This window comes from Streptomyces noursei (assembly GCF_016917755.1).
GTDB classification, from domain to species: domain Bacteria; phylum Actinomycetota; class Actinomycetes; order Streptomycetales; family Streptomycetaceae; genus Streptomyces; species Streptomyces yunnanensis.
Genome location: NZ_CP070326.1, coordinates 5,189,671 through 5,415,433, shown reverse-complemented (window position 1 = coordinate 5,415,433; position 225,763 = coordinate 5,189,671). Strand labels below are relative to the sequence as shown.

Below are 225,763 nucleotides of genomic sequence, written 5' to 3'. Positions count from 1 at the left end.
CCTGGGCGCGGACCGGGTGGTGGCCACCAGAATGGTGGTCGGCGACGACGGCCGCTTCACCGGAGAAGTGGAGTATTACGCCTACGGGCCCACCAAGGCGGAGGCCGTACGGGAACTCGCCGCGTCCGAGGGATACGACCTCCAGCGCTGCTACGCGTACAGCGACTCGATCACCGATGTGCCGATGCTGGAAACGGTCGGCAACCCCTGCGCGGTCAATCCGGACCGGGCGCTGCGCCGCGAGGCGACCGCCCGCGGCTGGCCGGTGGTCACCTTCAGCCGACCGGTGCCGCTCAAGAAGCGGCTTCCCACCCTGGCGATGCCCTCCCGGCCGGTGATCACCGCCGTCGCCGCGGTCGGCGCGGCGGCCGCCACCGCAACCCTGGTCTGGTACGCGAGCCGCCGTAATACGGGAAAGAAACGGCTTGCCGTATTGCCCGCATTTGCGGGCAAACGTAAAGATCTGCGGGCTGGGGTTCCGCTCCTCCCCCATGAGTAGTACAAAGGACTTAACGGCCCGCGAGACCAAGGACATCCGAGAGGAACGCCTTTAACGCATCGAGGCCCACGGACCGACGCATGAATGCCGAGCACCCACGCGACGCCGACCCGTCGATTACGGGCCAGCCGCACCAGGTAAGCGGACAACGAATCCGACCTGATGGGCAAAAATTCGTGCACGCTTGGTAACTCGACAGACGTGCCAGCGGCGGTACCTCAGGGTTGGTACCGCCGCAACCCGTGTCGGGGGCCGTGCGCCGCGTTGTTACGCCGCACCGCGCTGCAGCGCCTCGCAGACCGCCGTGCTCTCCCGTACACCCAGCTCGACCGCGCGCCCACAGTGGGCGATCCACTGCGCCATGCCTTCCGGGGTGCCCGAGACGTACCCCTGGAGGGCCGCCGTGTAGGCCGCGCTCCCCTGTTCCGCGTGCCCGACCTCGGCCGGGCAGATCGACTTCGGGTCCAGACCGCTGCCGACCAGCACGATCCGCTCCGCCGTCCGCGCGACCAGCCCGTTGTACGAGCCGAAGGGCCGCAGCGCCATCAGTTCGCCGTGCACCACCGCGGCCGTCACCAGGGCCGGTGCCGCGGTGCCCGCCAGCAACAGCCGGGACAGCCCGTCCAGCCGCCCGGCGACCTCGTCGGCGTCCGGCAACGGCAGCTCGACCAGCGGCTCGTCCACCGGCTCGGCACCCTGCCGGGGCCGCCCCACCGTCTCGTCGTCCACGCCGCCGCCGGCCGCGACCAGATGGAGCCGGGCCAGCACCCGCAGCGGCGACTGCCGCCAGACGCTCAGCAGTTGGCCCGCCTCGGCGGTCAGCCGCAGCGCCGCGCCGACCGTGCGCGGCTCGCCCCCGGCACCGAAGTCGGTGCGCCGCCGGACCTCTTCCAGCGCCCAGTCCGCCCCGGAGAGCGCCGCGGAAGCCCGGGCCCCGCGCAGCGCCGCCTCGGCGGTGATCTCGGTGCTGCGACGTCGCATGACCCGGTGCCCGTAGACCCGGTCGACGGCCTTGCGGACGGAGTCCACGGAGTCGGCGACCCCCGGGAGCGACGCCAGGGACGCGAGCGGGTCGTTGCTCGCCTGCGGGGGTTCGGGGGGCGTCCCCCCGGAGATTCCAGCCATGAGGACGACCCTACGCACCACCAGGCCGGACCCCTCGAAGGAGTGGTCTTCTTCACGTAAACCACCCGCCGAGAGGTTTGCCACACCTAGCCTGCCGAACATGAAGATCGCTTTCGTAGGCAAGGGCGGCAGTGGCAAGACCACGCTGTCCTCCCTGTTCATCCGGCACCTCGCCGCGGCCCGGATCCCCGTCATCGCGGTGGACGCCGACATCAATCAGCACCTGGGCGTCGCGCTCGGCATGGACGAGGCGGAGGCCGCCGCACTGCCCGCGATGGGCGCTCAGCTCCCTTTGATCAAGGACTACTTGCGTGGCAACAACCCCCGCATCCCGTCCACCGAGACGATGATCAAGACCACTCCTCCCGGTGAGGGGTCGCGGCTGTTGCGGGTCTGCGAGGACAACCCGGTCCACGACGCCTGCGCGCGGGCGCTGGCCCTCGATGACGGTGCGGTGCGGCTGCTGGCCACCGGCCCGTTCACCGAGTCCGATCTGGGTGTGGCCTGCTACCACTCCAAGGTCGGCGCGGTCGAGCTGTACCTGAACCACCTCGTCGACGGCCGCAGGGAGTACGTCGTCGTCGACATGACCGCCGGATCGGACTCCTTCGCCTCCGGGATGTTCACCCGTTTCGACATGACCTTCCTGGTCGCCGAGCCGACCCGTAAGGGCATCGCGGTCTACCGCCAGTACAAGGAGTACGCGCGGGACTTCGGCGTCCCGTTGAAGGTCATCGGAAACAAGGTCCAGGGGGCGGACGATCTGGCGTTCCTGCGTGCCGAGGTGGGCGAGGACCTGCTGGTGTGCGTCGGTCACTCGGACTGGGTGCGGGCCGTGGAGAAGGGGCGGCCGGCCCCCTTCGCCCTCCTGGAGGAGGGCAACCGCCGCGCCCTGGAGATCCTGCACGACACCGCCGACGCCTCCTATGAGCGCCGCGACTGGGAGCGCTACACACGCCAGATGGTGCACTTCCACCTGAAGAACGCGGAGAGCTGGGGCAACGCCAAGACCGGGGCCGACCTGGCCGCCCAGGTCGACCCCGCCTTCGTGCTCTTCGAGGGGGCGGCTACCCCACAACCGGCGTGATCCGGGCGGCCGGCGCCGGACCGGATGCCTCCGGGGCATCGGAGAGGTACACCGCCCAGCCGTCCTCCGGCGCCCGGCCCACCGGCAGGTCCTGGAGCTTGGCCAGCACCTGCGGGTCCTGGACGTCCAGCCAGTCGCTCAACTGCTTGAAGCTGACACAGTGCACGCCTTCACGGGGGCAGATCTCCTTGATCGCCTCTTCGACGGCCTTCATGTAGGTGCCGCCGTTCCACGACTCGAAGTGGTCGCCGACGAACAGCGGGGCGCGGTTGCCCTGGTAGGCGCGCTCGAAGGCGTCCAGGATGCCGTCGCGCATCTGTCGGCCCCAGGCGGCGTGCATCGCGCGGTTGCCATGGGTGGAGCCGGACTGGTTGGCCAGGAAGTTGTAGTCCATCGAGAGCGCCTCGTAGCCCCGGCCGGGGAACGGTATCTGCTGGAGCGGGAAGTTCCACAGGCCGTCGATCTTCCGTGGCCAGGTCTGCAGACCACCCGACGAGCTGGCGTCGTAGCGGAAGCCCATCTCCTTGGCCGCGGGTATCAGATTGTGCTGCCCCTCCAGACAGGGGGCGCGTCCGCCGACCAGCTCCTTGGCGTAGTCGAACGGGAGCGGCGGCTCGTCCCTGAGGCCGGAGTTGGTCTTCCAGTTCCGGACGAACGACACGGCCTGTTCGATCTCGCTGTGCCAGTCCTCCGGCGTCCACCTGCCGACCCCGTTGCGGCCGCAGAAGTGGCCGTTGAAGTGGGTGCCTATCTCGTTGCCGTCCTCCCAGGCGCCGCGCATCTGGGCCAGGGTGTCCTTGATCCCCTGGAGGTCGTTGAAGCCGATCGCCGAGGAGCCGACGGGGTGGCCGGGCGGTTCGTAGAGCTCCGCCTTCGCGCTGGGGAGCAGGTAGACGCCGCTGAGGAAGTACGTCATCGTCGCGCCGTATTTCTTGCCGACGGCGCGGAAGTGGGAGAACAGCTTCTGGCCGTCCTCACCGGCGCCGTCCCAGGAGAACACCACGAACTGTGGTGGTCGGCCGCCCGGATCGAGGCGCGTGGGCCGGGGTTGGTGGGGCTGCGCCCCGGTGTACGCGGTGGAGCCGTCGCCTATGAGGCGGAGCGGGTGGACGGCCGGCCCCCCGGCGGGTTCCGCGCGCCCTTTGGTGGTGCTCTGCCACGGCCCGTCCTCGGTCGCCGCGGAGCAGCCGGCTATCGCCGCCAGTGCCACCGCCGCCGCGATGCGCACTGTCGTCTTCGATATGACTGGCATCGGCCACCTCATTCCTGGTGCGCACGGCACCATGGGATCAATCAGGGCGAACCCGCAGAAACTCCTAATATCCATTGACAGGTGAACAAAAGAGGACGACGAAAGTCGGCTTATTCACTCGATAGATGGAATGGCTGCGCCATTTGCCCCAAAAGCCTTCTCGGGGTCTTTACGCATCATTACGATTCATTTACCGATGCTTGAGAGTCACCGGCTCGTCACCCACCGCGGCGCCCGCCGGCCGGCTCGCTCCCGCCGCAGCACACCGCCGCCCCGCGATCGCGCCCGAGGCCGACCGCGCCGCCCCGGAGGAGACGGGAATGTCGCAGATCCAGAAGTCACCGCAGCCGCCGACCGAGCTCCCGCCGGAGCCCCTCACGCCCTCAGCGGCCACACTCCGCGGAAGGACAGCAGGCACGGCCTGGCGGCGGGACCTCTCCGCCTCGGCCGTGGTCTTCCTGCTGGCCGTCCCGCTGTCGCTGGGCGTTGCCCTGGCCACCGGAGCCCCGCTCCAGGCCGGGCTGGTCGCCGCGGCCGTCGGTGGGATCGTCGCCGGGCTCCTGGGCGGCGCACCGCTCCAGGTGACCGGCGCCGCCACCGGCCTCCTGGTGGTCACCGCCGACCTCGTCCAGCGCTACGGCTGGCGCGCCACCTGCCTGGTCACGATCCTTGCCGGGCTGGCGCAACTCGCCCTCGGGGCACTGCGGGTGGCCCGCGCGGCGCTCGCCGTCAGCCCGGCGATCGTGCACGGCATGCTCGCCGGCATCGGCGTCACCATCGCCATCGGGCAGCTCCACGTGGTGCTCGGCGGCAGCCCCGACAGCTCGGCCGTCGACAACGCCGCCGCGCTGCCCGACCAGCTGGCGCATCCGCACGCCACCGCGCTGCTGATCGGGGCCGTCACGGTCGCCGTGCTGGCCGGCTGGCCACGGCTGCCGGGCCGCGCCGGGCGCTGGGCGCGGCTGCTGCCGGCGCCGCTCGCCGCAGTGCTCGCCGCGACCGCGGTCGGCATGGGGGCGACGGTGCCGCGCGTCGAGCTGCCGTCCTGGCGGCTGCCCGAGCCGCCCGTGTTGCCCGACGTCTCGCTCGCCGCCCTGGTCACGGCCGTGCTGACGGTCACCCTCGTCGCCAGCATGGAATCGCTGCTGTCCGCGGTGGCGGTGGACCGGCTGGCCGCCGAACGGCCGGGGACGCCTCCGGGACGGCCCCGACTCAACCGCGAACTGGCCGCACAGGGCCTGGCGAACGTCGTTTCCGGCCTGCTGGGCGGCCTGCCGGTCTCCGGCGGCGCGATCCGCGGCTCGGCCAATGTGCGGGCCGGTGCGGCCACCCGCCGGGCGACCGTGCTGCACGGCGTCTGGGTGCTGCTCTGCGCGGGGCTGCTGGCCGGGGTGCTGGAGCTGATCCCGCTGGCCGCCCTGGCCGCGCTGGTGATGGTCGTCGGGGTGCGGATGGTCAGCTTCGCGCACCTCAAGCACGTGCAGCGGCACCGCGAATTCCCGGTGTACGCGGCCACGCTGAGCGCCGTGGTGCTCTTCGGCGTGCTGCCCGGGGTCGTGACGGGCATCGCGGTCGGGATCTTCCTGGCGCTGCGGCGGCTGACCCACACCCGGGTCCAGGTGACGGAGGAGGCCGGCCGCCACCGGGTGCGCGTCAGCGGCCAGTTGACCTTCCTGGCGGTGCCGCGGCTGACCCGGGGCCTGGCGCAGGTGCCGCCGGGCGCCGACGCCGTCGTCGAGCTGTGCGGGTCGTTCATGGACCACGCCGCCTACGAGGCCCTGCAGTCCTGGGCGACCACCCATCGGGCGACCGGGGGACCGGTGACCCTCGGGGGCCGCTCCGGCCGCCCGCTCGCCGAGCCGGCCAGCACGCACTCCTGCCGGCCGTGGACGCCCTGGCGCAACCACCACTGCACCCGCCCCGCGCCGGACCGCGCGGCGGCCCGGCACAGCGGCAGCCAACTGCTGGGCGGGGTCAGCGCGTTCCAGCGGCACACCGCCCCGCTGGTGCGCGAGGAGCTGGCCCGGCTGGCGCGGGAGGGCCAGCGCCCCACCCAGCTCTTCCTGACCTGCGCCGATTCCCGGCTGGTGACGAGCATGATCACGTCGAGCGGGCCGGGCGATCTGTTCACCGTGCGCAACGTCGGCAATCTGATGCCGCCGCCCGGTGCGGACGCCTCCTGCGACTCCGTGGGCGCCGCGGTCGAGTACGCGGTCGAGGTGCTGCGGGTCGACTCGATCACCGTCTGCGGGCACTCCGGCTGTGGCGCCATGGCGGCGCTCCTCGACGCGGCCGGCTCCCCGCCGCCGTCGAACGAGGCCACCCCGCTCGCCCGTTGGCTGCGGCATGGCCGCCCGAGCCTGGCCCGGATGGCGCGGATCGGGCGGTTGGGCCGGGGCGAAGTCGCCCTCGCCGAGCGGCCGGTGGCCGACGACCAGGAGCGACTGGCGCTGGTCAACGTGCGGCAGCAGCTGGACCACCTGCGGGCGCACCCGTGCGTCGCCCGCCGGATGGCCGAGGGAACCCTCACCCTGCACGGCATGTACTTCCACGTCGCCGAGGCCCAGGCGTACCTGTTGGACGAGCGCAGCGGACGGTTCCGCGCGGTGCGCGCCGACGTCCCGGCGATCGGCGTCTGACCTGCGTAAGAACACCCGAACGGCCCTCCGAGGGACCAGATTCGGACAGGTCTACACCAATAGTTGTCCACAGACCTTGTCAGGGTCGACCGCGGGCTGATGAGCTATGACCCGGGACACATCGCACGCCCTGGGATTGGGAGATGTCGTGAGCAACGAGAGCCTGGCCAACCTCTTGAAGGAGGAGCGGCGGTTCGCACCGCCCGCCGAGCTGGCCGCGGACGCCAACGTCACGGCCGCCGCGTACGAACGGGCCGCGGCGGACCGGCTGGGCTTCTGGGCCGAGCAGGCCAAACGCCTGACCTGGGAGACCGAGCCCATTGAGACCCTCGACTGGTCCAACCCGCCGTTCGCGAAGTGGTTCGCCGACGGCAAACTCAACGTCGCCTACAACTGCGTGGACCGCCACGTGGAGAACGGCCTCGGCGACCGGGTCGCGATCCACTTCGAGGGCGAGCCCGGCGACAGCCGCGCGATCACCTATGCCGAGCTCCAGCGCGAGGTCTGCAGGGCCGCCAACGCCCTGACGGAGCTGGGCGTTCGGGCCGGTGACCGGATCGCCATCTACCTGCCGATGATCCCGGAGGCGGTGATCGCCATGCTGGCCTGCGCCCGGCTCGGCGCGCCGCACTCCGTGGTCTTCGGCGGCTTCTCCGCGGACGCGCTGGCGACGCGGATCAACGACGCCGACGCCCGGGTGGTGATCACCGCCGACGGCGGCTACCGCCGCGGCAAGCCCTCCGCCCTCAAGCCGGCCGTCGACGAGGCGCTGACCAAGCCCGGCACGGAGGACGTCCGCAACGTGCTGGTCGTCCGCCGCACCGGCCAGGACGTCGGCTGGACCGAGGGCCGGGACGTGTGGTGGCACGACCTCGTCGAGCGGCAGAGCGAGCAGCACACCCCCGAGGCGTTCGACGCCGAGCACCCGCTGTTCATCCTCTACACCTCCGGGACGACGGGTAAGCCCAAGGGCATCCTGCACACCACCGGCGGCTACCTCACCCAGGTCTCGTACACCCACCACGCGGTCTTCGACCTGAAGCCGGAGACCGACGTCTTCTGGTGCACCGCCGACGTCGGCTGGGTGACGGGCCACTCGTACATCACCTACGGCCCGCTCTCCAACGGCGCCACCGAGGTGCTCTACGAGGGCACCCCGGACACCCCGCACCAGGGCCGCTGGTGGGAGATCGTCCAGAAGTACGGCGTGACGATCCTGTACACCGCGCCGACCGCGATCCGCGCCTGCATGAAGTGGGGCGACGACATCCCGGCGAAGTTCGACCTGTCGTCGCTGCGCGTCCTGGGATCGGTCGGCGAGCCGATCAACCCCGAGGCGTGGATCTGGTACCGCAAGCACATCGGGGCGGACCGGGCGCCGATCGTCGACACCTGGTGGCAGACCGAGACCGGCGCGATGATGCTCAGCCCGCTGCCCGGCGTGACGGAGACCAAGCCCGGCTCGGCGCAGCTGCCGCTGCCCGGCATCGCCGCCACGGTGGTCGACGACGACGCCAACGAGGTGCCCGACGGCGCCGGCGGCTACCTCGTCCTGACCGAGCCCTGGCCGTCGATGCTGCGCACCATCTGGGGCGACGACCAGCGCTACCTGGACACCTACTGGTCCCGCTTCGAGGGCAAGTACTTCGCCGGTGACGGCGCCAAGAAGGACGACGACGGCGACATCTGGCTGCTGGGCCGGGTGGACGACGTGATGCTGGTCTCCGGCCACAACATCTCCACCACCGAGGTGGAGTCCGCGCTGGTCTCGCACCCGAAGGTGGCCGAGGCCGCCGTGGTGGGCGCCACCGACCCGCAGACGACCCAGGCCATCTGCGCCTTCGTCATCCTGCGCGGCGGCGCGGACGAGGGCGAGGGGCTCGTCGACGAACTGCGCGCGCATGTCGCCCAGCAGCTCGGCCCGATCGCCAAGCCCAAGCGGATCCTGCCGGTCGCGGAGCTGCCCAAGACCCGCTCCGGAAAGATCATGCGGCGGCTGCTGCGCGACGTCGCCGAGAACCGCACCCTCGGCGACGTCACCACGCTCACCGACTCCTCCGTCATGGACCTCATCCAGTCGAAGCTGCCGAGCGCGCAGAGCGAGGACTGACGCACCGGGCGAGGCCCGCCGCGACGGCGGCGGGGCCGAGCCCCCGCGCCCCAGCACTCAGGGAGGGGCACCGGGCCGCCGCGGCCGGTGCCCCCTCCGGCGTTTCCGCGGCCGGCCCGCCCTCCCCCGGCGGCCCGACGCCCGAATTGCCCGTAAAGTTATCCCCACGCATTAACCCCTTGCACCCACCCGTTAGGGTTAGGGCAGCGTCAGCGTGGCGCTAAGAAACTCTGGGTGCGCCGGGAAGTCTGGTCGGCAACTGCTACAGCCGTTCTCAGCTGCCGGAGGTCGTCGCGTGACTGCGCCCAGCAACCGCCGCTCCATATTCCTGGGCCGGATGCCCTTGCCGGAGCGGAATTTCATCGCCGAAGCACTGCGCACCGAAACCGTCGGCGGAGTCCTTCTCCTCGCCGCCGCCATCGCCGCCCTGATCTGGGCCAACACCCTCGGCGGCAGCTACGAGGCGGTCCGCGGCCTGCACATCGGCCCGGAATCGCTCGGCCTGGACCTCTCGCTCCAGCACTGGGCCGCCAACGGCCTGCTCGCGATCTTCTTCTTCGTCGCCGGCATCGAGCTCAAGCGCGAACTGGTCGCCGGCGAACTCCGCGACCCCAAGGCCGCCGCCCTCCCGGTGATCGCCGCGATCTGCGGCATGGCGACCCCGGCCCTCGTCTACTTCGTCGTCAACGCGGCCGGCGGCGGCTCCCTCCGGGGCTGGGCGGTCCCCACGGCCACCGACATCGCCTTCGCACTCGCCGTCCTCGCGGTCATCGGCACCTCCCTGCCGTCCGCGCTGCGTGCCTTCCTGCTCACCCTCGCCGTCGTCGACGACCTCTTCGCGATCCTGATCATCGCGATCTTCTTCACCTCGAAGATCAACTTCCTCGCCCTCGGCCTGGCCGTCGCCGGCCTGGCGCTCTTCTACCTGCTGCTGCGCAAGGGCGTCCGCGGCTGGTACGTGTACGTGCCGCTCGGCGTGACGATCTGGGCGCTGATGGAGAACAGCGGCGTGCACGCCACCATCGCCGGCGTGGCCATGGGCCTGATGCTGCGCTGCCACCGCCGCGACGACGAGCGGCAGTCCCCCGGCGAGCACATCGAGCACCTGGTCCGCCCGCTGTCGGCCGGACTGGCGGTGCCGCTGTTCGCGCTGTTCTCCGCGGGGGTGTCCATATCCGGCGGCGCCGTCCACGACGTCTTCACCCGGCCGGAGACCCTCGGCGTGGTCCTCGGACTGATAGTGGGCAAGGCGGTGGGCATCTTCGGCGGCACCTGGTGCACTGCCCGCTTCACCAGGGCCGAGCTCAACCCCGATCTGAAGTGGCCGGACGTCTTCGGCGTCGCCGCCCTGGCCGGCATCGGCTTCACCGTCTCCCTGCTCATCGGCGAGCTGGCCTTCGCCGGCGACACCACCCTGACCGACGAGATCAAGGCGTCGGTGCTGATCGGCTCGCTGCTCGCGGCCGTCTTCGCCGGCATCCTCCTCAAGATCCGCAACAACAAGTACCGCGTCCTGTGCGACGAGGAGGAGCGGGACGACGACCAGGACGGCATCCCCGACGTCTACGAACGGGACCAGCCGGAGTACCACCTCCGGATGGCCGCGATCCACGAGGCGAAGGCCGCGGAACATCGCAAGCTTGCCGAAATGGCCGCCCACGCCCGCTCCGGGGACCATGGTCCGGCATGATCTGAGAGGCTTTGCATCCAGGTGAAGAGAAGAGGGAGACGGCGATGAGCGCAGCCGACGACGGTGCGGACCGCAGCCTCGGGCAGCTGGTGGCCACGGCGACCGCCGAGATGTCCGCGCTGGTGCACGACGAGATCGCACTGGCCAAGGCGGAACTGCGGGAGGACGCCAAGCGGGCGGGCATCGGCGGTGCCGCGTTCATCGTGGCGGGCGCCCTGGCGCTGTTCGCGCTGCCGGTGCTGAGTTTCGCGGCGGCCTACGGCATCCACAACCTCGGCCTCGGGCTCGCCTGGTCCTTCCTGATCGTCGGCGGCGCCTTCCTGGTGATCGCCGCGCTGCTGATCCTGATCGCGATGGCCAAGATCAAGAAGATCAGCAAGCCGGAGAAGTCGATCGCCTCCGCCAAGGAGACCGCGGCCGTGCTGCAGAAGGCCAGGCCGCACCCGCGGGTGTCGGAAGCGGACCACCCGGTCCTGGAGTCTGTGACACGCTCGTCGGTATGACAGCCCCTGACAGCACCGCCTCGGTCGTGCGGCTCGCCCTCCCGGGCGGGCAAGAGGTGACGCACCGGGACGTCGCGGCCAACGGTGCGCGCTTCCACATCGCCGAGCTGGGCGACGGCCCCCTCGTGCTGCTGCTGCACGGCTTCCCGCAGTTCTGGTGGACCTGGCGGCACCAGCTGCCCGCGCTGGCCGACGCGGGCTTCCGCGCGGTCGCCATGGACCTGCGGGGCGTCGGCGGCAGCGACCGCACCCCGCGCGGCTACGACCCGGCGAACCTCGCCCTCGACATCACCGGCGTCATCCGCTCCCTGGGTGAACCGGACGCCGCGCTGGTCGGGCACGATCTGGGCGGCTACCTCGCCTGGACGGCCGCGGTGATGCGACCCAAGCTGGTCCGCCGGCTCGCGGTGTCCTCGATGCCGCACCCGCGGCGCTGGCGGGCCGCGATGCTCGCCGACGTCCGCCGCAGCTCCCACATCTGGAGCTTCCAGCGGCCCTGGCTGCCCGAGCGCCGGCTGACCGCGGACGACGCGGCGCTGGTGGGCCGGATGCTCCGCGACTGGTCCGGGCCCGGGCTCCCCGAGGACGAGACCGTCGAGGTCTACCAACGGGCGATGGGCATCCCGTCCACGGCGCACTGCTCGATCGAGCCGTACCGCTGGATGGTGCGCTCGATGGCCCGTCCCGACGGCATCCTGTTCAACCGCCGGATGAAGCTGCCCGTCCGGGTCCCCACCCTGCATCTGCACGGCTCCCTGGACCCGGTGATGCGCACCCGCAGCGCCGCCGGCTCCGGCGAGTACGTCGAGGCCCCCTACCGCTGGCGGCTCTTCGACGGCCTGGGGCACTGGCCGCACGAGGAGGACCCGGCCGCCTTCTCCGCCGAACTGATCAACTGGCTCAAGGACCCGGAACCGGACCGCTGACGGCCCGCGCATCCGCGTCCGGCACCCACCGCCCGCCCCGGGACCGGTCCACCCCGCCGCGTCATACGAACGTTCGTCTGACGAACAGCCAATTGCCTGACGCATAGGCCAATTGGCTCTCTCCCGGGCGGTTACGGACCTTGGGCCCCGGGCACAGTCGAGGGTATGGGCTGGACGCACGACTACCGTGACGTGGCACGCAACCGCCGCAGCAGTGCCGCTGCAGTGGGCACGCAGGACAGGGGTACCCCGGATCTCGGATCCGGCGGGTCCCCGGATCCGGCGCACCCCATGGGAATCCCCCGCATCCTGCGCCGCAGAGCGCGCTGGATGAGCGCACGCCTGCGCCATTCCCGAAGCTGACCCCGGCGCGCCTGCCCGGCGCGACCGCCGGGCCGTGTCCCGTCCGCAAGCGAGCGGTGCACGGCCCAGCACCCGGCCTCAGATCGCGCACCCCTGGGTGTCGACCTGCCGGCTCGCGACCCGGCCCCGGACGGCGTCCTGCCGGACCTCGTCGGCGGTCAGCGCGTAGCCGGTCCGGGCGTCGTCCCGCGACTTGGCGAAGACCACTCCGTAGACCTCGCCCTGAGGGGTGAGCAGCGGGCCGCCGGAGTTGCCCTCCCGGACGGTGGCGTAGAGCGAGTAGACGTCGCGACCGACGGTGCCGCGGTGGTAGATGTCCGCGCCGTCGGCCTGGATGCGGCCGCGGATCCGGGCCGGGCGGACGTCGTAGCCGCCGTTCTCCGGGAAGCCGGCGACGATGGCGCTCTTGCCGCTGCTGGCGTCCTTGGCGGCGAACTTCAGCGCCGGGGCACGGAGCTGCGGGACGTCCAGGACGGCGATGTCGCGCTCCCAGTCGTAGAGCACGACCTTGGCGTTCACCGGGAGGCCCTCGCCGCCCACCTGGACGGTGGGGTCGCTGACGCCGCCGACGACGTGCGCGTTGGTCATCACCCGGTGCGGCGCGAAGACGAAGCCGGTGCCTTCGAGGATCTTGCCGCAGCTGGGCGCCCGGCCGACGATCTTGACGATGCTGTGCCGGGCGTCGGCCGCCACGGGGCTGTTGGCCAGCGCCGGGTCCGGCGGGCGCACCGGCCGGATCGGCTCGTTGGAGAACGGCGTGAAGACCTGCGGGAAGCCGTTCTGCGCCAGCGCCGAGGAGAAGTCGGCGAACCAGGTGCTGGCCTGCGGCGGCATGACCCGGGAGACCCCGAGCAGCACCTTGGAGTTGCGGACCTCCTTGCTGAGCGTCGGCAGGGACGTGCCCGCCAGCGCGGAGCCGATCAGCCAGGCCACCAGCAGCATCGCCATGACGTTGACCAGCGCCCCGCCGGTCGCGTCCAGCGCGCGCGCCGGTGTCCAGGTGATGTGGCGGCGGAGCTTGTTGCCGAGGTGGGTGGTGAGCGCCTGGCCCACCGAGGCGCAGACGATCACGATGGCGACCGCCGCGATCACCGCGAAGGTGCCCGGTTTGGCATCGTCGGTGACCCCGTTCCAGATCACCGGCAGCACATAGACCGCGATCAGACCTCCCCCGAGGAAGCCGATCACGGACAGGATGCCGACGAGGAAGCCTTGCCGGTAACCGACGATCGCGAACCACACGGCCGCGACCAACAGCAGGATGTCCAGGACGTTCACGCCGGACACCGTCTCACGAGCGCCAGTCGAGCGGGACCTGCTTCTCGCGGTCCCATGGGATCTCCCACCCCGCGTAGTGCAGGATCCGGTCGATCACCCCGGCGGTGAAACCCCAGACCAGCGCGTCCTCGACGAGGAAGGCGGGGCCGACGTGGCCGCTGGGGTGACGGGTGGTGACCCGATGTGCCGGGTCCGTGAGATCCGCCACGGGAACCGTGAAGACCCGGGCGGTCTCGCCGCGGTCCACCACGCCCACCGGGCTCGGCTGCCGCCACCACCCCAGCACGGGCGTCACGACGAAACCGCTGACGGGGATGTAGAGCCGCGGCAGCACCCCGAAGACCTGGACGCCGGCCGGGTCCAGCCCGGTCTCCTCCTGGGCCTCGCGCAGCGCCGCGCGGACCGGACCCGGCCCGTCCGGATCACCGTCCTGCGGATCGAGCGACCCGCCGGGGAAGGAGGGCTGCCCGGCGTGCGAGCGCAGGGTGCCGGCGCGCTCCATCAGGAGCAGCTCGGGCCCACGGGCACCGTGCCCGAAGAGGATCAGCACGGCGGACTGCCGGCCGCCGTCCTCGGGCGGCAGGAACCGGCTGAGCTGGCGCGGCTCCACCGTGGCGGCCGCGCGTGCCACCGGGGCCAGCCACTCGGGCAGTCCCTCGGTCGTCACCGCGACCTCCCGCCCGGCCGCCGCCGGACGGGCATCCGTCGTCTCGCCGTACTGCTCCCGTGCACTCGTCATCCGCGCCCCCTTGAGGCTTAACGTCGATGGTCGGTCCGCCAGTGGAGTCGTGCTCGCCGTCGCCGCCCTACGAGGCCGCCAGCGGGAGCGCGGGCTGTCCGGGGTAGTCGGACGGCGGCTTCAGCCGCTGCCCGGGCTGGCCGCCCAGCTCGTACTTGAGCAGCTTCTTCGCCTTCTCCGGGTCGGTCTCGCCCTCGCCGTACGAGGGGCACAGCGGGGCGATGGGACAGGCCCCGCAGGCGGGCTTGCGGGAGTGGCAGACGCGGCGGCCGTGGAAGACCACGCGGTGCGAGAGCATCGTCCACTCGCTCTTGGGGAAGATCTCGGCGACGTCGGCCTCGACCTTCTCGGCGTCCTGCGCGGTCGTCCAGCCGAAGCGGCGCGCCAGCCGGCCGAAGTGCGTGTCCACGGTGATGCCGGGGACGCCGAAGGCGTTGCCCAACACGACATTGGCGGTCTTGCGGCCGACGCCGGGGAGCGTGACGAGGTCCTCCAGACGGCCCGGCACCTCGCCGCCGAAGCGGTCGCGCAGCGCCGTGGAGAGGCCGATCAGCGACTTCGCCTTGGCGCGGAAGAAGCCGGTGGGGCGAATCAGCTCCTCCAGCTGCTCCGGGGGGATCGCGGCCATGTCCTCGGGCGTGGGGCAGACGGCGAAGAGCCGGGGGGTGGTCTGGTTGACCCGCAGGTCGGTGGTCTGGGCGGACAGGACCGTGGCGACCAGCAGCTCGAAGGGGTTGCCGAAGTCCAGCTCGGGGTGGGCGTAGGGATACAGCTCGGCCAGCTCGCGGTTGATCCGCCGGGCGCGGCGCACCATCGCGACCCGGGACTCGGGCTTGCGGGCGGGGGCCGCCTTCTTGGCGGGGGCCTTCGCGGGGGCCTTCTTGGCGGCCGTCTTCTTCGCCGCCGCCGGCGTCGCGGCCGCGGTCTTCTTGGCGGGTGCCTTCTTGGCCGCGGTGGTCGTCTTGGTCGCGGTGGTCGTCTTGGTCGCGGTCTTCTTCGCGGTCTTCTTCGCCGCCGGCTTCGCGGGGGTCTCCGTCACGGCCGCCTCCTTCGCCTCGGGTGCGACGCGCCGGTGGCGGGCGCCGTCGGCCTCCGCCCGGTCGTCACCCCGGGGGACGATTTGTTACTTTTGTCGGTATTCGAGGCGCCTGTGGGCAGCTGTTCGCCCACAGCGGAATCGCGCCGCGCGCTCACTCTCTCGGCCCCCAGTCCTCTGCTCTCACCGGCGTATTGGACACTCGGCCAGACTAAGGCCCCCCACTGACATCCGACCCGATCACCGAGATTCGTGACCCCAATCGGCCCCCTGCCGTATGGCTCGGACCACGGGTCCGGCAAACTTGTGATTGATCGCACTGTTTTGCATTCCGGCATGATGGGGACCACAGTCCTCCGGAGCATGTCGACAAGGAGAGAACTCGTGGACGACGTTCTGCGGCGCGCCCCGCTCTTCGCGGCGCTCGACGACGAGCAGGCGGCCGAGCTTCGCGCCTCGATGGGAGAGGTCACGCTCGCCCGCGGCGACGCCCTGTTCCACGAAGGGGACCCGGGCGACCGCCTGTACGTGGTCACCGAAGGCAAGGTGAAGCTCCACCGCACCTCCCCCGACGGCCGCGAGAACATGCTGGCCGTCCTCGGTCCCGGCGAGCTCATCGGCGAACTGTCCCTCTTCGACCCCGGACCGCGCACGGCCACGGCCACCGCGCTCACCGAGGTCAAGCTGCTCGGCCTGGGTCACGGCGACCTCCAGCCCTGGCTGAACGCCCGCCCCGAAGTGGCCACCGCCCTGCTGCGTGCGGTCGCCCGCCGGCTGCGCAAGACCAACGACCAGATGTCCGACCTGGTCTTCTCGGACGTGCCGGGCCGTGTGGCGCGCGCCCTCCTGGACCTGTCGCGCCGCTTCGGCGTGCAGTCCGAGGAAGGCATCCACGTCGTGCACGACCTCACCCAGGAGGAGCTCGCCCAGCTGGTCGGCGCCTCCCGGGAGACCGTCAACAAGGCGCTCGCGGACTTCGCGGGACGCGGCTGGCTGCGCCTGGAGGCGCGCGCGGTGATCCTGCTGGACGTCGAGCGGCTGGCCAAGCGCTCGCGCTGACGCCCGCGGCCACGCGACCGCACCGAAGGCCCCGCTCCGGCGGGGCCTTCGCCGTGCCCGGGCCGCGGCGGGCAGCCGCCCGTAATTGGCTCGCCGCCCGCCGCTCCGCCGCTCCATAGTGAGCGCCATGACGACCGACGGTGGATCCGGGAGCCATGGCAAGGGCCTCGACGAGGACGGCTGCTTCGTACGGGAAGGGTCCCTGATGGGGGTCCCCCCTGCTCCTTAAGAGCTTGGGGGAGGGTGGCCGCGCCGTTCGCGCCCGTCGTGGCGGGGCTGAGCGCCCGCCTGGCCGACCGCTTCGCGCCCGACAGGCTGCTCAGCGCCTACCTCTACGGCAGCATCCCGCGCGGCACCGCCGTCCCCGGGGTGTCCGACCTCGACGCGCTGCTCGTCCTGCGGACCGCCCCCACCGACGCCGATCGGGCCGCCGCCCGGGCCGTCGAAGCCGAGCTGGACGCCGCCTTCCCGCAGATCGACGGCGCCGGGATCCTGCTGATGGCCGTGGACCGGCTGCTCGGCGCGGAGGAGCGGTACGACGGGGCATGGTTCGTGGCCTGTCTGTGCACGCCACTCAGCGGGCCCGACGTGACCGCGTCGCTGCCCCGTTACCGGCCCACCTCGCTCCTCGCCCGGGAGACCAACGGCGACCTCCACCGCCGGCTGCCCGGCCTGCGCGAGCGAGCCGCCGCGGCGGCCGCCCCCGAGGAGCGCGCCCGGCTGACCAGAGGGGTCGCGCGCAATCTCGTCCGCACCGGATTCACCCTGGTCATGCCCCGCTGGGGCGGCTGGACCAGTGATCTCGTCGAGTCCGCCGAGGTGTTCGGGCGCTACTACCCGGCGCACGCCGAGCAGATGCACGCCGCAGCGCGCGCCGCCCGGAACCCGGCCGCGCGCCCCGAGCTGCTCGACGAGCTGCTGAGCGGGCTCGCCCCCTGGCTGGCCGACGAATACCTGGCCGTCCACGGGGCAAAGGCGCTCCCCCCACAGGGGCCCTGACACGCCGGCAGGACCCCGGCCCGCACACACCGGGCCCGCCCGAAGGCCGTGGACAGCCCCTGGACCGGCCGTGGACAGCCCCCTAGATCAGGCCGTGCTCGCCCAGGTAGTCCAGCTGCGCCCGCACCGACAGTTCGGCGGCCGGCCACAGCGAGCGGTCGACGTCCGCGTACACGCTCGCCACGACCTCGGCGGGGGTACGGTGGCCGGCCTCCACCGCGGTCTCCACCTGGGCGAGCCGGTGCGCCCGGTGCGCCAGGTAGAACTCGACCGCCCCCTGGGCGTCGTTCAGCACCGGCCCGTGGCCCGGGAGGACCGTCGAGACCCCGTCGTCCACGGTGAGCGAGCGCAACCGGCGCAGCGAGTCCAGGTAGTCGCCCAGCCGGCCGTCGGGGTGCGCGACCACGGTGGTGCCGCGCCCCAGGATCGTGTCGCCCGTCAGGACCGCCCCGTCGGCGGGCAGATGGAAGGAGAGCGAGTCCGCGGTGTGCCCCGGGGTGGGCACCACCCGCAGCTCCAGTCCCCCGGTGGTGATGACGTCGCCCGCGCCGAGTCCCTCGTCCCCCAGGCGCAGCGCCGGGTCCAGCGCACGTACGGGGGTGCCGGTCAGCTCGGCGAACCGGGCCGCCCCGTCGGCGTGGTCCGGGTGCCCGTGGGTGAGCAGGGTCAGCGCGACCCGGTGCCCGGCCCGCTCCGCGGTCTCGACGACGGCCCTGAGGTGGGCGTCGTCCAGCGGTCCGGGGTCGATGACGACGGCCAGGTCGGAGTCCGGCTCGGCGACGATCCAGGTATTGGTGCCGTCCAGCGTCATCGGGGACGGGTTCGGGGCCAGCACGCAGTGGGCGCGCGCGGTGGCCCGCCCCGAGATGGCACCGCCGCGGGGCTGGCCGGGGAGGGCGGCTGCTTCAGTCATGCGGAAGGACCTCCCGGGGCGTCGGCAGGGCCGTCGTCCGTCGTCGCGATGTGCTTGGTGAACTCGTCGTGGCCGGGCCAGCTGAGCACGATCTCGCCGGCCACCAGGCGGGCGCGGGCCAGCACCGGCGTCAGGTCCTGCGCCCCGGCCCCGGCCAGCGCCTCGGTGACGCCGGCGTACGGCTGGAGGGAGCGCAGCGTGGAGATCGTCGGCGGCATCATCAGCAGCTCGCCGCGGTCGTAGCCGGCCGCGGCCTCCTCCGGGCGGATCCACACCGTGCGGTCCGCCTCCGTTGAGACGTTGAGGGCGCGCTGGCCCTCCGGGAGCGCGGCGACGAAGAAGAACGTGTCGTAGCGGCGCGGTTCGAACTCCGGGGTGATCCAGCGCGCCCAGGCGGCCAGCAGGTCGGAGCGCAGCACCAGGCCGCGGCGGGCCAGGAAGTCGGCGAAGGACAGCTCATGGGCGACCAGCGCCGCGCGGTCGGCCTCCCAGTCCTCGCCGGTGGTGTCCGCGACGACCGTGCTGGCCGAGTCGCCGGCGAGCAGCACCCCGGCCTCCTCGAAGGTCTCGCGCACCGCGGCGCAGACGATGGCCTGCGCGGTGGACGGGTCGACGCCCAGCCGCACCGCCCATGCGGCGCGCGAGGGGCCCGCCCACCCCACGGGGCGCTCGTCGCGGGGATCCACGGAACCGCCCGGATAGGCGTACGCGCCTCCGGCGAAGGCCATGGAGGCGCGTCTGCGCAGCATGTGGACGGCGGGGCCGCCGTGATCGGTGTCCCGCAGCAGCAGGACCGTCGCGGCCCGCCGCGGCGCGGGCGGCGTCAGTTCGCCGTTCGTCAGGGCCCGGATGCGGGCCGGCCAGTCCGGCGGGTACCACTGACCGTTCGTCGTCGACGCCATGGCCGGATGCTATGCGCTCGCGTGCGGATGTTCGAGGGGCCCTCCGGGGAGAGGGCCCGATCCGGACGCGAGCGCACCGCTCGTGCGCGTCAGTCGGCGATCTCGACCTGGATCTCGACCTCGACCGGGGCGTCGATGGGCAGCACCGCCACGCCCACCGCGGAGCGGGCGTGCACGCCCTTCTCACCCAGGATCTCGCCGAGCAGCTCGCTGGCGCCGTTGACGACGCCCGGCTGGCCGGTGAACTCCGGCGCGGAGGCCACGAAGCCGACGACCTTCACGACCCGGACGATCTTGTCGAGGTCGCCGGTGACGGACTTCACGGCGGCCAGCGCGTTCAGCGCGCAGACCGCGGCGAGCTCCTTGGCCTGCTCGGGGCTGACCTCGGCACCGACCTTGCCGGTGACCGGCAGCGCGCCGTCCACCATGGGCAGCTGGCCGGAGGTGAAGACGTACGAGCCGGAGCGCACCGCGGGCTGGTAGGTGGCCAGCGGCGGCACGACCTCCGGCAGCTTCAGGCCGAGCGACGCGATCTTCTCCTCTACGGCGCTCACGCCTTCTCCCGCTTCAGGTAAGCCACCAGCTGCTCGGGGTTGTTCGGGCCCGGCACGACCTGGACCAGCTCCCAGCCGTCCTCGCCCCAGGTGTCCAGAATCTGCTTCGTCGCGTGCACGAGGAGCGGCACGGTCGCGTATTCCCACTTGGTCATGGGCCGAGCGTAATGCCTGTGCCGGGCGCCCTCGGCCCGCGACCCCTGGGGCGCATCCCCGACCCCGTCCCCGCCCGCGCGCGGGCGGATCTCCGGGGGTTCCCAGGCGTATCCCGTGCGTACCCGGGACGCGGACTGGTTAGGCTCCTTGCCGTGAGCAGGCTCCATGTCGTCAGCGGCAAGGGCGGCACCGGCAAGACCACGGTCGCCGCTGCCCTCGCCCTCGCCCTGGCCACCGAGGGGCGCCGTACCCTCCTGGTCGAGGTCGAGGGCCGGCAGGGCATTGCCCAGCTGTTCGAGACCGAAGCGCTTCCCTACGAGGAGCGCAAGATCGCGGTGGCCCCCGGGGGCGGTGAGGTGCACGCCCTGGCCATCGACGCCGAGCGCGCCCTGCTGGACTACCTCCAGATGTTCTACAAGCTCGGCAGCGCCGGCCGGGCCCTGAAGAAGCTCGGCGCCATCGACTTCGCCACCACCATCGCCCCCGGCCTGCGGGACGTCCTGCTGACCGGCAAGGCGTGCGAGGCCGTCCGCCGCAAGGACAAGAGCGGCGCGTTCGTCTATGACGCGGTCGTGATGGACGCCCCGCCCACCGGCCGCGTCACCCGCTTCCTGAACGTCAACGACGAGGTCGCCGGCCTGGCCAAGATCGGCCCGATCCACAATCAGGCCCAGGCCGTGATGCGGGTCCTGAAGTCCCCCGAGACCGCGGTGCACCTGGTGACGCTCCTGGAGGAGATGCCCGTCCAGGAGACCGCCGACGGCATCGCCGAGCTGCGCGAGGCCGGCATCCCGGTGGGCGGCATCGTGATCAACATGACCCGCCCCGCGCTGCTGGACAACGGCGATCTGGAGGTCGCCGCCCGCGGCGCCCGGGCCGGCATCGCCAAGGCGCTCTCCCAGGCCGGCCTGGGCGGCGCCCGCCGCGGCGGCCTCGCCGAGCGTCTGATCGACCCCCTGCTGGAGCAGGCGCGCGAGCACGCCGAGCGGGTCGAGCTGGAGCGCGCCCAGCACGCCGAGCTGACCGCCCTGGGCCTGCCCACCTACGAGCTGGGGCTGCTCCCCGAGGGAGTGGACCTCGCCGGGCTCTACGGCCTGGCCAGAGACCTGCGGAAACAGGGGCCCATATGACCTCGGACGACACGACGCTGGACGCCTCGGCCCCCTGGCTGGAGGTCGATGCCCTGATCGACGACCCGCGCACCCGCATCGTGGTGTGCTGCGGCTCGGGCGGCGTCGGCAAGACCACCACCGCCGCGGCACTGGGCGTGCGCGCCGCCGAGCGCGGCCGCAAGGTCGTGGTGCTGACCATCGACCCGGCCCGCCGCCTGGCGCAGTCGATGGGCATCTCCGAGCTCGACAACGTCCCCCGCCGGGTGAAGGGCGTCGACGAGGCCGCCGGCGGCGAACTCCACGCGATGATGCTGGACATGAAGCGCACCTTCGACGAGATCGTCGAGGGCCATGCGGACGCCGAGCGGGCCCGCGCCATCCTGGAGAACCCGTTCTACCAGTCCCTGTCTGCCGGTTTCGCCGGCACGCAGGAGTACATGGCGATGGAGAAGCTCGGCCAGCTCCGCGCCGGCGACGCGTGGGACCTGATCGTCGTGGACACCCCGCCGAGCCGCTCCGCGCTGGACTTCCTGGACGCGCCCAAGCGCCTGGGGTCCTTCCTGGACGGCAAGTTCATCCGCGTCCTGATGGCGCCGGCGAAGGTCGGCGGTCGGGCCGGCATGAAGTTCCTCAATGTCGGCATGTCGATGATGACCGGCACCCTCAGCAAGCTGATGGGCGGCCAACTCCTGCGCGATGTGCAGACGTTCGTGGCCGCGATGGACACCATGTTCGGCGGCTTCCGCACCCGCGCGGACGCCACGTACCGCCTGCTCCAGGCGCCCGGCACGGCGTTCCTGGTGGTCGCCGCGCCGGAGCGGGACGCGCTGCGCGAGGCGGCGTACTTCGTCGAGCGGCTGGCGGCCGAGCAGATGCCGCTGGCCGGGCTGGTGCTCAACCGCGTCCACGGCAGCGGTGCGGCCCAACTCAGCGCGGAGCGCGCGCTGGCCGCCGCGGAGGCGCTGATGGAGGACCTCGCCGACCACGCACCGGAGGACGCGGAGGAGGCCCCGCAGGGGCCGGACGACGACCCCAACTCACCATCCGGCGAGGCCGGTTCACCGCTCGCGGAAAATCTTGGTCCGGACGGCATTGTGGATCTCGCCGACGGGAAGACTGGATCACGTACCCCCGGCGGCCCCTCCCCCGCCGCCGCGGAGCATGCGGCATCCCCATCGGCCCCGGCAGCGCAACTCGCCGCCGGACTCCTACGGCTGCACGCGGAACGCATGCAGGTCCTGGCGCGCGAACGACGCACCCGTGACCGCTTCACCGCACTGCACCCCGAGGTGCCAGTGGCGGAGGTCGCCGCGCTGCCCGGCGACGTCCACGACCTCGCGGGCCTGCGCGCGATCGGCGACCGCCTCACGCTGCGCCCGGGCGCGACCGACGACTGACCGTCGGCTGCCCTGCGGCCTGCCGACAACCGGTCGGCGACGGACGGATCCTCCCCGGCCGACGGGCCTATCCGACCGCCGCGTACGCGTCGTCGAAGGCGTCGTCCGAGCAGTCCACCGGCAACATGCCCGTGCTGCGCTCGTATTCCGTACGCGCGGTTTCCAACAGGCGACGCCATGACGTGACCGTCGGGCGGCGGCGCAGCAGCGCCCTCCGCTCGCGTTCCGTCATACCGCCCCACACGCCGAACTCCACCCGGTTGTCCAGGGCGTCGGCCAGGCACTCCGTGCGCACCGGGCACCCGGTGCACACCGCCTTGGCGCGGTTCTGCGCCGCCCCTTGCACGAATAGTTCGTCCGGATCGGTAGTGCGGCAGGCTGCCTGTGCACTCCAGTCGGTTACCCAGCCCATGCTGGCGCCGTCCTCTCCCCAAATCGAGGCTCCCCCACGGCGGCAAACGGCATATTCACCGTTGCCAGTTGAGGACGTTACGGAAGGCGGGCAGGGCGCAACACCCCCTTCGGGCCCAATCTTGAATGGCCCGAACGGACTATGCGTACGCGGCAGATCACCCAACGGAGTGACCGTGCGACATACGTCACTTCCCTCCCAAGCGGGACACTTCACTGTGATGGCAAGGGATTTCTGGCACACAGCGGACATGTGGGACAGTGCCCAACCGAGGAGTAGGGGTTGACGAACTGAGGCGAAACCGTTCCGCTGCGGCAGGTGGGAACAGGCTAAACGAACAGGTGCGCCCCTGTCCGGCGAATGAGAACGTAGGGTGCCCTCATGGCTAAGAAGCGCGCGGGCGGGGGTCGGTCCAGAACCCAGCAGGCCGCCAAGTTCCTCGGGGTCAGCGTCCTCGCCGGAGCGGTCCTCGCCGGGATCGCGCTCCCGGCGGCCGGTGCGCTCGGCCTCGCGGCCAAGACGTCCGTCGAGGGATTCGACGACATCCCGGCCAACCTCAGGACCCCGCCGCTCAGTCAGCGCACCACCATCCTCGACTCCGACGGCGGCGAGATCGCCTCGGTCTACTCCCGCGACCGCACCGTCGTCCCCCTCAAGGACATGTCGCGGTACGTCCAGCAGGCGATCGTCGCCATCGAGGACGCCCGCTTCTACTCGCACGGCGCCATCGACGTGAAGGGCATCCTGCGCGCGGTCAACAAGAACGCCCAGTCCGGCGGCGTCTCCCAGGGCGCGTCCACCCTGACCCAGCAGTACGTGAAGAACGTCTTCATCGAGGAGGCCGGCGACGACCCGGACAAGGTCGCGCAGGCCACCCAGCAGACACTCGGCCGCAAGGTCAAGGAGCTGAAGTACGCGATCAAGTTGGAGGACAAGCTCGGCAAGCGCAAGATCCTCCAGAACTACCTCAACATCACCTTCTTCGGCGAGCAGGCGTACGGCGTCGAGTCCGCCGCCCAGCGCTACTTCAGCAAGCACGCCAAGGACCTGACCCTGGAGGAGTCGGCGCTGCTCGCCGGCATCGTCCAGTCCCCGACGCGGTACGACCCGGTCAACCACCCGCAGGCGGCGACCGCGCGGCGCAACACCGTCCTGCGGCGGATGGCCGACCTGAAGAACATCACCCGGGCCGAGGCCGACGCGGCCGCCGCCCGGCCGATCAAGCTCAAGATCAGCCGCCCGCAGAACGGTTGCATCACCGCCACCGACGGCGCCGGCTTCTTCTGCGACTACGTCCGCGAGGTGCTGCTGAACGACAAGACGTTCGGCGCGACCCGTGAGATCCGTTCACAGCGCTGGATGCAGGGCGGTCTGACCATCCGCACCACCCTGGACCGGCAGTCCCAGAAGGCGATCCAGGCGTCGCTGAGCAAGCACGTCTACGAGGACGACCCGGTCGCCGCGGCCGGCGCCGTCGTCGAGCCGGGCACCGGCAAGATCCTCGGCATGGGCCAGTCCCGCCCGTACGGCTTCGGCACCAACCAGACCCAGATCAACCTCTCGGTCAACCGCAAGATGGGCGGCGGGGCCGGCTACCAGCCCGGTTCGACCTTCAAGCCGATCATCGCGGCGGCCGCGCTGGAGCAGGGCGTCAGCCCGTACCAGCAGTACTCCTCGCCGTTCAAGATGGCCTACCCGCGGCCGGTCCAGACCTGCACCAACGAGTGGAACGGCACCGACACCGTCCAGAACGAGGACCCCAAAGAGGTCGGCCCGTACGCCATGAAGGAGGCGACCGCGAAGTCGGTCAACACCTACTACGTGCAGCTGATCAGCGACATGGGCGTCTGCCCCGCGGTCACCATGGCCAAGAAGATGGGCATCCAACCGGCCGACGGCAAGTCGCTGAAGCAGGTGCCGTCCATGGCGCTCGGCATCCAGGAGATGTCCCCGCTGACGATGGCCGCTGCCTACGCCACGTTCGCCAACGAGGGCACCTACTGCTCCCCCGTCGCCATCGAGTCGATCACCGACGCGCAGGGCAAGGCGCTGAACGTCCCCAGGACCAGCTGCCACGGCGCGATGTCCAAGAAGACCGCGGACACCGTCAACGCCCTCCTCAAGGGCGTCGTCGAGGACGGCACCGGCAAGCAGGCCGGCCTCAAGGGCCGCGACAGCGCGGGCAAGACCGGCACCACGGACAGCCGCTACGCCGCCTGGTTCGTCGGGTACACCCCGAACGCGGCCGGCGCGGTCTGGGTCGGCGACCCGCGGCACCAGCGCCAGATGTACGACATCACCATCGGCGGCGTCGCGCACGACAAGGTCTACGGCGCCGACACCCCCGGCCCCATCTGGCGCGACATGATGGCCGGTGCGCTGGACGGCCGCCCGGCCCCGGCCCTGCCGACGGTCCCGCTCGACGACCCCAAGGGCAACGGCGACGACGGCAACAAGGGCAAGGACAAGCCCCAGCAGAAGCCGAAGCCCCAGCCCGGCGACGGCGACAACAAGCCCGGCGGCGGCTGGCACATCCCCGGCTTCCCGGACATCCTCGGCGGCGGGAACGGCGGCTGGTGAACGCGGCCTGACCCGCACGGCGAACACGGAGAAGGGGCGCCCTCACGACGAGGGCGCCCCTTCTCACATTCCACGACGGCCGGCCGCGCGGGCCGGTCGTCGCCTCCGGCCTCAGCCGGCCAGCAGCTTCTTCACCATGGCGGCGATCCGGCCGCCGTCGGCCCGACCCGCCACCTGCGGGTTGACGATCTTCATCACGGCGCCCATGGCCCGCGGACCCTCGGCCCCGGCCCCGGCGGCCTCCGCCACGGCCGCGGCGACCAGCGCCTCCAGCTCCTCGTCGGTCAGCGGCTTGGGCAGATACCCGGCGAGCACCTCGCCCTCGGCCCGCTCGCGCTCGGCCTGCTCGGCCCGGCCGCCCTTGTCGAACGCCTCCGCGGCCTCGCGGCGCTTCTTGGCCTCCCGGGCGATGACCTTCTCGACCTCGCCGTCGGACAGCTCGCGCGCCTGGCTGCCCGCCACCTCCTCCTTGTTGATCGCGGTCAGCGTCAGACGGAGGGTGGAGGAACGCAGCTCGTCGCGCGCCTTGATCGCGGCGGTGAGGTCGTCCCTGAGCTTGTCCTTGAGCGTGGTCATGCCGTCGAGTATGCCCCGCCCCACCGACAACCGCCGCGCCTTTTCCCGCGCGCGCCCCGCGACACCCGCCCGCCTCCGCACGGCGCACCCGCCCCACCGCCCCCGCCAAGATCACGTCTCCCCGTCCCCCGTCCTCTCTGCGACGATGGACCCATGCGCGCGCGATACGGAGTTCCCCTGTCCCTTGCCGCGGTCGGCGCGGCCGGCCTGGCCTACGCCGCCGGCTTCGAAGTCCGCTCCTTCCGCCTGCGACGCGTCACCGTGCCCGTACTGCCCCACGGCATGCGGCCGTTGCGCGTCCTGCAGGTCTCCGACATCCACATGGTCGGCGGGCAGCGCAAGAAACAGCGCTGGCTCCAGTCGCTCGCAGGGCTCCGCCCCGACTTCGTCGTCAACACCGGCGACAACCTCTCCGACCCCGACGGCGTCCCGGAGACCCTGGACGCCCTGGGCCCCCTGATGGAGTTCCCCGGCGCCTACGTCTTCGGCTCCAACGACTACTACGGCCCCCGGCTGCGCAACCCCGCCCGCTATCTCGTCGAGAAGGTCCAGGGCCGGCACGGCCTGAACGGCAACGCCCCCGTCGTCGGCGCCGTCCACAACCCGTGGGAGGACCTCCGCGACGCCTTCGACGCGGCGGGCTGGGTCAACCTCTCCAACACCCGCGGCCGCCTGAAGCTGGAAGGCGCCGAGATCGCGCTGACCGGCCTCGACGACCCGCACATCAAGCGCGACCGTTACGCCGAGGTCGCCGGCGGCCCGGAGTCCGACGCCGACCTCTCGCTGGCCGTCGTCCACGCCCCGTACCTGCGCGCCCTGGACGCCTTCACCGCCGACCGCTATCCGCTGATCCTCGCCGGCCACACCCACGGCGGCCAGCTGTGCGTCCCCTTCTACGGTGCCCTCGTCACCAACTGCGACATCGACACCCAGCGCGTCAAGGGCCTCTCCACCCACACCGCCGACGGCCACACCTCCTACCTCCACGTCTCCGCCGGCTGCGGCACCAACCGCTACACCCCGGTCCGCTTCGCCTGCCCCCCGGAGGCCACCCTGCTGACGCTGACGCCCCGCGGCTGACGCCCCGCCGCCCGCCCGGCCCGGTCCCCGACTCCCCTCCAGGAGCCGGGGACCGCGTCATTTCGGCGTGACCTCGGTCACTTCACCCCCTTTCACCTCCCGCCCCTCCTCTCCCCCGCCCCTCGCCCCCTCCGACCCACCCCGACAAAACCGCAGGTCAGTCGGGTTTCCACCACCGACCGAAACCGGATTTCACCTACGGGGATCAGTCCGCTAAAGTAGAGCTCGTTGCTTCGGGGTGTAGCGCAGCTTGGCAGCGCGCTTCGTTCGGGACGAAGAGGTCGTGGGTTCAAATCCCGCCACCCCGACTGAAGGAACACCAGGTCAAGGGCCTGATCCTCACTGAGGATCAGGCCCTTGCCGCATTTGCGGTGCATCGTGGCGCTGTTGTCCGCGCAGGAGTTGGCACCGAGGGCGCCGCGCGGTGGATGGCTGCTGGACGGCAGGGTTCGGCGAGGCGGGCCGCTGCCCTCCCTCATCGCCAACAGTGGGGCAATTGCCCCTAAAGCCGGTTTCGTTCGGGGGTTCTTCCGCGACTTCCGCGATGAGTGGGCCGGCACCGAATACGGAACGGGCTGGCGCGGCACGTCCGCTCTGCGCGCTCCGACTGAGTGCGTCCGGCCGCCCGCGCCATTCGGCGCCGGTCCCTCCCCTCGTGGGGACCGGTGCCGCATGGCGCGGGCGGCGTCGATCCGCGCCCCCCGTACCGGCGCGGATCTGGGAACAGCCGGACCCGTGGTCGACGCGGTGGTCCGGCGAAGACCTCGGCTTCACGGACGACCGGCGCTCGCGCGCCGGGCCCGTCACCACCGGCCCGCGGCTCCGGCGGCCGGTGGCCGGGAGAATGCGGAGGGATGCGCTTGCTCGTCCGCGGATCTGGTGACCCGTCCCGCGTCCGGGTAGTACCGGTTGGTGTGCCGTTGCGTCGTGATCCTGCCAGCTGTGGCTTCCCCCGAGGAGGTTCCGGTATCGAGCCGAGGGCTTAACCGCAGGTCAGCCAGTTAAGGTTGGTTTTCCGGTCCGGATGTCCAGGTGCGGGGGAAGTAAGGGGTAGAACCTTGAGTTCCGACTCAGGGGCACGCACAGCCTTCGCCGAACGCCTCGCGTTGCTGTACAAGGAGGCCGGCAACCCGCCCCTCAAGAAGGTGGCCGAGGGGGTTGTCCGACTCCAGCGGGTCGACGAGCGAGGACGGCCCGTGCGGGTCTCCGTCCAGCGGATCAGCGACTGGCGACGGGCCAAGAACGTGCCGGCGCAGTTCGCCGCCCTCGCGGCGGTGCTGCACATCCTCATCCCCCAGGCCCGGCGCCTGCGGTCGACACCGGTGTCCGCCGGTCTGTACGACCTGGCGCAGTGGCAGCGCCTCTGGGAGCGCGCGGTCGCGGACCCGGTCGGCGACCGCGCCGCGCCCGCCGCACAGGCGGAGGAGCGTCCCGCGGCCGACGCCCCGACCGTCACCGGTGTGTGCCCGTACCGGGGGCTCGCCCCGTATCGCCAGCAGGACGCCCGGTGGTTCTTCGGCCGGGAGCGGAGCACCGAGGCGCTCGTCGCCCAGCTCTGCGCGGCGGAGGGCACCGGCGGCCTGATCATGCTCGTGGGCGCCTCGGGGGCGGGGAAGTCCTCCTTGTTGAGCGCCGGTCTGGTGCCCGCGCTGCGCAGCGGCGCGCCGGGCGACGGGGACGGCCGGGAGCGGGTCGTACTGCAGCTCGTACCGGGCGGCGATCCGCTCGGGGAGCTGACCGGCAAGATCCCCGAGCTCGCCGCCGTCCTCGCCGCCGAGGACGGATCGGCCGAGCGCCGGCCCGGTACCCCGCAGTTCGCGCGCGCGGTACAAGAGGCCGTCGCGGCGTGGGCCCGCCGCGAGGGGGCCTCCGCCGCCGCCCGTCCGGTCGTGATCGTGGACCAGTTCGAGGAGGCGTTCACCCTCTGCTCCGACGAGACGGCCAGACGCACCTTCATCCAGCTCCTGCACGCGGCGTGCACGCCCTCCCCCGATTCCTCGGACACTCCGCCACCCGTCCTCGTCATCATCGGCATACGCGCCGACTTCTACGAACAGTGCCTGGGCCACACCGAACTGGCCGACGCGCTGCAGCACCGGCACATGGTGCTCGGGCCGCTGACCACGACGGAGCTGCGCGAGGCGGTGACCGGCCCGGCCAAGGCGGTGGGGCTGGAGATCGAACCGGGCCTGGCCGAGCTGATCGTCCGGGAGGTCAGCGCCGACGGCCCCGGCGGGGCGCACGACGCGGGGGTGCTGCCGCTGCTCTCGCACGCCCTGCTCGCCACCTGGCAGCGCCGGAAGGCAGGACGGCTGACGTTGGCCGGCTACCGCGCGGCGGGCGGGATCCAGGGCGCGGTGGCTGCGACCGCCGAGCGTGCCTGGAGCGGCCTCGACCCGACGGGGCGCACCGCCGCGCGGCTGCTGCTCCTGCGGCTGGTGCGGCTGGGCGAGGACACCCAGGCCACCCGCCGGCGCGGGACCCGGCGCCAGCTGTCGGAGGAGTCGACGGACCCCGGCAAGACGGAGGAGTCGCTGGAGGCGCTGGTCCACGCCCGCCTGGTGACGCTCGACGCGGACGCCGTGGAGATCACCCACGAGGCGCTGCTGCACGCCTGGCCGCGGCTGCGCGACTGGATCGACGAGGACCGCAACGGCAACCTGCTGCGCCAGCGCCTGGAGGAGGACGGTCGGGCCTGGGAGGGCTCGGACCGCGACCCGTCGCTGCTGTACCGGGGTTCCCGTCTGGAACAGGCCCGTACCTGGGCGCAGTCCGCCGGCGACACCTCGCTGACCCGCAGCGCGGTGGAGTTCCTGGCCGCCTCGGTCCGGCTGCGCAAGCGCATCGTCTGGCTCAGCCGCGGCGCGGTGGCGGCACTGGTGGTCATGGCGATGCTGGCCGTCGGTTCCGCGGTGGTGGCGTGGCAGCAGCGGGACGACACCGTCTTCCAGCAGGTGCTCGCCGAGGCCGACCGCGCCCAGTACGCCGATCCGTCCCTGTCGGCCCAGCTCGACCTGGTGGCGCACCGTCTGCGACCCGGCGACGAGGACACGACCAACCGGCTCATCTCGATCGTGAACGCCCCGCTGGCCACGCCCGTGCTGGGCCACACCGGCGCCGTCTACCTCACCTCGTTCAGCCCGAACGGGCGGATCCTGGCCACCGCCAGCTACGACCGGACCGTCCGGCTGTGGGACGTGTCGGACCGGACGCGCCCCCGTCCCCTGGGCGCGCCCCTCACCGGCCACACGAGCTGGGTGAGCACCGCCGTCTTCAGTCCGGACGGGCACACCCTGGCCAGCGCGTCGGACGACGGCACGTTCCGGATGTGGGACGTGCGGGACCCCGCCCACCCGCGCGCGCTGGGCACCCCGTCGACCGGCCATGACGGCACGATCTACCTGCTCGCCTTCAGCCCGGACGGGAAGACGCTGGCGTCCGCCACCGAGGACCACACCGTGCGCCTGTGGGACGTCGCCGACCCGGGCCGGCCCAGGCCGCTGGGGGCCCTGACCGGCCACTCGGCCGCGGTGCGCTCGGTGGCGTTCAGCCCCGACGGGCGGACGCTGGCGGCCGGCGGCGACGACGCCGCGATCCGGATGTGGGACATGGCCGATCGACAACACCCGGAGCCGATCGGCACGGTGCTGGCCGGCCACTCGGCCACGGTGCACTCGGTGGCGTTCAGCCCCGACGGCCACACCCTCGCCAGCGGCAGCGCGGACAACACCCTCCGTCTGTGGGACGTGGCCGACCCGCGGCAGGCGAAGCCGATCGGCGAGCCGCTGACCGGCCACACCGGGCCCCTGTGGTCCGTGGCGTTCAGCCCCGACGGCAACATGCTCGCCGCGGGCAGCGCGGACAGCACGGCGACGCTGTGGAACGTCAGCGACCCGGAGTACCCCTCGCAGGTCGGCGAGTCCCTTGCAGGCGGCAGCGGCGAGATGTACGCCGTGGGCTTCAGCCCCGACGGGCGCACCCTCGCGACGGGGAGCGGCGACGGCAAGGCGCGGCTGTGGTCGATCCCGACGACGGACATGGTCGGCCGGTTCGGCGCGTTCCGCCCGGACGGGCGGGTGCTCGCCACGTCCGCCCGGGATGGCCGGGTCCGGCTGTGGAACGTCGCGAACCCCGACCGCCCGGTACCGCTCAGCGCCCCCTTCATGCCACGGGACGGCGCCGACCGCGCCCTGAAGTTCTCCCCCGACGGCCGCGTCCTCGCCATGCACACGGCGCACCGGAAGGTGTACCTGTGGAACGTCACCGACCCGACCCGGCCGGTCTCCTACGGTCCGCCCGTCATGCTGCGGACGCGCTACGCGGGCCCCCAGGCCATGGCGTTCAGCCCGGACGGCCGCACGCTGGCGACCGCCATGGACGACCGCACCATCCAGCTGTGGAACGTCACCGACCCCGCCCATGCCGTCCCGCTCGGCACGCCGCTCACCGGCCACCAGGGCTACGTCAACGCCCTCGCCTTCGCACCCGACGGCCGCACGCTCGTCAGCGGCAGCGCGGACGCCACCATGCGGCTGTGGAACACCGCCGACCCGCGGCACGCCACGCCGATCGGCAAGCCCCTGACGGGGCACCTCGGCCCGGTCGGGGTGCTCGCCTTCAGCCCGGACGGCCGCACGTTGGCCAGCGGCAGCGACGACGACACCGTCCGACTGTGGAACCTGGCCGACCCCGGCCGGGTGACCCGGTTGGGCTCTCCCCTCACGGGCCACACCGAGGCGGTGGTGTCGCTGTCGTTCAACGAGAGCGGCCGGACGCTGGCCAGCGGCGGCAGCGACAACACGGTCCGGTTCTGGAACGTCGCGGACCCGTCCCGGGCCAGCGCCATCGGGCAGTCGACGAGCCCGCGCGCCAAGGCGGGCAACTTCCTGGCGTTCAGCCCCCAGAGCCGCATGCTCGGCGTGGCGAGCGGCGCCGGTACCGTCCGGCTGTGGAACCTGGACACCGACACGGCCGTTCGTCGTATCTGTTCGACCACGCGGGGCGTGCTGACGCCGGAGAAGTGGCATGAGTATCTGCCCCAGCTCTCCTACGCGCCGCCGTGCAGCGAGTGACGAGGGCGAGGGGCCCGGCGATCGGCGCCCGCGCGAAGTGCCAGGCGGGGCGCCGCCGGCCGGCGCCGGGGCCCCTCAGGCGGTGACGCCGGGTGAAACCGGTCACAACTCCGCACTTGAATTCGGCAGTTGACTCCCGCCGCGGGGACAGCCTTGCTAGGCTGGGGCACAGCCCGATCGCTGGTGCATCCCCCGTCGCCAGCGATCGGGCGTTTTGTTGTCCCGTGCGGGCACGAAAAAAGCCGCGCGCCGCCCGCGTGCGAAGGCCGCGCATGGTCCTGACAAAGCACCGGACCGCCGGCCGGTGGTCCGCGTAGGGTCGGTCCCCGTGACTTCTGCGAAGAGTTCCGAGACGCGTCCGAGTACAGCGACGGCTTCGGGGCCGGTGACGGGTACGGGGTCCGCGGCGGTTCCGGACCCGGACCGGCGGCCCGCGACGTCGAACCCGTTCTTCTCGGCCAGTGAACTTCCCTACGGGCTACCGCCCTTCGCCCGTATCCGGCACGAGCACTTCCGGCCCGCCTTCGAACGGGGCATCGCCGAGCAGCTGGCCGAGGTGGCCGCCGTCGGGGCCGACTCCGAGCCGCCGACGTTCGAGAACACCGTGGCGGCGCTGGAGCTCAGCGGCGCGGTGCTGCGGCGGGTGTCCGCGGTGTTCTTCAACAAGGCCAACGCGGACACCGACGAGGCCACGCAGGAGCTGGAGGCGGAGATCGTGCCGCGGCTGGCCGCCCACGAGGACGCCGTGCTGCTCGATCCCGCCCTGTTCGCCCGCCTGGAGACGCTGTACGAGGCGCGTGCCGGACTCGGGCTGGACGGTGAGCAGTTGCGGCTGCTGGAGCGCCACCACGCGGCGCGGGTGCGGGCCGGGGCGCGGCTGGCCCCCGAGCAGCAGCGCCGGCTGCGGGAGTTGAACGCCGAGATCGCCACCCTGTGCACCGACTTCCGGCGGAATCTGCGGGCCGACACCGCGGCGGCCGCGCTGGTGGTGGACCGCGCCGAGGAACTGGCCGGACTGCCCGACGACGAGATCGCCACGGCCGCCGAGAACGCCCGGGCGCTGGGGCACGACGGCCGCTTCGCGCTGAGCCTGCTGAACTTCACCAACCAGCCGCAGCTCGCCGCGCTGGAGGACCCCGCCCTGCGGGAGCGGCTGCTGACCGCCTCCATGGGGCGGGGCGGCGCCACCAACGGGTCCGTCGCGATCGCCGTGGCCCGGTTGCGGGCCGAGCGCGCCGCCCTCCTCGGGCACTCCAGCCACGCGTCCTGGCAGGTCGCCGACCAGACCGCGGGGACGACCGACGCCGTGGCGGAGATGTTCGGGAAGCTGATCGGCCCGGCCCTGGTCCACGCCGAGCGGGAGGGCGCGGCGCTGGCGGACGCCGCCGGCGTCGCGGAGGTCGGCGCGGCCGACTGGCAGTTCTACGCCGAGCGGGTGCGCCGGCAGCGGTTCGACCTCGACGCGGCGGCACTGCGCCCCTACCTGGAGCTGGAGGCCGTCCTGCGGGACGGCGTCTTCCACGCCGCGACCCTGGTGTACGGGATCACCTTCGCCGAGCGCCCCGATCTGGTCGCGTACCACCCGGACGCCCGGGTCTTCGAGGTGCACAATGCCGACGGCAGCCCCCTCGGCCTGTATGTCGGCGACTTCCACGCCCGGGAATCCAAGCGCGGCGGCGCCTGGATGAACGAACTGGTCACGCAGTCACACCTGTTGGGGCAGCGGCCCGTGGTGGTCAACAACCTGAACATCGCCAAGCCGGCGGCGGGCGAACCGGTGCTCCTGAACTGGAGCGAGGTCACCACGCTCTTCCACGAGTTCGGGCACGCGCTGCACGGGATGTTCTCCGACGTCCGCTATCCGCTGCTGGCCGGCACCGAAGTGCCGCGCGACTTCGTCGAGTTCCCCTCGCAGGTGAACGAGATGTGGGCGGAGTGGCCCGAGGTCCTGGCCCGTTATGCCCGGCACCACCGCACCGGGGAGCCGATGCCACCCGAACTGCCGTCCAGGCTGCGGGAGGCGGAACGATTCGGCGAAGGTTTCGACAGCGTCGAACACCTGGCCGCGGCCGTCCTGGACTGGGCCTGGCACACAGTGCCCGCCGACGAACTGCCCACCGCGGACGGCGTCGAGGCGTTCGAGACGGCCGCGCTGGCACGCCACGGACTGGCCCACCCTGCGATCCCGCCCCGCTACCGGACCGGCTACTTCGCCCATGTCTTCGGCGGCGGCTACGCGGCCGGGTACTACGGGTACCGCTGGGCGGAAGTACTGGACGCGGACACCGTGCGCTGGTTCCGCGAGAACGGCCGGACGGTCCGCGAGAGCGGCGAGATCTTCCGCCGGGAACTGCTCAGCCGGGGCAACAGCATCGACCCGATGGCCGCGTTCCGCGCGGTGCTGGGACGCGACCCGGACTTCGGGCCGCTGCTGGCACGGCGGGGGGCCGGGCCCGCGGAGTAGCCGACCGGGCGCCGGCGGCCCACGGCCCGGCCCCGGCGCCCGGTCGCCGTCCCTACTCCCCGTCGTCCGCCACCGCCCGCCAGGTGACCGGGCGCGCGCCGTCACCGTCGCCCTGGAAAGTCAGCGAGGCCGGCGGGTCGCCCTTCGGCAGCATGTGGATGGTGCACTCGGTCACCGTGGCGCCCGGCTTGACCATCTTGTGGGGGACCGCTTCGGGGCACTGGGGAACACCGGGGCCGCCGATGTCCAACAGGATCATCTTCCGTGCCTGCTGGCCGCTGACGCCGGTCAGCGTCAAGTTCTCGTTGAGGCCCGGGTAGAGCTCGTACGCACCGGTGTTCCGGTACTCCACCGTCACGTAATACGGGACGAGCTTCTTCTGGTCCGCTTTCAGGTCGAAGCGGCTCAGATCGGCCAGGGAACCGGTGCGGACGCTCTTGGGCGTGGCCAGGACGGTCGCCGTGTGACGGTCGCCGTCCGTGGTGACCGCGTCGGTGGGCTGGTGCGGGGGCCGCACCCCGGGCGCGCCCTGCCGGGCACCGCCGATCTGCCAGATCAGGGTGTCGCCACCGTCGTCCTTGTAGGAGACGTTCCCCGGCTTCAGCCCCTTGGGGAGCATGAAGATCTGGCAGAACGACGTGGTCTCGCCCGCCGCCAGCGTGTCCTTGCCGGACTCCTGGCACTCGGGCGGCAGACCGTTGCTGGTGGCCAGCGGGTTGGTGCGGAACAGCGAGACCTGCTCGCCGGCCTGACCGTCCACCCCGTTGACGGAGAAGTTCCGCTCCGGATACAGCCCGCTCACCGGCTTCTTGCCGGTATTGGTGTAGGAGACGGTGAGGTAGTACGGGGCGAGCCCCTTGAGGTTGTCGTCCAGCCGGATGTGCGCGAGGTCCGCGGGGTGGCCGAGGGCCAGGCGGGTGGGCTTGAGCCGCAGCGGATGCGCCGTGTGGTCGGAACCGGTCCAGGTGCCGGCGCGGGACGCGGACTCCATCGGCTGCGGCGCGGCGGGCAGCACGCCGGCGGACGCCTCCGCCTGCGGCGTCCTGCTCGGCGCTCCCCCGCACCCCACGGCCAGCAGCATGAGCACGCCCGCACCCGCGGCACCGGCCAACCGTGTGCGTACCCGCACGGAAAACCCCCGTTGTCGACAATGACCGGCCCGAACCGACCGGGCAGTCCGCCACATTAACGGGCCGGACGCGGCGCCCCCACGGCGGGCCCGACGGACGGACCCGCCCTCCCTCAAGCCGGCTTGCTCGCCTTCAGGGAATACATGAGCGGGACGCGGGGCCGGTCGTCCGGGAAACGGTAGTAGCCGTCCTCGCCCCGCCGCAGCACACCGAAACGCTGGAAAAGCGTCATGTCGTGCTCGTGCAGGAACTCCACGCGCAACCCGGCCCCGACCACCGCACTGACCACATCCCCCAGGGAATGCTGCCATTCGACGCTCCTGTTGTGGACCGTCCGCGCCTCGAAGTCCGTATAACTGCCGGGGGCCTCCTCGTCCCACGCCTCGGTACGGAAATAGTCGTGGGCGACCTGCGAGCCGGTCTTGTCGTCCAACACATCGGCCAGCGGGTGGAATTCGGCGAGATAGAGGAAACCGCCGGGCGCCACCAGCGCCGCGACCGTCTCGGCCCAACCGACCAGGTCCGGGAGCCAGTTCACCGCCCCTATGCCGGTGTAGACGATGTCGTACGCGGCGTCGGGCACCGCTTCGGCGGCGTCGTAAACGTCGGCGGCGACGAAGGCCGCACGCTCCGGGCCGTAGCCGAATTCGGCGGCCAGATCGCGGGCCGTCTCGATCGCCGGTTCGGAGAAGTCGAGTCCGACGACCCGGGCGGCGCCGCGGTACGCCCACGACAGCGTGTCCTGGCCGAAGTGACACTGAAGATGGAGCAGGCTCCGACCGGTGACGTCGCCGACCTCCGCCACCTCGAAGTCGCGGATCACATCCCGGGTCCGCCGGAATTCGTCCTGGTCGTAATAATCGCTCGCGGTGTGGAGAGCGACGCGCTCGTCCCACCTCGCGCGATTCGCCTCACGCCAGCCGTCGGGACCGGTCTGTTCTCGCATAGCCCGAAGTTATCCACAGCCCTTCGGCCTCGCCAACGGAAATTTCCCCGCCGGGCGCAGAATGGCCCCATGACTGACGAGACCACAGGCCCCGGCCGCACCCCCGCCGACCCGTCCCCCGCCCTCCCCCATTCCGCCGACGCCACGAAGGAAACGGCGGACCCGACCGCCACCATGCCGGACTGGGAGAAGCGCTTCCGCGCCCCGCGGATCGGGCTGCCGGAATGGGCCGAGTACGCCCCGGACCGCTCCCTGTTCGTCTCGAACGCCACCGGCACCTTCGAGCTCTACACCTGGGACCGCGCGACCGGCACCCAGCGGCAGGCCACGGACCGCCCGCACGGCACCACGGACGGGACGCTGTCACCGGACGGCGAGTGGGTCTGGTGGTTCTCGGACACCGACGGGGACGAGTTCGGCGTCTGGATGCGTCAGCCCTTCGCCGGCGGCCCGGACGAACCGGCCGTACCGGGGCTCGCCCCCTCCTACCCGGGCGGGCTGGCCATCAGCCGGGACGGCACGGTGGTGGTCGGCTGCTCCACCGACGAGGACGGCTCGACGGTCCACGTCGCACGGCCCGGCCGGCCGCCGGTGGAGATCTACCGGCACCGCGAGTCGGCCGGCGTCGGCGACCTCTCCCACGACGGATCGCTGATCGCCATCGAGCACACCGAGCACGGCGACGCGATGCACTCCGCCATCCGCGTCGTGCGGCCGGACGGCACGACGGTCGCCGAGTTGGACGACACCAACGGCGGCACCGAGGAACTGGGCCTGTCGGTGATGGGTTTCGCGCCGGTGGACGGCGACAGCCGACTGCTGGTGGGGCATCAGCGGCGGGGCCGCTGGGAGCCGATGATCTGGGATCCGCTGACGGGCGGGGAGACCCCGCTGGAGATCGACCTGCCCGGCGACGTGGGCGCGGACTGGTACCCGGACGGCTCGGCGCTGCTGGTGGAGCACGAGTACCAGGCCCGCAGCGAACTGTGGCGCTACGAGCTGGCCACGCCACCGTCCGGCGCGGACGCCCAGGGCGCTCCCCTCACCCGGGTCGAGACCCCCGCGGGCACGGTCTCGGGCGCCACCGCCCGCCCCGACGGGACGGTGGAGTTCCTGTGGTCGTCCGCCGCCCAGCCGCCGGAGGTGCGCTCGACGGCCGGCACGGTCGTCCTGGACCCGCCCGGCATGAAGGCCCCCGGATCGGTCCCGGTGACGGACGCCTGGGTGGACGGCCCCGGCGGCCGCATCCACGCCCTGGTGCAGCAGCCGCCCGGCGCGGGGCCCTTCCCCACCGTCTTCGAGATCCACGGCGGCCCGACCTGGCACGACAGCGACGCCTTCGCCTCGTCGCCGGCGGCCTGGGTCGATCACGGCTTCGCGGTCGTCCGCGTCAACTACCGGGGCTCGACCGGCTACGGCCGCGCCTGGACGGACGCGCTCAAGCACCGCGTCGGCCTGATCGAGCTGGAGGACATCGCCGCGGTGCGGGAGTGGGCGATCGCCTCCGGTCTCGCGGATCCGCAGCGGCTGGTGCTCGCCGGCGGCTCGTGGGGCGGCTATCTGACCCTGCTGGGCCTGGGCACCCAGCCGGACGCCTGGGCGCTCGGGCTGGCCGCGGTCCCGGTGGCGGACTACGTCACGGCGTACCACGACGAGATGGAAGCCCTGAAGGCCATGGACCGCACCCTCCTGGGCGGGACGCCGGAGGAGGTCCCCGAGCGCTTCGAGGCGTCCTCCCCGCTGACGTACGTCGACGCGGTGCGGGCCCCCGTCTACATCTCCGCCGGCGTCAACGACCCGCGCTGCCCGATCCAGCAGGTGGAGAACTACGTCCAGCGCCTGGAGAAGCGCGGCCACCCCCACGAGGTCTACCGCTACGACGCCGGCCACGGCTCCCTCGTCGTGGAGGAGCGCATCAAGCAGGTCCGCCTGGAGCTGGACTTCGCCCACCGCCACCTGACGAATGCGGGGGCCACGGAGTCCGAGTCGAACGAGAAGGCCGAGTCGAGCGAGAAGGTCGAGTAGCGACGCTGTGGGGCGGGTGGGGGTGGGTGGGGCGGGGGGGGGGAGGGGAGGGGAGGCCCCCCGGGGGAGCCCCCTACCTGCCGGCCGTGACTTCAGTCCCGGTCGCGCCCTCGCCGGTCGCGCCCTCCTCGGCCGCCGCCCCCACGGGCCCCTCAGGCCCCTCGGGCCCCTCGGGCCCCTCAGGGAGGATGCCCAGGGCGGCGTCCTTGGCGGCCTCGGCCTCGCGACGGACCAGACGGAACCACATGAAGAGGACAAAGCCCGCGAAGACGAACCATTCGCCGGTGTACCCGAGGTTCTGGAACGCCTTCATGTCCAGGCCGGTGCCCTCCACCGCGGCCGGCGGGACGGCGCGCAGCGGGGCGGGCGGGTCGGTGAGCGTGATCCAGGCGTCGTAGACGCCGTACGGCACGATGTTGACCAGCGACGCCGCGCTGATCATGCCGAGCTGCCCCTTCGGCAGACCGCCGCCCGCCCGGACCCCGGCCGTGCCCTCGTTCTCGGACGCCTGCAGCGCGCCGACCACGGTGACCTCGCCGGTGGGCGGCGCGGGCACCTTCGCCGTGTCGGCCGTGGCGTTCGCGTCGCCGGGCAGCCAGCCGCGGACGACCGGGAGGGCCTTGCCCCCGTCCGTACGCAGCAGGGTCAGGACGTAGAAGCCCTGCTGGTCGCCGTTCTTGCCCTGGAGGGTGCGGCCCGGGACCAGTAGTTGGTGCGTGGCGTCGAAGCGGCCACGGGCACTGGCCTGGCGGCCGGAGGTGACCTGGTCGACCGGCAGCAGGCTCTGCAACGGCCGCGGAGCCGCGGCCGCGGCGTCGGCGGTTCGGTTCTCCTGCTGGTGGTGTGAGGCGACCCGGGCGTCGAAGCGGCTCAGCTGCCAGCTGCCCATGAAGATGCAGAAGGGGATCGCCAGCACGGCGAAGACGTTGATTCCCCACCACCGCGGGGTCAGCAGGAACCGGTACACCCCACCAACGGTACGGGGCCCGCGCCGCACGGCCGCACCGCCCCCTCCTCGCCGCGGTTCCGGCCCCGGGACCTGGGTGGTTGCCGTTCTGAGCCCGGTGCCCGACAGCCTTCCCTCGTCCATACCGACCGCCCTCCGCCCATGCCGCACCACCCCGCGCCCGTACCGAACGGACAAGGGCCCCTTCAGGTTCCCCAAGTGAAGCCTCGGGCCCATCAGGTGCCCCCTTCGCCCCCAGACAGCGCTCCGGGTTGCTCCCCAGACGGCGTTCCTCCCCGGCAGCCGAGGCTTCCTCAGGTGCTCCTGGCGAACGAGCCGTCATCAGGTCTGCCGCACGGCCATGAACGTCACCAGGTCTGCCGAGCAGCGTCTGCCGAGCAGCCGAAGCCTCGTCAGGTCTGCCATGCGGCCGAGGTGCCATCCGGGCTCCGGGCGGCCAAAGCATCGCCAGATCGCCGGACAACCGAAGCGCCATCAGGTCTCCGGGCGCGGCACCCGCGGCACCCCCCGTTCTCCGGGGAGCGCGCCGCAGGGCTCCGTCCTCGGGCAGGGCGCCGCTCGGCCTACGGTGCGGCCAGCGGTGCCGTGCGGTACACCGTGCCCGCACAGGCGTCGGGGATCTTGGTGTCGGCCGCGGTGGGCGGACCCGCCTCCGGCGTATGGGTCAGGAGCACGCCGCCGGCCGCCGCCCCGCCGTCACCGGAGCCGTCACCGCCGCCGGCCTGGCCAGCGGTGCCACTGCCGCTGCCGCTCGTCGTCGCCGCGGCGGCCGGCGAGTCCCCCGGCGCCTTGGACGGGTCGGGCGTCGGCGACGGTCCCGGGCTGACGCATCCGGTCGTGCCGCCGCCGGCCGCCGGGATCCAGGCGAACTTGACCTCGTACGCCTGCCCCGGCTTCAGCACCAGTTGGTCCGGGGTGGTCGCCGGGTCCGGCAGCCCGGTGGCGTCGTCACCCGAGGTGTGGTCGACGACGTGGATCTTGTCCGCCTTGGTGGAGCCCTGCGGGGTGAGGTCCACGGTCCCGCCGCCCTGCACGGAGCAAGCGGAATCGGACGTGTTCACCACCCGGAACGCGCCGTAGACCCGGCCCGACGCGTCGGCCGGGCGGACCGTTCCGGTGCCCTTGCCGAGCTGATCGCGCCCGCAGACCGGTGAGGTGACGTCCATCGTCGTGTCGGGTGCGGGTGTGCCCGCGCCGGTGCCGGGCAGGCCCGCACCGGGCTTCTCGGCGTCCTTGCCCGCCTTGTCCGCCGGCCGGTCAGCGCTGGGCTTCCCCCCGCTCCCGCCGGTCGGCCGGGTGCTGGCCTTCTCGGTGCCTTCGCCGCGCGTGCCGCTGGTGTCGTGCTCGGCGTCCCGGCTGCTGGCGGCGTTGGCCGGACGGTCGCCGGGGCCGTCGCTGAAGCTCGCCACGTGGACCATCGCCGGGATCGCCGTACCGCCGAGCAGCAGCGCGGCGGCCGCGCCCACCACGGCATGGCGCCGCCGCTGACGACGGGCCGGGACCGCCTGCCGCAACCGCTCCAGGGCGTCCGGCGCGGGCTCCAGGTCGACGACGCGGGACTGCAGCAGCCGCCGCAACTCGTCCTCACCGCCGAAGCCGTCACCACCGCGCCCGAAGGCGTCGCCGCCGAAGCCATCGCTACCGAAGCCATCGCCGCCGAAACGGCCACCGGCGAAGTCGTCACCAGCGAAACCGTCGACGTCGGATCGACCGCCGCCGGCCCACCGACCGGCCTTCTCCCTCCGGCCGTCCCGGGTGTCCCGGCCGTCCCGGGCGTCGCCCTCGCGCCAGTCCCCGTCGTACCCGTCGTGCCCGTCGTGCCCGGTGTTCTCCCGGTCGGGTCCTGCCGCACTCACGCCGGAGCCTCCATGGCAACGCGGAGCGCCGCTATCCCCCGCGAGCCGTACGCCTTGACCGAGCCGAGCGATATGCCCAGCGTCTCGGCGACCTGAGCCTCCGTCATATCGGCGAAGTAGCGGAGCACCAGCACCTCGCGCTGGCGCCGTTGCAGCCCGCGCATGGCCTTGATGAGCTGATCCCGCTCCAGCAGGTCGTACGCGCCCTCCTCGGCGCTCGCCATGTCGGGCATGGGCTTGGAGAGCAGCTTCAGCCCGAGGATGCGCCGACGCAGCGCGGAGCGCGAGAGGTTGACGACCGTCTGCCGCAGGTAGGCCAGGGTCTTCTCGGGATCGCGCACCCGGCCACGGGCGGAGTGCACGCGGATGAAGGCTTCCTGTACGACGTCCTCGCAGGAGGCGGTGTCGTCGAGAAGCAGCGCCGCCAGGCCGAGGAGCGAGCGGTAGTGCGCGCGATAGGTCTCGGTGAGGTGGTCGACTGTGGTGCCGGCTGCCATCGCGTCGTCAGTGTCCCCACGCTGCGTCGAGAGCTGCGCGGGGCGCGCGGCGGACCAGGGGGCGATCACCGGCATGCCCCCGGATACCCGTGGGTGCTGCGGGCGCACTGCCGCGCCTGCCGCTCCCGCCGGGGCGATGGTGAATCCGAGTACCTCTGCCACGCCTGTTGGACACGCTTCCCCCCAAAAGGGTTGTACGCGCAAGGCACCGCTTGTGGCGATGCGTCGAATGCCCTCATGCGCACCAGCTCTTCCCAAATGCCCCAATTACCCTGATGCGACTGCGTTGACACAGTCGCCCCGCCACCCCAGGGCCCCGGAAGCGACCCGCGAAGACCGCGGACCGCCCCAGGAGGTGACCCGGAAAGACGCCACCCACCGGCCGGCGGTTGCAACCTCGTGGGAAGCGAATGATCGAACAGAACATCAGCCCAGATCAAGTGGCTCGGACCAGCACCTCATACACGAAATCTTCACACGTCCCACAAATTATGTCGCAGGCGGCCACCCCGTCGCAGTCCCTCCCGACAACTACCGCACCCCACACGAAGATCAGCGCCCGAAGCCCCCGGGGCGCTGAGCGTGCGCAGCGGAACCAATGCCACAGCGGAACAGAAACAAAAGGAGGCAACAGAAACCGGAGCAGGACCAGGACCAGGACCAGGACCAGGACCAGGAGCAGAAACCGACAAAACCTCAGAAATGTCCACGCATCCGCCCGGCACCCCCAGACCGCCCTACCCCCGCAACTCCCCCACCACCAACTCCCCGATCTGCGCCGCGTTCAGGGCCGCGCCCTTGCGCAGGTTGTCCCCGCACACGAACAGTTCCAGCGCCCGCGGATCGTCCAACGAGCGCCGCACCCGCCCCACCCACGTGGGGTCCGTCCCGACCACGTCCGACGGGGTCGGGTACTCGCCCGCCGCCGGGTCGTCGAACAGGACGACCCCGGGCGCGGCCGCCAGGATCTCGTGCGCGCCGGCGACCGTGACCTCGTTCTCGAAGCGGGCGTGCACGGCCATCGAGTGCGTGGTGAGCACCGGCACCCGCACGCAGGTCGCGGTGACCGGGAGTTCGGGCAGCCCCAGGACCTTCCGGGACTCGTCACGGATCTTCAGTTCCTCCGAGGACCAGCCGTCCGCCTGGAGCGACCCGGCCCACGGCACGACATTGAGGGCGAGCGGGGCGGGGAACGGCCCCAGGGTGTCGCCGATCGCCCGCCGGACGTCGCCCGGCGCGGCGCCCAGTCCCGTACCGGACACGGCCGAGAGCTGCGCCCGTAGCGTCTCGGCGCCGGCCTGACCGACCCCGGACGCGGCCTGGTACGAGGAGACGACCAGCTCGCTCAGCCCGTACTCGGCGTGCAGCGCACCGAGCGCGACGATCATCGACAGGGTGGTGCAGTTCGGGTTGGCGATGATCCCGCGGGGGCGCATCCGCGCCGCGCACCCGTTGACCTCGGGGACGACCAGCGGCACCTCCGGATCCCCCCGAAAAGCGCCCGAATTGTCCACCACGACGGCGCCCTTGGACACCGCGACCGGCACCCACTGCGCGGCGACCTCGTCCGGCAGGTCGAACATCGCGACGTCGATGCCGTCGAAGGCGTCCTCGCTCAGCGCGAGGACCTCGACCTCCTCACCGCGCACGGTCAGCTTGCGGCCGGCCGAGCGGGCGGAGGCGATCAGTCGGATCTCGCCCCAGACGTCGGCCCGCTCGGAGAGGATCCCGAGCAGGACGCGGCCGACGGCACCGGTGGCGCCGACGACCGCGAGGTGCGGCTTGGCGGCCGGGCGGGCCCCCGCCCCAGCCGTGTCGGCGAGGGACGGGCGGCCCGCCTCGGCCGGGATCATCGTCCCGTGCCGCCGTAGACGATCGCCTCGTCACTCTCGCTGTCGAGGCCGAAGGCGCTGTGCACCGCCTGGACGGCCTCGTTGACGTCATCGGCACGGGTGACGACCGAGATGCGGATCTCGGAGGTCGAGATGAGCTCGATGTTCACGCCCGCGTTCGACAGCGCCTCGAAGAACGCCGCGGTCACGCCGGGGTTGGTCTTCATGCCGGCGCCGACCAGCGAGATCTTGGCGATCTGGTCGTCGTAGCGGAGCGAGTCGAAGCCGACCGCGGCGCGGGTCTTCTCCAGCGCCGCGACGGCCTTGCGGCCCTCCGCCTTCGGCAGCGTGAAGGAGATGTCCGTCAGCCCGGTGGAGGCCGCCGACACGTTCTGGACGACCATGTCGATGTTGACCTCGGAGTCGGCGATGGCACGGAAGATCCGCGCGGCCTCGCCCGGCTTGTCCGGGACCCCGACGACCGTGACCTTCGCCTCGGAGGTGTCGTGCGCGACGCCCGAGATGATTGCCTGCTCCATCGGCCTGTCCCCTTGCGGTTCGTTGCTGACCCACGTGCCCTTCAGCCCCGAGAAGGACGAGCGGACGTGGATCGGGATGTTGTAACGGCGTGCGTACTCGACGCAGCGGTGCAGCAGCACCTTGGAGCCGGAGCTGGCCAGCTCCAGCATGTCCTCGAAGGAGATCCAGTCGATCTTCCGGGCCTTCTTCACGACCCGCGGGTCGGCGGTGAAGACACCGTCCACGTCGGTGTAGATCTCGCAGACATCGGCGTTCAGGGCGGCGGCCAGCGCCACCGCGGTGGTGTCCGAACCACCGCGCCCCAGCGTCGTGATGTCCTTCTTGTCCTGGGACACGCCCTGGAAGCCGGCGACGATGGCGATGTTGCCCTCGTCGATCGACGCCTTGATGCGGCCGGGCGTGACATCGATGATCCGGGCCTTGTTGTGCACGGAATCGGTGATCACACCGGCCTGGCTGCCGGTGAAGGACTGCGCCTCATGGCCGAGGTTTTTGATCGCCATCGCCAGCAGGGCCATGGAGATCCGCTCTCCGGCGGTCAGCAGCATGTCGAACTCGCGCCCCGACGGGATCGGGGACACTTCCTGCGCGAGATCGATCAGCTCGTCCGTCGTGTCGCCCATCGCCGAAACCACCACGACAACCTGGTTGCCGTTCTTCTTGGCCTCGACGACTCGCTTGGCAACGCGCTTGATGCCCTCGGCATCCGCAACGGATGAGCCGCCGTACTTCTGCACGACAAGGCCCACGTGCGCTCCTCGCAACTGTCTCTGCGGGAGGGAGTCCCTCCCGGACCCCCGGAAATGGGGGTACTGCGGTCGGCTCAGTCTAACGAGCGGGCGGAATCCGCCCCGCTACCACCACATCGTGAGACACCGAACCCACGCTCTGATCAACTCGCCCACCCGGGCTCCCTTCCTGCGGAAGGTGCCCATGAGCGTGCCGAACGCGGTCCGTGAACACGGTGTCCCTCGCCGGTCCAGCGCGGTGCTCCGTCGCACCGGCTCGGCCTGCACCTGCCCGCTTCACCTCCGGGCACACGGGAACGTAACCCAGGTCACACCCGGCGCCCGGCTTCAGCGTACGGCGGTGCGGCCGTCGCTCACACCCCGTGCAGCCCCAGCGGGCCGGCGATCTCGGCCGCCATGACCTTGCCCGCCTCCTCGGCGAGCCGGTCCTCGTCCCCGGCGGCGTCGCTGTCGGTGTCCAGGCCGTCCAGCGCGTCCAGCGGCTGGTCGAGGCGTACGTGGGCGACCAGCGACTGCAGGGCCCGCAGGGCGGCCGAGGCGGTCGGCCCCCAGTTGGCGAGGTAGGAGAACTGCCACCACCACAGGGCCTCGGTGACCCGGCCCTCCCGGTAGTGCGCCAGCCCGTGCCGCAGGTCGGTGATGATGTCGGCGAGGTCGTCGGAGATCCGGGAGGCCACCGGCTCGCTGCGCGGCACGTACGGGTCGAAGACCTCGGAGTACACGTCCACCGGGTCCAGCAGGCGCGCGAACCGCTCGCGCAGCTCGTCCACGTCCGGCTCCGGGCCGGTGTCCGGTTCGTACCGCTCGTCGGGAACGATGTCCTCGTGGGCGCCCAGCCGGCCGCCGGTGAGCAGCAGCTGGGAGATCTCCAGAAGCAGGAAAGGCACCGCGCTGTCCGGCTCGTCGCCCTTGGCGACCTCGGTCACCGCGACGATGAAGCTCTCGATCGAGTCGGAGATCGAAACGGCGAAGTCGTCCGGGTTCTGTGTCGTGTCGTGCAGCGTGGCGTCAGACATCGAGAAGTCTCCTCCCTTCGAAGGCCCGCCCGAGCGTGACCTCGTCTGCGTACTCCAGATCGCCTCCGACCGGCAGCCCACTGGCCAGTCGCGTCACTGTGAGGCCCATCGGCTTGATCATCCGGGCCAGGTACGTGGCCGTGGCCTCGCCCTCCAGATTCGGGTCGGTGGCCAGGATCAGCTCGGTGACGGTGCCGTCCGCGAGCCTGGCCAGGAGTTCCCGTATCCGCAGGTCGTCGGGTCCGACGCCCTCGATCGGACTGATCGCCCCACCGAGGACGTGGTAGCGGCCGCGGAACTCCCTCGTCCGCTCGATCGCCACGACGTCCTTGGGCTCCTCCACGACGCAGATGACCGCCGGATCGCGCCGCGGGTCAAGGCAGACCCGGCACTGCTCCTCCTGCGCGACATTGCCGCACACGCTGCAGAACCGGACCTTCGCCTTCACCTCCATCAGCGCGTTCGCGAGCCGGCGGACATCGGTCGGCTCGGCCTGAAGGATGTGGAAGGCGATCCGCTGCGCGCTCTTGGGACCGACGCCGGGCAGCCTGCCCAACTCGTCGATCAGGTCCTGGACCACGCCTTCATACACGGAACGTCTTCTCTCTCTTCTGCCGTGCTGCGTACGCTAGTTGGCTACTCCTCAGAAGGGGAGGCCGGGGATGCCGCCGCCTGCGCCGCCCAGCGCCTGGGCGAGCGGGCCGAGCTTCTGCTGCTGGAGCTTCTGCGCGGTCGCGTTGGCGTCGCGGACCGCCGCGAGGACGAGATCGGCGAGGGTCTCGGCGGTCTCCTCCGCCGAGTCGGTGTCGACCGCCTTGGGGTCGATCACCAGGCCCTTGAGCTCACCGGAGCCGGTCACCGTGGCCTTGACCAGGCCACCCCCCGCGGAACCCTCCACGGGCGTCTCCGCCAGCTCCTGCTGGGCGGCCGCGAGATCCTGTTGCATCTTCTGGGCCTGCTGGAGCAGCTGCTGCATATTGGGCTGACCACCGGGGATCACGACATGACTCCTGCCGTACGACAACGATTGGTGCGGTAGCCCGAGCCTACGTGTTTCGCGCGCCCGGCGCCCTACGCCGCAGGGAGGAGCACTGATGTGCGCCGTACGCCCCTGGGACGGGGCCGTGGCTCACTCGTTGTCGAACTCCTCCAGGACCGTCGCCCCCAGCTCCCGCACGATCAGTTCGTGCCCGCTGAGCGCGGAGTCGACGAGATCCGGGTCGTCCTCCGCCGGCATGTCGTACTCGATCGACATCGAGGAGTCCGGCGCGGTGTACGCGGGCTCCGCCGCGGGGCCGCCCTGGCCGCCGCCCGTGGACGGCTTGGCGGCCACCGCCTCGCGCGCCATCCGGGCCCCCTGGCCGCCACCGCCGCCGGCGCCGCCCGAGCCGTGCTGCTCGGGGGCCGCCGGGGCGCTCTGCCGGGCGGCCGGGGCCTGCGGCGCCGGCTGTTGGGGGGCGGCGGCGCCGAAGCCGCCGTTCGCCCCGCCCCCGCCGCCGCGGGCGCCGCCGGCCGGCGCGTTGGCGCCGCCGGACGGATCGACGATCGCCTCGACCCGCCACTGGAGCTGGAAGTGCTCGGCGAGCACCTCCTTGAGGACGTCCTCGCTGCCGCCGTTGGCGAAGCTGTCGCGGGCCCCCGCGTTGGGGAACCCGATCTGCAGCGTGGTGCCGTCGAAGCCGGAGACCTGGGCGTTCTGACTCAGCAGGATCCAGGTGAAGCGCCGTCGGCCCTTGACCGCGTCCAGGATCTGCGGCCAGAGCTGCCGCACCTGTGCGGCACCCTGCGCCGCCCCGCCGGACACCGGCTGAGCGGGCGCGGCGGGCCCACCGCCGGCGGGCGCGGGCGCTCCGCCCACGGGTCCGGCCGGTGCGGCAGGACCGGCCGGGGGCGCACCGGGTGCGGGCGCACCGGTCCCGCCGGCCGCCGGCTGACCGCCCTGCCCCGGTGCCACGGCCGACGGCCAGCTGCCGGGCTGCCGCGCGGCAGCGCCCTGGCCCCCGGCGCCCTGGCCGGCGCCCGTCGCACCGGCACCGCGGGTGCCACCGGGCCACGCACCGGGGCGCGCCGCCCCGCCCTGAGGGGCCTCCGCCTGACCGGCCGGGGTGCCGCCGTACGCACCAGGGTCGGCAGGCGCGTCACCGGGGCCGGTGGGGGCCACCGGAGCCGCAGGTGCACCGACTGCGTCCGCCACCGGGCCCGGGTCGGGGGCCGGAGCCGGCGCCGCGCCCGTGGTCGCCGGGGAGCCCGTCGCCCCGCGCACCGCGGCCCGCGCCGCCGCCGGTCCGGACGGCCCGGCCGGCATCGGCGGATGGGCCTCGGCGCCCGGTGCGTACCCGACCGCGGGCCCACCGGACTCCAGCACGGCCCCACCGGGAACGATGCCGCCGACGGCGCCTGCCGGGCCCGGCCCGGCGCCCAGCGCCATGGCCGCCGCCCCGGCGCCCGCTCCGCGCTCCAGGCGGTCCAGCCGCGCCTGCACCGACCGCTCGTCGTCGTACGCCGCCGGGAGCAGCACCCGGGCGCAGATCAGCTCCAGCTGGAGTCGCGGGGAGGTCGCCCCGCGCATCTCCGTCAGCCCCGCGTTGACCAGGTCGGCGGCGCGGCTCAGCTCGGCCCCGCCGAACACCGACGCCTGGGCCGTCATCCGCTCCACGACGTCGGCCGGGGCGTCGATCAGCCCCTTCTCCCCGGCATCCGGCACCGCCGCCAGGATCACCAGGTCCCGCAGCCGCTCCAGCAGGTCGGCCACGAACCGCCGCGGGTCGTTCCCGCCCTCGATGACCCGGTCGACGACCTCGAAGGCCGCCGCCCCGTCGCCGGCCGCGAACGCCTCGACGATGGAGTCCAGCAACGATCCGTCGGTGTAGCCGAGCAGCGACGTCGCCATGGCATATGTCACACCGTCCGCGCCGGCGCCGGCGAGCAGCTGGTCCATCACCGACATCGAGTCACGCACCGAACCGGCGCCGGCCCGCACCACCAGCGGCAGCACGCCGTCCTCGACCGGGATGTCCTCCCGCCCGCAGACCTCCGCGAGGTACTCCCGCAGGGTCCCGGGCGGCACCAGCCGGAACGGGTAGTGGTGCGTACGCGACCGGATCGTGCCGATGACCTTCTCGGGCTCGGTCGTGGCGAAGATGAACTTCAGGTGCTCCGGCGGCTCCTCGACGACCTTCAGCAGGGCGTTGAAGCCCGCCGAGGTCACCATGTGCGCCTCGTCGATGATGTAGATCTTGTACCGGCTGCTGGCCGGCCCGAAGAACGCCTTCTCCCGCAGCTCACGGGCGTCGTCGACGCCACCGTGCGAGGCCGCGTCGATCTCGATCACGTCGATCGAGCCCCGGCCGTTGCGCGCGAGGTCCACGCACGACTGGCACGTCCCGCAGGGCGTGGGAGTGGGACCTTCCTCACAGTTCAAACAGCGCGCCAGGATCCGCGCGCTCGTCGTCTTGCCGCAGCCGCGCGGTCCACTGAACAGATACGCATGGTTGACCCGGTTGTTCCGCAACGCCTGCTGCAGCGGGTCGGTCACGTGCTCTTGCCCGATGACCTCGGCGAAGGTCTCGGGGCGGTAGCGGCGGTACAGCGCAAGGGACGACACGCATACGACGATATCGGGCCGCACTGACAACCGGCGGTCCCCAAGCTCTCGGCTCCGCTCGAGCAGGGCTCGAGCAGGGGAGGCCCCATCCGCAAACGCAAGCGCCCCCCACGCACCCGCCAGAGCCGACCTACCCTTGCTGCCTTCCGGCCCTGGGGGAGTTCAGTCAGATAGCGCCACGTGAGGGGCTGTGCCCCACATTAGCGGATCCCCCGCCCAACAAACGACCCGCACCCCCACCGAACCCTCTCGCCGACCCCCTCCCCCGGATCATGTTCGCGAGCACTCCCCAACGTCTTGTATTGTTTGCGGCGGAGGATTCGCCTAGTGGCCTAGGGCGCACGCTTGGAAAGCGTGTTGGGGGCAACCCCTCACGAGTTCGAATCTCGTATCCTCCGCACTCGCCCAGCTGGGCAGACGAAGGTCCCGACCGGATTCCGGTCGGGACCTTCGTCGTTGTCCGGTCTCAGTTTTGGTCTCGGTTGCCGCTCAACGGCTCTGGTTGAGGGCGATGCGGCACAGGTCACAGGTCATGGCCGCATTACGGCCGTAGCGCCGCATCAGCTGGCCGCACTGGCTGCACGGGCCCACCTCCCACGGCGGGCATCCGAGCGCGGCAGCGGCAGCTATCCGCTCGACCGGCGTGATCACCATCGGGCGGTCGGCCCTCTTCGTCGGCAACCGGTCGAGGGTGCGGCCACCGGTCGGTTGACCGAGGTCGCGGACGGGCCGCGCATCGCTGGTGTGCCGACCCTCTTCGCCCGCCCGGCACGTCCTGTCGATCTCCTGCTCCGTGAACGTGATCGCGTCGTCCTCCTCCGATGGCGGCGCGTCGGGAAGGGGGGCCGGCTGGCCGGTCAGCTCCTGCCAGAGTCGGCAGTCGGCGGCGGGCACCCACGTGTGGCGCCCGGCTCGTCCGCCACCCCTGTTGGGCACGTAGACCGGCACGCTCTCCCCTGTAGCGCTCCACAGAACGAGGTCCTCGATGTGCACCGGGCCCTTCTCCGGGTGGCACAGAGCCGGCAGGAACCACTCGGCATGGATCTGCTCGCAGTGCCCGGCGCCCTCGGTGCGCGGGCAGTGCCGCGGGCTGCTGGGAACGCACTTCCAGACCTGGAGGTAGCAGTACCCGCCGCGTATCACCATCTCCTTGCCGCCGGCGATCTCCCGCCACGGCATGTCGTCCACCCGCGCCCAGGGCGCACGGTCGATGAGGGCGGCCGTCTTGTCCTTGGCCACCCACAGGGGCGTCATCTGGTTCTCCACTGCGGTGACCGATCGGCGGTGCACGCTGCTCGGGCCGAGATGGTGGTACTGGATTTCCCAGCCGATGCGGATTCCGCCGGGCCCGGTGACGAGGGCATCCGAGATGCTCCGCCGATTCGCAGTGGCCACCTCGGCCTTCGCGTCCAGGCCGTACCGCGACGCGGTCGCGACTATCCGCTCCTTGGTGGCCTTGTGCTGCTCGCTCTCGGCCGGGGTCGCCCTGTGCGTGACGGGCAGGTGGGAGGCGACCAGGGGTCGGCGACCACCGACTCGTCCACGACGTACGAACATCCATGGTGATTTGCCGCCGGTCTCCGAGAGGCATGCACGGCCTTCGTGGTGAGCCAGGCATTCGAGCAGTCCGGGATCACGATCGGCGACGCTGGTCATGATCTCGCCCAACAGATCAGGGCGGTCCGGGTGTCCAAGATCCGGCAGCGACAAGTTGATCTCAATGCGGTATTTGGTGTGCCACACCCCATTCGCCATCTCTCCACCATAGGAACCGCCACTGACAACCAACAGGGCGTGAATTCAAAGGCGTTGAAGGCGTCGACACGCAGAGGCGCTCGGGCCGTCTCCGGGCCCGTGAGGTTGTCGTGGCCCACGACCCCGATGAACTGGAATGCCCGGGGAAGGCCGTCGAATATCGCGAGCAGGGGGCAGCATCGTTCAGAACTGGATCGACACCGGCCTGGCCGGCCTCAAGACCGCCTCGGCGCAGGCTCTTGCGGAAGCCGCAATCAACATGTCGTCAAGCGAGTGGCAGCAGACCCATCTTCGGTGACGGATCCGTGCTCTGTTTCGGCCCGAGACGCCGGCGCAGGCTCTGTCGAGACTTACCGGACAAGGCACGGTGGCAACCGGTCACGGTGCCGTGAAAACCTGCTCAGCAGTCACGCGACCCATCGGACAGGCCCCCTAGTAGCCGGTAGGGGACGGCGAGCCGGTTCCGAGCATCTTGCGCATCTGGGCGATCTCGGCGGTCTGCGAGGTCGCGATATTGCCGGCCATTTCCTTGGCCGGGCCGTAAGCGCCTTGCTGCTTCTCGGTGTTGGCCATCTTGATCGCGCCTTGGTGGTGGCTGATCATCATGGTCAGGAACATCTTGTCGAAGGCCGCGCCGGTGGTGTCCCGGAGAGCGTCCATCTGCTGGTCGCTCATCATGCCGGGCATGCCGGTCGGGCTTCCGGGGCCGGTGCCGCTCTGGCCCGGGGGCACCTGTTCGCCCCATGCCTTCAGCCAGCCGGCCATGGTGTCGATCTCCGGCTGCTGCGCCTTCCTGATCTTTTCCGCGAGGCTTTTGACCTCGCCGGAGGAGGCGTGCTGTTCGGCCATGTTCGCCATGACGACGGCCTGACGGTGATGCGGGATCATCCCCTGGGCGAAGGCGACGTCAGCCCGGTTGTGCTGCCCTGCCGATGCGGATGCAGTGGGGCCGGACGGGGTGGCCGTCGGGCTGGGCGAGCCACCGCCCTTGCTGCCGTTGCCGCCGCAGGCGGCCAGGACGAGTGCCGCGACCGCAGCGGCGGCGGCCATGGTCGCGTGACGAGGGCGGAAGCTGTTCATGGTGCGGGCTCCTGGAGACGTGCACGGGGTGTCGCCCCACCTTGTACGCGCCCCGGGGCTGCCGCTGGGGTGCCGCGCCGCAACTGCCCTTGTTCACACCTGCCTGCCACGGGGGCGGCCACCGGCCGGACGACTGACGGATGGAGGCCGTGAGGGCGGAGCACTTGTCCCGTGGCGCGTGAAGCGGGGCCAGAAGGCCGGGGTGCGAGCGGCATAGTCGTCCCACTCGTCGCCGAACCGCCGGGCGACCTCGCGTTCCTCGCTGCGGGCCAGTCGGATGTACACGTAGACCAGGATCGGGAACATGATCAGGGTGGGAATGGTGGGCCACTGGAGCAGGAACCCGATCATGACCAGGAGCAGGCCGTCGTACTGCGGGTGCCGGACGTGGGCGTAGGGGCCGGTGGTGGCCAGGGCGTCGTGCTGGACGGCGGTGTGCAGGACGCGCCAGGCGGCGGCGATCAGCCAGAAGCCGCCGCCGATGGCGACGTAGCTGGCGAGGTGGAACGGGCTCAGGTGGGGGTCGCCTCTCCAGCTGGTCAGGTCGTTCCACAGGTGTCCGCCGGCGTGGGTGCTCTTCAGCAGCGGGAAGCGGCTGCCCAGCCAGCCGCCGAGCAGGTAGACGGTCAGCGGGACGCCGTACATCTCGGTGAACAGCGCGAGCAGGAACGCGCTGACCGCCGTCACGTCGGAAATGGTCACCAACGCGGTGCGGCACGGCACCGGCACGATGCTCACCATCACAGTGTCCGCCAACCTCAGCCGACGGCGAATCCTCATCGAGGTCTACGATGGTTCGCTCGTCCTCCCTGTTCCGCACTGGGCGGATTCAGAGGACGAGTCGGGGTGCGGAATGGCACTCATCGACCGGCTGTCCCTCTGCCACGGGGCCCAGCACACCACCTGCGGCAAATGCGTCTGGGCAGAGATCGCCGTGCCCCCACAGCGGATCATCCGCCGACAGCTCACCCAGCACCCACGACAGGCCGCCCAAGCTGTCGCCCGTCGTTTGGGCGCGGGGGGGGCCGACAGCCTCTGACGGCCGTACGCACAGGAAGCCCTGCTACGGCTTCCAAGGCCCTCGCCTTCGCTTCCCCGGGGCGTGGGACGCTGCCCCGGGGAAGCGATCAACACGCCCTTTAGGCTGTCAGGTTGAGTGCCTGATAGAGCGCATAGAGGATCGCAGGTAGGGCGCCAATGAGCCCCGTCATAGCCGCAATCACTACGGGGAGTCGCTGAGTCGACCTCAGTGCCTTGGCGAGGTAGCCGATGAGGACGAAATAGGCCAAGGTCACGATGACCCCGGCCGTGAGCCACACAGATGGACTCATCACATGCATGTCAGTGTTCTCTCCTTGCAACCGTGCCCAGTCCGGAATTCACGGCACGCGTAGCAAGGATTCCGTCGACGGCCCTTGGCATGGAGAGCCCGGAGCACTCGCGGCGGCGTGTCGATGGGCATGACGGTAGCCCAAAGTCCCATGCGTGAGCCAGAGTTGAAGGACAGCAAGAAGCTGGGGCCCCGGGATGCCAGTCCCGGGGATCCCCACTTGAGTCAGCTCCGGACTGGGCAAGTCGCGGAACGCTGCTTGACTGATGGTTCCAACTCGGGATAGGCGATCGGTATACGTTTGATAGGTGCGTTGCTATCGTGGCTAGGAGGGAGGGAACGATGGAGCAGGGACCGGCGTTCGACCTCCACCTGCGCTTCACCGTACTTGGCCCCGTGCGGGCCTGGCGCGGCGATCAGGCGCTATCGATCGGCTCCCCGCAGCAGCGAGCCCTGCTCGCGGTACTCCTGCTCTACGGTGGTCGCACGGCCACAGCGCCCGAACTGCTCGATGCTCTCTGGGGCGAGGATCCGCCGCACGCCGCACTGGCAGGCATGCGCACATACGCCTCCCGGTTGCGCAAAGCGCTCGGCCCGGATGCTGACTGCCTGATCAGCGAATCCGGTGGATATGCGATGCGAGTCCCCGACGACGCACTCGACCTCACACTCGCCGAGAGACGGACCGCCGCAGCGGAAAGAGCCCGTAGCAGCGGTGACGTCAGCAGTGCCCGGGACCTCATCAACGAAGCGCTGGCGCTCTGGGACGGCGAGCCACTGGCTGGACTCGCCGGCCGGTTTGTCGAGATGCAGCGCACCCGACTGACGGAGTGGCGGCTCAGTCTCCTGGAGACACGCCTCGACCTGGACCTCGAACTCGGCCACCATGCCAAGGCCATCTCCGAACTGACCTCCTTGACGGCCATGCACCCGTTGCGCGAGCGGCTGCGCGGACTGCTGATGCTCGCGCTCTACCGCAGCGGTCGCCAGGGCGAGGCACTGGCCGTGTACGGCGATGTCCGCCGACTGCTGGCGGACGAACTCGGCCTCGACCCGAGCGCTGAGTTGTCTGAACTCCAACAGCGCATCCTGCACGGTGAAGCGAGCCTGACGGGTCCGGATGGCTCTCCGGACCCAAGCTCGCCCTCCCCTGTAGTAGCCCGGCCGCCCCAGCCATTGGAAGCCGTCCGGCCCGCCCAGCTTCCACCCACCATCGCGGACTACACCGGCTCCAAACTTTTGGTCGAGGAACTTGCCCAGCAGCTGTCCACGACCGAGGGCAACGTCATGGCGGTCTCCGCCATCGCCGGAATCGGCGGCATCGGCAAGACCACACTGGCAGTACGCGTCGCCCATACCGCCCGAGGACAGTTCCCGGACGGCCAGCTCTATTTCGACCTGCGGGGGACAGGTCCCCAGCCAGCCGAACCTCACTATGTGCTGGGCGAATTCCTCCAGGCACTGGGAGTGCCGAGCAGTCGAATCCCGGACAGCCTGGAGTCTCGTGCGGCCCTGTACCGATCGACATTGGACGGTCGCCGCGTCCTCGTCCTGCTAGACAACGCTCGCGATGCTCACCAGGTGCGGCCCCTGTTGCCCGGCACGCAAGAGAGCGCCACGCTAATTACTAGCCGGACGCGCATGGTTGAGCTGAGCGCCGCGTGCCTCGTGGACCTGGACATCATGTCGCCGGAGCACGCACGCCAGCTCTTCGCCAGGATCGTCGGTGAAGAGCGGGTCTCCGGCGAGCACGATGCCGTCCTGGCTGTCGTCGCCGCCTGCGGTTTCCTGCCACTGGCCATCCGTATCGCCGCCGCACGGCTGGCTGCACGCCGTACTTGGACGGTCTCCACGCTTGCTTCCAAACTGGCCAACGAGCGGCGGCGACTGGACGAGCTCCACGCCGGCGATCTCGCCGTCAAGGCCACTTTCGAGCTGGGCTATAGCCAATTGGTGCCCACCCAGGCCCGGGCGTTCAGATTGCTGAGTCTCGCCGATGGCCCCGACTTCTCGCTCGCCGCGGCAGCAGCCGTTCTTGAGCTCTCGGTGCAGGATGCCGAGGATCTCCTGGAGTCCTTGGTTGACACCTCCCTGATGGATTCGGCAGCTCCAGGGCGGTACCGCTACCACGACCTCGTACGCCTCTACGCGCGCGCGTGCGCCGAGCGCGACGAGACCCAGGCGGGCGACCGGCACGCCGCACTGTCCCGGTTGCTGGACTTCTACTTGGCGACCGCGGCGGACGTGTACGCGATGGAGCGGCCCGGCGACACGACGGTGGGACACCTGGAGGTGGCCGATGGCGCAGGGCTCACCTTTACGGAGTACAGTGCGGCGCTCGACTGGCTCCATGCCGAAGCCGAGTGCTTGCTCGCGTGCGTGGAGCAGGCGGCCGCTGCCGGCCTCCTCGGCAAAGCGGCCGACCTTCTGGTGGCCGCCACAGACCTTGCCGAGTCAGGTGTTGGTTCGGGGCGGTTCAAGTCCGCTGCAACGGCCGTACGGGATGCCGCCGTACGCGCCGACGACAAGCGCGTGGAAGCGCGCGTGCGGACGGTCCTGAGCCGGGTACACACCATCGCAGGGCAGTTCGCGGGGGCAGAGGAGGAAGCCCGGCAGGCCATGTTGCTGTGCCAAGCGGTCAACGATCCATGGGTCACCGGCAATGCGCCACACGAACGTGCGATCATCGCCTCCATCGAAGGCCACTATGCCGATGCGGAAGAGTATCTCCGCCAGGCCATCGGCAGTTTCCGGGCTGATGCCAACCAACCCAGCGTGGCCGCCGTCCTGTGCAACTTGTCCCGCCTCCATCTGCTCACCGGCCGCACAGAAAGTGCCGTACAACTCGCCCAGGAAGCCATCGAGATCTACGACCAGCTTGGACTCACCTTGCGTGGCGCCAACGCGCGCTATGCCCTCGGCCTCGCCCTGACGCAGGCAGGGCCGCTCAGTGAGTCCCTCGGACTCTTCCATGAGGCGCTCGACGTCTTCAGGAACAGTCGGCAGCTCTTCTGGGAGGGGATGACTCTCTTCCGAATCGCAGAGGTCCACCTCACTGCTGGTGAACCCGGAAGTGCAGCCGAGGCGGCCGAGCAGTCCCTTGCCGTGATGCAGGACATAGGCGGCGAGTGGCGGCGCGGCAACACGCTGACTGCTCTCGGGCGTGCGCTCGACGGAATCGGTCAGCGCGACCGGGCCCGTGCCTGCTGGCGCGAGGCGCTATCCCTCTATGAAAAGCTCGGATCCGTTGAAGCCGCGGACGTTCGAACGCTCCTCGACGAACGCCCACAGACCCAATATGTGTGAGCGGCGGGCTCTGGAAGGTGTATCCCCAGATGGATCACGGAGCACAACCACCTCGGCCCAACCGTTGGAAGACGGACAACGAAGCAGTAGTAATCACACCCCGTCATTCTCTTCCTGGGGCTCCTTAAAGCGGGGGCAGCGGCCGCGCATGTAATGCCTCTGCCGGCAGGGCCATTCCTTCGCGCAAGCAATCCCACCCCGTCAGCAGCGGCGCGCGTGGCAGGCAGCGCTCCAGCGCCTGCGGAAATGCTCCAAGCCAGGGACCACATCGCCCGCCGTGCCAGTGTCGTGCCGGATAGACCGGTAAACAGCGGTCACCAAGGGGCAGAAATTCAAGTGGGCACCCCTACGCCAGCTTCGGCGTCTTCGCAGGTCAGGACGGCACTGTGCACCCGAACGCCCCCTGATTCCCAAGCTCAGAGCACGAGTCCGATTCCCGTCACCCGCTCCGGATTGAAGCCCCGGCCAGCGGCCTGAGGAGGCACCATCTACAACGATGCCAGGTAGGGAAGGGCGCTGACCTCCACACTCCGTACCCGTGGACTGAGCAGGCAAAACTCGCTGCTCCGTGGTTGCAGTTCTGGTTGCATTCACCGGCGTACAGCACCGTTCAAAGCCCCCACCAGACCCTGCCGCACCACAGGTCAGAACGGTCCCGTATGCCCCAGACCCCCGGACGAAGACTTGGAAAGCGTGTCGGAGGCAACCCCTCACGAGTTCGAATCTCGTATCCTCCGCCAGTGCTCTCACCGGGCACGATGTCGAAGGGCCCCACCGCTTGCGGTGGGGCCCTTCGTGCGTGTTCCGGCTCCGGCGCGGCCGGTCCGTGGGCGGGACCTCAACACCTCTTGAGGAGTCGTACGCTGGAACTGGCCGGTTGATCACGGGATCGACGGAACGGTGAGTGCCGATGGCAGCGGCGTACGAGCGGATCGCGGACGACCTCCGCACCGCCATCCGCGCCGGGCAGCTGCGGCCCGGTGACCGGCTGCCGGCCGAGACGACGCTCGCGGAGCGGTTCGGCCGCAGCGTGCCCACCGTCCGGGAGGCGCTGCGCGCGCTGCGTGACGAGGGTCTGATCGAGAAGCGGCACGGCATCGGCACCTTCGTCCGGTGCCGGCGCACCCCCGCCCGGCGCTCCAACCTCCGGCACCAGTGGGAGAAGGACCGGGTGCGCGCCTCCCCGGAGCAGCGGGCGCGGACCGGGGCGACCGAGCACGACACCGGCCTGGAGGTCGACGAGCTGGTGATCCGTGCCCGGTACCGCGAGGTCGCGGCGGACGCGGACGTCGCCGGGGCCTTCTGCGTCCCCGAGGGCACGCCCCTGCTCGAACGCCGCTATCGGACCCGGTGCGCCGCCGAGAGCGCCCCCTTCGGCCTGACGACGTCCTACCTCGTCCGCGACATGATCGCGGGCAATCCCGATCTCCTGGACGCGTCCAAGGAGCCGTGGCCCGGGGGGTCGCAGAGCCAGCTGTACTCCGTCGGGATCGAGTTGGACCGCGTCGAGGAGCGGGTCACCGCCCGTCCGCCGACGCCCGAGGAGGCCGCGGAGCTGGAGGTGCCGCCCGGCACGTCCGTGCTGGTGCTCCGGAAGGTCTCGTACGACGTCGTCGGCCGCGTCGTCGACGTCGCCGATCTCGTGCTGCCCGGCGACCGCACGGAACTGCTGTTCACTACTTCCCTGGAAAGGTGGTGAGCCGTGCCCCGGCGCATCATCGTCGTCACGGCCGTCCATGCCCCGTCCGCGCGGTTCCTGCCGGACGCCTACGCCTCGCTGTGCCGGCAGGAGTTGCCCCGGGGGTGGGAGTGGCACTGGGTCGTCCAGGAGGACGGCAAGAGCGATGCGGTCGCTCCGCACGTGCCGGACGACCCGCGGGTGACGTTCCGTCAGGGGCGGCCCGGAGGACCGGGGGTCGCGCGCACCATCGCCCTCTCCCGGGCGGACGGCGACTACGTCAAAGTCCTGGACGCCGACGACCAGTTGACGCCCGGCGTGCTCGCCCGTGACCTGGCCGCCCTGGAGGGCGACCGCGGCCTCGGCTGGGCGACCTCGCGCGTCCTGGATCTGCTGCCGGACGGCTCCACCGTCGGCTTCGAGGGGGATCCGGAGGCCGGGCCGATCGAGCGCGGCGCGATCCTCGACTTCTGGACGGCGCACGATTTCCGCGCGCAGGTCCACCCGGCGTCCCTGTGCGTCCGCCGCGATCTGCTGCTCGCCCTGGGCGGTTGGATGGCCCTCCCGGCCTCCGAGGACACCGGGCTGCTGCTGGCCCTGAACGCCACCAGTCGCGGCTGGTTCTCCTCGGAGGTGGGGCTCCTCTACCGGAAGTGGCCCGGGCAGGTGACCAGTCAGGCGTCGCACGTCGATGCGGCCGAGCGGGCGGCCCGGATGGCCGTCGTGGCGGCCCGGGCCCGTGAACTGGCCCGTTTCCCGTGGCGGTACCCGGCCGGCGACTGACCGGCGGCGGCCGACCGGCGCGCACGACCCGGTGGGCCCGGTGGGCCCGGTGGGCCGCTCACGGTCGGGCGGCCGCCCGCTCACGGTCGAACGGCAGGTCCAGCATGCGGATCGCGTTGCCGCGGAGCAGCTTGTAGGCCACGTCCTTCGGGAGGTGACCCACGTGGTCGGCGGCGACGTCCCTGGTGTGCGGCCAGGTGGAGTCGACGTGCGGGTAGTCGGTCTCGAAGGTCGCGTTGTCGACCCCGACCGTTTCGATCGCCTCGATGCCGTGCTTGTCACGGAAGAAGCAGCAGAAGATCTGCCGGTAGTAGTACGTCGACGGCGGCTCGGGGATGAGACCCTTCACCCCGCCCCAGGCCCGGTGTTCCTCCCAGACGTCGTCGGCCCGTTCCAGGGCGTACGGGATCCAGCCCATCTGGCCCTCGCTGTAGGCGAGTTTCAGCCGGGGGAACTTCACCAGCACCCCGCTGAACAGGAAGTCCATCATCGAGGCCATCGCGTTGTTGAAGCTCAGCGACGCCTGTACGGCCGGCGGCGCGTCCGGGGAGGCCGCCGGCATCTGCGACGACGACCCGATGTGCATGTTCACCACCGTCCCGGTCTCCTCGCAGGCCGCGAAGAACGGGTCCCAGTAGCCGGAGTGGATGGACGGCAGGCCCAGGTAGGTGGGGATCTCGCTGAAGGTGACCGCCCGGACGCCGCGCGCGGCGTTGCGCTTGATCTCGGCGACGGCGAGGTCGATGTCCCACAGGGGGATCAGGCACAGCGGGATCAGCCGGCCGCCGCTGTCGCCGCACCACTCCTCCACCATCCAGTCGTTGTAGGCGCGGACGCAGGCCAGCCCGACCTCCTTGTCCTCTGCCTCGGCGAAGGTCTGGCCGCAGAACCGCGGGAAGGTCGGGAAGCAGAGCGACGCCTCGACGTGGTTGACGTCCATGTCCGCCAGCCGGGCCTTGGGGTCCCAGCAGCCGCGCCGCATCTGGTCGCGCGTGATGCCGTCGAGCGTCATCTCGTCGCGGGAGAAGCCGACGGCCGCGATGATGCGCTTGTACGGGAACAGCTGCCCCTCGTACTCCCACCAGTCGGTGACCTGGCCCTCCGGGTCCGTGGTGAAGCGGTACTTGCCGCCGACGTACGCCAGCTCACCGATGCCGGCGGTGAGGGGTTTCGGGCCGCGGTCTTGGTACTTCCGCGGGAGCCACGTCTCGAAGAGGTGCGCCGGTTCGATCACGTGGTCGTCCACGCTGATGACCTTCGGAAGCTCCGCCGTGCCGCTGTTGTCGCCGTTGCCGCTGGTCACGCTCTACCCCCAACTGCCGTGCCGGTGAGTCACTCCGGCCCAAAATCTGACGACCCATCAGTTCGGAGGTTAGGAGTTCCACCCTGCGACCACAAGGGAGGGCCGGAAACTCGACCCCTTGCGCGTTCGCGCACCGTCCGCTGAACTGACGCCCCATCAGATCCCGTGCAGGGTCGAGAGGAGCGGTTCGCATGCAGACGACCTGGCTCACCGGTGCCGAGTGGTTCGCGGTGCTACGTATCGGCCTCGGCCTGTGGTGGCTGGAGAGCTGGCGCCACAAGGACAAGAAGACCTGGTTCACCGGCGGCGGCATCACCTGGGCGGCGGGCATCGCCGCCAAACACCGCTGGTCCGCGGTCCGCACCGGCTTCGACCGCATCGTGCGGCCCCGCCCGCGACTGATGGCCTACGTCGTCGCCTACGCGGAACTCGCGCTCGGGCTCGGACTGGTCGTCGGGCTGCTGACGCCGATCGCCCTGGTCGCGGGGCTGCTGCTCAACCTGATCTACCTCGTGCTGATGATCCACGACTGGGCGGAGCAGGGCCAGAACCTCATGATGGCGCTGATCTCCGCCGTCGGCTTCTGCGCGCTGTGCTGGCAGAGCTGGTCACTGGACGCCGTCTGGGGGCTGTTCCTGTGACGGCGGCGAGTGGCAACTCCGCCCGTGACGGCGGCGGGTGGGTGCTCCGCCCGTGACGGTGAGGGGTCGGGGCGGGCGGAGCGCCGGGGCGGACACCGGGCGATCCGGGCCCGCCCCGACGGGCGGCCCGCCCCGTTCCGCCCTCTCCCAGGGCCTGTCCGATGGGCCTGAAGGGTCTGATGGGTCTGATGGGGCAGGGTCGGGCGGACCTTAGACCCACCACCCCGCCGCCTTGGCCGCGGCCACCGCCGCCGCCTCCGCCTCGTCCGCCGCACGGTTCAGCGCCTCGTCCCGGCCCAGGCCCACCTGGCCCGCCGCCTGCCCACTGGCCAGGGAAGCCCGCACGGCGGCGGCGTGCGCGGCGTCCGGGAGCTCGCCGGCCCCCGCGTGCGCCTGGGCGGCCGTGGCGACGACCGCCGCGGCCGCGGCCGCGTTCCGCGCGCAACGGGCGTCGGCCGCCGGATCGAGGGGCGCCTCGGCGACCCGCGCGAGCGCCTGGGCGGACAGCCGGACGGCCGTGGCCGCCTTCGAGGCGGGATCCGTCGGCACCGGGCGCGCGTCCTGCTCCCCGATGCCGGCGAAACGGCACAGGGCCCTCGCGCGGTCGATCGCACTCCGCCCCCGGGCGAGGTGCTGCCTCCTCAAGTCCCGCAAGGCTTCCTCGGAGGTCGTCACCCCGCCGTGGGACGGCGCCTCCGCATCGAGCGACGCGAGCTGCGACTTCTCACCATCGGATGCACTCATGCCCGCCTCCTTGTCCGTTGGGCCCACTCGGGCTCGGGCGCACCGCGGCGCGGAGCCGTGTCCGAGGCGCCGACGGTGCGCCGGGCAGGGTGCCACGCGCGGCGCGAAGAGACCAGGGTCATGCCCGACGGGTCAGGAGCCGAGCGTGATGCGGAAGACGGGGTGCTTGGGCGCGATGCCCAGCAGCACCTCGTCGGAGGAGTCCGGGCCGACGCCGTTGAAGAAGACGCCGACCTCGGCCTTCCAGCGCTTGAGGTAGGCGCGCAGCAGCTCGGGCTTCTCGGCGTCCGGGACCTCGGTGGCGGTGAACGGCCGCGCCGTCTTCCCGATGCGGAGTTCGCCGCCGCCGGCGGCGCGCATGTTGTGGGTCCACTGCACATGGCCGCGCGGCGCGACGAGGTACTGCCGACCGTCCACGGTGAGCGGGTTCACCGGGGTGCACCGCCATTCCCCGCTCTTGCGGCCGCGCACCGCCAGTTCCTGGGAACCGAGCACGCTGATGCCGCGCCGGGTGAGCGCGGCGACGAGCCGGTTGAACACGTTGCGGGTGAACCAGCCCGGCTTGATGACGTGCTGCTCGACGCCTGCGCTCATGGGGGTCCTCCCGGAGAAGTGAAAGTGTGAGCGGCGCTCTCTCTGTAGAGCAGTGTGCATGGCGCGGATCCGCAAAGCAAGAGCAGTGCTCTCGATATTGGTCGCCGCTCGCTCCGATGGCAGACTGGCCCCATGAGCGTCATCCAGGGAGCGCGGGAACGCGCACGCAGGGAAGTCACCGCCGCCATCAAGGACGAGGCCCGCCGGCAGCTCGCCACCGAGGGAGCCGCCAAGCTCTCGCTCCGTGCCGTCGCCCGCGAGCTCGGGATGGTCTCCTCCGCGCTGTACCGGTACTTCCCCAGCCGCGACGACCTGCTCACGGCGCTGATCATCGACGCCTACGACGCGGTGGGCGAGGCGGCCGAGCACGCCCTCGCCGGGGCGGGCGCCGCACCCGTCGCCCGGTGGACCGCGGTCTGCCGCGCCGTCCGCGGCTGGGCGTTGGAGCACCCGCACGAGTACGCGCTCATCTACGGCTCACCCGTCCCCGGCTACGCCGCGCCCCAGGCCACCACCGCGTCCGCCGCCCGCGTCGGCCTCGCCCTGATCGGCGTGGTCGAGGACGCGTACCCGGCCGGCGTCTCCCCCGCACCGGCCGCGCCGTCGCTTCCGCACGAGGTGCTGGACGACGCCGAGGAGCTGCGCAAGACCCTCGACGTACGCCTGCCCGCCCCCGTCCTGGCGGAGATCGCCGCCGCCTGGGCCGAGCTCTTCGGCCTGGTGAGCTTCGAGGTCTTCGGCCAGTTCAACCGCGTCATCGAGGCCCGCGACGCCTTCTTCGCCCGCGCCGCCACCCGACTCGCCCAGAACGTCGGCCTCGCGGTCGGCGGGGAGTAGCACGACGGGGCGCGGGACGCCGCCCCCGTTCAGCCGCGGCCGCTTTCGAAGAGTTCTGTGTACAGGCCGCCGCGGGCGAGGAGGTCGGGGTGGGTGCCGGATTCGGTGAGGTGGCCCTCGTCGAGGACGAGGATGAGGTCGGCGCCGGTGGCGAGGTCGAGGTCGTGGCTGATGACGAGGGTGGTGCGGCCGGCGGCGAGGCGGTGGAGGGGGCCGAGGATGCGCTGGGCGGCGAGGGTGTCCAGGCCGGTGGTGGGCTCGTCGAGGATGAGGACCGGGGCGTCGCGGAGCATGGCGCGGGCGATGGCGATGCGTTGCAGCTGGCCGCCGGAGAGGGCGGCGGTGGCGGGCGCGATGACCGTGTCGTAGCCGTTCGGGAGGGCGGTGACGAAGGCGTGGGCGTCGGCGGCCCGGGCGGCCTGGACGACTTCCTCGTGGGTCGGGGTGGGGTGGTCCCGGCCGCAGGCGATGTTGTGCTCGATGGTGTCGTGCAGGACGAGGGTCTCCTGGGGGAGCAGGGTGATGTTGCGGCGGAGGTCGGCCAGGGAGAGCCGGTCGACCTCGATGCCGTCGAGCCGGATGGTGCCCGCGTCCGGGTCGTAGAAGCGCAGCAGGAGCGCGGCGAGGGTGGACTTCCCGGCGCCGCTGGGGCCGGTGACGACCAGGAACGCGCCCGGCTGCGCGGTGAAGGAGAGCGCGGCGAGGGCGTGGTGACCGGGGGCGGCGTTCGGGTAGCGGAAGGTGACGTCCTGGACAGCGAGTTCGCCGCGGGCGCGGTGCGGGAAGGGTGTGGTGCGCTCGGGTGGCGGGTCGGTGACGGCCGGGCGGGCGTCGAGGATCTCCAGCAGCCGGTCGGCGGCCGCGGTGGCGGCGGTGGCGGTCAGGCCGAGTTGGCCCAGGGACCGGATCGGCGGGTAGAGGTAGCCGATGAAGGCGGCGAAGGCGAGGAGTTGGCCGAGGCTCATCCGGCCGGCCGAGATCTCCCAGGCGCCGAGGCCGATGATGGCCAGCACGCAGAGGGTCTCCAGGACCTCGATGAGCTGCTCGTAGAGGGCGTTGAGGCGGGCGCTGGCGACCGAGGCGCGCAGCCAGCGCAGTGCCTCCCGGCTCAGCCGGGTCTCCTCGTCGCGCTGCCGGTTGTACGCCTGGGTGAGGACGACGTTGACCAGCGTCTCCTCGACGACGGAGGTGAGGGCGCCGTCGGCCGCCCGCAGGCGTCGGGAGACCTCGCGCAGTCGGCCGGTGAAGCGGCGGGTGGCGGCGTAGAAGATCGGGGCGGCGACGAAGGTGGCCAGCGCCAGTTCCCAGCGCAGCCAGAGTGCGGCGGCGCCGTAGAAGAGCGTGCTGAAGACGGCCGTGCAGGCGCTCACCAGGCCGCTGACCACGAGGTGTTCGATGGCGTCGACGTCACCGGTCAGCCGTTCCACGAGGTCGCCGCGGCGGTTGCGTTGGAAGAAGTGCGGCGGCAGCGTCTGGAGGTGGGTGAAGACCCGGGCCCGTAGGCGCAGCAGGAAGCGTTCCGCGGTCCAGGCCGCGAGGGAGCTGCCGAGGTAGCCCACCACCGCGCCGAGCAGCGCGACCGTCAGCCAGGTGCCGGCGGGGTTCCAGAAGGCGCTGACCGAGCCCTGTGCGAGGGCCTGGTCGGTGAGTTGGGCGAAGAGCAGGATCGTGACGGTCTCGGCGAGCGCGGCGACGATGGCGCACAGTCCCACCAGCAGCATCCAGCGGCGGTCGCCCTTGGTCAGCGGCCAGAAGCGGTGGAACGCCTCGACGGCGCCGACGTGGCGGGTCAGGATGGGCGCTTCGGTGGGGAGTTGACCGCGGATGCCGGCGGGGGCGGGGGCCTGCGGCCGCTCCTGTCCCTGCGGCGGCGACGGGGGCCGCGGCTGCCGCTGCGCCTCTTCCGGTGTCGCGCCCCGTCTCGACGCCTGTGGCGTCGCCGGTGACGGTGGCTGCGGCGGTGTCGGCGAGCGGTCCTGGGTCGGCGCCGGTTCGCGCTGCCGCGACGGGTCCGGTTCCGGCTCCGGGCCGGTGGACTCCGGTACGGGGTAGGGCAGTTCTGCCTTACGGGGATGCATGGTCGCCACGTGTGGTGCGGGCCGTCGATCACGGGGTCGGCAGGCCACGAGGCCGGCTCGCGTCGCACATGCGAGCCCGCCTCGGGCAGTGCGTCGGGTCCGTCGGCCCGAATCACATGTCAGTGATCGTCAGTTGCCGTGTGCCGTTTCACCGGCACGGCAACGGACGGGATGTCACCGGAAGAAGCCGAAGCCACGTCCGCCACGTCCGCGGAATCCGTAGCCGTAGCCGAAGCCGCGTCCGTAGCCGTAGCCGCGTCCGTAGCCGCCGTAGCCGTAGCCCCAGCCTCCGCGGCCTCCGTGACCGTGACCACCGTGGCCGCCGCCTCCTCCGCCATTGATGCGGTTACGGGGGAAGAATGCCTTGAAGGTCATCTTCGCCTCCTGAGAAATCGGACTGTGCGCCGCGGCCTTCAGCCGGACCGTGCTCTGTACGGCGATTCGGCGCGTTCCCGCCGGGGCGTCCCGTGCGGTGCGTTCCGGAGGAACGTTCTGTCCGCGACACTTCCGACACTACGTCGGCCGCCCATCCCCAACAAGGGCTTTATGTGAAAATTCAGACATGCGGTACATGTCACTGTGGGTGGGAGGGTGGTCGCTCGCGGTCGACGCGGTGGGCCGAAACCGCGTCAGGGGCGCCGCCTTTCGCGCATCAGGAACAGGACCACGGCCGAGGCGATGACGGCCGTGCCGGTGCCGACGCTCAGCACGACCTGCTGAGCGCCGTCGAAGGCGAGGCCGGTGAAGGCGTTGACGACGGCGGCGAGGGCCAGTACGCACCAGAGCGCGGCTTTCAGGGCGTTCATCGGTGACGGTGTCCTTCCGGGCGTGGTGGATCCGAGGGGCGCAAGGCACGCGGGCGCGTCGCGGACGCCGCGTCAGCGACGGTGACCCTGTGCGCTCGACCCGTCCACCACGATGCCCGGCGCGCGGGCCGGGGACGAGGGGGAGCGCCCCCGGATCGGGGGTACATCGAGCTGCACCCCCGAGGTACTCCGAGGTGCGTCGGGGTGCGTCGAGGTACGCCGTGCAGCGCCACCGCCCGTTCGTCGGCCCGGAAGGGACGTGAACTGTTCGGCGCCGGCGGGATGGTGACGGTGCATGCGCAGTGGCGGCGGCGACAGCGGTGGGGTCCGCACGGCGACTGACGCCGCGCCAACCTGCGTCAGCCCGCGTCGTGCGGGGCGGGGACGGGCGGCGCCGGATCCCCCGGCGTCTCCCCCGAGGACTCCCGCGGCGGTTCCCCCTGCCCCTGTTCCGCCCAGATGATCTTTCCGTTGGCCGTGTAGCGGGTGCCCCAGCGGCGGGTGAGCTGGGCGACGATCAGCAGCCCGCGGCCGCCCTCGTCCGTGGTCCGGGCGTGCCGCAGGTGCGGGGCGGTGCTGCCGGTGTCGAAGACCTCGCAGATCAGGGCGGCGTCCTGGCGGATCAGGCGCAGGGTGATCGGGCCGCTGCCGTGCCGGATGGCGTTGGTGACCAGTTCGCTGACGACCAGTTCGGTGGTGAAGCGCAGCGGCTCCAGCCCCCACGCCGCCAACTGCCGCCCGGCGAGGTTGCGGGCGCCGGCGACCACCGCCGGGTCGGCGGACAGGTCCCAGGAGGCGACCTGGCTGGCGTCCAGGGCGTGCGTGCGGGCCAGCAGCAGCGCGGCGTCGTCGGACGGCGGGCCGGTCAGCAGCGCCGACACGACGTTCGCGCCGATCTCGTCGAGCGTCGCGCCGGGCTCCGCCAGGGCGCGACCGAGCCGGGCCATGCCCACCCCGATGTCCCGGTCGTAGGTCCCCAGCAGGCCGTTGGTGTAGAGCGCCAGCAAACTGCCCTCGGCCAGCTCCAGTTCGGCCGATTCGAAGGGCAGCGCACCCAGGCCGAGCGGCGGTCCGGCGGGCAGGTCGGGGAAGTCCACGGCGCCGTCGGGGGCGAGGACCGCGGGCGGCAGATGGCTGGCGCGGGCCATCGTGCAGGACCGGCTGACCGGGTCGTACACCGCGTACAGGCAGGTGGCGCCCATGAATCCCAGCGCGGTGGCGGCCGTGCCGTCGTCGGCGCCCGCGCCGCCGTCCCGGCGGGTCTCCATCAGCCCGATCACCAAGTCGTCGAGGCGGGCGAGGAGTTCGTCCGGCGGCAGGTCCAGGTTGGCCAGGGTCCGGACCGCGGTCCGCAGCCGGCCCATGGTGGCCGCGGCGTCGATGCCGTGCCCGACGACGTCCCCGACCACCAGCGCCACCCGCGCCCCCGACAGCGGGATCACGTCGAACCAGTCGCCGCCCACCCCGCTCGGGACGTCCGCCGGGAAGTACCAGGACGCCACGTCCAGCGCCACCCCGCCGGCCAGTGCGTGCGGCAGCAGATTGCGCTGCATTATCCGGGCCGCGGTGCGCTCGCGGGTGAAGCGGCGCGCGTTGTCCAGGCACACCGCGGCGCGGGCGACCAGCTCCTCGGCCAGCCGCACGTCGTCCGCGTCGAAGAGCCCCTGCCGCCGGGAGCGGACGAAGGTCGCCGCACCGAGCGTGATGCCGCGGGCCCGGACCGGCGCCACCATCACCGACCGGAACCCGTATTCCCGCACCACGTCGGCCCGCCGCGGGTCCTCGGCCACCCAGGTGCTGTCGGCGTTCAGCAGCGGCTCCACCACCGACTCCCCGGTGAGCAGGCACCGCGCGATCGCCGACCACGGCTGCCGCCGGACCGCCTCGCCGACCGCCAGGGCGGCCTCCGGGCACCCCTCGCGGACCGACCGCTGCCCGGCCCGCCGCATCGTCGGGGTGCTGTCCACCGGCCCGGGCTCCGGCTCCTCGCCGCGCAGCACGGAGTCCAGCAGATCGACCGCCACGAAGTCGGCCAGCGGCGGCACCGCCACATCGGCCAGCTCCTGCGCGGTCCGCGTCACGTCGAGGGTGCTGCCGATCCGGGCGCTGGCGTCGTTCAGCAGCGCCAGCCCTTCCTGGGCCCGCCAGCGCTCGGTGACGTCGATGACCATGTACCAGATGCCCACGCCCCGCCCCTTGGGGCCGGCGAGCCGGAAGAACGACACCGAGTAGGCCCGCTCCTGGTTCGGGTCGGCGAAGTTGCGGGTGCGGAACTCGTAGTCCATGACCGGCTTCCCGGTCTTCAGCACCTGCCCCATCCGCTCCTCGAAGGCGTCGGCCTCGTCCCGCGGCAGCACCTGGGCGACCGTGCGCCCCAGCCGCCGCTCCAGCGGGATCAGGCGCTCCAGCACCGCGTTCACCCAGACGTAGCGCAGGTCGGTGTCCAGGACGGCCATGCCGACCGGGGCATGGGCCAGAAACGGTTCCAGCATCAGCTGGTTCACCCCGCCGCCGGGCACCCGCCACTCCTCCAGCGCGACCACCGACCACCGCTCGGGCGCGGCCGTCCCGCCGGTCGCCGCGGTGATCACCGGAGACACCTCCACCGCCAGCTGTATCGCCTGCCCGTCCCGGTGCCGGGCCGCCACCGACCCGCTCCACCCGTCCCCCGCCCAGTGGGCCACCGCGGCGACCCGCGCCGCATCCCCCGGTACGGCCAGCAGCGTCACCGCACTGCGCCCCAGGACCTCCGTCGCCGGGTAGCCCAGCAGCCGTTCCGCCGCCCGCGTCCAGGAGACCACCACCCCGCGCCCGTCCAGCTCGGCCGCGGCCGCGGTGGCGATGTCACAGGCCCGGCCCGGCCCCTCGCCCGCCCCGCCGCCCGACCTGTCCGGCCGGTCATTCTCCGAGGTCATCGCATCGCCAGTCCGTCGCAGCCGGTTCTGTCCCGGGCGCTGCCGCCGCGGCGTGGCTGCCGTCGCGGTCCACCGGCGTCCTCGGCGGTGTCACAGACGCCCACACCATGCCCATTTTAGAAGCAATACGACATATGGGATCACTTGCCGCGGGCCGACCCTTCCGGCGGATCAGTCGCCCTGCGCGCCCCCCCCACCCGCGCTCCGTCACCACCCCGCCCGCACGTCCACCTCGACGGCGTCGCGGACGCGGAGGGATCCGGCGCGCCACCTGGCCGCCGGGCCCCGTCCCCCCCTTCTCCTAGCGGGCCGCCCCGAGCGCCTCCGTCAGGCGTGCCGACGACGTCCCCAGGCCCGTCGGCCCCGGCGTCCAGCCGGGTGTACCGGGCCGGCGGCGGAGGTGTTCGGGGCGGTATCGGCCGCACTCGCGGTGCCAGGTGAGGATGCCGGCGAGCCAGTTCTCCAGTTCCTCGACATAGCCGTCGAGGGTGGCGCGGTCCTCGGCGGAGAGGTCGAAGTCGTCGTAGAGGATCGGGAGTTGGTTCCGCGCGACGTGCTGGAACTCGCGCATCCGGGAGGTCATCAGGTCGTGGACGATGGCCAGCGCGGTGGGGTAGTCGCAGTCGAAGAAGTTCTGCACGACGAGGATGCCGTTGTGGACCTCGCCCTCGTACTCGATCTCCTTCTGGTACGAGAAGACGTCGTTGAGCAGGCAGGCGTAGTCGGCGGCGGCGTTCTCCAGCGACCGCATCGGGCCGCTGCGGTAGATCTCCGGCGGCACCCGACGGCCGTAGCCGAGCCGGCTCAGGCTCATGGTGAGGTCGGAGCCGAAGGTGGCGCGGCGCATCTCGATGTAGTCGACCGGGTCCGGGATGCGGTGCAGCACCATGTTGTCCAGCTCCCAGAGCCAGCTGGCGGTCATCGCGTCGACGGTGGCCTTGAAGGCGCGGCGCGCGTCCGGGTCCATCGGCCCGGCCGTACGGGCCCAGAGGTCGACCAGTCCGCGTTCGAGGGCGTTGGTCGGTTCCGGGGCCCGGTCGGCGGCGTCGACCGGCATCAGGGCGGACAGCCGCCGGGTGGTGGCCAGGGCACCGGCGACGTCGCCGGTCCGGCCGAAGACCGCGGGGTAGTAGTCGTCGGCGTAGGTGCCCCAGGTCAGCCACTGGGTGCCGAGGTCGAGCTCGTCGAGGGTGGCGTCGGGGTGCAGACCGGCCGCGCACAGCGCGAAGTCGAAGCGGACCAGGGCGTCCTCGTCCCAGACGTCGGACAGCGGGACGCCGGGCTGCGGCTGGAGCAGTCCCATCCGGTGCGCCCAGGCGACGACGTTGCGCCGGGCCGCCTCCAGGTGGGGGCTGCGGGTGGTGGTGAACGGCATGCAGAAGTCGGGGAGTCGGGGCGGGCCGACCTTCTCGTACGGGGCGTGGGAGCGGCGGCGGACCCGCTGGGCGCCGGCCGCGGCCAGTGCCGTCGCCAGGTCGGCGCCCGAGGCGCCCAGCCCCTCGGTGCCCAGCCCGCCGAAGACCAGCGGCGACCAGGGGGCCGCGGCGCTGCCGGGCGCGCCCGCGCCGCCGCCGTTCATGTAGCGGCTGGAGCGCATGTGCCACTCGTGGCCGCCGGACTGCCAGTCCTGGAGGCCCTTGGCATACGCGAGGACGGCGGCGCGGCCGGCCGGGTCCAGGCCCTTCTCGGCGAAGAGCGTCGGCAGTTCGGTGAAGACGGTGTCCTCGAACTGCTGCAACCGCGAGGTGATCATCTCGTTGACCGCGTCCGCGGCCTCCTGGGTGGTGCAGTCCAGGAACGTCTCCAGTACCAGCACGCCGTTGCTCAACTCCCCCTCCTCCTCGGTCTCGCGCTGGTACGAGAAGAGGTCGTTGCGGAGGTGGACGGCGTCGGAGAAGGTGTCCTTGAGGACCCGGAGGGGGCGGGAGCCGGCGACCGCCGCCGGGACCTCGGCGCCGGTCGCGTACTCCACCAGTCCCGCCGACCAGGGGGCGCCGCCCACCTTGCGGCGCATCTCGATGTACTCGACGGGGTTGGGGATCCGGTTGATGTCGATGTTGGAGAGTTCCCAGAGGGACTCGTTCAGCAGGTGCTCGGTGCTCTCGGCGAACCGTCGGCGCCAGTCCGGCGACATCGCGGGCACGGTGCGCCGCCACAGGTCCGCCAGCCCCGCCTCGACCGGGTTGGTCGGCTCCGGCACGGGCGCGTCCAGATCCATCGGCATGAACGCCGGCAGCCGGTCGAGGTACGCCTTCCCGCCCTCCCGGTCCAGGGTGCGCTTGAACTTCTCCAGGAAGTGGTCGTCGAAGAAGAAGACCCAGACGTACCAGTCGGTGACGAGGTCGAGCGCCTCCTGGGAGCACTCCGGGTGGGTGTAGGCGCACAGCAACGCGTAGTCGTGGGCGTCGAGATCCCGCTGGTCCCAGATGCCGGAACCTTCCAGCATGTTCATCTCCCGGGCCCACTTCCTGGAGTGCGCCCGCGCGGCCTCCAGGTGCGGGTTCAGCCGGGCCGGATGCGGCATGTAGAAGTGCGGCAAGGTGAAGGGTTGCGACGTGGGCTGCGGCTGCGTCACCGTTGGTGGCCTCTCCCGATACCGATGCCCCTCCGCACGGACGGTGTGTACGGAAGGAGGGCGCGCCGAAGCACCCCATGGACGGCGCAGCCCTACCCCGAGGTTCGTCGCCGTAGGCTCGTCGGGTCGCACCCGCGCTGAACCGGCACTCTTTCGAGTTGAGTTGGCGATGAAGAGATGTGACACATGGGTCACATGGGCTACATGGCACCGCTCTCGGCCCGGCGGAGCGCCAGCGCCGCCAGCGCCTCCGGGGCCCCCACCTGGCCGCGGACGCCCGGGAAGGCGTTGATGTCCACGATCACCGCGGCGCCGGCCCCGGCGTGCAGCACGTCGACACCGTAGACCTCCAGGCCGAAGACCGCGCCGATGTGCAGCGCGGCCTCGATCCAGGCGAAGGGGAGGGCGGCGGGCGGCAGCGGCTGGTTCGGACCGCGCCCGCCCGGGGACAGTTCGGAACGGCGACGGGCGGCGAAGAGCTGCCCGCCGACGACCCACAGCTTGTGGTCCCAACCGCTGTTGGCGGTGAACTCCTGGACGATCACGGTTTCGCCGGACCATGCCGCGGCCAGCTCCGCCAGTCCGGCCGGGGTGTCGACGCGCGCCACGAGGTCGTGACGGCGGCTGTCGCGGCTCTTGAGGACGAGCGGGAAGCCGAGATCCGGCCCGGCCGCCACCAGCTCGCCGACCGTCGCCGTCCGCAGCGTCTCCGCGAACGGCACTCCGGCCGCCCGGGCCATCGCGGCCATCTCCACCCGGTCCTGACAACGGGCCGTCGCCGCAACGGAGTTGACGACCGGCGCGCCCCGGCCCTCCAGCCGGCCGGCGAGCGCCAGCGCTTGCGGCGTCCGCGCCTTGAGCAGATAGACGTCGGCGAGCGCCCCGGGCGCGGCGGCCCCGCCCGGCTCCCCTCCCCCGGCGAGGGGCACACCGTCCGGGCCGACGAAGCCGACCCGGTGACCGTCCCCGCGCAGCACCGCCGCCGTCGCCGCCAGCAGCGGGTGCCCGGGATCGGCGCTGATCACACCGACCCTCATCGTGCGCCCCCGACCGCCCCGACCGCCTCGGCCGCCGGCCGCGGGGGCCGCTGGTGGCCGATGAACGGCAGCGCCGGCACCGGAGCGCGGTCGGTGCCGCGCCGGGCCAGCCGCAGCACCGCCGCGGAGACCCGGGCGACCGCGTCCGGCACCTGCCGGAAGCTCGGGAAGTCGTTGATGTCGACCACGACCGGCCCGTCCGGCCCCAGCAGCACATCGACCCCGTACAGGTCGAGGCCGAAGACCTCGCCGATCTCGGCGGCGATCCGGGCGACCTCGGCGGGCAGCGGCACCTGCCGTTCCGCCACGGCCCGCCCCGGGTGCAGCGGGGAGCAGCGCTCGGTCGCGTAGAGGTCGCCGGCGACGCAGTAGACCTTCAGGTCGGTACCGGAGTTGGGGACGTAGGGCTGGGCGATCAGCATGCCGTCGCCGGTGCCGTCGGCCGTCGCCCGGGCCCCGGCAGCCAGCTCCTCGGGCCGTTCCACCAGCCGCACCGCGCGCCCCGAGCTGCCGTCCGCAGGCTTCACCACCAGCGGGAACTCCGCCTCGGGGACCTCGGCGAACTCCTCGGCCCGCACCGCCGCGTACGTCATCGGCACCGGCAGCCCGCTGGCCCGCGCGATCACCGCGGCGAGCGCCTTGTCCCGTACGCCCCGTATGGCGCGTACGTCGTTCACGGTGGTCAGTCCGGTGGTCGCGGCGGCCTCCAGGAGGGTCAGCCCGGGCCCGCCGGAGACGGTCTTGAGCACCCAGGCGTCATGGTCGCCCTCCGCCACCGCGCCGGACAACTCGGACATCCGGATCAGCGAACGGCCCGGCCAGAGCACGTCCACCCGGTGTCCCCACGCGCGGAGTTGACCGATCACGTCCTGCGGCATGCCGTCGTGGCGGTACTGCTCCTCCACCAGGAAGCAGAGTCTCATCGATGCACCCTTGTATCGCCGCACGTCCACCCGTATCGCCAACCCGCCCACCACAGCAGCGGACGTCCTCCCCGTGTCGCCGTACGCACACCGTCCGCCCGGCGGAAACATGACGCACCAGGATCCCATGTGGCGATCAGGCGTTCGGCCATGGCCCGGCCGCCGCCCCGGAGCTCCCGTTTCGGCGACGTTACGCCACCGGACGGGACCTCGGCACACGCCGTGAGCTGGGACGCGCCACGCCCCGCGCGGGGTTGCGCCACTCCTCCGCGACCTCACCAAATCCCGTATGTCGAAAGCCTTGTTCCGCTTTATGGCCCGACCCTAGGGTCGGGCCACCCAGCGCGGCCGACCCGATCACGGGCCCGGCCGCGCCTACGTACGCGGCGACGGAAGCAGGCGAGCGGGTTGGCGAACGAGCAGCGGGGCCGGGAGCCCCAGGAGGCCGGGGCTCCCGGCGGGTGTCCGGACGCGGAACGGCCGGACGGCGAACGGCCGGACGGCATACGGAGCGCAGCGGCCCACAACGGGGCGTCCGACGCGGCATCCGACGCGGCGCCCGAAGGGGCCGACCCCCGCGGCGGCCTCGGTCGGCGCGGCTTCCTCGCCGGGGTGGCCGGGCTGACCGGCGCCGGCGGCCTGCTCGGCGGACCGGGCGCCGGCACCGCCTCCGCGCAGCCCCGGGACGCCCACCCCGCCCTCCGCCCCGACCACTTCGCCGGTCCCCGCCAGCTCCTCGTCCCGGATGTGGTGCTGCTGCCGGACGGCCCGGTGCGCGACCACGCCCTCCTCGTCGAGCACGGCACCTTCCGCGAGGTCGGTCCGGCGGCCCGGCTCCTCGCCGCGCACCGCGCCGGCCCCGCCCCGATCCGCCTGCCCGGCCACCTCCTGATGCCCGGCTTCGTCGACGCCCACCACCACCTGACCCAGGGCTTCGGCAAGGCCCAGTCGTTCGGCCAGCCGTCGGAGATCTTCAAGACCGTCTGGGAGCCGCTGGAACACGCCCTGGACGAGGAGAGCGCCTATCTGTCGGCGAAGCTGGCCGCGCTGGAGGCGCTGCGCGGCGGCTTCACCACCGTCGCCGACGCCGGGACCCGGGCGCCGGTCGACGTGGCCGCGATCGCCCAGGGCACCGAGGAGGCCGGCATCCGGTGCGTCCTGGGCAAGATCGTCTCCGCCGGGACCGGCGGCCCGGCCCATCTGGCGCGCTGGCACGGCCATCCGCTCGTCCACCCCTCCCTGGCCATCGCCGTCCCCGAGGACGCCACCGGCCCGGTCATCAAACGGACCGCCGACCTCTGTGCCGAGGCCGGGGCGGTGCTCCAGATCCACGTCAACGAACACCTGGCCTCCGTGGAGCGCTCGTTGAAGAGCGTCGGCCGCCGCCCGGTGGACTACCTGCACCACCTCGGCGCCCTCGGCCCGCACACCCTGGGCGCGCACGCCACCCTCCTGACGCCCACGGAGATGCGGCAGCTGGCCGACACCGGCGCGGCGATCAGCTACAACCCGGTGGCCAGCGCCTGGAAGGGCAACGCCGTCGCGCACGCCACCATGCTGGCCGCGCTGGGCGTCCGCTTCGGCACCGGTACGGACGGCACCCGCGGCGACGGCTTCCGGCTGGTCGACGCGGCCGAGACGGCCCAGCGGCTGGCCTACGGGCTGGCCTCGGGCGACTCGGTGTGCGGCGCCGGGCACCTGTGGCTGGAGCACGCCACCGCGGGCGGCGCCGACGCCCTCGGGCTGGGCCGCGTCACGGGCCGGATCGCCGCCGGTCAGGCCGCCGACTACCTCCTCGTGGACCTCGCCGTCCCCGAACTCACCCCCTCCTACGACCTGGGCTGGGAACTCGTCCGGCTGGCCGGCCGCGACCAGATCCGCGCCGTGGTGGTCGGCGGCCGGCTCCGCATCTGGGAGGGCTGGCCGCCCGACTGGGACGCCCGCGCGCTGATCGCCCGCGCGGCGACGGTGGGACCGGAGGTGGTCGCGCGGGCCAAGATCCAGCGGGTGGAGCCGCGGTAGGCGCGGCCGGGCGGGGTGTGGCTACCCGCCCCCTGCGCTTGCGCGCGCCGTCCCCGCTTCCGCTTCCCCCTCCCGGGGCATCCACCGGAAGACCGCCCCCGCCGCCACCGCCACCCCCGCCGCCAGCACCAGCGTCGCCAGGTGCAGCCCGTCCGTGAAGGCCCCGATCACCGCCGTCCGCAGCTCCCCGCCCCGGTCCGGCAGGCCTCCGAGCGCGGCCTGTGCCGCCGCGACCGTCGTCGGCGCCCCGGGCCCCGCCAGCGGCGCCGGCAGCCGGGCGGTGAACACCGCCGCGGTCAGCGTCCCGGTCACCGCGATCCCCAGCGCGCTCCCCAACTCCCGGGTCAGGCTCTGCAGTCCGGAGCCGACCCCGGCGGCCTCCGGCGGCAGCGCGGACATCATCGCGTGCGAGAGCAGCGGGGTCGCGGTGCCGCAGCCCAGCGCGGTCAGCCCGGCCCCGACGGCGTAGAGCGCATACGGCGTACCGGCATCGGCGGCCGACACCGTGGCCAGCCCGCCGGCCAGCACCAGCATCCCGGTGGCGACCGTGCCGCGCCGCCCGCACCGGCGCTCCAGCACCAGCCCGCACCGGGGCCCCGCCAGCAGCGCCGCCGCCATCGGCAACAGCCGCACACCGGCGCCGAACGGCCCGTACCCCTTCGCGTACTGGAGGTACTGGCCGTTGAGGTAGAACAGCCCGAACATGCCCAGGAACAGCACCGCCATCCCGACCGCCCCGGCCCGGACGGCGGGGCGGGCGAACACCCTGGGGTCCAACAGGGGCCGCGCGGAGCGCAGTTCGCACCGGGCCCAGCCCGTCAGCAGCAGCCCGGCCGCCCCGAACGAACCGAGCACCCACGGGCCGAGCCACCCCTCCCCGGGCCCGCTCACGATCCCGTTCAGCAGGGCCAGGAACCCACCCGTGAACAGGGCCGCGGCCAGCGGCGCGACCGGCCCCGGATGCCGCCCCGCCACCGGCGCGACCACCGCCACCAGCACCGACGCGCCCACCGCCACCGGCACCACGCACACGAACAGCGCCCGCCAGCTCCCGTACTGGATCGCCGCGCCCCCGCCCACATTGCCCAGCACCGCGGCGAGCCCCGTCATGGCCGCCCAGACCGCGATCGCCCGGCGGCGCGGCCCGTCCGACAGCCCGTCCACCAGCAGCGCGAGGGTGTTCGGCAGCACCGCCGCGGCCCCCACCCCGCTGATCATCCGCCCCGCGATCAGCACCCCGACGTGCGGCGCCACCGCGCACACCGCCGAGCCGAGGACGAACACCGCCATCCCGCACAGCAGCGTGCCCTTGCGCCCGCGCCGGTCGGCCAGCGCCCCGGCCGGCACCAGCAGACACGCGAACACCACCACATAGCCGTCCACCACCCACACCACCGCCGCCGCGGACGGGTGCAACGGCCCGGCGGCCAGATCCGGGATGGCCAGATTCACCGCCGAGACCATGCCGACGACCAGCGCCACGCACAGGCACATCGCACACGTCACCGGCGCCCGCGCGGGCACCCGACCCGACCGCACCGGCTCACCCCTCCCGGACCCGGTCCAGCCGCGCCCGCAGCGTCAGCCGGTCCCCGCGCAGATGGATGAACTCCAGGTCGGCCGGCCGCCCGTCCGCCAGCCGCGTCAGCCGGTCCACGGCCAGCACCGCGCCGCCCGCCGTCATCCCCAGCACCGCGCAGGTCGCCGGGTCCGCGACCACCGCCCGCACGGCCACCTCCGCCGACCCCAGCGGCCGCCCGGCCGCGCGCTCGATCAGCTCGAAGACGTCCCGGTTCTCCAGCCGCTCCGGCCCCAACGCCAGCAGTGGCTCGCCCACTTCGGGGATGAGGTACGTGCAGTCCAGGGACAGCGGCATCCCGTCCACCCGCCGCAGCCGCTCCAGATACACCGCCCGGCTCCCCTCCGGCAGCTCCAGTCGGCGCGCCACCGACCCCGGTGCCCGCACGATCCGCGCCGCCCGGACCTCGTTGACCACCGTCCCGTGCCGCTGCAACACCTCGGCCAGCCCGGACAGCTCCCCCAGCGGATGCTCGTAGGTCCGGCCGACGACCACCGTCCCCACCCCGCGCCGCCGCTCCACCAGCCCCTCGTCGCGCAGCAGCCCCAGCGCCTCCCGGACCGTGTTGCGCGAGGTCCCGAACTCCGCGACCAGCGCCCGCTCGTCGGGCAGCACGCCCCCGGCGAACGCGCCCCGCACCACCTGCCCGCGCAGCACATGCGCCACCCGCCGCGCCCGGTCCGCCCGCGTCGGCCCGTCGCCGACCGCGCCGCCGCAGTGGCCGTCCCCGCCGTCGTCCGCGTCCATGCCCGCCCTCCTCACGCCCCGCCGCGCCGCCTGCCATGAGCCCCGACGAGCGAACGCCGGGCCCCCGACGCTAAGCAAGCCCCGTTACGGCGGAGTTACGCCACCACCATTGACCTGCACACATGCCTGACCTGGGGATGTATCCGGACGCCCGGGCGCTGCGCCACCACCCGCCGGTCCCGGTTACCGTGACTGCACTCCCCCGACCCGGGGACGGGTAACGACCCGGCCCGGGGTCGCGAGGAGGAGAGGAAGAAAGGGCCGCACCATGAGCACCAAGTCCGCGCCGTTCGACGAACTGGACCGCAAGATCGTCGCCGCGCTGATCGAGAACGGCCGCGCCAGCTTCGCCGAGATCGGCTCGGCCATCGGCCTGTCCCCCACCGCCGTCAAACGCCGCGTGGACCGCCTCCGCGAGACCAACGTCATCACCGGTTTCTCCGCCACCGTCCGCCCCGCCGCCCTGGGATGGCTCACCGAGGCGTACGTGGAGGTCTACTGCGACAGCGCCGCCCCGCCCCGGCGGCTGGCCGAGGTCGTCCGCAACCACCCGGAGATCGCCGCCGCGATGACCGTCACCGGCGGCGCCGACGCCCTGCTACACGTCCGCGCCACCGACGTCGAGCACTTCGAGGAGGTCCTCGAACGCATCCGCACCGAGCCATTCATCCGGAAGACGATCAGCTACATGGTGCTCTCGCACCTCCTCCCGGACAGCCCCGAGGCCGGTGCCCGCCGTCCTTCCGACGACCGTTCCGCCGCCCGCCCCGACGACCGGGCCGCCCACCAGGCCGCCGGCCGGGCCGGCGACGGCGCTCGGGTCCATCCTCAGCCGCTCCGACGCGCAGCAAACCAGCGCTAGCCAGCCGCCACAAGCAGCATTCCTGCGTACCTGCGCAGCATTCATTTCTTGTGGCCGGAATCCGCCGCTTCGTACCGTGTATTGCCCCCGGTGACGACCCATGACGGACCGTACGGACCCACGGAGCGTGCGGACCGTCGTGCCGACCGGCGGGCAGTGGATACGGACCCCAGGAAGCGGAGGCCCTTTCTGTGCCCATGACCCACCCCGGCGGCGCGCTCACCCGGGCGCCCCGGACGCCGCGCGCCCGGCGCTATCTGCTCTGCCGGCCCACCCACTTCGCCGTCGAGTACGCCATCAACCCCTGGATGCGCGAGGACGCCGACGTCGATGCCGCACTCGCCCTGCGGCAGTGGGAGGACCTGGTCCGCGCCTACCGCGACCACGGCCACACCGTCGAGACCGTCCGGCCGGCCCCCGGCCTGCCCGACATGGTCTTCGCCGCCAACTCCGCCGTCGTCGTGGGCGGTCGCGCCTTCGGCTCGCTCTTCCACGCCCCGCAGCGCCGGCCCGAGTCCCACGAGTACGAGATCTGGTTCAAGGGCGCCGGCTACGACCTCCACCGGCCCGCCTCGCCCTGCGAGGGCGAGGGCGACCTCGTCCCCGTCGGCCGCTACCTCCTCGCCGGCACCGGCTTCCGCACCACCCGCGACGCACACGCCGAGGTCCAGGAGTTCTTCGGCCGCCCGGTGATCAGCCTCCAGCTGACCGACCCGTACTTCTACCACCTGGACACCGCCCTCTTCGTCCTCGACGACGGCCTCGCCGCCGACGGCCTCCCCGCCGACGGAATGGGCACCGGCGGCAACGGGGCCGGCGGGGCGGCTCTCGCCTACTACCCCGAAGCCTTCTCCCCCGGCAGCCGCGAAGTGCTCCGCCAGCTCTTCCCGGACGCCGTGCTGGCCACCCGCGACGACGCCCTGGCCTTCGGCCTCAACTCGGTCTCCGACGGCCGCCACGTCTTCGTCGCCCCCCGGGCCACGCACCTCATCGACCAACTCACCGCCCGCGGATACGTCCCCGTCCCCGTCGACCTCTCCGAGTTCCACAAGGCCGGCGGCGGCATCAAGTGCTGCACCCAGGAGCTTCGCCCATGACGACTGCGCCCACCGACACCCGCCGCTCCTCCGCCTCCCTCATCGAGGCCGAGGCCCCGGTCCTGGCCCACAACTACCACCCCCTCCCCGTGGTCATCTCCCGCGCCGAGGGCGTCTGGGTCGAGGACGTCGAGGGCCGCCGCTACCTCGACATGCTGGCCGGCTACTCGGCGCTCAATTTCGGCCACCGCCACCCGGCCCTCATCGAGGCCGCCCACCGCCAGCTGGACGCCCTCACCCTCACCTCCCGCGCCTTCCACCACGACCGCCTCGGGCAGTTCGCCGGCGCACTGGCCGAGCTCACCGGCCTGGACATGGTCCTCCCCATGAACACCGGCGCCGAGGCCGTCGAGAGCGGCATCAAGCTCGCCCGCAAATGGGCCTACGAGGTCAAGGGCGTCCCCGCCGACCAGGCCACCATCGTCGTCGCCGGCGGCAACTTCCACGGCCGCACCACGACCATCATCAGCTTCTCCGACGACGACGAGGCCCGCACCGGCTTCGGCCCCTACACCCCCGGCTTCCGCACCGTCCCCTACAACGACCTGGCCGCCCTCGAAGCCGCCATCGACGACACCACCGCCGCCGTCCTGATCGAGCCCATCCAGGGCGAGGCCGGCGTCATCATCCCCGACGACGGCTACCTCGCCGGCGTCCGCGCCGCGACCAGCCGCGCGAACTGCCTGTTCATCGCCGACGAAATCCAGTCCGGCCTCGGCCGCACCGGCACCACCCTCGCCGTCGAACACGAACAGGTCGTCCCCGACGTCATCCTCCTCGGCAAGGCCCTCGGCGGCGGCATCGTCCCCGTCTCCGCCGTCGTCGCCCGCCGCGAGGTCATGTCCGTCCTCGGCCCGGGCCAACACGGCTCCACCTTCGGCGGCAACCCGCTCGCCGCCGCCGTCGGCACGGCCGTCGTCGACCTCCTCACCACCGGCGAATTCCAATCCCACGCCGCCGACCTGGGCAAGGTCCTGCACTCCGGCCTCACCGACCTCCTCGGCAAGGGCGTCACCGCCTTCCGCGCCCGCGGCCTGTGGGCCGGCGTCGATATCGACCCCGCCCTGGGCACCGGCCGCACCATCAGCGAACGCCTCCTGTCCGAGGGCGTCTTGGTCAAGGACACCCACGGCTCAACGATCCGCCTGGCCCCGCCCCTGACCATCACCGAGCACGAACTGACCTCGGCAATCGCCACGTTGGGCCGCGTACTCGCCTAACGCCCGCCGAACGCCTGGCCCTTAACGGCATCCACAAACGCACTCCAAGCCCCCGCCGGAACCACGATCGCCGGCCCGTGCGGGGCCTTGGAGTCGCGGACGGGTATGCCGTGGGGGTGGTTGTCGACCACCTCGATGCAACTGCCCCCTTCGGACCCGCTGTAGGAGGACTTACGCCAACCGCATAGCGAGGCAGCGCTCTGGATGGTGTGCTCAGTCATCGTGTCCGTAATCCTTCGCTGTCGCTCTCATGAAGGCAATCGACTCCGCCATCGACAGGGCCTCGCCCATGGCGAGAGCGTATGCACCCTGCAGACGCTCGACCACAGCCGGGGAGTCATGCACCTTGCCAACGGCTTGCCCCTCGGAGTAGGCCGCCGGGGGCTGGTCCTCGAACCACATCAAAGACAGCATCCCTTGCAGCAGCGGATACACGCCCCGGCCCAGCGGCAAGACATGTACCCGCACCCGCTGCGCTTCGGCCAAACGGACAATGTGCATGATCTGGCCCGCCATGACCTCCGGACCGCCGAACGGACGGCGTAGCACCGCCTCGTCGAACAGCCCCCAGGCTTCGGGCGTTACCGGATTCGCAAGGACCTTCGCGCGCCCTACACGTGTGACAAGGAGTCGGTCACGCTCCTCGTCGCTTCGGGAGGGGTATGCCGCGTCCAGAACCGCACCCGCGTACTCCTCCGTCTGCAGGATGCCGGGCACATACGACAGCGCATACTCCCGGATCACCGTCGCCTGCCGTTCCAGGTGTAGCGCCGCCTCGAAGTAGTCGATCACCGCCGAGTCGTCCTGCGGCAAGAAGCTACTCAGCACATTCCCGGTGCTGAGGGCGCGGTCCAATCTCCACGCATCCTCCTTGGAGGGGACCCGCCGGCCTGCCTCGATGTGCGCGATATGCGAACGGGTCATGATCGCCGCATCCGCCAACTGCTGCTGCGTCAGCCCCGCCAGCTCCCGTTGTTGCTTGAGCCAATCTCCGTACGTAGTACCCACGCGCGCGTACCCCCTCGTGACCAACCCGCCGTCACTGTCCGTCTATTGAAACCCTACGCGCAGCGACGCAACCCTGGTGACTTATCCACAGAAGCCATCCGGCCACAGCCGGAACCGCCAGGGAGACGCCCGCATGCAATACGAGTACGACCCCGACAACGCCCAACGACCCGGCTCACCCCTCCGCCTCCTCCCCTGGGAAACATGGGACGGACGGCCCTGCTACCTGGCCGCGTCGGGCGACGGCAACGGGTACCTCTCCCGAAGGGCGGACCGCATGGAGGAACAACAAATGCACAACGCCGCCGTCGCCTACACCGACGCCGAGACGACCCTGCGCAACTCATCCGCTGGCCCGCTCCTCCTCCGCCTCATGCTCATGCGCACCACCACCTCCCTCGGCAACACCCTCCGCATCGCCGACAGCCGCCTCGGCCGCCTACTCGCGCCGAGCGTGCCGGACGAGCCGGACCTCACGTCAGAGTGAGCAGCGCGTTGAAGAGCGCGTAAGGCTCCCGAGCGAAATCGGCGCCAAAACCGCAGCGCAGTGAGCCGTTGGCACGCTTGTCACTGGCACTACGCGGGCATGTGGTCGCTGTGGTAAATGGTCTCCCACGGGATCTGTTGCCACGGACTGCTGGTGTTCGTCGGATCCAACAGGCGATGCACAGCCTGAACAGTGCCCTCATGGGAACCAGACCACTCGTTCCCGGCGTTACGCATCCACAGCTCGCGCGCAGTGACGAAGTCGTGGGCGAAAGCCTGCCACGATGAGTAGGTCTGGGCCACAGGTGCGACCGCGTTCGCGAGGAGTTGCCAGGCGCCTGCTTCGTCGATGTAACCGGCCCCGAACGCCAGCCGCGTGACGGTGACGTAGCGGCCGAAGTCCCACGCGACTGGGGGGTGTCCGATGACCGATGCCATCTGCCTTCGGTGGCCCTCCGAGGCCAGCCAATGCAAGGTCGAATGCAGGCTTTCCGGGGACGTGATATCCCAGCTCTGTTGCAGGCTGACCCGGCAGTTGGTGGAGTTGATCCGCTTCAGGGGGTAGAGCATCAAGTGGCTGTGCCCCCACATCCTCTCCGCCAAGACTGCGTCCAGCGAAACCATCCACTGCTGGTGAGCAGTCAGCGGGACACGATAGCGCCTCTTCGCTGATGGCCCGAACACCATCTTCAGCAGGGCTCCGGCAAGTATTCGCGCGTTCACACGGGAATCCTCACCGCACGCCGGCCATCAGGTCAAACGGCCAGCAAGGAGCACTCGCCGTGATCTCGCTAATATCCTCGCCCAGCCCGCTCATGCCCTGCAGGATGCTCCCCATACCGCACCCTTTATTCCCGCCACGGGTGACGAACCTGCCAGCGCGAGCAACGTGCTAGGTGGCATTCCGGGGGCCGGCTCCGGAGTCTGTGCGAAATCCGAGAAGTTCACCCACTGACAACGATAGTTCCAAAATGTGTCCGTGAGCCACGTTGGGTACTTTGAAGTTGTTTTCCCTGATGTAATCCAAGAAGGAGTCGGGAAGAGACAGCGAGTAGCGGTCCACGTATGTGGCCAGGTCTTCACGCCAAACGAACCTCCCGTCAGTCAGAATGGAGGATCCTCCCGGCACGCGAAAGGAGCCGTTGATGGCATCCACAGTGGATTCTGTGACATCCAGGATCGGATACCCAGATCTCAGGTACGTCGACACCAATGCCGTTTCATAGCCACCTCCGCGTCCGTACGCATTCGTGATTGATTCCTTGTACACCTCTGCATTGTTCGGTTCCATCTCTCGGAAGAACCCCACCAGTTCCAAGGGTGACTCCTTCATATCACAGGGAGGAATGTTCTCCAGTATCCTCCGTCGGCGATCTGGGGGATTTGCCCGGGGCCGAGCATGGGATTTGTTCCCACTTTATTTGTGGGGGCCCTCACCGTGACACCCAACTCATTGGCTACTTGTTGGGCTATCCCTGATGCGTCAGCGCCAGAGTGGCAGACCATGAGACGCAGAGGGCCGCCGTGGTAGTGAGGATTATTAGCGACAGCGTCAACTATTTGCCCGCCGTTTACAGGGCCCTCTGGGAGCTCCAGGAAGCCGTCCCTTGACCCATGTGCCACGACATCGTGTTCACCCATGTTGAGTACATTCTGGAAGTTACGACGACTGGCGCCGTCTGAACCGATGAGAGTCCCAGTTTCTCCGTGCGTGACGGGAGATCCAGCAGGTATGCCACTGTCCTCCATATAGTCCATGCTTCGGCCGCATGGTGCCAAGCCGAGGGGGTCTGTCCACATGTGCGGGTTGTGGACGTAGGCAACGGGGTTGGGAGCCGGTACGAGACCGAAGGGGTCGGCGTTGAGGTAGCGGCTACTTGTTGGATCGTAGTAGCGGTGGAGGTTGTAGTGAAGTTGAGTTTCAGGGTCGAAGTATTGGCCGGGGAATCGGAGGGGGGTGTAGGCGGTCGCTTCCCGATTCCATGTGGTGGTGCCCCAGAGGGTGGTACGGGTACGCCAGGCGATCAAGCCGGAGGCCTCGACGAGTTCGGTGGGGGAGCCGACCAGGTCGGTGGCGATGGCGAAGAAGCGCTGATCTATTACCTGTTGAGCGGTATTGGCCAGCGTAGTGGCTTTGCATTCGGTTTGACCAAGCGGAGCCAGGCCCTGGTGGTCCCAAGTGAGGGATAGGGCATCTGGGCGCCCGGGTGCGTGGGTGGATTGTTCGGTGAGGGTGGGGCCGTCCCAGGTGAAGTCGGTTTGCTCGGCGACGGTGGCGGCGTCATCGGCGACGCGTTGTTTGGCTGTTCGGCGGCCGAAGGGGTCGTAGAGGTAGCGCCACGTGATGCCGTCGGGGGTGATGACCGAGGTGAGGCGGTCTTCAGTGTTCCAGGTGTAGTACCAGGTGTCTGGTTTGTGGGAGAGGCGGGTTTTTTGGCGGAGGGTTACGCGGCCCAAGGGGTCGTGTTCGTAGCGGATGCGGCCAGCGCGGGTGATGTTGGTGCCGGTGTAGGTGCGTCCGCCTTGGGCTGAGGGGTTGACGTGGCGGTCGGGCCAGGTGGCGTGGGTTTGGTTGCCGGCTTCGTCGTAGGCGTAAGTCTCGGTCCAGTCGGTGGCGTGGACGGCGGTGACACGGCCCGCGCGGTCGAGAGCGAAGGTGCGGCGGCCGGAGTTGGAGTCGTCGATGGCGGTGAGGTGGCCGTCGGGGCGGTAGGTGTAGGCGCGTTGGAGGACCTGGTGGAGTTCGGACTGGGCGGTGCCGGTCGGGTTGGTGGCTGCTGCTGACAGCGACTGGCTGGTCAGGCGGCCGGTGGGGTCCCAGGTGTGGGTGAGGTGGAGGGTGCCGCCGATGGTGCGGGTGAGTTCCTGGCCGGCGGCGTCGTACTCGAAGGAGAGCGGGTGGCCGGCGATGTCCATGCCGGTGCGGTTGCCGGCGGCGTCGTAGGTGTAGGTGGTGTGGTGGCCCGTGGGGGTGGTGCGGGAGGTGCGGCGGCCCAGGATGTCGTAGGTGAACGTCATGGTGCGGTCGTTGACCGTTTCGGTCAGGACGCGGCCCAGGGTGTCGCGGGTGTAGGTGATGGTGGCGTCGGGGTTGGCGGCCCGGTGGAGGTTGCCGGCGGGGTCGTGGGCGTAGGTGGTGAGCAGCCCCGCGGCGTTCTTCTCGGTGATGCGGCCGAGGGGGTCCCGGGTGTAGGTGGTGACCTCGCCCAGGGCGTTGGTGCGGGAGGCGAGTTGGCCTGCCGCGTCGTGGGCGTAGGACAGGACGCGGTCGTCGAAGTCGGATTCGGATATCAGGCGGCCGGCGCCGTCGTAGGTGTAGTTCCAGGTGAGGCCCTGGGGGTTGGTGACCTGGGTGAGGCGGAGTTCGGTGTCGTGGGCGAACTCGTAGCGGACGCCGTCGGGGTCGGTGCGGGTGGAGAGGAGATCGAAGTGGGTGTAGGAGAAGTGGGTCGTCTGGCCTACGGCGTCGGTGTGGGTGAGGCGGTTGCCCTCGCCGTCGTAGGTCCACGTCTCGGTGGCGCCGGTGGGATCGGTGCGGGCGGCGAGTTTGCCTTGGACGGTCCACTGGAGGTGGGTGGTGGCGCCCAGGGGATCCGTGACCGAGGTGGTGCGGCCGAAGGCGTCGCGGGTGTAGTGGGTGGTGTGGCCCAGGGGGTCGGTGACCGCGAGAGGGAGGCCGGCGGCGTTGCAGGTGATGCGGGTGATGTTGCCGAGGGCGTCGGTGACGGAGGCGAGGTTGCCTCGGGCGTCGTGGGTGTAGGTGGTGGTGGCGCCGGCGGGGTCGGTGGTGGCGACGCGGAGGCTGCGGGCGTCGTAGGTGTGTGTCCAGGTGGTGCCGTCCGGGCCGGTGACGGTGCGGGGGTCGCCGTGGGCGTCGTAAGTCGTGGTGGAGGTGGTGCCGTCGGGGAGGGTGACCGCCACCGGGCGGCCCTCGTCGTCGTAGGTGAAGCGGGTGGTGCGGCCCAGGGCGTCGGTGGTGGTGAGGATGCGGTGCTTGGTGTCGCGGGTGGTGCGGGTGGTGGCGCCGGTCGGGTCGGTGGTGGCGACGATCTGGTGGTGGTCGTTGACCTGGTAAGTGGTCAGCTGGTCCTGGGAGTTGAAGAAGCGGTTGGTGCGCAGGCCGGTGTCCGGGGCCGGGTCGCCCCAGATGTAGCGGGCGCGGAGGTGGCCGGCGATACCGCCCTGTGAGGTGCAGCGGTCCGCCTCGTCGTAGGCGTAGGTGTAGCTGCTGCCGTTGGTGTCGGTCCAGGAGGTGATGCGGCCGTCGTCGTCGTAGGTGAAGCGGAGGGGGCGGTCGCAGGAGGGCCTGGTGACGGTGGTGAGGTGGCCGAAGGCGTCGTAGCCGTAGGTGACGAGGAGTTGGTCGCTGCCGTCGGGGGCGGCGCCGGCCAGGTGGAGGGCGGTGATGCGGGCGCCCTCGGTGGTCCCGCAGGTGGTCCCGCAGGTGGTCCCGTCGGTGGTCCTCTCGGTGGTCAGCAGGAGGCGGTAGCCGGCGCTGTGGGTGATCGCGGTGGGCGTGCCGTCCTCGGTGTAGTCGAAGGTCTGGTGGTTGCCGTGGCGGTCGGAGATCTCGTCGAGGAGGGCGAGGTTCTCGGTGTGGGTGGTGAAGTAGCGGCGGATTCCGGTGGCCGGGTCGACGAGGAAGTAGTCGCCGTCCGGGGTGCGGGAGAGCGGGGCACCCTCGCCTTCGAGGGGGAGGGTGGGGACGCCCACGGCCGGGTGCGGGTAGAGGAGGAAGTTGCCCTCCTCGCCTATGAGGATGACGCCCTCGGCGTCGATCTCCAGGCGCTGGTCGAGGGTGGACATCCACGTCCGGCCGAACCAGCGGCCGGTGCGGTAGGACGACTCGAAGGTGCGGGTGAAGGAGAGGGGGAGGCTGCCGGGCAGGCTGATGTCGGTCTGCGGCAGGATCATCCGGCCGGTGGCCATGTCGATGGGGTCGCTGCCGAACGTCTTGCACCAGCCCGTACGCAGACGGTCGCGAATCGTTCGCTTGCCGCCTTCCTTGGCGGCGTTACGGGCGGCGCCCTCCAGGGCGTCCTTCGCGCCCGCCTTCAATGCCCCCTTGGCCAGCCCACCGGCCCCCTTGCCGCCGACCATGTTGCCGAGCAGCGTGCCGTACGCCTCCACCGGGTCGCTGCCCCAGCCGGAGCCGAGCATGCCCTTGGCCATCTCCACGGGATGCATGGCCGACTGGCCCAGGCCGAGGAGGGTGGTGGAGACGTTCGAGGCGTACTGGAAGGGGTGGGCGACGTTGTAGGGGTCGAGGGGGTTGACCGTGCGCGCGAGGTTCAGGGTCTCGATGCCGGCCTTCGCGATGCCGCCGGCCAGGTGCATGTGCTCGATGGCGAACGCCTTGGCGCCGTCCTTCAGGCCCGCGCTCGCCAGGTCGGTGAACTGCGGCTTGTCGGGGGCGTGCGCCAGGGCGCTCTGGATGGCGTTGCGGGCCCGCTCGGCGGCCTCGTCCCGCTGGCTGCGGGCGTTCTTGACCATGTCCTGCGCGGCATCCCGGCCCTCGGTGCCCGGGTCCACGAAGTCGCCGGGCGGGGTCGGCTGCGGGCCGGGGTCCTCGCCGCGCTGGACGGCGGCGTTGTAGCTGTTTCCCTGCGCCACATACGTGTCGACCTTCGACTTCCAGGCGTGCAGGGCGTTTTCGCGGTCCTGCTGTGCCTGGCGGTACTTCCCGATCGCCTCGGACGCCTTGCCCTGCGCCCAGGAGATCGTCTCCGCGTACGCCTTCAGCGCCTGGTACGCGTCATCGCAGGCGTCGGCGGCGTACATCCACTGCTTGGGGTGCATCTCGAACGCCTCGCGGAAGGCGTCCGCGGCCTGCCCGCTCCAGCCCCGGCCGGAGCCCAGCTTGCGCATGCCGTCGGCGACGCGGTTGAACGCCGCCGCGAAGTCCTTCAGATGGGAGACGGTCTCGTTGAGCTTCTCGACGTCCCCGTGGACGATTTGCTTGGGGTCCTCGGTCTCGCCCAGTTGTCGCTCGTCGACATGGGCGCCCAGCGCGCCGGCGAGCTTGTCCCCGCCCGAGCGGACCTTCGCCGCGGCACCGTCCGCACCGATCGCCTCCAGGCCGTCGCCCAGCTTGTCGGCGCCGAACTCGACGGCCTCACCGGCACCGCGCTCCACGGCGTCCGTGAACTCGCCCACCCCCTCGGCGACCTTGTTGACGCCGTCCCCCAACCAGTTCACTTGTCGCTACCCCCGTGGGTCCGCCCCGGTCCCTCCAGCTTTGACGTGGTCTCGGACGGGTCCTCGCCGCCGTTCTTCAGGCGGTCGGGAATCGAGGTGACCTCGTGTCCGAACCGCTGCGCGGCGTCGCTCGTCCGCTGGAACGACTCCTGCGAGGCCGCCGAGTTCGGGTTCCAGTCGAAGTCCGTGTTCGCGTCGATGGCGTCGTCCTTGAGCTTGCTCCAGGACGTGTTGTGCAGTTGCTCCGCAGTCTTGGTCGGGTCGCCGAACGCGGCGTTCGCACCCTGCTTGAGGATGTCGGAGGCGTACTGCTCCTGCTCGTAATAGAGACCGGCGGTGATACCCAGTTTCTTGGAGAAGCTGTTGGCGTCCTGCATCAGGTTGTGGACGCCCCAGCCCCAGCGGTCGCAGAACGAGGAGAAGACCGACGCCAATCCGTCGTCGCCGCACTCCATGGCGTCCAGGGACAACTTGTCGAAACCGCGGCCGAGTTGGGCCTCGATATCAAAACCCAGCTCCTTCAGTTCGCTCGTCGCGGCTTTTATGCCCTTGGTGAGCTGTTCAAAAGCCTCGGGGTCGGCGCTGTAACCGCTTCCCTCGATAAGCCCCATGGACGTTCTCCCCCTAGACGTTCGTGGTGCCCGACGTGCCGGCCGATGAGGCCGTGGATATGTCTTCGCTCGCGTCCACGGCGACGCGATCCGGGACGATTCCGGATACCGGCGGGAAAAGCATGCCCTGCGCGCTCCCGGCATCCAGGGCCACGCCCACCGGCCCCTCGATGGCGGGAATCACCACGTCGAGGACCCTGGCGCCGACCGCGGTGACGTACTGCCGGCCCGTCCCCAGCTCACTCTCGCGGGTCGCCGCAAAACGGGACAGGGCATCCTCGTCACTGAATGCGTAGAGCCAGCGGATACCGTCCAACTCGCCGGAGAGAAAGCTGTCGTTGACGACCGGAAGTATCACGACCGCGCGCCGGAATTCACCGATCAGCGCGGCCGGATTCGGCCGCCCCTCATGGAACGCCGCTACCTCGTCCGCCAACGGCATGGCGAGCCCCTCCCCCGTCGCGGTTCAACTCATCGACTCGTCAACTCACTGCTGGGTCAACTTTGGCATACGGCACTGACAACACCGCCGAGCGATGTCCGAATAAACCGGCCGGGAGTTCTTTTTATTTTCAAATATTGGGGGTGGTTGCGATCGCCCCGATGAGCGCCGCCGCCGCCGTGCGGGCGGTACGGGCGGTGTGGGCGGAGGCCGGTTCACCGGATATGGCGGCGGCGGTGATCGCGCCGTCGACCAGGAGCGCCAACTGGCTGGCGAGGGCGGCCGGGTCGGGGTGGTTCGAGGGGCGGGCGAGGTCGGCGAGGTAGGCGCGCAGAGCCTGTTTGTGGTCGCGGGTGACGCGGGCGACGCCCTCCGAAGTGGCGCCGAGCTCGCCGTAGGCGTTGATGAACGCGCAGCCGCGGAAGTCCTGGGCGGCGAACCAGCTGCCGAGCCAGTCGAAGACGGCGAGGAGGCGGTCCGCAGGAGCCGCGACGGCGCCACCTGCCTCCGTAGCCGCGTCCACGTAGGCGGCCAGGTCGGCCCGCCAGCGCGCGTCGCGGCGGCGGAGGTACGCCTCGACGAGGTCGTGCTTGGCGGGGAAGGTGCCGTAGAGGCGCTTGAGGGACACGCCGGCGGCGGTGCGGAGCTCGTCCATGCCGACGGCCTGGATGCCGCGCTCGTAGAAGAGCCGCTCCGCGGCGTCGAGGATCCGCGTCCGTACGTCGTCGGGGACGCCCTCGGGGGCGTTGCCATGGGCCGTCACAGGGGCCACCTTCCGTGGAGAACGTTCGTTCTCTAGACTAGCCGAGCGGGTGGAGAACGAGCGTTCTTCACGTTGTCGCACTCACGCTCACGCTCACGCTCGCGTTTGCGTTCGTGCTCACACCCGCACCCGCACCCGCACAGACAGGAGTCACACCATGACCGCACCCCGGCCCCCCTTCCCCCCGTTCGACGAGGAGAGTGCGCGGCAGAAGGTCCAGGCCGCCGAGGACGCCTGGAACACCCGTGATCCCGAGCGGGTGGCCCTCGCGTACACCGAGGACTCGGTCTGGCGGAACCGGGACACCTTCCTCGCCGGGCGCGCCGAGATCGTCGCGTTCCTGCGCCGGAAGTGGGAGCGGGAGCTGGATTACGCGCTCCGCAAGGAGCTCTGGTCGTATGCGGGGAACCGGATCGCGGTGCGGTTCCAGTACGAGAGCCGGGACGCCGAAGGCCAGTGGTGGCGGAGTTACGGCAATGAGCTGTGGGAGTTCGACGCGTCCGGGCTGATGGGGAGGCGGGAGGCCGGGATCCACGACGTCCGGATCGAGGAGGCGGAGCGGCGGATCTTCGGGGCGCGGCCGGAGGCGGAACGGGGGCTGCCGATTCCGTTCCGTTGAGGGCTTCACGGCCCGCCCCGGCCACCGCTCTCGTCCCGGCCGCCCCCTCCGCCCCGGCCGCTGTTGACGCCCCCTCCGCCCCGGCCGCCGACCGCCCGGGTCGCCTCCCCCAGGACGGCGACGCCCTCCGCCAACTCCCCCGGTGTGCGCGCCGCGTAGCCGAGGACCAGGCCCGGTCGGCCGTAGGGGCGCTGGCTGTGCCAGAACAGCGGATGGACCTTGACACCGCGGGCGAGGGCGGCGGCGGCCAGTTCGGTGTCGGGCGGGACGTCGGGCGGGAAGGTGATCGTCAGGTGCAGGCCGGCCGCGGCGCCGTGTACGGCCGCGGCCGGGAGGTGGCGGCGGACGGCGGCGATCACGGCGTCCCGACGCGCCCGGTGGCGGCGTCGCAACTGCCGGATCAGGCGCTCCAGTTCGCCGGATTCCATCAACCGGGCCAGTACCAGCTGCGGCAGCGCGGCGTTGCCGAGGTCGGCGAACCGCTTGGCGTCCACCAGCGCCTCCCGGTAGCGGGGCGGGGCCAGCAGCCAGCCGACCCGTAGGGCGGGGGCCAGCAGTTTGGAGACGCTGCCCGCGTAGCAGACATGGTCGGCGAGGAGGGAGTGCAGGGCGGGGGCCGGCGGGCGGTCGTAGCGGTGTTCGGCGTCGTAGTCGTCCTCGACGATCAGGCCGCCGGTGTCGCTCGCCCAGCGGAGCAGGTCGCGGCGGCGGGCCCCGTCGAGCACCACGCCGGTCGGGAACTGGTGTGCCGGGGTCAGCAGGGCGGCCCGCGCGCCGGTCGCCCGCAGCGCATCGACCCGGACGCCGCCCTCGTCCACCGGGACCGGCGGGGTCGCCGCGCCCCAGTACTGGAGGTGCTGGCGGGCGCCGAGCGAACCGGGGTCCTCCACGGCGAGGGCGTCGATGCCGTCGCGGAGCAGCACCTGGGTGATCAGGCCGAGTGCCTGTGCCGTACCGGAGACGATCAGGACGTCGGCGGGGTCGGCCCGGATGCCGCGGTTGCGGGCCAGCCAGTGGACGACCGCCCGGCGCAGTTCGGGGGTGCCCCGGGGGTCGCCGTAGCCGAGGGCCGCCGACGGGAGGCCGGCGAGCACCGCGCGTTCGGCACGCAGCCAGGCGGCGCGGGGGAACGAGGCGAGGTCGGGCAGGCCGGGCGTGAGGTCGATCCGTGCGGGGGCCGCGCGCAGGGCGTCGAAGACGTCGCTGCGGGGTGGGGCGGCGAAGGCCGCGGGGCCCGGACGTGGCGCCTCCCGCTCCGGCGTCGCCCCGGCGCCCGACGACGGCCCCGCGGCGGCCGTCATGGGTGCCGCGACCACCACCGTGCCGCCGCGGCCCCGCCCGGCCACCTGGCCGTCCTCGCGCAGCCGTTGGTACGCCTCGGTGACCAGGCCGCGGGAGACCCGCAGGTCGGCGGCGAGCACCCGGGTCGCGGGCAGCCTGCTCCCGACCGGCAGCCGGCCGTCCGCGATCGCCCGCCGCAGCTCGCCGGCCAGCCAGTCCGCCCGGCCCCCCGCCGGCGCTGCCGCGATCCTCAGCTGGAGGAAATCGGAACCGGTGGCGGACCCCGACGTTATGGACCCTTCAACCGGATGCTCTTTGGACCTGTCCACCGGACCATTATCCGGCGACGGTTGCTCCATGAACGCGCCTGACCAGCCCCAACCCCCCGCCGGATCCCCGGACTTCCCCGCCGGATCCCCGTACTTCCCCGCCTCCTCGGCACCGGACACGCCACCACCCCCGTACTCGTACGCGTCACCGTCACCGTCGCCGTCCCCGCATCCGTCCGCATCCCCGTCGCCGTCCCCGCGCCCGTCCCGACTCCCCTCCCCCGCCTACGTCCACGGCTACTCCGACCGGGAGGCGCGCCGCCTCGGCGACCAGGCCGACACCCTGGCGCAGCTGCTCCACGCCGGCACCGCCTACCCGGCCGGGAGCACCGTCCTGGAGGTCGGCTGTGGGGTCGGCGCGCAGACCCTGCACCTGGTCAACGGCAGTCCGGGCGCCCGCATCGCCGCCCTCGACCGCTCCGCGGCCTCGCTCGACCAGGCCCGCGCCCAGCTTGCCGCGCACGCCCCGCACGCGGCGGCCAACGTCACCTGGCACCACGCCGACCTGCACCGACTCCCCTTCTCCGACGCCTCCTTCGACCATGTCTTCCTCTGCTTCGTCCTGGAGCACCTCCCCGACCCCGTCCGCGCGCTGACCGGGCTGCGCCGCGTACTGCGCCCCGGCGGCACCCTCACCGCCATCGAGGGCGACCACGGCTCGGTGGTCTTCCACCCGGACAGCCCGGCCGCCCGCCGGGTGATCGACCACCAGGTCCGCCTGCAGGCGGCGGCCGGCGGGAACGCCCTGGTCGGGCGGCAGTTGCACCCCCTGCTCACCGGGGCCGGTTTCGCGGACGTCGCCGTCCGGCCCCGTACCGTCTACGCGGACGCGAGCCGGCCCGGCCTCGTCTCCGGCTTCACCCGCCGCACCTTCATCGCCATGGTCGAATCCGTCCGGGACGAGGCCCTCGCCGCCGGGCTGACCGCGCCCGCCGACTGGGACCGCGGCATCACCGACCTACGGCGCTCCGCGGAGCCCGGTGGCAGCTTCCACTACACGTTCTTCAAGGCCGTGGCCGTGCGGCCCGCCGACGACCCGGCGGACGGGGGCGGTCGGGGTCGGTCGGGTCAGCACTCCCGCAGCGCGGGCAGCTTCTCCCGCGTCGGCTCGTCGTGCGGCATGCACACGAACAGCTTGACCCCGGGCGCCTCCAGCGCCGCCAGCTTCACATAGTCGAAGGTCAGCGCCCCGACCCGCGGATGGCGGAACTCCCGCCGGGTGCTTCCGAAGTCCGCGAGGTGGTGCGCCTGCCACCACCGGGTGAACTCCGGGCTGCACGCGGAGAGTTCCCGGATCAGCCGTTCGGCCCGCGGATCGCCGAACCGCTCGCCGGCGTCCGCCCGGAACTGGGCGACGAGGTCCCGCGCCTGCCCCTCCCAGTCGACCAGGAGCGTCCGCATCGCCGGGTCGGTGAAGACCACCCGGAGCAGGTTCCGCTCGTCGGGCGCCAGCCGGCCGGGATCGCCGATCAGCCCGGCCTCGGCGCGGTTCCAGGCCACCAGGTCCCAGTTGGCGTCGAGCAGATAGGCCGGGTGCGGGTCCAGTGCGTCCACCAGCCGCTGGAGGGCGGGCCCGGGGCCGGAGCGGTCCGGCTGCTCCGGGGGCAACTCGCCGGCCAGTGCGTACAGATGGCGCCGCTCGACCGGGCCGAGCATCAGGGCCCGCGCCAGGCTGGCCAGGACCTGCCGGCTGACGCCGATGTCCCGGGCCTGTTCCAGCCAGGTGTACCAGGTGACGCTGACGCCGGAGAGCTGGGCTACCTCTTCGCGCCGCAGCCCGGGGGTCCGCCGCCGGGGCCCGGCCAGGATGCCCGCCTCCCGCGGGGTGATCCGTTCCCGGCGCGCGCGCAGGAACTCCGCCAGGGCGCGCCGCCTGTCCTCGTCGGCCATGGCCCTCCCCCAGGGCGGCGGCGCCCGGCCGGTGACGGGTGTCCGGCCAGTGGTGCGCGTGCGGTCGGTGGTAGCGAAAACACCAGCATAATCGGTCTCTGTACGGCCGTTCGGGGCTGCGCGAGCGTTGCGGCATGGCTCAGACATCACGTCCGGCCGGGGCCGTGCACGGCGCCCCGGCCCCTCTTCCCACGCCGCCCGCGGCGGCTTCCCGGGGCGCCCTCGCGCTCATCCTCACCGGTGCCTTCGTGGCCGTCCTGGACACCTTCATCGTGCTGGTGGCGGCCCCGGCCATCCAGGCGGACCTGCACGCCTCCGACGCCGACGTCCAGCTGATCCTGGCCGGCTACCAACTCACCTACGCCATCGCGCTGATCACCGGCGCCCGGCTCGGCGACCGCTTCGGCCGCAAGCGGCTGTTCCAGTGGGGGATGGCGCTGTTCACCGCCTCCTCCGTGGGCTGCGCGCTGGCGCCCGGCGCGGGCGTGCTGATCGCCGCGCGGCTCGTCCAGGGGCTCTCCGCGGCCGCGATGTTCCCGCAGGTCTTCGCGATGCTCCAGGTGCTGGTGCCGGCCGAGCGGCGGTCCCGGGCGTTCGGGGCGCTGGGGGCGGTGATCGGCATCGCCGGTGCGGTGGGGCAGCTGCTGGGCGGCGTCCTGGTCTCCGCCGACCTGTTCGGCTCCTCCTGGCGCCCGGTCTTCTGGGTCAACGTGCCCGTCGGCCTGGTGGCGCTGGCGCTCACCGCGCGGTACGTGCCCGAGACGCGCGCCCCGCAGGCGCGCCGCCTGGACCTGCCCGGGGCCGGGGTGCTGACCCTGGCGCTGGCGCTGCTGGTCGTGCCACTGGTCGAGGGGCGGGCCGCCGGCTGGCCCCGGTGGACGTGGTTCAGCCTGGCCGCCAGTGTGCTGGCGTTCGTGGCGTTCGCCCTGGTGGAGCGGCGGGTGGGCGCGTCCGGTGGGGCGCCGCTGGTGCGACTGCGGCTGTTCCGGGAGCGGCCCTTCGCGGTCGGCATGGGCCTGGTGCTCCTCGCCTACGCCGGCATCAACTCCTTCTTCCTGGTCTTCTCGCTCACCCTCCAGGACGGACTGGGGCAGGACGCCCTCGGCGCCGGGCTGTTCTACCTGCCGTTCGCGGTGGTCTTCCTCGCCACCAGCCTGCTGGCCGGGCGGCTCGCCCGCTTCGGACGGCGGGTGCTGCAGGTCGGCGCCCTGATCACCTTCCTCGGCTTCGGCAGCACCGTCGTGACGGCCGCCACCGCCGGACCGGAACTGACCGCCTGGCGGCTGGTCCCGACCCTGGCCCTGGTCGGCGCCGGCAACGGCCTGCTGGTCACCCCGCTGCTGAGCGCGGTCCTCGCCGGCGTCCGCCCCGAGGAGACCGGGATGGCCTCCGGCCTCCTCTCCACCGGCCAGCAGGTCGGCGGCGCGGTCGGCGTGGCCGTCCTCGGCGTCCTCTTCTACGGTGCCCTCGGCCCCGCCGCCCACCAGGACACCGCCGCCTACGGCCACGCCATGATGGGGGCCCTGACCGCCAACGCCGCCCTCGCCGGGCTGGTCTCGCTGCTGCTGCCGTTCCTCCCGGACCCGGCGCGCCACCGCAACGGCGCACCAACTCGCCGCCGTCCCGCCATAGGCCGCCGTGCACCGGAGCGCTATCGTCAGATCGAATAGAACGTAACGGGGGAGGGCAGCGATCGATGGCCCGGGATGAAGCCGTGATCGGCTGTACCGGAGTGCTGCTGATCGGCACGCGTGGAGCTGCCGGCCCCGGTGAGGTTCTGGTGCGGATCCGAGGCGGCTCCGAGACGTTCCTCGCCTGGTCCGCCGAGCCCCTTCCCGTCGGGGCGACCGTGCTCGTGATCGAGTCCCGTGGCCATCGCCAGGTCAACGTCATGGAGTGGGTCGATCCGTTGGACGCGTCGGCCGGCGACCCCGGCGACGCAGGTTGAGGAGACGAGTGATGTTCGGTTACCGCGTTCCTGCCCCTGATCAAGCCATGCTGATCTCCGGTGGCAGGCGGGGGCAGGGCGGTGCGCCATTCCGGGTGGTGACCGGCCACGGCAAGTTCGTGCTGCCGGTCTTCCGCAAGGTCCGCTTCCTGACGCTGGCGCTGTGCGAGTCCGAGGTCGCCGAGAAGTGCGTGACCCGGCAGGGCATCGCGCTCACGGTGCGTGCCGTGATCGCTTTCAAGGTCGGCAACGACACCGAGAGCATCGTCAACGCCGGCCAGCGCTTCCTGTCCGACCAGGACCAGATGTCGATCCTGACCGGCCGGATCTTCGCCGGTCATCTGCGCTCCATCATCGGCTCGATGACGGTCGAGGAGATCGTCACCGAACGGCAGAAGCTGGCCACCGAGGTCCTGGAGACGTCCAAGACCGAAATGGCCAAGATCGGCCTGATCGTGGACTCGTTGCAGATCCAGTCGATCGACGACGGCGACACCGGCTACATCGAGGCGATGTCCGCCCCGCACAAGGCGGCCATCCAGCGCCAGGCGCAGATCGCCCAGGCCCAGGCCACCCAGGCGTCCGTCGAGGCGCAGCAGGAGGCGGCGCGCAACCAGGCCGAGTACTCCCGCCAGACCGCGGTGGTCCAGGCCGAGTACTCCGCCGAGGTGGACCGCGCGCAGGCCCGCGCCGCGCAGGCCGGTCCGCTCGCCCAGGCCCACGCCCAGCAGGAGGTGTTGGCCGCCCAGACCGAGCTGGCCGAGCGCCGCGCCCGGCTGCGCCAGCAGGAGCTGGTCGCCGAGGTCGTCAAGCCCGCCGAGGCGGAGGCCGAGCGCATCAAGCTGCTGGCCACGGCCGAGGCCGAGCGGATGAAGATCCAGGCCGAGGCCGCCGCCTCGCACGACCGGGTGGCCCTGGACCGGATGCTGATCGACCAGCTCCCGCAGATCGTCAAGGAGGCGTCCGCGGGCCTGGCCAACGCCAACGTCAACGTCCTCAACGGCACCGACGGCCTCGGCGAGATCGCCGCCGGCCTGGTCGGCCAGGGCCTGACCATCCTGGACTCGGTCCGCCGCAACCTCGGCACCGCGGCCTCGTCCGACACCGCGGGCGGCGGGACCGGCTCCGCCAACGGCAACGGCACCGCGCACAGCGGCCGCGTCGAGATCGAATAGCTCCGACGCCGACCGGCGCCGGGGGCGGTCGCCTCGCGGCCGCCCCCCCCGCCGCTCGCCGCGGGGCGCTACGCCCCGCGGCCCCGCGGCTCCTCCATGTGCGACTCGCGGACGTAGGCCACGAGGCGGTCCAGCACCGCCTTGGTGGTGTCCAGGTCGGCGTCGTCGAAGTCGCTGAGCGCCTGGCGCAATCCGTCCAGCCTGACCTGCCGGAAGCTCTCCAGGACGGCCCTGCCGTGCGGCGTGATCGCGATCCGGCGGACCCGCCGGTCCAGCTCGTCCAGGGTGCGCTCGACGAGGTTCTGCGCCTCCAACTGGCTGATCTGCCGGGTGACATGCGGCGGTTCGACCATCATCTGCAGCGCGAGGTCGCCGACCCGGCTGACGCCTCCGCTGTCCTCCAGCGCCATCAGCAGATACAGGTCGGAGCGGCCGGCCGTGACCCCCGCCCGGCTCGCCTGCCGCTCGTGCGCCTGCGAGCGGGTGAGCAGATAGGACAGCGTGGCCAGCACTTTTTGCAGGGCGGTGGTGGAGTCCTGGTGGAGCGCGGGGTCCGGCATGGGGGAACTTTAACTTCCGCTCCCCTCCCTAAAGGGAGAGGATTCCTACCACGGTCGACTGACCGTCTCGGTGGGTTCCTGCTTCGCTGCGCTGCGCGGGGACGAGTCCCCGTCTTACCTGCGCTCGGATCGCCTGGTAGTCCCGGCGTCCCGCCCCTCGACCACCCTTCACCACGCACCACTTGGGAGCATCATGCGCATCCACGCCGACCAGGAGAAGTGCTGCGGCGCCGGCAGCTGCGTCCTCGCCGCGCCGGACGTCTTCGACCAGCGGGAGGAGGACGGCATCGTGGTCGTCCTCGACCCCGCGCCGCCGGCCGCGCTCCACGACGCGGTCCGCGAGGCGGCGGCCATCTGCCCGGCCGCCGCGATCACGGTGACCGACTGACCCACCGACCGGACAGCCGCAGGGCCGACCGACGGACCGGCCCACCGGCGCCCCGCTTCCCGGTTCCCGGTTCCCGGTTCCCGCCCCGACCGCGGGACCCGGGGCGGGCCGCCGAAACCCCTCCCGGCCGAGGGATCGATTCGGCGCCCTCCCTTCGAGGGACGGCAGGCATCACCGGACGTCCGAGCGGGCAGCGAACCAGTTCGCACCACGCCAACTTCCTTGGCCCGAAAGGACGTTATGATGCGCCGCCTCCGTCGCACGCTGGCCACCGCGGCCGGCTCAGCGGCCCTCGCGCTGGCCCTGCCCACCGCCTCGGCCCACGCCGCCACCGGCTACTTCAGCTACGTCTACGAGGCCCCGGGCGGCGGGGCGCGACCCGGTTTCCTCGTCGCCCCGCCGAGCGGGAAGTGCGTCACGCTCCCCGAGGCGATCCAGGAGTACCTGCCGCCCGCGCACTCGCCGCGCAACCACACCGCGTCCACCGCCACGGTCTTCGCCGGCCCCGACTGCACCGGCGCCCACTTCACCCTGCGCCCGGAGGGCGGCCACGGCTCGGAGCGGCTCAAGCTCCGTTCGGTGCGCTTCTCCTGAGCCCCGCTCCTCCCCGACCCGGGCCCGTCCGCGGGGCGTACAGCCGCCACGCCCCTCGGACGGGCCCGCCCACGTCTCGGCGGCCCTACGGCTCGGCGGCCCTACGCCCGCAGGCCCGCCGCCAGCGTCCGCAGCGCCGCCTCGGACGGCGAGCCCGGCGCGGCGTGATGCGTCACCAGCGTCTGCCCCGGTTCGGCCGCCACGAGCAGCGTCTCGTAGGTGAGGGTCAGCGGGCCCACCACCGGGTGGTCCAGCTGCTTCACGCCGAAGCCCTTGCCCCTGATGTCGTGCCGGTCCCAGAACCGTCGGAACTCCTCGCTGTGCACGGTCAGTTCGGTGATCCGCGCGGTCAGCGCGGGGTCGTCCGGGATCCGCGCCAGCTCCTGCCGGAGCAGCGAGACCGTCACCTCCGCCTTGTCCTCCCAGTTCACGTACAGCGCGCGGGTGGCCGGGTCCAGGAAGACCTGCCAGGCCAGGTTGCGCCGCTCGGGCGGCAGCGCCGGGAAGTCGCCGAACACGGCGCGGCCCAGCCCGTTCCAGCCGATGATGTCCAGCCGTCGGCCCACCACGAACGCGGGGACCAGCTCCAACGCGTCCAGCAGCTGCCGGCACGCGGGCCCCACCCGCTGCGGGCCGGCGACCGGCCGGGCCCGGCGGGGGACCGGGCGGACCAGGTGCCGGAGGTGGTCGCGCTCGGCCGGGGTCAGTCGCAGCGCGGTGCCGAGCGCCGCCAGCACGGCGTCCGAGACGTTCTGGCCGTGGCCCTGCTCCAGCCGCGTGTAGTACGCCACGCTCACCCCGGCCAGCTGCGCCAGCTCCTCGCGGCGCAGCCCCGGCACCCGGCGCCGCGCGCCGCGCTCGGGCAGCCCGACGTCCCCGGGCCGCAGCCGGGCCCGCCGCGAGCGCAGGAATTCGCTCAGCTCGGTGCGCCGGTCGACGACCACCGGCGCCGGCCACCCCGCCCGGCCGCCGGGCCCCGCGGGCTTCCCGCTCCCCAAGGGGGTTCCGTCAGTAGTAGGCACGCCATGCATACGTTCAAGGGTGCACTGGTTGGGCGGGGCGGAACGACACATCCTCGGTGGCATGACCCACACCTCTGTCGCCGCGTACGCCGCGCCCGCACCGAAGGCACCGCTGGAGCGGATCACGATCCCGCGCCGCGAGCTGGGTGCCCACGACATCCTGATCGACATCAAGTTCTCCGGCATCTGCCACTCCGACATCCACACCGTGCGCGCCGAGTGGGGCGACGGCGGGAACTTCCCGATCGTGCCCGGCCACGAGATAGCGGGCGTGGTCGCCGCGACCGGCTCCGAGGTCACCCGCTACCAGGTGGGCGACCGGGTCGGCGTCGGCTGCTTCGTCGACTCCTGCCGCAGCTGCGAGAACTGCCGGGCCGGCCTGGAGCAGTACTGCACCGGCGAGCTCGGCACCGTCAACACGTACAACGACACCGACCGGCACGGTGAGATCACCTACGGCGGCTACGCCAGCCACCTGGTCGTCGACGAGAACTACGCGCTGCGCATCCCCGACGCGCTCCCGCTGGACGCCGCGGCCCCGCTGCTGTGCGCCGGCATCACCCTCTACTCCCCGCTCGCCCACTGGCAGGCGGGCCCCGGCAAGAAGGTCGCCGTGGTCGGCCTGGGCGGACTGGGCCACATGGGCGTCAAGATCGCGCACGCCATGGGCGCGGAGGTCACCGTCCTGAGCCAGTCGCTCCGCAAGAAGGACGACGGCCTGCGGCTCGGCGCCGACCACTACTACGCGACCAGCGACCCGGCCACCTTCGAGGCGCTGGCCGGCACCTTCGACCTGATCGTCAACACCGTCTCGGCCAACCTGGACCTCAACGCCTACCTCGGGCTGCTGCGCACCGACGGCACCCTGGTCCAGCTCGGCGCCCCCGAGAACCCGCTGCCCATCGCCCCGTTCGCGCTGATCGGCGGCCGGCGGTCGTTCGCCGGTTCGCTGATCGGCGGCATCGCGGAGACCCAGGAGATGCTCGACTTCTGCGCCGAGCACGGCCTGACCGCGGACATCGAGGTGATCGGCGCGGACCGGATCAACGAGGCGTACGAGCGGGTGCTGGCGAGCGACGTCCGCTACCGCTTCGTCATCGACGCCTCGACGATCTGACCCGTCGCGCCGCGCACCGGCGCGCCGACCTGTCGTACCGACGACCCGACGCACCGTGCGCGAGGTGAGCGCCCGGGGCCGCCCCCACTGGCCGCCCCGGGCGTTTCGCGTGCCGTGACCCCGGGCACCGCACCAACACTCTACTTGGAAATGGTAGCCATTTCCATATAGCCTCCGTCCCGACCGTCAGCCACCCGACTCCCGGAGGCCCGCCACCATGGCCGTACCCAAGCGCAAGCTCTCCCGCAGCAACACCCGCCACCGCCGCGCCCAGTGGAAGGCCAGCGCCCCGCGGCTGGTGCCGCTCACCCTGGACGGCGTCGTGTACCAGGTGCCGCAGCACCTGGTGAAGGCGTACCGGCTCGGCCTGCTCGACCCGAAGGGCTGACCGGGCCATGCCCCACCCCCGGCTGCCCGTCACCGTGCTCTCCGGCTTCCTGGGCGCGGGCAAGACCACCCTGCTCAACCACATCCTGGGCAACCGGGAGGGCCTGCGGGTCGCGGTGATCGTCAACGACATGAGCGAGGTCAACATCGACGCCGCGCTGGTCCGCGGCGGCGGGGCGGCGCTCTCCCGCACCGAGGAACGGCTGGTCGAGATGACCAACGGGTGCATCTGCTGCACCCTCCGCGACGACCTGCTGGAGGAGGTCGACCGGCTGGCCCGGGCCGGCCGCTTCGACTACCTGCTGATCGAGTCCAGCGGGATCTCCGAGCCGATGCCGGTCGCCGCCACCTTCGCCTTCCCGCGCGACGACGGCGCCACCCTGGGCGACCTGGCACGCCTGGACACCATGGTCACGGTCGTGGACGCGGCCAACTTCCTGCCCGAACTGGCCGGCGGCGACGCCCTGGTCGAGCGCGGCCTGGACCAGTACGAGGACGACGAACGCACGGTCAGCGACCTCCTCATGGACCAGATCGAGTTCGCCGACGTCCTCGTCCTGAACAAGACCGACCTGGTGGACCCGGCCACCGCCGCCCGCCTGCGCGCCACCCTCGCCCGCCTCAACCCGGCCGCCCGGGTCGTCCCCGCCCGACGCGGCCGGGTGCCGCTCGCCGAGGTCCTGGGCACCGGCCGCTTCGACCTCGAACGCGCCCAGCAGGCGCCCGGCTGGGTGCGGGAGCTCAACGGCGACCACGTCCCGGAGACCGAGGAGTACGGCATCTCCAGCACCGTCTTCCGGGCCGACCGCCCCTTCCACCCGGGCCGCCTCTGGCGGTTCGTCACCGAGCGGATGGACAGCGGCGACTACGGCGACGTGCTCCGCTCCAAGGGCTTCTTCCGCCTCGCCACCCGGCCCGGCATCACCGGACTGTGGTCCCAGGCGGGCACGGTCGCCCGTTTCGAACCGTCCGGGACGGACGCCGACGACACCACCGACGGGACCGCCGGCGCCCCCGACGAGCCGCTCGGCCCGTCCGGCCAGGAACTCGTCTTCATCGGCACCGGCCTGCGCCCGGAGCCGCTGCGCGCCGCCCTCGCCGCCTGCCTGCTCGACCCCGGCGAGCCGGCGCCCACCGCGGCCGAGGACCCGTTCCCGGCCTGGGCGGTGCACGGCCCGGACGACGTCTGCGCGCCTACCCCCGGGACGGCGGAGGTGCCCGCCGCCGTTCGCCGGCCCGCGGCGGCCGGCTGACATGCGGCGGCAGTCCCGCCCGGGGCACGGGACACCGGGCCCCACCCGGCCACCGGATACGGTCACGGAAGCGCCGGCGGCCCGCGGAAAGTTTTTCGCGCCGGGCGGCAACCCCGCCCCAGGCCGCACGTCGTCTCGGGTGAGGGCGCCCTCGGGCGCCACCCGTTGACGAACTGGAGCAGCCGACCGTGAACCCGTCCCGTACCGCGCGCACCTCCCGTACCGTCCGCCACCGTCTGAGCCGTTCGGCCGGTGCCGGTCTGCTCGCCGCGATAGCGCTCACCACCGTCGCGACGGCCGGTACCGCCCAGGCCGCCACCGCCTCCTCGGGCCCGGCCGCCAGCGCCACGCCGTCGCCGGTCCCGACCAACCCCCCGGGCCACAGCGCCTCCCCCGTTCCCTCCCCCACCCTGCCGCCCGGCCACGGCGCCACCCCCTCGCCGGCCCCGACCCACCCCGCCGGCCACCGGCCGACCGCCACCCCGTCCTCGCCCGGCGACCGGCCGAGCCCCGTCCCCAGCCACCCCGGCAGCCGCCCCGCGCCGGCCCCGGACGGCGGCCAGGGCAAGCAGCTCGCCAAGACCGGCGCCTCCTCGGCGACCACCCTCGCCCTGGGCGGCGGCGCGGCCGCCCTGATGCTCGCGGGCGGCGGCGCGCTCTACGCGGTCCGCCGGAACCGCGCCTGACCCCGCCCCGGTCCGCCCGAGGAACGATGGCCCACTACGCCCCGCACCCGACCCCGGCACGGTTCGCCCTGCCGGGGCTCCGGCCTGCCGCCTGGCGCCGGCTGCTGCGCGCCGTCCGCCGCGAGTCGCCGCCCCGCCACCCCGCGACACTCCATCAACTCCCGCCGCCCACATGGCGGTTGACCCACGAACGGGACGGCGCGCCACCCCCGGAACCGCACCGCCCCACCCTCACCGAGCTCTACCACGCCCACCGGCTGAACATGGTCCGGCTGGCCGTCCTGCTCGTCGACGACCGGGCCACCGCCGAGGACGTCGTCCAGGACGCGTTCGCCGCCCTCTACAAACGCCACGGCGAACAGCTCGGCGAGGTCGACAACGCCCTCGCCTACCTGCGCACCGCGGTGGTCAACGCCGCCCGCTCGGTGCTGCGCCGCCGCCGCACCGCCCGCGACTACACTCCGCCGCACGAGGCCGCCGCGCCGTCCGCCGAGGAGCGAGTGGTCCTCGACGAGGAACACCGCGAGGTCTTCGCCGCGCTCGGCGGGCTCACCGCGCGCCGCCGCGAGGTCCTGGTCCTGCGCTACTGGGGCGACCTCACCGAAGCGCAGATCGCCGCGACCCTGGGCATCAGCCGCGGCGCGGTGAAGTCCCTGGCCAGCCGCGCCCTGGACGCGCTGGAGAAGATCCTGGAGGAACGGTCCTGAGTACCCGCGACCCCGCCCCCTGGGACACCCCGCAACGGCCCGTCGAGGACCGACTGCGCCGCGCCCTCGCGGCCCGCGCCGACGCCGTCGACGCCCACGACCTCCGCCCGGCGGCGCCCCCCGGCCCCCACCTGCGCCGCGCCCGCCTCCCCCGGCCCGTCTTCCTCAGCCGGTTCCGGCCGCGCCGCCTCGTCCTGCCGCTGGCCGCCGCGGCGGGCGCCGCCGCCCTCGCCCTCGCCGCGCACCTCGCCACCACCCCCGAGCGCCCGCCGGCCCGTCCGCTGCCGGCGTCCCCGCCGAGCCCCGCCACGCCCTCCCCGGGCACCAGCACCCCGGCCCCGTCCCCGTCCGTCCCCGACCCGTCCCCGGACACCGCCCCCGGCGCCACCCGCACCGGCCCGGGCACCCCCTCCGGCCGCCCGCCGCACCGCACCGCGCCCCCCGTGTCCAGCGCGCACCCGACCGGCCGGGCGGGCCGCAGCACCACCCCGACGCCGTCCGCGTCCGCCCCGCCCCCGCCGACCGGGAAAGCGACGCCCAGCGTTCGCTGACCGGCCCTTGCCCGCCCCGTCCCCCCGTGCCCGAGAATCGTGCCCATGCCCTTCCGGCCCGCCCTTGCGTCCCCGTCCCCGCCCCGCCGCACCGACGCCGCCCGCCGCGCCCGCCCCCTCGTCGCCGCTCTCGTGGCCGCCACCGCCCTGTCGCTCGCCGCCTGCCAGGACGGCGGCGGCTACCGCGCCGCCCTCCCCCTGCGCGCCGTCTCCCCCGCCCCGTCCCCGTCCTCCGGCCCCGACCCCCGCACCCGGGACGCCTGCACCCCCGAGATGCTGCGCTTCCACGCCGGCGCCGAGCCGCACCGCGCCCGCCACATGCTGCTGACCGTCACCAACATCTCGGACCGCACCTGCACCTTCGCCGCCCAGCCCTACCCCCTGCTGCACTTCGGCGACCACCGCCCGGGCCCCGTCCCGCCCCTCCCGTACAGCCGGCCGCACACCCCCGTCGCGCTGCCGCCCGACGGCACCGCCTACGCCGTGGTGCTCACCGACACCCAACCCGGCGCGCCGGGCGGCCGGAGCGCCCCGCGCAGCACGGCCGAAAAGGCGTCCCAGTTCGGGGTCGCACTGGCCGAGCGCACCACCCCCGCGCAGGTCGGCGTCGATGGCCGCGGCCCGGTCCGGGTGGATCCGGACACCGCCGCGGTCACGTACTGGCAGCCGAGCCTGGCGGACGCCGGGCGGTGGTGAGCCGATCGGGCCCGCCGCGCCGTGCGACCGCCGCGACCGGACGAGCGAGCGATAGCCCGTTCGTGCCGTATCAGCCAGCTCATCACCCACCAATGATCCGAAATCGCCGCGATTGATCTCGTTTGCTCCACCGCCTCCTGGCTGCGCCCGGTGCCCCCAGCCCGGTAGGCTTTCCGTGTGATCTTCAAGCGCATCGGAAATGGGCGGCCGTACCCGGACCACGGTCGGGAGAGCACCCGCCAGTGGGCGGACGTCGCCCCGCGCCCGGTACGCCTCGACCAGTTGGTGACCACCAAGCAGCAGCTCGACCTCGAAACGCTGCTCGCCGAGGACTCCACGTTCTACGGCGACCTCTTCGCGCACGTCGTGAAGTGGGAGGGCGATCTGTATCTGGAGGACGGCCTGCACCGGGCGGTCCGCGCTGCGCTCCAGCAGCGCCAGGTGCTGCACGCCCGCGTCCTCGAACTCGGCTGACGGCCGGCCGCCGCCCGCGTCCACCCCGACCACCGGCGTGGACGCCAGCTGAATTGGCCCACTCGGGTTTCCCACACACAACGCACTGATCATCTAGTAGGCACGGCACACGCCCGGCACTACGCTGCGGCCATGAGCATGCTGACGCCTCCCGGCATGGGCGGTAAATACCGCATCAAAGGCGACAGGTACCCGCGGATGCGCCGTCCCCGTCACCGTCGTCGCATCGTCCTCGGCATCGTGGCCGGCGCCTGCGCCCTGGGGCTGGTCGGCTGGGGAACCCTGCAGCTCATCGACGTCTTCGGCGGCAAGGGCAGTACGGCCCAGGCCGCGCAGGACAAGAGACATTGCCCGTCCGGCACCGCCGGCCGCGCCACGGCCGCCCCGCCCGCCGCCAAGCCGCCCGCCCCGGCGTCCCTGACCGTCAACGTCTACAACGCCACCGAGCGCGCCGGACTCGCCAAGCGCACCGCCGACGAACTCCAAAAGCGCGGCTTCAAGATCGGCAAGGTGGGCAACGCCCCGGCCGCCTACGACAAGAAGGTCAACGGCACCGGCATACTGATCGGCCCCACGGCCGCCACCGCCGGCCCGCTGAAGGTGCTGGCCACCCAGCTGGCCGGGGCCCAGCTGAAGACCGACGGCCGGCAGACCGCCGACCTCGACCTGATCATCGGCGGCGGCTTCAAGGCCCTCGCCACCCCGCAGGAGGCCACCGCGGCCCTGTCCCTGCTGACCCGCCCGGCCCGGCCCCCGGCCACCGCCACCTGCTGAGCACGCCACGGGGCCCCGCACCAGACTCGTGGTGCGGGGCCCCGTGGCACGCCGGGAAGGGGTGCCTCAGCCGGCGGTGCCGTACATCCGGTCGCCCGCGTCGCCCAGGCCCGGGACGATGTAGCGGTCCGCGTTGAGGTGCTCGTCGACGGCGGCGGTGACCACCGTGACCGGCGTGCCGGCCAGCTCGCGCTCCATGACCTCGACGCCCTCGGGCGCGGCCAGCAGACAGATCGCGGTGACGTCGTCCGCCCCGCGCTTGATGAGTTCCCTGATCGCCGCGACCAGCGTGCCGCCGGTGGCCAGCATCGGGTCGACGACGTACACCTGTCGACCCGACAGGTCGTCGGGCATCCGCGTGGCGTACGTGTGCGCCTCGTAGGTCTCCTCGTTGCGGACCATGCCCATGAAACCGACCTCGGCGGTGGGCAGCAGCCGGACCATGCCGTCGAGCATCCCCAGACCGGCCCGCAGGATCGGCACGACCATGGGTCGGGGGTGGGACAGCCGCACGCCGGTGGTCGCCGTCACCGGCGTCTCGATGTCGACCTGCTCGGTGCGCACGTCACGGGTGGCCTCGTAGGCGAGCAGGGTGACCAGCTCGTCGGCGAGCCGCCGGAAAGTCGGGGAGTCGGTGCGCTTGTCGCGCAGAGTGGTGAGTTTGTGCGCCACCAGCGGGTGGTCGACGACATGGATCCGCATGACATCGACAGTAACCGAGCCGCGGGGCCCCGGCGCCCGTCGCGCACCGCCCACGCTCCGGCACGTGAGCGACATCTCTCACAACGTCCGCACGACGCAGCGTCGAAGACGGCGCGCGGACGCGATGTTTCTGCCACGATTCCGAAGGGGCGGGAAGCAGCGGCGTGCAGCGCCGCCCCGCCCGGCCCGGCACGCCTCTGACCAGTGGGAGAGTCACGGTGTACTTCGCCGCACTGCTCGCGCGCACCGAAGACGGGTGGGAAGCGAGCGATACAGAGCTCGACGATGTGGAAACGCTGACCGATCTGGCCGACCTGGCCCGAGAGGCAGCGGTCGAAGACGACACGGTGGTGGTCCTCATCGAGCAGGAGGACGCCTGGTTCGGCATCATCCGGGTCGACGGCGAGGAGGACCCCAGGGTCTTCGTCTCCAACGCCGCGATGGCCGCCAGGAGCTCGTACGGCACGATGTTGACCGACGAACTCCTCGGCCGCGACGACAGCGCTGGCGACGAACTCGACAGCCTCGACCTGGACGGCACCGAGGACGGCGAACCCGAAGCGGACCACGACCTCGACGACGATGCCGAGACGGCCATGGTGAGCGGCCCGCTCGGCGACGCCGGGCTGCTCGGCGACCTCGGCGTCACGGAGAAGGAACTGCTCACCCTCGACGGCGACGCGCTCGGTGCGATCGCCGACGCCCTCGGCTGCACGGACCTGCTGGAAGCCGTGCGCTGAGCCCCGCCGGGCCCACGTTCCGCCCCTGGGCCCGGCCCCCGGCCACGTCCCCGACACTGGGGACATGACCGTCCCCCCATCCGCCCCCCTCCCCTCCGCCGCCCCCGACCCGCTGCGCGCCCCCTGGATCGCGCCGATGCGTCGGGCCCTGGTGGAGGCCGCCCGCGCCCCCGGGACCGGCGACGTCCCGGTGGGCGCCGTCGTGCTGTCCGCGGACGGCACGGTCCTGGGCGCCGGCCACAACGAACGCGAGGCCACCGGCGACCCCACCGCGCACGCCGAGGTCCTCGCCCTGCGCGCCGCCGCCGAGACCCTACGGAAGCAAGCCGGCCAGGGTGGTGAGGGGCGACGGGCGGGGGAATGGCGCCTGACCGGCTGCACCCTCGTCGTCACCCTCGAACCCTGCACGATGTGCGCCGGCGCGATCGTCCTCTCCCGCGTCGACCGGGTCGTCTACGGCGCCCGCGACGCCAAGGCCGGCGCCGTCGGCTCGCTGTGGGACGTGGTCCGCGACCGCCGCCTCAACCACCGCCCCGAGGTCGTCACCGGCGTTCTGGAGCCCGACTGCGCCGCCCTCCTCACCGCGTTCTTCCGCGACCGCTGACCGCCGCGCGACGCCCGTCCCGCCATCCGATTTCGGCGCACGGGGCCCTTTGGGCTAAGCTCTCTCTCGGTAGCGTGTCCGAGCGGCCGAAGGAGCTCGCCTCGAAAGCGAGTGTGGCGCAAGTCACCGAGGGTTCAAATCCCTCCGCTACCGCTCTTGAGAACCGCCCCCGATCTGCGCGAGCAGGTCGGGGGCGGTTTTGCGTTGTCGTCGCCCCGCACCGCGGAAGCCCGCCCTGAGGGGACGTCAGGCTCCGGGGCGGGCGTCGGCGGGGCGGTCCCAGGGCGCGGGCCGTCCGCGGCGGCGGGCGCGCGCCTCATCGGCCACGCGCCCGCCGTGGCAAGCGGAGGGAATATCAAGGGCCTTGGCGACAGGGCAGGGGCGACCGTGCTGCGGTGGCGGGCGTACGGCCGGTCCCGCGTCGGCCCGTTGAGTGGGGCGGCGGCGCGGAGGGGCGGCGGCAGGGGGCAGTTGCCGGGCCGGCGACGGAAAACGGGGGCGGCCGGAGCCCGGTGTGGACTCCGGCCGCCCCCGCGGTGCGCGCAAGGCGCGGAAAACTGACCTGATCCGTCAGCCCCGACGGCGGAAAGCCTTCCGGATGAAGTGCACGATCATCCAGATCAGCAGGATCACGATGACGATGATCACCACGATGATCACGATCAGGAAGATACCGAGCTTCTTGAAGAAGCCCATCTTCTTCTTCGGCTTGTCGTGGGACGTGAAAGCCGCCTGCTGCGTGACGTGGTGGTAGCTGCTGCTGTGCGTGCTGTGCCGCCACTTCAGGGCGGCTGCGGGGGCCGCCTCGACGCGCGCGGCGTCGGGGGCGGCCGTCCGCGCGCCCGGCGCGGCCTGCGCGGCGGTCACGGCGGCGGGGCGGGCCGCGGCGGCCTCGGCCAGTCCGGCGGCGGCGGCCGGACCGGCGGCCGCGGCCAACATGCCGAACAGCAGCGCCAGCACGACCATCGGGCGGCGGCGGGCCACGGCCCGACGGCCGGGTGCGTGCGGCGAACCGGACTGCCGGTGCGCGGAGTTCATGAGCGTGAGTCGCATGGGATTCGCTTTCCCCCTCGTACGGTGCGTTCAGCCATTATGGGCGGGTGTGGGCATTCCGGCGGACGTCTCGACCTCCAGTAGGGAGGCGCTCCGGCGCTCCTCGTCGAAGGCCGCGCGGCCGCCCCGCAGCCCGAACAACCGCTTGCCGATGGCGATGTAGAGCACCGCGAGGATGTTGATGACCAGGGTGGCGATCTTGAGCCAGCTGACCTTCTCGGTCAGCTCGTAGATCTCCAGCGGCAGGAACGCGGCGGTCGCCACCACCGCCAGGTACTCCGCCCAGCGCTTGGACATCCACAGTCCGACGCCCTCGACGATCTCCACCAGCGCGTACGCGAGCAGGAGCGCGGCCACCACCATCAGGGTGGAGTGCTTGTAGCCGAAGGTCTTCCGGATGGTGTCGACGATCGGGGAGTGGTCCAGGTCGTAGTGGAAGTGGACGGCGATCGGGCGGACCACGTCCAGGTTCTTGTCGAAGAACTGGCGGACCGCGTCCTGGCTGTTGCTGAACTGCCACACGGCGAGCGCCGCCAGCACCACGAACACCCCGCGCAGCGCCCGCTCCACGGCCAGGAACCGCAGGAGGAACAGGTCCCGCAGCACCTTGCCGCGCGGGACCAGCGGGGCGCCGGCGGCCGGCCCGGAGCCGTGCGGCTCGCCGAGCACGAAGTCGCCGCAGCGCAGACAGCGCCAGGCCGCGCCCAGGGCGGTACTGGCGTGCAGTTTCGCCTCCAGGTGCGCCTCGTGCGGACGGTAGGTGATGTGCCCGCGCCGCGCGCAGGTACGTCGGTTCCAGTCGATGCTCATCGCGGGAGCCCCCGGTTTTCCTCTCGTCGTTCCGCGCGGGCCGGTGCCACGGCGGTCGGCCGCCGTGGGCCGGCCCGCGCTCCGTGCCGGCCGATTGTCGCGTACATGAGGTGATCCGCGACTTGCGGGGATGCCTTACGGGGAGAGGGACGAGAAGAACGGTCCTGAGGTTGCCGGAGAACGGCCCGGACCAGTGCGCGCGCCCGGCGCGCGGGGGGTGTGGCCGGGGGAGGCGGGCCAGGGGGTTGGAGCCGCCTCCCCCGATGAGGACCGGGCCCCGAGTCCACGCCGCGCTGTCAGGGAGTACGCGGCACGGACCCCGCAGTGGGGCGCTGGTCCCGGGGCCCCGCGGATTCCTGCCAGACCCGCGGTGGCCTCATGACTCCATCCTGCCTCCCGCGGGCCGTCCCAACAGCCGGGCAAAGGGCCCTCCTTGGAGGGCCTTTGGTCCATAAGACCCGCGTGAAGGACAGGGCCGGACGGGGTGTACCGCCTCGCCCGGTCGAACACGTGTGGTTACACTCGCCCGACCGCACCGGCAACGGGGGCGGCCACCGGGGCCAGGGGGGTCGCGGGGAAACGCCGTAGGGCGCAGGGACCTGCCGCAGGGGAGACGGAACTGATGGCGACAGCGAAAAAGGTCGCGTTGTACCTGGTCGTCATCTTCGTGCTGTGGACGATCATCGCCACCCCCAAACGGGCCGCCGGCCTCGTCCAGATAGGCTTCGAGGGCATCTCGTCGGCCGCGCAGAGCGTCGGCGAATTCATGACCCAGCTGGTCAGCTAGGTCCCAGTCGGCCCACCGGACCGGCTGCGCATCGTCCCGCCGTACGGAGGTCGCTGTGATCCGCCACCTGGTCCTGTTCAAGCTCAACGAGGGCGTCTCGCGCGACGAGGAGCGGGTGCAGGCCGGCGTCCGGGCCTTCGCCGCGCTGGAGAAGGAGATCCCGGAGCTGACGTTCTGGGAGTGCGCCTGGAACATCACCGACCGCCCGATCGCCTACGACTTCGCGATCAACTCGGCCGTCGCCGACACCGACGCCCTCAAGCGCTACCTGGAGCATCCCGCCCACCAGGCGGCTGCCGCCCAGTGGCGCGAATTCGCCACCTGGGTGATCGCCGACTACGCGATCTGAAACGCCCCGGCGCCATCCGCGCCGCCGCCCCCACCCAGAGCCCCTCGCCCCGCAGGCGGGGGGCTCCGCCGTGCATCCGGGCGACCCGTCGCACCCCTCGCGCGCGACCCCGGTATCCGCCAACTCTCTCTTCAACACGGCGTTATGAGGTGCTTGCACACAGTGGACATGTCTTGTGATGCTATGACCGCTTTTGCCGGATACATGCGATACGCGAAACATGCTGCGAAAAATGCACTGTGAAGGGTGGCGTGACCGTGACGGCCCGTACTGCGCCCAAGGCTCCTGCCCGCGAGAGCCGTAGCGCGGACACCCGGGCGCTGACGCAGGTGCTCTTCGCCGAGCTGGCGGGCCTGGAACCCGGCACCCCCGAGCACTCCCGCGTCCGCGCCGCCCTGATCGAGGCCAACCTCCCGCTGGTCCGCTACGCCGCGGCCCGCTTCCGCAGCCGCAACGAGCCGATGGAGGACGTGATCCAGGTCGGCACCATCGGCCTGATCAACGCCATCGACCGGTTCGACCCGGAGCGCGGCGTCCAGTTCCCGACCTTCGCCATGCCCACCGTCGTCGGCGAGATCAAGCGCTACTTCCGGGACAACGTCCGCACCGTCCACGTCCCGCGCCGCCTCCACGAGCTGTGGGTCCAGGTCAACGGCGCCACCGAGGACCTCACCGTGCTGCACGGCCGCTCCCCGAGCACCGCGGAGATCGCCGAGCGACTGAAGATCGGCGAGGACGAGGTGCTGGCCTGCCTGGAGGCGGGCCGCTCGTATCACGCCACATCCCTGGAGGCCGCCCAGGAGGGCGACGGCCTGCCCGGCCTGCTCGACCGCCTCGGCTACGAGGACCCCGAGCTGGCCGGCGTCGAGCACCGGGACCTCGTACGGCACCTCCTCGTCCAGCTCCCCGAGCGCGAGCAACGCATCCTTCTGCTCCGTTACTACAGCAATCTGACGCAGTCCCAGATCAGTGCGGAGCTCGGGGTTTCGCAGATGCACGTCTCCCGGCTACTGTCGCGGAGCTTCGCCCGCCTGCGATCCGCAAACAGGATCGACGCCTAACCGGCACGGGCGACCCGTTCCTGCACAGATATGTCGACAAGACGCTACAGCGCGTTGCCGACATGTGACATTCTGCAGGAACCGCGTTTGCCGTGGTGCTGCCTCCGGTATTCAGGTGGAGGTATACCTCCTCGGTCCGCCCTGGGCCGAGGACGCCGCAGCGACCCGTCCGCGACCTCAAGGGGGTGGCATGTCCGTAGAACTGGGCAGCTCAAAGGTGCTTCCTGCGATTCCCGCGCCGGCACCACACGTGCATGACGACGTCGACGCCATCAACACCCGCTCGCTCTCCCGGTCCCTGTTCCTGCGGCTCGCCACGCTCGACAAGGACTCCGCCGAGCGCGCGTACGTGCGCGACACACTCATCGAACTGAACCTCCCGCTCGTGCGGTACGCCGCCGCGCGCTTCCGCAGCCGCAACGAGCCGATGGAGGACATCGTCCAGGTCGGCACCATCGGCCTGATCAAGGCCATCGACCGTTTCGACTGCGAACGCGGGGTGGAATTCCCCACGTTCGCGATGCCGACGGTGGTCGGCGAGATCAAGCGGTTCTTCCGCGACACGTCCTGGTCCGTGCGCGTCCCGCGCCGCCTCCAGGAGCTCCGTCTGGCCCTCACCAAGGCCAGCGACGAGCTCTCCCAGAAGCTGGACCGCTCGCCGACGGTGCCCGAACTCGCCCTGTGCCTGGGGGTGTCGGAGGAGGACGTCGTCGACGGCCTGGCGGTGGGCAACGCCTACACCGCCTCCTCGCTCGACTCCCCCTCCCCCGAGGACGACGGCGGCGAGGGCTCCCTCGCGGACCGCCTCGGCTACGAGGACACCGCGCTGGAGGGCGTGGAGTACCGCGAGTCCCTCAAGCCGCTGCTGGCCAAACTCCCGCCCCGGGAGCGCCAGATCATCATGCTGCGCTTCTTCGCCAACATGACGCAGTCGCAGATCGGCGAGGAGGTCGGCATCTCCCAGATGCACGTCTCCCGGCTGCTCACCCGCACGCTGGCGCAGCTCCGGGAAGGGCTGATCTCGGACTGAGGAACGGTCCGCCGAGGGACAGCCGTTCCCCGGTCGCTCGGCGGACAGCAAGAAGGACGGCGCCGCACGTCCGCGGACCGATCCGCTCCACCCCACCGGCCTCGTGCCGTGACCCCGTCCCCGGCCGCGTGCCGGCCCGCGCTCCGCGCACCTCTCTTCACACCTGATGCTCCGTCAGCAACACTGTCCCGATGCGACGGACGACGACTGTTGCCTGCGCCTCGGCGGCCGTGCTCTGCCTGGGCGTCCTCCTCACCGGCTGCGCCGAAGCGGCCGGTTCCGGCTATGCCGCGGTGGGCGCGGCAGGCCCCTCCGACGGCACCGCGGCGACGAAGCCCGCACCCCCACCGGGCGGCGTCGAGCTGACGCCCCTGGACGGCGGCGGTGACGGCTCCGGCCCCTCCGACCGCTCCGGCCCGCCCAACTCCCCCGGCCCGGCCGACCCGGGCCCCTCTCCGGCCCCGACGGGCAGCAGCCCCTCCGGCGCCCCCACCACATCGCCCCCGGCCACCCCGCCCGGCCCCTCCGCGGGCCCTCCGGCCGGCCACGGCGACGGCGGCACGCCTGAACCCAACCCCCCGTCCGCGCCCGGCGGTTCCCCCGCGCCGCGGCCGCCCTCCCCCACGATCCCGGCCGGTCCCGGCGCCCCGTCCGGCCTGGTGGTGGGCAAGCCGGTGCTCGCCGACACGGACGTCCGCTGGTGCCAGCAGATCACCGTCGCCTTCCTCGACACCGGCGACCGCCCGGTCACCGCCGGCACGGTCACCTTCGGCAGCCATGTCATCGGCGCCCTCGGGATCGACTGGGCGACGCTGGAGTCCACCCGCCCCCTCCCGCTCCCGCTCGCCCCCGGCACGCCGGCGACCGGCCGCTGGCGGGTGTGCGTGGACGCCTGGCGGGTCCCGTGGGGGATGCACCTGGACACCCGGGACGTGACCTTCAAATGGAAATGACAGCGCGGTAGTTAACGGCGATTTCCGGTCAATGCCGGCACCCGTGGGACGGCCATCCGGTCGCCTCGGGAGAGGGGACGGCGGCGGGCGGTGCGGCGGCCGTGGAATTCCCCACCCGAATGGCGATGAGTCCGGCACCGCACGACGGTCGATACAGAGAGTCGATGCACAAGAGCGGCCCCCGGCCGTCACCGCCGACCACGACCGTCCGGCCGTCCGGCCGTCCGGCCCGAACACCAGGAGCGCGCCATGCCGAAGATCACGCCCAACCTCTGGTTCGACACCCAGAGCGTGGAGGCCGCCGAGTTCTACTGCTCGGTCTTCCCGAACTCGCGGATCACCAACATCACGCACTACACCGAGGCCGGCCCGCGCCCGGCCGGCACCGTGCTGACCGTCGAGTTCGAGCTCGACGGCCAGGAGTACCTCGCGATCAACGGCGGTCCGGAGTTCACCTTCGACGAGGCGATCTCCCTGGCCGTCATCTGCGCCGACCAGGAGGAGATCGACCACTACTGGGCCCGGCTCTCCGAGGGCGGCGAGGAGGGCCCCTGCGGCTGGCTCAAGGACAAGTACGGACTGTCCTGGCAGATCGTCCCGGAGGCGATGGCCGGCCTCCTCCAGGACGCCGACCCGGCCCGCGCGACCCGCGCGATGCGGGCCATGCTGGGCATGAAGAAGCTGGACCTCGCGGCCCTGCGGGCGGCGGCCGACGGCACGGCGGGCTGACGGCGGGGGCGCCGGCGAGCGGGGCCCGGGTCGCCGCGTCCGCCGCGGCCTCCCGGCCCCGTGCGCGCGGCCGCGCCGTCACGTCGTCAGTTCGCCGCCGTGCGGCCGGAGTTCACGCCGTGCGGCCGGAGGTGGTCGGCGTACGGCCGGAGTTCGTCGGCGGGAGCGGGGCGTTCGGCCCCGCGCCGTCGTGTCGTCAGTTCAGGGCCAGCCAGGCAGCGCCGGCGATCACCACGAGGGCGACGATCACGCCGACGATCAGGCCGACGCGCGGGCCGCTCGACGCCTGTTGGGGCGCGGGGGCGCGGCGGGCGCCCTGTGGGGTGCCGCCCTCGTCGACGAAGGCTTGGAACATCTGCGTGTTGCCCGCCGGGTCGTAGTTGCCCTCGGCCTGGTTCTGCGGGTTGGTCGCCATGATGAAGGACCCTAGCGAACCCCGGGCCCGGGGGCACCCCGGGGTCGCGTATCCTCCGCGAGCGGGCGCGGGCGCGGGCACAGACGGTCGGGCCGGCGCGCCTACCGAGCGCATACCCGCTGGTCACGGAGTGCAGGCGAGGGGCCTACTCGGCGCCGCGTGACGCGTACATGGCGTGAGGCGCGGGACGGGCATGAGGGGCAGGGCGGCACAAAGGTCGCGCGCCCGTCGCCCGATCGCCCATTTACCGCATTGACCAGCATCTTTACACGCCAAAACGGCTCCCTTGGGTCACCCGTGACCCAGACTTTGCCATCCCCATACCACCCCCACCGCCAAATCGTTTGCCTTCAGCAACCAACTTGCTTATGGTTGCCCTAAGCAACAAAACAACCGCGAAGGTTGCGCGGGTGAAGAGGCGCGGAGGAGCCGGTGGCCGCTCAAAGTCAATACGAAGAGCTGGCCCGGCAACTCAGCGCCATCGGGGCCGTCAAGCGGGAGATGGGGCGGATGCTGCCCCAGGACTGCCCGCCGGCGTCGGCCGGGGTGCTCACGCTCCTCGACCGGCACGGCGAGATGCGGATGAGCCAGCTGGCCGAGCTGCTCGCGATCGACATGTCGGTGACCAGCCGGCACGTCGCCCATGTCGCTGAGCGCGGCTGGATCGAGCGCAAGCCCGATCCGGTGGACAAGCGGTCGCGGCTGCTGCGGCTGACCCCGAGTGGCAGGGAGCTCCTGGCGGAGCTCGCCGAGCGCTACACCCAGACGCTCGCCCGGTACTTGGACGACTGGACCGACACCGACGTCGGGCACCTCATCGAGCTGCTCGCCAGGCTCCGCACGAGCTTCGGCGACTGCCGCATCCGGGCACATCACGACTCCCCCGCCACCACCCGTACCCCCGCAGCAGGATGAAAAGGAAGTAAAGGAACCACATGGCTACGACCTCACCAGCAGGTGTGCGGGGCGGGCATGCCAAGCATGGGGGCGGCCACGGCGCTTCCCATGACGGCCCCATGACACACCGTCAGATCATGGAGGCGCTGTCCGGGCTGCTGCTCGGCATGTTCGTCGCCATCCTGTCGTCGACGATCGTCTCCAACGCGCTGCCGCACATCATCCATGACCTGGGCGGCGGCCAGAGCGCGTACACCTGGGTCGTCACCGCGGCGCTGCTGTCGATGACCGCGACCACACCGCTGTGGGGCAAGCTCTCCGACCTGTTCAGCAAGAAGGCGCTCGTCCAGATCGCGCTGGTCATCTACGTCGGCGGCTCGGTCGTCGCCGGTCTGTCGCAGAACACCGGCATGCTGATCGCCTGCCGCGTGGTGCAGGGCATAGGCGTGGGCGGTCTGTCCGCCCTGGCCCAGATCGTCATGGCCGCGATGATCTCCCCGCGCGAGCGCGGGCGTTACAGCGGCTACCTGGGCGCGACCTTCGCGGTCGCGACCGTCGGCGGCCCGCTGCTCGGCGGCGTCATCACCGACACCAGCTGGCTCGGCTGGCGCTGGTGCTTCTACGTCGGCGTGCCGTTCGCCGTCATCGCGCTGATCGTGCTCCAGAAGACCCTCAAGCTCCCGGTCGTCAAGCGCGCGGGCGTCAAGGTCGACTGGGCCGGCTCGTTCTTCATCGCCGGCGCGGTCACCCTGCTGCTGGTGTGGGTCACCCTGGCCGGCAAGAACTACGACTGGATCTCCTGGCAGACCTTCGCCATGGTCGGCGGCGCGCTGGTGCTCGCGGTCATCTTCGTGATCATCGAGAACAAGGCCGCGGAACCCCTGATCCCGCTGCGGCTGTTCCGCAACAAGACGATCACCCTGGCCACCATCGCCTCGATGTTCGTCGGCATCTCGATGTACAGCGGCACGGTCTTCTTCTCGCAGTACTTCCAGCTGGCCGAGGGCAAGAGCCCGACGATGTCCGGCGTCATGACCATCCCGATGGTCACGGGCCTGTTCCTCTCCTCGATGATCTCCGGCCAGATCATCACCCGCACCGGGCGCTGGAAGATCTTCCTCGTCAGCGGCGGTGTGCTGCTCACCGCGGGCCTCGGCCTGCTGGGCACGCTGCGCACGGACACCCCGTACTGGCACGCCGCGATCTACATGGCGCTGATGGGCCTGGGTCTCGGCATGATGATGCAGAACCTGGTCCTGGCGACCCAGAACCAGGTGGCGCCCCAGGACATCGGATCCGCCAGTTCGCTGGTCACCTTCTTCCGTACCCTCGGTGGTGCGGTGGGCGTCTCGGCGCTCGGCGCAGCGCTCGCCAACCGCGTCACGCACTACGTGACCGACGGGCTGACCGCCCTCGGTCCCAAGGCCGCCGCGGCGGCGAGCCACGGCGGCGGCAGCGACGGCATTCCCGACCTGTCGGCGCTGCCGGCCCCGATCCGGTCGATCATGGAGGACGCGTACGGGCACGGCGTCGGCGACGTCTTCCTCTACGCGGCTCCGTTCGCCCTACTCGCCCTGATCATCACCCTGTTCATCAAGGAGGTCGCCTTGCGCAGCAAGTCCGGTTCGGAGCGCGCCCTCGCCTCAGACGGCGACGGCGACGCGTCCCAGGCCCCCGCGGCCGCCCCGGCCCCGGCGTCCGCCGCTGCGGCCGAGGAGCGCGAGCCCGCCCTGGTCGGTGCCGCCCCCTCCATATCCGACTCCCTGTCCGACGACGACCTGCACACCCCCTCCTGGGCCCAGCCGGCCCCGGCGGCCCAGCCCCTGGCGGCGTACGCGTCGGCCGGCGGCGACGCCCTCCCGACCGGGCCCTCGATCCACGGCTTCGTCCGCAACGCCGAGGGCAACCCGGTGCCCCGCTCCGCCGTCACGCTGATCTCGCTCAGCGGCCGGCAGTTGGGCCGCTCGGTCGCCCAGGCCAACGGCTCGTACGTGCTCGGCGCCCCGGGCGCCGGCTCCTACGTCCTGATCGCGGCGGCCGACGGCCACCAGCCGCAGGCGTCCACGGTCGTCGTCGGCGAGGCGCCCTACGGCTACGACATCCTGCTCAGCGGCACCAGCGGCCTGACCGGCCAGGTCCGCAGCGCGGTCACCGGCGCGCCGGTGGGCGGCGCGATGGTCGTCGTCACCGACGTCCGCGGCGAGGTGCTGGCCACCGGCCAGACCACCGCCGAGGGGTCCTTCTCCTTCGGTGAACTGGCCCCCGGCACCTACACCCTGGCGGTCAACGCGGCCGACTACCGGCCCACCGCCCAGCCGGTCGAGATCGGCGGCCAGGGCACCACCCGGACCGAGATCGAGCTGCTGTCCGGCGCCCGGGTGCAGGGTGTGGTCCGGGCCGGGGCGCAGCGCGCGCCGCTGGCCGACGCCCGGGTCACCCTGGTCGACGCGGCGGGCAACGTCGTGGCCACCTCCACCACCGGTGCGGACGGCGCGTACGCCTTCACCGACCTGGACGCCGGCGACTACACGGTCATCGCGAGCGGCTACCCGCCGGTCGCCTCCGGCCTGGCCATCGAGGCCGGCGGCGTGGACGGCTACGACGTCCAGCTCGCCCACCCCGGGGACTGACCCCGGACCCGGGCCCCGCGACCGCGGCGGCCCGGGCGACACACCCCGGACCGGGGCGCGCATCGAGCGGAGACGCGCCCCGGGCCGGACCCGGGGCTCCGACGGCGGCGCTGCGCACAGGCAGGGGACGGCCTGCAGCGCCGCCGCCGGGGCCCGACACCTCCACCGGCCGGCCGGGGAACGGTACCCACCGGGGCCGGACCGGGCTCACCCGGGCCCGCGCGGCCCGACGGACCACCCGCTCACACGGACACACGCACGGACAGGCACGGCACGTACCCGCACACGGGGCGCGTGCCGGCACTGAACGGGAGAGGCACGTACATGACTTCGACGGGCGCGGGAGCTGCGGGCGTACGGGCGCAGGTCCGCACGCGGGACGGCTGGGCGGTACAGCACGCCGTGCTGACCGTCACCGACATGACGGGCGCGCAGGTGCTGCGCGCCAACGCCGACGAGGACGGCGCGGTCCGCAGCGCGGAGCCGCTGCCCGCCGGCCCCTACACGGTCATCGTGACCGCCGTCGGCTATGCACCGGTCGCCTCCAGCGCGATCGTCACCGCCAGCGGCCGGATGGACGTCGGCACCGTCGTGCTGGCCCGCCAGGGCGGCGTGGAGCTCCCGCCGCCCGGCCCCTGGACCATCGACCCCATGCACTCCACGGTGGGCGCGGTCGCCCAGCACCTGGGCATCTCCAGCGTGCACGGCCGGTTCACCGAGTTCAGCGGCCGGATCGACATCGCCGAGGACGTCGAGAAGTCCCGCGTGGAGGCGGTCATCAAGGCCGCGTCGATCGACACCGGCAACGGCATGCGCGACGGCCATCTGCGCAACGAGGACTTCCTCAACGTCGAGGTCTACCCGCAGATCACCTACCGCAGCACCGGCCTGGCGCCGGCCGGCCCGGACCGCTGGACGGTGCACGGCGACCTCTCGCTGCACGGCGTGGTCCGCCCGGTGGACCTCGACCTCAGCTACCTCGGCACCGGCCCGGACCCGTGGGGCGGCGTCCGCGCCGCGTTCCGCGCCACCGCCGAACTGCGCCGCGAGGACTTCAAGATGAACTACAACCAGGTCGTGGCGGCCGGCATCGCGGCCATCGGCACCACCCTGAAGGTCGAACTCGACATCCAGGCCGTCCAGGGCGAGAGCCTGCCCATGGCCTGAGCGGTCCTCCGACCGGCGGCCCGACGCGAGTCCGTGCGCGTGCAGGGGCGGGCCCGGCGCCGTCGTGCGCCGGGCCCGCCCCTTTTCCGCTGCCGCCGGGGCCGCCTTCGGGCTCCCGTCGCCCCCGGGCCCGGGCGCCCGCCTACGACCGGAGCGCCTCGCGCGGCTCCGGTGCGGTCGCGGCGGTCTCCCACACCGTCAGGAAGGCCAGCCGCAGGCACGCCGCGAGGGCCGGGTGCTCGATGACCAGGGCGGTGGTGGAGTCGGCGCCGGCGACCGGGTCGGGCATGTCGCACAGCACCAACGAGGCGTCCGCGATGACGAGTTTGAGCGGCAGGTCCGCGGTGAAGCGGGCCTCCTCCCCGGCCGCCGCGAAGCTGCGGACGTTGGCGAGCATGCCGGCGTCCTCCAGGGCTCCGGAGGAGTAGATGGCGCGGACCGTGCCGCCGGCCCCGTGCAGCCGGCGGGCGGCCTCGATGCCCTCGGCGTTCTCCGCCGGGGCGACGAACGGCGGCTTGCAGAAGCTCAGCAGCTCGCGGCGGGCCTGCCGTTGGATGTCGGCGAACCGCTCGGCGATGACGGTCGGATCGCGCAGGATCTCCACGTAGTCGAGCGGGTCGCTGTGCCGGCGCCCGTCCGCCCACAGCGGCTGGAGCGACGCGGCCAGGGTGTCGGAGGCGCGTTCCAGCCGCTCCAGGGACTCGCGTTGCAGCGCCACCAGGCGGGCGACGGCCAGTTCGGGGGCGACGGCCGAGTAGGTCGCCACCCGCCCGGGGTGCGCGTTGGCGAGCCGGCGCCGGACGAGCGCGTCCAGCACGTCGTACACGCGCTGGCGTGGCACGTCCGCCTCGCGGGCGACCTCGGCGGCGGTGTACGACTCCCGTCTGATCAGGGCGAGGTAGACCCGCGCCTCGTAGCGGGCCAGTCCCAGCGCGACGAGATTGCCGACCGCGTCTTCTTCCAACTCCATGAGGCAAGAAGGTATCGGGCCCGGGCGGCGAACGCTCCGGTGACCGGAAGGCCACCACAAGCGGACCGGAAGCGGACCAGAAGAAGGCTTTGCCGTAACCCGGTGTCCCCTTGACGGTCTGTTCACTACTTTCCTTGTGAGCCACCACTGACCGGGGTGGCACCAACCGAGTGCACGTGCGCAACGCGCCACCGGAGTCGTACGGAGTCCACGGGGGGCCGGGCGTCCTGCCCATGTCGCGCGTACTCCCCCACGGAGGCATGCGCGCCCCGCGCGGAGTGACCTGTCATGTTCGCGACATACAGGGAGCGAGGCGCACCCGGCGCTGACGCCCGGACCGCGCGACTCCACGGCTCCACCGCACCGCCCCGCAGGACCGCACCTTCCGGCACCACCGCGCCACCCCCCCACAACCCCACACCCCCACCCGGCGCCGGCAGCACGCCGGCCGCCGGCCCCCTTCCCCTCTCCCCCCACGGAGGTAACTCCCTTGCCTTCCCTGCGAAAGAACACCGCGGACAGTGGACGGGCGGACCGCGTCGGAGGGCTGGCGCGCCGCGGCGTCCCGGCCCTGCTCTCGGCGGCCACCCTCGCCATCGGCGGTCTGATCGCCGCCGTCCCGGCGGGCGCCGCCCCGGCCCCGGCCGCCCCGCACACCTCCCCTGCCGCGTCCGGCTCCACCGCCGTCCCCACCCACCGCCTGTGCGCGGAGCCGGCCAAGCCCGGCTACATGGCCTGCAACGCGGTGGCCCGTACGGACGTCAAGCAGAGCCTGGCCCTGGGCCGCCACATCACGCCGTCCGGCTTCGGTCCCGCCGACCTGCAGGGCGCCTACAAGCTGCCGAAGACCGGCGGCTCCGGCCAGACCGTCGCCATCATCGACGCCTACGACGACCCCAACGCCGAGAAGGACCTGGCCACTTACCGCAAGCAGTACGGCCTGCCGGACTGCACCACCGCCAACGGCTGCTTCAAGAAGGCGGACCAGAACGGCGGCACCAAGTACCCCAAGGCAGACGCCGGTTGGGCCGGTGAGATATCCCTCGACGTCGACATGGTCAGCGCCGCCTGCCCGCAGTGCCACATCCTGCTGGTCGAGGCGAACAGCGCCAACATGGACGACCTGGGTGCGGCCGTGAACCGCGCGGTCACCATGGGCGCCAAGTTCGTCTCCAACAGCTACGGCGGCGGCGAGGACTCCACCGACGCCACCTCGGACGAGAAGTACTTCAAGCACCCGGGCGTCGCGATCACCGTCAGCTCCGGTGACAGCGGCTACGGCGTCGAGTACCCGGCGGCCTCGCAGTACGTCACCGCGGTCGGCGGCACCTCGCTCAAGAAGGACAGCAGCACGCGCGGCTGGAGCGAGTCGGTCTGGGGCACCAAGGCGGGCGGCGAGGGCGCCGGTTCCGGCTGCTCCCAGTACGACGCCAAACCGTCCTGGCAGAAGGACACCGGCTGCGCCAAGCGCACCGTGGCGGACGTCGCCTCGGTCGCCGACCCGGCCACCGGCCTCGCGGTCTACGACAGCTACCAGGCCAGCGGCTGGAACGTCTACGGCGGCACCAGCGCCTCGGCCCCGTTCATCGCCGGCGTCTACGCCCTCGCGGGCGCCCCGGGCGCGAGCGACACCCCCGCCTCCTACCCGTACACCCACGCCTCCGCGCTGAACGACGTCACCAGCGGCGCCAACGGCTCCTGCTCCCCGTCGTACCTCTGCACGGCGGGCAACGGCTACGACGGCCCGACCGGCCTCGGCACCCCGAACGGGACCGCGGCCTTCGCCAAGTGACCTGCGCCGCGTAGTCCCCACCGACCGTCGCAGTCCGGCGCCCGCCCGACGAACCGGACTGCGACCCTCAACCCGTGGACCCGGACCGTTTCCGAACGGTCCGGGTCCACGGCGTTGCCGGTTGCGCCGCTCAGTGCGCCGCTTCCCGCGCCAAGCGCGCCCGCATCGCGTCGATGCCCGCGATCTGCAGGTCGATCGCGAAGTCGAAGTCGCGGTTGAGCATGTCGAGGGCGCTGGCGTCGCTCATGGCGTAGCCGGCGCGGGTGGAGAGTTCCATCGTCTCGGCGAAGTCGGGGCGGTCCGAGATCGCGGCGATGACCTGGGTGAAGTAGTCGTCGATGCTGATGCCGGCGGCACGGCAGCGGGCCTCGTGGAGGCTGCGGATGGTGGAGAAGCCGTAGACGAAGTTGAAGACGGAGGCCAGGGCGCCGGAGGTGTGGTCCGGGTCCAGTCCGCTGCGGGCCATCACGCGCAGGGTGGCGTTGGAGAAGGCCGTGGCGTGCGGGCCGATGTTGATGACCTCGCCGAGCAGGCGGGGCGCCCAGGGGTGCCGCAGCAGGCCGTCGCGGTAGGTGGTGGCCAGGCCGCGCAGCTGGTCGCGCCAGTCGGCGGCGGGGTCGGACTCGTCGGGCAGCGCCATCTCGCCGGCCACCGCGTCCACGGCGAGTTCGAGGAGGTCGCTCTTGGTGTCGACGTACCAGTAGAGGGACATCGCGGTCACGCCGAGATCGGCGGCGAGGCGGCGCATGGAGAACTTGGCCAGGCCCTCGGTGTCGAGCAGCCGGACGGTGCTGGCGACGATCTTGTCGAGGCCGAGGCCGGCCGGCTGTTCCGCCTTCCTCCGGAGCGGAGGACGATCGGCCAGCCAGACGCTGTGCGGTAGTTGCGGCTCGGCGCGCCCGTTCGTCGTTGCTGCCATGGCGCCCTTCCTTGGGTCTTGCGGGGAGTGCGGGACCGCGGGACCGCCGGTCCGATCCGCCGGGACGGCGGTCGGTCCGGCGGTCGGTCCGAAAGTCGGTCCGGACGGGACGGGCGATGGCGTCCCGTCCGGAACCGATGCTATTCCGCCGCGCCGGTGGCCGGATCGTGACCGGTGGGCGCCGCCGGGGTGCCGTCGGCCGCGCTCCCGACGCGTTCCGCCCGGCGCAGCAGGACCGCGGCGAGCAGCCCGCCGAGGAAGACCGCCGTCGCACCGACCAGCTGGCTGGTGCCGATGCCGGACGCGAAGGCGTCGTGGACGGCGGTGCGCTCCGCCGCCGAGTGCGTACGGGCGAGGGCCGCGGAGAGCGAGCCGGCGCCCGCGGCGGCCAGCGGAAGCAGCGCCGCGAAGCGGGAGTTGAGGACCGCGCCGAGCACCGCGACGCCCAGGCCCTGGCCGAATTCCATCAGGGTGCCGTTGACGCCGGCGCCGACGCCGGCCTTGGCGGGCGGGATCGCGGACATGATGGCGTTGGCCATCGTGGGCGTCGCGATCGCCACGCCGACCCCCATGACGATCAGGCCGAACAGCATGCCGCCGTAGCTCCGGCCGCCGAGCAGCGAGATCGCCGTCAGGCCGCCCGCCAGCAGGGTCATCCCGGAGACGATCATGCCGGGGGTGCCGAAGCGCGGCAGCAGACGGGCACTCAGGCCGGTGAAGTTGATCAGTACGACGGTGAGCGCGAGCGGCGCCATCCGCAGACCGGCGTCCAACGGGCCGTAGCCGAGCACCAGTTGGATGTGCTGGGTGAGCAGGAACATCGAGCCGCCCATCCCGAAGGCCACGAGGATGCCGCCGGAGACCGCGCCGATGAACCGGCGGTTGCGGAAGAAGTGCATGTCCAGCATGGGGTGCGGGATGCGCAGCTCCCAGAAGGCGAAGAGCGCCAGGCCGGCGATGCCGACGACGGCCGAGATCAGCACCTGGCCCGACAGCCAGCCGGTCACCGGGCCGGAGATGATCGCGAAGACCACCCCGACCATGCCGACCATCGACAGCAGGGCACCGAGCACGTCCGGTCGCTCGCCGCCGCGGCTCTTGGACTCGGGCACGAGGGCGAGGACGGCCACCAGCGCTATCACCGCGACCGGGATGTTGACCAGGAACAGCGAACCCCACCAGAAGTGGTCGAGCAGCGTGCCGCCGATCAGCGGCCCGGCGGCGAAGCCCAGGGAGTTCACCGAGCTCCAGATGCCGATGGCCTTGGGGCGCTCCGCGTCGTCGAAGATCTGCATCACGACGGCGAGGGTGGTGGTCATCAGCAGCGCGCCGCCGATGCCCATGCCGGCGCGGGCGCCGATCAGTTGGCCCGGCGAGTGGGCGAGGGCGGCCACGAGCGACGCGATGCCGAACAGTGCCAGGCCGATGGCCAGCATCTTCTTGCGGCCGTAGCGGTCGGCGGAGTTGCCGGCGATCAGCAGCAGGCCGGACTGGACCAGTGAATAGGCGTTGATCATCCACTGGACGTCGGCGGTGGTCGCGCCCAGTTCCTCGGTGAGGGACGGGACGGCCACGTTGAGCACGGTGTTGTCGAGGACGACGGTGAGCTGGGCGATGCAGATGACGGCCAGGATCAGCCAGCGGGTGGCGTGCCGACCCGGAGGCTGGAGGGTGGGGGCGATGGCGTCGGGGGCCACGGCGGGCATACGAGCTCCCTGTACGGTGCGAGCGGAGGCTTACACCGTACAGGGATTCTTATACGCCGTACATTTCCTTTTTTCGGGGCTATGGCCTACGCCGTGTCAGGACGCCTTCCGCTGGGTCAGGTCGTAGAAGGTGGCATCGCCGACGGTGACCTTCTTGAAGGTCTTCTCGATCCAGGCGCTGATCTGGGACGAGATGCCCCGCTCCCCCGGACCGCCACCGAAACCGCCGGCCTGCTTGCCGCCCGCCTGCTGACCACCCGTCTGCTTGCCGCCGGCACCGGCCCGGGCGGTGCGGCCGGCGGGGAAGCCGTCCCGCCCGCCGGCGATGAAGTAGTGGATCCTCCCCTCCGCCACATAGCGCTGGAACTGGGCGAGGGTCGGCGACGGGTCGCTCCCGTTGAAGCCGCCGATCGCCATCACCGGCTTCTGGGTGGCCAGTTGGTAGCTCGCCGCGTTCTGCGAACCGATCGCCGCGGCGGCCCAGGTGTAGTGGTCGGCGTTCCGCTCCACCAGGCGCTTGGCCCGGTCGCTCACCGAGGCGCCGTCGAGCAGGCCGCCCATGCCGCCGGCACCGCGCATCCGGCCGGCGCGCTCGCCGCCGCCACCCGGCTGGCCGGGCCAGCCGCCCATCTGCCCGGCGCCGGGGAAGCCCTGGCCCCCGGGGAAGCCCTGACCGCCCGGGAAGCCCCGGCCGGCGGAGCCCCGCCCGCCGGTGGTGCCGCCCGGCACGGCACCCTTGCCGCCGCCCCGCCCGAACATCCGGCCCGGGCCGCCGCCGAAGCCCCGGCCGCCCTGGACCGCCGGGCCGGCGGTGATGATCGAGCCGCCCTTGGGGGTGTTGACGGTGTCCAGGGTGTACGCGAGGGGCCCGGCCAGCGCCGTCGCCACCCCGAGCCCGGCCGCGACGCCGGCCACGACCCCGGCGCGCCGCCGCACCCGCGCGTCCGCGCCCGCCGACAGCAGCAGTCCCAGCGCCGCCAGCAGTCCGAGCACCAGCACCGTCCAGCGCAGCCACGGCAGCCACTGCGGCGACCGGTCCAGCAGGACGTACGACCAGACCGCCGTCGTCGCGGCCACCGCGGCCAGCACACTCCGCGCCAACCACCCGCCGCGCCGCCACACCAGCACCGAACCCATGCCGACCAGCGCCGCGATGTACGGGGACAGCGCGATGTTGTAGTACTGGTGGAAGATCCCGGACATGAAGCTGAAGATCGTGAAGGTCATCAGCAGCGCGCCGCCCCAGACCAGGAACTCCGCCCGCTGGGCGGCCTGTTCGGCGGCGACCGCGCGCCGCGCCCGCCACAGCACGCACACCGCCACCACCAGCAGGATCAGTGCGGCGGGCAGCAGCCAGGAGATCTGGCCGCCCATGTCGGAGGAGAACAGCCGGGTGATGCCGGTCTCGCCCCAGCCACCGCCCCGGCCGCCGGCCCCGCCGTGGCCACCGCCGACACTGCCCCGCTCGTTGCCGTCGATCCGCCCCAGGCCGTTGTAGCCGAAGGTCAGCTCCAGGAAGCTGTTGGTCTGCGAACCGCCCACATAGGGGCGCGCCGACGCCGGCAGCAGTTCGACGATCGCCACCCACCAACCGCCGCTGACCACGAGCGCCGCCCCGGCCAGCAGCAGCTGCCCCAGCCGCTTGCGCACCGCGACCGGCGCACAGCACGCATAGACCACCGCCAGCGCCGGCAGGATCAGCCACGCCTGGAGGGTCTTGGTGAGGAAGCCCAGCCCGAAGCAGACGCCGGCCAGCACCAGCCACTTCGTCCGACCCGCCTCCAGCGCGCGCAGCACGCAGGCGACCGCGCAGACCATCAGCAGGCACAGCATCGCGTCGGGGTTGTTGAAGCGGAACATCAGCGCGGCGACCGGCGTGAGCGCCAGCGCACCGGCCGACAGCAGTCCCGCCGCCGCCCCGAACCGGCGCCGCACGGTCGCGTACAGCACGCCGACCGTGGTGACGCCCATCAGCGCCTCGGGCACCAGGATCGCCCACGAGTTCAGCCCGAAGAGCCGTACGGAGAGCTCCATCGGCCAGAGCGAGGCCGGCGGCTTGTCCACGGTGATGGCGTTGGCCGCGTCCGAGGAGCCGAAGAAGAACGCCTTCCAACTGACGCTGCCGGCCTGGACGGCGGCCGAGTAGAACTGGTTGGCGTACTTGGCCGCCGACAGGTCCCACACGTAGAGCGCCGCCGTGACCGCCAGCAGCGCCAGCAGCGCCGGCCGGGCCCAGCGCGGGTCCGCCGACCGCCCCCGCACGATCCGCCGGACGAGACCGGGCCGTGCCGGGGACTCTCCGGGCACGGTCTGCGGACCGTCCGACGTGCCGACCTGCGAACCGCCGTCCGGCGCGTGGTGCGCCGCCCTCTCCGGGGCCATCGACTGCTCCTGATCTGTCGGGGCCTGAGGGGTGTCGCCCTGTTGCGCAGAGCCCGGACGGGACGGGCGGGGCGGAGGGGGCGGAGGGGAGGGACGGGGGCTCATCGAGCACTCCTGCTGAAGTCGTTCCGGTCATACGGGTCATGCGGCGCCTGCCGGGCCTGCGGGTCTTCCGCGACGCGCGCCTCGGTCGCCTCGGGGCCCTCCGCCGCCCGCCGCTCGCGCTCCGGGAACACCCAGGCGCGGAAGAGCAGGAAGCGCAGCACCGTGGCCGCGAGGTTGGCGGCCACCAGCACCGTCAGCTCGCTGGCGTGCGAGGGGTTGACGGTGGCGGCGTCGAGGGCCGCCAGCGAACCGCTGGTCAGCGCCAGTCCGATGGCGAAGACCACCAGGCCCTGCGCCTGATGGCGGACCGCCCGCTCCCGCCCCCGCACCCCGAAGGTCAGCCGCCGGTTCGCGGCCGTGTTGGCCAGGGCCGACACCAACAGGGCCGCGGCGTTGGACACCTGGGGGCCGACGCCCAGCCGGCAGAGGGAGTAGAGGCCGAGGTAGAGCAGCGTGCTGAGCGCCCCGACGACGGCGAACCCGACGACCTGCCGGGCCAGCCCGCCCGGCACCCCGGAGAGCTGCCGGTCCCGGGGATCGTCACCGAACGGCCGGGCGAGCCGGTCCAGCGGCAGCGCGCCGGTCGCCAGCGCCCGCCCCACCCGCCAGACGCCCTTGAGGTCGTCGGTCGCGGTCCGCACCAGGTGCACGGTGCTGTGGGGGTCGTCCACCCAGTCCACCGGCACCTCGTGGATGCGCAGCCCGGCGCGCTCGGCCAGCACCAGCATCTCGGTGTCGAAGAACCAGCCGGTGTCCTCGACCAGCGGCAGCAACCGGCTCGCGACATCGCCGCGGATCGCCTTGAAGCCGCACTGCGCGTCGGAGAAGCGCGCGGCGAGCGAGCCCCGCAGGATGAGGTTGTAGCTGCGGGAGATGAACTCGCGCTTGGGCCCGCGGACCACCCGGGCGCTCCGGCTGAGCCGGGACCCGATCGCCAGGTCCGAATGCCCGGAGATCAGGGGCGCCACCAACGGCAGCAGCGCGTTGAGGTCGGTGGACAGATCGACGTCCATATAGGCCAGCACCGGCGCCTCGGACAGCGACCACACCGTGCGCAGCGCCCGCCCGCGCCCCTTCTGCTCCAGCCGCACGGCGGTGACGTGGTCCATCCCGTCGTCCAGCCGGGCGGCGATCCGGGGCGTGTCGTCGGTGCTCGCGTTGTCCGCGATGGTGATCCGGAACCCGTAGGGGAAGGTGCGGGTCAGGTGGTCGTGCAGCCGGCGCACACAGGACTCCAGGTCCTTCTCCTCGTTGTAGACGGGGATCACGACATCGAGGACGGTCTCGATCTGGCCGAGGCGCAGATGCTCACGTGGTGGCAGGGAACCCAGCGGCGTCGAGGTCGGGGTCGGCGGAGGCGTCGTCATGCCCACGACGTTCGCCAACCGGCCTGTCACGGCCGTGTGGTGAAGCTGTGGGCCGCCTGTGAGTCGGTACGGGCGGACGGGCCCGGCCCCCCGTGCCCGCCCGGGCTACCGGCGCCCCGCCTCCGGCAGCGTCACCGTGAACACCGTCCGCCCCGGCCCGCTCGCCACCGCGACCGTCCCGCCGTGCGCGGCCACCACCGCCTCCACGATGGCCAGCCCCAGCCCCGTACTGCCGCCGCTCCCCGCGGCCCGTGAACGGGATGCGTCGCCCCGCGCGAACCGTTCGAAGACGTGCGGCAGCAGCGCGGCCGGGATGCCCGGCCCGTCGTCCTGGACCTCCAACTCGACCGCGTCGCCCGTGCCGCCGCCGGGCACGGCCCCCGGGCCGCCCCCGCGCGCCCGTCGCACCGCCTGGACCCGGGCCGTCACCGTCGTCCCCTGTGGTGTGTGCGTCCGCGCGTTGGCCAGCAGGTTGACCAGGACCTGGTGCAGCCGGTCGGCGTCCCCGCGGACCAGCGCGGGCGCGTCCGCGTCCGGCAGTTCCAGGCGCCAGCGGTGCCCGGGCCCGGCCGCCCGCGCGTCGCTCACCGCGTCCACCACCAGCGGCGAGAGGTCGACCGTGGCGTAGGAGAGCGGGCGCCCGGAGTCGAGCCGGGCGAGCAGCAGCAGGTCCTCCACCAGACCGGTCATCCGCTCCGCCTCGGACTCGATCCGCCCCAGCGCGTGCCGGGTCTGCGGACCGGGCCGCTCCGTCCCGCGCCGGGTCAGCTCGGCATAGCCCCGTATCGACGCCAACGGGGTGCGCAGCTCGTGACTGGCGTCGGCGACGAAGCGCCGCACCCGCGTCTCGCTCTCCTGCCGCGCCGAGAGCGCCGAGCCGACGTGCCCCAGCATCCGGTTGAGCGCCGCCCCGACCTGCCCCACCTCCGTACGGGCGTCGGCCTCGGCCGCCGGGACGCGCACGTGCAGCGCCACCTCGCCCTGGTGGAGCGGGAGTTCGGAGACCCGGGTCGCGGTCGCGGCGACCCGCCGCAGCGGGCGCAGCGCGATCTCGACCATGGCCGAGCCCGCGATCCCGGCCGCCACCAGCCCGGCCAGCGTCACACAGCACTCGATGAGCACCAGCCGGCCGACCGTGTCGTCCACCTCGTTCTGCGGCATCCCCAGCACCAGCGCGCCGTCCTCGGCGTACCGCACCCGGTACGAGCCGAGCCCGGGCAGATCCGCGCTGTGCGCCTCGCCGTCCCGGGACACCGCGGCCAGCGCCGCGAGCTGGTCCGCGGTCAACGAGGTCAGCCGCTCGGACGGCACCCGGCTCTTCAGACGGTTCAGCCGCGCACCGGAATCGAGCCTGCCGTCCGGAGCGATCCGCGCCCCCACCGTCCCGGGAGGCTGGCCGGGCATGGCGACGAACTCCAGCCCGCGGTCCCGCATCGGGTCGTGCGGCCACGGCCCCACCGCGCGCCCGATGCCGTCGACCAGCCGGTGGTCCAACTGCCCCTGGAGATACGAATGCAGCGCGATCGCGGTGACCGTGCTGATCACCGCTGCCACGACGGCGATCAGCGCCACCGCCGACACCACGAGCCGGGTGCGCAGCGTCCAGCGCCGCCGCGCCCGCCCGCCAGCACCCGAACCGGAACCGGCCCCGGAAGCCGAACCCGGAACCGGAACCGAAACCGAACCGCCGCTGGAGACCGCACCGGCCCCGGCGGCCTCCGCGCCACCCCCGGCGGCCGCACGGTCGCCGCCGGCACCCGTCACCGACCCGCCGGCACCCGCCACGGACGCGGAAGACCCCACAACCCGCTACCCGGCCGGCTTGATCAGATAGCCCGCACCCCGCCGGGTGTGGATCATCGGCTGCCGCCCGACGTCGATCTTCCGCCTCAGGTACGAGATATACAGTTCGACGACATTGGCCTGCCCCCCGAAGTCATAGCTCCACACCCGGTCCAGAATCTGCGTCTTGCTCAGCACCCGCCGCGGATTCCGCATCAGATACCGCAGCAGCTCGAACTCCGTGGCGGTCAGATGGATGTCCTGGCCGTCCCGCCACACCTCGTGACTGTCCTCGTCCAGCACCAGGTCGCCCACGGTCAGCAGCGACTCGCTGCGCACCGCGGCCGCGCCCGCCCGCCGCAGCAGCCCGCGCAGCCGGGCCACCACCTCCTCCAGGCTGAACGGCTTGGTGACATAGTCGTCGCCGCCCGCCGTCAGCCCGGCGATCCGGTCCTCGACCGCGTCCTTGGCGGTCAGGAACAGCACCGGCACGTCCGGCAGTTCGTTCCGCAGCCGGCCCAGGACGGTCAGCCCGTCCATGTCCGGCAGCATCACATCGAGCACCACCGCGTCCGGCCGCCAGCTCCTGGCGCAGCGCAGCGCGCCCGCGCCGTCGCCCTCCGCCCGGATGTCCCACCCCTCGTAACGCAACGCCAGCGACAGCAGGTCCGCGAGCGCGGACTCGTCATCCACGACCAGCACCCGCACGGGACTGCCGTCGGCCCGCGACAACTCCGGCTGTTTGCCCGGCCCCTGGCCGGGTGCCCTGCCGGACGCCCCACCGGTCGCCCCCCTGGAGGACGGGCCCGAGGCCGGCGCACGGTTCGAAGCTGAGGACGTCGACGAAGTCACGGTCATGGCAGGCAGCCTGACCTGGCCCTCTGAAAGCTCCCTTGCCGGTTTCTGTGAATCTCCTGAGAATCTCCCCTCCCTTCGGTCAAGACCTCAACCGCCCCACGGGCCCCACCGGCCGCCATCCGCTCGACACCGGGCCCCACGGGCGGACACCACACCCCTCACGACCGGTCTGGACCGCCCCCCGCGCGGCCCAGACCGATCACCATGTCCTCAGCATGACACCCCCCACTGACAATCCCTCTGACCTGCACTTTCACCGGATTCAACGGCACCGACGACACCTCCCCCGGCCCTTCTTCAGCCCTTCCTCGGCCCTTCCTCGGCCCTCTCCCGGCCCTCCCCTGAATGCCACTCCCGCCCCACCACCCCACCCCGTAACGTCACCCCCATGACCCGACTCCTGGCCCTCTCCGGCAGCCTCCGCGCCCGCTCCTCCAACGGCGCCGTCCTGCGCTCCGCCCTGGAACTCTTCGACGGCCCCACCGCCACCGCGGACATCGGCGCGCTGCCGCACTTCAACCCCGACCTGGACGGCGAGGACGCCACCCCGCCCGCCCCCGTCGCCGCCCTGCGCACCGCCGTCGCCACGGCCGACGCGGTGCTCCTCGTCAGCCCGGAGTACGCGCACGGCGTCCCCGGCGTCCTCAAGAACGCCCTCGACTGGCTGGTCAGCAGCGGCGAATGCGTCGACAAGCCGATCGCCGTGATCACCGCCTCCCCGTTCCCCACCGGCGGCGACCACGCCAACGCCCAACTCCGCGAAACCCTGCGCATGATGACCGGCAACGTCATCGCGGACGCCTGCCGCGAGATCCCCGCCATCGGCCCGAAGATCGACCCCGGCACCGAACGCGTCACCGACGAGCCCACCCTCGCCGACCTCCGCACGGCCATGGCTCACCTGGCCGCCGCGGCCACCAGCACCACCGCGTAGCCGGAACGGAACGGCCCCCACCGGCTCGCCCCGCCCCCCCGCACACCACCAGCCGTCCGGCCCCTCCCCCTCCGGCCTCGGCTACCCCACCCCGAACAGCCGCGCCCCGTTCCCGTAACAGACGGCCCGCAACCACTCCTCCCCCAACTCCAGCCGCGCCAGCACCTCCAGCGCATGCGCGTACCCGTACGGGATGTTGGGGAAGTCGCTCCCGAACAGCACCCGGTCGCCCACGTCCAGCAGACGCCCCCGCTCCGCTCTCGGGAACGGCGCGGCCTGCTCGACGAAGTCCGTCAAGGCCATCGTGGTGTCCAGGCAGACCCGCGGATACCGCGCCGCCAACTCCAGGAAGTCGACGTACTCCGGCATCCCCATGTGCGCGACGACCAGCCGCAGCCGGGGGTGCCGGGCCAGCACCCGGGCGATCGGCTCCGGCCCGGTGTGCTTGCCCGGAACCGGCCCCGAACCGCAGTGGGCGACCACCGGAACCCCGGCCTCCGCCAGCACGCCCCACACCGGGTCCAGCACCGGGTCCGCCGGGTCGTACCCGCCCACCTGCACATGCGCCTTGAAGATCCGTGCGCCACCGGCGAGTTCCTCCGCCACGTACGCGGCGACGCCGTCCTCCGGGAAGAACGTCGCGGTCCGCAGGCAGTCCGGCGTACGGGCCGCAAAGTCCGCCGCCCAGCCGTTCAGCCAGCGCGCCATACCGGGCTTGTGCGGATAGATCATCGAGGTGAACGCCCGCACCCCGAAGCCCCGCAACACCGCCAGCCGCTCGTCCTCCTCGAAGCGGTAGGCGATCGGCCAGTGCCGCCCCACCAGCGGCCCGGCGGCGTCGAAATACGCCCACACCTTCGCCATCACCCGCTCGGGCATGAAGTGCGTGTGCACATCGATCAGCCCCGGCAGCCCCAGCCCCCGCCAGAACTCCCCGACCCGCCCGTCCCCGACCCCGACCCCGTCCACCGCCACGAGCCCGCTCACGCACCCTCCCGCACTTCCGCTCGCCCGCCGCCACCCGCACGGACTCCCGCGCCGATCCGCCCCCGCCGGCCCTCGCTCACCGACTGCCGCGCGGACGCCCCGAGAACACCTCCCGGCCCATGCACCACACAACCCCCACCCCGCCCGCAGAACAACCCCCGCCGCGGACGAACCCCCGCCGCGGACGAACCCCCGCCTCAGAACAGCCCCTCCTGCTCCGCTCCCCGCTCGTCGTCCCCCGCCACGGGCCACCGCACCGGCGCCGTCGTCACCCGCCCCCGGGCCGCCCCCAGCACCCAGCCCGACAGCAACCGCGCATCCAGGACGGCAACCACCCCGCCCGCGCCGCCCTCGGCCGAGGCACCCCGCGCACCGCCGGACCCGCTCCCGCCCCCGCCACCGCTCCGCAGTCGCAGATAGACATCCGCCCCCACCCCGGCCACGACCTCCCCCACGATCTCCGCCCCGGCCGTCAGCCCACCCAGCTCGGCGACCTCGCCCACCGCCGGAATCCGCGCCAGCCCGAACAGCTCCGTATGGTCCACGCACGCGAACGCCACCGGCTCCAACGTCTCCGGCCACCCCGCCAACCCCCGTGCCACCCGATGCAGTTCGCCCACCTCGGCGACCCGCTCCGGCACCGGCGGCAGCGCCCCGCGCGCCGCCCGCTTCGCCTCCTTCGCGAACCGGTCCGGCACCCCCAGCGCGCTCCCCAACAGCGCCTCCGCCCGCCGCGCCGCCATCAGCGGCCCGCGCCCCAGCCAGGCGTACGCCACCGCCCCCTGCTCCACCAGCCGCGCCGCCCCGCGCTCCGCCGCCGTGATCCCCACCTTCACCAGCCCGGGCCCGAAGTACGCCAGATAGACGCCGTACGGACGCGGATCATCGGCCATGGTGTCCGCCGCCACCGACCGCGACCGGTCCAGTTGCGCACACCGCGGGCACTGGTCCTTCACCCCCTCGCCCTCCAGCACCGCGCCATACGGGCAGACGATCCACCGCCCGGCCCGCCGCACCCCCAGGCACCGACGCTCCCCGACCGCCCCGAACGCCAGCGCCCGCCCCGGCGGCAACGGACTCACCCGCTCGGCGCCCCGCTCCGCGCAGTACCAACCGAGCCGCTGCCCCAAGGCACCCGGCTCACCGCCCGACCACCGCGGTCCCGTACATCGCCACACACCGTCAGCGTACGACCGCCCACCGACAACGCCCCTGCCACCAGCCAAGAGCTCCCGCCCGCCGCACCTCCCGGCCCGCACACCTCCGCGAACGGGGCCGCTGAGCGGTCACGGGGCCTCCCGGCGCCGGTAGACGATCCACCCGCAGCACGCGAGGTCGACGGTGTACCCGCCGAACACCGTGACGGCCACTCCGGGCAGGAGATCACTGCCGATCAGCGCCCCGACGAAACCGTCGGCCGCGCCCTCCCCCTACCGCTATCGCCGCCCTGGCCGCCGCGAACGGAAGCCCACTCGGCACCTCGCCCACACCGGGGATCCGCTCCACCGCCAGGCCGACGATCCGCTCGACGAACAGCGGCCACAGGCTGAGGGCCGGGGCCGGCACCACCCGGCTGCGGAACAGCGCGGCCAGGCCCGCGGCCAGTACGGGCAGCGCGGCCATGACCGCCAGATAGCACGACAGCGGTGGCAACCCGGCCGCCCAGCCCGGCTGCACGGTCCCCACCACGGCGAAGCGCCACGGCGCCCGTTCCCGCGCTCACCGCCAGGCTGAGTACCGTCGCCACCAGGGAACCGGTCACCCGACCACATCAGTGCAGACACAACTGATCACCGACAGCGGGGACTTGTGGCCGCCGTATCGATCAACGCCCTGACCTGCTGCTGAGCCGCTGGCAGTTGTCGTCGTTGGGCGCTTGCACTGCCCAGAGACGCCCTGAGAGGGCGCTTACTCGTGTGCCGCCAACTCGCTGCTGGCTGTCCCATGCTGGTTCTCTTCGGCTCCTTCGCGGGAAGTATGTCAGCGCCGCATCTAAGCCCGGCCTGAGATGAAATGATGGTCCCAGCCGTGGACTAACTGACTTGGAGTGAGCGCGAAATGACCCTGCAGGACGAGATCGAAGCCGGTCGCTCGACGGTCAAAGCAGATGCCTACGCAATGTCCATCGGTGAGATCGTAAATCTGTATCGCGATCGCGAATTGGTGATCCGTCCGGAGTTCCAACGCCTCTTTCGGTGGACGCCACCGAAGAAGTCGCGACTGATTGAAAGCATCCTCTTGGGAATCCCACTTCCTTCGATCTTCGTCATGCAGAGGCATGACGGAGTCTGGGAAGTGATCGATGGACTTCAAAGGCTTTCGACGATTCTTGAGTTCATGGGCGAACTGAGAGACGAGGAGAAGGGCGAGCTGCTCCCGCCGAGTCAGCTCCAGGGAACTCGCTACCTTCCCTCCTTGGAAGGTTTGAGCTTCGAAGGTACAGAAGAGGGAGCTAGTCTAACCCCAGGCCAGAGGGTCTCCCTCAAGAGGAGCAAGCTCGACTTCAAGATTCTCTTGCCTGAAAGCGACGAGAAGGCCAAGTATGAGCTCTTTGATCGCCTCAACTCTGGCGGCGAGGTGCCCTCGGCTCAAGAAGTCAGGAACTGCCAGCTCATCATGCGGAACCGCGACTTCTTCCTTTGGCTTGAGGAACTACGGAATGACCCCGACTTCAATGCCTGCGCGCTAATCTCCAGCCGCGCCGCCGAGGAGCAGTATGATCTTGAACTCGTCTGTCGATTCCTGAGCCTTATCTCTAGCACCCTTCACGAACTGAAGGATATGGAGAGTGTCGACCTCTTCCTGACGGAGAAGATGCTCGGATTGGCGAGCAGTGAAAGCTTTGATCGGGCAAGCTGGGGAAAGGTGTTCCGCGACGCGTTTTCTCTTCTTGCCGAGGCCCTGGAGGCCGATACTTTCAGGCGCTATGACAGTTCGAAGGGGCGATTCCTGGGAGGATTCTCGGTCTCCGCATTTGAAGCCATTTCGGTCGGAGTCGCAAGCAACTTGGAGGCCTGGGCGCGCGTACCCGAGAAAGATCGAGCGGAGGCGCTCCGGGGGCGGGTCGAGAATATGTGGTCAGAGACCTTCTTCCGCTCACAGGCCCGTGGAGGCGTGCGCGGGACGACACGCATCCCTGTGACTATTCCTGCCGCCAAGGAATTCTTCCGCCCCTGAGGTCGCTAAAATGAAAATTCGTACGACCGAAGGTCTTTACGACTACATTTCAGCAGACTTGAGCTGGAGGAAGAAGGAACTTACCGTCTTCAAGGGGCAGGTCGAGAGAGCTGAATTCGGCATTCGTCCGGCGCTACTTCGCGCTTCCATCGCTCTCCTTTATGCACACTGGGAAGGGTTCATAAAGAACTGTGCACATGCCTACCTGTGCTACCTCGCTTCCCTCAAGTTGACTTACCTGCAACTGCGTCCAGAGCTGGCCGCTCTGGCAATGCGTGCACGACTCGAAGAATTCGAGACAACGAACAGATCGTTCATGCATGCGACTCTCATTCGAGATATTCGTGAAGATGCGTCGTCTCGCGCCAAGATTCCCACTGGTCGGGATGCGGTCAGGACCCTCTCGAATCTGAACTATGATCGACTCTGCGACATCCTATGTTCAGTGGGGTGTGACTTTACTAGATATGCCCCCTATGAAGACCTAATCGATGAGCAGCTACTTGCCGCTCGGAACAGGATCGCCCACGGAGAGGAGGACTACATAAGACTCACCGACTGGGATGACGTTAGGGAAGAAATCATCAAGATGATGGATGATATTTCAAATCAGATTCTGAACTCTGCGACACAAAAGAGTTATTTGGCGGAACGGGATCCCCAACGCTAGTGATCTCAGGCAAGGTCGGCGGAGCGGCTTTGGGCTCTGGGCCTGCCCGTAGTGCCCGATCTCGGGCATGATAATAGAGGCCCGCGCCAAAGTGGCTGCCTAAAGCCGTGGAGCCGACTGCCCCAGCCACGGCTTACCACTTCTCTGGCATCAAGCGGCTGACCGTTGAGCGCGCGGGGCGGGCGCCGGCGGGGCTGGAACGGGGCGGAGGCAGGCACGCAGGCCCGGACGGGGGCCCGGCCGTATGCGAGCCGCCTTCGCCCCCGTAGAGAAAGTCGTTACTCAGTAAGGCGTGGGGTCTTCCGGTCACAGCATGAACTTCTCCGTGCAGGCAGCGAGTTCGCCCGCCTCCCGGTGGGCCAGGCCGAGGAAGAGCGCGGGTCGGACAGTCCACCGATGCGGGTGCCTTCATGGTCGCCAACTGCAGGACGAGCACCGGCGCCACGAGATGGTCACCCAACTCCCGCCTTGGCCAAGATGGCTCCGTCGTCGCCGCAGGACAGCCACGGCCTGATCTGCACGACGAAGTACGGCACCCCGATCGAGCCGGGGAACCTGACCCGCATGTTCGCCCTATGGGCTCGTCGCGCCGAGCTCCGGGGCATCCCTCTGGGGAGCACCCAGCACAAATGCAGCTCGCTCTTGGTCGCCCTGAAGGTCCACCCGAAGGTAGCGCAGCGGACCCTGCGGCACTCGCAGATCGCGATGGCGGCCTACGCCGAAGCGGGCGAAGAATAAGTCCGCAAGGCATTGCCCAAGGCTCTCCGGCGCCGTGGACGGTATAGCGGGACCGGCACCGGCGCCACCACCGACTAGCCCCGTTGCTGTACTTCGCTGCTGTACCGCACGACAAAGCCCCCGTCCGGATTACCCGGCGGGGGCTTTGACCTGCTGTGCGCTCGGCAGGATTCGAACCTGCAACCTTCTGATCCGTAGTCAGATGCTCTATCCGTTAAGCTACGAGCGCTTGGCTTTCCGGCGGTTTTTCTTGCCGGTCGGCGTTGCGGGAACAACATTACATGACCTGCGCCGTTAGGCGAAATCCGATAGCCACACCCGCTCTGACCTGCGAAAACGCCCCTGCGCCCGGGTGTGGGGGGTCAGGCCGGCCAGGGGGAGTCTTCGATGATCTGGACGAAGTTCGGGCGGGTGTAGTCCGCTTCGAAGCGGTCCAGGACGTCCGCCTCGACGTGGCCGGCCGGGGTGGTGCCCAGGTGCTCACGGAAGAGCCGGGTCAGATGGCGGGGGCTGAGGCCGGCGCGGGCGGCCAGCGCGGTGTTGGAGTGGTCGGCGGCCGGGTCGGCGGCGATCGCGTCCAGGAGGGCGCGCAGCGCGTCGTGGCGGGGCCGCGGTGTGCGGGCGGGCACCGAGAACTGTGACTGGCCGCCCGGCCGCTGCATGAAGACCACCAGGTCGCGGGCGACCTCGCGGGCCAGGTCGGGGCCCTCGTCGGCCTCCACGAGGGCCAGGGCGAGGTCGATGCCGGCGGAGACCCCGGCGGAGGTGAAGAGGTCGCCGTCCCGGACGTAGAGGGCGTCCGGGTCGACGGTGAGGGTGGGGTGTCGGGCGGCGAGGGCGGCGGTGTGGCGCCAGTGGGTGGTGGCCCGCCGCCCGTCCAGCAGCCCGGCCCCGGCCAGGGCGAACGCCCCGGCGCGGACGGACGCGACCCGGCGGGAACGGCCGGCGGGGGCGCGGACGGAGTCCAGCAGGCCGGGCGGGAATCAGCCCTCGGTGAGTTCCTCGGCCCCGGGGACGAGGACGGTGTCCACGGGGTCGGCGGTGTCCGGCACCGCCGCGTCGACCGCCAGGCGGGTGCCCGAGGCGGTGGTGACGGACCGGCCGTCGGGCGAGCAGATGTGGATCTCGTAGCGGCCACCGAGGCGGGCGGCGGCGCTGAAGACCTCCAACGGGCCGGTGACGTCCAGCAGTCGGGCGCCCTCGAAGGCCAGCATCACGATGCGGCGGGGAGCGGGGCCGCGCCTCCCGGACGCGGACCGGGGCGGCGGCGTCGACCTCGGCAGGGGCATGACGATCAGCGTAGGGCGGCGGAGGTGGGGAGGAAGGGAGGGGAGGAAGGGAGGGGAGGGGAACGGAGGGCGAGCCACGGGGGCCGAGGTGGCCCGGGCCGGCCGGGGTGGGCCGTGGCAGTCGTGGCAGCCGGGGAAACAGATCGGGCCCGGTCGTGATGACCGGGCCCGGGTGTTACGCAGGAGCGGAGGCGGAGGGATTTGAACCCTCGATGGGCGTTAAAACCCAAACCGCATTAGCAGTGCGGCGCCATAGACCGGACTAGGCGACGCCTCCACACACCTCACACGCGCGAACGCGATGTGGCGTGGACAGATGATGACACAGCTCCAGGGCCTGTCACCAATCGCCCCCTACGGTACTAGGCCCGTGGCCTACCCGGCAAAGACGTTCCTGCGGCGCAACGTCGGGGGCGGCGACGCGTTAAAGAGACGGGGCGGCACCGGTGCTCATGTGTCGTGCGCCCCCGGTGCGTACGGATCGCGTACCGCCGTCCGTCCCGTCCGGGCCCCACCGCCCGCACTCGCCCCCCAGGAGCCCGTGATGTCCCGTCGCCGGATCCCGTCCCGGTCGCTGTCGCTGTTCGCCGCCGCCGCGGCAGCCCTGTGCGCGGTCCCCGCGCTCGTCGCGGCGCCGGCCGCCGCGGCCGCCCCGCTCCCGCTGCCGTACCACCACGACGTCCTGCCGTACCTGGGCCACCTGGCGCCCGATGCCGCCGCGCACCGGCCGGCCGGGCGGCGCGGGGACCACCTCACGATCACCGTCCGCCACTCCGGTGCGGGCCGGACGGACGGCACGTTCGAGCTGTACTGCCACCCGCGCGGCGGGAACCACCTCGACGCCCGGCACGCCTGCGACCGGCTGGACCGGATGACGCGGTGGGGCAAGGACCTGTTCGCCCCCGTGCCGCAGGGCGCGCAGTGCACGATGATGTACGGCGGTCCGGCGCAGGCGCACGTCACCGGGACCTGGTCCGGGCGCCGGGTCAACGCGGACTTCCAGCGCACCAACGGGTGTGAGATCGAACGCTGGGGCCGCTTCGAACCCATGCTCCCCAAGACCGTTTCCTGACCCGGTTCGTGCCGCAGTAGCGCGCCAGGTCAGGACGAGTGGGCACATGTCGGGCGTGCGGTGAGTCGCGTCGGGCCGCAGCATTGCCGGGGCGTCATCCGCCTCCGCGTCCCCGGCATGTGCCCGTAGACTCCATCCCAGCGATCCGCCATGGTGGGTCGGCAAGGTGCGGTAACAGGGAGGAAGCGTCTCGTGAGCAGCAGGCCATCCCGAGGCGCTGCTCGCCTCGCAGCCATACTGGACGCCCTCCCCGACGCGTTGCTGCTCGTCAACTGCAACGGCACCGTCGTGAACGCCAACGCCATCGCCCTGGAGATGTTCCAGGCCCCGGGCACGGCCCTGGTCGGCCGGGGTCTGCTCGACCTGTTGCCGACCTTCGACTCCAAGCGGATCCCCGGTTCCATGCGGCGCCGCGACGAGGAGGTCGAGGGCCGGACGAAGCCGACGCGGATGATCGCGCGGCGCACCGACGGCAACGAGCTGCTGGTCGAGGTGACCAGCGCCAATCTGGAGGACGGCCGCACCCCGTACGAGTCCGCCTTCGAGGCCGCGTACGCCGACCACCGCGGCTACACCGGCGACGAGCTGCTGATGCTCGTGGTGCGCGATCTGACCGGGACGGTGGACACCGAGACCGAGCTGGCGCGCCAGCAGCGGCAGACGGAGATGATCCTGCGGGCCGCGGCGGAGGGCGTGGTCGGCGTCGATTCCGAGGGCCGGGTGGTCCTCGTCAACCCGTCCGCGGCGCAGATCCTCGGGTACCGGGCGAGCGAGTTGGGCGGCAAGGAGCTGCACCCGCTGATCCACCACTCGCGGCCGGACGGCTCGGCGCTGCCCTGGGAGGACACCCCGCTCGCCGACACCCTCAAGTCCGGCCGCAAGCACCGGGTGCGCGGGCAGGTGCTGTGGTCCAAGGACGGCCGCCCGGTCGCCGTCGATCTGACCACGGCGCCGGTGCGGGACGGCGACCAGTTGGTGGGCGCGGTGATGACGTTCACCGACCGGCGGCCGTACGACGCGCTGGAGGCCCGGCACACCCAGCTGCTGGCCGTCCTGGGGCAGTCGCTGCGCGGGCCGCTCACGGAGCTGAGCGGCGAACTGGGCACCCTGGCCTCCGACCCGGCGGGCCAGTTGTGGCCCGAGGCGAACCAGATGCTGCACCACCTGGCGGCCGGCCACGCCCGGATGACGACGCTGGTCGACAACGTACTCAGCTACCAGCGGCTGGACTCCGGCAAGGAGAAGCTCAACCGCACCAAGGTGTCGCTGGACAAGGTGGTGGCGGCCGGTGTGGAGGGCGCGGTCGAGCTGATCGGGCCGGGCCGGGCGCAGTTCGCGGTGCACGCGCCGCCGATAGCGGCCCTGGTCGACGCGGAGCGGCTGGCGCAGGCGCTGTCGCATCTGATCGCGGACGTCGCCGGGGTGGACTCCACCGGCCGGCAGACTGCTGGTGACGGCACCGCCGGGCCGGGCGGGCGTCCGGTGCCCGGCGACTCGACGATCGTGGTGGCCGCGGCCAAGCGCGGCGAGGTGGTGCGCATCGAGGTGCGCGGGCCGTTCGGCGGCGGCGATCCGGTGCACGGGCCGATCGTCCGCGGGATCGTGCGGATGCACGACGGGTTGATCCAGACGCATGCGGTGCCGGGCGGTTCCGGCGCGACCGGCAGCGCGTACGTGCTGGAACTTCCGGTGCTGATCGACGAACCGGAGCCGGAGCCCGAGGAGCCGGCGGCCGAGGAGGCCGAGACCCCGGACGGCGAGGCGAAGGCCGACGGGGACGGCGCCGCCGCGGGCGGTCCGGGCACGGACGGCGGCGGGCGGCCCGGCGCCGCGGAGACCGCCTCGGGTGCGGAGACGAAGAACGGTACGGCCGGCGCGCAGCCGACCGGGCGACGGCGGGCCCGGCACTCGGGCGCGGCGCCGGCCGTCGCGGCGGACGGCACCCAGGGCGCGGGGCTGCCGGCGGACGCCGAGGCGGCGCCGCCGAGCGGCCGTCGCCGGGCGCGGCCGGCGCCGGAGGGCTCGGCGCTGCCCGCGCTGCCGTCCGGAGCCGGTGACGGGGCTCCGGCCGGCAATCCGGCGCAGGGTCTGACGCCCGCGGTGAGCCCGGCGCTCGGGCCGGTGCCGCCGCAGGGCCAGTTGCAGGGCCAGCCGCAGGGACGGCAGGCGGGGCCGCCGCAGGGACAGCAGCTCGCGGTGCGTGCGCAGGGTCCGGTGCCGGCCGGTGGCCGGCGGGCCCGGCGGGCGCTGGCCGAGGCGCCCGAGCGGGCCGGCGAGCCGGACACGGCTGGTGCCGCCGCCCAGCCGCCGGCCGCACCGCGCTCGGCGTTCGCGCTGCCGCCCGCCGCGGCGGACCGGGCGCCGCAGCCGGCGACCGCGCAGCCGGCGCTGCCCGCGATCGCCGGCGGGATGCCCGTCGCGCCGGAGGGCGGACCGCAGGACGCGGCCGGTACGGGGCGGCGCCGGGCGCGCCGTCCGGTGGCCACCGGCCCCGAGCCGACCCCCGAGACCCCGGCCGGGCAGCCGGCCGAGACGCCCGACTCCCCCGAGGCGCAAGGCACTTGGGACGCCGAGCCGACCGGCCGGCGGCGCGCGCGGCGGGCCGCCGCCGAGGAGCGGGCGGCCGCGGCGATGGCCGATGCCGAGGCGTCCGGCACGTTCGTCGCGGGCCCCGAGGGCCTGGTCGCCCAGCCGGCCGGGCCGACGGATCAGGACGCGCCGGCCGAGGCGACCGGCACGGCCACCGGCAGCGCGCCCGGGATCGCCGGCGCCGCCGCCACCGCCCCGGTCACGCCCACCGGCCGCCGCCGGGGCCGCCCCAGCCCCGCCGAGGAGACCGCGGCCGGCCCGGCCGCCGGCCCCGCGCAGGGCGGGCCGGTGCCGCCGCAGGGCGTCGCCGTGCCCCCGCAGACCCGGCAGCCGCTGCCGCCCGTCGAGGACGACGGGCACACCGCCGGGCGGGCGTTCAGCGTGCGCACGCTCGGCCAGGGGGTGCCGTTCGCCCAGCAGTTGGCCGACCCGAAGCGTCCGGTGCCGCAGCCGGGCGTCCCCGCCCAGGGCGGCACCGCCACGCCGCCGGGCGGCACCGCCACGGGTTCGGGCCGCCGCCGCAAGCTCGCCGCGCCCCCGCCGGAGGGCGAGCGCGGCACCCCCGCCGAGGCCGCGACGTCCGGTGCCCTGCCGCCGCAGGCCGCCGGGCCGCAGCCGCCCGCGCGGGCCAAGCAACCGGGCCCGCAGCCGCACCTCATGGACGCCGGCGAGGGCCGGACGTTCGCCGTCTCCGCGCCCGACGAGGGCAGCGAGGGGCCCGAGCCGCTGGACGGGCCGAACGGCGCGATCGAGGTGATGGAGCGTCAGCGACCGCCGATGGACGACGAGTTGCCGCCGGAGCCGCTGGACAATCCGCGCCGGCTGCTGGTCTGGCCGGCGCCCGACGTCGCCACCCAGCAGGCGCTCAGCGACCGCGGCTACCGCCCGGTGATCGTCAACTCCCGCGAGGAGGTGGACGCGCAGATCGCCGCGTATCCGGCGGCGCTCTTCGTGGACCCGCTGACCGGTCCGATCACCCGCACCGCGCTCCAGTCACTGCGCCAGGCCGCCGGCGCCGCCGAGGTGCCCGTGCTGGTCACCGCCGGTCTGGGGCAGGCGACGCGGGAGGCCGCGTACGGCGCCGATCCGGCCGTGCTGCTCAAGGCGCTCGCCCCGCGGGACGGCGAGGACCAGCCGCCGCGGGTGCTGCTCATCGAGCAGAACGACGCCGTCGCGGGCGCGCTGACCGCGTCGCTGGAGCGGCGCGGCATGCAGGTGGGCCGGGCCGGCGCGGACACCGACGCGGTCGCTCTGGCGACGCAGCTGCGGCCCAACCTCGTCGTGATGGACCTGATGCAGGTGCGGCGCCGCCGGGCCGGCATCGTGGACTGGCTGCGCGCCAACGGGCTGCTGGACCGCACCCCGCTGGTCGTCTACACCGCCGCCGACCTGGATCCGACCCAGCTGCCGGGGCTCGTCACCGGGGAGAGCGTGCTGTTCCTGGCGGAGCGCTCCACCAGCGCCGAGGTGCAGGGCCGGATCGTGGACCTGCTGGCGAAGATCGGGACGAACTGACGGACCGGGCCTGCCCGGCTCCGGTTCACCGGACGGGCCCCAGGGTTCACCGGACGGGCCCCGGGGTTCACCGGGCGAGGACCTGCGGGTGGGCCCGGGCGGGCCCACCCCTCGGGGTCAGCTCAGCAGCGTCACGTCCAGCTCGCCGTCCGCGTACTGGCGCCGCAGCACCTTCTTGTCGAACTTGCCGACGCTCGTCTTCGGCACCGACGGGATCACCGCCCACCGCTCCGGCAGCTGCCAGCGCGCGATCCGCTCGCCGAGGAACGCCCGCAGCTCCTCGTAGGTGATCGCCGAACCGTCGGTCAACACCACGGTGGCCAGCGGCCGTTCGCCCCACTTCTCGTCCGGCACGGCCACCACCGCGGCCTCGGCGACGCCCGGGTGGGCCATCAGGTGGTTCTCCAGCTCGACCGACGAGATCCACTCGCCGCCCGACTTGATGACGTCCTTGGCCCGGTCGGTCAGGGTCAGATAGCCGTCCGGCGTGATCGTGCCGACGTCGCCGGTGCGCAGCCAGCCGTCGGGGCTGAACTTGTCCTCCGGGCGCAGCAGCGCGCCCTGCGCGCCGCCGTAGTAGGCGCCCGCGATCCACGGGCCGCGCACCTCCAGCTCGCCCGCCGCGGTGCCGTCCCAGGGCAGTTCCTCGCCGGCCGGGCCGATCAGCCGGGCCTCGACGGAGGCCGGGAAGCGGCCCTGGGTGGCGCGGTAGGCCCACTCCTCCTCGTCGTCCACCCCGGCCGGCGGGTGGGAGACGCAGCCCAGCGGCGAGGTCTCGGTCATCCCCCAGGCGTGCACCACGCGGATCCCGTGCCGCTCCTGGAAGCCCCGCATCAGGGCCGGCGGGCAGGCCGAGCCGCCGATGACGACGGTGTGCAGACAGGCCACGTCCCGCTTGTGGGCGTCGAGTTCGGCCAGCAGCCCCTGCCAGATGGTCGGTACCGCGGCTCCTATGGTCGGCCGGATCGTCTCGATCATCTCGGCGAGCGGCGCGGGCTGCAGGAAGCGGTCCGGCATCAGCAGCGACGCGCCGGCCATGAACGCCGCGTGCGGCAGTCCCCAGGCGTTGACGTGGAACATGGGCACCAAAGGGGCACAACAGTCTCGCGAGGTGAGCCCGAACGCCTCGCCCGTGTTGACCTGCAAGCAGTGCAGATACATCGAGCGATGCGAGTAGACGACTCCCTTGGGTTCTCCGGTGGTGCCGGAGGTGTAGCACATGGCCGCGGCGGCGCGTTCGTCCAGTTCAGGCCAGTCGTACGACGTCGGGCGGTCGGCGATGAGCTGCTCGTAGTCGTGCACGGCGGCGGTAGCGCCATCGAGCACCGAGCGATCACCGGGGCCACTGACTACCACGTGCTGAACAGTCGGCAGGTGCGGAAGCAGCGGCGCCAGCAGCGGCAGCAGGCTGCCGTCGACGAGGACGACGCGGTCCTCGGCGTGGTTGATGATCCAGGCAAGTTGCTCGGCCGGGAGTCGCAGGTTCAGCGTGTGGAGCACAGCACCCATAGAGGGGATACCGAGGTACGCCTCTAGGTGCTCCGCGTTGTTCCACATGAGGGTTCCAACAATCCCTGACTCGCGCACCCCGAGCGTCTCCCGGAGCGCGTGTGCAAGCTGCGCGGCGCGGGCGCCGACCTCGGCGAAGGTGCGCCGCCGTGGTTCGTTGGCCTCCCCGGTCCAGGTAATGACCTCAGCTCGTCCATGGACGGATGACCCGTGGGTCAAGATCCGTGAGACAAGGAGCGGTACATCCTGCATGGTGCTCTGCATCGGGGGTGCCTCCCGGGAGCCGGTTTACGCGCGGGTAGTTTCCGGCTGATTCTGCTGCCGTTCCCGGTGGTAAGTCACTACCTTGCGTGAGCTACTCGGTGTGTCGGACCGGGCCCGCCAGCTCGCCCAGTCGCCGATTACCCCCGGGCATCTCTCGGCGGTCGACGACTTCGCCCTTGATCGGCTCCCATGGGTCGCGCTCCCATACAGGGTGTACCTGCACGGTGATTCCGCGGTTGCGCTTCTTGCCGTCGTCCGCGTACCCGACGACTACCCGCCGGGCTACCTGCTTGAGCAGTGCGTTTTTCTCCTCGGTGACCAGGGTGTCCCATTCCTCGACGAGTCCCACGATGATTGGCTGGACGTCCTCGATCGCTGGCGCGTTCTCGACCTCTGCGAGCTTGTTGAGGTCGGCCGTGATGCCGCCCTTTTTGTCGGTGAGCTGGTCACGTACGCGGGCGAAGGTCTCGGCCGGGTACTTGTCCGGGTCAAGGGCGTAGTCGGTCACGAGCCGGTCGAGCGCCTTGTCGATCTTTGCGAGTTCGGCTTGCATCCGGACCCGCTCACGGGCGGCGGCGGCGCGCTCGTCGAGGGCGGCGGGTCGCTGCTGGGTGGCCGGTGCGGCATCGATGCCGGCCGCGGCTTTGTCCTTCAGCCATTCGCGCACCTTGGTCTCGACGTCTAAACGCTTGGCGTTGATGTTCTGCGGGCATGCATCGTGACTGCGGTGCTTGTACTGGCTGCACACGAGGTAGTGGCCGCGGATGGTTTTGCCGTCGCGTCGGCCACTGTCGGATGCCGCACTGAGGTGGTGGCGGCACAGGTTGTGTCGTGCCAGGCCGGTAAGAGGGTAGGTCGCCTTGCGCGCCCGTGGCGGGGTCTTCTTCGTCGTCTCTCGGTGCTTCTGATACGCCTCCCACAGATCCCACCCGATGATCGGTTCATGCGCGCCGGGTACGTAGATGTACTGCTTGAACGGGCATCCGTTGGTTTCGGTGAACTTGCATCTGCACTTTGGGTCGTGGATGCGTAGCAGGCCGGCGGCAAAGCCCGAGTCCATGTAGCGGGCGAGGCCGGAGACGTACCAGAGGCCGCCGCGGGTGCTGCGCAAGCCGGCCCCGTTGTACCAGTGAACGAGCTGGTTGAAGCCGTCGCCGTTTACTTTCCGTTCGTAGGCCGCGTCCATGTAGGGGGCGTGCTGTTCGTGGACTTGGTACCACTCTTCTTGCAGCAGGAACTCGCCGAGGCGGTCGGGGTCGGGTATGCGGCGGGGATGCCAGATGTACCCGAAGCGACCGCGGCCGGTGGCGGGGAGTTGCAAGGCGCGGCGGTGTGCGTGGGCTTCTTTCCACTGCTCGCCGGCGCGGTCGGATTCAAATACCGCTAGGTCAAACAGGATTGCCCGGTTGAACTTTCCGACGGCGGTGGAGGCGTCTATGTCCTCGGTGGCGGACTGGAGTTGGCCGCCGACCTGTTCAAGGCGGGCGAGGTTGACCGCGATGCCCAGGTCGTTTCGGCCGAAGCGGTTGTACTTCCAGACAGCGATGCCGACAGCCTTGCGCTTCTCGACGTGCTCGATGCCACGCATGATCTTCCGCTTGAAGTTGCGGCCGGTCATGTCGAGGTCTTCGATCCAGTCGATGATGCGTCGACCGGTTCGGCGTGCCCATGCCTCGATGGCTGTTTTCTGGAGTTCGGGAGAGATTTTCTCCTCTCGCCATGTGCTCACTCTGATGTAGCCGATATACGGCTCGCCTGCGAACGGCGAACCTATCTGCAACGAGTTGGGTGTCACGTCACTGTCCTCTCAGTGGCTTTGAGGCTCTGGGGTCGCTACTGCGCTACCCCCCGCGGCAGCGCAGCTAGGTGACTACCGCTAGCCGCTTTTTTCCGGCGTCAAGTCACCGCCTTTTCAGTGATGTTGAGGGCGGCACCCGGTTGCACTCGGCCTTCCCGTACGTCCTCGTAGCACTGGAAGTAGCCGGCTTTGGCGTGGCGTTCGGCGTCGGCTTCGACTTTGCGGAGGGCCATTCGCCACGCGCTGATGAGCAGGGCCGGGACGGCGATCAGGGTGGTGATGCCACCGGCGTAGAGCGGTGCGACGTGCTCAGAGTGGATAAGCCCTTCGCCAAGCAGGGTGAGGGCAGCGACGACGACGGCCGCGAGGGCGTACATGACGGTGTGCAGGGTGCGTCGAGACATGGTTTTCCTTGTTACTTACTGGTGTCGCCTCTCTCGGGTGTTTCGTCGAGGAGTGCGTTCACCATGGACATGACCGCGACTTTGTGTGCCGGCCTGGTGATGCCGAGCGCCGCGAGCGCTTCGTCGGTACTGATCGACGTGGGCCGTTCGACTTCGGCCTCGGGGATGATGCCGGCCAGTACCAGGAGCGGGGTTAGCGGGACGTTGAGCGCCTGAGCGACCTTGCCGAGAGTGGCAGGGTCGGCGCCGCCGTCGTCTCGCAACAAGCGTGAGACGGTCGCTTGCGGGATGCCAGATTCAGTGGCAAAGACCCGCCGGCCGCCTCCCCTCTGCGAGAGGTTGTATCCGCGACGCTGCAATTCGTCATGGAGCCACCGACCAACGGTGAGCGCTCCACCGGGCTGTGGGAGACGGGCCTGGGGTTTCATGCTTGCAATGTACCGCGCACGGACGATCGCTATCGCACTGACGGCGATTTTTAGGCATGGCTTTGACCCCCTTTTGACGCACCCAGGGTGACGAACACCCCTGGTGATCGATCGTACACATGGTCACTGCGTTAGATACAAGCGGATAAGTGCACGTTGCGTGATTTACCCACTCATCTGACGTTACCCCCCACCACTGACATCGGTCCTTGATCAATCTAACTTCCACTCGTGATCAATACCTGCTACGTTCCACTCGTGATCGATACGTCGTACTCACGAAAGGTCGTACGGACGTGGCATACACCCCTGCCCATCTGATCGCCGCCGCCCAGACGCACGGCGACCACACCACCGCCGAAATCGCGCGCCGTCTTGGCGTCCCCTACGTCTCCGCCTACCGATGGGTGACCGGACGCCACGCGCCCGGCCCCGACGGGCTCGCTGCCATCGAGCGGGCCTACGGCGTCACCGCGGCCACGATCTTCACCGGGGAGGCGGCGTGATCACCTCCAAGGAAGAGGCGTTTGCCGCCGCCCGCGCCGTGCTGGATCGGGCCCGCGCCCGCCGTGACTCCATGCCCATACGCGCTGCGGCCGAGGCCGCCGCCGTCGGCAGCGCCCACACCGCCGACGAAATCGAGTTCATCCTGCGCCGCCTGCGCCGCCAGGCCGCCGCGGATCGCACCCGCGCGGCAGACCTGCCCGCCGCGGCCTGACGCCGCCGGCCTCGACCTCACCCTCGCCACACTCGAAGGAATCAGCGATGACCGTCGTCACCCTCGCCGACCACCAGCACCTCGCCGCCCCCGCCATGCCCCGCATGTCGGTCGAGTCCAAGCTCGACTACTGCAAGGCGTTCGCCGCGTCCGGTCTGCTCCCTCGCCAGTTCCGCGGGCAGCCGGCCAACCTGCTCTATGCGGTCGAGTACGCCGAATCCCTCGGCCTGCACCCCATGGTCGCCATAACCGGCGTGCACGTCATCGAGGGCAAGCCGAGCGCATCCTCGGCCCTGATTTCCGCTCTTGTCCGACGCGCCGGGCACCGGCTACGCATCAAGGGCGACGCGACGTCAGCCGTCGCACAGATCATCCGCGCCGATGATCCTGACTGGACGTTCGAAGTTCGTTTCACCATCGAGGACGCGCGCCGCGCTGGCCTGCTCGGCAAGGACGTGTGGAAGAAGTACCCGGCCGCGATGCTCAAGGCCCGCGCGCTGTCCGCCGTCGCCCGAGACGCGTGCGAAGAGGCGTTGTTCGGCATCCACTACACCCCCGAGGAACTCGGCGCCGTCGTCGATCAGGAGGGGAACCCGGTCTACCTTGCGGGCGAGGTACAGCGGGACACCGGCGAGCAGGCGCCGCAGGCGCAGGCCGGGCCGCCGCGCGACTACCTCGCCGAAGCCGAGGCCGCCGCCGACGCCGACGCGGTGCGGTCGTTGTGGGCCGAGGCCAAGGCCGCGGGCGCACCCGAGCACTACCTCGACCAGCTCGCCGCGATCGGCCGTGACCGCGCCGCCGCCAAGTCCGGCGCCCCGGTGCCGTCCGAGGACGTGATCACCGTCGACGCCGCCGATGACGGCTACCGAGCCGCCCCGGACAGCGATGCCCAGATAGCCGCCGACACCGCCACCGCTCGGGCTGAGATGTACCAGGCCGCGCAGGCTGCCGGCCTCGACGTCGAGGAGGCCAACGAGGCGTTCGAGGCGGCGCACGGATGCCCGGCCGTCTTCGCCACCGCGGAGCAGTTGCGCGCCCAGGCCGCCGACCTGCGCGAGGCCGTCGGCGGTGCCCAGTGAGCGCCGAGGACATCAAGGCCGCGACCACCCGTGAGGCCGTGCTGAAAGCGTTGTTGGACGAGGTGAAGGCCGCTTACGAGGAGGCGCGCACGGAGGTGCAGCATCACCTCGACGCCGCCCAGGAAGCCACCGGGGCGCGGCAGTTCGCCGCCGCGTTGCCGGACGGCACGAAGGTGGGCACGATCTCGCTTACGGGCGGGGAGCCGGCCGCGCAGATCGTCGACGACCAGGCGTTCACGGCCTGGGCCCGAACGGCGTTCCCGGCCGAGCGCGTGACGCGGATCGTCAAGGACGTGCGCGAGGCATTCGTCGAGCGGTTGCTCGGCGAGATGACCGCGGCCGGCGTGCCACAAGTTGTCGACCCGGCCTCGGGCGAGGTGCACGACGTGCCTGGGGTGGAGATCCGGCCCACGCGGAAGCGGTCGCACTCCGTGCGGTTCGCCAAGGGCGGCAAAGAGCTGGTCGGCCAGGCATGGCAATCGGGCATGTTGACGCCCCTGGCGCTGCCCGCCCTCGCCCCCACGTCCGACGTTGCCTGATTCACATCTCCGCCCGGGAGCCTTCCGTTTCGCTCCCGGGCCCTCCCTCCTCTTTCAGGAGTCCTCAAGTGCCCTGGTTCAAGGTGGACGACACCGCCCACACACACCCCAAGATCATCAAGGCGGGGAATGCTGCGCTCGGCCTGTGGCTGCGCGCCGGCGCCTACGCCGCCCAGCACTTGACGGAGGGTGCCGTGCCCGGGGTGGTGGTGCAGCTCTACGGCACCGCCCCACAAGCCCGCAAGCTCGTCGCGGCCGGCCTGTGGCACGAGCACGGGCACACCTGCCCACGGTGCGCGCAACCGGCGGCCGGCGACTATGTCGTGCACGACTTCCTCGTCTACAACCCCACCCGCGCGAAGGTGCAAAGCGACCGAGAGGCCGCAGCCAAGCGGCAGCAACGCGCCCGTGAGCAGGCCACCGCACGACGCAATCGCCGCGGAAACGTCGCGGATTCGTCTGCGAACGCGGATCGATTCACCGGCGAATCATCGGCGGAAAATTTCGAATCTGCGCCGGAAAACGGGGCGTTTCTCGATGAAACCGCAGGTCAGGCGGGTTCGTCACGGAGTGACGGTGTCACCCCGTCACGGTCCCCCCGGCCCGGCCCGACCCGACCCGATGTACCTCCTACGGAGGTACAGCAGCAGCCACGCACGCGCGCGGGAGTCATCCCCGAACTTGCTCCCTTGGCCGACGCGCTCGCCGACGCCGGATGCGCGCTGCGATGGCAACTCGGCCTAGGTGAGCAGCGCGACGTTTGGCGCCTCGTCCAGGCACACGGCGTGCCCACGCTCGTCGACGTGGTCACCCGGCGCACGGCTCCCGGTGAGGAGCCCAAGCCTGCCCGCTACTGGCTGCGGGTCTGGTCGGACCTCGACCGCGTCCCCGCCGCCGCGCCGCACGGCTCGAACGTCGTCCCGTTCCGGCCCGCGGCCCCGGCCGCGCTCACCAGCCACACCGACAACCTCGCAGCAGGACTTGCCCTGTTGGAGAAGGAAGGTTTCTCCTGATGCAGCACACCCACGTTGCCGCCCTGTTGAACTTCGCCGCCACCCTCGACAGCCGCGTTCGCCGCGTCATGGCCAGCCCCGAGCAGTCCGCGGCCACCATTCGCGCGTGGTCGCAGGCCCTCGACGGCATCCCCGCCGCCTCCGAGGCCGCCGATTGGGACGCCGCCCGCGCCGTTCGTCGCTACTACGAGCAGCGCAACGGCGACCGCAGCGCACAATTCCGCGCAATCGAGCCGCACGACCTGCTCGCCGCATGGGCGCCGTACCGCGCCGAGTTGATGAACAGACACACCGACCCCGCGCCGCCGGTCGACCCCGACAACGTCGACGCCTACCTCGCTGAGCTACGTACCGGGCGGGCCGCCGTCGCCACCGGCCAGGCCGCGCCCATCGAGCGCCCCCAGCTCACCGGCGGGCCGCACCCCGCCGTCGAGGCCCGCCTCGCCGCCATCGGCAGCCCCATCCCGCCGGCCGTGCGGCTGCAACTCGCCGCCTACCGGCCCACCAAGGCGCGCCGCGAGGCCACCGTCGCCGCCGGCCAGCCCGATCCCCTGTCGGTGCCGTGCCCGTGGTGCCACGCCGAGGAGGAGCAGCCGTGCCGCGGCGGATGGCGCCCCAACGGCAAGGGCCGACGCACCAAGACCACCCCGCACGACAGCAGAGCCGAACTCGCCGCCAATCCCCAAGGAGTTGCAGCATGAGCCGCAAGAACTACCGCCTTACGGCCACCTGGCCCACCCCGGCACCCCGGGTGCAGTTCCAGACGTCCGACCGCAAGCGCCTCTACTCCAAGGCCCGGACGTGGGCAGGCGAGGGCGCCGTCGTCGTGATCGAGAAAGCCCGCGGCGCGCGGTGGCTGCCCGACACCACCCTCGACGGCCCCGCCATGCTCGCCGAGCAGCAGCACCAGGCCGCCGAGAAAGAAGCCGCCGCCCGCCGGGCCGCTGTCGAGGCCGAACTCGCCGCCCGCACCGCCCGGTTCGTCGACAACGTGCACGCCGAGGCCGAGCACAACCGGCACGCCCGACTCATGCAGGCCCCGCCCGTTCCCCGGCGCGCCGCGGGCCGACTTGCCGCCGCACACGTCGTTGCCGGCCGGGGCATCCGATGACCGCGCCCGCCGTTGTTGCCCTGCTGGCTGGGGAGCTGTACGACCTGCACCCGGACGCATACGACGGACGCGAGCACCCCGTCGCCCCGGCCGCCGTCCAGGCCGCCGAGCGCCTACTCGACACCCTCGCCGAGCACGGCCTCACCATCACCACGAACCGGGCCGCGTAGCCCGCCAGGGGCGCCCAAAACTGCACGTCAAGGGGCGCCCCTACGCGCTATCATTCATTCTCGATCGATACATACCGTTCACGAGAGAGGAACTGCCATGGCCGGAGAGACCACGATCACCCTCGCTGGGAACCTCGTCGACGACCCCGAACTGCGGTTCACCACCGCCGGCGCCGCCGTCGCCAAATTCCGCGTAGCCAGCACCCCCCGCACCTTCGACCGTCAGACCAACGAATGGCGCGACGGCGAAAGCCTGTTCCTGACCTGCTCCGTGTGGCGCCAGGCCGCCGAGAACGCCGCCGAATCCCTCACCCGCGGCATGCGCGTCATCGTCACCGGCCGACTCAAGCAGCGCACCTACGACGACCGCGAAGGCGTCAAGCGGACCGTGTTCGAGCTGGACGTCGAGGAAGTCGGCCCGTCCCTGCTGCGCGCGACCGCCACCGTCACCAAGGCAGGCCACCACAAGGCCCCTCAGCAGCCGCAGCAGCCCGCCACAGACCCTTGGGTGACTCAGACCCCAGCAGCACCGCAGTACGCCGCAGAACCGCCGTTCTAAGCGTTGCGAGTGCGGCGAGACTCGCGAATCTCGCGCACCTCCGCCGTTGGCGCATTGCGCTTGACCGACTCGATGCCCTTCTCGCATGCGGCCTTTGAGTTATAAGCCTCACCGACCGCGATGATCTCGCCGTTGCCGGCCTTGAGCCGGTACCGGTACTTCCCCGCCTTGTCCTCGTACATCTCGAACTTGCCGGCCACAACGCCTCCTGCTTGTGGGGGTTTCTCCCCTCCAGGAACGCACCCACACAGCCGTGCAGCAGCCACACGCCGCCCATTCGAGTGGCAACGGCAAGCGCCTCCGCCGCGACCGGTCGAACCCGCCCCCGTGCGCGCGGGGGACGGCCGGCCCTCCTCACCCGACTCCCCTCGACACCTCGGAGGTCCGCCCCGTGATCGTCCCGACCCGCCGCACGGTCCACGTGACCCGGACCGAACACGCCCTACCCTTGCCCGCTCACCTGCTCGACGTCGCACACCTCGTTGAAATAGTGCGCGATGAGCTGCACCGCGTTGACCGGCCGGCCGCCGACGCCGAGGTACGCGTCACCGACGGGGACCTGATCGCGTCGTACGAGACGCGGCGCCTTTCGGCGGTGCGCCGATGACCGCCCCTGACGAACGCCGCGCGCAGATCGATGTGTTGCTCGCCCGGTACGGCCGCCACGCCCCGGCCGAGGCCGCGCACCTGCGGACCCTGATCGAGGCCGAGCGCACCACCGCCGACCGGTACCGGCGCCAGGCCGGCGGGCAACAGGCCGCCGTACGCCGGTTGCAGCGCCGCCTCGACGCCGCCGAGCAGGCCATCGTCGAGGCCGAGCAGCGCGCCAACGCCGCCGAGCAATCCAGCCCCGGGAGGGATGAACCATGCACAACCCCGTAGCCGTTCGCGCCGCCGAGAACCTCGCCACCATCCGGAACCACTGGGCCGAGCTGCTGCTCGCCATCGAGACCCCGCCCGCCGACGCGTGGCCCCCGCGGCAACTCGTACACACACTGCGCGCCGTCGACGACGAGCAGCTCGACGTCGAGGACCGGGCGCCGCTCGTGCTGCGCGAGCACCCGGCCCCGCTGAACGTCGACGCCCTCGACACCGGCCTCGCCATCGAGCGCGCCGTGTTTGACCTCGCCGACACCCTCGCCGCTGCCGTCCAGCACGCCGACCTCGACGACCCGCGCCGCTGGAACTACCGCAGCGCCACGGATCCCGGCAGCCGCGCGCACGGCCTGCATTGGGCCGCGCTGTACGTCGAGGGCCGGGTGCTCGACGAGGACACCGAGCCCGAACTGCTCGACGACGACACCCTCGTGTCGGCCCCGTTCACGCCCCTGCCCGAGTACCTGCTGCACGAGGCCGCCCTCGTCGCCCACCAGTGCGCCGGCCGCCTGCTGCGCACCCTTGGCCTTGACCACCGCGCCACCCCAGTGCCCGGCCGGCCGTGCCCCTGGTGCGGCGGTGAACTCACCTTGCACACCAGTCCGGATCAGGGGCCGAGCGTCACGTGCGGCACGGGCCCCCAGTGCCCCGCCCCCGTACCGCTCACCCTCACGCGCCGGCGGGTGTGGGAGTGGCATGCCCTGCTCGCCCTGGTGACCGCACTGGACGCAGCGGAGCAGGGAGGGGAGGCGCCCCCGATGGCCGCGTGAGGCCAAGTCGAGGCGCAGGGCCCGGAGTTGATCCGGGCCCTTTCTCGCACCCCGCTTGTGTACTCGGTACAGCACCCAGTACAGTTACAGACGTACCACCGGACTCCACCCGGCACCACCACAACCACGGGAGCTAACCCCGATGAACACCCGTATTTGGGCTCGAACCGAATCCGGCAATCTGTGGCACGCCTTCACCGAGGACGGCGAAGGCCCGGCCCTGTGCCACAGCCGCATCTGGGCGCGCATGTTCGCCCGCATGAACGACGACTTCCGCACCCGCGAAGGCGCAGAGTCGCCGCTGACCACCCGGTGCGAGCGGTGCGTTGCGAAGTTCGAGGCCCTGCTCGCCGAGGCCACTGTCGAGCACACCCCCGCCCCGGCCGAGGCCGCCGAGAAAGCCGTCGACGGCCCGACGTTCACCGAACAGGCCGGCGTCAGGTACGCCGTGATCGGCAAGGGCAAGCGCGTCCACTACTCGCCGAGCAACGACGACGGCCTTTGTGGTCGCGCCATCACCGCATACCTTGACGTCGAGGACGCCGTCGCCCTGTTCGACAAGGGATACGAGCTGTGCGCGCCCTGCCACCGCGCCGCCGAGCAACGCGCCGAGGCCCGCCGCCTCGCCGCCGCCTCGCCCCTCGCCGCCGCCGCGGCCGAAGTCGCCGAGACCGTCGAGACTGCCGACGCCGAAGCCGAGGCCACCGCCCGGAACCTCTCGCCCAAGATGCGCGCCATTCTGCCCGCCGTCGCTGCCGCCGGGTCCTGGCGCACTACCGCCGGCCTCGCCGAACTGCCCAAGGGGGTCACGGATCCGAGCCTTCAGGCCCTTATCCGGCGCGGCCTAGTGGAAGAGTTCGAGACCGGCGAGACCGCCACCGACTTCCAGGGCCAGCCGTACAAGGTCAAGCATCACCGCATCTCCCCCAAGGGCCAGGCAGCACTCCGCGTACTCGACGCCGAGCGCGAGGCCGCCCTCGACCGCCTCGCCGCCGAGGTGACGCAGCTCCACACCGAGGCCGACACCCTGCTCGCCGACACCCGCGAAACCGCTGCCGAGGCCGACCAGCTCGCCAACGAGGTCGACGCCTGGGGCGCCGAGGTCGACGCCATCACCGAGCAGCGCGTCGTCGAGGGCGTCATCGTCGAGCACGCAGGTACCGCCAAGGGCAGCACCCCGAGCAACGCCTCGCACCCCGATGTCGCTGCCGCCCGCGTCGCGCTCGACCAGTTGAAGGCCGCAGACATAACCGATCACCACGACGTCACCGAGCCGACCGACGCCGAGCGCAGCGTGCGCGGTTACCTGATCGACCCCCGTACGCAAGGCCGCATCGCCGTGTACTGGCTCGAAGGGGGCCGCATCATCCGGCGCGACGACCCGTGGCACGGGCCGGCCCTGGATATCCTCGCCGACCGCCTGCGCTCCCGCGGGTGGGCCGTCGAGCGGATGCTGCGCAGCTCGCAATGTGTGTTCGCGCACCGCCCGGACGAGGACGCCGCGCCGGCCCAGGCACAGCCGGCCGCGCTCGCCGAGCTACCCACCGCCGACACGCTGTGCCTGCATGGGCAGCGCCCACGGCCGGACGTGAGCGGCGACCCGATCACCTGGTGCGCCCGCAAGCAGCCCAACCAGAGCGCCGGCGTGTTCAACGACGAGGGGTGCGTGCTGGCCGTTGATTGCTGTGTCGAGGCCGCGAACGACTGCGCGCAGTACAACGTCGAGGCGGAAGCACCGGCCGGCGACCCCAAGTTTTCGTGGGCGCTTATGTGCACGGAGCACGATGAGCAGACGGCCGACACCTGCGAGGAGTGCAACGCCATCCCGGCCGAGGACCGGTGCAAAGAGTGCGCGGGCAAGGGCTGCCACTGGTGCCACTGGACCGGCGAGCAGCAGCCCGAGCAGGCCGAGGCTGACAACGAGAAAGGCGCCGCCGAGGCCGAGCTGCTCGACACCGTCGACGCGGTCGAGAAGGCCGAGCGCGTCGACGGCACATGGCGCGGCGGCTGGATCGCCAGCGCCCCGGCCGACGGGGCACTGTTCGACCTCGGCCCGGACGAGCAGGGCGCCCTCTTCACCTGACCGGTACCGTTCCGCCCGCCCCGTACCCGCGGGGCGGGCCCGTCCAGAAAGAGACCAGCAGATGAGCAGCAAGCGGAACGAGATCAACCCAGAGCAGCAGCGCGCCGCCCTGGCGGCCTACTTTGCCGACCGGCCCCAGCTCGCCGAGTTCGCCCGCGACATGCTGCGTGCCTTTGAGGTGTCTGAGGAGGAGGGCGCGCGGGCACGTCTTGCCGCGGCCGGCGCCGCGCGGAAGGAGTGGAAGGAGTACGAGCGGCACATGCCCGAGGTGATCCTCGACGCTCGCGACGCTGGGGTGTCCGGCGCGGAGATCGCCCGTGAGTTGGGCACGGGCGAGTCGTACGTGTTCCGCATCCTGCGCACCAAGACTCGCTACTCGTACCGCCTCGACGTCTACGACGATCCCCGTATTGGGCCGGGGTGGCAGACGGAAGAGAACGGCGACGGGATCGCCGACATCAGCGACGACGGGACGCTCGCCAACCCGGCCGCGCTGGTCGAGGAGATCCGGCGCGAATGCCTCGGGAAACGCCGCGCGCACCTGGGCGCCCGCGTCCTGCTGTGGCACGGCGCCGACCTCGGCGAGGACGACGACGCCGTGTACGCCCAGGAGTGGCCCGCCGCCGGGGCCGACGAGCAGTAAAACGAAGCAGGCCCGCCCGGCACTCCACATGCCGGAACGGGCCCTAACCGATCACGGGAGCTAACCCCGCAATGGCTACGCACAACCCTACCGCCGGTGCGCCGGCCGCCCCGAGCCGTCTGTCGTGGGCGCCCCTCGGCGCGGCCGTCGCCGCAACCGTCGGATTTGCGTTCCTCGCGTTCAGACTTTCTTTCGAGTCCCTCACTGGGCTTGCCGTCGAGCACGGCATCGCCCCCGACATTGTGTGGATGTTCGCCGTCCTCGTGGACGGTGGCGCTGTCGTCGGAACCGTCGGCGTTGTCTCCGCCCGGCGCGCCGGCCGACCGACGGTCGCGTACTGGTTGACCGTTGTCGCGTTCGCGTCGGTGTCGCTGGCATTCAACATCGGGCACTCCGACGGAACCGGCGCCGGTATCGCCGTCGCCGTCGTGCCGCCTGTCGCGCAGCTCGTCGCAACCGAGCTACTCGTGCGGATGCTGCCCACCGCCGGCGCCACCGCGGCCGTCGACGACGTCGCACCGGCGGTTGCCGCCGCTACCGACGCCGCGCGCCACGCGCAGGCCGCCGCCAACGCCGCCCACACCGACGCCACCGCGGTACACGCCGCCCTCGACACTGCCGCCCGGACCGTCGCCGACGCCGTCGACCGCACCCTCGACGCCGCCACCGTCGCCACCGACGCCGCCGCCCGCGCGGAGCAGGCCGCCGCCACCCTGACCGACGCCGCCGCGCCACCGTTGGCCCTGGTCGACCTCGCCGCCGCCGTCGCCGCCGTCGACGGGCCACCGGCCGCCGAGGACGTCACCGACGCTCCGGCGCCGCTCCCCCTCGCCGCCACGTTCACCGCGCCGCCGCTCCCCACGCCAGCCCCGTTCGACGACGACGCCACCCCCGGCGCCCCGGCGTCAACCACCGGCGCCGCGCCGACAGACGCCGTCGCCGCATACCGACGCCTGCACAGGGAGACCGGCAAGCGGCCGACGGCCGAGGCGCTCGGGCAGGCACTCGGCCTCAAACGCACCCGGGGCAGCGAACTACGAATCACCGTCGAGCGGGCGCTCGGCATCCACCTTGCGACCGTTATCAAGTCGTGATCTAATGGGCGGCGCCTCCGGCGTGCCCGGAAACTGAACGTACGCCCCGTCGACACTCCCCCCCGGTCGACGGGGCGTTCGCATGCCCAAAGGAGGTGATGAGCCATCGCCGCGCCCATCACCGACAAGGACCGCAACGAGGTTCGCCGCCTGCATGGGGCCGGCCAGTCCCGGAACCAGATCGCCCGCGCCATCGGGCGCAGCAGCTCGACCGTGTCGAAGATCGCCCGCGACGAGGGACTGCGGTTCGAAGGCGGGGCGCGGGTCGCTCCAGCCACTGCGGCGCGGCAGCTCGACCTCGCCGAGCAGCGACGACAGCTCGTCGGCCGCCTGTACGCCCGCGCCTCCGCCAACCTCGACCGCGTCGAGGCCACCGAGTATGTGCGCGTTGAGCTGCTGCCCACCGGCCGGCCCGTGCGGCTGGTCTCCGATGAGCCGCCCGCCCAGGATGAGCGCCACCACTCCCAAGCCATCAGCTCATACCTGACGAGCGCCGCGCGGCTCGTCGAGATCGACGCCGGCACCGGTACCGGCGAGGTCCGTTCCATGCTCACCGACCTTGCCCGCGGCCTGCGCGCCGCGTTCGCCGACGCCGACCAGGCCGAGACGAACGAGGGGACCGACACCGGGAGGTGAGCCTGTGCTCGACTCCCTGCCGCTGTCCCGGAAACAGCTCCAGTCCATCGCGCAGGCCACCGCCCGTATCTGCCTATGGCACGGCGCGGTGCGCTCCGGCAAGACCGTGGCCTCACTGTTGGCGTTCGTCCTGGCCGTGGCCGAAGCGCCCGCATCGGGACTGATCGTGATCTGTGGGCGCAGCTTGCAGACCATCGAGCGCAACTGTCTCGAACCGCTGCAAGACGAGGCGCTGTTCGGGCCCGTCGCCCGGCAGGTACGGCACACCCGCGGGGCGACCACGGCCGTCATTCTCGGCCGGACAGTGCACCTGATCGGCGCGGCCGACGCTCGCGCCGAGGGCCGCCTGCGCGGCCTGACTGCCTGCCTGGCCTACGTCGACGAGGCAACGCTGCTCCCCGAAGGGTTCTGGACACAGCTCCTCGCCCGTCTGTCCGTGCCTGGGGCGCGGCTGCTGGCCACCACCAACCCGGACGGTCCGCGGCATTGGCTCAAGACGGGCTATCTCGACCGCGAGGGCGAACTCGACCTCATGTCATGGCACTTCCGCCTCGACGACAACCCGAGTCTTTCCCCGGCCTACGTGGCATCGCTCGCCGCCGAGTACGTCGGGCTGTGGAAACGCCGGATGATCGACGGCGCGTGGTGCGTCGCCGAAGGCGCTGTCTACGACATGTGGGACGAGCAGCAGCACGTCGTCGACTCCCTGCCCGCGATGCGCCGGCTTTGGCTCGGCATCGACTACGGCACCACCAACGCCACTTCGGCCGTGCTGCTCGGCCTCGGCGACGACGACCGCCTGTACGCGGTCGCCGAATGGCGCCACGACTCCCGGCAGACCCGCCGGCAGATGACCGACGCGCAGTACAGCATCGCCATCCGTCGATGGCTGGCCGAGCAGCAGGTCGCACCAGAGTGGACGTTCGTCGACCCGTCGGCCGCTTCGTTTTCCACACAGTTGTGGACGGACGGGCACCCCGGCATCGCACGTGCCCGAAACGACGTCCTCGACGGCATCCGCAGCGTGTCGACCGCGCTCGACTCCGGCCTGCTGCGCGTCCACTCCTCATGCTCCGGCCTGCTGTCCGAGCTGCCTGGCTATGCATGGGATCCCGCCGCGTCCGACCGTGGCGAAGACCGCCCGATCAAGCGCGACGACCACTCGTGCGACGCGCTGCGCTACGCCGTGCACTCCACCGCGCACGAGTGGCGCCACCTGATACCCGCGCCCGCCGATGAGGAGGTGACGTCCCGTGCCGCTGCCTGACAACGGCGCCCCGTGGCCGCCGCCGACGCTCGGCAACCTGTACCGCGAGATGCGCGTCGATGACGCGTGGTACTCCGGCGACCGGCGCCGCCTGGCCGACGTCCACCAGGACCACAAGCACCGGCGCGACGGCCGCCGCCGACTGTGGGCCCGCCACCGCCACCCGCAGCCCGGCCGGCACGACACCCGGCTGCATATCCCGCTTCCCGCCGACATCGCGACCACCTCGGCCGACCTCCTGTTCAGCGAGCCGCCCACGTTCACCGTGGCGCACCCGGCGACGCAGGCCCGGCTCGACGAGATCACCGAGGCCGGCGGGATTGCGAACACGCTGCTCGAAGCGGCCGAGATCGCCGCAGCGCTCGGCGGGGTGTACCTGCGCGTCACGTGGGATGCCTCCCTCGCTACCCGGCCGCTGCTGACGGCCGTGCATGCCGACTGCGCCATACCGGAATTCCGCTGGGGGCAACTCGCCGCCGTCACCTTCTGGCGTGAGCTGTCCGCGGACGGATCCACCGTCTGGCGCCACTTGGAGCGGCACCAGGCCGGGCGCGTCCTGCACGGCCTCTACCAGGGCACCACCGACAGCCTCGGCACGCGGACACCGCTCACGGAGCACCCCGAGACAGCACCGCTCGCCGACTCCCTCAGCTCCGAGGGCGACACGATCGAGACCGGCCTCGACCAGCTCACGGCCGCCTACGTGCCCAACATCCGCCCCAACCGCAGGCACCGCGGATCACCGTTCGGCCGCAGCGACTACCAGAGCGCGCACGACCTGTTCGACGCCCTCGACGAGACATGGTCGAGCTGGCTGCGCGACATCCGCCTCGCCAGGGCCCGGCTGATCGTGCCCGACGGCTACCTGCGCGACCACGGCCCCGGCCGCGGCGCGTCGTTCGACGATGACCGGGAGATCTGGCAGGCACTCAGCATCCCGCCGGGCGACAACAACGCGGCAGGGATCACCCTGTCGCAGTTCGCCATCCGAGTTGCTGAGCACCAGCAGACGGCCGACGCAATCATGCGACAGGCCGTACAACTCGCCGGATACTCCGCGCAGTCCTTCGGCCTGGGCGACTCGACCGCCGCCACGGCAACCGAGGTCACCGCCCGCGAACGCCGGTCAATGATCACGCGCGACAAGAAGTCGCGTTACTGGGCCCCGGCCCTGGCCGACATGCTGCATGTGATGCTCCGCCTTGACCAGGCCCTCTACACCCCGGCACTGACACCGGAACGGCCGGTGATTGTGTTCGGGGATTCCGTCAGCGAGGACCCGCAGAGCGTCGCGCAAACTCTGTCCCTGCTCCAGCAGGCACAGGCCGTCAGCGTCGAGACCAAGGTGCGGATTTTGCGTCCGGATTGGGACGACGACGCCGTACGGGCCGAGGTTGACCGCATCCAAATGGAGACCGGCACGGCCGTGCCCGACCCGATGCAGGCTGGCGTCCTCGACTAGCTATCGCACCCGGAAGATCACCGCCAAAAGCCGTTCCGCTCGTGCCCTGACCTGCGGTTCGGGGTGCGCCATGGCTACAGCGAGCAGCACCGTAACCAGGGCATAAAAGGGGGTAGAAACGGCCGCGATTTGCGCATCAATTCCCATCACACGAGAGAGATTACAAGCTCGCTGATTCCACAAGGATGACGCTTATGATTTGACTTTACAGCACTCCGTTGTATTGTTAGCCCTGTCAATTCCCATAAAGCGCAGGCCAGAGGCTACCTTCGAAGTCTCGCAGTCTTCTTGCGCAAGGCATTCGAACAGAGATTCGCGTGACGCGCATCACGCGAATCTCTTTTTACCATTCCGCACTTTTCGGCATTTAGTCGAAATATCCGGGGGGAGTGGGCATGCCTATTCATCCCGGAATGGTCGAGGATCTGTCGGCCGGCGTGCGCGACCTCTACGCGGCGGCCGAGACGCGGCTGCTGGGCATCGTCGCCCGGCAGCTCGCCGCCGGCTACGACGCTCCAGGGTGGGCGGTCGCAAAGCTCGCCGACATTCAGCCGCTGCGGCGGGCCGCGCAGAGCGTCGTCGACGAACTCGGCAAGGCCATGACGCTGGATGTGTTCGACGTGATCGCCGAGGCATACAACACCGGTGCCCGCGCAGGACTGGCCGAACTCGGCGCGCTGCACGACAACGACACCCAGCGGATCGCTGAAAGCACCCCGAACGGACGCGCCGTTGACCGGCTGGCGCACGAGACCATCGACCGCGTTACCGCCACGCACCGCGGCATTCTCCGCGGCGTGGAAGACGGTTACCGCCAGGTGGTCAGCGAGGTATCCGCTACGCCCCTGCTGGGCATCGACACCCGCCGCCAAGCCACGCAGGCCGCCATGGAGCGGTTTGCCGATCGTGGTCTGCGGACGTTCGTTGACAAGAGCGGGCGCGCGTGGTCGATGACCTCGTACGCCGAGATGGCCGTGCGCACCAGCGTGGGGCGCGCCGCCGTCGAGGCGCACGGCGACCGCATACGCGCCGCTGGCGTATCCCTGGTGATCGTCTCCAACGCGCCGCACGAGTGCCCGCTGTGCAAGCCCTACGAGGGGCGTGTGCTGGCCCTGGACGGCCCGGACGGCTCCCGCACTGTGGAGGTCGAGCACGCCGTCGAGGACGGCCGCACGGTTCGTGTGCAGGTGGCCGGTTCACTCGACGAAGCGCGCCGCCACGGGTTCCAACACCCGAACTGCCGGCACTCGGTTGCTGCCTACCTGCCTGGGGTGACCCGGGCCCCGGTCGAGCACTCCACCGACCCCGACGGGTACGAGGCAACACAGCGGCAGCGCGCGATCGAGCGGGGTATCCGGAAGTGGAAGAACCGCGCCGCAGCCTCGACCACACCCGAGGGCAAGCGAGCGGCCGAGGCCAAGGTGCGCGCCTGGCAGAAGAAGCAGCGCGAACACCTCGCCGAACGCCCCGAGTTGATTCGCCGGCGGTACCGCGAGCAGCCCGGCGCCGGGAACCTCCCGAGCAACGCGCTGCATCCGCCGCAGGACGCCGTAGAGGCCGCACGGGTGCGCGCCGGCGACGAGCGGACTCTGCCGGAGATGGCCGACGAGCAGCTCGCCGTCGCGCATGGCTCCGGGCACCTGGACGAGCGCGACCGCGGCCGGATCGAGGCCGAGGCCGACCGGCGCGACGAGCGCGACCTGCTCGACCGTGTCCGTCCGCACGGGCGCCTCGCCGAGGATCTGACCGCGTTCGGTGACTCCGAACTCGCCCGCGTGCTGCCGCACCTGGGCGACGACGACGTTCTGCGGGTGGCCGCCGAGATGGACCGCCGCGACGTGGCCGCCGGCCTGCCCGGCGCCCGGACTGACTTGATCGGGCTTTCCGACGCGCAGCTCGCCCGCCGTGCTCGGGGCGCGGACGCCGGCGAGCTGGGCGCGCTGGCTGCCGAGGCGGACCGCCGCGACCTCCTGCGGACCGTGTTCCCCGGCGGGTACCTGGCGGCCGACCTGTCCAGCCTGGGCGACGACGTCCTCGGCTGGGCCATCCGCTACGGCCGCGAGGGCGATGTCGAGAAGATCGCCGACGAACTCGACCGACGGCACCCGCCCGCCCCGCCCGCCGAGGCACACGGGGCGCACACCGTCGAGGGACAGCTCGCCGACCGGGCCGCCGTCGACGAGGCCCTCACCCCGGCCGCTGACCCGGACGACTGGGCGCACCTCGCGTTCGACGACGACCGGTACGCGGGCATGTCCGCCACCGAGCGATGGGTCGCGGAGCGTGAGGACGCCGCCGCGGCGCAACGCTCGGCCTTCTCCCGCGAGCAGATACGCGAGATGTACCACGAGCACATCGCGGCTCAATGGCTGGAGGCCGAAAACGCGCTGCGCGGGCACCTGCTCAACCGGCGGGCCGAGGCCGACGGCATCGACCCCCGATCGCTGTTCACCGGCCCGGCACACGTGGCCTATGCGCGTGCGTCGGAAGACTTGATCCGCTGGTGGGAGACCCATCCGCGAACTACGCTGGCCGAGTACACCGAGCAGATCACCGGCGTCCGGGACGCCGCCGCACAGACCGCGCGGCACTCCCGCAACGACCGGCAGAACCGACGGTAAGGAGGGTCCATGGGCATCAGGGGTGATCTGGTCCGCGCGATCAACGCGGGCGCAGCGGCCGGCCGTTCCGGCGACCCGGTAACCGCCTGCCCCTTCCCGTCCGGAGACCTGCGCCGCTCGGCGTGGGTGCGCGGCTACGCGAAGACGATGCGGCTGCCCGACGAGCAGCACGACCAGGAGCAGGCCGCCGAGTAGGCACTGCTGCACCAACCGACCTGAAGGGCCCGCCGATGGCGGGCCCTTTGTCATGCCTGCACACCACCGCAAAGGACCCGACACCCATGTCCGACACCACCACACCGACCGCCGAGGCCACGCCGACCACCGGCACCCCGGCCCCAGAGACGCCGTCCGCCCCCGTCACATCGACGCCGGCCCCGGCCACCGAGCAGCAGCTCGCCGACGCCACCGTGCGCGCCGAGCAGGCCGCCGCCGAGCGCGACGAGCTGCGGGCCGCCCTCGACGCGGTGACCAAGGCACTCAACCCCAACGGCGACCAGGGCGAGCAGGACCCGGCCGCGCTGGCTGCCACGGTCGCCGAGCGCGACAAGCAGCTCGACCAGACCGGCGCCGAACTGCGCACGGCGCGCGTGGAACTGGCCGCCTACAAGGCCGCCGCAGACCACGGCGCCCGCGCCGACCGCCTGCTGAACTCGCGGTCGTTCCTCGACGCGGTCGCCGCGCTCGACCCCGCCGACGGGAAGTTCGACGAGCAACTCGTCACCGCGATCCGGGCCGCCGTCGAGGCCGATCCGGATTTGTACCGCGCGACCCCGGCCGTCCCCGGCCGCGGCGGTGCGGAGTTCAACGGCGCTCCGGCTGCGCCCACCAAGCCGGCCACCCTCCGCGACGCCATCGCCGCCCGGCTTGGCGCCTAAAACCTAGGAAGTACCCATGGCAATCACCCTCGCCGACGCCAAGCTGAACACGCAGGACGACATCGATCTGCGAGTGATCGACGAGTTCCGCAAGTCCTCGTGGCTGCTGGACAACCTGACCTTTGACGACGTCGTGAACCCGGCCGGCGGCGGGGCGACGCTGACTTACGGCTACACCCGCCTGGTCTCCGAGCGCGGCGCCGCCTTCCGCCCGCTGGGCACCGAGTACGGCACCGAGCAGGCCAAGCGGTCCCGCGCGACCGTCGACCTGTCCGTGCTGGGCGGCGCGTTCGAGATCGACCGCGTCCTGTCCAACCTCGGCCCGGCCGCCACCAACGAAGTCACGTTTCAGATGGGACAGACGATCAAGAGCGCGCGTGCGTTCTTCTCCGACCAGGTCATCAACGGCACCCGCAACACCTCCACCGCAACCGGGTTCGAGGGACTGTCGAAGGTGCTCACGGGCTCCAGCACGGAGTACAAGGCCCCGGCCGACTGGTCCACCCCCGCCGACCAGCCCGCAGCGCACAACGCCCTCGACTCCCTCGACGAGTTCCTCGGCCAGCTCGACGACACCCCGAGCGCGCTGCTCGGCAACAAGAAGACCATCGCCCGTATCCGCAGCCTTGCGCGCCGGGCCGGCTACTACAGCCGCGCCGAGAACGCGTTTGGGCAGACGGTCGAGTCGTACAACGGGATCCCGTTCATCGACCTGGGCGCCAAGGCCGGCAGCGCCGATCCGGTGATCGGCATCGACGCCAAGACCGGCACCACCGACCTGTACGCCGTCCGGCTGGGCCTGGATGCCTTCCACGGTGTCTCGACCGTCGGCGGCGGCCTGGTCCGCCAGTGGCTTCCGGACTTCTCCACCGCCGGCGCCGTCAAGCGCGGCGAGGTCGAACTCGGCCCCGTCGCCGTCGCGCTGAAGACCACCAAGGGCGCCGCGGTGTGGCGCGGCATCCAGGTCAACCCGACCACTCAGGCGGAGTGATGTTGCGCCGCCTGTACGCCACCCCCGAGCAGCTCGCCGCCTACCTCGGCGAGCCCGCCCCGGACGGCGCCGAGCGGCTGCTCACCCGCGCGTCCGAGGACGTCGACAGTGCCCTGCTGACCGCGGTGTACGCGGTCGACGAGGACGGCGACGCCCTCGACGCCCAGGTGCGCGCCGCTCTATCCGATGCCGTGTGCGCGCAGGTCGAGCATTGGCTCGCCACCGGTGACGACGGCACCGGCGCCGGCGGCATCTGGGACTCGGTCAGCATCGGCCCGGTGTCCCTGTCGGGCCGGTCCGGGCAGCCGCCGGCCGCCGGCGGCGTCGAGCTGGCCCCGCGCGCCGCCCGCGCCCTACGCCGGGCCGGGCTTGAACCGGGGGTGGTGTGGCCGTGGTGACCCAGGTACCCGCGGTGCTGCTGCGGCATCGGATCACCGTCGAGCCGTACGCCGGCGAGGGCGCCTACGGGGCCCAGTACCGGCACGCCATTCCCAACGTGCGTGCCCTGGTGGACGAAGCCCCGCGCATGGTGCGCACCGCCGACGGCCGCCAGGTCACGGCAACGGCGACCGTGATTGCCGGGCCGACGCTCGACTGCCCACCGGGAAGCGTGATCACCCTGCCCGACGGGCGCACCACCATCGCGCTCACCGTTGCCCGGCACACCGCCCCCGGTCTCCCTGTCCCTGCGTGTACGGAGGTGACGTGCGAATGAGCCAGTCCGCCCGCCTGCGCTGGAACGGCCAGGCCGCAACCGCCGCCATCCGGCAGGCTGCCGCCCGCGGCGCGCTGCTCGGCGCCGAACACGTCCTCCAGGCCAGCCGTCAGCAGGTGCCGATCGCCGAGGGCACCCTCGAACGCTCCGGCGCCGCATCGGTTGACGAGCAGCAGCTCGTCGCGGCCGTCTCCTACGACACCTCGTACGCCCGCCGGGTGCATGAGGATCTCAACGCCCGTCACTCTCCGGGGCGTTCGGCGAAGTATCTGGAGTCTGTACTGCCGCAGGAGTCGGCGACGGTTCAGGCGTTGATCGCCGCGCAGGTGCGGCGGGCGCTGCGCTCGTGAGCTACACCGCCGACCTCCTCGACGGGCTCGCCCGCCGGCTCGACGCCGCCGGGGTCGGTACCTACCGGCCCGACGGCGTGTATGTGCCGGGCGATACCGCGATCACCATTGCCGCGATGCCGCCGGCGCCGGATCGCGTGATCTGCCTATCTGCCTACCCGGTGGCCGACTCTCCCGTGCTCACCGACACCACCACCGGCCTACAGGTCCGCACCCGTGCCGGGGCAGACCCGCGCGAGGTCGACGCCCTCGACGACGCGGCGTTCGACGTGCTGCACGGATCCGGCCCCCACACCTGGGGCGCGGCCCGCGTGCAGCTTCTCTATCGCGTCTCGGCCGCGCCGATCGGAGCGGACTCTGCCGGCCGTATGGAGCGCAGCAGCAACTACTACGCCCGCGCCCACCGCGCGGCCCGACACCTCGAATAGGAGGCGCCACGATGGCAACCCCGACGCCGCCGGCCGAGACCGTGACCGCACTGGCCCGCCGCTACCGGCTGGAGCTGGACACAGGCAAGGACGGCCCGCCCACGTGGGCCGTGATTCCCGGCATCACCGAGTTCACCCCCAAGATCGAACCCACGCAGCAGGACGTAACCACCTACGACGCCGAGGGCTGGTCGGAGCAGGCCGTGACCATGCTTGCCTGGTCGGTCGAGGTCACCCTCGCCCACCGCGCCCACCCGACCACCGGGCGGTTCAACGCCGCGCAGGAAGCCCTGCGCCGGGCGTCCATGTCGTTCGGTGCCGCCTCCTACGTCCGCGTGCGGTACTACGACCGCAACGGCGCCCCGGACGCCCAGGAAGGTACCGCCCTGGTCACATGGGAGCCCGAGGGCGGCGGGCCGGACGAAGTCGACACGATCAAGGTCACGCTTACCGGATCGGGTCCGCTGGTCGAGATTCCCAACCCGGTTGGGGACGCGCCGCCCGTGAACACCAAGGGCGGTGATGCGTAGTGGGGTTCGAGGCGCTAGACGAGCTGCTCGACGAAACGATTCAGCTCCCCATCCGGGGCACCGTCTACACCGTCCCGGCCCCGTCCGCCGAGGTAGGTCTGCGCACGCAGGCACTACTGAACGCCGCGGCGGTGGCGGCCGACGGCGGGCGCGTCGACGAGCAGGTGCTCGGGGACGCCGCCGAGCGTGACCTGTATGCCGACGTGCTCGGCAGCGCGCATGCGCAGATGGTCGCCGACGCCGTGCCCTGGCCAGCCCTCAAACACGCCGCCCTGACCGCCATGGTGTGGATCACGCAGGACAAGGCCGCGGCCGAGAAGTTCTGGAATGCGGGCGGCGACCCAAATCGAGCGGCCCCGAATCGGGAGACGCGCCGGGCCCGATCGGGCGCGGCGAGGTCGACCCCGAGTCGGGGCTCTACGAGTGGTACGAGTGGCCCGAAGGCACCCCCCGCCCGCGCCCGGGGCAAGGGCAACCGCCCGCGCTGACCTGGCCCAAGCTCCTCGGTCACTGGCCGTTGATCGAGGCTGACCTGCACGAGATTTACGGCGTTGACCTCGGCGACCGGGCGCTGCTGCGGGCCCGGTCCTGGCGGTGGCTGCGCGTGCGCATCCTCGCCCTTCTCTCTGCCGAGTCCCGCCTCGCCCGCGCGCTCACACCCCCGCCCTCCGCCTCCACACCCGCGGGAGGCACGACCGTCCGGAGGTGATGAGCTGTGGCTCTGCGCGTCGGCGAACTTGCCGCAACGATCACCGTCGACGACTCCGGCGCCCGCACGGGCGTACAGCGGGCCGAGGCCGCACTGCGCACCGGCGGCGACCGCATGACCGCCAGCGCAGACCGCTCCGGACGCCAGGCCGGCAACCAGCTCGGCGACGGCGTCGAGCAGGGCGCCGACCGGGGCGGCAACCGCGCCGCCGAGGCGATACAGAAGGGGCTGAAGAAGCTCGCCGCCGCCGCGGTCGGCCTGGCCATCGGTACCGCGCTGGTCGGCGGGATCGGCGAGGCCCTCGAACAAGCCAAGATCCCCGGCCAGTTGCAGGCGCAGCTCGGCGCCAGCGGTCCGGCCGCCGCGAAGTACGGCAAAGCCGCGGGGGCGCTGTATTCCGGGGCGATCGTCGACAGCGTCCAAGACGGTGCCGAGGCGATCAAGGGCATTGCGCGGTCTGGCCTGCTGCCGCCGGAAGCGACCGAGCAGCAGATCACCACCATGGGCAAGCGGGTCGCCGACACCGCCTCGGTCATGGGTGAGGACGTATCCGCCGTCACCCGGTCCGTGGGCCAGATGATGCGTACCGGCCTGGCCAAGAACGCCGACGAGGCCATGGACGTACTGGTGCGCGGAACCCAGCGCGGGGGCAACGCGGCCGAGGATTTGCTCGACACGTTCACGGAGTACGGCACGCAGTTCCGGAACATGGGCCTGTCCGGGCAGCAGGCCATGGGGCTCATTCAGCAGGGGCTCAAGGGCGGTGCCAGGGACGCGGACGTCGTCGCCGACACCATCAAGGAATTCAGCATCGAGGCCGTTGCCGGATCGGACAAGGTCCGGGGCGGGTTCGAGAAACTCCACCTCAACGCCGACAAGATGTTCGCCGCCATCGGCAAGGGCGGCAGCAGCGCGACCGGCGCCCTCGACAAGACCCTCGACACCCTGCGGGCCGTTAAGGACCCCATCGAACGCAACGCGATTGCGACCGAGTTGTTCGGCACCAAGGCCGAAGACCTCGGCGACGCGCTGTACTCCCTGGATCCGTCCAGTGCGGTCAAGGCGTTGGGGGACGTCAAGGGTGCCGCCGACGGTGCGGGCAACGCCATGCGTGACAACGCCGCGACCAAGGTCGAAGTCTTCAAGCGGAAGCTCATGCAGGGAGTTGTCGAAGTCCTCGGCACCTACGTGGTTCCGGCGATTGAGAAGCTCGTGAACTGGCTCGGTGACGGTGGCCTTGGCCGGGCGTTCAAGACCGCCAGCGGTTTCATTTCCGAGCACTCCACCGCCCTTGGCATCGGGGCCGGCGTGATCACCACGCTCATGCTGCCCACCCTGATCACGCTCGCCGCCCAGGCGGGCATCACGGGTGCGGCGGTGGTGATGAGCTGGGCCACGCAGACCGCCGCCAGCGTTACCGCTGCTGGTCGGTTCGTGGTCACCAACGCCACCATCCTTGCCGGTTGGGTGGCGCAGGGCGGCGCCGCCGTTGCTGCCGGTGCGCGCGTGGTGGGGGCCTGGGTCCTCATGGGCGCGCAGAGCCTGATTCAGGCTGCGCGGATGGCTGCGGCGTGGGTGATGGCCATGGGCCCCGTTGGTTGGATCATCACCGCCGTTGTGGGCCTGGTCGTGCTCATCGTCGCCAAGTGGGACGCGATCAAGAGCGCCACGGCCGCCGCCTGGGAGTGGGTCTGGAACAAGATCAAGGGCGTCGGTCAGTGGCTGCTGGACCTGTTCCTGAACTTCACTCTCGTCGGGATCATCATCAAGCACTGGGACGACATCAAGGCCGGCACCGTGCGCGTGTGGAACGCGATCGTCGACTGGGTCAAGGCGCTGCCGCAGCGCATCGTCGGCTTCTTCCTGAAGTGGACGCTCGTCGGGCTGATCATCCGGCACTGGTCGGAGATCAAGGACGGTACGAAGCGCAAGGCCGGCGAAATGCTCGACTGGGTCCGCGGCCTCCCCGGGTGCATCGTCGGGTACTTCGGCGACTTCGGATCCATGCTCTACAACAAGGGCCGCGACCTGATCACGGGCCTGTGGGACGGGATCCAGAACATGGGTCCCTGGCTCGCCAGCACCCTCGCCGGGTGGGCAAAGGATCTGATCCCCGGCCCCATCGCGCGAGCGTTGGGGATCCACTCGCCCTCGCGCGTCATGCGCGATCAGATCGGCCGGCACATTCCCTCAGGCATCGTCGAGGGCATCAAGTCCGGCGCCCCTGCGGTCGACCGCACCATGCGGTCCCTGGTGTCCGTTCCGTCCGCCCCGCAGTTCGCCACCGCCGGCGCAGCCCCCGCCAACGGCGCTCTGCAGGACGTTGGTTGGGGCACGTCGGTTCACATTGAGAACTGGCACGCCGGTGGGCAGTCCGCCGACCAACTCGCCGCCGCGCTGGCCTGGCAGATGAAGGGCAGGGGGTGACCGGCATGCCTTCGGGTGATCTGGTCACCCTCCCCGGACACCTCCAGTTCGGCGAGCTGCTGCTCGGGCCCGGCACGGCCGTGCGCTGGCAAAAGCTGACCGGGTGGGAGGACTCCCCCGGTGTGGACTCCGGCACCGTGCCACGGGCCGGCGCGCACGGGGCGATCCCCGGCCGGCTGCTGGCGCAGCCCCGCACGATCACGGTCGACGGGGTCGTGCTGCGCACCGCGCCCGGCGCGATGACCGCGGCAGTGCGGGAGTTGGGCGCGCACCTGGCGTTGCGTGACGACGAGGTGCCGCTCGTGGTGCGACTGGATGACGCGCCGCCGCTGCTGGTCTACGCCCGGTGTCTGCGGCATTCCATACCCGTCGACACCGGGTACCGCGTAGGCACGGTCACGGGTGGGGCGATTCAGTTCGAGGCCAGCGACCCCCGCCGTTACAGCCTGATCGAGCAGCGCGCCGAGATCCGGCTGCCGGCCGCCGAGCCGGGCCTCGACTGGCACCTCGCCCCCGGCCCCGAACGGTTGGGCTGGCCGCTGGACTTCGGGGCGCCTGGCTCGACCGGCACCACCACCGCCACCAACGACGGCACCACCGACACACACCCGACCATCACGTTCCGGGGGCCGGTCGACCGGCCTAGCCTCACCAACCTCGCGACGGGCGACGTGATCGAGTACGACATCTCCCTCGCCGACGGCGACGAACTGACCGTCGATACCGCGGCCGGCACGGTCACGCTCAACGGCACCGCCTCAAGGCTGAGTGCCGCGACCGCCCGCTCGGTCCCCGAGCAGACCCTCACCCTGCCGCCCGGTGTGACGTCGTGGGCGTTTCGCGCCGCCCCCGGATTCACCGACCCCCGCGCCTCCGCCGTCCTGCGGTGGCGCTCGGCCCACTGGTAAGGAGCCTCCCCTGTGACCGTGCGCGCCGCATGGCTACTGCCCACCGGGCAGACCCGCGAAGACACCCGCCTCGCACCGCTTGGCGCCATGGCCCCCACCTCCGAACTCGCCTCCCGTGAGGGGGTGGTCGCGGGCGGCAACCCCCTCGCCGCGTCGGGCGTGGGGCCTATGCAGCTCCAGATCGGCACCGGCCGCGCCCTGGTCCAGGGCACCGCGCCCCAGGGCGCGTATCCGGTTGTGGTGACTTCGCCGGAGACGCTGACGCTGGCCGACGGCGACGCGCAGTACGGCCGCATCGACGCTGTCGTGCTGCGTGTCCGCGATGGGCTGTATGACACCAGCGAGCAGACCGCCGTCGCCGTCGAGGTCATCCAGGGTGCGCCTTCGGCTACCCCGACCGCTCCGGCACTGCCGCCGGCCGCGCTGCGGCTGTGGGAGGTGACCGTCCCGGCCGGCACGTCCGCCGGCACCGGCGGGATCACCTGGGGCTCCGCACTGGCCGACCGGCGCCGCTACACCGCCGCGTACGGCGGGATCATCCCCCGCGGCTGGGGCCTGAACTTCCCCGGCGCCTACGACGGGCAGTACCGCGACACCGGGACCGGCTTGGAACGCTGGAACGCCTCGGCCGGGGCGTGGCAGCCCTACCCGGCCGACACCGGATGGATCGACCTCCCCCTGCCCACCGGCTATCAGCGGTTCTCCGGCAACGCCTACCCCTTCCAGATCCGCAAGACCGGCACACAGGTGCACCTGCGCGGGCGCATCACACGCACCGCCGGCCCTATCCCCGCCGACGGGCAACCCCTTCCGGGCCTGACCCTGCCGGCCATGTACCGGCCGTCACAGTCGCCCACCTCCTACGCCGAGGTGCTGCTCGGCTGCGACGTCACCAGCACCTACCCGGCCGGCGTCGTCCGCGGAGAGATCAGCGGCCGAGGCACGATCACCCCCGCCTTTCAGCGCCCCGTCTCCACATGGCTGGCCTTTGGCTGCTCCTGGTGGACCGACTGACACGAGAAGGGGGTGCCATGTTCGCCCCCTACCGGGCCTTGTTCTGTGACCTGCGGACCGACCAGCTACTCGACGTGCTGCCCCTGCAAGCGGTCAGCTTCGACGACTACCTCGGCAAGACCGGCACCGCCCAGGGCACCATCCCCATACCCAACAGCGGCGTTGCCGGCCGGGTCCGCGCCGCCGTCACTCCGGGCCGCACGGCCCTGTGGATCGAGCGGGGGCGGGAAATCTGGTGGGGCGGGATCGTGTGGACCGCGTCCGTGCAGTCCACCGACCGCGGCTTTCTGTCCATGCAGGTCCAGGCCGGCACCTTCGACAGCTACCTCGATCACCGCCGCCTGCTCGACACCTTCGAGGCCCGTGGCGTCGAGCAGTTCGACATCGTGCGTCAGCTGATCGACTACGCGCAGCAGGGCGCCGGCGGCGATATCGGGATCGAGTACGGCACCGAGACGTCCGGCATGGCGCGTGATCGCGTCTACAGCCGGTACGACGTACCCTCGCTCCGCGATCTCATCGACCAACTCGGCAAGGTGGAGAAGGGCTTTGAGTGGCGCATAGCCGCCTTCCGGGATCCTGAAAGCGGCCGGCGCATCAAGCGCTTGCAGCTTGGATCACCGGTGATTCGAACCGGTGCGAGCGATGTCGTCCTCGATCATCCGGGCCCGGTCATGTCCTACGCCTGGCCCGTGGACGCCACCGGGCAGGCCAACGTCTGGCAGTCCCGCGGCGCCAGCGACAACACCAACCAGGCCGCCGAATCCGTTCCGCTGCTGTCTGATCTGCTCGTGGACGACGTTGCCCTCGCGGCCGGCTGGCCCCGCCTGGATGGCACCTCGGACTACTCCACCGTGATCGAGAAACCCACCCTGGACGCCCACGCGCGGGCCGACTGGGATACCGCCCGCACCCCGCGCACCATTCCCGAGATCACCGTGCACATGGGCCGCGCGCCCCTCACCCCGGCCATGCTCGGCACCACCATCCGCCTGCGCATCCGTGACTTGTGGTTCGCCGATGGCCTCGACGAGCGGTATCGCGTCGTCGGCATGGCCCTCACGCCGCCGGAGCGCGGCCGGCCCGAAACCGCGAAACTCTTCCTGGAGGCGCCCTAAATGGCCGCTGTCCCCCTCGACCTCCTCGACCGCATCCGCGCCCTTGAGCGCCAGGTGCGCGAACTATCCGGCCGCGCGCAGACCCGGCCCGCCCTGAACCGGATCACCCACGGCACTGTGGTCATCGGCGAGGGTGGCAGCCTCGACGTCCGGGCCCCCGGCGGCGCGCAGGTGCTCGGGGTGGGCCAGTTCGCCACCGGCCGGTACGGCGTGAGCATGGCCCGCGAGGACGGGACCGGCGTCGCCTTGGAGGTCGGCGGCAACGACACCACGGCCGCCCAAATGGTCCGGCTGTTCGCCCGCGGCGGGTACCCGTCCCCGATCGTGATGGATGACGGGTACGCCGACGGGTACCTCGGCCGACCATGGGTGCCTATCCCCCTCGCCCCCAGCGCCACCGTCACCGCCTCCGACTGGACCACCACCCACGCAGGCACCATCTGGACCCAGCACGCCGTACTCGCCGCACAGTGGTCGATCTACGCGCCGGCCGGCACCACCGCCGAGGCCCGCCTCATGCTCAACCGCGGCGGCAACCTCACCCAACTTGGCGACACCCTCACCGCCGCCGGGAAAGAAGTGTTCACCTCGCAGCGCATCACCCCCAGCGCGCACGGCCTTTCCCGTGGCGACACCGCCGCCCTCCTCATCCAGGCCCGACGCACCGCCGGGGCCGGCACCGCGGTTGCGTGGTGTCAGGGCATGTGGGGCTCCAACACCGCCAATGCCAGCGAAGCCAACCACTAGGACACCACCTTGCTCCCCGACTCCATCCCCACCGTCACCGTCACCGGCCGCTTTCTTTCGCCCGACGGCCGGCCCCTGTCCGGCGCGGTCGTCTTCCGCGCGCCGGCGCAGCTCACATTCCCGGCCGCCGACGTCATCCTCGGCGGGCCCGTCACCGCGCAGCTCGACGCGCAGGGGCAGATCAGCGCGACCCTGCCCGCCACCGACGCGCCCGGCATGATCCCCGACGGCTGGTCGTACACCGTGACCGAGTCCCTGTCGGGCATCCCGGCCGGCCGCTCGTATCAAGTCCTACTGCCCGCGGAGGCTCCCGAGGTCGACCTCGCCGACGTCGCCCCCACCGACCCCACCAAACCGAACTACGTGGCGGTGCGCGGTGCTTCCGCCTACGAGGTAGCCGTCGCCGCCGGGTTCGAAGGTGCCCCGGCCGACTGGCTCGCATCCCTCGTCGGACCCCGCGGCCCCGAGGGCAAGCGCGGTCCGGCCGGGCCCCAGGGCGAGCCAGGCCCCCAAGGTGAGCGCGGCGAGCAGGGCGCTCCGGGGGCTGACGGCCGGGTGCAGTCCGTCAACGGCCACTCTGCCGCCGAGGTCACGCTCACCGCGGCCGACGTCGGAGCAGTCCCCACCGCCGCGGCCGGCGCCCCGGGTGGCGTCGCCCAGCTCGACGACACCGGCCGCATCCCCACCACCCAACTCCCCTCCACTACCGGTGCAGTCGCATCGGTCAACGGCAAGACCGGGGCCGTGCAGCTCACCGCGGGCGACGTCGGCGCGCTGGCCACCAGCACCCGCGGCGCCGCCGGCGGGGTCGCCAGCCTCGACACCAGCGGACAGATACCCGCCGCGCAGCTCCCGCCGGCAACCGGCACCCGCAACATCTGGTCCCCGCAGGCCCTCGGCTTCCAGGCGTGGACGTGTGACTCGTACACGGTCGCTAATCCCGTGGCCAAGTTCCTTGCGCCACAGCGGCTTTACGTGTGCGGCATCAACATCACGGAGCCAACGCAGGTCAACAGGGTGATCATGTTTGCCCGCGGCTATGGAGGTGTCCCAGCCGATCGGTTCGCCGCGGGCATCTATCGCGAGGACGGCACGAAGGTCACCGGCACCGCGGCGCCGGTCAGTCTCGGCATGGCCGGGCAGACGGCCGGCAGCCCACCGCAGATGATCAACAACCACATCGGCGCAACACCGATCGCCATGCCGTCGACCGTGACTCTCGCGCCCGGCCGGTACTGGGTGACATGGGTCCTGACCACGGGCGGCGCCTCGGATTACGCGTTCTTCCACGTGCAGAACGAATCCCCCGTCGCCGCCGCCAACTTCTTCTTCGGTACCCCGTTCGCCCGCGCCTGGTACCTCAACGGCCAGACCAACACCCCCGCCCGGCTGAACCAGGCCGAGGCGGGCGTGCTCACCGATCACGACATTCCGATCATGGCCGTCGCTCTGGCCTGACCACACACCCACCAGTAAGGACACGCCCATGACTGAGATCGTCCGTGCCGAGGTCGCCGTCACGTACGGCATAGAAGGACGGGATCCGCGCAGGACCGTTATCCGGCACAACATTCCCATCATGACGTGGGCGCCGGGCGGCAGTGTCTACCTGACGCCTCAGGAGAACGAGGCCGCGCTCAGGGCCGCCGCCCAGGCATTCGCCGCAGCTCTGCCCACAAACCGCGGGTACAGCATCGTCGGCTCCCTGGTAAGCGAGACCAACACCCCCATCTGACCGCCCGCCCACCTTCCGCACTACACGCCCGAGCGCACCGCGCCGGGCGTTTTCTCATCTCTGGAGACACGATGGCAACACCCCTTTCCGCCGACCGTCTGCTCGCCGCGCTGCGCGCCGAGGGCGTCAACGTCACCGAATACGGCAACTGGCGCTCCCACAACCGCAACCACAAGGGAAGTTGGGGCCCGGTCAACGGAGTGATGATCCACCACACCGTAAGCAGCGGCACCGACTCCTCGGTGCGCCTGTGCTACGACGGATACGCCGAACTCCCCGGACCGCTGTGCCACGGCGTGATCGCCAAGAACGGCGACGTCTACCTGACCAGCTCCGGCCGCGCCAACCACGCCGGCCGCGGCGACGCAGGCGTGCTGAACGCCGTGGTCGCCGAGCGCGCCCTACCGGCCACCACCGCCAACAACACGGACGGCAACACCCACTTCTACGGATTCGAGTGCGTCAACCTCGGCAACGGCGCCGACCCCTGGCCCGAGGCGCAGCTCGACGCGATCGAGCGCGTCGGCACCGCCCTGTGCCGTGCCTACGGCTGGTCGGCCGCATCCGTGATCGGCCACAAGGAGTGGACGAACACCAAGATCGACCCTCGCGGGTTCAGCATGGACACGATGCGCGAACGCATCGACCACCGCCTCAACCACGGCGGCAGCAGCAACTCGTACACGGTCAAGGCCGGCGACACCCTGTCGGCGATCGGCCGGGCGCACGGCATGCCGTGGAAGGAAATCGCCGCCGCCAACGGCCTGCGGGAGCCGTACACGATCAAGCCCGGCCAGTCCCTCACGATGCCCGGCAAGCCGGCCCCGGCCCCGCGGTACGAGCCGTTCCCCGGGGACAGCTTCTTCAAGTCCTACCCGCGGTCGCCGATCGTGACCGCCATGGGCCGCCGCCTGGTCGAGGAAGGGTGTTCTGCCTACGGCTCCGGCCCCGGACCCCAGTGGACCACCGCCGACCGCGAGTCGTTCCGTAAGTGGCAGCAGCACCTCGGCGACGCACCCGCGTACTGCGACGGCTGGCCCGGCCGCCGCCAGTGGGACGCCCTCAAGGTCCCCAAGGTCTAACCCGCCCCCGCCCGCCCGCACACAACGGGCGGGCGCCCCTGCCCCCATCCCTAGAACGAGGTACACCCCCATGACCGACGCCACCCGGCGCACCATCCGCACCGTCGTGCAGACCACCGTCGCCCTCGCCGTGCTGCTCCCCGCCATCGTCGACGCCTCCGGCATCCCCGCATCCCTGCCCTGGGTCGCCGGATCCCTCGCCGTCGCCGGCGGCCTGGCCCGCGTGATGGCCCTGCCCGGCGTGCAAGCCCTGCTCCCCGGCTGGCTGCGCAGCGCACCGCCCGGCCACACCAAGGACACCGGAGGTGACGTGTGACCGACCACGACCCCGGCGACGTCGCCCTCGAACTCGAACGACTCCGCGGCGCCGTCGAGGCCGGGTTCGCCCGCGTCGACGGCGCCCTCGCCCTCGTCGTCCAACGCTCCGACCAAACCGACCGGCGCCTCGCCGACCTCGACACCCGCCTCGACGCCGTCGAACGCCGCCGCTGGCCCCTACCCAGCATCGCCGCCCTGGTCGGCATCGTCGGCCTGTTCATGACCGTCTGGCAAGCCACCGCCACCCGGTGAACTTGCGTCCCCTCAACAATTAGCGGCCCGCCCCGATGCGTCGGGGCGGGCCGCTTTTGCCGTATCCAGCCCCGACCGTGGCGCCTGCTGCCTCGGAGCGCCGCCGAAGGTTGTTGCCGGTCGCCCCCGGTGGTTTGCCCTACGTGCTAGGCGTCGACTGATGCAATGCCTCGATGGCTGAGGACCTGCCGGGCCAGCGCCAATGTGTAGTCCTGCCCTGCTGCTGCGACGTCCGGCTTCTCGGGATCCTTGAGGGTCAGCCGGCCAACGTGCAGCCCTCCATGGCCGTAGATCGTCTTGGCGGGCTCGCTGCTCCCGTCAACCTCTAGTTCCCATTCCGCGTCCCGGAGGTCCAGCGTTCCCGGTTTCGGGACCACGCGGCTACTCCACCCGGTGCACAGCACCCACTCAGTTGGGTTCGGGCTGTGGCGCGCCGCCACGTCCATGAGGTGCACGTCCGGCACCTCCGGGACAGCGAGGTACCCCACCACGGCATCAATGCCGAATTGGCCGGTGGTGGTGTATGCGACGGCCCCGACCACGTCCGGCCAGAAATGAATCAGAGGGAAAATCGATACACGACCAGTGCCTGACATCATCCTTCTTGCCACGGTTCTCCCTCATAGTTCCGAACACGGCCCCGCGCCAGTCTTCCAGCGCGGGGCCGCTCGTACTAGTCGATCACCGTGCTACGGCGCCTAGTTGTCGCCGCACCCCTGGCTAGGGTTCCCCTCCTGACCGTCTGAGCCGTCGCCGGTCTCGCCACTGCTGTTCTCCTCGTCACCCCGGACGATGACCGTCCGCTGAAGTGCTTCCTTGAGCGTCACGTGCGTGCCTCCTCAAAGGTGAGCAGCACGGGGGTTTCCCCGAACTGTCGTGCACTTGCTGACCCGTTCGACTGCCGCTGTCCGTGGAGACAGCCGAACGGGGTCCTACCCGCCCCCATCGAGACTTACGGCACGGGGAAGCGCCGATTATCGGTCGGTGGGGGCGGAGATTTAAGGGGTGTTATCCGCCATTCACCCGCCGTACCAGCGCTCACCTTCCTGGTGGGCGCGCTCATGCAAGTGAGTGGACACCTGGACTTGCCGTTCCTTGGGGGTCTCTGCGCCGCTCACTTTTGAGTCTTCGTCCTGGCGTTCTTTCGCCGCCTGGATGGTGTGTTTCGCTTCGGACATTGCGCCTTTCCTCATCTTTCTTGGTGCCCCGCCCCTGGAAACCGACATTGTCTGGAATCGCGGGGCGGGAGATTTAGTGCCGCCTCGGGGGCACCCAGCCCCGAGGCGGCTTTGCTGCGCTCCCCTCTTCGTCGCGCCCCCTTATTTCGATTTATAGGCGTGACTGGGGCCGAGTGAGTTTTAGGGCCCACCGTGAGGAGCGCACCCGGCACCCTCCAGCGCCGGGGGTCTACTTGGAGCACAAGCGGCATCGCCGCTTGCCCGAATCCAAGGCCCTTTTGAGGGACCAGACTTCCACGCGCTGCGTGCCGTGCTTTCCCATTGCGACGCAGTCATGGGTCGGGTGATAGCTCGTGCCGGTCGGAATGATGTAGACCGGGGTGGTGATGGCCGGATTACTCATGAGGCGCCCTACTGGTCGTCTACCTCGGCGGCCTGCGGGTTCCGCGCGGACCAGTCGCGTTGGATCTCCGACAGGATGTCAAGCTTGTGATTGATGGTCTGCGCCATCTCCCGGGCGTCCTCGACCCTGGCGCCTCCCAACTCCAGCGAGTACGGCTCGTCGCATGTGACGCATTCGTTCCGGATCTGGATATCCGGAAGGTCTACACCCAGGCGGCGAAACGCGTTGACCAGCTCCAAGCCTGCGGCGGTTGCCTCTTCGCGTTTTTCATCACGAAAGAACGACTCGTCTACGGGCTCAAGTTCTTGGTACACCGTAAACCTCTCAGACCGGTGGAAGAACATGGGCGGGGATTGCGGGGGTGCCCCAATCGTGGCCCCCTTCACACCGCGAGGGAGCCTGACAGAAAAAGCCCCTGCGGCTACATGCCCCACACCCGTGGTAACCCGGCGCACTAACTCCGGTGTGGTAAGGCGTTAGTCGTAGAACCAATTCCTGTGTGCATGCCGCACCCCGGCACCCCCGGCACACGAGATGAGGGCCGGGGCAGATCACCACCCAACGGACCCGATAACGAACATGATGGCGCCCGAAACAATGAAGGCGAATCCCGCGCCGACGACCCATCCGTCAATGGAGAACCACCAGCGCCAACGCTTGTGACTCTTCTCCAGCGCTTTGGCGATGCGTTGAGTGGTGTCGGGGTCGACCGTCCCCAGTACGACGCGGTCACGGTCAGCCGTTACGGTCAGTTCGGGCAGGTGGAGCCGCAGGCCCGCTAGTGCCTTGTGCAGTTGCTCCAGTGACGCATCTACCGACCCATGGATGAAGGGCGTGCGGGGTGCACGGTGCGTTCCGTGGCCAGCCAATGTCAGTACCTCCGCCGGGCGTTGTCCTTACGCACACGGGCCCGGAGATCGAGCAGGGTAGGCGAGTCCGACTGTTTGCCGTCCTGGCACCGCTCGTCGTCGGCGTTGGTCTGGCTGTCAACGTGCTCCGGGTTTCGGCTGCCACACCCGCCACGCTTCGTGGTGGTCATCACGTCAGCCCTCGCAAGCCGGCCTCAACGCGCCCCAAAATGGCGCGCGTCGGACGGGCATACGGCCCACGGGGGATGCCAACAGGAAGCGGCGTCCACTTGCCGAACCAGACGGTCGGCATCGTCAAGCGCTGTCCCTGGTGACGCATGCCGCGAGACGGCCATGGCGCGGATTCAGCCTGGCTCAGTGGTGCGCGGATGCGGTGCTCCATCGCTCCTCCAGTTCCTCGGTTCCTCCGGGAAGGGCTCCCAGAATGGACCCAAGAAGCGCTACTTTGTAGCTAGTTGGTGGTCCGACCAGCAACTTGGACCATTTGGCATATGCCAACTTGCCTGACCAGCAGGAACGCGCACGTGTACGGACTGCCCCAAGACCTTGGGAGGGTGGCGTGACGGACGATCAGCATGAAGGTGACGAGCCGCTGAAGGACCCCCGACGTCAGTTCGCGGAAGAGCTGAAGAGCGCCAGGGAACTTCACAAACCGCGGGCCCTGTCACAGCGCGGGTTAGCCACAGAGCTTCAGGTTGGAAAAAGCACGATTGCTCGGATGGAAGGCGACGGGAACATCCCGCCATACCTCCCTGCGCGCCTGGATGAGCTGTTCGGCACCGATGGCAAGTTCAAGCGCCTGTGGGAGGAGATCATCAAGGGTGGGTACGTCGATTACTCACTCAAGCGAATCGAGCTGGAGGCGCAAGCCACTGCGATAGCGGAGTGGTCATCGTCGATCGTGCCTGGACTACTTCAGACGCTGGAGTACGCCCGAGCACTACTGCGAGCGGGCGACCCACGAACTTCCGAAGCCGAAGTGTCGAAGCTGGCCGCCATGCGTGTGGCCAGACAGGACGTTCTCCGGCTCGGCACTCCCCCAGACTTCTCCGTCGTGCTCTGCGAATCCGTAATCCTTCGCCGCGTCGGTAGCGCCGAGGTTATGCGGGGACAGCTTGAGACCCTGCTCGCGTATGCCAAACAGCCGACAACGATCATGCAGGTCCTACCGCTTGGTTCCGATGCGCACGGCCTCATGGACGGACCACTTACGACCCTGACCACACCGGACGGGGGCACTGTGGCCTATACGGAAGGGCTCGTATCAGGCATGATCATCGACGATCCGGCTGCCGTCCGGCGGCTATGTCGGGCCTACGATGGAGTGACCGCTTCGGCGCTCTCCACCGCTCACTCTGTTGAGCTGATCCGTAAGCAACTGGAGGCACTGTGACCGCCCGTCGTACTCAGACATGGGTCAAGAGCAGCTACAGCAACCAACAGGGCGGCAACTGCCTCGAATGGCAGCCGGAGCACGCCCGAAGCACCGGTGAGGTTCTGATTCGGGACAGCAAGAACCCCACTGGCCCCCGTCTCACCCTGACCGCCGACGCATGGTCGGGCCTGGTCAACTTCGCCAAGTCCCAAGACTGATGGGTCAAATCAGCCGGCCGAGCCCCGCCACTCCTTGTCGTCAGAGCGGCGGGGCTTTCGCATGACCGCATCAAGGCTGGCGAGGGGGGCTCGTCGCTGACCGCCACATACGCAGCGGCGCCCCCGTCGGGATCTTTCCCGACGGGGGCGCCGTGTTTCTGGGCGCAGATCACGCCCGGTGGTGGTGCCCCTTTAGGTGCACTGACGTGGAACATCGGCACCACCGGCAGCGCGATGTCCCGGGAGCCGAGGGCGAATGCCTCCGCGGTGTTGACCTGGAGCGAGTGGAGGTAGAGCGAACGGTGGCTGTAGAGCACGCCCTTGGGCTCGCCGGTCGTGCCGGAGGTGTAGCAGAGGGCCGCGGCCTCCCGCTCGTCGATCTCCGGCCAGTCGTAGTGTTCCGCGCGCCCGGCGAGCAGTTCCTCGTAGTCGTGGACCTGGGCGTGGGCGTCGGCCAGCGGGGTGCGGTCGCCGGGGCCGACGACGACCACGTGCGCCACCGTGGGCAACTGCGGCAGCAGGGGCGCCAGCAGCGGGATCAGGGTGCCGTTGACGAGCACCACCCGATCCTGGGCGTGGTTGATGATCCAGGCGAGTTGTTCGGCCGGGAGGCGCAGGTTGAGGGTGTGCAGCACCGCCCCCATGGACGGGATGCCCAGGTACGCCTCCATGTGTTCGCTGTTGTTCCACATGAGGGTTCCGACCCGCTCCTCGGCGACCACTCCGAGGGTGTCGCGGAGCGCGTGCGCGAGCTGGGCGGCCCGGCGACCGATCTCGGCGAAGGTGCGGCGGTGCGGCTCGGCCTCGCCGGTCCAGGTGATGACCTTCGCCTTTCCATGGACCGTGGATCCATGGGTGAGGATTCGCGAGACCGTGAGCGGTACGTCCTGCATCGTGCTGAGCACCGAGTTGCCTCCGCGTTGTTACGGGCGGGTAGTGGTGCTGCGATTGTCGGTGCGTACCAGGCGGTATGTCACGCCTCCATGGCGTGTTCTTTTCCTCTCGGCGGCGGAAACGGCCGGGAACACTCCCAGCGCGCGGCGCCGCGCACCCCCGCGCATCACCCGCGCGGGCGCGCCCGCGCCCGCGACACCTGGCCGGCCCGGCCGGCCCGACCGCCCCACCCCCCGCCGCGCCCCGCTGCGCCCCGCCGCCGCTACACCACCGGCGCCGGCTTCGGGGTCACCGTCTGGAGGACGAGGACCGAGAGGTCGTCCTCGACCGGACCGGTGCCGAAGTCGTGCGCGGCCCGCCGGATGTGTTCCGCGAGCGCCTTGGCGCCCAGCCCGAGGCCGTCCCGCAGGACCTCGATCAGCCCGTCGTTGTCGTCCAACTGCCAGTTGCCGCACCGGCGTTCGGTGACCCCGTCGGTGACGCACAGCAGCGTCTCGCCGGGGGCGAGGGTGAAGGTGCTGGCGTGGTACTCGGTGCCCTCGTCGATGCCCAGCAGCATCTGCGGGTCGGCGGCCGGCTCCACCACGCCGTCGGTGAACATGTGGAGCGGCGGCGGGTGCCCGGCGCAGGCGACGGTGCAACGGGTCCCGGGGACGCCCGGATCGACGGCCAGCTCCCCGTACAGCAGGCTCAGAAAGCGGGAGCTGGCCTGTTCACCGCCGAGCTCCACCGCCTCCGCGCTCTCCTCGGCCATGGCCAGATTCAACCGCCCGAGGACCGATTCGACGCCGTGGCCCTCGCGGGCCAGCAGGCGCACCAGGTGGCGGGCCAGCCCGGTCACCGACATCGCCTCGGGGTCCTTGCCCTGGACGTCCCCCAGCAGGAAGCACCAGCGGCGGTCGCCCATCGGGAAGATGTCGTAGAAGTCGCCGCCGACGGTCTGCCCCGCGCCGTGCGGTTCGTAGACGATCGCGGTGTCCACGCCGGGGATGCTGGCCAGCGACGCGGGCAGCTGACGGCGCTGGAGCGCCAGGCTGATGGTGGTCTGGCGGGTGTACTGGCGGGCGGTGTGCACGGCCTGGGCGACCCGCCGGGCGACGTCCTCCACCATGCGGACGACGGTGTCGGTCATCTTCAGCCGGCCCGCCCGGCCCAGCAGCAGGACGCCCTGGAGCTCGCCGCGCGCCACCAGGGGGAAGGCCAGTGACGACCCGCCCGCCGAGGACGCGCCGGCGCATTCCGGCCAGGGCCAGGAGGTGCCGCCCGGGCGGACGATGTCGGTGGGCGGATCGCGCTCCAGGTCGGTGCGGAGCGGCCCGATCCGCCGCTCGTCGACGTGCCAGACCCGGGAGAGCTCCATCCCGCCGCCCTCGACGCTCAGCCAGATCGCGCACCAGTCGGCGAGGCGGGGCACCAGCAGTTGGGCGGCGAGCGCGGTGACCATGTCCTGGTCCAGCTGACCGGCCAGCAGCTCGCTGGTCTCGGCGAGGAAGGACGGGCCGCCGCGGTCGGCCCACTCGGCGGCGTCGCCGTGCGGCGGGCCGCCGTGCCCGCCCGGCACCCGGACCGGGGTCGCGGCCCCGTGCGGACGCCGGGCGGGCCCGCGCGGCGCGGCCTTCGTCTCGCCCTCGGTGGCCTCCAGGCGGAACCAGACCGTCTTGATCGACTTTCGGTACGTCACGCCCCAGGACTCGGCGAGCGCACTGACCAGCTGGAGGCCGTAGCCGGGCTCGCCGCTGCGGGCGTCCACCCCGCCGCGCACCACCCGCGAGGGGTGCCGGTCGGAGACCTCCAGGACGACGGCGACGGTGGCCGGGCCCGGCGGCGCGGAGCCGCTACCGGGGGCCTCGCCGCGGGCGTCGGCGGCCGGCTTGCGCCCGTACTCCAGCCGGCAGGTCACGTCGATGTCGGTGCCCGCGTACATCACGGCGTTGGTGACCAGTTCGCTGACGAGGAGGACGGCCTGGTCGATGAGTTCCTGGCTGATCGCCGCGGCGCCGGGGGTGGCCTCGGGGGCGGCGGCCCGCTCGGTCAGCAGCGTGCGCACGAAGCGACGGGCGCCGGAGGCGGCCAGCTGGTTCGCCGGCAATCCGGTGCGGGACACCGTTTCGGTCTCGTGCGGCGCCGTCGTCCGCGGGGACAGTGTGGCCACTGCGCCCCCCGATGAACCTGGGAAAAGCATCTCATTACGGGCGCTTTATACTATGACATATCTGACCAATGCGATCAGTTCCGGGCCTCCTCCGGAACCCGTCGGGCGACTGCGGATCCGGCTCCGGAGCGCCCCCCGGACGAGCCGGACGGCTCTGCACCGGCCGGCCGGCTCGCCATCCGTTCGGTACAAGATCGGTCTCGAATCACTGGGGGGATGGTGTGCCATGGCGCCCGACCCGACCCGGCCCGAGTCCACGGCGTCCCCGCCGGCCCCCCGCCCCGACGGCCCGTGGGTGCGCACCAGTGAGCTGCGCCCCCTGCTCGCCGCCATGAACGCCCTGCGGGACGGCGACTTCGCAGCCCGGACCGCACACGCCCCGGGCGATCCCCCGGCCGATGGCGTACTGGCCGACATGACCGACGTCTTCGCCCAGATCGTCGCCCGCAACGCCCACCTCGCCACCGAACTCCAGCGGCTGCGCCACGAGGTCATCCGCCAGGGCCGGCTGGACGAGCGGATCAGCGCCAGCCCCGGCCAGGGCGGCTGGTCCACCAACGTCGAGGCCGCCAACGCCGTCCTGGAAGCGCTGGTCACCCCGGTCGCCAAGGCCACCCGGGTGCTGGACTCGATCGCCGACGGCGACCTGACCCGCCATGTCGATCTGCACGACGGCAGCCGCCAGCTCCGCGGCGACCTGCGCCGCCTGGGCAGCTGCGTCAACCGCGTGGTCGACCAGCTCTCGCTGTTCACCGGCGAGGTCACCCGGGTCGCCCGCGAGGTCGGCACCGAGGGCCGGCTCGGCGGACGGGCCAAGGTCCAGGACCTCTCCGGCGACTGGCTGCACGTGACCGAGGCGGTCAACACCATGGCGTCCCGGCTGACCGCCCAGGTCCGGGACATCGCCGTGGTGACCACCGCGGTGGCCCGCGGCGACCTCACCCAGCAGGTGACCGTCGAGGCCACCGGCGAGCTGCTGGAGCTCAAGCTCACCGTGAACACCATGGTCGACCAGCTGCGGGCGTTCGCCGACGAGGTCACCCGGGTCGCCCGCGAGGTCGGCACCGAGGGCCGGCTCGGCGGACGCGCCCAGGTCCGCGGCGTCTCCGGCGTCTGGAAGGACCTCACCGACAACGTCAACTCCATGGCGTCCAACCTGACCTGGCAGGTCCGCAACATCGCCCAGGTCACCACCGCCGTCGCCAACGGCGACCTCAGCCAGAAGATCACCGTGGACGCCCGCGGCGAGATCCTGGAACTCAAGTCGACGATCAACACCATGGTCGACCAGCTCTCCGCCTTCGCCGACGAGGTCACCCGGGTCGCCCGCGAGGTCGGCACCGAGGGCCAGCTCGGCGGACGCGCCCAGGTCCGCGGCGTCTCCGGCGTCTGGAAGGACCTCACCGAGAGCGTCAACTTCATGGCGGACAACCTCACCACCCAGGTCCGCAACATCGCCCTGGTCGCCACCGCCGTCGCCGAGGGCGACCTCGGCAGGAAGATCACCGTCGAGGCGAAGGGCGAGATCCTGGAACTCAAGTCGACGATCAACACCATGGTCGACCAGCTCTCCGCCTTCGCCGACGAGGTCACCCGCGTCGCCCGCGAGGTCGGCACCGAGGGCAACCTCGGCGGTCAGGCGCAGGTCCGGGGCGCCTCCGGGGTCTGGAAGGAGCTCACCGACAACGTCAACTTCATGGCGCTGAACCTCACTTCGCAGGTCCGCAACATCGCCCAGGTCACCACCGCCGTCGCCAACGGCGACCTCACCAAGAAGATCGACGTGGACGCCCGCGGCGAGATCCTGGAGCTGAAGGACACCGTGAACACCATGGTGAAGCAGCTGCGGGCGTTCGCCGACGAGGTCACCCGCGTGGCCCGCGAGGTCGGCACCGAGGGCCGGCTCGGCGGACGCGCCCAGGTCCACGGCGTCTCCGGCGTCTGGAAGAACCTCACCGACAACGTCAACTCCATGGCCGACAACCTCACCTCCCAGGTCCGCAACATCGCCGAGGTGGCGACGTCGGTGGCCCGCGGCGACCTCTCCAAGAAGATCGACGTGGACGCCCGCGGCGAGATCCTGGAACTCAAGACCACCATCAACACCATGGTCGACACCCTGTCCTCGTTCGCCTCCGAGGTGACCCGGGTGGCCCGCGAGGTCGGCAGCGAGGGCCAGCTCGGCGGCCAGGCCCGGGTCGAGGGCGTCTACGGCACCTGGAAGCAGCTCACCACCAGCGTCAACGAGCTGGCACTCAACCTCACCACCCAGGTGCGGGCGATCGCCGAGGTGACCAGCGCGGTCACCCAGGGCGACATGTCCGGCTCGATCACCGTCGACGCCCAGGGCGAGGTCGCCGCCCTGAAGAACAACATCAACCTCATGGTCGCCAACCTCCGCGAGACCACCCGCGCCAAGGACTGGCTGGAGTCCAACCTGACCCGCATCGCCGGTCTGATGCAGGGCCACCGCGACCTGGTCGAGGTCGCCGACCTGATCCTGCGCGAGCTGACCCCGCTGGTGAACGCGCAGTTCGGCGCGTTCTTCCTGGCCGAGGCGGGCGCCCTGCCGGGCGAGGGCCTGGAGCTGATCGCCGGCTACGGCACCGGCCACCCCGAGGGCCGCAGGTCACTGCCCCGGATGCGGATGGGCACCCCCGGCTGGGGCCTGATCACCCAGGCCGCGACGGAGAAGAAGCGGATCCTCGTCGAGAACGTCCCCGCCGACTACCTCACCATCAGCTCCGGACTCGGCGCCGCCGCCCCCGCCAGCGTCGTCATCCTGCCGATCCTCTTCGAGGACCAGGTGCTCGGCGTGATCGAACTGGCCTCCTTCAGCCGCTTCAGCGACGTCCACCTCGCCTTCATCGACCAGTTCGTCAACACCATCGGTGTCTCCGTCAACACCATCATCGCCAACTCCCGTACCGAATCGCTGCTCTCGGAGTCCCAGCGGCTGACCGCCGAACTCCGCCAGCGCTCCGACGAGCTCCAACTCACCAACGCCGAGCTGGAGGAGAAGGCCGCACTCCTCGCCACCTCCTCCCAGTACAAATCCGAGTTCCTGGCCAACATGTCGCACGAGCTGCGGACCCCCCTCAACTCCCTGCTCGTCCTCTCCCGCCTGCTCGCGGACAACCCCGAGAGCCACCTCAGCCCGCAGGAGGTGGAATTCGCCGTCACCATCCACCGCGCCGGCTCCGACCTGCTCCAACTCATCAACGACATCCTCGACCTGTCGAAGATCGAGGCCGGGCGGATGGACGTCCACCCCAAGTCCCTGCCGCTGAAGAAACTCCTCGACTACGTCCGCGCCACCTTCCGCCCGCTCACCGTCGACCGGGGCCTCAGCTTCGACGTCCGGGTCGGCGACGACGTCCCCGAGGAGCTCTTCTCCGACGAACAGCGCCTCCAGCAGATCCTGCGCAACCTGCTGTCCAACGCGGTGAAGTTCACCACCACCGGCGGCGTGGAACTGATCGTCGAACGCGTCCCCGGCGACCGCTTCGCGGAGGAGACCCTGCGCACCGCCGACGCCGTCGTCGCGCTCTCCGTGAAGGACACCGGCATCGGCATTCCCCCGGAGAAACTCGACGGGATCTTCGAGGCGTTCCAGCAGTCCGACGGCACCACCAGCCGCAAATACGGCGGCACCGGCCTCGGCCTGTCCATCAGCCGCGACATGGCCGCCCTGCTCGGCGGACGCATCAAGGCCGAGAGCGAGGTGGACGTCGGCTCCACCTTCACCCTCTACGTCCCCGCCCGTTACACCGGACCGTCCACCTCACCGGCCACCGGCCTGTCGGCCCGCCCTGACGACACCGCGGAGACCTTCCTGGGCGACGGCAGCGGCCCCGCCGCCCCCGCCCTGCCCACCATCCCCGACGGCACCCGCCCGGCACCCGTCGCCGCCCCGCCCCCTTCCGACATCTTCCCGAGCCAGGAGGGCCTCGCCCCGCGCGCCGCCCTCCGCCCCGGCGACGGCGGCGACGTCACCTGGCCCGAGGCCACCCGCCTGAAGGACTGGCTCGGCGGACGCCCCGGACGGGTGCTCGCCAACCGCCAGATCCTGATCGTGGACGACGACATCCGCAACGTCTTCGCGCTCACCCACGTCCTCGGCCGGGTCGGCATCAAGGTCAAGTACGCCGAGAACGGCGTCGAGGGCCTGGAGGTCCTCGACCGGACCCCCGATGTCTCCCTCGTCCTGATGGACATCATGATGCCGGAGATGGACGGCTACGAGATGATCCGGGCCATCCGCAGCACCCCCCGCTTCGCCGACCTCCCGATCGTCGCCCTCACCGCCAAGGCCATGCCCGGCGACCGGGAGAAGGCCATCGACAGCGGCGCCGACGACTACATTCCCAAACCGGTCGACGTGGACCGCCTGTTGTCGGTCATCTGCGGCCTGCTCGACCCGAACGTCAGGCCCCCGGCCGACCTCCCCGAGACCCCCCTCCCGGCCGACGCGCCGGCCGGCGACCCCCCGCACCCCACCTCCGACGAGGGAAGGGAAGGGCCGCAGTCATGACATCTCCCGCACCCGACGCCGCGCCGATCCTCATCGTCGACGACATGGAGGAGAACCTCGTCGCCCTCGAAGCGGTCCTCAGCTCCCTCACCTCCAAGGTCGTCCGCGCCCGCTCCGGCGAGGAAGCCCTCAAGGCCATGCTCCGCGAGGAGTTCGCAGTCGTCCTCATCGACGTCCTGATGCCCGGCATGAACGGCTTCGAGACCGCCGCCAACATCAAGGGGCTGGACCAGACGAAGGACGTGCCGATCATCCTCCTCACCGGCGCTGCCGTGGATCCCAACTACGCCTACCGCGGCTACACCGTCGGCGCCGCCGACTTCCTCATCAAGCCCTTCGACCCCTGGCTCCTGCGCACCAAGGTCAACGTCTTCCTCGACCTCTACCGCAAGAACCATCAACTCGCCTCCCAGGCCGACCAGTTGAAACGCCTGCTGACCGGCCCCACCCCCACGGAGAGCCCGGCGACGCCCGCCGAACCCCACGGCCCCGCCCACGCCCCGCAGGCACCCGACGACGCGCCGACACCGGCACCCCCCGTCGGCGACGAGGCCCTCTCCGACATCGCCAGCCGCCTCGCCCAGATCGAACTGCTGCTCCGCGACGCCCGTGACGCCGAGTCCGCCGGCCTCGCCGACCGCATCGCCGCCCTGGAAGAGTCCGTGGAACGCCTGATGGCCGGCCGGGAGGCGTAGGGCGCTTCTGCCTACTCGCCGGTGACGCCGTCGGCAAGCTCCCGGACGACGTCGAGCTGCCCGACGTGCCGCGCGTACTCCTGGAGCAGATGGAACAGCACCCAGATCAGCGTCGGCCGCTCCTCCTCGGGCGGGACCCGGCCCCCCAGCGTGGCCATCCGGTCCTCCAGCCGCGCGCCGGCGACGATCGCGCGGGACCGCTCGCACTGGGCGCGGAAGAACGCCGTCACCTCCTCGACGGACTCTCCCGCCTCGACACGCCATCTGCCGCCACGGGCCTCCATGTCGCCCCACGGCTGTTCGACCTGCCGGCCGGCGAAGCCCCACTGCAACCAGCGCAGCTCCACATGGGCCAGATGCTTCAACAGCTCCAGCGGCGCCCAGCCGGACGGCAGCCGGCTGCCCCGCAGTTCCTCGTCGGTCAGGCCGGCCAGCTTGCGCAGCACGGCGTCACGGTAGAAGTCCAGATAGCCCGCCAACAACTCGGCCGGGCTGGTGAGCGTGACATCGGGCTCTGCCGGGGGATCGGCTTCAGCGGTCATGGCAGGTGATGCTAAGGGCAGCCGATGCCGGACGGGGCCCGGCCGACGCGGCCAGCGCGGCTAGGCGTACCGCGGCAGATCCCCCGTCGAGATCGTCCACTCCCCGATCGTCACGTCCTCGCCGTACACGAAGTCCTTGCGGACGGCGTACCGCGGGCCGTCCGGGGTGGCGTGAATGTCCGTGAAGACGGCGCCACTGCCGGTACGGGGATCGAAGATCGCGTAGATCGGGATGCCCATCAGGGGGTAGTCGCGGACCTTGCCCACCCAGTCGTTGTCGGGGTTGGAGCGGGAGACGACTTCGATGGCGGCGACGGCCGTACGCGGGTCGGCGGAGCCTTGAACGCCGAGATCGGTCCAGGCGATCACCGTGACGTCCGGGTGTCGCAGGAGACCCTCGGGCTCGTCCTCCACATTGGGTGTGCCGGTGTGGGCGAGCAGCTCGTCTGGCATCACCTTCTCCAGACGGCGGCTGACGCGCGCAGCCGTGACCTCGTGGGGCCCTACCGGCGACATCATGTCGTGAACGATCCCTTCCTTGGTGATCTCGAATTTCCCCGGGATGGCGTCATCCATCGACTGAATGGCGTCCCGCATGGTCAGGTAGGGAGAGGAAGCTCCCTGCCGCGCGTTGTCCGATGCGATGGCCATGGCGCTCGCTCCTCGTCGTCTGTGCCCAGGGGCAAGGATCGTCACGTTCATGCTAGGCGTCCTCTCTGCGGTTGGACCGGCAGTCTCGGCAGCGCGCCGGAGAAGAGGTGACCATCAGGCGTCCCCTCGGGGGCAGAATGGTGCACCGGCAACAGCTCGAACGCCTGTTGGAAGTCGGCCGGTTGCGGAACGTCGAGATCCAGGTCATGCCAACAGATCGCGAGGATCACGCAGGTATGGGCGGACAGATCGAAGTGATGAAGTTTGCTGATGGCGGCGCCGTCGGCCGCTCACCGAACCAGTTCGGCACTCGACCGGTGTCCGACCCGAAGGTGATCCGGATCCTCGAACTGCGCTATGGAATCATCCGCTCTCAGGCCCTCACCCCCCGGGAATCACTCGCCTTCATCGAAAAAGTGCTGGGAGAAACATGACCCTCAAGCCTTCTGCCGGGACTGCGCCCAAGCTGGAGTGGTTCAAGAGCAGTTACAGCAGCGGCAACGAGCGAGACGACTGCATCGAGGTCGCCTGGACCAAGAGCACCTACAGCGGCCAGGGCAACGGCAACGAGTGCGTAGAGGTAGCCGCCACCCCCGCCACCATCCACATCCGCGACTCCAAGGACGCCGACGGGCCCCACCTGCACGTCCCCCCGGGCGCCTGGGGCGACTTCGTCGCGTTCGCCCGGGGCTAGACGGGATCCGCTAGGCGGCGATCCGGCTCAAGCCCAGGACCTCAAGTTCCGGGTCGTCCCGGAGTTTGGCCAGGGCGCGTGAGACGGCGCTCTTGACCGTGCCGATCGAGACCTCCATGACCTCGGCGGTCTGGGCCTCGCTGAGGTCCTCGTAATACCTGAGGACGACCATCGCGCGCTGTCGCGCGGGGAGCCGCATGATCGCGCGCCACATCGCGTCGCGCAGGCCCTGGAGCTCGGCCGGGTCGGGCGCGGGCACCGGGTCCGGCTCGGGCAGCTCGTCGCAGGCGAACTCCTCGACCTTGCGCTTGCGCCACTGGGAGGTGCGGGTGTTGATCAGCGCGCGGCGGACGTAGCCGTCCAGCGCGCGGTGGTCCTCGATGCGCTCCCAGGCCACGTAGGTCTTGGTGAGCGCGGTCTGCAGGAGGTCCTCGGCGTCGTTCGGGTTCGAGGACAGGGACCGCGCGGCACGCAGCAGAACCGGCCCCCGGGCCCGTACGTAGGACGCGAACGACGGGAACGTCGCGGGCGTCGAGGCGCTTGTGCACGCAGTCGTGGTCATGTGTTCCACGCTAGGAGCGGGGGTGGGGCGCGGGCGTCGGCCCAGGGTGCCGAAGCGGGATCCCCCTGAAGTTGTACGGACGGCGCCCCCTGCACCTCCTTAGGGGGGAGCGCACAGGACGCTCCCCTAGGGGCGTACCCCGCGCCGTCCTGACCGAGCAGGCACCCAGACACCGCGGGTGGTGCCCGCAGAGGTGACGGCTGTGGGAAAGCGCGGCGGGCCGTCAGTCGGCTGAGTACTGTGGCTCCCGTCGCGAGAGGAGCAGTGCCATGACCGAGCTGAACTGGGCCGATGCGGTGAGACAGGCACGGGAGGGGACCGGCTACGCCGGCGAGGACATCCCGCGCACCGTCGAAGGTATCCGGGAACGCGTCCAAGCCGACCGGTGGGACGAATTCGATCGGGAACTCGGCACTCTCGGTGGCGGCCGTGCCTTCGAAGCCTTCCTCAATCACTGGTGGACCCAGGCTCTCGCCGATACAGCGCCCGGCACGGAGGCCCGCGAGATTGCGATTGAGTTCGCAGACCTGGCGGTCGCACTGTACGTCCGAACCGAGGGCGGGCCGACGTACAGTTCCGACGAGATCGAGCGCATGATCACAGGGAAGGCTTCGTGAGCCATACCGTCATCTGGGAGCCGGCCGCCTGCGAGGGTCTCAAGCGGCTCCGGGCCAAGTACGGCGCTGCGGTCAAGCCGTTCGTCCGCGCCGTCAACGCCCTTGCGGACAATCCGGAACCGCCCGCCAGCAGCAAGCTCGGTGGCACCAGCCTGCGCCGACTCCGAGTCGGTGATTTCCGCGCCACCTACGAACTCGACGGCGTCCATATTGCGGTGAAGGTACTCACCGTGGGAGCCACACCAGCCTGAGCGGCCCGGCTGCTCCCCTATCCCTCCCGGCCCAGCACCAATCCCGACGTGGGCACCCCGGTGCCCGCCGTGACCAGGGTGTGGGCGGGGGTGCCGGCCTGGTTGACGCTGGTGCCGCGGAGCTGGCGGACGGCCTCGGCGATGCCGTTCATGCCGTGCAGGTACGCCTCGCCGAGCTGGCCGCCGTGGGTGTTGAGGGGGAGGGTGTCGGCGGCGACGAAGTCGGCGGCCCCGCCGCGGTCGCAGAAGCCGAACTCCTCCAGCTGCATGAGGACGAAGGGCGTGAAGTGGTCGTAGAGGATGGCGACGTCGATGTCGGCGGGGGTGAGGCCGGAGGTGCGCCAGAGCTGGCGGGCGACCACGTTCATCTCGGGGAGGCCGGTGAGGTCGTCGCGGTAGAAGCTGGTCATCTGCTCCTGGGCGCGGCCGGCGCCCTGGGCCGCGGCGGTGATCACCGCGGGTGGCCGCGGCAGGTCGCGGGCGCGTTCGACGGAGGTCACCACCAGCGCCTGGGCGCCGTCGGTCTCCTGGCAGCAGTCCAGCAGCCGCAGCGGTTCGACGATCCAGCGGGACGCGGCGTGGTCGGCGAGGGTGATCGGCTTGCCGTGGAAGTACGCGGCCGGGTTGCGGGCGGCGTGCCGGCGGTCGGTGACCGCGACATGGCCGAAGGCGTCCGGGGTCAGGCCGTAGGCGTGCAGGTAGCGCTGGGCGGCCATGGCGACCCAGGAGGCGGGGGTGAGCAGGCCGAAGGGGAGGTTCCAGCCGAGCGCGGTGCCCTCGGCGGACGGTTCGCGCTGCTGGACGCCGGCGCCGAAGCGGCGGCCGGAGCGCTCGTTGAAGGCGCGGTAGCAGACCACGACGTCGGCGAGGCCGGTGGCGACCGCGAGGGCCGCCTGCTGGACGGTGGCGCAGGCCGCGCCGCCGCCGTAGTGGACGCGGGAGAAGTAGGTCAGCTCGCCGATGCCGGCCGCCTGGGCGACGGTGATCTCCGGGTTGGTGTCCATGGTGAACGTGACCAGGCCGTCCACGTCGTCCGGGGCCAGCCCGGCGTCGGCCAGGGCGGCGTGCACGGCCTCGACGGCGAGCTTGAGTTCGCTGCGGCCGGAGTCCTTGGAGAACTCGGTGGCGCCGATGCCGACGATCGCGGCCCGGCCGCCGAGGGCGTCGGGGCGGTGCCGGGTCATCGGGCGACCGCCGCCAGCTCGACGGTGACGGTGCCGGTCACGTGGTTGCCGAGGCCGTTCGCCCCGACCACCCGCACCTGGACCGTCGAGCCGTCCACGTCGGTGATCGTGCCGCGCAACACCATGGTGTCTCCCGGGTAGTTGGGCGCGCCGAGGCGGATGGCGACCTTGCGCAGGACGGAGCGGGCGCCGAAGTGGTCGGTGAGGTAGCGGCCGACCAGGCCGTTGGTGGTGAGGATGTTCATGAAGATGTCCGGGGAGCCCTTCTCCCTGGCCGCCTCGGCGTCGTGGTGGACGTCCTGGTAGTCGCGCGAGGCGATGGCCCCGGAGACGATCAGGGTGCGGGTGATCGGGAGGGTGAGGGGCGGAAGCTCCAGGCCCGGGCGGGGCGCGGCGGCCGGGTCCGCGTCCCGGGCGGCGCGGGTCTCGGCGGCGGCGTCGGCATCGGCGGTCATGCGCGGAGCTCCTTCGTCAGCAACGTGCCCAGTTCTTCGAGGAGTTCGGCGCCCGCGCCCAGGTGGGCGTCGAGCTGCCGGCCCCACAGGAAGTGCCGGTGCACGGGGTGGTCGAGGTCGGCGCCGATGCCGCCGTGCAGATGCTGGCCGGTGTGCACCACCCGCTTGCCGGCCTCGGACGCCCACCAGGCCGCGGTCAGCGCGTGCGGGGCGGCGTCCATGCCGGCGTCCCGGCGCCAGGCCGCCTCGTAGGCGGTGACCCGGATCGCCTCGATGTCCATGTACGCCTCGGCGGCCCGCAGTTGGACGCCCTGGTTGGTGGCGAGCGGCCGGCCGAACTGCTCGCGGGTGGTGGTGTGCGCCACCGCCCGGGCCAACGCGCCCGCGCACACCCCCGCCTGGAGGCCGGCGAAGGCGATCCGGGCGGTGGCCAGCACCTCGGCGTACGGGTCGTGCGGGCCGGGGCCGCCGGCGGGGTGCGGGCCGGGGCCGCCGAGGGGCTCGGCGGGGGCGTCGCGCAGCGTCAGCCGGCCCACCGACCAGGGCGCGGTGGTCGCCACCGGCTCGACATCGACCCCGAGATCGCCGACCCGTACGAGCCACAGCCCCCGCTGCGCGTCCGGGACCAGGACCAGCGTGGCCTCGCACAGCCAGGGGACGACCGGCACGGTGCCGGTGAGCCGGCCCGGGGCGCCGGCCGTGGGCGGCCCGGAGGGAACGGGCCGGGGCACTCCGGCCCCCGCCGTCCGCGCGAACGCGCCCGCGGCCACCTCCGTCCCGTCCCACAGGCCGGGCAGCAGCCGCGCCCGCTGCTCCTCGCTCCCGTGCGCGCCGAGGGCCAGCAGCCCGTGCACGCAGCTGGCCGCGAACGGCACCTGTGCGGTCGTCCGGCCCTGCTCCTCCAGCATCAGGACCAGGCCCAACAGCCCGGTCTCCGCCACCGCGCCCGGCAGCCCGGCCGCGCACAGGGCCTTCCACAGGTCGGGGTCGGCGGACGTGCCCAGGGCGGCCAGCCGCTCCGGCGTGGACAGGTCGCCGAAGATCTCCGCCGCCAGGAGGCTCGCGGCCCGCTGTTCCTCGGTGGGGGTGAAGTCCATGTCAGCCCTCCTCGCCCGCGTCCGGCGCGCCGCCGTCCGCGTCCGGCCCGGCCCGGAAGACCGGCAGCACCAACTCCTCGTCCACCTGGAGGAATTCCAGCCGCACCGGCATCCCGATCCGGACCCGGTCGAGCGGCACGCCGATCACGTTGCTGACCATCCGGACCCCCTCGGCCAGTTCGATCAGCCCGACCGCGTACGGCCCGGCCGCGCCCTCGGCGGCACCGGCTCCGACATCGGCCCCGGCATCGGGTGCAGTGAAGGCCGGGAACGGCGGGTGGTGCATCACCACATACGAATAGACCGTCCCGGCGCCGCTCGCCTCGACGGTGTCCCAGTCCGCCGAGCCGCAGCCGTTGCACCCGGGCAGCCAGGGGAAACGCAGCGTCCCGCAACCGCCGCAGCGCTGGATGAGCAGTCTGCGGTCGGCCACGCCGGCCCAGAATCCGGCGTTGTCGCGGTTGACCACCGGGCGGGGCCGCTTGGGGCGGAGCTGGGACGGACCGTCGCGGCCCGGCCCCCGGCCCTCGGGGCTGTGCCGGGCCGCCGGCGCGTACTTGAGGACCCGGAAGCGGTGCGTCCCGGCCGGCTCCCCGTTCGCCCGGATGTCCATCCGGGTCGTGACGAAGTGGCCGGTGCCCAGCTTGGTGGTCTTGCGCGCCGACACCGACTCGATCACCGCGTCGAAGGTGATCACGTCGCCCGGGCGCAGCGGACGGAGGTACTCCTGCTCGCAGTCGGTGGCCACGATCGAGGTGTAACCGGCGTCGTCGAGCAGGGCGGACAGCTCGTCGTACGCGCCGCTGCGGCCCTGGTGCCCGGAGAGCCCGCCCATCGTCCACGCCTGGAGCATGGTCGGCGGGGCGACGGCGTCCGGCCCCCGGTAGGCGGGGTGGGCGTCGCCCATCGCCTCGCACCAGTGCCGGATCATCGTCTCGTTGACCGGGTCCTTTCCCACGCCCGCGGTCGACGCCGGGCGGCCCTCGAACGCCTTGAGCGCCCGCTCGTACGAGGCGCCACCGGGCGCTCCGGCGCCCGAGGTCCCGGCATCCCGCCCCGCGTCCCGCCCCGAGGTCCCTGCATCCCCACTCACCGCTGCCGCCCCCTCCGCATCCCCAGTCGCATCGTGGCCACGATCTCCCTCTGCACCTCGCCGACTCCGCCCCCGAACGTGTTGATCTGCGCGGCGCGGTTCATCCGCTCCAACTCGCCGTCCCCGTGGGCGCCCGGCGAGCCGGCCCGGATGAGCGCGGTGTCGCCGACCACCTCCTGGCACATCCGGTAGACCTCGACCGTGCTCTCCGTCCCGGCGAACTTGACCCCGCTGGCGTCCCCGGGGCTCAGCGTCCCGGCGCCCACGTCCCCGACCAGCCGCCAGTTGAGCAACCGGGTGGCGGCCAGCCGGGCGTGCGCCTCGGCGAGCCGGGCCCGCACCCAGGGCCGGTCGGCGGGCCGCTCCCCGGTCTCCGGGTCCGGCGTACGGGCATGGGCCAGCGCGGCCTCGTAGGCGTCCTCGGCCTGCATCCCGATGGCGGCCAACGCGACCCGCTCGTGGTTGAGTTGGTTGGTGATCAGTCCCCAGCCGGCGTTCTCCTCCCCCACGAGGTTCCCGTGCGGCACGCGCACCCCGTCGTAGGAGGTCGCGGTGGTCATCAGTCCGCCGACCGTCTCGATGGGCGTCCAGGAGAAGCCGGGCGCATCGGTGGGCACGAGGATGATCGAGATGCCGCGGTGCTTGGGGGCGTCGGGGTCGGTGCGGCAGGCGAGCCAGATCCAGTCGGCCTGGTGGGCGTTGCTGGTGAAACTCTTGCTGCCGCGGATCAGCCAGTCGGGACCGCCCACCCCGTCCGCACTCCCCGGCCCCTCCGCTCCCGCCGGCCCCTCCGCTTTCACCGCTCGCGTCCGTAGCGACGCCAGATCGGTGCCGGCCTCCGGCTCCGTGTAGCCGATCGCGAAGACCAGCTCGCCCTTGAGGATGCGCGGCAGGAAGAAGTCCTTCTGGGCCTGCGTCCCGTACTTCATCAGCGTCGGGCCGACGGTGTTCAGCGTGACCATCGAGACCGGGGCGCCCGCGCGGTACGCCTCGTCGAAGAAGACGAACTGCTCGTCGGGGCCGCGCCCCTGCCCTCCGTAGACGGTCGGCCAGCCCAGGCCCAACAGGCCGTCGGCACCGATCCGGCGCAGCACCGCGCGCTGCGCAACCGGGTCCGCGACCGGTCCGTCCGGCATCACGTCGCGGAAGTACGCACGGAGTTCGGCGCGCAGGCGCCGCTGGCGCGGAGTGGGGGCGAGATGCACGTCGGCGGGCCTTCCTTCGGGTGACGGCCGTACGAACGAGCGAGCGGGTTTCTGACTGTCCGTCAGAAACCCGCTCGCTGTCAAGGTCCGCGCGGTGAACCCCAGAGCGGCCCACTTGTCCGCCGCGCGGCGCCTCGTCTCACCCTCCGGTCAACCGCCGCACCCGTGTGCGGCGGACCGACTCACCAGATCTGGTCGAGGTCGACGTCGGTGTTGCCCTGGTCGATCACCGTGACGCCGCCGCCGTTCACACTGGCGGTCTTGCTCTCGTTGGACGCCCCGGGACCGTTGGCGACCTGCTGGCCGGTGGTGGAGTTGCCGTTGTTGATGCCGCCGACGCCGGTGCCCACCTGGCTGGTGGCGGCCGAGCTCGACCCGTTGTTCGCAAAGCCGCCGTTGTCGGCCTGCGCCACGCCGACGCAGAGCGCCACGGCGAAGGGCAACGCGAGCGCGACAGCAATGACGCGGGCAGTACGGGTGCTTGCCATGTCTCTTCCTCCTGCGGAACGCAACTTCTAGGTTGTGACCTGCATGGATCCGGTAAGCGGACCCGGCCGCCGGACCGCTTGCCGGACCGGACCCCGCATTCCCGGGCCCCGCTCCGGATCGCCGGTCCCGACCGGTCCGTAAAGCGCTAACTCCAGCTGCTCGCCGGGTAGTTGGCCGACCGCCCCGGTTCCTGCCTCGACGTCGCGACCACAGGATTGCCCGCCCGATCCCCGGCGAACCCACGAGGAAAGGTCGATTCCCCCGCAAGCATGAGAAACCCCGGGTAAACCCCGACGCCCCCACTCGCACTCCCCGCGCGCCCCCGCGGACCTCGGATGATGCACCGCGACCCGCTCCCCCAAGGGAAAGTGCGCCCCCCGTCCGCCCAGTGGACCCGGCGCACTTGTGATCTTCGTCGCGCGCCCGAGCTTCCCCCCTTCCCTTTCTCGAACATCCGTACGAAAATGAAGTCATGGCCACGCCCCACCGCCATACCGCACCGACCACCGCACACCCGGCGACGTCCGCGTTCCCGCCCGAACCCCCGGCCGACCTCAGGCCCGCCCCCCGGCCCGACCCGCCCCCGGCCCGGCTCCCCGCTCCGGCGGACGCCCACCACGCCGCCCTCGCCCACGCCCTGCGCGCCGCCGAGCACGGCTACCCGGTCATCCCGCTGACCCGCACCAAACTCCCCGCACTGCGCTCCCCGCATCACGGCCACCACACCCACGACGAACCGGTGGCCCCGCCCTGCCACGGCTCCTGCGGACGCCTGGGCCACGGCGTCCACGACGCCACCACCGACCCGCTCGCCATCCGCCGGATGTTCGCCGCCGCCCCCTGGGCCACCGGCTACGGCATCGCCTGCGGCCGGGCCCCGCACCACCTCGTCGGCATCGACCTCGACACCAAGCACGGCGCGGACGGCCACACCGCCCTGCGCCTGATCGCCGCGGCCCACGGCTTCCCGCTCCCCCCGACGGTCACGGTCCTGACCCCCAGCGGCGGCCGCCACCTGTGGTTCACCGGCCCGCCCGCGCCGCCTGTCCCCAACTCCGCCGGCCGGCTCGCCCCGGGCATCGACGTCCGCGGCGCGGGCGGCTATCTGGTCGGCCCCGGCTCCCTCACCACCCACGGCCGGTACGTCCTCGCACCGGACGCACCCCGGCGCCCCGCCCCGGCCCCGCCCGCCCTGCTGGCCCTCCTGCTCCCCCCGCTCGGCACCCCGACCCCGCCTCCGTACGCCACCGCGCACGGCCGCCGCCAGCCGCCCGCCGCCGCCCTCCTCCGCTTCGTCCGCACCTCCCCGCGCGGACAGCGCAACACCCGCCTCTTCTGGGCCGCTTGCCGCGCGTACGAGGCCGGGCTCGGGCCGGAGCTCGCCGAACGCCTGGTCGCCGCGGCCCGCCGCACCGGCCTCCCGGAGTCCGAGGCCCGCGCCACCCTCGCCTCGGCATCCCGCCACTGAGGCCCGGGGCCGACCCACGTGCCCGGACCCCGGGGAGGGGTCGCTAGGGCGCTTCTGACGGATCTCCGTGGAGGAAGGAGCGGCGTCTGGTGCGTGCGATCGCTAGGCGCCGGGATGTCTTCATAGCGGAGCTATGGGGACATCCCGGCAACGCAGCATGGGGGTCCCCCCGCGCCCTTTAGGCGTGGGGGAGTGCGTGCCAGGCACCGCGACGCCGCGGAGATCCGTCAGAAGCGCCCTAGACCACCGGCTTGCGCGCCTCGATCAGGAACCGCGTCGTGTGCGCCACAAAGGCGCCCTCCCGCCTGATCTGCCGGTCCAACTCCCGCAGCCGCTCGCGGTATTGCTCGACGGTGAAGCCCGGCACCATCCACACCACCTTCCGCAGGAAGTAGACGACGGCCCCGATGTCGAAGAACTCCGTCCGCAGCGTCTCCTGCCGCAGGGCGACGACCTCCAGCCCCGCCGCCTCCGCGTCCCGCCGGGCGTCCTCGGGGTGCCGGGCCCGTCGGACCTCCTCCGGCTGCGGCCCCAGGAAGTACTCCACCAGCTCGAACACGCTGGACGGTCCGACCTGTTGGGAGAGATAGACACCCCCCGGCCGCAGCACCCGGGCGATCTCCGCCCACCACACCGTCACCGGATGCCGACTGGTCACCAGGTCGAACGCGGCGTCCCCGAACGGCAACGGCGGCTCGTCCTCGTCCGCCACCACCACCGCGCCCAACGGATGCAGCAGCGCGGTCGCCCTGGCGACGTTCGGCGGCCAGGACTCCGTCGCCACCATGAGCGGCGGAAGCGCCCCCGCCCCGGCGAGCACCTCACCACCGCCGGTCTGGATGTCCAGCGCCGCCGACGCCCGCGCCAGCCGCTGGCCCATCAACCGCTGATAGCCCCACGAAGGCCGCTGCTCGGTGGCCCGCCCGTCCAGCCAGGAGAAGTCCCAGCCCGCCACCGACACCGCCTCGGCCTCCGCCACCAACTCCTCAAAAGAACGCTCCATGCCCCCACCCTCACCGCCCCCGACCGCCCCCGCCAGCCATTTCTCCCCCGTCACCGCCACCGCGGCCCCCGCCCACCAACCGGGTGACGTCCCCGACACCACCCGCGCCACCCCGCAAGAATCGAACGAGTGAGCGGTATCCTTGCGCTGTGGCTGACAAGCAGAAGACCTACGACTTCCCCCAGGACCTGCGGGAAGCACAGCTGGAGCTGCACCAGGTCCAGGCCGCCCTCGCGGACCTCTACAAGCGCCTTCCGTGGTCGGTCGACCCCCTCCCCGGCTGGACGCACACCAAGGAAAACGGTCACTTCCACGAGACCGAACGCGCCGAGTCCCGGGGCTGGACCGACGAGGAAAAGGCCCAGGTGGCCGACTTGCGCGCCCGCACCCTCGACCTCGCCGAGCGCGTCGTCACCCACGACTTCTGGGCCACCTGCGACGACGGCCCCGCCGCCCGCTCCGCCCTCAAGCACCTCCACGAGCAGGAAGAGGCCGCGGAGGAACACCAGGCCCTCGGCGAATAACCCCACCGGCCACCCCACACGAAAGGGGCGCCCGACCTCTGGCCGGACGCCCCTCAAGGCGATGCACCGCGGGATGGCCGCTCAGCCCTCCTGTCAGCCCGCCTTGGCGAGGGCGGGGACGAAGCGGGCCGCGTCGATCGTGCCGACGCCGGTCGCCATGTCGTAGCCCTTCACCGCGGTGTAGCCGGCGACCCCCGCATAGCTGTTGTTCGTGCCGTCCTTCACATCCACGATTCCGGTGGACGGGTTCCGTGAGGGCTGCGCGGACAGCGCGTACAGCGCCTGGTGGATATCGCCCAGCCGGTGTCCGGCGACCTGGTCGGCCAGGGCCACGATGCCCGCGAAGAGCGGGCTGGCCTCGCTGGTGCCGACGTAGACGTCCCAGCCGACCCGCTTCGGGTTGTAGCTGGAGTACACCCATGCGCCGCCCTTCATCGCGGCGGACATCGAAACATCGGGAGTGCCGCGGTGGTCGCCGACCAGCTGCTTGACTCCGCTCTGGTACGAGGGGCGGGCGAAGACATGGGACGGGCCGCCGCCGCTCGCGCCCTCGTCGTTGAAGACACTGTCCGGCGCGATGCGCTCCCCCTTGGCGTCCAGGTGCAGCCGGGTGCCGCCGACCGAGACGGCCAGCGGGTCGGAGGACGGCCAGGCGTTGACCTTGTACGGGTAGTGGGCGTTGCCGTTCGCGGTGGTGTTGGTGGCCCCGCTGTCGCCGGAGGCGGCGAGGACGGTCACCTTGCGCTTGGCCGCGTCCTTGAAGGCGTACCGCAGGTTCTCGATGCTGGAGAAGTCACCGCTGCGGAAACCGGGGAAGGTGTTCTCCGTCGCGCCGAAACTCTGGCTGATCACATCACCCACACCGCGGTCGATGAGCGACTTCTCGGCGTCCATCATCTCTCGCAGACCGGTGGCGCCGTTCCCGTCCTGGTCGGCCCCGGACTCCACCAGGACGATGTGCGCGTCCGGGGCGACGGCATGCGCCATCTCCACGTCAAGGGTGCTCTCCCCGGCCCAGCCGACGTGGGCGGGGTTGGCGGGGTCGAAGGACGGGACGTTGCCCCACTTGACCACGTCGACGGGGGTGCTCTTCATACCGAACCGCGCGCTGTAGACATCCAGATCATGCTGGATGGTCGGCGAGCCGAAGGAATCCACGATCACGATCGTGCGCCCCTTGCCGGTGACCCCCGCCCGGTACAGCGGGTTCAGGTCGTACGCCTGCCGGAGCTGGTTCGGGGTGTAACAGGAGATCTGCCACTTCGCCTGGCACTGCTCGGTGGTCAGCAGGCTTTGAGCCGCGCTCTCCGATTGCTCCCCGGCCGTTGCCGGCACGACTTTGACTCCTTGCGCCGCATGCACAGGTGCGGCGACCGCGGAACCGGACAGAACCGGGGATATGAGTGCGACATTGGCGAGGGTGGTGACCCCGGCCGCTGCGGCCACGATGCGGCGCCGCGCACGAATTCTGCGCATGATTATTCCCCTTGCAAGGCGAGACCCCCACTCAACAGTTGTGGCGATCCCACCCCGAGGTCACGCGCAGAACAAGCACTTGCCCCTGTGCGACTTCTCACTGATGTGTCACTTGTCACCGTTGTCCGATTCGGGACCATGTGCCCGCACCGCCCCGAAGCCCTGCCAGGTCCGCCCGAAGGTCGAGCCGAGCCGCACGCTCGCCCCCGAGCCCGAACTCGCCGCTCCCCAGCCTCAGTTGACGTGGTTCGACCATGCCAAGGACTGCGCCGAGACGAAGTGCCCCGAGGCGGCGTCAACAAAGGGCCGGGCCACCCGTACCGATGCTCCAGGCGCCCTTCGCGTGCATCCGGGGCCTGCCCCCGTCCACGCCCCGTCCGCACAGGCGGTCAGCGGTGCAACGGACCGGCGCGACGTGCGGGAGGAAAACGAATGGGCGGGGTCCCGGATCATCCCGGGACCCCCGCCCATCCGCATGTTCGTTCACCTACGCGGAGGCTGTGGGATTTGAACCCACGGTGACGTTGCCGCCACGACAGTTTTCAAGACTGTTCCCTTAGGCCGCTCGGGCAAGCCTCCCCGCGGCACCGGAGTGCGGTGTCGCGGGGATCAGACTAGCGCGTCACTTGTCGCCCGTGCGCTGCCCCAGGGTGACCTGAGTGGTGTGCTCCTTGCCGCCGCGCTTGAAGGTGAGGGTGACGCGGTCACCGGGCTTGTGCTGCCAGATCTCGCTGATGAGGGTCGGGCCGCTGTCGATGACGGTGTCGTCGAGCTTGGTGATGGTGTCGCCGGGCTTCAGGCCCGCCTTGTCGGCCGGGCCGCCCGCGGTCACCGCCTCGCTGCCGTTGTTGCCGGTCTGGGCGATGGTCGCGCCGTCGCCGCTCTCCCGCATGCCGACCTGGACGCCTATCTGCGGATAGACCGGCTGCCCCGTCTTGATCAGGTCCTGCGCCACCCGGTTCGCCTGGTCGATGGGGATCGCGAAGCCCAGGCCGATGCTGCCGGCCTGGCCGGAGTCGCCGCCCATTCCGCCGCCGTTGCCGGCCGACTGGATCGCGGAGTTGATGCCGATGACGTTGCCGCCGGCGTCCAGCAGCGGGCCGCCGGAGTTGCCGGGGTTTATCGACGCGTCGGTCTGCAGGGCGCTCATGTACGAGGCGCTGCTGCCGCCGCCGTCGCTGGAGGCCACCGGGCGGTCCTTGGCGCTGATGATGCCGGTGGTGACCGTGCCGGACAGGCCGAAGGGCGCGCCGATGGCGATCGTGGCGTCGCCGACCTGGACGTTGGCGGACTTGCCCAGCGGCAGCGGGTTGAGCGTGGCGCCGGCGGCGTTCTTGAGCTTGATGACGGCGACGTCGTAGCCCTGGGCGTGCCCGATGACCTCGGCGTCGTACTTCTTGCCGTTGGAGAACGTCGCGGTGAGCCGGCCGCCATCGGCCGCACTGGCGACCACGTGGTTGTTGGTGAGGATGTGGCCCTGCTTGTCGTAGACGAAGCCGGTGCCGGTGCCGCCGTCGCCACTGGCACCCTGCGCCTCGATGGTCACGACGCTGGGCAGCGCCCGCTGCGCTATCCCGGAGACGGAGGTGGGCTTGCGGTTGAGCGCCCCGGGGTCGCCGGAAGCGGAGACCGTCGTCGAGGAGCTGTCGTTGCGGCCCGCGGCCCAGTAGCCGATGCCGCCGCCGACACCGCCCGCGACCAGCGCGGCGACCAGCACCGCGGCGATCAGGCCGCCGTTGCGCTTCTGGGGGACCGGTTGGTGCCCGGGCGTCGCCCACGGGTCACCGCCGCCGGGCGGGGGCGCGCCCCAGCCACCGGCCGGACCGTGCCCGGACGCGGCATACGGGGAGGAGGGGGCGGCGGGCGGGGCCGGGTGCGCGGCCGGGGTCGGCGGGAGCGGCTGCGTCCGGTCGTGGTCGGCCGGGCCGGGGGCGGCGTCGGCGGCCTGCGGGGCGTAGTCCGGCGGCGGGGGCGCCGCGGGGGGCGCGGCCGGCGCGGTCGGGGCGTCCTGAGACCGTTCGCCGGAGGCGGGCGCGGGAGTGCTGTCCGGCTGCGGTCCGGTCGGCGGCTTGGCCTCCGACGGGACGCCGACTCCCTCGTTCTCGGTGCTCACAGCTCTCTCCTCAGTCGCGTGCTTCACGGCGGGTGCCGGCCCGGGAGACCGGACCCCGGTATTCCAGCATCCGGGATCCCGCGGTACTCCAGCATCCGCGATCCCGCCGCTCAGGGCGAGTCCCGGCCGTCCCGGTGGTGGTCCCGCGGTGGTCCGGCGGCCCGCTCGGGGGCCGGCCGCGCGGCTCGCCGCCCGGGCCCACCGTCCTCGCCCAGCATTCCCAAGCCTTCCGCACGGCCCGTCAGAGCACCGTAAGCCGAACCTGTGACTTATTCCCCACGTTGCAGGGCAGACAGCCTTAAATGCACTATATGCGGCGATTGGGTGACATAGCGCCGACGTCACAGCCGGCCGGCCCCGCATCCGACGCCGCATCCGGCCCGGCGCGGGGCACCGTCCGGCCGCACCGAGCCGAGCCGTAGATCTTCTCGCGGGCGGGCCGGGGGCGACGGATGGGACGATGACGCGGTGACCCACCCACGCCCCGCCGAGGACGCCCGAGCAGGTCGGCCCGCCATCTCCGTCGTCGCCCACCGCGGCGCGTCCGAGGACGCGCCGGAGCACACCCTGGCCGCCTACCGGAAGGCGATCGAGGACGGTGCGGACGCCCTGGAGTGCGATGTCCGACTGACCGCGGACGGACATCTGGTCTGCGTCCACGACCGGCGGGTGAACCGCACGTCCAACGGGCGCGGGGCGGTCTCGGCGCTGGAGCTGTCCGACCTCGCCGCGCTGGACTTCGGCTCCTGGAAGGACGTCCTGGCGGGAAGGGGCGCGCTGGAGGACGTGGCGCGGGTCGACGGCCGGCCGGTGGACGCGGGCGAGGAACCGGACTGGCAGCAGGAGAACGCCGAGCGGACGTCCGTACTGACCCTGGAGCGGCTGCTGGAACTGGTCGCGGACGCGAACCGGCGGGTCGAGCTGGCCATCGAGACGAAGCATCCGACGCGCTGGGCCGGGCAGGTGGAGGAGCGGTTGGTCGAGCTGCTCGCCCGCTTCGGCCATACGAAACCGGCCACCCCCAACTGGACGCCGCCGGTCCGCGTCATGAGCTTCTCCGCGCGCTCCCTGCACCGCGTACGGGCCGCCGCGCCGGACATCCCCGGCGTCTATCTGATGCAGTTCCTCACCCCCCGTCACCGTGACGGCCGGCTGCCGCCCGGTGTCCGCATCGCCGGGCCCGGCGTACGGATCCTCCGCGCGCACCCGGAGTACGTCGCCAGGGCACACCGGGCGGGCCACCAGGTCCATGTCTGGACGGTCAACGAAGAGGCCGACGTGGAGATGTGCCGCGACCTCGGCGTGGACGCAATCATCACGAACCGCCCCAAGCAGGTACGAACCCAACTCGGCCTTAGGTAAGGCTCATCACAGGGTGTGCACCGGCGCATTCGGCCCGTATGTGACGGTGTCGAGTGCGTCACTGCGTGCCGGTTGGCCGGTTTCCGGTCCAGTCCATTGGGGCATCCATCCCGTGGCGTGGGGCAAAGGAGGTCTCGGGGGTGACGTTGGTGGTGGCACAAGAGGTGCCGACGTCGTCGATCATGGCCGTACCCCATGGTCCAGCGGGTGTCGGCATGGCCAGGCGACGCATGCGAGAAGAGCTGTCGGCAAGGGGAGTTCAGGACAGCGTCGTCGATGACGCTGTCCTGGTCCTGTCGGAACTACTGAGCAATGCGTGTCGCCACGCGCGTCCGATATACGAGGACCGCTCGCCGGATTCCGTGTCGTCGCGCCCCCTGTCGTCGGATTCCGCAGCGGGCCACGCGTCCGATGGTGCGTCAGGCGGAGCGCGGCAGTCCGTCTCCGGCGGCCCCTTCCCCGCCGTGCGCGCCTCCTGGCGCATCGACGGTCAGGGCCGACTGATCATCGCGGTCACCGACGGCGGCGGCCCGACCCGCCCGATTCCGGCCACGCCGTCCGTCACCGCCCGCGGCGGCCGCGGGCTGGCCATCATCCGCTCGCTCGCCAAGGACTGGGGCGTCCGCGACACCGTGCCCGGCGAGGTGACGGTCTGGGCCGCACTCTCCCTTCAAGGCGCGTTCGCTACGCGCGTGGATCTGACGACCGATCTGACGGCCGGGTTGGCGACCGACCGGACGTCCGAGCTGGCCGCCGGCCGTCCGCTCTCGCTGCGGAAGGACCCGCGCACCGGCGCCGTCCGCCCGGCCCGGACCGGCCGCGGCCCGGCCCGGGGCACGTCCGGCCTGGCCTTCGCGGAACTCGACGAGCTGCCGTAGCGGAGCGAGCGGCACCCCGCCGCACACTCGCCCTGACGTACTCGCGACGCTTACGGCGCTGTTGGTGGCGTCCGGGGCACCGGTCTCCTCTAGGCTCGCGCCGGAACGCGTCCGTACGACCAGGAACCACCAGGAGACACCGTCGCCATGGCCAAGAAGCGCCGTCCCCAGCCCCGGGCCGCAGCAGTACAGATCAAGGACGGCGAGGTGCCGGTGGTCGGCGCCCGCGAGCCCTGTCCGTGTGGTTCCGGCCGCCGCTACAAGGCGTGCCACGGCCGGCAGGCCGCGCACGCCGCCACCGAACTGGTGCGGCGCCCGTTCGAGGGGCTGCCCGGCGAGTGCGACTGGGTGGCGCTGCGCGAGCTGGTGCCCGCCGCCACCGCACCGTTGACGCTCAAGGGCGGCCTGCCCGAGGGCGTCCCGTCGGTGACGCTGGCGACCGTGCTCCCGATGGCCTGGCCCGCGCTGCGCCGGGACAACGGCGCGGTGCTGCTCGCACTGCAGAACGACACCGCGTCCGGCGACATCAGCCGGGACCTCGCCGACACCCTCCAGCGGGCGCTGGTGACCGAGCCCGGCCACCCGGTCGTCGCCGGGCGGGCCCCCGTCGACGGACCGCGCCTACAGGATCTGCTGGACCTGAACGCACCTTTTGAGCCGACCGTCCACACCGGCTTCGAGTTCTGGGTGGAGAACGCCGAGAACGCCACCGGCGAGGTCGCCGCCTCCCTGGAGCGGGCCAACGCCGCGGCCATCCCGACCGCCCGGATTCCCGGCCTGGAGGGCGCGTACTGGTGCGAGGCCCCGGAGAAGAACCACCTGCGCTGGGTCACCACGCACCCCGAGGAGCAGCTGCTCGACGCGCTCGCCCGGCTGCACGCCGCCGGCACCTCCTCGTTGGTCGAAGGCACCCGGCTGGTGGGCTCGTTCCGGGCGCACGGCCTGGTCGTCCCGGTGTGGGACCTGCCGTCCTCGATGGGCGCCGACGAGATCGCCGAACCGGCCGCTGCCTTCCAGGAGCGGCTGGCCAAAGCGCTCGCCACGGACACCCCGCTGACCGCCGAGGAGCGCCGGGCCCGCGGCGGGCTCACCAACCGTCAGATCACCCTGAGCTGACCGCCCGCCCGAATCGACCGCAGACGTGACACCCGTCACAAGATCCGTGGCAACTCCCGGTACGTGCCGATAAATACGCGTCCGGAATTCCACGATCGAATTTGCGAACCGCCGATCTCTTGTTACGGTTCTAAGAGCCCGGTCGCTGGTGCATCCCCCGTCGCCAGCGACCGGGCGCTTCCATGTCCGGACGCAGTCCGTCCGACGTCGCCCCGCCGCCCCGTCGCAGCCGGGCCCTCATCTCCCCGAACTCCCGCCGCCCGGCGTCCAGTTGCCGCTGGAGCGCAGCAGCAGCCGCTCCCCCGCCGCGTCGGTGAACTCCGCCACCGCGCCGTACGGCAGCCGCACCCCGCCCACCATCGGACCGCCCGGCGTCTCGCACTCGCCCGGCGTCCCGTCCGCCGGCACCGCGCACTCCACCTGGACGCTCCGGCCGTCCGGGCGCAGCAACGTCAACGCGGCGCGCAGCGGGTCACCCGTGGAGTTCCGGAAGAAGGTGCGCGCCCAGGTGCGGCCGCCCTCGGTGAGCACGCAGGTCTGGGCCGTGATCCCTTCCCGGGAGGTGAGTTCGGAGCCGCAGTGGGTGGCGCGGGGGGCGGGGGCGGCGGTGGCGGCCCGCCCGGCACCGGGGAGGAGAGGGAGGGCGAGGCCGGTGAGCGGGTCGGTGACCGTGGCGGCGGGTGCCCTCGGGGCATCGGGGGCGTCCGGCGCCCCCGGCGGGAGGAGGGAGTCCGCCGGGCCGGCCGTCGCGGCGGCCAGAGGAACGGCGAGGGCGAGCACGGCGGTGCCGGCGAGCCCGGTCAGGCGGAGAATCCGCGCACGCTGCATGGGACCCACTTGCGAGAGTTACGAGGAATGCGGGAGGGGGGAGAAATGCCGGGGAAGCACCGTTCGCGACCTGGCGGACGGTATGCCGAACCTATCGGGCGCCGGGGGTGACACCGGGTGCCCGCGCACGCGATTCCTGTAGATATCGGGACAGCTCATACCCTTACGGGTGAACCGGATATGCGCGCTTTCCGGCCACCCGTTGTCGTCCGCGGGCAGTGGCTCAGTAGGCGAGCCGGCTGCCGCCGTCGGGGGTACTGGTGCTCGCCATCACCAGCGCGTCGACGATCGTGGCCACCTTCGGCAGCCAGGGCGCGGCCTGGGTGGTCGCCGGCGGGCGCTCCCAGCGGACCTTGCCGGCGCCGGTCGGGGACGGCGGCAGGACGAGGTAGCCGCCCTCGCCGTGGAACCGCAGCGAGCTGGGCACCCAGTCCTGAGAGCTGAGCAGCTCGCCCAACTCCGGCAGCCCGTACGGCGACACGAGCAGCGACCAGCGGGTCGGGGTGGCCACCACGGGGCCGATGCGGACGCCGAAGTGGTCCAGCGCGGCCAGCGCGCGGGCGCCCGCGACGGCCGGCAGGCTCACGGCGCACGGCGCCCGGCCACCGGTCGCCAGGACGATCGGCGCGTCCGGACGGTTGGTCCACCACCAGCGGATCATCCGGGCGTCGGTGGTCGCCGCCAGCAGTCCGGGGTCGAAGGGGTGGGCACCCGGCACCACACAATCGGCGTCGGGGCAGTTGCAGCGGCGGGGCGCCCGCTCACCGAGGCCGAGCCGACCGCCGGCCGGCTGCCGGCCGGCGGGCCGCAATCCGACGCCGGGGAGGACGGGCCACTGCCACTCGGTGGCGCAATGGAGCGCCGCACCGAGCAGCGCCGACCTCCCGCTGCGCCGGAACAGGGGCTTGCGTCGCCTTCCGAGGATCTCGCGCATGAGCGCTCGTTCCTTTCCGTTACACCGAGGGCTGGTCCGTCACGTCCTTCGCACTGCATGCCGATGCGCTTGGACATCGTTGGTGCATGCCGTTCGCAACTGCGGTTGTACTGCTCCGGGCTGGTGCGGGGTGGTGCTGCGGTCCGGTCGTGCAGTTGTGGCCGGCCTGGTGGTGCGACCCGGAGGTCCTTCGCGCTCGATCACCACACGCGGCGCTGTGGTCACCGCGTGTACGAGGCAGCGCATCACGCCGTACACCGGGCGTGGAACGTGGCGGAGGGTGGCGCGCGCATGGCGCTTGCGCTTCCGGTGGTGCCATCCCGCCACTGGGGAGTGCGTCGCGGTGGTCGCCGTATAGGACGCCGGTGCCGGCCGGAGAGTTCCGGTGCGGCCCCAACTGCCCCCGCACCTATCCGAGTACGTACCCGCCACGGTGGATATGACGCGCTGCTGATCGCCGCCAGCAGACCTCAAATTGACGCCCGGGGGGCTGTTTTCAGGCCAATCTACAGACCTCGCTGACACCACAAACCCCAAGGGGACAGTGCTGGACATCACATCGCTGGTGCGTGTACATGTGGAGGCATTGATAGCGGAGCAGCATGACATGGGGGTTTGCGATGCTATTGAGGAAATTGAGCGGACAGCCGTACCGCACAACATCACTCAACAAAACGCCGCACTCCCTGCCACATCGCGGCCTGACCTGGGGATTTGCCGGGCGCGACGTGGGTTGTCGGCCATGAGCGCCCCGCACCTCCCGAAAGTGGCTGGAATCGAACCAGCGCTTCCCGCTCCCGCGCACACTACCGACCCGCGCGCGACGCCCGCTTCCGCCGAATCCGCCTCCGAAACCACCGCTGACGACCCGTCCGGCGTCGCCGACCTCTCCACCGTGGACCGGATCGCCGCCGTCCAGGACCGGCTGGCCGGCTGGATCTCCGACCTCAGCACCCTGCACGACCTCACCGAACAGCTCGCCCGCACCCGCACCTTGGAGGACGCGCTCCGCGAACTGCTGCGGGCCGGCGCCTTCCTCGTCGGCGCCCGCCGCGGGCTGGTCGTCCTGGCACCCCAGGACGGACTCGGCCCGGAGACCACCGTCGGCCTGGGCCTGGGCCACGCCGAGATCGGCCACATCGAGACCGTGCCGCGCCGCGCCCTGTCGTACGCGCGGATACTGGACGGCCTCCCCGAGCCCGGCGCGGGCGACGACGCCGAGGCCCGTACCGAGATCGCCGAGCCGGACATCCCCGGGGAGAAGGACCTCGACCCCCGCCTGCGCGAGGTCGCCGCCCGCCTCGGCTACGCCGCCAGTTACGCCGTACCGCTCACCGCCGGCCCGGTCGGCCGGCTCGGCGCCGCGGTCTGGCTCTACGACGAACCGGCCGAGCCCGGCGACCGCCGGCGCCACCTCGTCGGCCTCTACCGCGCACACGCCGCCGAGCACCTCGCACGCCTCCTCGAACTCCACCGCAGCCGGCAGGCCGCCCGAACCCTCCGCGAGGAACTGCTGCCCAGCCGACTGCCGCGGATCCCCGGCGTCCGGCTCGCGGTGCGGCACGCCGCCGGGCCGCGCGGCGGCGGCGACTGGTACGACGCGCTGCCGCTGCCGGACGGCGCGCTGGGCCTGGCCGTGGGCTCGGTCACCGGGTCCGGGCCGAGCGCGGTGGCCGCCATGGGACGGCTGCGGGCCTCGCTGCGCGCGTACGCCGTCATGGAGGGCGAGGACCCGGTCGCGGTCCTCTCCGACCTCGAACTGCTGATGCGGCTGACCGAGCCGGCCCGCAGCGCCACCGCGCTGTTCGCCTTCACCGAGCCGCCGCCGGGCGCGTCCGGCGGGCCCGGCGGGCCCCCGATGCCGGCCGGGATCGGCGGTCCGGCGCCGCGCAAGATGGTGCTGGCCGGCGCCGGCCACTGCCCGCCGCTGGTCCTCGGCGATCTGCGGGCGGAGTTCGTGGAGACCTCGCTCTCCGCGCCGCTGGGCATGCTGGCCTGCTGGGAGGCGCCCAGCGTGGAGATCGAACCGGCCTGCGGCGAGACCGTGATCCTCTACAGCGACGGGCTGCTGCACCGCACCGGCGAGCCCATGGACCGGGCCTTCGCCCGTCTGCACTCCGCGGCGGCCGGCGTCCCCCGGGCCAGCCGGCACGACCCGGAGGCGGTGGTGGACCACATCGTGCGGGCCATGCTGCCGCAGGGCCTGGACGATCCCGCCTCCGAGGAGGACGTGGTCCTGCTCGCGACGTATTTCGAGGAGTAACGGCATAGCACTTAGACGAGCAGCGGCATAGCGGCGTGGCGCAGTAGCGGACATCGCCGCAGGTCACAGGGGGTGGGTGCGGCGGCGCCCACCCCCTTTCCCCGCGCTCCCGGACAGGTCGTGGCCGCCGACCCCTGGACCGATTCCCGCTCGCACTTACGATGGAATGCGGTTCAGTCTGAAAAGCCTTAAAAGGAGGCATGGTGACCGACGAGCTGACTCCGGAGACCCCGGACGAGGAAGAGCAGCCGATCAAGCAGCGCAAGAACGGCCTGTACCCGGGCGTATCGGATGAGCTCGCCGAGAACATGAAGAGCGGCTGGGCCGACACCGAGCTGCACGACCTGGAGCCGATCGAGCAGGCGCCGCACGCCGCACGCCGCCGCGCCGCGCTCTCCGCGCGCTTCCCCGGCGAGCGCCTGGTGATCCCCGCGGGCCTGCTGAAGACCCGCTCCAACGACACCGAGTACTCCTTCCGGGCGGCGACCGAGTACGTCTACCTCACCGCCGACCAGACCGACGGCAGCGTGCTCGTCCTGGAGCCCCGCGCCAACCCGGCCGACGGCCACGACGCCACGCTCTACCGCCTGCCCCGCTCCAACCGCGAGAACGGCGAGTTCTGGCTGAACGGGATGGGCGAGCTGTGGGTCGGCCGCCGCAACAGCCTCGACGAGTCCGCGGCGCTGCTCGGCGTCCCCTGCAAGGACGTCCGCGAGCTGTCGGAGCTGCTCAAGGAGGCCACCGGCCCGGTCCGGGTCGTCCGCGGCCACGACGCGACCATCGAGCAGGCGCTGCACGACAAGGTCACCGCGGAGCGGGACGAAGAGCTGCGGGTGTACCTCTCCGAGGCCCGCCTGGTGAAGGACGACTTCGAGATCGCCGAGCTGCAGAAGGCCGTCGACTCGACGGCGCGCGGCTTCGAGGACGTGGTCAAGGTCCTGGACAAGGCCGAGGCGACCAGCGAGCGCTACATCGAGGGCACCTTCTTCCTGCGCGCCCGGGTCGAGGGCAACGACGTCGGCTACGGCTCCATCTGCGCCGCCGGCCCGCACGCCACCACCCTGCACTGGGTCCGCAACGACGGCGCGGTCCGCTCCGGCGACCTGCTGCTGCTGGACGCGGGCGTGGAGACCACCACCCTCTACACCGCGGACGTCACCCGCACCCTGCCGATCAACGGCCGCTACACCGACCTCCAGCGCAAGATCTACGACGCGGTGTACGAGGCCCAGGAGGCCGGCATCGCGGCGGTGAAGCCGGGCGCCGCGTTCCGTGACTTCCACGACGCCTCCCAGCGGGTGCTCGCCGCGAAGCTGGTGGAGTGGGGCCTGGTCGAGGGACCGGTGGAGCGCGTCCTGGAGCTGGGTCTGCAGCGTCGCTGGACCCTGCACGGCACCGGCCACATGCTCGGCCTGGACGTCCACGACTGCGCCGCGGCACGCACCGACAGCTACGTCGACGGCACCCTGGAGCCCGGCATGGTGCTGACCGTCGAGCCCGGCCTGTACTTCCAGGCGGACGACCTGACGGTACCCGAGGAGTACCGCGGCATCGGCGTCCGGATCGAGGACGACATCCTGGTGACGGAGAGCGGCAACCGCAATCTGTCGGCGGCGCTGCCGCGCCGGTCGGACGAGGTCGAGGCGTGGATGGCGGGGCTGCTCGGCAAGTAGACCCCGAGATGTGACCGGCGCGCCGGGGCAGGTGGCTCAGTCCGCCCGCCCCGGCGCGCCGGCGTCTTCCGCGCCGCCGCTCCGCCCGCCGCCCCCGGTGCCGTACGCACCGGCGCGGGCCGCGGCCCAGACGGCGATGGCGGCCGACTCGGCGAGCTCGGGCTCCACGGGGCGGCGGGCGATCAGGATCTGGTAGTAGAAGGGCGCGCCGAGCGCCGCCATCACGGCCTTGGGGTCGGTGTCCTCGGGCAGCTCGCCGCGCTCGACGGCGCGCACCACCATCGCCCCGGCGAGGACCAGCCGCTCGTCGAAGAAGTCCCGCAGCGCGGTCGCGGCCTGGGGGTCGCGGGCCGCGGCGGCGACCACCGCCTCGATCAGACCGCGGCCCCGGGCGGCCCCGTAGAACCGCGCTATGCCGTGGGCCAGCGCCCGCAGGTCGCCGGGGAGGGTGCCGGTGTCCGGCAGCGGCACCCCGCTGCTCATGTCGGTCAGCAGCTCGCAGACGATCTTGTCGACGCTGCGCCAGCGGCGGTAGAGCGTCGCGAGGTGCACCCCGGAGCGCTGGGCGACCCGCTCCATGGTCAGCGTGGCGAAGCCGTCCTCGCCCAACTCCTCGAAGACGGCGTCCAGTACAGCTCGGCGGGTGCGTGCCGTGCGTCCTCCGGGGCGGGTCTCGCCCGGGGTCTGGTGCGCGGTCGTCACAGCGGCTCCGTTGCGGGGGTCGAGGTGCGGATCGCAGCGCGGATTGCAGTGCGGGTTCTGGCCAAGTATTGTCCAGGACAGATTAACGCGAGCTACTTCGCGTTAATCGTGGTGCCGCGCTGGTCTCGCTGGAAGAGGGGACGCCGCGGGGGAGGTCCTCCCACCGCGAGACCGCGCAGCCCACCTTTTCAAGGCCGAATTCCGGCCATTTTTGCGGCCCTTCCCGCTCTCCCGACTTGCCCGATCCGGCCCGGTCCGTCACCCGTCGGCTGCGCTCGGTACCGCTCCGCTCACGCCCCGGCGTCACCCTGTCCGTCCGCGGGCCGGAACGGCGGCCGGACCGCTCAGCGCAGCGCGTGCCGGTGCGCCGGGCGACGGACCTCCCACGTTGTGGGCTTCCCCGCCGTGTTCGTGGCGGAAGTGCGGGGCCGGTCACGCCAGGCTTCGGGCCAGCGCCCGCCCGGCCGCGCGGCCGGAGAAGATGCAGCCGCCCAGGAAGGTGCCCTCCAGGGCGTTGTAGCCGTGCACCCCGCCGCCGCCGAAGCCGGCGACCTCCCCGGCCGCGTACAGCCCGTCGAAGGGCGTGCCGTCCGGCCGGACCACCTGCGAGTCCAAGGTGGTCTCCAGGCCGCCCAGCGTCTTACGGGTCAGCAGGTGCAGCCGGACCGCGATCAGCGGGCCGTGCGCCGGGTCGAGCAGCCGGTGCGGCCTGGCGACCCGGGTCAGCTTGTCCGGCCAGTACTCGCGGGCGTTGCGCACCGCCATCAGCTGGAGGTCCTTGGAGTAGGGGTGGGCCACCGCCCGGTCGCGGGCCACCACTTCCCGTTCGACCGTCGCGTAGTCGAGGGGGGTCGACGGCTCCAACGCGTTCATCCCGGCGACCAGTTCGCGCAGCGTGCGCCGGACGACGAAGTCCTCCCCGCGGTCCAGGAACGCCTGGACCGGGCCGGGCGCGCCCTTCTTCACCCGTGCCAGCGCGAGCTTGAGGTCCTTGCCGGTGATGTCCGGGTTCTGCTCGGAGCCGGAGAGCGCGAACTCCTTCTCCACGATGGAACGGGTCAGGAGGAACCAGGTGTGGTCGTGTCCGGTGTGCACGATGTGGCGCAGGGTGGCCAGGGTGTCGTGGCCGGGGAAGAGCGGCGCGGGCAGCCGCCGGCCGGTGGCGTCCAGCCACAGCGACGACGGGCCGGGGATGATCCGGATCGCGTGGTCGGGCCAGATCGGGTCCCAGTTCTTGATGCCCTCGGTGTAATGCCACATCCGGTCGCGGTTGATCAGCGAGCCGCCGGCCCGCTCGGTGATCTGGAGCATCCGCCCGTCCACGTAGGCGGGCACGCCGGTGATCATCGACGTGGGGGCCGGGCCGAGCCGGTCCACCGGCCAGTTCCCGCGGACCAGTTCCTGATTGCCGCCGATGCCTCCGGAGGTCACCACCACCGCCTGCGCCCGGAACGCGAACTCGCCCGCCGCCTCGCGCGCCGAGGCCACCCCGCGCGGGAGGTCCGAGGGCGCCAGCGTGGTGCCGCGCACCCCGACCGCCGCGCCGTCCTCCACGATCAGTTCGTCGACCCGGTGCCGGTGCCGGAAGACCACCAGCCCGCGCTCGGCCGCGGCCCGCACCGGCTCGGCGAAGACCCGGACGACCTCGGGGCCGGTGCCCCAGGTGAGGTGGAAGCGGGGGACGGAGTTGCCGTGCCCGGTCGCCAGGCCGGCGCCGCGCTCGGCCCAGCCGACGGTGGGGGTCAGCCGCAGCCCGAGGTCGTACAGGTAGCGGCGCTTCTCGCCGGCGGCGAAGTCCACGTACGCCTGCGCCCACTGCCGGGGCCAGTGGTCCTCGCGGTCCCTGTCGAAGCCGGCCGAATCCAGCCAGTCGGACAGCGCGAGTTCGGGCGAGTCCTTGATGCCGGCCCGCCGCTGCTCGGGGCTGTCCACCAGGAACAGCCCGCCCAGCGACCAGAACGCCTGCCCGCCGAGGTTGGCCTCGCTCTCCTGGTCGACGACGAGCACCCGGCGCCCCGCACGGGTGAGTTCGTAGGTGGCGACCAGCCCGGCCAGCCCGGCTCCTACGACGATGACGTCGGCGTCGTCGCTCATTCCGCCACCTCGTTGCGCTCGCTCATGGGGGAGCTCCTCTACGGTTCGCGGCGGCCGTCGACACCCGGCCGACAACCTTGTCGCGTCCATGTCCGTAACAACCGATACAGGAACGTATCCGATGCGTCGGTGCCGCAACAAGGACCGCCAGGCGGATCGCCGGCCGGCCGCCCAGGTGCACCTCGCCCGAACCGCTGCAGGACACCTCGGGGACCGGCTTCTACTATGACGTGGACATCTGAGTGGACGTACTCCGTCATCGCCACCGCCGGCAGCGGCCCGGCCGGGCGTCCGGAGCGAACAGGGGGACCTGTCGTGGGCTTCATGGACCGCGTACGCGGCGAATTCATCGACATCATCGAGTGGACCGACGACAGTCGGGACACGATCGTCTGGCGCTTCCCGCGCTACGAGAACGAGATCAAGATGGGCGCCAAGCTCATCGTGCGCGAGTCGCAGGTCGCCGTCTTCGTCAACCAGGGCCGCATCGCGGACGTCTTCGCGCCGGGCATGCACGAGCTGCAGACGGGGAACCTGCCGATCCTGTCCACGCTCCAGGGCTGGAAGTACGGCTTCCACTCGCCGTTCAAGGCGGAGGTCTACTTCGTCACCACCCGGCAGTTCACGGACCTGAAGTGGGGCACGCAGAACCCGGTCACGGTGCGGGACCCGGAGTTCGGCATGGTGCGGCTGCGGGCGTTCGGCGGCTACGCGGCGCGGGTGTCCGACCCCGCCAGGCTGATCACCGAACTCGCCGGCACCGACCCGCAGTTCCGCACCGAAGAGGTCGAGGAGTACCTGCGGCAGCTGATCGTGGGACGGCTCGGCACGCTGCTGGCCAGCTCGGGCATCCCCATGCTCGACCTCGCCGCGCGCCAGGCCGAGCTCGGCGACCGGCTGGCCAAGGGGCTGACCGACGAGCTGGCGGCGTCGCACGGCATCTCGATCCCGAAGTTCATCATCGAGAACATCTCGCTGCCGCCCGAGGTCGAGCAGGCCATCGACGCCCGCAGCCGCATGGGCATCCTCGGCAACGTCGACAACTACGCGCGCCTCCAGGCGGCGGACGCGATCCGGGACGCGGCGAACAACCCCGGCGGCGCCGGCGAAGGCATGGGCCTGGGGCTCGGCATGGCCGTCGGCCAGCAGATGGCGCAGGCGTTCACGCCCCAGCAGAACCAGCAGCAGGCGCCCGCCGCGCCGGCCCCCGGCGGCGCGGCCGTTCCGCCGCCGCTCCCCGGCCAGCAGCAGTACCAGTGGTACGTGGCCGTGGACGGGCAGCAGCAGGGCCCCTACGACCACGCGACGTTCACCGGGCACATCGGCTCGGGTGCGATCCGACCCGGCATGCTCGCCTGGCGGGAGGGCATGGGGGCATGGCAGCCGGTGGAGAACGTGCCGGAGCTCGCCCAGCACTTCCGTGCCACCCCGCCGCCGCTGCCGCCGCAGGCGTGACCCACCGCCAGGAGGCCGTGACCCCATGAGCTACCAGCCGTACCAACCGCAGCAGCCGTACCCACCCCAGCAGCCCTACCCACAACAGCCCTACCCCCAGCAGGCACCGCAGCCGCCCTACCAGCAGCAGCCGTACCCGCAGCAGGCGCCGCAGCAGCCCTATCCGCAGCAGCCTTACCAGCAGCCGGCGCAGCAATATCCGCCGCAGCAGCCCCAGCAGTACCAACAGCCGCCGCAGCCACAGCAGTCGCAGCCCCCGCAGCCGCCGGCGCAGCAACAGCCCCCGCAGCAGTCCGAGCAGCAGCAGCCGCAGTCCTACGCCTGCCCGAGCTGCGGTTCCACCGCCGAGTACGCCCCCGGCAAGAACGCGCTGCGCTGCCCGAACTGCGGCTTCGAGCAGCCCATCGCCCCCGTCAACCGCGAGGTGCGGGAGCACGCCTGGGAGGAGCTGGCGACGCTGGCTCCCAAGCCGATGGCGGCCGGCGGGCACGTCCTGAAGTGCCCCGGCTGCGGCGCGGCCAACGAGACCACCGCGCTCTCCGGCCGCTGCCAGTTCTGTGCCACACCCTTGGTCGCCTCGGCCGCCACCGACCGGATCGTCCCCGAGGGCCTGGTGCCGTTCCGGGTGAACAAGCGGGACGTGCACGACAACCTGCGCAAGTGGGCCCGCTCCCGCTGGTTCGCGCCGAACAACCTCAAGACGGTGAGCTCGGCGGAGACCCTGCACGGGACGTATGTGCCGCACTGGACGTACGACGCCGCGACCGCGTCCGCCTACCACGGCGAACGCGGCGAGGAGTACACGGTCGGGAGCGGGGACGACAAGGAGACCAAGGTCCGCTGGTACCGCGTCAACGGCACGGTCCAGCGGTTCTTCGACGACGTCCTCGTCCCCGGTGTCGGACACCTCCCGGCCGACAAGCTCACCGCCCTGGAGCCCTGGCCGCTGAAGCAGGCGGTGGCGTACCAGGAGGAGTACCTGGCCGGCTTCCGGACCCTGCGGTACGACATCGAGCCGGAGTCGGGCTTCCAGACCGCCCAGGACAAGATGTCCAAGGTGATCGAGGAGGACTGCAAGCGGGACATCGGCGGCGACCGCCAGCGGGTGCACTCGGTCGACACCAACTACGGGTCGGTGACGTACAAGCTCCTGCTGCTCCCCGTGTGGTTCGCCTCGTACGTCTACAACGGCAAGCAGTGGCAGGTCATGGTCAACGCCGAGACCGGCGAGGTGACCGGCGACCGCCCCTACAGCCCCTGGAAGATCGCCTTCTTGATCCTCATCGTGGCGGTGGTGGCGACGCTCGCCCTCGTCCTGGGCAAGCACCACCACTGACGGGGCGCCCCGTCCGAGCCGCCGGCCGTGCCCCGTTCGAGGCGCGGCCGGCACGGCCGCCCTACTTCTGCCCGGCCAGGCTGATGATGACGATCAGGACGAACAGCCCGAGCAGGAGGGCGCCGCACCCGCCGCACCCACCTCCGCCACCGCCACCGCCGTTGATCTGCTGGGCACCGCCCGGTACGAGATGCGGATGGTGGCGGGCGTAGTGATCGATGATCCGCCGTTCCGCCTCGGACTCCGTGAGCCAGGGCGTGGTGTAGCGGCACTCCCCGCACGCGTTGCGAAAGGTAGCCACAACTCCCCCTAGATGTAGGCCACTTGATAAACAGGGCAACACGGGGCGGGTCGCTTGGCAACCCTCGGGAGGCAGACGGGAGCGCCCGGCCTACGACGCCAGCGGCAGCGCCGCGCCCTCGCGCCACTTGAGGATCAAATGGGGTGGGGTGAGGGCTGACCTGCGGATTTGCTACGAAAACCCTGCAGACCAGGGGAAACTGCGCTCGGTAGTTCTCACTGGTCCGCAGGGTTTTTCGGTGCGTTGTGCCCTGGAGGTGCCCTCGGAGGGCAGCACCAGGGGTTCGGCGCGTCGCCGCAGTGACGGCGAGCATGTTGTGACCATCTCGCGCTCTCGGCAGGAGAGTTCCTGCTCCCGCGGTCGGCCGGTGCGGATACGGTGTGGGCAACAGACCCATACAAGATCGATGGGGTGACATCAGGGGGGCGGATGGCCGAGGGGCCGGTGCTCGCGAACGTGCACTTCGGGCGCGAGGACGCCGAACGGGACGTGAGTGATGGGTTGCTGTTACGCGGTGGTTTTCTACCCAATGCCGCGTATCGCGCGTCAGTGACCGGACGGAAGATGCTGATCATCGGCCGCAAAGGCTCGGGCAAGAGTGCCATTTGCGCGCGATTGATGGCGGACAGCGAGCATTACGACAGTAAGGTCCTGGTCACTCCGGACGAAGCGGCAGGAGAAGAGGTCCGCCGGTTCGAGTTGCAGGGGCTGCCAGGAGACTCGGCGAAAGCGCTGATCTGGCGGTACGTCTTCGCCGTGCACGCCGCACGACACCTGGTAACACATGCAAAGAGTACTCATGGGCGGAAGCCCGACTCTCTGAAAGCTCTGTGCCGTTTCCTCAAGCAGAACGACGACCTGTCAGACGGACGGTTGGGCGACCGCTTGGCGCAGGGTGCCAAGCGCCTGCAGACGTCCCTCTCCCTGGAGGCATTCGGTGTCAAGGCAAGCATGGACATGGCGCAGTCCCCGTCGGAGGGGACGCGAGCTGCCCGGCAGCTGGAGATCGTCGAACAGGGGGTTGTGAGGGCTTTCACCGAACTCGACTGCGACAGCGCCCACCGGCCCCTGCTCCTTATGGTCGACCAGTTGGAACAGGTGTGGTCCGCAGAGCCGGACAGCAACTCGATGGTGATCGGACTGTTGCTGGCGGCAAAGCACGCCGCCAGCCTCTACGGGCGGTCCGTAAGGTTTCTACTGTTCCTGCGCTCCGACATCCACGACTCGCTGTCGTTCGGAGAAGGCGACAAGTTCCACGGCGACGAACTGCGGATCGCTTGGACGGAACAGGCACTGCGGGACCTCGCCCTAGCCCGAGCACGGGCTTCCTCCAGAGCCGAACTGACCCCAGAGCGACTGTGGCGGGAAATCTTTCCAGAGACCGTGCAGGATGAGGAAACACCGAAATTTCTCTTCAGCCGCTGTCTACCACGGCCACGGGATGCCATCCAGCTCCTCAACCTTTGCCAGGAGACGGCCTGGCTGATCCACGGCCGGG

210 protein-coding genes, 6 tRNA genes, 1 other RNA gene and 4 pseudogenes (2 of these 221 running past the window's edge) are annotated in these 225,763 nt (G+C 71.6%); 121 read left to right on the top strand and 100 right to left on the bottom strand.

Annotation, left to right across the window (positions count from 1 at the left end):
* Nucleotides 1-499: the 3' portion of an HAD family hydrolase gene (locus JNO44_RS23970; protein WP_205370350.1), read on the top strand. It extends 434 nt beyond the left edge of the window; only the last 499 of its 933 coding nucleotides appear in the window; its start codon lies off the left edge, out of view; its stop codon occupies nt 497-499.
* A gap of 267 nt (nt 500-766) precedes the next feature.
* Here JNO44_RS23970 and JNO44_RS23965 read toward each other — a convergent pair whose 3' ends face one another.
* Complete coding sequence (locus JNO44_RS23965) at nt 767-1,624, bottom strand: Fic family protein (protein WP_205366035.1); 858 nt, start codon at nt 1,622-1,624, stop codon at nt 767-769.
* A gap of 100 nt (nt 1,625-1,724) precedes the next feature.
* Here JNO44_RS23965 and JNO44_RS23960 point away from each other — a divergent pair, with 100 nt between their 5' ends.
* The gene (locus JNO44_RS23960; RefSeq protein WP_205366034.1) at nt 1,725-2,711 is read left to right on the top strand and encodes an ATP-binding protein; all 987 of its coding nucleotides are present in this window, start codon (nt 1,725-1,727) and stop codon (nt 2,709-2,711) included.
* Here the strand turns inward: JNO44_RS23960 and JNO44_RS23955 are convergent.
* Nucleotides 2,692-3,963 (bottom strand): polysaccharide deacetylase family protein, encoded by a 1,272-nt coding sequence (locus JNO44_RS23955; RefSeq protein ID WP_205366033.1) that lies wholly within the window; start codon nt 3,961-3,963, stop codon nt 2,692-2,694. The genes JNO44_RS23960 and JNO44_RS23955 overlap by 20 nt on opposite strands.
* Nucleotides 3,964-4,283: 320 nt before the next feature.
* Here JNO44_RS23955 and JNO44_RS23950 point away from each other — a divergent pair, with 320 nt between their 5' ends.
* From JNO44_RS23950 to JNO44_RS43655, 6 genes are all read left to right on the top strand, one after another.
* Nucleotides 4,284-6,602, top strand: a complete 2,319-nt coding sequence (locus JNO44_RS23950; RefSeq protein WP_205366032.1) for a SulP family inorganic anion transporter — start codon at nt 4,284-4,286, stop codon at nt 6,600-6,602.
* 148 nt (nt 6,603-6,750) lie between these two features.
* The gene (acs, locus tag JNO44_RS23945; protein WP_205366031.1) at nt 6,751-8,712 is read left to right on the top strand and encodes an acetate--CoA ligase; all 1,962 of its coding nucleotides are present in this window, start codon (nt 6,751-6,753) and stop codon (nt 8,710-8,712) included.
* A gap of 295 nt (nt 8,713-9,007) precedes the next feature.
* Nucleotides 9,008-10,402, top strand: a complete 1,395-nt coding sequence (gene nhaA / locus JNO44_RS23940) for a Na+/H+ antiporter NhaA (RefSeq protein WP_205366030.1) — start codon at nt 9,008-9,010, stop codon at nt 10,400-10,402.
* A gap of 44 nt (nt 10,403-10,446) precedes the next feature.
* Complete coding sequence (locus JNO44_RS23935; protein WP_073444358.1) at nt 10,447-10,905, top strand: phage holin family protein; 459 nt, start codon at nt 10,447-10,449, stop codon at nt 10,903-10,905.
* Nucleotides 10,902-11,831, top strand: a complete 930-nt coding sequence (locus JNO44_RS23930) for an alpha/beta fold hydrolase (RefSeq protein ID WP_102926661.1) — start codon at nt 10,902-10,904, stop codon at nt 11,829-11,831. The genes JNO44_RS23935 and JNO44_RS23930 overlap by 4 nt, the downstream gene beginning before the upstream one ends.
* A gap of 165 nt (nt 11,832-11,996) precedes the next feature.
* Nucleotides 11,997-12,194: a hypothetical protein gene (locus JNO44_RS43655; protein ID WP_235093952.1), complete on the top strand. Its 198-nt coding sequence runs from the start codon at nt 11,997-11,999 to the stop codon at nt 12,192-12,194.
* A gap of 78 nt (nt 12,195-12,272) precedes the next feature.
* Here the strand turns inward: JNO44_RS43655 and JNO44_RS23925 are convergent, their stop codons facing one another.
* The 3 genes from JNO44_RS23925 to nth all read right to left on the bottom strand — a co-directional run bounded on the left by JNO44_RS23925 (nt 12,273) and on the right by nth (nt 15,250).
* Nucleotides 12,273-13,472 (bottom strand): MarP family serine protease, encoded by a 1,200-nt coding sequence (locus JNO44_RS23925; RefSeq protein ID WP_205366029.1) that lies wholly within the window; start codon nt 13,470-13,472, stop codon nt 12,273-12,275.
* Nucleotides 13,473-13,485: 13 nt separating this feature from the next.
* Entirely contained in the window at nt 13,486-14,211 is a 726-nt protein-coding gene (locus JNO44_RS23920) for an NUDIX hydrolase (protein ID WP_205366028.1), read from the bottom strand.
* A gap of 67 nt (nt 14,212-14,278) precedes the next feature.
* Entirely contained in the window at nt 14,279-15,250 is a 972-nt protein-coding gene (gene nth, locus JNO44_RS23915) for an endonuclease III (protein ID WP_205366027.1), read from the bottom strand.
* 381 nt (nt 15,251-15,631) lie between these two features.
* On the opposite strand from nth, the gene JNO44_RS23910 reads away from it, so the two are divergent.
* On the top strand, nt 15,632-16,306 hold the full coding sequence (locus tag JNO44_RS23910) for a Crp/Fnr family transcriptional regulator (RefSeq protein WP_003981529.1): 675 nt from the start codon (nt 15,632-15,634) through the stop codon (nt 16,304-16,306).
* A 243-nt stretch (nt 16,307-16,549) separates the two neighbouring features.
* The gene (locus JNO44_RS23905; RefSeq protein ID WP_420882673.1) at nt 16,550-17,305 is read left to right on the top strand and encodes a nucleotidyltransferase; all 756 of its coding nucleotides are present in this window, start codon (nt 16,550-16,552) and stop codon (nt 17,303-17,305) included.
* 82 nt (nt 17,306-17,387) lie between these two features.
* Here JNO44_RS23905 and JNO44_RS23900 read toward each other — a convergent pair whose 3' ends face one another.
* From JNO44_RS23900 to JNO44_RS23885, 4 genes are all read right to left on the bottom strand, one after another.
* Nucleotides 17,388-18,218: an MBL fold metallo-hydrolase gene (locus JNO44_RS23900; RefSeq protein WP_205366026.1), complete on the bottom strand. Its 831-nt coding sequence runs from the start codon at nt 18,216-18,218 to the stop codon at nt 17,388-17,390.
* On the bottom strand, nt 18,215-19,120 hold the full coding sequence (locus tag JNO44_RS23895; protein WP_205366025.1) for an NUDIX hydrolase: 906 nt from the start codon (nt 19,118-19,120) through the stop codon (nt 18,215-18,217). The genes JNO44_RS23900 and JNO44_RS23895 overlap by 4 nt, the downstream gene beginning before the upstream one ends.
* An 89-nt stretch (nt 19,121-19,209) precedes the next feature.
* Nucleotides 19,210-19,674, bottom strand: coding sequence for a RidA family protein (locus JNO44_RS23890; RefSeq protein WP_205366024.1), 465 nt, complete (start codon nt 19,672-19,674; stop codon nt 19,210-19,212).
* Nucleotides 19,671-19,829 (bottom strand): Sp36 family protein, encoded by a 159-nt coding sequence (locus JNO44_RS23885; protein WP_003967454.1) that lies wholly within the window; start codon nt 19,827-19,829, stop codon nt 19,671-19,673. Before JNO44_RS23885 ends, JNO44_RS23890 begins: the two co-directional genes overlap by 4 nt.
* A 153-nt stretch (nt 19,830-19,982) precedes the next feature.
* Between JNO44_RS23885 and bagA the strand changes: the two genes are divergently transcribed.
* Together bagA and bagB are read left to right on the top strand one after the other, a co-directional pair.
* Nucleotides 19,983-20,960, top strand: a complete 978-nt coding sequence (bagA, locus tag JNO44_RS23880) for an ATPase BagA (RefSeq protein ID WP_205366023.1) — start codon at nt 19,983-19,985, stop codon at nt 20,958-20,960.
* Entirely contained in the window at nt 20,957-22,339 is a 1,383-nt protein-coding gene (gene bagB, locus JNO44_RS23875; protein ID WP_205366022.1) for an ATPase BagB, read from the top strand. The genes bagA and bagB overlap by 4 nt, the downstream gene beginning before the upstream one ends.
* Nucleotides 22,340-22,406: 67 nt before the next feature.
* Here the strand turns inward: bagB and JNO44_RS23870 are convergent, their stop codons facing one another.
* Nucleotides 22,407-22,751, bottom strand: coding sequence for a WhiB family transcriptional regulator (locus JNO44_RS23870; protein WP_039634300.1), 345 nt, complete (start codon nt 22,749-22,751; stop codon nt 22,407-22,409).
* Between the two features lie 381 nt (nt 22,752-23,132).
* Here JNO44_RS23870 and JNO44_RS23865 point away from each other — a divergent pair, with 381 nt between their 5' ends.
* On the top strand, nt 23,133-25,331 hold the full coding sequence (locus tag JNO44_RS23865) for a transglycosylase domain-containing protein (protein WP_205366021.1): 2,199 nt from the start codon (nt 23,133-23,135) through the stop codon (nt 25,329-25,331).
* 111 nt (nt 25,332-25,442) lie between these two features.
* On the opposite strand, the gene JNO44_RS23860 is transcribed toward JNO44_RS23865, so the two are convergent.
* Nucleotides 25,443-25,907: a GatB/YqeY domain-containing protein gene (locus JNO44_RS23860; protein WP_205366020.1), complete on the bottom strand. Its 465-nt coding sequence runs from the start codon at nt 25,905-25,907 to the stop codon at nt 25,443-25,445.
* Between the two features lie 153 nt (nt 25,908-26,060).
* Here JNO44_RS23860 and JNO44_RS23855 point away from each other — a divergent pair, with 153 nt between their 5' ends.
* The 4 genes from JNO44_RS23855 to JNO44_RS23840 all read left to right on the top strand — a co-directional run bounded on the left by JNO44_RS23855 (nt 26,061) and on the right by JNO44_RS23840 (nt 34,523).
* Complete coding sequence (locus JNO44_RS23855; RefSeq protein ID WP_205366019.1) at nt 26,061-26,987, top strand: metallophosphoesterase; 927 nt, start codon at nt 26,061-26,063, stop codon at nt 26,985-26,987.
* Nucleotides 26,988-27,221: 234 nt separating this feature from the next.
* Nucleotides 27,222-27,295, top strand: a tRNA-Pro gene (locus JNO44_RS23850).
* A gap of 750 nt (nt 27,296-28,045) precedes the next feature.
* The gene (locus tag JNO44_RS23845; RefSeq protein ID WP_205366018.1) at nt 28,046-32,059 is read left to right on the top strand and encodes an nSTAND1 domain-containing NTPase; all 4,014 of its coding nucleotides are present in this window, start codon (nt 28,046-28,048) and stop codon (nt 32,057-32,059) included.
* Nucleotides 32,060-32,444: 385 nt separating this feature from the next.
* Complete coding sequence (locus tag JNO44_RS23840) at nt 32,445-34,523, top strand: M3 family metallopeptidase (protein WP_205366017.1); 2,079 nt, start codon at nt 32,445-32,447, stop codon at nt 34,521-34,523.
* Nucleotides 34,524-34,575: 52 nt separating this feature from the next.
* Here the strand turns inward: JNO44_RS23840 and JNO44_RS23835 are convergent, their stop codons facing one another.
* Entirely contained in the window at nt 34,576-35,652 is a 1,077-nt protein-coding gene (locus tag JNO44_RS23835; RefSeq protein WP_240167642.1) for a hypothetical protein, read from the bottom strand.
* A gap of 113 nt (nt 35,653-35,765) precedes the next feature.
* Nucleotides 35,766-36,599 carry a class I SAM-dependent methyltransferase gene (locus JNO44_RS23830; protein WP_205366016.1) on the bottom strand — a complete coding sequence of 278 codons (834 nt, stop codon included), beginning with the start codon at nt 36,597-36,599 and terminating at the stop codon, nt 35,766-35,768.
* A gap of 174 nt (nt 36,600-36,773) precedes the next feature.
* Here JNO44_RS23830 and JNO44_RS23825 point away from each other — a divergent pair, with 174 nt between their 5' ends.
* A complete protein-coding gene (locus JNO44_RS23825) occupies nt 36,774-38,624 on the top strand; it encodes a S9 family peptidase (protein ID WP_205370346.1) in 1,851 nt (616 codons plus the stop codon).
* Nucleotides 38,625-38,697: 73 nt separating this feature from the next.
* Here JNO44_RS23825 and JNO44_RS23820 read toward each other — a convergent pair whose 3' ends face one another.
* From JNO44_RS23820 to ffs, 10 genes are all read right to left on the bottom strand, one after another.
* Nucleotides 38,698-39,591: an SURF1 family protein gene (locus tag JNO44_RS23820; RefSeq protein WP_205366015.1), complete on the bottom strand. Its 894-nt coding sequence runs from the start codon at nt 39,589-39,591 to the stop codon at nt 38,698-38,700.
* 563 nt (nt 39,592-40,154) lie between these two features.
* Nucleotides 40,155-41,447 carry a hypothetical protein gene (locus tag JNO44_RS23815; RefSeq protein ID WP_240167641.1) on the bottom strand — a complete coding sequence of 431 codons (1,293 nt, stop codon included), beginning with the start codon at nt 41,445-41,447 and terminating at the stop codon, nt 40,155-40,157.
* Entirely contained in the window at nt 41,444-42,019 is a 576-nt protein-coding gene (locus JNO44_RS23810) for a SigE family RNA polymerase sigma factor (RefSeq protein WP_018536550.1), read from the bottom strand. Before JNO44_RS23810 ends, JNO44_RS23815 begins: the two co-directional genes overlap by 4 nt.
* A gap of 662 nt (nt 42,020-42,681) precedes the next feature.
* Nucleotides 42,682-43,797, bottom strand: coding sequence for an aspartate-semialdehyde dehydrogenase (locus tag JNO44_RS23805; protein ID WP_205366014.1), 1,116 nt, complete (start codon nt 43,795-43,797; stop codon nt 42,682-42,684).
* A complete protein-coding gene (locus JNO44_RS23800) occupies nt 43,794-45,065 on the bottom strand; it encodes an aspartate kinase (RefSeq protein ID WP_205366013.1) in 1,272 nt (423 codons plus the stop codon). The genes JNO44_RS23805 and JNO44_RS23800 overlap by 4 nt, the downstream gene beginning before the upstream one ends.
* A gap of 353 nt (nt 45,066-45,418) precedes the next feature.
* Complete coding sequence (locus JNO44_RS23795; RefSeq protein WP_039634322.1) at nt 45,419-46,081, bottom strand: DUF5063 domain-containing protein; 663 nt, start codon at nt 46,079-46,081, stop codon at nt 45,419-45,421.
* On the bottom strand, nt 46,074-46,673 hold the full coding sequence (gene recR, locus JNO44_RS23790) for a recombination mediator RecR (protein ID WP_039634325.1): 600 nt from the start codon (nt 46,671-46,673) through the stop codon (nt 46,074-46,076). The genes JNO44_RS23795 and recR overlap by 8 nt, the downstream gene beginning before the upstream one ends.
* Nucleotides 46,674-46,724: 51 nt before the next feature.
* The gene (locus JNO44_RS23785; RefSeq protein WP_073444326.1) at nt 46,725-47,081 is read right to left on the bottom strand and encodes a YbaB/EbfC family nucleoid-associated protein; all 357 of its coding nucleotides are present in this window, start codon (nt 47,079-47,081) and stop codon (nt 46,725-46,727) included.
* Nucleotides 47,082-47,210: 129 nt separating this feature from the next.
* Nucleotides 47,211-49,685, bottom strand: coding sequence for a DNA polymerase III subunit gamma and tau (locus tag JNO44_RS23780; RefSeq protein ID WP_205366012.1), 2,475 nt, complete (start codon nt 49,683-49,685; stop codon nt 47,211-47,213).
* 94 nt (nt 49,686-49,779) lie between these two features.
* Nucleotides 49,780-49,878: signal recognition particle sRNA small type (gene ffs / locus JNO44_RS23775), an RNA gene on the bottom strand.
* A gap of 120 nt (nt 49,879-49,998) precedes the next feature.
* On the opposite strand from ffs, the gene JNO44_RS23770 reads away from it, so the two are divergent.
* Nucleotides 49,999-50,083, top strand: a tRNA-Ser gene (locus JNO44_RS23770).
* Nucleotides 50,084-50,174: 91 nt separating this feature from the next.
* Here the strand turns inward: JNO44_RS23770 and JNO44_RS23765 are convergent.
* The 3 genes from JNO44_RS23765 to JNO44_RS23755 all read right to left on the bottom strand — a co-directional run bounded on the left by JNO44_RS23765 (nt 50,175) and on the right by JNO44_RS23755 (nt 53,207).
* Complete coding sequence (locus JNO44_RS23765; RefSeq protein WP_240167640.1) at nt 50,175-51,440, bottom strand: hypothetical protein; 1,266 nt, start codon at nt 51,438-51,440, stop codon at nt 50,175-50,177.
* 432 nt (nt 51,441-51,872) lie between these two features.
* Nucleotides 51,873-52,490 (bottom strand): DUF305 domain-containing protein, encoded by a 618-nt coding sequence (locus JNO44_RS23760; RefSeq protein WP_240167639.1) that lies wholly within the window; start codon nt 52,488-52,490, stop codon nt 51,873-51,875.
* A gap of 123 nt (nt 52,491-52,613) precedes the next feature.
* Nucleotides 52,614-53,207 carry a methyltransferase family protein gene (locus JNO44_RS23755; RefSeq protein WP_240167638.1) on the bottom strand — a complete coding sequence of 198 codons (594 nt, stop codon included), beginning with the start codon at nt 53,205-53,207 and terminating at the stop codon, nt 52,614-52,616.
* 7 nt (nt 53,208-53,214) lie between these two features.
* On the opposite strand from JNO44_RS23755, the gene JNO44_RS23750 reads away from it, so the two are divergent.
* Complete coding sequence (locus JNO44_RS23750) at nt 53,215-53,559, top strand: ATP-binding protein (RefSeq protein ID WP_205371451.1); 345 nt, start codon at nt 53,215-53,217, stop codon at nt 53,557-53,559.
* Between the two features lie 100 nt (nt 53,560-53,659).
* On the opposite strand, the gene JNO44_RS23745 is transcribed toward JNO44_RS23750, so the two are convergent.
* A complete protein-coding gene (locus JNO44_RS23745; protein WP_205366009.1) occupies nt 53,660-53,860 on the bottom strand; it encodes a hypothetical protein in 201 nt (66 codons plus the stop codon).
* 332 nt (nt 53,861-54,192) lie between these two features.
* Between JNO44_RS23745 and afsR the strand changes: the two genes are divergently transcribed.
* The 3 genes from afsR (at nt 54,193) to JNO44_RS23730 (ending at nt 59,617) form a co-directional block, all read left to right on the top strand.
* On the top strand, nt 54,193-57,156 hold the full coding sequence (afsR, locus tag JNO44_RS23740; RefSeq protein ID WP_205366008.1) for an SARP-family global regulator AfsR: 2,964 nt from the start codon (nt 54,193-54,195) through the stop codon (nt 57,154-57,156).
* A 910-nt stretch (nt 57,157-58,066) separates the two neighbouring features.
* Nucleotides 58,067-58,855 carry a GntR family transcriptional regulator gene (locus JNO44_RS23735; RefSeq protein ID WP_205366007.1) on the top strand — a complete coding sequence of 263 codons (789 nt, stop codon included), beginning with the start codon at nt 58,067-58,069 and terminating at the stop codon, nt 58,853-58,855.
* 3 nt (nt 58,856-58,858) lie between these two features.
* Complete coding sequence (locus JNO44_RS23730; RefSeq protein ID WP_205366006.1) at nt 58,859-59,617, top strand: glycosyltransferase family 2 protein; 759 nt, start codon at nt 58,859-58,861, stop codon at nt 59,615-59,617.
* 58 nt (nt 59,618-59,675) lie between these two features.
* On the opposite strand, the gene JNO44_RS23725 is transcribed toward JNO44_RS23730, so the two are convergent.
* Nucleotides 59,676-60,920 carry an amidohydrolase family protein gene (locus tag JNO44_RS23725; protein WP_205366005.1) on the bottom strand — a complete coding sequence of 415 codons (1,245 nt, stop codon included), beginning with the start codon at nt 60,918-60,920 and terminating at the stop codon, nt 59,676-59,678.
* A 191-nt stretch (nt 60,921-61,111) separates the two neighbouring features.
* Here JNO44_RS23725 and JNO44_RS23720 point away from each other — a divergent pair, with 191 nt between their 5' ends.
* Nucleotides 61,112-61,561: a DoxX family membrane protein gene (locus tag JNO44_RS23720; protein WP_205366004.1), complete on the top strand. Its 450-nt coding sequence runs from the start codon at nt 61,112-61,114 to the stop codon at nt 61,559-61,561.
* Between the two features lie 210 nt (nt 61,562-61,771).
* Here the strand turns inward: JNO44_RS23720 and JNO44_RS23715 are convergent, their stop codons facing one another.
* Nucleotides 61,772-62,305, bottom strand: coding sequence for a hypothetical protein (locus tag JNO44_RS23715; RefSeq protein ID WP_205366003.1), 534 nt, complete (start codon nt 62,303-62,305; stop codon nt 61,772-61,774).
* 132 nt (nt 62,306-62,437) lie between these two features.
* Nucleotides 62,438-62,899 (bottom strand): nitroreductase family deazaflavin-dependent oxidoreductase, encoded by a 462-nt coding sequence (locus tag JNO44_RS23710; protein WP_240167637.1) that lies wholly within the window; start codon nt 62,897-62,899, stop codon nt 62,438-62,440.
* Nucleotides 62,900-63,031: 132 nt separating this feature from the next.
* Here JNO44_RS23710 and JNO44_RS23705 point away from each other — a divergent pair, with 132 nt between their 5' ends.
* The gene (locus JNO44_RS23705; RefSeq protein WP_205366001.1) at nt 63,032-63,736 is read left to right on the top strand and encodes a TetR/AcrR family transcriptional regulator; all 705 of its coding nucleotides are present in this window, start codon (nt 63,032-63,034) and stop codon (nt 63,734-63,736) included.
* A 29-nt stretch (nt 63,737-63,765) separates the two neighbouring features.
* On the opposite strand, the gene JNO44_RS23700 is transcribed toward JNO44_RS23705, so the two are convergent.
* From JNO44_RS23700 to JNO44_RS23670, 7 genes are all read right to left on the bottom strand, one after another.
* Nucleotides 63,766-65,814 carry an ABC transporter ATP-binding protein gene (locus JNO44_RS23700; protein WP_420882672.1) on the bottom strand — a complete coding sequence of 683 codons (2,049 nt, stop codon included), beginning with the start codon at nt 65,812-65,814 and terminating at the stop codon, nt 63,766-63,768.
* A 174-nt stretch (nt 65,815-65,988) separates the two neighbouring features.
* Nucleotides 65,989-66,189 carry a hypothetical protein gene (locus tag JNO44_RS23695; protein ID WP_205366000.1) on the bottom strand — a complete coding sequence of 67 codons (201 nt, stop codon included), beginning with the start codon at nt 66,187-66,189 and terminating at the stop codon, nt 65,989-65,991.
* A 254-nt stretch (nt 66,190-66,443) separates the two neighbouring features.
* Nucleotides 66,444-66,620 (bottom strand): hypothetical protein, encoded by a 177-nt coding sequence (locus JNO44_RS23690; RefSeq protein ID WP_205371450.1) that lies wholly within the window; start codon nt 66,618-66,620, stop codon nt 66,444-66,446.
* A 359-nt stretch (nt 66,621-66,979) separates the two neighbouring features.
* Nucleotides 66,980-69,535, bottom strand: a complete 2,556-nt coding sequence (locus JNO44_RS23685) for a SpoIIE family protein phosphatase (RefSeq protein ID WP_205365999.1) — start codon at nt 69,533-69,535, stop codon at nt 66,980-66,982.
* 301 nt (nt 69,536-69,836) lie between these two features.
* Nucleotides 69,837-72,059, bottom strand: coding sequence for a terpene synthase family protein (locus tag JNO44_RS23680; protein WP_205370324.1), 2,223 nt, complete (start codon nt 72,057-72,059; stop codon nt 69,837-69,839).
* A 251-nt stretch (nt 72,060-72,310) separates the two neighbouring features.
* Nucleotides 72,311-73,147, bottom strand: a complete 837-nt coding sequence (locus JNO44_RS23675; protein ID WP_205365998.1) for an ATP-grasp domain-containing protein — start codon at nt 73,145-73,147, stop codon at nt 72,311-72,313.
* The gene (locus tag JNO44_RS23670) at nt 73,144-74,070 is read right to left on the bottom strand and encodes an ATP-grasp domain-containing protein (RefSeq protein ID WP_205365997.1); all 927 of its coding nucleotides are present in this window, start codon (nt 74,068-74,070) and stop codon (nt 73,144-73,146) included. The genes JNO44_RS23675 and JNO44_RS23670 overlap by 4 nt, the downstream gene beginning before the upstream one ends.
* A gap of 408 nt (nt 74,071-74,478) precedes the next feature.
* Here JNO44_RS23670 and JNO44_RS23665 point away from each other — a divergent pair, with 408 nt between their 5' ends.
* Nucleotides 74,479-76,092: an amidohydrolase family protein gene (locus JNO44_RS23665; protein ID WP_420882671.1), complete on the top strand. Its 1,614-nt coding sequence runs from the start codon at nt 74,479-74,481 to the stop codon at nt 76,090-76,092.
* A 21-nt stretch (nt 76,093-76,113) separates the two neighbouring features.
* Here JNO44_RS23665 and JNO44_RS23660 read toward each other — a convergent pair whose 3' ends face one another.
* Nucleotides 76,114-77,574, bottom strand: coding sequence for an MFS transporter (locus tag JNO44_RS23660; protein ID WP_240167636.1), 1,461 nt, complete (start codon nt 77,572-77,574; stop codon nt 76,114-76,116).
* A gap of 61 nt (nt 77,575-77,635) precedes the next feature.
* Nucleotides 77,636-78,418, bottom strand: a complete 783-nt coding sequence (locus tag JNO44_RS23655) for a GntR family transcriptional regulator (RefSeq protein ID WP_205365996.1) — start codon at nt 78,416-78,418, stop codon at nt 77,636-77,638.
* Nucleotides 78,419-78,686: 268 nt separating this feature from the next.
* Here JNO44_RS23655 and JNO44_RS23650 point away from each other — a divergent pair, with 268 nt between their 5' ends.
* The 3 genes from JNO44_RS23650 to rocD all read left to right on the top strand — a co-directional run bounded on the left by JNO44_RS23650 (nt 78,687) and on the right by rocD (nt 81,597).
* On the top strand, nt 78,687-79,280 hold the full coding sequence (locus JNO44_RS23650; protein WP_235093917.1) for an Lrp/AsnC family transcriptional regulator: 594 nt from the start codon (nt 78,687-78,689) through the stop codon (nt 79,278-79,280).
* Between the two features lie 197 nt (nt 79,281-79,477).
* Complete coding sequence (gene ddaH, locus JNO44_RS23645; protein WP_205365995.1) at nt 79,478-80,377, top strand: dimethylargininase; 900 nt, start codon at nt 79,478-79,480, stop codon at nt 80,375-80,377.
* Nucleotides 80,374-81,597, top strand: coding sequence for an ornithine--oxo-acid transaminase (rocD, locus tag JNO44_RS23640; RefSeq protein WP_240167635.1), 1,224 nt, complete (start codon nt 80,374-80,376; stop codon nt 81,595-81,597). Before ddaH ends, rocD begins: the two co-directional genes overlap by 4 nt.
* On the opposite strand, the gene JNO44_RS23635 is transcribed toward rocD, so the two are convergent.
* Both JNO44_RS23635 and JNO44_RS23630 read right to left on the bottom strand, forming a co-directional pair.
* Nucleotides 81,594-81,818 carry a DUF397 domain-containing protein gene (locus JNO44_RS23635; RefSeq protein ID WP_205365994.1) on the bottom strand — a complete coding sequence of 75 codons (225 nt, stop codon included), beginning with the start codon at nt 81,816-81,818 and terminating at the stop codon, nt 81,594-81,596. The two genes, rocD and JNO44_RS23635, sit on opposite strands and share 4 nt — an antisense overlap.
* Entirely contained in the window at nt 81,811-82,605 is a 795-nt protein-coding gene (locus tag JNO44_RS23630; RefSeq protein ID WP_205365993.1) for a helix-turn-helix domain-containing protein, read from the bottom strand. Before JNO44_RS23630 ends, JNO44_RS23635 begins: the two co-directional genes overlap by 8 nt.
* Before the next feature lie 133 nt (nt 82,606-82,738).
* On the opposite strand from JNO44_RS23630, the gene JNO44_RS23625 reads away from it, so the two are divergent.
* Nucleotides 82,739-83,092 carry a hypothetical protein gene (locus JNO44_RS23625; RefSeq protein ID WP_205365992.1) on the top strand — a complete coding sequence of 118 codons (354 nt, stop codon included), beginning with the start codon at nt 82,739-82,741 and terminating at the stop codon, nt 83,090-83,092.
* Between the two features lie 89 nt (nt 83,093-83,181).
* Here the strand turns inward: JNO44_RS23625 and JNO44_RS23620 are convergent, their stop codons facing one another.
* From JNO44_RS23620 to JNO44_RS23595, 6 genes are all read right to left on the bottom strand, one after another.
* On the bottom strand, nt 83,182-83,814 hold the full coding sequence (locus tag JNO44_RS23620; protein WP_205365991.1) for a DUF1266 domain-containing protein: 633 nt from the start codon (nt 83,812-83,814) through the stop codon (nt 83,182-83,184).
* A 169-nt stretch (nt 83,815-83,983) separates the two neighbouring features.
* Nucleotides 83,984-84,409: a hypothetical protein gene (locus JNO44_RS23615; RefSeq protein WP_205365990.1), complete on the bottom strand. Its 426-nt coding sequence runs from the start codon at nt 84,407-84,409 to the stop codon at nt 83,984-83,986.
* 11 nt (nt 84,410-84,420) lie between these two features.
* Nucleotides 84,421-89,289, bottom strand: a complete 4,869-nt coding sequence (locus tag JNO44_RS44515; protein WP_275695767.1) for a putative T7SS-secreted protein — start codon at nt 89,287-89,289, stop codon at nt 84,421-84,423.
* On the bottom strand, nt 89,286-89,900 hold the full coding sequence (locus tag JNO44_RS23605; protein ID WP_205365989.1) for a hypothetical protein: 615 nt from the start codon (nt 89,898-89,900) through the stop codon (nt 89,286-89,288). The genes JNO44_RS44515 and JNO44_RS23605 overlap by 4 nt, the downstream gene beginning before the upstream one ends.
* Before the next feature lie 13 nt (nt 89,901-89,913).
* Entirely contained in the window at nt 89,914-90,342 is a 429-nt protein-coding gene (locus JNO44_RS23600; protein WP_205365988.1) for an SseB family protein, read from the bottom strand.
* Between the two features lie 130 nt (nt 90,343-90,472).
* The gene (locus JNO44_RS23595; protein ID WP_205365987.1) at nt 90,473-91,105 is read right to left on the bottom strand and encodes a TetR/AcrR family transcriptional regulator; all 633 of its coding nucleotides are present in this window, start codon (nt 91,103-91,105) and stop codon (nt 90,473-90,475) included.
* 157 nt (nt 91,106-91,262) lie between these two features.
* Here JNO44_RS23595 and JNO44_RS23590 point away from each other — a divergent pair, with 157 nt between their 5' ends.
* Nucleotides 91,263-91,724, top strand: coding sequence for a nuclear transport factor 2 family protein (locus tag JNO44_RS23590; protein ID WP_073444303.1), 462 nt, complete (start codon nt 91,263-91,265; stop codon nt 91,722-91,724).
* Between the two features lie 5 nt (nt 91,725-91,729).
* Here the strand turns inward: JNO44_RS23590 and pdxR are convergent, their stop codons facing one another.
* Entirely contained in the window at nt 91,730-93,364 is a 1,635-nt protein-coding gene (pdxR, locus tag JNO44_RS23585; protein WP_205365986.1) for a MocR-like pyridoxine biosynthesis transcription factor PdxR, read from the bottom strand.
* On the opposite strand from pdxR, the gene JNO44_RS23580 reads away from it, so the two are divergent.
* A complete protein-coding gene (locus JNO44_RS23580) occupies nt 93,363-94,508 on the top strand; it encodes a methyltransferase domain-containing protein (RefSeq protein WP_240167633.1) in 1,146 nt (381 codons plus the stop codon). The two genes, pdxR and JNO44_RS23580, sit on opposite strands and share 2 nt — an antisense overlap.
* Here the strand turns inward: JNO44_RS23580 and JNO44_RS23575 are convergent.
* Nucleotides 94,403-95,224: a helix-turn-helix transcriptional regulator gene (locus JNO44_RS23575; protein WP_205365985.1), complete on the bottom strand. Its 822-nt coding sequence runs from the start codon at nt 95,222-95,224 to the stop codon at nt 94,403-94,405. The genes JNO44_RS23580 and JNO44_RS23575 overlap by 106 nt on opposite strands.
* Nucleotides 95,225-95,358: 134 nt before the next feature.
* Here JNO44_RS23575 and JNO44_RS23570 point away from each other — a divergent pair, with 134 nt between their 5' ends.
* From JNO44_RS23570 to JNO44_RS23560, 3 genes are read left to right on the top strand one after another with little or no spacing between them, the layout of a single operon-like run.
* Nucleotides 95,359-96,894 carry an MFS transporter gene (locus JNO44_RS23570; protein ID WP_240167632.1) on the top strand — a complete coding sequence of 512 codons (1,536 nt, stop codon included), beginning with the start codon at nt 95,359-95,361 and terminating at the stop codon, nt 96,892-96,894.
* 26 nt (nt 96,895-96,920) lie between these two features.
* Nucleotides 96,921-97,172 (top strand): hypothetical protein, encoded by a 252-nt coding sequence (locus tag JNO44_RS23565; RefSeq protein ID WP_067348751.1) that lies wholly within the window; start codon nt 96,921-96,923, stop codon nt 97,170-97,172.
* Between the two features lie 11 nt (nt 97,173-97,183).
* A complete protein-coding gene (locus tag JNO44_RS23560) occupies nt 97,184-98,347 on the top strand; it encodes an SPFH domain-containing protein (protein WP_039634408.1) in 1,164 nt (387 codons plus the stop codon).
* 68 nt (nt 98,348-98,415) lie between these two features.
* Here JNO44_RS23560 and JNO44_RS23555 read toward each other — a convergent pair whose 3' ends face one another.
* Nucleotides 98,416-98,907: a MarR family winged helix-turn-helix transcriptional regulator gene (locus tag JNO44_RS23555; RefSeq protein ID WP_205365984.1), complete on the bottom strand. Its 492-nt coding sequence runs from the start codon at nt 98,905-98,907 to the stop codon at nt 98,416-98,418.
* Between the two features lie 193 nt (nt 98,908-99,100).
* Here JNO44_RS23555 and JNO44_RS23550 point away from each other — a divergent pair, with 193 nt between their 5' ends.
* Nucleotides 99,101-99,295, top strand: coding sequence for a ferredoxin (locus JNO44_RS23550; RefSeq protein WP_039634416.1), 195 nt, complete (start codon nt 99,101-99,103; stop codon nt 99,293-99,295).
* 243 nt (nt 99,296-99,538) lie between these two features.
* Nucleotides 99,539-99,889: a hypothetical protein gene (locus JNO44_RS23545; RefSeq protein ID WP_205365983.1), complete on the top strand. Its 351-nt coding sequence runs from the start codon at nt 99,539-99,541 to the stop codon at nt 99,887-99,889.
* A 101-nt stretch (nt 99,890-99,990) separates the two neighbouring features.
* Here JNO44_RS23545 and JNO44_RS23540 read toward each other — a convergent pair whose 3' ends face one another.
* Nucleotides 99,991-100,887, bottom strand: coding sequence for a helix-turn-helix domain-containing protein (locus JNO44_RS23540; protein ID WP_420882670.1), 897 nt, complete (start codon nt 100,885-100,887; stop codon nt 99,991-99,993).
* A gap of 85 nt (nt 100,888-100,972) precedes the next feature.
* On the opposite strand from JNO44_RS23540, the gene JNO44_RS23535 reads away from it, so the two are divergent.
* From JNO44_RS23535 to JNO44_RS23500, 8 genes are all read left to right on the top strand, one after another.
* Nucleotides 100,973-102,028 (top strand): NAD(P)-dependent alcohol dehydrogenase, encoded by a 1,056-nt coding sequence (locus tag JNO44_RS23535; RefSeq protein ID WP_102926714.1) that lies wholly within the window; start codon nt 100,973-100,975, stop codon nt 102,026-102,028.
* Between the two features lie 217 nt (nt 102,029-102,245).
* A complete protein-coding gene (gene rpmF, locus JNO44_RS23530; protein ID WP_039634423.1) occupies nt 102,246-102,416 on the top strand; it encodes a 50S ribosomal protein L32 in 171 nt (56 codons plus the stop codon).
* A 7-nt stretch (nt 102,417-102,423) separates the two neighbouring features.
* Nucleotides 102,424-103,668: a GTP-binding protein gene (locus JNO44_RS23525; RefSeq protein WP_205365982.1), complete on the top strand. Its 1,245-nt coding sequence runs from the start codon at nt 102,424-102,426 to the stop codon at nt 103,666-103,668.
* A 188-nt stretch (nt 103,669-103,856) separates the two neighbouring features.
* Nucleotides 103,857-104,354, top strand: a complete 498-nt coding sequence (locus tag JNO44_RS43635) for an LAETG motif-containing sortase-dependent surface protein (RefSeq protein ID WP_240167631.1) — start codon at nt 103,857-103,859, stop codon at nt 104,352-104,354.
* A gap of 26 nt (nt 104,355-104,380) precedes the next feature.
* A complete protein-coding gene (locus tag JNO44_RS23515; RefSeq protein WP_205365981.1) occupies nt 104,381-105,061 on the top strand; it encodes an RNA polymerase sigma factor in 681 nt (226 codons plus the stop codon).
* A 596-nt stretch (nt 105,062-105,657) separates the two neighbouring features.
* Nucleotides 105,658-106,308, top strand: a complete 651-nt coding sequence (locus tag JNO44_RS23510; RefSeq protein ID WP_205365980.1) for a DUF4232 domain-containing protein — start codon at nt 105,658-105,660, stop codon at nt 106,306-106,308.
* A 177-nt stretch (nt 106,309-106,485) separates the two neighbouring features.
* Complete coding sequence (locus JNO44_RS23505) at nt 106,486-106,782, top strand: type II toxin-antitoxin system VapB family antitoxin (protein WP_030084955.1); 297 nt, start codon at nt 106,486-106,488, stop codon at nt 106,780-106,782.
* A gap of 132 nt (nt 106,783-106,914) precedes the next feature.
* Entirely contained in the window at nt 106,915-107,556 is a 642-nt protein-coding gene (locus JNO44_RS23500) for a LytR C-terminal domain-containing protein (RefSeq protein ID WP_235093897.1), read from the top strand.
* 66 nt (nt 107,557-107,622) lie between these two features.
* On the opposite strand, the gene upp is transcribed toward JNO44_RS23500, so the two are convergent.
* Nucleotides 107,623-108,258 carry a uracil phosphoribosyltransferase gene (gene upp / locus JNO44_RS23495; protein WP_039634434.1) on the bottom strand — a complete coding sequence of 212 codons (636 nt, stop codon included), beginning with the start codon at nt 108,256-108,258 and terminating at the stop codon, nt 107,623-107,625.
* 218 nt (nt 108,259-108,476) lie between these two features.
* On the opposite strand from upp, the gene JNO44_RS23490 reads away from it, so the two are divergent.
* The 3 genes from JNO44_RS23490 to JNO44_RS23480 all read left to right on the top strand — a co-directional run bounded on the left by JNO44_RS23490 (nt 108,477) and on the right by JNO44_RS23480 (nt 109,755).
* Nucleotides 108,477-108,998, top strand: a complete 522-nt coding sequence (locus JNO44_RS23490) for a tRNA adenosine deaminase-associated protein (protein WP_205365979.1) — start codon at nt 108,477-108,479, stop codon at nt 108,996-108,998.
* A gap of 64 nt (nt 108,999-109,062) precedes the next feature.
* Nucleotides 109,063-109,602 carry a tRNA adenosine(34) deaminase TadA gene (gene tadA / locus JNO44_RS23485; RefSeq protein WP_205365978.1) on the top strand — a complete coding sequence of 180 codons (540 nt, stop codon included), beginning with the start codon at nt 109,063-109,065 and terminating at the stop codon, nt 109,600-109,602.
* 68 nt (nt 109,603-109,670) lie between these two features.
* A tRNA-Ser gene (locus JNO44_RS23480) sits at nt 109,671-109,755 on the top strand.
* A gap of 417 nt (nt 109,756-110,172) precedes the next feature.
* On the opposite strand, the gene JNO44_RS23475 is transcribed toward JNO44_RS23480, so the two are convergent.
* Nucleotides 110,173-110,655 (bottom strand): hypothetical protein, encoded by a 483-nt coding sequence (locus tag JNO44_RS23475; RefSeq protein ID WP_205365977.1) that lies wholly within the window; start codon nt 110,653-110,655, stop codon nt 110,173-110,175.
* Nucleotides 110,656-110,685: 30 nt separating this feature from the next.
* Nucleotides 110,686-111,465, bottom strand: coding sequence for a DUF2127 domain-containing protein (locus tag JNO44_RS23470; RefSeq protein WP_039634441.1), 780 nt, complete (start codon nt 111,463-111,465; stop codon nt 110,686-110,688).
* A 622-nt stretch (nt 111,466-112,087) separates the two neighbouring features.
* Between JNO44_RS23470 and JNO44_RS23465 the strand changes: the two genes are divergently transcribed.
* The 6 genes from JNO44_RS23465 to JNO44_RS23440 all read left to right on the top strand — a co-directional run bounded on the left by JNO44_RS23465 (nt 112,088) and on the right by JNO44_RS23440 (nt 116,374).
* Complete coding sequence (locus tag JNO44_RS23465; RefSeq protein ID WP_167390733.1) at nt 112,088-112,252, top strand: hypothetical protein; 165 nt, start codon at nt 112,088-112,090, stop codon at nt 112,250-112,252.
* 55 nt (nt 112,253-112,307) lie between these two features.
* A complete protein-coding gene (locus JNO44_RS23460; RefSeq protein WP_067348790.1) occupies nt 112,308-112,601 on the top strand; it encodes a Dabb family protein in 294 nt (97 codons plus the stop codon).
* Nucleotides 112,602-112,852: 251 nt separating this feature from the next.
* The gene (locus JNO44_RS23455) at nt 112,853-113,662 is read left to right on the top strand and encodes an RNA polymerase sigma factor SigF (RefSeq protein WP_205365976.1); all 810 of its coding nucleotides are present in this window, start codon (nt 112,853-112,855) and stop codon (nt 113,660-113,662) included.
* 190 nt (nt 113,663-113,852) lie between these two features.
* Nucleotides 113,853-114,692, top strand: a complete 840-nt coding sequence (locus JNO44_RS23450; protein ID WP_039634447.1) for an RNA polymerase sigma factor SigF — start codon at nt 113,853-113,855, stop codon at nt 114,690-114,692.
* Nucleotides 114,693-114,883: 191 nt separating this feature from the next.
* Nucleotides 114,884-115,645 (top strand): hypothetical protein, encoded by a 762-nt coding sequence (locus JNO44_RS23445; RefSeq protein WP_205365975.1) that lies wholly within the window; start codon nt 114,884-114,886, stop codon nt 115,643-115,645.
* 249 nt (nt 115,646-115,894) lie between these two features.
* Nucleotides 115,895-116,374 carry a VOC family protein gene (locus tag JNO44_RS23440; RefSeq protein ID WP_073444284.1) on the top strand — a complete coding sequence of 160 codons (480 nt, stop codon included), beginning with the start codon at nt 115,895-115,897 and terminating at the stop codon, nt 116,372-116,374.
* A gap of 196 nt (nt 116,375-116,570) precedes the next feature.
* On the opposite strand, the gene JNO44_RS23435 is transcribed toward JNO44_RS23440, so the two are convergent.
* Nucleotides 116,571-116,789: a hypothetical protein gene (locus JNO44_RS23435; protein ID WP_205365974.1), complete on the bottom strand. Its 219-nt coding sequence runs from the start codon at nt 116,787-116,789 to the stop codon at nt 116,571-116,573.
* A gap of 432 nt (nt 116,790-117,221) precedes the next feature.
* On the opposite strand from JNO44_RS23435, the gene JNO44_RS23430 reads away from it, so the two are divergent.
* The 3 genes from JNO44_RS23430 to JNO44_RS23420 all read left to right on the top strand — a co-directional run bounded on the left by JNO44_RS23430 (nt 117,222) and on the right by JNO44_RS23420 (nt 121,483).
* On the top strand, nt 117,222-117,704 hold the full coding sequence (locus JNO44_RS23430; RefSeq protein ID WP_073444520.1) for a MarR family winged helix-turn-helix transcriptional regulator: 483 nt from the start codon (nt 117,222-117,224) through the stop codon (nt 117,702-117,704).
* A 101-nt stretch (nt 117,705-117,805) separates the two neighbouring features.
* Nucleotides 117,806-120,316 carry an MFS transporter gene (locus JNO44_RS23425; protein WP_478219199.1) on the top strand — a complete coding sequence of 837 codons (2,511 nt, stop codon included), beginning with the start codon at nt 117,806-117,808 and terminating at the stop codon, nt 120,314-120,316.
* Nucleotides 120,317-120,640: 324 nt separating this feature from the next.
* Nucleotides 120,641-121,483 (top strand): YceI family protein, encoded by an 843-nt coding sequence (locus tag JNO44_RS23420; RefSeq protein ID WP_102926724.1) that lies wholly within the window; start codon nt 120,641-120,643, stop codon nt 121,481-121,483.
* A 142-nt stretch (nt 121,484-121,625) separates the two neighbouring features.
* Here JNO44_RS23420 and JNO44_RS23415 read toward each other — a convergent pair whose 3' ends face one another.
* Entirely contained in the window at nt 121,626-122,453 is an 828-nt protein-coding gene (locus JNO44_RS23415) for a TrmB family transcriptional regulator (protein WP_039634460.1), read from the bottom strand.
* Nucleotides 122,454-122,943: 490 nt separating this feature from the next.
* On the opposite strand from JNO44_RS23415, the gene JNO44_RS23410 reads away from it, so the two are divergent.
* Nucleotides 122,944-124,245, top strand: a complete 1,302-nt coding sequence (locus tag JNO44_RS23410; protein WP_235093892.1) for a S53 family peptidase — start codon at nt 122,944-122,946, stop codon at nt 124,243-124,245.
* 130 nt (nt 124,246-124,375) lie between these two features.
* On the opposite strand, the gene JNO44_RS23405 is transcribed toward JNO44_RS23410, so the two are convergent.
* The 6 genes from JNO44_RS23405 to JNO44_RS23380 form a co-directional block, all read right to left on the bottom strand.
* Nucleotides 124,376-125,164 (bottom strand): TetR/AcrR family transcriptional regulator, encoded by a 789-nt coding sequence (locus JNO44_RS23405; protein ID WP_205365972.1) that lies wholly within the window; start codon nt 125,162-125,164, stop codon nt 124,376-124,378.
* A gap of 140 nt (nt 125,165-125,304) precedes the next feature.
* Nucleotides 125,305-126,870, bottom strand: a complete 1,566-nt coding sequence (locus tag JNO44_RS23400; protein WP_205365971.1) for an MFS transporter — start codon at nt 126,868-126,870, stop codon at nt 125,305-125,307.
* A gap of 96 nt (nt 126,871-126,966) precedes the next feature.
* A complete protein-coding gene (locus tag JNO44_RS23395) occupies nt 126,967-129,252 on the bottom strand; it encodes a glycosyltransferase family 39 protein (RefSeq protein WP_205365970.1) in 2,286 nt (761 codons plus the stop codon).
* A 101-nt stretch (nt 129,253-129,353) separates the two neighbouring features.
* Nucleotides 129,354-130,724 (bottom strand): bifunctional glycosyltransferase family 2/GtrA family protein, encoded by a 1,371-nt coding sequence (locus JNO44_RS23390; RefSeq protein ID WP_205365969.1) that lies wholly within the window; start codon nt 130,722-130,724, stop codon nt 129,354-129,356.
* Nucleotides 130,725-130,829: 105 nt separating this feature from the next.
* The gene (locus JNO44_RS23385; protein ID WP_275695810.1) at nt 130,830-132,308 is read right to left on the bottom strand and encodes a sensor histidine kinase; all 1,479 of its coding nucleotides are present in this window, start codon (nt 132,306-132,308) and stop codon (nt 130,830-130,832) included.
* 225 nt (nt 132,309-132,533) lie between these two features.
* Nucleotides 132,534-133,364 (bottom strand): response regulator transcription factor, encoded by an 831-nt coding sequence (locus tag JNO44_RS23380; RefSeq protein ID WP_275695766.1) that lies wholly within the window; start codon nt 133,362-133,364, stop codon nt 132,534-132,536.
* Between the two features lie 388 nt (nt 133,365-133,752).
* Here JNO44_RS23380 and JNO44_RS23375 point away from each other — a divergent pair, with 388 nt between their 5' ends.
* Nucleotides 133,753-134,298 (top strand): NADPH-dependent FMN reductase, encoded by a 546-nt coding sequence (locus JNO44_RS23375; protein ID WP_205365968.1) that lies wholly within the window; start codon nt 133,753-133,755, stop codon nt 134,296-134,298.
* Nucleotides 134,299-134,379: 81 nt separating this feature from the next.
* On the opposite strand, the gene JNO44_RS23370 is transcribed toward JNO44_RS23375, so the two are convergent.
* The 3 genes from JNO44_RS23370 to JNO44_RS23360 form a co-directional block, all read right to left on the bottom strand.
* Nucleotides 134,380-135,285, bottom strand: a complete 906-nt coding sequence (locus JNO44_RS23370) for an amidohydrolase family protein (RefSeq protein WP_240167630.1) — start codon at nt 135,283-135,285, stop codon at nt 134,380-134,382.
* Nucleotides 135,286-135,482: 197 nt separating this feature from the next.
* Complete coding sequence (locus tag JNO44_RS23365; RefSeq protein WP_240167629.1) at nt 135,483-136,415, bottom strand: DUF2797 domain-containing protein; 933 nt, start codon at nt 136,413-136,415, stop codon at nt 135,483-135,485.
* A 253-nt stretch (nt 136,416-136,668) separates the two neighbouring features.
* Nucleotides 136,669-136,962 (bottom strand): hypothetical protein, encoded by a 294-nt coding sequence (locus JNO44_RS23360; RefSeq protein ID WP_205365966.1) that lies wholly within the window; start codon nt 136,960-136,962, stop codon nt 136,669-136,671.
* Between the two features lie 381 nt (nt 136,963-137,343).
* Between JNO44_RS23360 and JNO44_RS23355 the strand changes: the two genes are divergently transcribed.
* The 3 genes and pseudogenes from JNO44_RS23355 to JNO44_RS23345 form a co-directional block, all read left to right on the top strand.
* Nucleotides 137,344-138,462, top strand: coding sequence for a DUF262 domain-containing protein (locus tag JNO44_RS23355; protein ID WP_205365965.1), 1,119 nt, complete (start codon nt 137,344-137,346; stop codon nt 138,460-138,462).
* A 10-nt stretch (nt 138,463-138,472) separates the two neighbouring features.
* On the top strand, nt 138,473-139,132 hold the full coding sequence (locus JNO44_RS23350) for an MAE_28990/MAE_18760 family HEPN-like nuclease (RefSeq protein WP_205365964.1): 660 nt from the start codon (nt 138,473-138,475) through the stop codon (nt 139,130-139,132).
* 495 nt (nt 139,133-139,627) lie between these two features.
* Nucleotides 139,628-139,870 (top strand): annotated as a pseudogene (locus JNO44_RS23345) (site-specific integrase); the annotation flags it as partial.
* A 156-nt stretch (nt 139,871-140,026) separates the two neighbouring features.
* Here JNO44_RS23345 and JNO44_RS23340 read toward each other — a convergent pair.
* The 4 genes and pseudogenes from JNO44_RS23340 to JNO44_RS23325 all read right to left on the bottom strand — a co-directional run bounded on the left by JNO44_RS23340 (nt 140,027) and on the right by JNO44_RS23325 (nt 141,436).
* Nucleotides 140,027-140,099: transfer RNA gene (locus tag JNO44_RS23340), tRNA-Arg, on the bottom strand.
* Between the two features lie 133 nt (nt 140,100-140,232).
* Nucleotides 140,233-140,592, bottom strand: a complete 360-nt coding sequence (locus JNO44_RS43630) for a helix-turn-helix domain-containing protein (protein ID WP_235096245.1) — start codon at nt 140,590-140,592, stop codon at nt 140,233-140,235.
* Between the two features lie 6 nt (nt 140,593-140,598).
* Nucleotides 140,599-141,084: pseudogene (locus JNO44_RS43625) on the bottom strand (DJ-1/PfpI family protein); the annotation flags it as partial.
* A gap of 261 nt (nt 141,085-141,345) precedes the next feature.
* Nucleotides 141,346-141,436: transfer RNA gene (locus JNO44_RS23325), tRNA-Ser, on the bottom strand.
* A 267-nt stretch (nt 141,437-141,703) separates the two neighbouring features.
* Here JNO44_RS23325 and JNO44_RS23320 point away from each other — a divergent pair.
* Nucleotides 141,704-142,231, top strand: coding sequence for an SSI family serine proteinase inhibitor (locus JNO44_RS23320; protein WP_205365962.1), 528 nt, complete (start codon nt 141,704-141,706; stop codon nt 142,229-142,231).
* 192 nt (nt 142,232-142,423) lie between these two features.
* Nucleotides 142,424-146,335 carry a response regulator gene (locus tag JNO44_RS23315; protein WP_205365961.1) on the top strand — a complete coding sequence of 1,304 codons (3,912 nt, stop codon included), beginning with the start codon at nt 142,424-142,426 and terminating at the stop codon, nt 146,333-146,335.
* Between the two features lie 117 nt (nt 146,336-146,452).
* Here the strand turns inward: JNO44_RS23315 and JNO44_RS23310 are convergent, their stop codons facing one another.
* From JNO44_RS23310 to JNO44_RS23295, 4 genes are all read right to left on the bottom strand, one after another.
* Nucleotides 146,453-148,108, bottom strand: coding sequence for a long-chain fatty acid--CoA ligase (locus tag JNO44_RS23310; protein WP_205365960.1), 1,656 nt, complete (start codon nt 148,106-148,108; stop codon nt 146,453-146,455).
* A gap of 91 nt (nt 148,109-148,199) precedes the next feature.
* On the bottom strand, nt 148,200-149,903 hold the full coding sequence (locus tag JNO44_RS23305) for a recombinase family protein (protein ID WP_205365959.1): 1,704 nt from the start codon (nt 149,901-149,903) through the stop codon (nt 148,200-148,202).
* 101 nt (nt 149,904-150,004) lie between these two features.
* Nucleotides 150,005-150,310 (bottom strand): hypothetical protein, encoded by a 306-nt coding sequence (locus JNO44_RS23300; protein ID WP_205365958.1) that lies wholly within the window; start codon nt 150,308-150,310, stop codon nt 150,005-150,007.
* 11 nt (nt 150,311-150,321) lie between these two features.
* Nucleotides 150,322-150,738 (bottom strand): helix-turn-helix domain-containing protein, encoded by a 417-nt coding sequence (locus JNO44_RS23295; protein WP_205365957.1) that lies wholly within the window; start codon nt 150,736-150,738, stop codon nt 150,322-150,324.
* A gap of 296 nt (nt 150,739-151,034) precedes the next feature.
* On the opposite strand from JNO44_RS23295, the gene JNO44_RS23290 reads away from it, so the two are divergent.
* The 9 genes from JNO44_RS23290 to JNO44_RS23250 all read left to right on the top strand — a co-directional run bounded on the left by JNO44_RS23290 (nt 151,035) and on the right by JNO44_RS23250 (nt 155,927).
* On the top strand, nt 151,035-151,244 hold the full coding sequence (locus JNO44_RS23290; protein WP_205365956.1) for a helix-turn-helix domain-containing protein: 210 nt from the start codon (nt 151,035-151,037) through the stop codon (nt 151,242-151,244).
* Nucleotides 151,241-151,456, top strand: a complete 216-nt coding sequence (locus JNO44_RS23285) for a hypothetical protein (protein WP_205365955.1) — start codon at nt 151,241-151,243, stop codon at nt 151,454-151,456. The genes JNO44_RS23290 and JNO44_RS23285 overlap by 4 nt, the downstream gene beginning before the upstream one ends.
* Nucleotides 151,457-151,503: 47 nt before the next feature.
* Nucleotides 151,504-152,535: a hypothetical protein gene (locus JNO44_RS23280; RefSeq protein ID WP_205365954.1), complete on the top strand. Its 1,032-nt coding sequence runs from the start codon at nt 151,504-151,506 to the stop codon at nt 152,533-152,535.
* Entirely contained in the window at nt 152,532-153,074 is a 543-nt protein-coding gene (locus tag JNO44_RS23275) for a hypothetical protein (protein WP_205365953.1), read from the top strand. The genes JNO44_RS23280 and JNO44_RS23275 overlap by 4 nt, the downstream gene beginning before the upstream one ends.
* A gap of 68 nt (nt 153,075-153,142) precedes the next feature.
* The gene (locus JNO44_RS23270) at nt 153,143-154,087 is read left to right on the top strand and encodes a mucin-2 (protein WP_205365952.1); all 945 of its coding nucleotides are present in this window, start codon (nt 153,143-153,145) and stop codon (nt 154,085-154,087) included.
* Nucleotides 154,087-154,788, top strand: coding sequence for a zinc finger domain-containing protein (locus JNO44_RS23265; RefSeq protein ID WP_205365951.1), 702 nt, complete (start codon nt 154,087-154,089; stop codon nt 154,786-154,788). Before JNO44_RS23270 ends, JNO44_RS23265 begins: the two co-directional genes overlap by 1 nt.
* The gene (locus JNO44_RS23260; protein WP_205365950.1) at nt 154,785-155,198 is read left to right on the top strand and encodes a hypothetical protein; all 414 of its coding nucleotides are present in this window, start codon (nt 154,785-154,787) and stop codon (nt 155,196-155,198) included. The genes JNO44_RS23265 and JNO44_RS23260 overlap by 4 nt, the downstream gene beginning before the upstream one ends.
* Nucleotides 155,195-155,368, top strand: coding sequence for a hypothetical protein (locus JNO44_RS23255; protein WP_205365949.1), 174 nt, complete (start codon nt 155,195-155,197; stop codon nt 155,366-155,368). The genes JNO44_RS23260 and JNO44_RS23255 overlap by 4 nt, the downstream gene beginning before the upstream one ends.
* 97 nt (nt 155,369-155,465) lie before the next feature.
* A complete protein-coding gene (locus JNO44_RS23250) occupies nt 155,466-155,927 on the top strand; it encodes a single-stranded DNA-binding protein (RefSeq protein ID WP_205365948.1) in 462 nt (153 codons plus the stop codon).
* Here the strand turns inward: JNO44_RS23250 and JNO44_RS23245 are convergent.
* Complete coding sequence (locus tag JNO44_RS23245; protein WP_205365947.1) at nt 155,924-156,127, bottom strand: YegP family protein; 204 nt, start codon at nt 156,125-156,127, stop codon at nt 155,924-155,926. The two genes, JNO44_RS23250 and JNO44_RS23245, sit on opposite strands and share 4 nt — an antisense overlap.
* A gap of 191 nt (nt 156,128-156,318) precedes the next feature.
* On the opposite strand from JNO44_RS23245, the gene JNO44_RS23240 reads away from it, so the two are divergent.
* The 29 genes from JNO44_RS23240 (at nt 156,319) to JNO44_RS23100 (ending at nt 181,581) form a co-directional block, all read left to right on the top strand.
* Entirely contained in the window at nt 156,319-156,534 is a 216-nt protein-coding gene (locus JNO44_RS23240) for a hypothetical protein (RefSeq protein WP_205365946.1), read from the top strand.
* Nucleotides 156,531-156,809: a hypothetical protein gene (locus tag JNO44_RS23235; protein WP_205365945.1), complete on the top strand. Its 279-nt coding sequence runs from the start codon at nt 156,531-156,533 to the stop codon at nt 156,807-156,809. Before JNO44_RS23240 ends, JNO44_RS23235 begins: the two co-directional genes overlap by 4 nt.
* The gene (locus JNO44_RS23230; RefSeq protein WP_205365944.1) at nt 156,794-157,573 is read left to right on the top strand and encodes a hypothetical protein; all 780 of its coding nucleotides are present in this window, start codon (nt 156,794-156,796) and stop codon (nt 157,571-157,573) included. Before JNO44_RS23235 ends, JNO44_RS23230 begins: the two co-directional genes overlap by 16 nt.
* Nucleotides 157,574-157,715: 142 nt before the next feature.
* Nucleotides 157,716-159,656, top strand: a complete 1,941-nt coding sequence (locus JNO44_RS23225; protein WP_205365943.1) for a hypothetical protein — start codon at nt 157,716-157,718, stop codon at nt 159,654-159,656.
* Nucleotides 159,657-159,717: 61 nt separating this feature from the next.
* Nucleotides 159,718-160,299 (top strand): hypothetical protein, encoded by a 582-nt coding sequence (locus tag JNO44_RS23220; RefSeq protein WP_205365942.1) that lies wholly within the window; start codon nt 159,718-159,720, stop codon nt 160,297-160,299.
* A 71-nt stretch (nt 160,300-160,370) separates the two neighbouring features.
* Nucleotides 160,371-161,393, top strand: coding sequence for a DUF2637 domain-containing protein (locus JNO44_RS23215; protein WP_205365941.1), 1,023 nt, complete (start codon nt 160,371-160,373; stop codon nt 161,391-161,393).
* A gap of 105 nt (nt 161,394-161,498) precedes the next feature.
* Nucleotides 161,499-162,029, top strand: a complete 531-nt coding sequence (locus JNO44_RS23210; protein WP_205370296.1) for a helix-turn-helix domain-containing protein — start codon at nt 161,499-161,501, stop codon at nt 162,027-162,029.
* A 4-nt stretch (nt 162,030-162,033) separates the two neighbouring features.
* Entirely contained in the window at nt 162,034-163,296 is a 1,263-nt protein-coding gene (locus JNO44_RS23205) for a PBSX family phage terminase large subunit (RefSeq protein ID WP_205365940.1), read from the top strand.
* Nucleotides 163,283-164,758 carry a phage portal protein gene (locus JNO44_RS23200; protein ID WP_240167628.1) on the top strand — a complete coding sequence of 492 codons (1,476 nt, stop codon included), beginning with the start codon at nt 163,283-163,285 and terminating at the stop codon, nt 164,756-164,758. Before JNO44_RS23205 ends, JNO44_RS23200 begins: the two co-directional genes overlap by 14 nt.
* Before the next feature lie 395 nt (nt 164,759-165,153).
* Nucleotides 165,154-167,379: a phage minor capsid protein gene (locus JNO44_RS23195; protein WP_240167627.1), complete on the top strand. Its 2,226-nt coding sequence runs from the start codon at nt 165,154-165,156 to the stop codon at nt 167,377-167,379.
* 9 nt (nt 167,380-167,388) lie between these two features.
* Nucleotides 167,389-167,574, top strand: coding sequence for an Rmf/CrpP fold protein (locus JNO44_RS23190; protein WP_102924305.1), 186 nt, complete (start codon nt 167,389-167,391; stop codon nt 167,572-167,574).
* An 86-nt stretch (nt 167,575-167,660) separates the two neighbouring features.
* Nucleotides 167,661-168,257: a hypothetical protein gene (locus JNO44_RS23185; protein ID WP_205365939.1), complete on the top strand. Its 597-nt coding sequence runs from the start codon at nt 167,661-167,663 to the stop codon at nt 168,255-168,257.
* Nucleotides 168,258-168,273: 16 nt separating this feature from the next.
* A complete protein-coding gene (locus JNO44_RS23180) occupies nt 168,274-169,248 on the top strand; it encodes a major capsid protein (RefSeq protein WP_205365938.1) in 975 nt (324 codons plus the stop codon).
* Nucleotides 169,248-169,646 carry a hypothetical protein gene (locus JNO44_RS23175; protein WP_205365937.1) on the top strand — a complete coding sequence of 133 codons (399 nt, stop codon included), beginning with the start codon at nt 169,248-169,250 and terminating at the stop codon, nt 169,644-169,646. Before JNO44_RS23180 ends, JNO44_RS23175 begins: the two co-directional genes overlap by 1 nt.
* Nucleotides 169,643-169,963, top strand: a complete 321-nt coding sequence (locus tag JNO44_RS23170; protein WP_205365936.1) for a hypothetical protein — start codon at nt 169,643-169,645, stop codon at nt 169,961-169,963. The genes JNO44_RS23175 and JNO44_RS23170 overlap by 4 nt, the downstream gene beginning before the upstream one ends.
* On the top strand, nt 169,960-170,313 hold the full coding sequence (locus JNO44_RS23165; protein WP_205365935.1) for a hypothetical protein: 354 nt from the start codon (nt 169,960-169,962) through the stop codon (nt 170,311-170,313). Before JNO44_RS23170 ends, JNO44_RS23165 begins: the two co-directional genes overlap by 4 nt.
* The gene (locus JNO44_RS23160) at nt 170,310-170,741 is read left to right on the top strand and encodes a minor capsid protein (RefSeq protein ID WP_205365934.1); all 432 of its coding nucleotides are present in this window, start codon (nt 170,310-170,312) and stop codon (nt 170,739-170,741) included. Before JNO44_RS23165 ends, JNO44_RS23160 begins: the two co-directional genes overlap by 4 nt.
* Before the next feature lie 11 nt (nt 170,742-170,752).
* A complete protein-coding gene (locus JNO44_RS23155) occupies nt 170,753-171,271 on the top strand; it encodes a phage tail tube protein (RefSeq protein WP_205365933.1) in 519 nt (172 codons plus the stop codon).
* Nucleotides 171,271-171,759 carry a DUF7426 family protein gene (locus tag JNO44_RS23150; protein ID WP_205365932.1) on the top strand — a complete coding sequence of 163 codons (489 nt, stop codon included), beginning with the start codon at nt 171,271-171,273 and terminating at the stop codon, nt 171,757-171,759. The genes JNO44_RS23155 and JNO44_RS23150 overlap by 1 nt, the downstream gene beginning before the upstream one ends.
* A gap of 227 nt (nt 171,760-171,986) precedes the next feature.
* Nucleotides 171,987-174,407 carry a phage tail tape measure protein gene (locus JNO44_RS23145; protein ID WP_205365931.1) on the top strand — a complete coding sequence of 807 codons (2,421 nt, stop codon included), beginning with the start codon at nt 171,987-171,989 and terminating at the stop codon, nt 174,405-174,407.
* Nucleotides 174,408-174,412: 5 nt separating this feature from the next.
* Nucleotides 174,413-175,315, top strand: coding sequence for a phage distal tail protein (locus tag JNO44_RS23140; RefSeq protein WP_240167626.1), 903 nt, complete (start codon nt 174,413-174,415; stop codon nt 175,313-175,315).
* A gap of 12 nt (nt 175,316-175,327) precedes the next feature.
* The gene (locus JNO44_RS23135) at nt 175,328-176,329 is read left to right on the top strand and encodes a hypothetical protein (protein ID WP_205365930.1); all 1,002 of its coding nucleotides are present in this window, start codon (nt 175,328-175,330) and stop codon (nt 176,327-176,329) included.
* A gap of 17 nt (nt 176,330-176,346) precedes the next feature.
* Complete coding sequence (locus tag JNO44_RS23130) at nt 176,347-177,447, top strand: hypothetical protein (RefSeq protein WP_205365929.1); 1,101 nt, start codon at nt 176,347-176,349, stop codon at nt 177,445-177,447.
* A complete protein-coding gene (locus JNO44_RS23125; protein ID WP_205362702.1) occupies nt 177,448-178,194 on the top strand; it encodes a hypothetical protein in 747 nt (248 codons plus the stop codon).
* Between the two features lie 9 nt (nt 178,195-178,203).
* Entirely contained in the window at nt 178,204-179,652 is a 1,449-nt protein-coding gene (locus JNO44_RS23120; protein WP_205365928.1) for a collagen-like protein, read from the top strand.
* 28 nt (nt 179,653-179,680) lie between these two features.
* The gene (locus JNO44_RS23115) at nt 179,681-179,929 is read left to right on the top strand and encodes a hypothetical protein (RefSeq protein ID WP_102924319.1); all 249 of its coding nucleotides are present in this window, start codon (nt 179,681-179,683) and stop codon (nt 179,927-179,929) included.
* Between the two features lie 71 nt (nt 179,930-180,000).
* The gene (locus JNO44_RS23110) at nt 180,001-181,011 is read left to right on the top strand and encodes a peptidoglycan-binding protein (RefSeq protein ID WP_205365927.1); all 1,011 of its coding nucleotides are present in this window, start codon (nt 180,001-180,003) and stop codon (nt 181,009-181,011) included.
* Nucleotides 181,012-181,081: 70 nt separating this feature from the next.
* Nucleotides 181,082-181,327 carry a hypothetical protein gene (locus tag JNO44_RS23105; protein ID WP_205362709.1) on the top strand — a complete coding sequence of 82 codons (246 nt, stop codon included), beginning with the start codon at nt 181,082-181,084 and terminating at the stop codon, nt 181,325-181,327.
* Nucleotides 181,324-181,581, top strand: a complete 258-nt coding sequence (locus JNO44_RS23100; protein WP_205365926.1) for a hypothetical protein — start codon at nt 181,324-181,326, stop codon at nt 181,579-181,581. Before JNO44_RS23105 ends, JNO44_RS23100 begins: the two co-directional genes overlap by 4 nt.
* A 146-nt stretch (nt 181,582-181,727) precedes the next feature.
* Here JNO44_RS23100 and JNO44_RS23095 read toward each other — a convergent pair whose 3' ends face one another.
* The 5 genes from JNO44_RS23095 to JNO44_RS23080 form a co-directional block, all read right to left on the bottom strand.
* The gene (locus JNO44_RS23095; protein WP_205365925.1) at nt 181,728-182,192 is read right to left on the bottom strand and encodes a hypothetical protein; all 465 of its coding nucleotides are present in this window, start codon (nt 182,190-182,192) and stop codon (nt 181,728-181,730) included.
* Nucleotides 182,193-182,279: 87 nt separating this feature from the next.
* Nucleotides 182,280-182,408, bottom strand: a complete 129-nt coding sequence (locus JNO44_RS44510; protein ID WP_258017903.1) for a hypothetical protein — start codon at nt 182,406-182,408, stop codon at nt 182,280-182,282.
* 192 nt (nt 182,409-182,600) lie between these two features.
* Nucleotides 182,601-182,759, bottom strand: coding sequence for a hypothetical protein (locus JNO44_RS23090; RefSeq protein WP_205365924.1), 159 nt, complete (start codon nt 182,757-182,759; stop codon nt 182,601-182,603).
* 411 nt (nt 182,760-183,170) lie between these two features.
* Entirely contained in the window at nt 183,171-183,506 is a 336-nt protein-coding gene (locus JNO44_RS23085; protein ID WP_102924324.1) for a hypothetical protein, read from the bottom strand.
* Between the two features lie 207 nt (nt 183,507-183,713).
* Nucleotides 183,714-184,031, bottom strand: coding sequence for a hypothetical protein (locus JNO44_RS23080; RefSeq protein WP_205365923.1), 318 nt, complete (start codon nt 184,029-184,031; stop codon nt 183,714-183,716).
* Between the two features lie 559 nt (nt 184,032-184,590).
* On the opposite strand from JNO44_RS23080, the gene JNO44_RS23075 reads away from it, so the two are divergent.
* Entirely contained in the window at nt 184,591-185,424 is an 834-nt protein-coding gene (locus JNO44_RS23075; RefSeq protein ID WP_240167625.1) for a helix-turn-helix domain-containing protein, read from the top strand.
* The gene (locus tag JNO44_RS23070; RefSeq protein ID WP_205365922.1) at nt 185,421-185,624 is read left to right on the top strand and encodes a DUF397 domain-containing protein; all 204 of its coding nucleotides are present in this window, start codon (nt 185,421-185,423) and stop codon (nt 185,622-185,624) included. The genes JNO44_RS23075 and JNO44_RS23070 overlap by 4 nt, the downstream gene beginning before the upstream one ends.
* A 197-nt stretch (nt 185,625-185,821) precedes the next feature.
* On the opposite strand, the pseudogene JNO44_RS23065 reads toward JNO44_RS23070, so the two are convergent.
* A pseudogene (locus tag JNO44_RS23065) lies at nt 185,822-186,529 on the bottom strand (AMP-binding protein); the annotation flags it as partial.
* Nucleotides 186,530-186,780: 251 nt separating this feature from the next.
* On the bottom strand, nt 186,781-188,670 hold the full coding sequence (locus JNO44_RS23060) for a SpoIIE family protein phosphatase (protein ID WP_235093883.1): 1,890 nt from the start codon (nt 188,668-188,670) through the stop codon (nt 186,781-186,783).
* A gap of 226 nt (nt 188,671-188,896) precedes the next feature.
* Between JNO44_RS23060 and JNO44_RS23055 the strand changes: the two genes are divergently transcribed.
* Both JNO44_RS23055 and JNO44_RS23050 read left to right on the top strand, forming a co-directional pair.
* Nucleotides 188,897-193,204: a HAMP domain-containing protein gene (locus JNO44_RS23055; protein WP_205365920.1), complete on the top strand. Its 4,308-nt coding sequence runs from the start codon at nt 188,897-188,899 to the stop codon at nt 193,202-193,204.
* Nucleotides 193,201-193,899 carry a response regulator gene (locus JNO44_RS23050; RefSeq protein ID WP_205365919.1) on the top strand — a complete coding sequence of 233 codons (699 nt, stop codon included), beginning with the start codon at nt 193,201-193,203 and terminating at the stop codon, nt 193,897-193,899. The genes JNO44_RS23055 and JNO44_RS23050 overlap by 4 nt, the downstream gene beginning before the upstream one ends.
* An 11-nt stretch (nt 193,900-193,910) precedes the next feature.
* On the opposite strand, the gene JNO44_RS23045 is transcribed toward JNO44_RS23050, so the two are convergent.
* On the bottom strand, nt 193,911-194,441 hold the full coding sequence (locus tag JNO44_RS23045; RefSeq protein WP_205365918.1) for a DinB family protein: 531 nt from the start codon (nt 194,439-194,441) through the stop codon (nt 193,911-193,913).
* Between the two features lie 60 nt (nt 194,442-194,501).
* The gene (locus JNO44_RS23040) at nt 194,502-195,092 is read right to left on the bottom strand and encodes a Uma2 family endonuclease (RefSeq protein ID WP_205365917.1); all 591 of its coding nucleotides are present in this window, start codon (nt 195,090-195,092) and stop codon (nt 194,502-194,504) included.
* Between the two features lie 101 nt (nt 195,093-195,193).
* Between JNO44_RS23040 and JNO44_RS23035 the strand changes: the two are divergent.
* Both JNO44_RS23035 and JNO44_RS23030 read left to right on the top strand, forming a co-directional pair.
* Nucleotides 195,194-195,526, top strand: a pseudogene (locus JNO44_RS23035) (Scr1 family TA system antitoxin-like transcriptional regulator); the annotation flags it as partial.
* On the top strand, nt 195,523-195,786 hold the full coding sequence (locus JNO44_RS23030; protein WP_205365916.1) for a DUF397 domain-containing protein: 264 nt from the start codon (nt 195,523-195,525) through the stop codon (nt 195,784-195,786). The pseudogene JNO44_RS23035 and the gene JNO44_RS23030, both read left to right, overlap by 4 nt.
* Nucleotides 195,787-195,796: 10 nt before the next feature.
* Here JNO44_RS23030 and JNO44_RS23025 read toward each other — a convergent pair whose 3' ends face one another.
* Complete coding sequence (locus tag JNO44_RS23025; protein ID WP_205365915.1) at nt 195,797-196,348, bottom strand: SigE family RNA polymerase sigma factor; 552 nt, start codon at nt 196,346-196,348, stop codon at nt 195,797-195,799.
* 269 nt (nt 196,349-196,617) lie between these two features.
* Between JNO44_RS23025 and JNO44_RS23020 the strand changes: the two genes are divergently transcribed.
* Both JNO44_RS23020 and JNO44_RS23015 read left to right on the top strand, forming a co-directional pair.
* Nucleotides 196,618-196,965, top strand: coding sequence for a hypothetical protein (locus tag JNO44_RS23020; protein ID WP_039634494.1), 348 nt, complete (start codon nt 196,618-196,620; stop codon nt 196,963-196,965).
* Entirely contained in the window at nt 196,962-197,216 is a 255-nt protein-coding gene (locus JNO44_RS23015; RefSeq protein ID WP_039634496.1) for a type II toxin-antitoxin system RelE family toxin, read from the top strand. Before JNO44_RS23020 ends, JNO44_RS23015 begins: the two co-directional genes overlap by 4 nt.
* 17 nt (nt 197,217-197,233) lie before the next feature.
* Here JNO44_RS23015 and JNO44_RS23010 read toward each other — a convergent pair whose 3' ends face one another.
* The 6 genes from JNO44_RS23010 to JNO44_RS22985 all read right to left on the bottom strand — a co-directional run bounded on the left by JNO44_RS23010 (nt 197,234) and on the right by JNO44_RS22985 (nt 202,738).
* A complete protein-coding gene (locus JNO44_RS23010) occupies nt 197,234-198,400 on the bottom strand; it encodes a lipid-transfer protein (protein ID WP_205365914.1) in 1,167 nt (388 codons plus the stop codon).
* The gene (locus JNO44_RS23005) at nt 198,397-198,855 is read right to left on the bottom strand and encodes a MaoC family dehydratase (RefSeq protein ID WP_205365913.1); all 459 of its coding nucleotides are present in this window, start codon (nt 198,853-198,855) and stop codon (nt 198,397-198,399) included. The genes JNO44_RS23010 and JNO44_RS23005 overlap by 4 nt, the downstream gene beginning before the upstream one ends.
* Nucleotides 198,852-199,952 (bottom strand): acyl-CoA dehydrogenase family protein, encoded by a 1,101-nt coding sequence (locus JNO44_RS23000; protein ID WP_205365912.1) that lies wholly within the window; start codon nt 199,950-199,952, stop codon nt 198,852-198,854. Before JNO44_RS23000 ends, JNO44_RS23005 begins: the two co-directional genes overlap by 4 nt.
* A 1-nt stretch (nt 199,953) precedes the next feature.
* The gene (locus JNO44_RS22995; protein ID WP_205365911.1) at nt 199,954-201,045 is read right to left on the bottom strand and encodes a bifunctional MaoC family dehydratase N-terminal/OB-fold nucleic acid binding domain-containing protein; all 1,092 of its coding nucleotides are present in this window, start codon (nt 201,043-201,045) and stop codon (nt 199,954-199,956) included.
* Nucleotides 201,042-202,250: an acyl-CoA dehydrogenase family protein gene (locus JNO44_RS22990; RefSeq protein WP_205365910.1), complete on the bottom strand. Its 1,209-nt coding sequence runs from the start codon at nt 202,248-202,250 to the stop codon at nt 201,042-201,044. The genes JNO44_RS22995 and JNO44_RS22990 overlap by 4 nt, the downstream gene beginning before the upstream one ends.
* Before the next feature lie 182 nt (nt 202,251-202,432).
* Nucleotides 202,433-202,738: a hypothetical protein gene (locus JNO44_RS22985; RefSeq protein WP_205365909.1), complete on the bottom strand. Its 306-nt coding sequence runs from the start codon at nt 202,736-202,738 to the stop codon at nt 202,433-202,435.
* Between the two features lie 473 nt (nt 202,739-203,211).
* Between JNO44_RS22985 and JNO44_RS22980 the strand changes: the two genes are divergently transcribed.
* Entirely contained in the window at nt 203,212-204,207 is a 996-nt protein-coding gene (locus JNO44_RS22980) for a bifunctional DNA primase/polymerase (protein ID WP_205365908.1), read from the top strand.
* Nucleotides 204,208-204,445: 238 nt separating this feature from the next.
* Here the strand turns inward: JNO44_RS22980 and JNO44_RS22975 are convergent, their stop codons facing one another.
* Nucleotides 204,446-205,210: a class I SAM-dependent methyltransferase gene (locus JNO44_RS22975; protein WP_205365907.1), complete on the bottom strand. Its 765-nt coding sequence runs from the start codon at nt 205,208-205,210 to the stop codon at nt 204,446-204,448.
* Here JNO44_RS22975 and JNO44_RS44505 point away from each other — a divergent pair.
* The gene (locus tag JNO44_RS44505) at nt 205,209-205,343 is read left to right on the top strand and encodes a hypothetical protein (protein ID WP_275695765.1); all 135 of its coding nucleotides are present in this window, start codon (nt 205,209-205,211) and stop codon (nt 205,341-205,343) included. The genes JNO44_RS22975 and JNO44_RS44505 overlap by 2 nt on opposite strands.
* Nucleotides 205,344-205,359: 16 nt before the next feature.
* A complete protein-coding gene (locus JNO44_RS22970; RefSeq protein WP_205365906.1) occupies nt 205,360-205,734 on the top strand; it encodes a hypothetical protein in 375 nt (124 codons plus the stop codon).
* A gap of 93 nt (nt 205,735-205,827) precedes the next feature.
* Here the strand turns inward: JNO44_RS22970 and JNO44_RS22965 are convergent, their stop codons facing one another.
* The 3 genes from JNO44_RS22965 to JNO44_RS22955 all read right to left on the bottom strand — a co-directional run bounded on the left by JNO44_RS22965 (nt 205,828) and on the right by JNO44_RS22955 (nt 209,323).
* Nucleotides 205,828-207,210: a S53 family peptidase gene (locus tag JNO44_RS22965; protein ID WP_240167624.1), complete on the bottom strand. Its 1,383-nt coding sequence runs from the start codon at nt 207,208-207,210 to the stop codon at nt 205,828-205,830.
* A 492-nt stretch (nt 207,211-207,702) separates the two neighbouring features.
* A tRNA-Ser gene (locus JNO44_RS22960) sits at nt 207,703-207,789 on the bottom strand.
* Between the two features lie 43 nt (nt 207,790-207,832).
* Nucleotides 207,833-209,323: a S1C family serine protease gene (locus JNO44_RS22955; protein ID WP_205365905.1), complete on the bottom strand. Its 1,491-nt coding sequence runs from the start codon at nt 209,321-209,323 to the stop codon at nt 207,833-207,835.
* A 468-nt stretch (nt 209,324-209,791) separates the two neighbouring features.
* Between JNO44_RS22955 and JNO44_RS22950 the strand changes: the two genes are divergently transcribed.
* Nucleotides 209,792-210,685: a glycerophosphodiester phosphodiesterase gene (locus tag JNO44_RS22950; protein ID WP_205365904.1), complete on the top strand. Its 894-nt coding sequence runs from the start codon at nt 209,792-209,794 to the stop codon at nt 210,683-210,685.
* A 58-nt stretch (nt 210,686-210,743) separates the two neighbouring features.
* On the opposite strand, the gene JNO44_RS44500 is transcribed toward JNO44_RS22950, so the two are convergent.
* Nucleotides 210,744-210,869 carry a hypothetical protein gene (locus tag JNO44_RS44500; RefSeq protein ID WP_258018483.1) on the bottom strand — a complete coding sequence of 42 codons (126 nt, stop codon included), beginning with the start codon at nt 210,867-210,869 and terminating at the stop codon, nt 210,744-210,746.
* Here JNO44_RS44500 and JNO44_RS22945 point away from each other — a divergent pair.
* Nucleotides 210,826-211,563, top strand: a complete 738-nt coding sequence (locus JNO44_RS22945; RefSeq protein WP_235093867.1) for an ATP-binding protein — start codon at nt 210,826-210,828, stop codon at nt 211,561-211,563. The genes JNO44_RS44500 and JNO44_RS22945 overlap by 44 nt on opposite strands.
* A gap of 147 nt (nt 211,564-211,710) precedes the next feature.
* The gene (locus JNO44_RS22940) at nt 211,711-212,679 is read left to right on the top strand and encodes a DUF5926 family protein (RefSeq protein WP_205365903.1); all 969 of its coding nucleotides are present in this window, start codon (nt 211,711-211,713) and stop codon (nt 212,677-212,679) included.
* A 237-nt stretch (nt 212,680-212,916) separates the two neighbouring features.
* On the opposite strand, the gene JNO44_RS22935 is transcribed toward JNO44_RS22940, so the two are convergent.
* Entirely contained in the window at nt 212,917-213,507 is a 591-nt protein-coding gene (locus JNO44_RS22935; RefSeq protein ID WP_205365902.1) for a hypothetical protein, read from the bottom strand.
* Nucleotides 213,508-213,730: 223 nt separating this feature from the next.
* Nucleotides 213,731-214,441 carry a bifunctional DNA primase/polymerase gene (locus tag JNO44_RS22930; protein WP_073444250.1) on the bottom strand — a complete coding sequence of 237 codons (711 nt, stop codon included), beginning with the start codon at nt 214,439-214,441 and terminating at the stop codon, nt 213,731-213,733.
* Nucleotides 214,442-214,985: 544 nt separating this feature from the next.
* Between JNO44_RS22930 and JNO44_RS22925 the strand changes: the two genes are divergently transcribed.
* Nucleotides 214,986-216,704 (top strand): PP2C family protein-serine/threonine phosphatase, encoded by a 1,719-nt coding sequence (locus JNO44_RS22925; protein WP_420882669.1) that lies wholly within the window; start codon nt 214,986-214,988, stop codon nt 216,702-216,704.
* 203 nt (nt 216,705-216,907) lie between these two features.
* On the top strand, nt 216,908-218,377 hold the full coding sequence (locus JNO44_RS22920) for an aminopeptidase P family protein (protein ID WP_205370276.1): 1,470 nt from the start codon (nt 216,908-216,910) through the stop codon (nt 218,375-218,377).
* Between the two features lie 36 nt (nt 218,378-218,413).
* Here JNO44_RS22920 and JNO44_RS22915 read toward each other — a convergent pair whose 3' ends face one another.
* Both JNO44_RS22915 and JNO44_RS22910 read right to left on the bottom strand, forming a co-directional pair.
* Nucleotides 218,414-219,079 (bottom strand): TetR/AcrR family transcriptional regulator, encoded by a 666-nt coding sequence (locus tag JNO44_RS22915; RefSeq protein WP_205365900.1) that lies wholly within the window; start codon nt 219,077-219,079, stop codon nt 218,414-218,416.
* A 432-nt stretch (nt 219,080-219,511) separates the two neighbouring features.
* Nucleotides 219,512-221,173: an FAD-binding dehydrogenase gene (locus JNO44_RS22910; protein WP_205365899.1), complete on the bottom strand. Its 1,662-nt coding sequence runs from the start codon at nt 221,171-221,173 to the stop codon at nt 219,512-219,514.
* A gap of 225 nt (nt 221,174-221,398) precedes the next feature.
* Between JNO44_RS22910 and JNO44_RS22905 the strand changes: the two genes are divergently transcribed.
* Nucleotides 221,399-222,628 (top strand): SPFH domain-containing protein, encoded by a 1,230-nt coding sequence (locus tag JNO44_RS22905; RefSeq protein ID WP_235093862.1) that lies wholly within the window; start codon nt 221,399-221,401, stop codon nt 222,626-222,628.
* A 25-nt stretch (nt 222,629-222,653) separates the two neighbouring features.
* Nucleotides 222,654-223,964, top strand: coding sequence for a TFIIB-type zinc ribbon-containing protein (locus tag JNO44_RS22900; RefSeq protein WP_205365898.1), 1,311 nt, complete (start codon nt 222,654-222,656; stop codon nt 223,962-223,964).
* Between the two features lie 61 nt (nt 223,965-224,025).
* Here the strand turns inward: JNO44_RS22900 and JNO44_RS22895 are convergent, their stop codons facing one another.
* Nucleotides 224,026-224,265 carry a hypothetical protein gene (locus JNO44_RS22895; protein ID WP_039634533.1) on the bottom strand — a complete coding sequence of 80 codons (240 nt, stop codon included), beginning with the start codon at nt 224,263-224,265 and terminating at the stop codon, nt 224,026-224,028.
* 429 nt (nt 224,266-224,694) lie between these two features.
* On the opposite strand from JNO44_RS22895, the gene JNO44_RS22890 reads away from it, so the two are divergent.
* On the top strand, nt 224,695-225,763 hold the 5' portion of the coding sequence (locus JNO44_RS22890; RefSeq protein WP_205365897.1) for a P-loop ATPase, Sll1717 family. Its footprint extends 836 nt past the window's final position; only the first 1,069 of its 1,905 coding nucleotides appear in the window; it begins with the start codon at nt 224,695-224,697; its stop codon lies off the right edge, out of view.

What these genes read in the sequence shown, in the direction of transcription:
- JNO44_RS23965 (WP_205366035.1), bottom strand. Translation starts at nt 1,624, where the DNA reads ATGGCTGGAATCTCCGGGGGGACGCCCCCCGAACCCCCGCAGGCGAGC.
- JNO44_RS23960 (WP_205366034.1), top strand. Translation starts at nt 1,725, where the DNA reads ATGAAGATCGCTTTCGTAGGCAAGGGCGGCAGTGGCAAGACCACGCTG.
- JNO44_RS23955 (WP_205366033.1), bottom strand. Translation starts at nt 3,963, where the DNA reads ATGCCAGTCATATCGAAGACGACAGTGCGCATCGCGGCGGCGGTGGCA.
- JNO44_RS23950 (WP_205366032.1), top strand. Translation starts at nt 4,284, where the DNA reads ATGTCGCAGATCCAGAAGTCACCGCAGCCGCCGACCGAGCTCCCGCCG.
- JNO44_RS23935 (WP_073444358.1), top strand. Translation starts at nt 10,447, where the DNA reads ATGAGCGCAGCCGACGACGGTGCGGACCGCAGCCTCGGGCAGCTGGTG.
- JNO44_RS23930 (WP_102926661.1), top strand. Translation starts at nt 10,902, where the DNA reads ATGACAGCCCCTGACAGCACCGCCTCGGTCGTGCGGCTCGCCCTCCCG.
- JNO44_RS43655 (WP_235093952.1), top strand. Translation starts at nt 11,997, where the DNA reads ATGGGCTGGACGCACGACTACCGTGACGTGGCACGCAACCGCCGCAGC.
- JNO44_RS23920 (WP_205366028.1), bottom strand. Translation starts at nt 14,211, where the DNA reads ATGACGAGTGCACGGGAGCAGTACGGCGAGACGACGGATGCCCGTCCG.
- JNO44_RS23900 (WP_205366026.1), bottom strand. Translation starts at nt 18,218, where the DNA reads ATGACTGAAGCAGCCGCCCTCCCCGGCCAGCCCCGCGGCGGTGCCATC.
- JNO44_RS23895 (WP_205366025.1), bottom strand. Translation starts at nt 19,120, where the DNA reads ATGGCGTCGACGACGAACGGTCAGTGGTACCCGCCGGACTGGCCGGCC.
- JNO44_RS23885 (WP_003967454.1), bottom strand. Translation starts at nt 19,829, where the DNA reads ATGACCAAGTGGGAATACGCGACCGTGCCGCTCCTCGTGCACGCGACG.
- bagB (WP_205366022.1), top strand. Translation starts at nt 20,957, where the DNA reads ATGACCTCGGACGACACGACGCTGGACGCCTCGGCCCCCTGGCTGGAG.
- JNO44_RS23870 (WP_039634300.1), bottom strand. Translation starts at nt 22,751, where the DNA reads ATGGGCTGGGTAACCGACTGGAGTGCACAGGCAGCCTGCCGCACTACC.
- JNO44_RS23865 (WP_205366021.1), top strand. Translation starts at nt 23,133, where the DNA reads ATGGCTAAGAAGCGCGCGGGCGGGGGTCGGTCCAGAACCCAGCAGGCC.
- JNO44_RS23860 (WP_205366020.1), bottom strand. Translation starts at nt 25,907, where the DNA reads ATGACCACGCTCAAGGACAAGCTCAGGGACGACCTCACCGCCGCGATC.
- JNO44_RS23855 (WP_205366019.1), top strand. Translation starts at nt 26,061, where the DNA reads ATGCGCGCGCGATACGGAGTTCCCCTGTCCCTTGCCGCGGTCGGCGCG.
- JNO44_RS23830 (WP_205366016.1), bottom strand. Translation starts at nt 36,599, where the DNA reads ATGCGAGAACAGACCGGTCCCGACGGCTGGCGTGAGGCGAATCGCGCG.
- JNO44_RS23825 (WP_205370346.1), top strand. Translation starts at nt 36,774, where the DNA reads ATGCCGGACTGGGAGAAGCGCTTCCGCGCCCCGCGGATCGGGCTGCCG.
- JNO44_RS23810 (WP_018536550.1), bottom strand. Translation starts at nt 42,019, where the DNA reads ATGCCGGTGATCGCCCCCTGGTCCGCCGCGCGCCCCGCGCAGCTCTCG.
- JNO44_RS23805 (WP_205366014.1), bottom strand. Translation starts at nt 43,797, where the DNA reads ATGATCCCGGCCGAGGCGGGCCGCCCGTCCCTCGCCGACACGGCTGGG.
- JNO44_RS23795 (WP_039634322.1), bottom strand. Translation starts at nt 46,081, where the DNA reads ATGTCTGACGCCACGCTGCACGACACGACACAGAACCCGGACGACTTC.
- JNO44_RS23765 (WP_240167640.1), bottom strand. Translation starts at nt 51,440, where the DNA reads ATGGCGAATGGGGTGTGGCACACCAAATACCGCATTGAGATCAACTTG.
- JNO44_RS23760 (WP_240167639.1), bottom strand. Translation starts at nt 52,490, where the DNA reads ATGGCCGCCGCCGCTGCGGTCGCGGCACTCGTCCTGGCCGCCTGCGGC.
- JNO44_RS23750 (WP_205371451.1), top strand. Translation starts at nt 53,215, where the DNA reads ATGGTCACCAACGCGGTGCGGCACGGCACCGGCACGATGCTCACCATC.
- JNO44_RS23745 (WP_205366009.1), bottom strand. Translation starts at nt 53,860, where the DNA reads ATGCATGTGATGAGTCCATCTGTGTGGCTCACGGCCGGGGTCATCGTG.
- afsR (WP_205366008.1), top strand. Translation starts at nt 54,193, where the DNA reads ATGGAGCAGGGACCGGCGTTCGACCTCCACCTGCGCTTCACCGTACTT.
- JNO44_RS23735 (WP_205366007.1), top strand. Translation starts at nt 58,067, where the DNA reads ATGGCAGCGGCGTACGAGCGGATCGCGGACGACCTCCGCACCGCCATC.
- JNO44_RS23720 (WP_205366004.1), top strand. Translation starts at nt 61,112, where the DNA reads ATGCAGACGACCTGGCTCACCGGTGCCGAGTGGTTCGCGGTGCTACGT.
- JNO44_RS23715 (WP_205366003.1), bottom strand. Translation starts at nt 62,305, where the DNA reads ATGAGTGCATCCGATGGTGAGAAGTCGCAGCTCGCGTCGCTCGATGCG.
- JNO44_RS23710 (WP_240167637.1), bottom strand. Translation starts at nt 62,899, where the DNA reads ATGAGCGCAGGCGTCGAGCAGCACGTCATCAAGCCGGGCTGGTTCACC.
- JNO44_RS23705 (WP_205366001.1), top strand. Translation starts at nt 63,032, where the DNA reads ATGAGCGTCATCCAGGGAGCGCGGGAACGCGCACGCAGGGAAGTCACC.
- JNO44_RS23700 (WP_420882672.1), bottom strand. Translation starts at nt 65,814, where the DNA reads ATGCATCCCCGTAAGGCAGAACTGCCCTACCCCGTACCGGAGTCCACC.
- JNO44_RS23695 (WP_205366000.1), bottom strand. Translation starts at nt 66,189, where the DNA reads ATGACCTTCAAGGCATTCTTCCCCCGTAACCGCATCAATGGCGGAGGA.
- JNO44_RS23690 (WP_205371450.1), bottom strand. Translation starts at nt 66,620, where the DNA reads ATGAACGCCCTGAAAGCCGCGCTCTGGTGCGTACTGGCCCTCGCCGCC.
- JNO44_RS23685 (WP_205365999.1), bottom strand. Translation starts at nt 69,535, where the DNA reads ATGACCTCGGAGAATGACCGGCCGGACAGGTCGGGCGGCGGGGCGGGC.
- JNO44_RS23680 (WP_205370324.1), bottom strand. Translation starts at nt 72,059, where the DNA reads ATGCCGCATCCGGCCCGGCTGAACCCGCACCTGGAGGCCGCGCGGGCG.
- JNO44_RS23675 (WP_205365998.1), bottom strand. Translation starts at nt 73,147, where the DNA reads ATGAGGGTCGGTGTGATCAGCGCCGATCCCGGGCACCCGCTGCTGGCG.
- JNO44_RS23670 (WP_205365997.1), bottom strand. Translation starts at nt 74,070, where the DNA reads ATGAGACTCTGCTTCCTGGTGGAGGAGCAGTACCGCCACGACGGCATG.
- JNO44_RS23655 (WP_205365996.1), bottom strand. Translation starts at nt 78,418, where the DNA reads ATGGACGCGGACGACGGCGGGGACGGCCACTGCGGCGGCGCGGTCGGC.
- JNO44_RS23650 (WP_235093917.1), top strand. Translation starts at nt 78,687, where the DNA reads ATGAGCACCAAGTCCGCGCCGTTCGACGAACTGGACCGCAAGATCGTC.
- ddaH (WP_205365995.1), top strand. Translation starts at nt 79,478, where the DNA reads ATGACCCACCCCGGCGGCGCGCTCACCCGGGCGCCCCGGACGCCGCGC.
- rocD (WP_240167635.1), top strand. Translation starts at nt 80,374, where the DNA reads ATGACGACTGCGCCCACCGACACCCGCCGCTCCTCCGCCTCCCTCATC.
- JNO44_RS23635 (WP_205365994.1), bottom strand. Translation starts at nt 81,818, where the DNA reads ATGACTGAGCACACCATCCAGAGCGCTGCCTCGCTATGCGGTTGGCGT.
- JNO44_RS23625 (WP_205365992.1), top strand. Translation starts at nt 82,739, where the DNA reads ATGCAATACGAGTACGACCCCGACAACGCCCAACGACCCGGCTCACCC.
- JNO44_RS23605 (WP_205365989.1), bottom strand. Translation starts at nt 89,900, where the DNA reads ATGGGGCTTATCGAGGGAAGCGGTTACAGCGCCGACCCCGAGGCTTTT.
- JNO44_RS23600 (WP_205365988.1), bottom strand. Translation starts at nt 90,342, where the DNA reads ATGCCGTTGGCGGACGAGGTAGCGGCGTTCCATGAGGGGCGGCCGAAT.
- JNO44_RS23590 (WP_073444303.1), top strand. Translation starts at nt 91,263, where the DNA reads ATGACCGCACCCCGGCCCCCCTTCCCCCCGTTCGACGAGGAGAGTGCG.
- JNO44_RS23580 (WP_240167633.1), top strand. Translation starts at nt 93,363, where the DNA reads ATGAACGCGCCTGACCAGCCCCAACCCCCCGCCGGATCCCCGGACTTC.
- pdxR (WP_205365986.1), bottom strand. Translation starts at nt 93,364, where the DNA reads ATGGAGCAACCGTCGCCGGATAATGGTCCGGTGGACAGGTCCAAAGAG.
- JNO44_RS23575 (WP_205365985.1), bottom strand. Translation starts at nt 95,224, where the DNA reads ATGGCCGACGAGGACAGGCGGCGCGCCCTGGCGGAGTTCCTGCGCGCG.
- JNO44_RS23570 (WP_240167632.1), top strand. Translation starts at nt 95,359, where the DNA reads ATGGCTCAGACATCACGTCCGGCCGGGGCCGTGCACGGCGCCCCGGCC.
- JNO44_RS23565 (WP_067348751.1), top strand. Translation starts at nt 96,921, where the DNA reads ATGGCCCGGGATGAAGCCGTGATCGGCTGTACCGGAGTGCTGCTGATC.
- JNO44_RS23560 (WP_039634408.1), top strand. Translation starts at nt 97,184, where the DNA reads ATGTTCGGTTACCGCGTTCCTGCCCCTGATCAAGCCATGCTGATCTCC.
- JNO44_RS23555 (WP_205365984.1), bottom strand. Translation starts at nt 98,907, where the DNA reads ATGCCGGACCCCGCGCTCCACCAGGACTCCACCACCGCCCTGCAAAAA.
- JNO44_RS23550 (WP_039634416.1), top strand. Translation starts at nt 99,101, where the DNA reads ATGCGCATCCACGCCGACCAGGAGAAGTGCTGCGGCGCCGGCAGCTGC.
- JNO44_RS23545 (WP_205365983.1), top strand. Translation starts at nt 99,539, where the DNA reads ATGCGCCGCCTCCGTCGCACGCTGGCCACCGCGGCCGGCTCAGCGGCC.
- JNO44_RS23535 (WP_102926714.1), top strand. Translation starts at nt 100,973, where the DNA reads ATGACCCACACCTCTGTCGCCGCGTACGCCGCGCCCGCACCGAAGGCA.
- rpmF (WP_039634423.1), top strand. Translation starts at nt 102,246, where the DNA reads ATGGCCGTACCCAAGCGCAAGCTCTCCCGCAGCAACACCCGCCACCGC.
- JNO44_RS23525 (WP_205365982.1), top strand. Translation starts at nt 102,424, where the DNA reads ATGCCCCACCCCCGGCTGCCCGTCACCGTGCTCTCCGGCTTCCTGGGC.
- JNO44_RS23515 (WP_205365981.1), top strand. Translation starts at nt 104,381, where the DNA reads ATGGCCCACTACGCCCCGCACCCGACCCCGGCACGGTTCGCCCTGCCG.
- JNO44_RS23510 (WP_205365980.1), top strand. Translation starts at nt 105,658, where the DNA reads ATGCCCTTCCGGCCCGCCCTTGCGTCCCCGTCCCCGCCCCGCCGCACC.
- JNO44_RS23500 (WP_235093897.1), top strand. Translation starts at nt 106,915, where the DNA reads ATGAGCATGCTGACGCCTCCCGGCATGGGCGGTAAATACCGCATCAAA.
- upp (WP_039634434.1), bottom strand. Translation starts at nt 108,258, where the DNA reads ATGCGGATCCATGTCGTCGACCACCCGCTGGTGGCGCACAAACTCACC.
- tadA (WP_205365978.1), top strand. Translation starts at nt 109,063, where the DNA reads ATGACCGTCCCCCCATCCGCCCCCCTCCCCTCCGCCGCCCCCGACCCG.
- JNO44_RS23475 (WP_205365977.1), bottom strand. Translation starts at nt 110,655, where the DNA reads ATGCGACTCACGCTCATGAACTCCGCGCACCGGCAGTCCGGTTCGCCG.
- JNO44_RS23470 (WP_039634441.1), bottom strand. Translation starts at nt 111,465, where the DNA reads ATGAGCATCGACTGGAACCGACGTACCTGCGCGCGGCGCGGGCACATC.
- JNO44_RS23465 (WP_167390733.1), top strand. Translation starts at nt 112,088, where the DNA reads ATGGCGACAGCGAAAAAGGTCGCGTTGTACCTGGTCGTCATCTTCGTG.
- JNO44_RS23450 (WP_039634447.1), top strand. Translation starts at nt 113,853, where the DNA reads ATGTCCGTAGAACTGGGCAGCTCAAAGGTGCTTCCTGCGATTCCCGCG.
- JNO44_RS23445 (WP_205365975.1), top strand. Translation starts at nt 114,884, where the DNA reads ATGCGACGGACGACGACTGTTGCCTGCGCCTCGGCGGCCGTGCTCTGC.
- JNO44_RS23440 (WP_073444284.1), top strand. Translation starts at nt 115,895, where the DNA reads ATGCCGAAGATCACGCCCAACCTCTGGTTCGACACCCAGAGCGTGGAG.
- JNO44_RS23435 (WP_205365974.1), bottom strand. Translation starts at nt 116,789, where the DNA reads ATGGCGACCAACCCGCAGAACCAGGCCGAGGGCAACTACGACCCGGCG.
- JNO44_RS23425 (WP_478219199.1), top strand. Translation starts at nt 117,806, where the DNA reads ATGACACACCGTCAGATCATGGAGGCGCTGTCCGGGCTGCTGCTCGGC.
- JNO44_RS23420 (WP_102926724.1), top strand. Translation starts at nt 120,641, where the DNA reads ATGACTTCGACGGGCGCGGGAGCTGCGGGCGTACGGGCGCAGGTCCGC.
- JNO44_RS23415 (WP_039634460.1), bottom strand. Translation starts at nt 122,453, where the DNA reads ATGGAGTTGGAAGAAGACGCGGTCGGCAATCTCGTCGCGCTGGGACTG.
- JNO44_RS23405 (WP_205365972.1), bottom strand. Translation starts at nt 125,164, where the DNA reads ATGGCAGCAACGACGAACGGGCGCGCCGAGCCGCAACTACCGCACAGC.
- JNO44_RS23400 (WP_205365971.1), bottom strand. Translation starts at nt 126,870, where the DNA reads ATGCCCGCCGTGGCCCCCGACGCCATCGCCCCCACCCTCCAGCCTCCG.
- JNO44_RS23395 (WP_205365970.1), bottom strand. Translation starts at nt 129,252, where the DNA reads ATGGCCCCGGAGAGGGCGGCGCACCACGCGCCGGACGGCGGTTCGCAG.
- JNO44_RS23390 (WP_205365969.1), bottom strand. Translation starts at nt 130,724, where the DNA reads ATGACGACGCCTCCGCCGACCCCGACCTCGACGCCGCTGGGTTCCCTG.
- JNO44_RS23380 (WP_275695766.1), bottom strand. Translation starts at nt 133,364, where the DNA reads ATGACCGTGACTTCGTCGACGTCCTCAGCTTCGAACCGTGCGCCGGCC.
- JNO44_RS23375 (WP_205365968.1), top strand. Translation starts at nt 133,753, where the DNA reads ATGACCCGACTCCTGGCCCTCTCCGGCAGCCTCCGCGCCCGCTCCTCC.
- JNO44_RS23355 (WP_205365965.1), top strand. Translation starts at nt 137,344, where the DNA reads ATGACCCTGCAGGACGAGATCGAAGCCGGTCGCTCGACGGTCAAAGCA.
- JNO44_RS23350 (WP_205365964.1), top strand. Translation starts at nt 138,473, where the DNA reads ATGAAAATTCGTACGACCGAAGGTCTTTACGACTACATTTCAGCAGAC.
- JNO44_RS23320 (WP_205365962.1), top strand. Translation starts at nt 141,704, where the DNA reads ATGTCCCGTCGCCGGATCCCGTCCCGGTCGCTGTCGCTGTTCGCCGCC.
- JNO44_RS23310 (WP_205365960.1), bottom strand. Translation starts at nt 148,108, where the DNA reads ATGCAGAGCACCATGCAGGATGTACCGCTCCTTGTCTCACGGATCTTG.
- JNO44_RS23300 (WP_205365958.1), bottom strand. Translation starts at nt 150,310, where the DNA reads ATGTCTCGACGCACCCTGCACACCGTCATGTACGCCCTCGCGGCCGTC.
- JNO44_RS23295 (WP_205365957.1), bottom strand. Translation starts at nt 150,738, where the DNA reads ATGAAACCCCAGGCCCGTCTCCCACAGCCCGGTGGAGCGCTCACCGTT.
- JNO44_RS23280 (WP_205365954.1), top strand. Translation starts at nt 151,504, where the DNA reads ATGACCGTCGTCACCCTCGCCGACCACCAGCACCTCGCCGCCCCCGCC.
- JNO44_RS23265 (WP_205365951.1), top strand. Translation starts at nt 154,087, where the DNA reads ATGCAGCACACCCACGTTGCCGCCCTGTTGAACTTCGCCGCCACCCTC.
- JNO44_RS23260 (WP_205365950.1), top strand. Translation starts at nt 154,785, where the DNA reads ATGAGCCGCAAGAACTACCGCCTTACGGCCACCTGGCCCACCCCGGCA.
- JNO44_RS23255 (WP_205365949.1), top strand. Translation starts at nt 155,195, where the DNA reads ATGACCGCGCCCGCCGTTGTTGCCCTGCTGGCTGGGGAGCTGTACGAC.
- JNO44_RS23250 (WP_205365948.1), top strand. Translation starts at nt 155,466, where the DNA reads ATGGCCGGAGAGACCACGATCACCCTCGCTGGGAACCTCGTCGACGAC.
- JNO44_RS23235 (WP_205365945.1), top strand. Translation starts at nt 156,531, where the DNA reads ATGACCGCCCCTGACGAACGCCGCGCGCAGATCGATGTGTTGCTCGCC.
- JNO44_RS23230 (WP_205365944.1), top strand. Translation starts at nt 156,794, where the DNA reads ATGCACAACCCCGTAGCCGTTCGCGCCGCCGAGAACCTCGCCACCATC.
- JNO44_RS23225 (WP_205365943.1), top strand. Translation starts at nt 157,716, where the DNA reads ATGAACACCCGTATTTGGGCTCGAACCGAATCCGGCAATCTGTGGCAC.
- JNO44_RS23220 (WP_205365942.1), top strand. Translation starts at nt 159,718, where the DNA reads ATGAGCAGCAAGCGGAACGAGATCAACCCAGAGCAGCAGCGCGCCGCC.
- JNO44_RS23215 (WP_205365941.1), top strand. Translation starts at nt 160,371, where the DNA reads ATGGCTACGCACAACCCTACCGCCGGTGCGCCGGCCGCCCCGAGCCGT.
- JNO44_RS23195 (WP_240167627.1), top strand. Translation starts at nt 165,154, where the DNA reads ATGCCTATTCATCCCGGAATGGTCGAGGATCTGTCGGCCGGCGTGCGC.
- JNO44_RS23190 (WP_102924305.1), top strand. Translation starts at nt 167,389, where the DNA reads ATGGGCATCAGGGGTGATCTGGTCCGCGCGATCAACGCGGGCGCAGCG.
- JNO44_RS23185 (WP_205365939.1), top strand. Translation starts at nt 167,661, where the DNA reads ATGTCCGACACCACCACACCGACCGCCGAGGCCACGCCGACCACCGGC.
- JNO44_RS23180 (WP_205365938.1), top strand. Translation starts at nt 168,274, where the DNA reads ATGGCAATCACCCTCGCCGACGCCAAGCTGAACACGCAGGACGACATC.
- JNO44_RS23175 (WP_205365937.1), top strand. Translation starts at nt 169,248, where the DNA reads ATGTTGCGCCGCCTGTACGCCACCCCCGAGCAGCTCGCCGCCTACCTC.
- JNO44_RS23165 (WP_205365935.1), top strand. Translation starts at nt 169,960, where the DNA reads ATGAGCCAGTCCGCCCGCCTGCGCTGGAACGGCCAGGCCGCAACCGCC.
- JNO44_RS23155 (WP_205365933.1), top strand. Translation starts at nt 170,753, where the DNA reads ATGGCAACCCCGACGCCGCCGGCCGAGACCGTGACCGCACTGGCCCGC.
- JNO44_RS23140 (WP_240167626.1), top strand. Translation starts at nt 174,413, where the DNA reads ATGCCTTCGGGTGATCTGGTCACCCTCCCCGGACACCTCCAGTTCGGC.
- JNO44_RS23130 (WP_205365929.1), top strand. Translation starts at nt 176,347, where the DNA reads ATGTTCGCCCCCTACCGGGCCTTGTTCTGTGACCTGCGGACCGACCAG.
- JNO44_RS23125 (WP_205362702.1), top strand. Translation starts at nt 177,448, where the DNA reads ATGGCCGCTGTCCCCCTCGACCTCCTCGACCGCATCCGCGCCCTTGAG.
- JNO44_RS23115 (WP_102924319.1), top strand. Translation starts at nt 179,681, where the DNA reads ATGACTGAGATCGTCCGTGCCGAGGTCGCCGTCACGTACGGCATAGAA.
- JNO44_RS23110 (WP_205365927.1), top strand. Translation starts at nt 180,001, where the DNA reads ATGGCAACACCCCTTTCCGCCGACCGTCTGCTCGCCGCGCTGCGCGCC.
- JNO44_RS23105 (WP_205362709.1), top strand. Translation starts at nt 181,082, where the DNA reads ATGACCGACGCCACCCGGCGCACCATCCGCACCGTCGTGCAGACCACC.
- JNO44_RS23090 (WP_205365924.1), bottom strand. Translation starts at nt 182,759, where the DNA reads ATGTCCGAAGCGAAACACACCATCCAGGCGGCGAAAGAACGCCAGGAC.
- JNO44_RS23085 (WP_102924324.1), bottom strand. Translation starts at nt 183,506, where the DNA reads ATGTTCTTCCACCGGTCTGAGAGGTTTACGGTGTACCAAGAACTTGAG.
- JNO44_RS23055 (WP_205365920.1), top strand. Translation starts at nt 188,897, where the DNA reads ATGGCGCCCGACCCGACCCGGCCCGAGTCCACGGCGTCCCCGCCGGCC.
- JNO44_RS23050 (WP_205365919.1), top strand. Translation starts at nt 193,201, where the DNA reads ATGACATCTCCCGCACCCGACGCCGCGCCGATCCTCATCGTCGACGAC.
- JNO44_RS23045 (WP_205365918.1), bottom strand. Translation starts at nt 194,441, where the DNA reads ATGACCGCTGAAGCCGATCCCCCGGCAGAGCCCGATGTCACGCTCACC.
- JNO44_RS23040 (WP_205365917.1), bottom strand. Translation starts at nt 195,092, where the DNA reads ATGGCCATCGCATCGGACAACGCGCGGCAGGGAGCTTCCTCTCCCTAC.
- JNO44_RS23030 (WP_205365916.1), top strand. Translation starts at nt 195,523, where the DNA reads ATGACCCTCAAGCCTTCTGCCGGGACTGCGCCCAAGCTGGAGTGGTTC.
- JNO44_RS23025 (WP_205365915.1), bottom strand. Translation starts at nt 196,348, where the DNA reads ATGACCACGACTGCGTGCACAAGCGCCTCGACGCCCGCGACGTTCCCG.
- JNO44_RS23020 (WP_039634494.1), top strand. Translation starts at nt 196,618, where the DNA reads ATGACCGAGCTGAACTGGGCCGATGCGGTGAGACAGGCACGGGAGGGG.
- JNO44_RS23010 (WP_205365914.1), bottom strand. Translation starts at nt 198,400, where the DNA reads ATGACCCGGCACCGCCCCGACGCCCTCGGCGGCCGGGCCGCGATCGTC.
- JNO44_RS23005 (WP_205365913.1), bottom strand. Translation starts at nt 198,855, where the DNA reads ATGACCGCCGATGCCGACGCCGCCGCCGAGACCCGCGCCGCCCGGGAC.
- JNO44_RS23000 (WP_205365912.1), bottom strand. Translation starts at nt 199,952, where the DNA reads ATGGACTTCACCCCCACCGAGGAACAGCGGGCCGCGAGCCTCCTGGCG.
- JNO44_RS22985 (WP_205365909.1), bottom strand. Translation starts at nt 202,738, where the DNA reads ATGGCAAGCACCCGTACTGCCCGCGTCATTGCTGTCGCGCTCGCGTTG.
- JNO44_RS22980 (WP_205365908.1), top strand. Translation starts at nt 203,212, where the DNA reads ATGGCCACGCCCCACCGCCATACCGCACCGACCACCGCACACCCGGCG.
- JNO44_RS44505 (WP_275695765.1), top strand. Translation starts at nt 205,209, where the DNA reads ATGCCCCCACCCTCACCGCCCCCGACCGCCCCCGCCAGCCATTTCTCC.
- JNO44_RS22975 (WP_205365907.1), bottom strand. Translation starts at nt 205,210, where the DNA reads ATGGAGCGTTCTTTTGAGGAGTTGGTGGCGGAGGCCGAGGCGGTGTCG.
- JNO44_RS22965 (WP_240167624.1), bottom strand. Translation starts at nt 207,210, where the DNA reads ATGCGCAGAATTCGTGCGCGGCGCCGCATCGTGGCCGCAGCGGCCGGG.
- JNO44_RS44500 (WP_258018483.1), bottom strand. Translation starts at nt 210,869, where the DNA reads ATGATCGACGACGTCGGCACCTCTTGTGCCACCACCAACGTCACCCCC.
- JNO44_RS22940 (WP_205365903.1), top strand. Translation starts at nt 211,711, where the DNA reads ATGGCCAAGAAGCGCCGTCCCCAGCCCCGGGCCGCAGCAGTACAGATC.
- JNO44_RS22935 (WP_205365902.1), bottom strand. Translation starts at nt 213,507, where the DNA reads ATGCAGCGTGCGCGGATTCTCCGCCTGACCGGGCTCGCCGGCACCGCC.
- JNO44_RS22930 (WP_073444250.1), bottom strand. Translation starts at nt 214,441, where the DNA reads ATGCGCGAGATCCTCGGAAGGCGACGCAAGCCCCTGTTCCGGCGCAGC.
- JNO44_RS22910 (WP_205365899.1), bottom strand. Translation starts at nt 221,173, where the DNA reads ATGAGCGACGACGCCGACGTCATCGTCGTAGGAGCCGGGCTGGCCGGG.
- JNO44_RS22905 (WP_235093862.1), top strand. Translation starts at nt 221,399, where the DNA reads ATGACGTGGACATCTGAGTGGACGTACTCCGTCATCGCCACCGCCGGC.
- JNO44_RS22900 (WP_205365898.1), top strand. Translation starts at nt 222,654, where the DNA reads ATGAGCTACCAGCCGTACCAACCGCAGCAGCCGTACCCACCCCAGCAG.